Genomic DNA, 169683 nt, shown 5'->3' with positions numbered 1-169683 from the left:
GACCACGAAGGTCCCTCGGACGTTGGTCCGATGCATCCGATCGAAATCGTCGAAGTTCAGTTCTGCGACGGTGGAGAGAATCATGATTCCGGCTGCATGGACGACGACGTCGATGCCCCCGAACTCCTCCTCGACCGTATCGAACAGGGTCGCGACTTCACCTTCGTCGGCGACGTCGGCATGCACCGCGATGGCGCGACCGCCCGCTGCGACGATGGTGTCAACTGTTTCCTGGGCGCGTTGAAGGTTTCCTGAATAGTGCACGGCGACAGCCATTCCGTCGGCGGCGAGCTTCTCGGCAGTCGCTCGCCCGATGCCGCCGGAAGCTCCGGTGACAATGGCGACCCGAGTGGTGTCGGTCATGATGTAACTCCTGAACTGTGGATGAGTGTATTGGAGAGTTGGTGGAGCCCTTCGCACATCAACGCACCCCGGTTCCAAGCAGAACTGGACTCCCCGAAGCACCTTCGGCCTGTGCACCCGCTCCCCCACTGGGCAGACCTTGAGGCGATCAAGAGAGGAGTCCACGGGCGACCTGCTCACAATCTCCCATGCGTTCCAAGTGTGAAGTTATGTCTCCGACGCCGACCAGCGCACGCAATTCTGTCGGATGTCGTCTAGTCGATAGTTGTTCGAATCCAATATCACTGGCCATTCACGTGGATTCCATAGCACGTTTATGACCGAAGAAAGGGACCGCCTCGCAATCAGTGAAGGCCACCTCCGACTACAAGCGTCTCACCTGTTATCCACGATGATTCCTCCRACATGAGGAAACATGCGGCACCGGCAATATCGCTTGGATCACCTATTCGTCGCAACGGCGTGAGAGCCTCGATCTGTTGCTTGAACTCAGGCGAAGAGAACTCACTGCGTTGCATTCCCGGAGTTTCTGTCAGACCGGGGTTGACCGAGTTGACGCGTATTCCTCTCGGTCCCAACTCATTCGCAAGCGTCCGGGTGATTGCGTCGACCGCACCTTTGCTGGCATTGTAGACGACAGATCCTGCCGGGGTGAACGAAGATACACTTGAGCCGATATTGACGATACTTCCCCCCTCCAGAGGGAAAAGTCCGACTGCCTCTCTGATCGCAAAAGCCAAACCGAAGACATTTACCGAGAAGTGCCAGAGAAAGTCTGCCTCAGAGATATCGGCAAGGTCTCCAGTCCGGAACACCCCCGCCGAATTAACTAGACAATCGATAGAGGGCGAGTATTGACGAACCTCTTCGAAGAACTCGCGCACCCCCAACTCCGAAGAGAAGTCGCCGCGGAACGCGACAGCTTTTCGGCCCGTCTGCGAAATTTGCGCCACAGTGTCGTCCGCAGCCTCACGGTCGGAGCCGTAAGCCAGCACTATATCAGCACCACTTTCCGCGGCTCTGACGGCAATCGCCCGACCGATACCCTTTGTTCCACCAGTCACAAGCACCGTTTTTGCAGTCAGCACGCCCACGAAATTCTCCGTACTTCACTCGGTTGTCGCCATACCGGCACATCATTGTGTACGATACGGCTAGTATACATCAGCGTTTGACTGCATGATCAGGCAATCACACCCGGCAAAGCCGTTCTGAGATGAGTAGGACGAACCCGAAACCCACCGCCAGCGGTCGTTCGGGACAAAGGAGGAGAAATGGGGCATCAGACCCCCGCCGAAGTAGAGGCCGGACTGCTCAGGCCGCCGAGTGGGGCACGCAGTGACGCAGCCCATGAGAAAGCGTTGCGATCGGCCGTCTGCCTTTTGAAAATCGGCGGAATGAAAGCTGCCACCATTGATGCAATCTCCGAACAATCTGGCGTCAGCAAGGTAACACTCTACCGCCACTGGCCATCCCGGCAAGCCATCGCCGCAGAAGCTTTCGGTGTGCTCATGGCGCGCCATTTGACATTTCCGGAGACCGACAGCGCGCAGGCCGACCTCAACGACTACCTCGACGACATCGGAAAATTCTACAGAGGGCCACTGGGATCGATCTTCGTCGAACTTGTCGGCGCGTGCGCCAACGATGCGACAACTGCGGCATATTTCCGCACATTCTTCCTCGATGAACGTCGCCGCGGCTTCGCCGACCTGATTCAGCGATGCGTGGAGTCCGAATACTTCCGCGATGATATCGACACAGAGCAGGCAATAGACCTGTTCTTCGGCCCACTTGTTTACCGCATGCTGGTCGGACATGCAAGTATCGACGATCGTGCCCTTCATTCAATAATCGACCACGCCATTCGAGGACTCCGCAAGCCTGTTTGAAAACTCATGCTCTGACGTTCCGTCTACTCATTTTCCGATGGCCTTAGAATTTGCCCTGCTGGCTAAAGGGAAACGGATCGATGCGCGCTCTCGCTGGTAAAATATTCGCGACAGATCCGGAATTTTCTCACTGACATGAGCGACTGACTTCTCGTTACACCCATCAGTGAAGCTACACCGCCGAGAATATAAGAATCCGACCAGATCATGCTCCCTCGTCGCCCGTCGGCAAACGTAAAATCTGTGGATTTGGAGTTCGCGCCGAACCCAAGCCGCTCAACAGGGTCACCAAGGCCAGGAATACCAGCGCGATCTCGCCGAGCAACCACGACCCAGTGAGGGTTTTCAGGGTACCCACTGACAGTGGGAAAAACCCTGCAATCACGTAACCGATCGTTTGGGCTCTGCCAGATAACATTGCCGCGGATTGCGAAGTATCGGCCTTCGCCGCAAACAATGTGAACCCGAGCGAAAACGCGCCCGTGACGCCGATCGCCAGTACGACGGCGCCACCGAGGGCAATGCTGCCATTCCCGAAAAGTATCACGAGCGCACCTGAGAGCTGGATACCCGCGAGAAGGAATACCGTCCTCGCAATCCCAAGGGTTCGAAGTGCGAGGGTCGGCGTGACGAAGCAGGTAACTATTCCCGCGAAGCTGAACATACCGACTCCAACGGTCGCCCCAGACAACGAGACAGATTTCTCCAGCAAGATAGGAAGAAGCCACGACGATGCGAGATAAAAGAAAGACGCCTGTGTTCCGAAAAAAACTCCGAGCATCACTACCAAGCGAGCATTTGACCCGCTATCAACCCTGAGATTCTGATCAGGGGCAACTTGATACCCTGTCGTCACCGCCAACGGGATCCACAAACACGCCGCGAAGATCGCCAGGAAGCCCATCGAAGCCAGGGCAAAGCGCCACCCCAGATCGAGGCTGTCGGAAATGGGGAGAGCGAGCACGACACCGATTCCACCTCCTGCAGACATCAACGCTGTGTACAGACCAGTGATGAATCCGATTCTCCCCGGATAGTAACGTCGCGCAGCAACCGGAAGAACCACATTCGCAACGCACAAACCCCCGGCCAGAACGGTGGTACCGACAAGAAGCGCAACAGGACCAGAAAAGCATCGGATTATGCTGCCCAGCAAAATGATAGACATTGCACCACACATTGAGAAGTCAGGCGACGCGCGCCGGGTCAATCTCGGTATCAGCATCGACAGTGTCGCAAAGACCCATAGCGGAGCCGAGGTGAGCAGACCCAGTGCAGACGACGAGAGTTCGTCACGATCGAGGATCCCTGGCGTGAGCGGTCCAACCACGGTCAAGGCCGGACGTAAAACCAGAGCTGTGAATATGATGGCTATTAGGGCCAGAAACAACCGACCTGACGATCTGGCGTCACCTGCGCCTTGGTCGGGAATATCGCTTTCATTGAGATTCATGAGATAAACCACGCAGACGAAGTAAGAGCCGAAGCACGTCGAGACACCGAGCGGCGGTGCCCGACGTGCTTCTCTGGGCTAGATCGTTGACACTCGGCGGCCCGGCCTGAACGCGGACGTATGCGCTACAGCACCAACGAGAAGAACGAGGACAATGAGAACCAGGACAAGCGGTGGAAGGGAATGCGGTCCGAAGTTTTCCAGGAGGACTCCGCCAGCTATTCCGGCGAAGAAGATGGCGAGGTTCCATCCTGTGACCAGGATTGCCTGCGCGACGTCACCATCCGCACCGGCCGCATCGGCATTTGCTGTCTGCAGCAAAGTGGGCGCCCCGCCGAAGGAGAGTCCCCACGCTACGATTGCAACGACGAGCGCGACTACTGAGCTAGAACCCAGCGTGAGGACCACGGATCCCACACCGAAGAGCGCCAAACTACCCAGGACCATAACCCTGAGGGCTCGATCGACGAACATACCGGTCAACCAAATCCCAACAATCGCGGACAGCCCGAAGATGAGCAAGACAACATCAGTACGTAAACCGGTACCTGTCGATTCCACAAAAGGTGCGATGTATGTGTATAGGAGATTGTGGGCTAACATCCACCCGACGGTGACCACGATGATTGGCATGACTCCACGGATCCCCAGCACGCGACGAACACTCGATTGCGAATCCGACTCAGCCCCAGCGACATTGGGAACCGACGCAACGATCCACCCCAGGAGCACCAACGTCAGTACTGACATTGCGCCGAAGGTCCAGCGCCAACCCACGATCGAACCCAAGAATGTCGCTACGGGCGTTCCGAATGATAGCGCCACGGGCGTTCCGATCAACGCGACTGCCAGGGCACGACCACTCAGAGCAGGAGGGACGATACCTCGGGCGTATCCGGCGAGCATTCCCCAGACAACGCCTGAGCAGATGCCCGCAAAGAAGCGGGCCACGAGGGCGCTTTCGTAATTCCATGCCAGCGCAGTGAACGTGTTCGCCGCCAGAAACACCGAAAGCGTGATTAGAAGCAAAGGCCGCCGCGCCACACGCCGTGTCCACATCATGGCGGGAATCGTGGCCAAAACCGGACCGATCGCATACATGGAGACCAGTTGACCGGCCGCACCCGAGGTGATGTTGAAATCCTGGGAAACCAACGGCAATAGGCCTGCGGGGAGAGTTTCGGTCATCATGACTACAAAGCCGGTCAGGGCCAATGCCAGCAGTGCTGACCAGGGTAAGTTCAGAGGGCCTCGTGTAACACTTTCCTCGGAGCTTTCTCTTTCGGAGACAACAAGTGATTCGTTACTCATAGATTTCAGCATTCTTTGTTGATTCTTCTACCTAGACCGGCTGCGCCAAGGCATATCGATTCGCGAAATGTCTGTTTTGCAACGAATTTCAGGCTGCCCACTTCCGCCGACAGCAACCCACCACAAGGGGGTGGCACCGCGGCAGCACCAATTGGGCTCGGAACAGTCCCTTACTCTTGCGGTGCAGTCGCGACTGACGCCGTTCACAACGAGCCCTGAAGTAGCCCTGACGTTGAGGGTCACGGTGCCGATGGCCCCAATGCGCCTTCCGGGTGAAGAAGTACGAAGTTTCGATGCGAACAATCACTCGCAAACCGACAAACTTAGTATACGATACGTTTCGTACAGTTTCAACTGCCGAATTGCATCCGTCTGAATCTGAACGGGAATTAGACCCTTCTCATTCAGGGCAACCACGCCTACTTCGTTGGGGCACATCCGATAGAGCGTGACAAGTGAGTCAGGTAGTCCGGATCTTCTGTCACTGCGAAGGGTGGACAGTGCACCTTCGCACTACCCGCTAACCCAACCCGACGACAACGAACTGTAGAGACCTGACGCAATAGAAGAAAGTCCCCAACGGTGAGGATGAGGACTTTCTTCCAATCAAAAATTCAGTCGGCTAAGCAGCCTATTCAACACCAAAGCCGTTTCGGTGCGGACGATCCGGTTACTCTTGGAAACGCTGGGTTAACCTATATAACAGCGACCCCCACCGTGCCTAACTGAGCATCTTCAGAACATTGAGGTACTCGCCGTTGACCTCGGCGTAGCGAAGAGGCTTGGCTGCCTCGACCACGATTTCCGTCGCTTCGCCATTCGCCTTCAACAACGCGATGGTCTCTGAGACGTAATCATCGAGCGGCAGAGCGGATTCCGAGTTCTCCTGACCCATCAGCGTGGTGCGAACTCCCGGCGGAATGAGCTCAATGCACTGAATCGAGGTATCAGCCAGCTGTACGCGCATGCTTTCGGTGAAGAGATGGACAGCCGCCTTCGTTGCATTGTACGTCGGCGTGATGGGCAGCGGGACAAAGCCCACTGCCGATGAGACCGTGACGATAGTGGCAGAGGGCTTCGCCAGGAGGTGGGGGATGAACTGGCCGGCGAGGCGAATGGTTCCGAGAAGGTTCGTGGTCACTGTGCGCTCGGCGATCTCGAGAAAGTCGGGGCTCTTCAGATCTTCGGGGTACATGATTCCCGACATCGTCACAAGGACATTCAGATCAGGAAAATCGTGCGTAAGGGATTCGTATGCCTCGCGAATGGAGTTCGAACTGTCCACGTCGATGACGACAGTACTGATTCCGGGATGGGTCTCCGCGATCTCCTGCAGCAACGCAGTTCGACGGCCTCCGACGATGACCTTGTTTCCCTCATTCTGCAGTGCGACTGCAAGTTCGAGGCCGATGCCGGACGTTCCGCCCGCGATGAAGATGGTGTTTCCTGAAATGTTCAACTTCTGATTCCTTGCTTTCGATGGGCTGTCATTCTCGCTGGCGCGGTTTGGTAGGAGTTGTTCCGCACCATGACGATTGGGCATTTGCACTGACCGTCGTTCACACACCTACGCCTTCACAGGTGTAGATGTAGCAACGGTGATCGATTTGAGTTGGGTGTAGTCGTTGAGTGTCTCCAAGCAGAACTCACGTCCGAGACCGCTTTCCTTGAACCCCCCGAATGGCACTCCACCCGAAAGATTGAAGTATTGGTTGATCCACACGCTGCCTGCCTCGAGGCGATCCGCAGTCTCTATCGCGTTCTTCAAGTTCGATGTGTAGATGCCCGCAGCAAGTCCGTATGGCGTGTCGTTGGCATCGGTGATGACGTTTTCGTAGACGCTCCACTTGATGACGCACAGAACGGGGCCGAAGATCTCTTCCTGCGCAATTCGCATGGAATTCTCTGCTTCGAGGATTGTCGGTTCGATGAAGTTTCCACTCGGGTAACCGGGTACAACTGCCCGTTTGCCGCCTGTGAGGAGGCGGGCCCCCTCGCCGACGCCCGCAGAGACCTTGGCGATCACGCGGTCTGCGTGCTCTTTGTGAATCATTCCGCTCAGATCTGTTTCCTCACTCAACGGCGGTCCCACTCGCAGGCTTTCAAAGCTTTCGACGAGCTTGCGGACAAACACGTCATAGATGTCTTCGTGAATGAACAGACGCGTCCCGGCCAAACAGGATTGGCCATTGCACATCAGAACACCGGATGTTGCGTCCGCAACCACTGCATCAACGTCGTCGATATCGGGGAACACTATGCTCGGACTCTTGCCACCGAGTTCGAGGGTGGTCGGAATAAGCCGTGAGGCTGCTGCATCAGCAACCAGTCGGCCGACTTCCGTACTCCCCGTGAAGGCCAGCTTGCTGACACCCGGGTGCGCGAGCAGTGCCGCGCCTGCTTCTTCGCCAATTCCCGGCACGATGTTGAGAACGCCTTTCGGGAAAACATCGGCAGCGATTCGTGCCAACTCCATTATCGACACACACGCGTTCTCGTCTGGTTTGAGGACAACCGTGTTTCCCGCTGCCAGGGCTGGCGCTATCTTGAAGGCTGCCATCACGATGGGATCGTTCCAGGGGATGATCTGACCGCACACCCCCAACGGAACTCGTTTCGCAACCAAATACCCAGATGCGAGTTCGCGACCGAATCCATTGTGGGCCAAAGATACTGATGCAAAGTAGCGAAGGTGCGACACCGCTGCGCGATAGTCCTCGCGCATCTCGCGGATGTGCCGGCCCGTGTCTCTGCTTTCGAGCTGCGCCAGATCCTCGGCATGTTCCTCGACGCGCGCGGCAAGTTCGAGAATGTACCCGGACCGCTGTTCGGCGGTCAGGGAGGCCCACGCAGGAAAAGCTTGTTCGGCAGCGTGGACAGCCAGGTCGATTTCGCCTTTTCCGCACCGGGAAATCCTGGCGAGCAGGTCGCCGGAAGCCGCGTCCAACGCATCGAAAGTTGATGCACCTATTGGGCGAAACACTCCCCCGATGAATGCGCCATACTCGCGAGTCTCGTGATTCTGCACGGGCACCTCCTTGTTCGGTTAACTACCCTCCACTGAACTGTACTGTACGTTTCGTATTGCTGGCAAGTCCTCACGCCCGCCGGCGTTCGCAAAGGAAACTTCCCGCAAACCGACCGCGCACCCCATCTTTGACATCCCGGCCCGATTTGCGGAGAGAATGGAGACTGAATTGCATTTTCTTACAACATATTTAAGCTTTTTGGGATCGATCGGCGCTCCTCGGCGGTGGCGCTGACAGCCATTGCACTCACAGGCATCACGGCACCTACTGTCGCCGCGCAACCGTCGGCGGATTCCTTCTATCAGTACGACGGTTCGGCACCGCTGTCGTCGTATCAGCCTGGGGCCGTTCTCAAAACGAGGACCTTGCCCTATCACGTCGTCAACATTCCGACCCCGTTGCAAGCCGTGCAGGTGTTGTACCGGTCGACCGACGCTCTCGGCCGGCCGTCTGCGAATGTCACRTCGATTCTTCGACCACCCAATGCCCAGCCGGACAAAGTTGTCTCGTTCCAGTCGGCCTACGATTCGCTGAACCCGGAAGACGGTCCGTCACGAGCTGTYGCGGGGGACACCCCGATCGGCAGCCTGACCGCCAGCGGACGGAACGTCGCCTTCGGCGGGACTCTCGCTTCCGGCGAAGCTGYCATGTTCGGTCCCCTACTGGCACTGGGCTACASCGTCGTCATTCCCGACACCGAAGGGCCGAACGCAGACTTCGCGGCGGGACCCGAATACGGAATGATGACTCTCGACTCTCTTCGCGCCGCCCGTAACACTCCCGAGACAGGTATTGCCGACTCAGCCGAGATCGGCCTGATGGGATACTCGGGCGGAGCAATCGCCACCAACTGGGCGTCCATCCTCGCTCCGGACTACGCCCCGGACATCAACGAGGACCTGATCGGCGCCGCCCAGGGTGGACTGTTGGTCAACCCGGCGAACAACCTCCGGTACGCAAACGGAAGCATCGGCTGGGCAGGCGTTGTCGGGATGGCAGTYGTCGGACTTGCCCGTGCCTACGACATAGATTTCGATCCGTATCTCGGCGATCGCGGACGCGAACTCCTACCTCGCATCGAGGATGCCTCGATCGGGAACGTCATCCTGCAGTACCCGGGGGTGACCTGGCAGGACCTTGCCAAACCAGAGTATGCGAACCCCAACTCGGTGCCCGAGTACGTCGACGTCGCCAACAAAATCAACATGGGCAACGCGCCGATACCCACCATCCCTATGTTCATCGCTCAAGCCGCAAACGGAGCCCTCGATCCAGTACGACCAGTACGACACCATCAGTCACGTTCCCGGTGGCGCGCTTTGGCTCCCCGGCGCCATCACCTGGCTCAACGACCGTTTCAACGGGAATCCGGCGCCGAACAACTGCTCGAACATCGCACCGGGCAATTCACTGGCGCCGGAAGAACACGCGGCGAGTTGAAGTATCCAACCGCCGGGTCAGATCCCGATGGCGAGATCGTCGATATCCGCGAGTGTGCCGCCGTTTTCGAGGATGCTCGTGTAGTTCCGAAGTCTGTTCTGATCTATTTCGGTAGTGCTGACCCCGCGCTTCCAGTACCCGAAGACAACTACATCGTCCTTCGCCAGGCCGACTGTCTTACGGAAATGCGCTCGGATGGAGCGCATTTCGTCTCGCTCGCCGGCTCCCCACACCGCATAGTCTCCTGGGTTCTCGAGCTCGAGGGCATACTCGGCAAGGCGATCCTCGACATGATGCAATTCGAGGCCGGGGATCACGGGCAGTTCCGCGAAAGCCTCGGCGTCACCGGTGGCGACCCAACCAACACCGGTCACACCCTCGGGCCACTGAAGCAGAATCGAATAGAGGGCAGGGATCGCGGTGTCGTCGGCAAACAGTGCGACGCGGCGACCAGTGATCTCGGGAACGAGGAAGTGCGGGCGAGGGCCGGTGAGCGAGAACGTGTCACCCACACGACGGTCGTCGGCCCACCGCATCATCGGGCTGGTGTGACCGTGCAGCACGACGTCGAAGGTCATCGAACCGCTCGACGCATCGAAGGTGCGCACCGTGTAGACACGAGAGACGTCGCCGTACTGCGGACCTAGCTGGATGCGGAATGCGACGTTGGGACGCAGCCAATTCGGGTCGTCCGCCGACGAAGTCAGCTGGACGGTGATGCGCAAGATGCTCTCGGTCGGACGTTCGACGCTTTCGACGACGGCAACCACGTCGTTGAGACCGCGGTCGTGATCTTCGCCGCGTGGCGCCTTTGCCGACGCAGAGGTTTCAGTTTCTTCAGGTCGAGATGCGGTAGTCATTGATATCTCCTGATCGATGGTTCAGTTGTGGACGGGTAGCTGACTGGCAGTTCTTCGATCACGCGGAACAACAAGTGGCCGTCCGGTTTCGGGATCTTCGAGGACCAGAGCCTCGAGGTCGAACACTTCACGCAGCAACTCAGGGGTGAAGACGTCCGAGGCACTGCCCTGCATGACGATTTTTCCGGACCGCATGGCAACTACGTGCGTGGCATATCGAGCCGCGAGGTTCAGGTCGTGCAGGACCGCGACCAACGTTCGACCAGACTGGTGCAGTTGGGAACAGAGGTCGAGAACCTCGATCTGGTGGGCAATGTCGAGAAAGGTGGTCGGTTCGTCGAGCAACAACACCGGGGTGCGCTGCGCGAGTGTCATGGCGATCCATACCCGCTGCCGTTGTCCACCGCTCAGTTCGTCCACCAATTGATCTGCTGCATTGCGCATTCCGACCTCGGCAAGCGCTTCGGCGACAACACGCTCGTCTTCGGGTGACCATTGGCGCAGCATGCTCTGGTACGGATATCGGCCGCGAGCCACGAGGTCTGCCACGGTGATCGCTCCGGGTGAGAGCGGAGACTGCGGCAGCAGAGCGATGCGCCGAGCCACTTCCTTGGTGCGGTAGGACCGAATGTCGTTACCGTCGAGCAGAACCCGACCCGATCGCGGCGCGAGCATTCTGCCGAGCGCACGCAACAACGTCGACTTGCCGCACCCGTTCGGTCCGACGACCACGGTGAAACCGCCGTCGGGGATCTCGAGACTCAACTCGTCCACGATGGTTCGATCGGCGTACCGGAGCTCGATCTTCTCGGCCTGTAGCCGCGATACCGGAGTAGCTGTAGTCATGAATCTCTTTCGTAGCAAGGTTTTCAGGCCTGACGGGCCAGCAGCCAGATCAGATAGGCACCGCCGAGCAGACTGGTGACAAGACCGACCGGAGTTCGGAGACCGACCTCGACCGCTTGGGCAATCAAGTCGGCGCCCGCCAACAGAACCGCGCCGAGCAGGAAGGAGGTCGCGACAAGAACACCGCTGCGCCGAGCCAACCGTCGTGCGATCTGGGGAGCTGCGAGCGCCACAAAGGCGATGGGACCGGTAGCTGCAGTTGCTGCTCCGGTGAGCGCGACCGCAAGCAGGATGCCGGCGAATCGGTATCGCTCCACGGAGATTCCGAGCGAAGACGCTGCGTCGTCGCCCATTTCCATCATGGTGACGCGCCTGGACACCACGACGAGAGCAGGAACGAGAACACCGACGGCGATCGCAACGCTGATCGCGTGTGGCCAACCGCGCCCGGTCAGCGAACCGGCCGTCCACTGCTGCACCACGGTGGCGTCGTCGATATCCGCGCGTACCACCAGGAACGACATCACGGCGCTCAGCATCGCCCCAACTCCGATGCCGACCAGGACGAGTCGAAGACCGCCGCTGACTCCGTCTTTGCGTGCCAGCGCGTACACGAGCAATGCGGTCAGCATGCCGCCGAGAACAGCAGCGCCCGCGGTCTGCAGTACCCCGCCGCCGAAGAACACGATCTGGACCACCGCCGCCGTCGCAGCGCCGGTGGTGAAACCGATGATGTCCGGCGAGCCGAGAACATTGCGCGAAAGCGTCTGGAAAACCGCGCCGGCCACACCGAGGCTTCCACCCACCCCGATCGCCGTGATCAGCCGCGGAAGACGGCGATTCTGGACGGACCGAACCGCCGCTGGGGTGCCTTCGCCGTTCAGAGCGCGCCACACCTCGCCCAAGGACAGGTCCAAGGTTCCGTACATCAGCGTGGCAAACGAGAGCGCCGCCAACGCCGCGCTGATTGAGATGGCTACGAACAGCACTCGCGGGACTATTCGCCACGACCACGACCCGATTCGAACCACCCAACCGCGAAAAAGCGGTGGGACCGGCTGCGCGGCAATCATGTTCACAGTGACGCCACCCGCCGTGAGCGAACGAGCGCGACAAACAACGGTCCGCCGAGCACAGCCACCGCGATCCCCGTCTGCAGATCTCCCGGCGAGGTGACAACGCGACCGAGAACGTCGGCCAAGAGAAGAAACGCCGGCGCGACGACGAGCACGCACGGCAGAAGAAGACGCAGGTCCGGTCCGACCACGCCGCGCACGATGTGCGGCGCAGCCAGCCCCACGAATCCGAGCGGGCCGGCCGCCGCGGTGGCTGCCCCCGCGAGCAGGATGACTGCTACAGCGGATCCGGCCCGGGCGGGACCAGTGCGGGCGCCGAGCCCTTTGGCAACGTCCTCACCAAGAGCAATCGCATTGAGTGGACGAATCAGCAACAACGACAACACGATACCGATCGCGATGAAGGGAAGGACGGCGACGATCACGTCTCCGCCGCGCCCCTGCAACGAACCCACTGCCCAGAATCGGAACTGATTGAAGGCAGCCTCATTGCTGATGAGAACCATACTGGTGAGCGCCGTGATCGCCGTTGCCACAGCGGCACCGGCGAGCGCCATGCGCGCTGGGGTCGCGGCGCTGCGATGCGCAGACCCCAACATGTACACACCCACCGAGGCAACGGCCGCGCCGGCGAGCGCGAACCACAGATAACCGCCGACCGAAGTCACCCCCAGATAGGCAATCGCAATCACGACTGCCGCAGATGCTCCGGCGTTCACACCCAGTAGCCCCGGATCGGCCAGAGGGTTGCGGGTGATCGACTGCATCAGCGCGCCGGCCAGTCCGAGCGCAGCCCCGACCACCAGCCCGAGAATTGTTCGGGGCAGGCGTGATCCGATCACCACGAGGTGTTCGTTGTTGCCGGCGTCGTAGGAAAGGATCGCGTCGAGCACGGTGGTGACGGGGATATTGCGAGAGCCGAGTACCAGCCCACCGACGGACGCCAGCACGATCACGACCACGGAGGCCACGACCAACAACCCCGCACGCGCGGCTGTCCCGGACCGCAGCGGTGCTTCGGTCCGGGACTGTGAAGAAGCGCTCACGCCGTCATCCACCGAACGTGGACACCAGCGACTCGACTGTCTGCTTGGCACTGAAGTAGTCGAGGCGGAAAGCCGCCGTTCCCATCGCGTAGACCCGATCACCCTTGACAGCAGGTTGATTCGCGAGAAGCGGATCGGCGGCAAGTTGCTTCTCCACATCCTTGGGTCCCATCGAGACGGCAAACAGCGTCTGCGAGCCGTCAAGGGCGGCAGACATGTTCTCGGAGCTGACGATCGCGACGCCGGAGGCGCCCCGCTTGTCCGGGGCGACAAACTGCTCAGCGGGCTCGGCATAGGTAAAGCCGAGCGAGGTCAACAGATTGCCCTGTGGGCTGTCGGCCCGGAACGTCCAGACACCGTCGGCACCCATGTAGACCAGCGCCGTCACCGGCTGCTCGGGAAGTTTGATCTTCCCGGCCTGCGTCGTCACCCAGCTGTCGTACTCGTCGACGGTCTTGTCTGCCTCGCTCTCGAGTCCCGTGACAGTCCCCAGCTGATCAGCGAGTTCCTCCCAGGAGCTGGCGCCGTAGTCGAGAAGAACGGTGGGTGCGATGTCGCTCAGCTGCGCGTAGGCGTCGAGCGTCGAGTCACCTCCGTTGGCGGACCCGATGATCAGATCGGGTTCGAACGTCTCGATCGCGTCGAGGTTCAGCTCGAGATTTCGGTAGAGAACCTCGACTCCACGATCAGCTGCCACCTCCGACCACTGGGAGAAGAACCCCTGGTCATCGGTCATTCCCGACGGCGTTGTTGCCGCGCTGGCGACGACCGGCGCACCGATTGCAAGCAGCGTGCCGGTCAACGACGGCGAGGTCGACACGATTCGGGTCGGCTTCGAGGTGATCTCGGTACTGCGGTCGCCGTGATCGACGGTGCGCGGCCATCCCTCGGCAGAACCTGAGGTTTTCTGGGTGTCCTCGGTTCCGGTATCGCTATCTGACGAGCTGGAGCAGCCGGCAAGAGCGAGGGCGACGACCGCGGCGAGTATTGCCGCCGTCGGGCGAAGTGATCTGCGCATGAGTATGGCTTTCTGAAGGTACGAGAGTGCGCCGCTGCGAACGCAGACAGCAGAGGTAAAGTTAGCCATACTTAAGTAGCAAGGGTTGTCCAGGAGCGCCAACGTGTTACCACTATCAGAACCGGACGCGATCGGGTTAGGGCCGGTCCGCGCGAGCGCCACCGAGCCCAGCACCGCCCGCTCACCGCTGTTGTTCTGGGTTCTTGCAGGCAGCGGACGCGTCCGAGTCGGATCGACGGTCCACGAGATACCAGCTGGCGAATCGCTGTGGATCCCGGCGGGTGCGCGATACGCAATGGAGACGGACTCGGATTCCGTCGCGTTTCCCATCCTGCTTCCGCCTTCGAACGGCGCCAGCGCCGGGCCGGCTACCGTGACGCGCCTGCGCGTTCCGCCCGGATGGGAAGACAGACTGATCCACGAGTTCGTTCACAACCTGGGCTATCTGCGCGGCGACGCTGCACACCCGTCGTCCTTGTTCGAGATGATCGCCCGGGCTGACGACGGGGCCACCTCGCTGCCGCGATTGCCGCAGTCACGGGAAGCGTTCGAGATCGCGCACGCCCTGTTGCGAACGCCTGGCACCGACGACACCGAGGGACAATTCGCGAAGCGTGCCGGGATCAGCATTCGAACGCTCCAGCGGTACTTCGTGGAAGAAACCGGCCTCACCTTCACTCGCTGGCGGCTACGAACTCGGATCGCCGCCTCGCTGGAGTATCTGAAGCAGGACCGCGAGATCGGTTGGATTGCAAACGAAGTCGGCTTCGAAACAGGAAGCGGATTCACCCGCGCGTTCCGGGCCCAGATGGGAGAGAGCCCGAGCGACTACCGTCGACGGGCCCTCTCCGGTCCAACCGATCGCAGCGTGGACACCGACAACGATCAAGCATTGGTCCGCATGCTCGCAGAGCCCAGGCAGCCCGGAGAAACTGCGCCGCCGATACCGGCCAACGCGACGTGGCCGCGCGTCAACGGCACCCACGTCGCAGTGTGGGTCTACCGAGGCCAAGCCCGGGTGGACGTCGCGGACCGCAGCTGGGAACTGCGCACCGGCGAGGCCATGATTCTGCCTGCAGGCGTCCTCAATACCGTCACGGTTCCGACGGGTTCACTGCTGCTACCGCTCGGCTTCCGCTCCTCGAACGGGTCGACCGTATCTGCCGACGCCCTCGAGACCGTKCAGTTCTCCCCCGATGACGAATTGGCATTGCTGCACACTTTCGTCGCCGCCTACACACCCTTGCGCCCGCGTGGCCACGACAGCGCCACAGCATTCGACATCATCGCCACCGGCCCTCTCGCACAATCGGTTTCGAACGGGTCTGCCACCGATTCGATTGCCACACGACTGGCAGCGACAATCGCCGCCCGACCGGCCGACCCTCGCACTCTGGACGAGTGGGCGCAAGAGTTCGGTACCGACGCGGCCAGGCTGCGCCGGGAGTTCCGTATCGAGACCGGCACTACGTATCCGCAATGGCGATCGCTTTCACGGATGACCCAGGCACGCACCCAACTCCAACTCGGGGTTGCACCCGGAACGGTGTCGAGGAACCTGGGTTACGCGCACCTGCCCGCATTCAGCCGAGCGTTTCGCACTGCGCACGGGATCTCACCGCAGCGCTTCCAAGCTCAGTCCGTCGAACGCGCCCTCTGGTTACGTTCTGTGCCGCGCGCCGCCGAGCCGAGCACTCGGGTTCTTCAGACCCACTGAACGAGCTGCCACACAATGCCGTTGGGATCGACGAACTGGCAGTAGCGCTCGCCCCACGGTTCGGTCTCCGGCTCTGTGACGACGGAGGCACCTTCGGCAGCGATGCGGGCGAACTCGGCGTCGATGTCATCGACCACGAATGCGATGAGCATGCCTTGCCCGGCCGAACCTGCGACGAAGTCCGGCTTGAACGTACCGAGACCGGTGCGCAGGAAGACCACGTTGACCCCGGCATCCGGATGATTCAGAGAAACGAATCCATCGTCGGACATGGCCTCGGTGAAGCCGAAATGGGTTTTCGCGAAGTGGGCCGACGCGTCCGTGTCGGCAACGTTCAAGGACAGAGCAGTGCTGGTGATTTTCATCGTGGCCTCCATGATCATAAACCTTGTGCAGTGCATACAGTATGCACCGTATAAGGTATACCACTGTTGAGGTATTCCCGATTTCTGGAGACGGCTAATGGCACGCGAACTGATCGACCTACTGTGGCGCGATCACCCCCTCGCACCGAAGGGTGGAGCCCGCGGCCCTCGCGCGAAGGTCACCACCTCACAGGCGGTCGACGTCGCTCTCGCCCTCGCGGACGTGGAAGGGCTGGACGCGGTGACGGTGCGCCGATTGGCCGCCGAGCTCGGAATCTCGGGCATGGCGGTGTACACCCATGTCGGGTCCCGTGACGATCTCCTGGTGCTCATGGTCGACACCGTGCGCGGCAACAGTCCGCGCCTGTCGTACGGGAACATGACGTGGCGCAAGCGCGTGCGCCGGGTAGCCGAGGAGGAACTTGCCCTCTACTCGGAGCACTGGTGGCTCCTGGACATCACCGATCAGCGCTCCGCGTTGGGTCCGGGAACTATCGCGAAGTACGACCACGAACTACACGCGTTCGACGGCACCGGGCTGAGCGACATCGAGCGGGATTCCGCGCTGACGTTTGTCGCCGACTTCGCCCGGTCCTCGGCGCAAGCATGGCGCCCCGACCCCCGAGCGGCCGACATGGCCGAGGTGTGGTCGTCCTGGAACCAGCGTCTGGCTGGCTATCTCGGCGACAACTTCCCGCTGGCGCAGCGAGTCGGAGGAGCGGCCGGCGAAGCCAAGAACACCCCGTACAGCCCCGAGGCGGCGTGGAAATTCGGGCTGGACCGGGTCCTCGACGCCCTGGAAGGTCTTGTTCACATCGAATGACATTCCTGCAATTCGAAACCGCGAGAGCTGTTGCACGCCTATGAGAATCAATCGACCGAGAGGTACGGGGTTCCGGTGAGCTTCTGATCGAGATTCCGCTGCGCGACGCAACCAGCTAGCCCCGAATTCAGCGGCATATATCCGCAGAGAAGGGGTAGACGAGTAGATACCGGCGGCACATCGACTCAACTCCAGGCGTGGTGGACAATGTTTCTCAGCGACCAGTCAATTCGTCATCACACCCGCCGTTTCGGTGCAGCTCTGTCGCCTTCACACAAGTGGCCTCCCCCGACCGAAACACAGCGCGTCGCACGCTGGAGTGAGAGGTCGGAGATGCTGGGCGCGCTGTCGGTACTCCTGTTCTGGGCTTTCGGCTTCGGCATCCTTCTGGGTGCGGGCGCGATTACAACAGGAATCTTTGCGCTCCGACGTCGCCCGAAGAAGTCTGGCGGGCATCTGCTCTCGAATGCCCGCCAGCTGCCGTGGGATGCAATAGTCGGCCTCTTCACCGGCGTCATCGGTCTTGCCCTGAGCGGTTGGTTCTTCGTCGTGGTCCTACCCAACATGTAGGCGTCTGCTAGCCAAGGCCGTTCGCGTCAGTGGCCAATGTTCGGAGTTCCCGTCGTAGGATCTTGCCCGTGGTGGTGAGCGGCAAGCTGTCGATGAAGGTGATCTGCCTGGGGTACTGGTAGAAAGCAAGGCGGCTTTTCACGTGGGTCTGCAACTCCTGGCGAAGCTCTTCCGAAGAGTTCGTTCCTTCGGACAGAACGACAAAAGCGTGAACGGCTTCCCCGCGCAACGGATCCGGAACACCGATGACGCCGGCCATAGCTACCTCGTCGTGCGAGAGCAGGCACTCTTCGATCTCGCCGGGGCCGATCCGGTACCCCGCGGACGAAATGACGTCATCGGCACGCCCCTGGTACCAGAAGTTCCCCGCTTCATCGGTCCGACCCAGATCACCGGTATGAATCCACCCGTCGTAGACCTTTTCATCAGTCTTCGACGGTTGGTTCCAATAGCCGAGGAACTGTCCGGGGTTGCCTGCCTTCACACAGATCTCGCCTACCTGCCCCACCGCTACCGGCTCGCCGAGCGGATCGAGGAGGGTGACGTCGAAGCCCGGAAAAGCGCGACCCATCGAGCCGCTCACGGGCGTCCACTTCGAACGCGAAGTGCCGATGGTCAGATTCATTTCCGTCTGCCCGTAGAACTCGTTGACAGCTACGCCGAGTGTGTTTGCAACCCACGCCTGCAATGCGTCACCGAGGGCTTCACCACCAGTTCCCAATGCCCGCAGCCGAATACCACGCGCAGCGGTGCCGTCGACGCCGATACTCCGCATCTGCTTGAGCGCAGTCGGAGGAATGAAGGCACCCGTTACTTTGTGACGGCTCAGAATCTCGACCGCACGCGACGGCGTGAATTTGTCGGGCGTCGCAACCACGGGGCACCCCAACGCAAGGGCTGGAAACAGAACGTCGAACAGACCGCCGATCCAGGCCCAGTCTGCCGGCGTCCAGAAGACGTCTCCCCGCTGCGGCGCATTGTCGAATGCCGTCCGCATACCGGGCATGTGCGCCAAGAGAATTCGGTGCCCGTGGAGGGCGCCTTTCGGATTCCCCGTCGTTCCCGAGGTATAGATGATGATGGCGTGTGAATCGGGGCCCGTCGCTGCCAATTCCGCGCTTTCTGCGGCACTGTCGACGAGGCTGTGGAAATCGAGAAGTCGAACGGGGGTCGAATCGGAGGGCTGATCCGTCTTTCCGACAACGATGACGGCTTCGATGCCGGGTATCTCACCTATTCCGTCGGCAACTCGTTCGTAACAGTCCTTGTCGACCACAAGCACTTTCGCTCCCGAGTCACGCATACGATGAACGACCGCATCCGACCCGAACTTGACCGATAGCGGAACGGTGACCATTCCGGATCGGAAGGCGCCCAGATGTGTCGCGAGAACCTCGATCCCCTGTGGGACCATCACACCGACGCGATCCCCTGAGACAAGGCCGAGATCCGCAAGCACGGTTGCGAACTTTCGGCTTGTCGTGGCGACTTCACCGAAGGTGTACCGACTCCAATGTCCACCGGTGTCTACGACGAGGGCTAGATCATCGGGATTCTGCACATCGACACAGGCGTGCGCGATGTTGAATTGCTCTGGCACAGTCCATTCGAAGTTTTCTGCTTCGAGATCCTGCCACCATGACATATCCGGCCGAGAACTCACCGAGCACCCACTTCGAGGTCGAGAGAATGGGTCTCGCCTACCAGGAAAGAGAATTCGCCGGAGAAAACAAGGTCTCCGTCTTGGTTGACGAGTGAGCCTTTCGACGACACGATCGCGGTCTCACCGTCCGAGCGAGGGCGCACCGACAGCACTTCCGACACCGCATGCACCGAGTCGCCGAGGTAGGTCGGCCGGTGGAACCTGACGTGATCAAGTCCGTAGAAGCACTGGAGGTAACGGGGATCCAACTCCACCAGGCCGAGCAAGGTGGACAGCATGAGTGCGCCGTGGGCGATCTGGCGACCGAAGCGCGTCTGCTGCGCGTAGTCGGGGTCGAGGTGAAGAGGATGGCGATCCCAGGTGAGGTCGGCGAAACTTCGCACATAGTCTTCGGTGACGACCCGCGGGTCCGTTACCGCAATGTCTCCGACAGAGATCTCTTCGAAACTCTTTGTGATCATTGAAGTTTCCTCTACTAGTTGACAACCGTTGAGCGTTGATCGACCGGCGGTAGATAGGCCCCGTTGTCATCGATGTACATGTCGCGGCTTCCTTCGTCGAGGTCGGTGTCACGGACGAAGTAGACGCTGATCAGCGAAATCACCGACAGGGCAGCGATATACACAGCCACCGCGAACGATCCACCTGTCGCGCGGACCAACATGGCCGCGACCATCGGCGCGATTGCTCCACCCAAGAGCACACCGATCTGGAAAGCGATCGAGGCCGCGCTGTAGCGCACCCGGGCGTCGAACAATTCGGCGATGAACGTCGCCTGCGGCCCGTACGAGATGCTGAGCATGAAGGCGCCGACCGCCAATGCGCCGGTGGTGATCCAGAAGTTGCCGGTATCTATCGCGGCGAATGCAACGAAGACCCACAGACCCATGCCGGTGATCCCGACCATCAGGATCCGGCGTCGGCCGAACTTTTCGGACAGTTGACCGAAGATCGGAATGAAGATGACGGCAACGAGGGCGGAGACCATGACCGCGCCGAGCATGAGGTTCCCGGACAGCAGATCGAATTGATCGGCGTACGTCAGGCTGTAGGTGTTGAGGATGTAGAAGTAGGCGCCGGTGCTGATCATCGAACCTGCGGCAAGAATGATCTGGCGAGGATAGTTCTTGAACGCGTCGACCATCGGGATCTTGACCGCGGTGTTCTGCTGCTTCACGCGAGCGAATGCCGGAGTCTCTTCCAACGCCGTGCGAATGTACAGCCCCACTGCAACCAAAGCGATACTCAGCAGGAACGGAATTCGCCATCCCCACACCAGGAATTGGTCTCCGGTGAGCGCCTTGGTGCCGAACATGACGGCCGTCGCCAGCAGAAGGCCGGCGGGCACACCCACCTGCGGCATGCTGCCGTAGAAGCCGCGGCGATTCTTGGGTGCGTACTCCACAGCAGTCAAAACTGCACCGCCCCACTCGCCGCCGACGCCGAATCCTTGAATCAGCCTCAACACAACGAGAAGAATCGGGGCCCACACACCGATCTGGGAAGACGTCGGAAGGACGCCGACCAGGAATGTTGCAGCTCCCATCAAGAGAAGTGCAAGCACCAAGACCTTCTTGCGTCCGATGCGGTCACCGAAGTGGCCCATCACAACACCACCGAGTGGCCGCGCCAGAAAGCCGACCGCAAAGGTAGCGAAGGAGAGAATCGTCGCCAGCGCGGGATCTGCGCCCGAAAAGAACAGCGGCGCAAAGACCAAAGCGGCGGAGGCGCCGTAGATCTGAAAGTCGTACCACTCGATCGTGGTGCCGACCAGAACTGATCCGGCTACACGCCGCAGGGCAGGCCTGTCGACAGTTGCGGGAGATGGAGGATTCGCGTCGTTCATGTCATTGCTCCTTGTATGGAGTGCCCTGTTAGCTCGCGCACCGAGGGGAGGCTCGACAAGAACACTATGCAGTGACCCAACGCACAGTCAAGCATTTTTCAATCGATCGATTGATGAATAGATATGTAATTTGCCAGTACACAGGCAGCTATCAATCAATTGATTGACGGTCAGTCGATTTCGGCGGCGATGCTAGCATGATTGGGCAACCAACCGAAATGAGGATCATGGACCTGGGGCGCGTTCAACGGGCGGCAGTCACGCTGTTCGCGACGAAAGGGTTCGCCGCTACCGGCATTCGTGAACTCGGAGCAGAAGCCGGCATCAACTCGGCAACGCTCTATCACTACGTCGGCAGCAAAGAGTCACTGTTGGCCTCGATCATTCGGTCGTGCCTCGACGAGCTGACACAGTCGGGAGAGCGGGCGATGCGCCGCAGCGCCGATCCCGTGGTCCAGCTCGCCGGCCTGGTGTCGTCGCACGTCGGCATTACCGCTGTCAACCAACTGACTGCCCGCGTCGCCGAGTACGAGATGCGCGGATTGACCGGAGACAACCGCATCGAGTTGCAGACGCTGCGCGACGAGTACGAGCTTCTTTTCGGACAGATCCTCGAACGCGGACAACGCGTGGGCGCCTTCGACATCGAAGATCTGGCATTGAGCCGACTCGCGATACTGGAGATGTGCACCGGGGTTGCGCACTGGTACCGGCCCGGTGGGCGTCTCGAGTTGGAAGATGTCCAGCGATTCTTCGTCAGCACCACATGCAAGCTTCTGTCGGTTCCGTCCGACGAACTGAACGGAGTGGACTTCATTCACGAAGTTCGAAAGCTGGACAGCGAACCCGAGACTCAGTCCTCCGAAATTTGGGGCACCCACGCACAGAGCGACTTCGTACGCCAGTCCGAACTGTAATCACACCAGAACTCCCGCGCTCTGATACGAACTGAACATGCAACTACCCGCGGACAGTCATGTTCACAGCGAGTGGTCGTGGGATACCGGCGGGCCACAGTCCGACGCTTCCGGGCGAATGCAACAGACTTGCGCACGTGCCGAAGCAATCGGATTGCCCGCCTTGGTGTTCACCGAGCATCTCGACTTCGATGCTCGGTGGCGCACAACCGCCGCAGATCTGATGCCCCATCAACATCACCTGCTGAGCACCGACGGCTACGTCCGCGCACCCATCCTCGACCGCGACGGCTATCTCGACAGCATCGAACGATGTCGACACCGTTTTCCTGAATTGCGGATTCTCACCGGAGTCGAGTTCGGACAACCGCACCTGCACGAAGCGCAGGCGTCGCACCTCCTTGATCTCGGTGTGATCGACCGGGTATTGGGGTCCTTGCACACGCTCGAAGTCGGCGACGATCGGAGTGAACCGAACACCCTGTTTCGAAAGTGGGGCGCCGACGAAGTGATGTGGGCTTACCTCGGAGAGATCCCGCGTATGGTGGCTGGCTCTCAGACCTTCGAGGTGTTCACCCATATCGACTACGCCGTGCGTGCATGGCCGACCGAAATCGCCGGACCTTTCGATCCCCGCCGATTCGAGGACGGATTCCGAAATGCGATGCGCGCTATCGCCGAAAGCGGTCGGGCGCTCGAGATGAACACCCGTCGACTGTGGTCCTGGATACCCCAGTGGTGGAGCGAAGAGGGAGGCAAAGCGGTGACATTCGGAAGCGATGCCCATGTGCCCGAGGCTCTGGCGGCGAACTTCCCGGAAGCGACAGCGATGCTCGAACACTACGGATTCCGTTCAGGTCGAAGGCCCGAAGATTACTGGACCCGCTGACCTTCTGTTCTCCTGGCCGACATTTCCGTGAGCAAAGGTTGTCGGAGGCGGATCTACCCGCAATAGTCGATGTATGGATCGGTACAAGATCACGATGCCCGACGGCTCCTCGACCGAGGAACCTTTCGACTCCGACAAGGAAGCAATCGCGTGCGCCGTGGATGCCAATCGAGGCGTCAGCAAGCACCTTGTAGTCGAGAAATACACGGCCGACGGCCGTCTGATTCCTACTGCTCAGGCTCCTGCGAAACACAAGGGACATCACAAGAATCGTTCGAACAGTTGAATTCTCGACTACACCACGCCTGTCGAACTTGGTGTGCGGCGACCGGACGCGTGACGCAGAAGTAGACCGATCGCATGCTCGACGGTTGCTCCCAGGACGGCTTCGGGGTCACCTGAGAAGACCTGTTTCTCTGTTTCAGCGGTCCCATGGTCGACGACTCCGAACCACACAGTTCCCGGTGGGACGTTCTCCTGGGTATCCGGACCGGCTTCGCCGGTGACGGCCAGTGCCAACGTCGCGCCGAACAGTGTGGCAGTGCTGTGTGCCATGGCCCGAGCAGCGTCCTCGCAGACGACTGGGCCGTCAGGAACATGAAGAACGGAATGCTTGACCGCTCGGGTATATGCGACGATCCCGCCACAAAACCAGGAACCGGCGTTCGGCGCCTTTCCTAGATGTGCGGCGATGTTCCCGGCGGTCAACGATTCCGCCGTCGCCACCGACAGACCGTGTTCCTCTACTACTGCGGCCAACTGCCTGCACATATCGTCGAGATCCTTGTCCGACGGAAGCTCGGGTCGTGGATCGCCATTCATATGTTGCTCCTCCTCCTGTCCGATCGGTGACCTCGATAAGAAATTGGAAGTCTCGGAATGCCAATTCCAACCGTTCCCTACAGCTCACTGCCACCTTGTGAACTGCACCCTTCGAAAGTGCGTCGGGCGCACTCGTCGATCACATCGGCCACCCGTGACCGGCGCGCGAGTTGCCGGCGCTGCACGATCGCTCCGTTTCCGTTCCTGAAGATCTTGTCCAAGGAAGCCGTGACCTGCTCGAACTCTCCGAATGCGGTCAGAGCAGGTTCGACATGATCCACCAATCGCCGAACCGCCTGATGTGCAGTCAGCAAGCGCACGGATTCCACGTCGAGCGACCTGCCGTCAAGTCCGTYGCGTGCTGCACGCCAGCAAKCCGCGCGGAGTAGCTCCTGATCGACGGCAGGCGCAACCTCACCTTTGGTGATCGCAGCGGATGCGGTGCCGACGAGTGCCTGCACCAGTGTGGCCAGAGTCATCGTCTCCTCCACGGTGGCGGGCACGTCGCTGATCCGAATCTCCACGGTGGGAAGGTGATCCGACATGCGCACGTCCCAATAGACCATGTGTGGATCGAGAATGACCCCCGTCTCCAGCATCGCTGCAACGGCATCTTCGTAGTGCCCCACGGACTCGAAGAAGGGCGGCGGACCCGAACTGGGCCATCTGCCGAACAGAACGTAACGCCAACTCGCATAACCGGTATCGCGTCCCCCACTGATCGGGGAGTTCGCCGTCAATGCCAACAAAGTTGGTAACCATGGACGCAGATGATTGATGATCTGGACTGATCGTTCTCGATCTTCGACACCCACGTGAACGTGGCAACCACACATCACACCTTCGGTGATTGCACCGAATTGACCGGCCATCCGTTGGTACCGCGACTTCTGCGTGATCTCGTCGACCGGTGGATCGTAGAAAGGCGTTCCGACAGCGATGAGTTGACATCCCACGCGGGCAGCGGCATCGGCGGTGAGGGCACGAGACTCACAGAGTTGGTCACGAAGGTCACGAATGTGGCTGCCGATCGAAGTGGAAGTCTCCACCTGACAACGTGTGAGTTCGAGTTGCAACGAGATACCGAGTTCTCGCCCGGCAGCAGCAACCTCGGAGTTGCGCAGACTGGGACGCCCAGTCTGCGGATCGCAGAGCAAAAACTCCTCCTCGACACCGAGAGTCGGTGTACCTACCGAGAATAGGTCAGGAGTCGGCTTCCCATTCATAGGCCTTCCTCGCACCGGTTTTCCTCCACACCCGATACTTCGAGCGTACGGCTTTCTCCGCACTTCGGCACTACTCCATCTGTTTCATTCACCCATCGATCGGGTAGTTGCCCTGTGAACCGACGACGAGCGAAGAATCGCAAGTCTTCATGAGCGAAGGATGGAGTGCGCCGTGACCAACATGAGCGGGAGTTCACCGGTAGATGACGAACACACCAATCGATCGCACGTCGGGGAGGCAATCAGCGACGGGCGCAACTATCCCGGATACCTGCTGATCGGGCTGGGTCTGGCAACACTCGGATTGACCTTGGTGGCAGCAGGTTACGGATTTCGCGGATGGGCAGTCATCGCCGGCGTGGTGTGCGTCGTGTCCTTCGTCGTCGGAACACTGGCCATCTTGATGGAACACCGTCGGGTCAAGCGACTGGAAGGTCAGGAACTCTTCGATCAAGAAGGGCACTGAACCGAACGCTCGAGTTGTATTCTGCACAAGCAGAATACAACTCGAGCAGAATCCGGCTCAGTGATCGCGGAGTTTCTCGATCAGCTCACCCTTGTTCAGTTTCGAGTACCCGTGCAGATCGAGTTCCTTGGCGCGTTTCTTCAGATCGTCGACCGTCCACTCCTCGTACGGCGAAGATTGTCCGCCGGACTTGGCGACAGTCGACCGCCCTAGATTGGCGGCCGCATTGGAGATTCGAGCCGCCTTCTCCTTGGAATCGCCCTTCTCACGTAGCTCTTCGTAGAGTTCTTGATCCTTGAGTTGAGGTTGTGAGTCCTTGCGAGCCACTGTTTCGTCCCTTCACTCGTCTTCACTCCGACGGTGTGGCCGAACTTGCGGTGTGGCCGAGTTGGCAGTTCGGCCACACCGCAAGTTCGAACGTACGCCGGCACTCAGGATGTGGGCGGCACCTCGAAACGCCCCCACACGCGGTGCGTCTTCAGAAGCTGAGCGAGTGAGGCGAGGGCCCCTTCCGCGTCAGCATCGACGACGACTCCCAATGCAGACTCGTCGATACCGGCGGCAGCCAGCGCTCTCATGCTCTCACTCCAACCACCAATTGCCTTGCTGTGACGATACATTTCGTTCAGCAGAGTCTCCACCCGTGGATCCAACTTGCCCTCGCCGATCCGAGAAACGTCGCCGCTCAGCAGGATTGCATCGAATTCGATCGAACGAGCTGTGAGGTACGTTCGCTGCACCGTCACCGCGTCGTCACCGTCCCCGATGGTTCCGCCGTGCGGGCCGAGGATCAGCGGCACCATGCCGGCGTCGGAGATCTTGTCTCGAATGGCAACCACGGTGTCGAGATCGGAGTTCTCGTCGACCAGTAGCGCGATGATCCTTCCGTCGACGGGCCATTCCGCGCCCACCTGGGACAGTGCAGGGCTGGGCTCCGGATCACTCAACGGCTCCGTCGGTTCGGGAACCGGAAGGCCAAGCCCCCCTGCGACGATCGACACGAGGCCCGCGTCGATGTTCGCCAAGATGCTCAGATTCCGGGTCTTGATGTTCTCCTCGTAGCACTTGCCCAATTCGAAGGTATACGCCTGCGCGACGTGCTCCTGTTCGACAGGGGAGAGACTGCGATAGAAGAGTCGAGCTTGCGAGAAGTGATCGTCGAACGATGCCGGCGCCTGCCTCACCTTTCGCCCTGAAACTTCCTCGGGCACCTCGATATAGGCCGCGCTGTCCGCCGAGGCCATGAACGGGCACCCACCGTCCAACGAATTGGGATGGTACGGCGCGACTCCGGTATGCACACCGTCCTGATGGAAGCCGTCGCGAAGCATGTCGTTGACAGGCGCGTGAGGACGGTTGATCGGAATCTGGTCGAAGTTGGGGCCACCGAGTCGCGTGATCTGGGTGTCGAGGTACGAGAACAAACGCGCCTGCAGGAGACGATCGTTGGTGATGTCGACGCCCGGAACCAAGTGGCCCGGATGGAATGCAACCTGCTCGGTCTCGGCGAAAAAGTTCGTCGGATTGGCGTCGAGTGTCATCGTTCCGATGACCTGAACCGGCGCGAGTTCTTCGGGCACGATCTTGGTGGGATCCAATAGATCTATGCCTTCGAACATTTCGTCTTCGGTATCAGGGAACACCTGCACGCCCAGATCCCAGGACGGATATGCGCCGGCCTCGATGGCGTCGGCAAGATCGCGTCGATGGAAATCCGGATCCACACCGCCGGCGATCTGCGCTTCCTCCCACACGAGTGAATGCACTCCGGCGGCCGGCTTCCAGTGGAATTTCACCAGATTCGTCTCGCCGTCGGCATTCACGAGCCTGAACGTGTGAATGCCGAAGCCCTCCATCATGCGATAGGAGCGCGGGATGCCTCGATCGGACATGTTCCACAATGTGTGCGCGGTGGCTTCGGTGTGCAGCGACACGAAATCCCAGAACGTGTCGTGCGCGCTCTGCGCCTGCGGAATCTCCCGGTCCGGGTGGGGTTTCGCGGCATGGATGATGTCCGGGAACTTGATTCCGTCCTGGATGAAGAACACCGGGATGTTGTTGCCCACCAGATCGAAGACACCTTCGTCGGTGTAGAACTTGGTGGCGAAGCCGCGCGTGTCTCGGACGGTATCCGCCGAACCGCGTGAACCCAGAACTGTCGAGAAGCGTACGAATACCGGGGTTCTGGCACCTGAAGCGAACAACGAGGCTTTACAGATGTTTTCGGCTGCGCCATTCGCCAGGAACGTGCCGTGCGCGGCCGCCCCGCGGGCGTGGACGACACGCTCCGGAATTCGCTCGTGATCGAAGTGTGTGATCTTCTCACGCAGATGGTGATCCTGCAGAAGAGTCGGGCCCCGCTCGCCTGCGGTCAGTGAGTGGTCGGTCTCGTAAAGCCGTGTACCGGTGGCGGTGGTGAGGTACTCCCCCCGCTGGCCACGTCCATTTCCCTTCACCTTCTCTTCGGCACCCGCGACGGTACGCACCTCCGGCTGCCGCTGGTCGTCCTTGGGCGGCAACGGCTGTCGAGGCTTGACCGGTTCTTTCAGGTCCGGCGCTTTCGGGGCCGGTGCACCTGGGACGGACTGAGATGAAGGCATCGAACAGCTCCTCTTGATCGTCATGCTGGGCGCACGAATCTTGTTACGCCCTAAGTAAGTAGAGATTTCAAACAGAACGCGGAGCCACGACTCACCCTCGGGCTGGGATCAATCCCAGGCCGAGGGTGACGAGTGCGTCAGGGCTATTGCTCGGACTTCTGTCGCGCTTCGTCTGCGGCCGCTTCGGCGCGAGCCTTCTCGGCTTCCGCCTCTTTCTTCGCGACTTCTCGCTGGCTTTCGGCCTTGTCCTGCTGGGCGCGGCCCTCTCGGGTCAAACTGTCGTTTCCGGAAACCGCACCAACGGCTTCCTTGGCCTTACCCTTGACGTCCTCTACTACGCCTTTGATTCCCTCGCTGGGACCGCTCTTGTCATCTGGCACGTTGACCCTCCAATACGTTTCGGATTCTCGCTCAGGGTTCCCACACAGACAGGACTCCCACACAGAAGGCCCTACCCCGTCGAAATTCGCATAAACATCCGTGCACCGACCAGGCGCAGACCATGACTCGTCGTAGCCGAACGACGAGGTCGTTCCTCGAGTAACGATCAACCGTTCTCAGAAACTGTTTACCGGGCACAGGAATTGGCGGGACTCGTTCCAGAAGGGGAAGAGATCGGTGGTGGTTGCCGCAGGATGGTCGATCTCGGCGAGAGTGTAGAAATCGAGAATCGTCCGACCAGCTGCGGCGCTGACCTCGCATGCTTGCAAGCTCAGCTTTGCCTCCGCCACGAAGCCGATGCTGCGGGCGAAGGGACCGAGAGTTCCCGCATTGACGAAACTGTCGAGGTCTTGTCCCCACTGGTTGTAGTCCGACTGCAAAGCGAAGCTGCACGTTTCGCCGAACAACTCGCTGCAGGTGGTCGGCTTTCCGCCGATCGTGTGCACCGTATCGGCAAGCTCGTGTGAGGTGCCTTCGCGCGGAGATCCGGAAAGGAAAAGCAAGATGGCAACGGCCAAGGCAACCACCAGAAGGATGCTTGCGGCCGTTGCCAGTATCGCCTTCACAATCCCTCGATCCACGTAAGTTCATGAGGGCAACCGATTTTGGAACACCGGCCACTAGATTTGTACCCGTGGCGTTCAGGGTCCAAACATCGACCAGGCTGGGAGCCGTACGTCAGTCTGGGGGATCTGTTACAGGAACTGTGAGGGAGGATCAACACTCCCTTCCACTCTCAATATATATCCCACTGGGGGCCTTGCGGCAAGGCCCGGGTAGTGCCGCAGAATGGCTCTTCCGATCCCGCACGACCGACTACGGGATCGGAACAGCCAGCGGAAGTGAGGGCACGTGCCAACCCAGGGATACGAAGAAGAACTGCGATCCGAGCGGAACTATGTGGAGGGGCTCTACGCGCGCCTCGATGCGGAGCGCGCCCGAGTCAAAGGCAGGTACAACACCGCTCTGCGCGGAAATGGCGAAGCACTCATGGAACGCGACGCCGAGGTGCGCGCACTTGCCAAAGAGGTGAAAAGGCTGGACGTAGCCGACAACGGACTGTGCTTCGGCCGGTTGGACTCGCTTTCGGGCGAGACCTCCTACATCGGCCGGATCGGCCTTCTCGATGCGGACAACGACTACGAACCGGCGCTTCTCGATTGGCGGGCGCCGGCGTCTCGCGCGTTCTACGTTGCCACCGCTGCCAACCCGGAGAACATGCGTCGACGCCGTCAGTTCCGCACCCGGAGTCGACGCGTGGTCGATTTCACCGACGAGGTACTCGGGCGCCCCGACGGCGTAGAACACGACACGCACAGCGATTCCGCCCTGCTCGCGGCAGTCAACGCACCCCGCGGTGAGGGAATGCGGGACATCGTGGCAACCATCCAGGCCGAACAGGACGACATCGTCCGACTCGAACACCCTGGGGTGCTGGTGATCGAAGGTGGCCCAGGTACCGGGAAAACCGTCGTCGCCTTGCACCGCGTCGCCTACCTGCTCTACACCCAACGAGAGCGGATGGAACGTCACGGCGTTCTCGTGGTCGGGCCGAACCCGGCGTTCCTGAACCACATCGGCCGCGTACTGCCCTCGCTGGGAGAGTCCGACGTGGTGTTCATGACCACCGGTGATCTCGTTCCCGGTCTACGCGTCACCGCCGAGGACACTCCGGAGGCCGCTGGGCTCAAAGGTTCGCTGAAGATCCTGGACGTTCTCGGCGCAGCGATTGCCGATCATCAGCGATTGCCCGAGAACCCACTGTTGATCGAATTGGCGGACGTCACGGTGCGGATCGACGCCGAAACCGCGGAGTGGGCCCGAGAAGAAGCCCGTTCGAGCGGACTCCCCCACAACGACGCACGCACTGTGTTCACCGAAATCCTCACCTGGGCGCTGACCGAACGGGCGATAGCGCGGATCGGCAAGGGGTGGTTGACACGCAGTGACCGTGAAGCCTGGGAGCAAGTGCGGACGGACCTGACCGCAGAGCTGGTGGAAAACAGCGCATTTACCGCGGCGCTCGACACGCTCTGGCCGATCCTGACTCCGAAAGAGCTACTGACACAGCTGTTTACTTCTCCCGCGCGACTACGCGCGGCAGGCGCGGACGAGAAGCTGCTTCGCCAGGACGGTGACGCCTGGACTGTCTCGGACGTTCCGTTACTCGACGAGTTGGTGGACATGCTCGGCCGGGACAAGCCCGTCGACCAGAGTGCCGAACGTGAACGCCGCGACGAGGCCGCGTATGCAGCGGGCGTGCTGGACATGATGATCAGCCGCGAGGATCTGATGGACGACGAGGACCACCTTCTCGCCCAGGACATGCTGTACGCCGAGGACCTGGCGGATCGTTTCGTCGAACGCGATACCCGGGAACTCGCCGAACGCGCTGCTGCTGACCGAGACTGGACGTACCGGCATATCGTGGTCGACGAGGCCCAAGAGCTGTCCGAGATGGACTGGCGAGTCCTGATGCGCCGCTGCCCAGACCGATCTTTCACGGTGGTAGGTGATCTTGCGCAACGCCGTTCACCCGCAGGTGCCCGCTCGTGGGCGACGATGATGGAGCCGTACGTTCCCGGCCGCTGGATCTACCGATCCCTGTCGGTGAACTACCGCACCCCCGCCGAGATCATGAGCGTCGCCGCCGCCCTGCTCGCCGAGTTCGCGCCGGACGTGCAGCCACCCGAGTCCGTCCGCGCCTGCGGGATCGCGCCGTGGTCCAGACAAATATCCGCCGACGAACTAGCCTCCGCCATCGACGAATTCAATCAGGACGAGGCCGGGCGCGAAGGTACGAGCATCGTCATCGGACCTGCGGATGTGCCGGGCGCTGTGCCTGTTTCGGAAACGAAGGGTCTGGAGTTCGATGCCGTGCTCGTCGTGGAACCGGAGCGAATCATCGCCGACGGCCCACGCGGCGCGTCGGAACTCTATGTCGCCCTCACCCGCGCAACCCAACGTCTCGGCGTCTTACACGAGGGGCCTTTGCCGCAGGCATTGACCGGGCTCGTCCAGGCCGGGACGGCCGGATCACCGCAGTCGTTCGCGGCGAGCGATGGTGCTGTGTAGGCCTTCGGCAGCGGCGCGAACGTAAGGCACTTGGCTCTCGGGAACGAAGCGACTGGTGGGACCGGTGACACTGATGGCGGCGACGGGTTTGTCGTTGGTCCCGAATACCGGCGCCGCAACGCACGCGAGACCCGGCGCTGATTCCTCGCGCTCGAACGCAATACCGGTCTCGACCACTCGGTTCAGTTGGGTATTGAGAATGCCGGGCGCAACGATCGTGTGCGGGGTGCGTCTGGTCATCGGTTCCGACAACACTTCGCGACGAAATTCGTTGTCGGAGAAAGCCAGGAGCGCCTTGCCGATTGCGGTGCAATACAGCGGTATCCGGCCACCGGTCCGGGACGGCGAGTTGGCTTGCCGGTGTCCGCCGATCTTCGCGACGTATACGACGTCGTGGCCGTCGCGGACCCCCAGGTGAACTGTCTCGTGGGTCCGCTCGTACAAGTCTTGGAGGAACGGCATCGCCATCTCCAGGAGGCTGCGTTCGAGGGAGGCGAGCATGCCGAGTTCGAAGAGGCCGCCGCTGAGCCGGTAGCCACCGTCGATTCGGTCGAGTAGCCGGTTCGCGACCAGTTCGTTGGCCAGGCGGTGCACCGTTGCCTTGTGCAGTCCGGTCCGTTGGACCAGGGTGGCGAGAGGCAACACGTGGTCGTCAGCCCGGAAGGCACGCAGGATCGTCACCGCCTTGCCGAGCACGGTGTCGAGGTTTGCGCCGCCAGTCACCTGCCCAGCGTATCGCTGAGTGAGACAGTTCCCTGGCGCAATCTCGGCGCCACGGCGAAAGTAATGGCCATGAGCCAGCCCACGAATACCAGTACAGCGAGCGAGACGGACATCTCAGCTGCTGCTGACCGCCTCGCAGCCGCCATCGCGAGCGGTACTCCCTGCGCACCGGTGCGCGATCTGATCGGCGCCGACGATCTCGTCGCTGCCTACGCTGTCCAGCGCCGCGTCGATGAAATCCGTCGGCAGGCGGGTGCCGTCGTCGTAGGCCGCAAGATCGGCCTGACCTCGGTGGCAGTCCAGCAACAGCTGGGCGTCGACCAGCCCGACCTCGGCGTTCTGTACGCCGACATGGAGTTCCCCGCCGGCCGCACCATCCCCATGAGTCGTTTGATCCAGCCCAAGGTCGAAGCGGAAGTTGCCTTCGTGCTCGGTGCCGACCTCGTGGACGGACCGCTGGACAGTGCGCAGGTGCGCGGCGCGATCGACTACGCCGTCGCAGCGATCGAGATCTGTGACAGCCGCATCGCGTCGTGGGACATCAAATTCGGTGACACCGTCGCCGACAATGCGTCCTCGGGCGTCTACGTCCTGGGAACCGAACGCCGCACCCTCGACGAGGTGGAACCCGCCGGCGTCGTCATGTCGATGTCCGTCGACGGCACCGAGGTGTCTACCGGCGTCGGAACCGCTTGCCTGGGCGATCCGATCGAAGCAGTCGTCTGGCTCGCCCGCACGGCACGCGAGTTGGGGCAGCCGCTGACGGCAGGCCAGGTGATCCTGTCCGGCGCACTCGGCCCCATGGCACCGGTCACCGCAGGCAACGAAGTCACCGTGACCGTCTCCGGGTTCGGTTCCGTCACCACCAGTTTTTCCAGCGAAGAGGACAACGCATGAGCAAGGTCAAGGTCGCGATCATCGGATCGGGCAACATCGGCACGGATCTGATGATCAAGGTGCTGCGCAACTCCGACTACCTGGAGATGGGCGCGATGGTCGGCATCGACGCGGCGTCGGACGGCCTCGCCCGCGCAGCGCGTCTGAACGTGCCGATCACGGCTGAAGGTGTCGAGGGTTTGATCGGTCTGCCGAACTTCGACGAGATCGAGATCGTCTTCGACGCCACCTCGGCAAAGGCTCACGTCGCCAACAACGCGCGGCTGGCTCCCCTCGGCAAGCGCATGATCGACCTGACGCCTGCCGCCATCGGCCCGTACGTCGTGCCGGCCGTCAACGCAGACGAGCACCTGGACGCACCCAACGTCAACATGGTGACGTGTGGTGGCCAGGCCACGATCCCGATGGTTGCGGCTGTTTCTCGGGTCGTCCCGGTGGCGTATGCGGAGATCGTGGCGTCCATCGCCTCCAAGTCTGCAGGTCCCGGAACGCGCGCCAACATCGACGAGTTCACCGAGACCACATCCGAGGCGATCGTGGCAGTCGGCGGCGCCCGCCGCGGCAAGGCCATCATCATCCTCAACCCCGCCGAGCCGCCGCTCATCATGCGAGACACGGTGTTCTGCCTCGTCGACGCCCCGGACCCGGCGGTTCACGAGGAGATCCGTCAGTCCATCGAGAAGATGGTCGGCGACGTCTCCGCCTATGTTCCGGGCTACCGCCTCAAGCAGGAAGTCCAGATCACCGAGATCCCGGCCGACCAGCCCGTCGAGACGTTGCTCGTCGACGGCAATCGCCCCACCCATCAGGTGTCGGTGTTCCTCGAGGTCGAGGGTGCTGCACACTACCTGCCTGCGTACGCCGGCAATCTCGACATCATGACGTCCGCCGGAATGCAGATCGCGGAGCGCATCGCCCAGCAGAAGGAAGCAACCAAGTGAGCAACCGCAAGATCTTCGTCCAGGACGTCACCCTTCGCGACGGCATGCACGCTGTCCGCCACCGTATTTCGCCCACCGACGTCAAGCGGATCGTCACAGCTCTCGATGCTGCCGGCGTCGACGCGATCGAAGTTGCACACGGTGACGGCCTCGCCGGCGGCTCGCTCAACTACGGCCCCGGCTCGAACACCGACTGGGAATGGATCGAAGCAGCGGCCGAGGTACTCGAGCACGCTCGTCTCACCACGCTGCTGCTTCCGGGTGTCGGCACGATCAGTGAACTCAAGCACGCTTACGACCTCGGTGTTCGCTCGGTTCGCGTTGCCACGCACTGCACCGAGGCCGACGTCTCCGCGCAGCACATCGAAACCGCCCGCGAGATCGGCATGGACGTCTCGGGCTTCCTGATGATGAGCCACATGGCGCCGGCCGAAGAACTGGCGAAGCAGGCCAAGCTGATGGAGTCCTACGGCGCGCACTGCGTCTACGTCACCGACTCGGGTGGACGTCTGGTGATGAACGACGTCGCGGATCGTGTTCGCGCATACCGCGACATCCTCGACGAGGGCACCGAAATCGGTATCCACGCGCATGAGAACCTCTCGCTCTCGGTTGCCAACTCCGTTGTCGCAGTGCAGAACGGCGTCACCCGCGTCGATGCTTCGCTCGCCGGTCACGGTGCCGGCGCCGGTAACTGCCCCCTCGAAGCCTTCATCGCCGTTGCGAACATCGAGGAGTGGGAGCACGGCTGCGACCTGTTCGCCTTGCAGGATGCCGCCGACGACATCGTCCGTCCGCTGCAGGATCGGCCGGTTCGCGTCGATCGAGAGACCCTCACGCTCGGCTATGCCGGCGTGTACTCGAGCTTCCTGCGCCACGCCGAGGCCGCTTCGGAGCGCTACGGAATCGACGTTCGCACACTGCTTCTCGAAGCCGGCCGCCGCCGTCTGGTGGGTGGCCAGGAAGACATGATCGTCGACATCGCACTCACCCTTGCAGCGCAGGCAACAAAGGAAGCTGTCTAACGCGCTGCCGAGTTCGCTGATACCCGAGTCCCGCTCCCGTCTCCGGACGGGGGCGGGACTTGCCATTTCAGCCGAGAGAGCCCACCGACACGGCACTCGAAAAGCTGGCAAAGTTCGTCGCACGACATCTCTGTCGCTCAGGGTAGAAACTTATCCGCTACAGACGAATTCAGGAAACCAGCTTCATCGATGCAAGACCTGCAGGGTGATACCTTCGATATGCTGAGCTCGTGGAACCTACCGAATACCGTGACAAATTGAGATCTGTCCTCGATACCGCGTCGGGGGTAGTGAGCGATCGACTGGCTGCGATCCACAACGCGGCAACCCCGCGCACCGAAGGGATCGTCATCGACGTCTCGCTCGACCAAGTCGGCGAGGGAACATTCGGCGTCTGGGCACGATTCGAGGGTCCCGACGCATTCAGTCTGAATCAGCAGATCGGTGACGAGAGAGAGCTATTCGGCGTGATCTGGGGCGAGGAGGGCTGGGAACCGCCGGTTCCGCATCGACCGCGAAAGTGGTCACGTGGGGAACTCGAGAAAGTGGTCGTCGGTGTCGTGGCCAAATGGATCGACGGGCTCATTCCCTCGACCGCCACCGAACTACCCTGGGAAGTAACGACTCCCGACGGAACTGTCGACGCTGTACTCGTGGGCCCAGAGATCAGCCGCGGACATTCGCCTCGGTGAAAGCGCGGAAGCATCGGCGAACACGTTGCAGCGTCAGCGTCCGGTCGAACCGTCGATCAATTCGCGGAGGATGTCAGCGTGCCCGGCATGGCGTCCGGTCTCTTCGATCATGTGCACGAGCGCCCAGCGGACACTCGGAGCGGGTCGTTTCGCCCCCGGCCGCGGGATGGGCGCGGCAAGATCTGTGCATCCGTCGAGAACTGCGTTGGCGCGCTCGACCGTCTCGCGATAGCGACTGACGACACCGTCCACGCTGTCTTCCGATGACGGTTGAAACGTCGCTTTCCAATCCGTCACGTTTTCTGCAAGGAACATCGATCGTTCGACAAAGGTCAGATGATTGGCCAGCCCGAGCAAGGTTGTTCCCGACGGAACAATTGTGGTGCGCACCTGAGGTTCCGGAGCACCCTCGACCTTGGCGGCAATCGAATCACGGAGGTAGTCGAGAAACGCTCGTAGTGTGGCTGCCTCGCTATTCCCTGTCCGGGGTGGTGGGGCATCTCGGCGGCTGCGACGCGACGTTGCCATGGCGGTTCTCCTTCCTCGGCGAAGAACGATGAAGAGGCTTCATTCCTGGATGGGCAGAACCGATCCTTCCGAACTCACTCCGATCCCGCATCAAATTTTGCCGTTACAGCAAAGACAACTTGGTTGCCGGTGTCAGCGTGCCGAGTTCAGGTCGCGCACAAGTTGGGGTCTCCGCCACTTGCCGACCTCGAAAGGCCACCGCCGCAGCGGATAGGCGAGACGAGCCACGAAGTAATTGACGTACTCGACGACGCCGAAAGCCCACACCGCCACGACGCCCACCGCCGCGCCGGAGTGATCTGGTAACCAGATGACAACGCCGAGAAGAGCTATCGCCAACAAGAGAACATCGAGGACCCGAAACACGCGGTAAAGCGCTGCGAGGCGGGCCGGCATCGGCTCCAACTCGACCCGGCCCCGCGCAAGCAGCCAATAGACACCTGCTTGCACGAGGATCACAAGAAGTGGGGCCAGCGCCGACCACAACGCCGCGGAGTCTCGCGAACCTTCGAGCCGGGGCATCACGACACCGACCGCCACAGCGGCAAATACAGCCGCTGCAGCCAGTTCGCCGAGGCCGAGGCTCAGGTACCTGCGTCTCAAACTCTGTCGCCGTTGATCCACCACGTAAGAACCCTATCCGTTGATCACCATCGCTTGCCACGTGGTGGTCGGACCGATTCTGCAGCGCGAGTGAGGAATACACTTCATCTCGACTTCGATCTCGAGCGCATGAGGCGTGGATCATCCTGGGACGTGCTGGCGGATCCGCCGGGAAACCTTTTCTGCGTGGGCGATCCGCACTAGCTGCGCCGTTGTCAGTCCCCGATGCGCGGTCGTTCGCGCCGACGTGGTCCTCGATCGCGCATCTCGAGAATCGCTGCTGCCGTGGACGCGACCGTCTTGTCGTCGTCGTGGGTGATCCGGGCGAGCGCTTCGCGTGCTGCAGCGCCAGGAATCTCGGCGAGCGCCTGCGTAATTCGCAACCTCGTCGGGGCGTCGTCAGTGCCGTCGAGCCTTGCCTGCACGGCATCGACGACCTCGCCGCTTGTAGGTGAGTGCTCAGCGAGAAGACCGAGCACCTCGCCTGCCTCGACGTCGCGCCGCCCGTCTGCGACCATCTCGAGGAGAGCGGGCATCGAGACAGCCTCTCCGCGAGATCCGAGGGCGAGAGCGGCGTCGGCGCGGACTATCGCGTCCGAATCATCGAGAGCTCGCTTCAGAGACCGAGTTGCTTCCTCGGTGTTGATCCCGGATATGGCCGACGTCGCGCGGCGTCGAACCTCGACGTCCTCCGATTCGAGCCCCTTCGTCAGACCTGCAAGGCCCGCACCTTCGGTCCTCGCCAACGCCCACTGCAATGCTCCCGCCACGTTGGCATCCCTCTCCGACAGGATGGCCTCGACGAGTGCGTCGACCGGCAATGCCGCATTCGCGTCCTGCGACAGGATCGCTTGCTGACGGTGGGCGGCGAACTCGGATTCGAGTGCACGCAACAGCGAGACCATGCGCAGGACGTCGTCCCACTCCGAAGGGGCGGTGGCGTCGACCCTTTCGAGTTTGGTCAGCAATTCCTCCTCCGCCGCGATCCGTTGCCGAGTGTGTTGCATGAGTTCACCCACCAAATCGGCCGGTGCGAAGTCTGGTTCGTCCAGTGCACGCTTGGCCTCGTTCAACGAGAGCCCCAATGTCCTCAGGCTCTCGACGTGGAAGAGGCGACGGATGTCGTCAGCGGAGTACTCGCGGTAGCCACCGGACGTGCGGCCCGTCGGCTTCACCAGCCCCAAAGTGTCGTAGTGACGCAGCATCCGTGTGCTGACACCACAACGCCGCGACACCTCGCCGATCAACATCCGTCTCCCCTTCCTACGCGTCCGGTCCGATTGCCGCGACGCGCTTCGCCAACTCGTGTGAGAGAGCGAATCCACCGTCGGGATCGTGCCAGAGTTGCTTTGTAGCATCAGCATGCGCTCGGACACGCGGATTCGGGCTCGTACCGGCCGCGTCGAGCACCGGGAGCACAGCCTCGCCGAGCCCGGTCAGGGCTCGGCTCAGACTGAGCTGCATCTGCAGTTCACCCCGACCGAGTTCTGTGGCCAGATCGGCCGCGAGTGCGCCCTCGTCTCCCGCCGGCACGAGAGCCACAGCCGCGCGCCACGCACTGCGCGCAACCTCGTCGTCCTGGTCGTGGACGAGCGCGGAGACCTCGGGCCACGCGATCGGATCGCCGATCTTGGACAAAGTGTGGAGCGCCTGACTGCGGGCTTGCGAGCCATCGGACCCGAGCTCACGGATCAGCCTCGGCACCGTGATTTCAGCCGGCAAGCGGCACAACGCCCAGGTCAGCATGTCGCGGACGAAGAAGTCCGGCTCGACGGCGCACCGATCGATCAGGGCATCCGTCAACTGAGGATCCGGGCGTGTGCCGACCGCAAGCGCGGCGCGCAGTCGAACCGAGGGATCTGCTGCGGCCACGGCGTCGACGAGGTGAGCATGCTGCCCACCGTGGTTGGTTGTGTTCACGACAACCACCTCCTTCACCGACCAGTGGAACCCTTGTCACTGTGTCAAGGTCAAGCGTCACTGCCTCCGACACGTGAAATGTCGCCTCGGATCACACGCCGGTTGTCGATCCTGGCCGAAAGATCATCAGCACGACGACAACGACCCAGAGCAGATTGAAGATTCCCGTCGCAGTGCCCAGCCGACGGGTGAGCCGCGTTGCGACATCCACAACGGACCCGGTTCCTTCGATCGCCGCCATTGTCAGCCGTTGGGCGGGAAGCACGACCGCGGTGAGTATCACGGCGGCAACGACGGTGAGTGCGATCGAGGTGAGGATCCACACGTCACCGAGCACTCCGAGATTGACGGCGGTGGCGACACCGAGCATCGGAACGACAATGCCGATCGTGGCATACACCCGAACGATGCGATGCAGCATGCCCGTCGTCGCAACACTGGCGCTGTCCGGATCGGCGAGCGCGGCGCGGCTCGCCACCGGGAACATACTCGCCGCCACAGCGACGGGGCCGATGGCAAGAATGGCCGCAATCACATGGAGGGACAGCAGGATTCCGGTCATGGGATTTCTCGCGTTTCGGTACGCACAAGCGTATTCACGCGGCGTCCGGGGCGAAGGTGACTACAGGCTCGGCGCCCTTGGCCGACCACACCGTTCCACGACGCTCGTAGTCGAAGAGCGCTTCGACCTCGAGACTTATCCGGGGCCCGAGGCATCGTTCCAGCAGATACAGGCCCAGGTCGAGACCGGATGTCACACCGCCGGCGGTGATCAGGTCACCGTCGTCGACGATTCGCGCCTGGATCGGAATTACACCGCCGGCCGCCAATGCGTCCACGGCAAGATGGTGCGTCACGGCGCGACGCCCTTCGAGAAGCCCCGCCATCGCCAGCGCCAATGATCCTCCACAGACGGTCGCAACGAGAACACCAGGATCGTCGAGTGCACGGCGCATCATGACAGGCAGTTCGGTTTCCGTTGTGGCCGCGAGCCTTTCCGGCAAGCTGGAACCCGGCTGGTCCGCATTGGGTTCGAAGAGACCCGATGCTCCGGGAACGACGATCAGATCCGCGTGTTCGACATCGAGGGTTGCAGTGGCGGTCATCTCGAGTTCACCACTTCCGCTCACGACGGTCCGAGGCCCCTCCGCGCTGACGAGTTCGACACTCAACGCCCCACCGCTGGCGAGACCCCCGGCGTAAAGCACCTCGTACGGACCCACGACATCCATGGGATCGAATCCGTCGAACAACACGATCTGCGCGTGCACTGCAACCTCCGATTTTGTGCGACGCGCTCCTGTGCACGTCGCTGTTCCCACGACAGTAGGAGGAAGTTGACCTCTATGGCGACGGCTGAAAGCCAACCTTCGACGGCTTTCAGCCAACCTCACACATTCTGTGAAATACCAGTTGAGAGGATATTTCAAGACACGAGATCACCGAATCTCGCGCCACATACGCTACGTTTCAGACATGCATGACGTTGCAGTTCTCGCGTTGCCCGGGGTGGTGCCGATGGACCTGGCGGCACCCCTCGAAGTCTTCGGACGATGCAGGCTCCCCTCGGGTGCACCGGCCTACCGGACCTCCGTGTGCGCGCTCACCGAGGAGGTGGAGACCGGAACGTTCACGATGCGAGTACCGCACGGACTCTCACGCCTCGCCCAGGCAAGCACGATCATCATCCCGGGCACCGCCGATCTCGACGTGCCGATCGACCCCGAGATCATCGACGCCCTCAGAACTGCCGCGGATCGCGGCACGCGCATCGCCTCACTGTGCGTCGGTGCATTCACACTCGCCGACACAGGCTTGCTCGACGGACTTCGCGCGACGACGCACTGGGCGGCTGCGTCGGAGTTGGCGCGTCGGCACCCGGCCATCGACGTCGATGCCGCTGTTCTCTACGTAGACAACGGGCACGTCCTGACTTCCGCCGGCGCCGCGGCCGCACTCGACCTGTGTCTGTACATGGTCCGTCAGGACTACGGGTCCGCGGTCGCCGCCGACACGGCGCGGCTGAGCGTGATGCCGCTCGAACGTGCCGGAGGGCAAGCACAATTCATCGTCCACGAACCTCCCGTACCCAGCGGGACAACCCTTCGGCCGCTACTGAACTGGATGGAAGAGAACCTCGGGGAGCAACTCGACATCACGACAATCGCAGCCAAGGCAACGATGAGCACTCGCACGCTCAACCGCCGCTTCCAGGAACAAATCGGTACGACGCCGTTGCAGTGGCTCCATCACGCGCGGCTCCGTCAAGCGCAATTTCTGCTCGAGACCACCGACCACTCCATCGAACGTGTTGCGGGACAAGTCGGATTCAATGCCGTCACAACGTTCCGCGAACGCTTCCGAGACTTGGTCGGCACCAGTCCACAGCGATACCGGACGCAGTTTCGAACGTCGCGCTAGCTGACCTACTTCTCGCTCTGTCGACGCACCATCTCCGAGATCCAGATCGGCGCAAACGGCGAGGTGCAGTTCGGGGGAGTCGGGTAGTCCTCGAGCACCCGCAGACGTTCACCGATGTCGATTGCGCGGGCCCGGTACTCGGCATGTTCAATCCCGATCTGGGCCAGGCAGTGGTTCATCGCCCATTGCAGGCGATCAGGGGCATCCTTCATCTCCGCCTCGATGACGTCGAGCAATCCTGAAAGATCAAGGCCCTCGGGCTTCTTCGCTACGCGCTCGGTAGTCAGGGCCCAACCGGCGCTCGCAACCACGGGATCGGAGTCGGCGGTCCAGGCCACCCGCAAATCCTCCGCGTGCGGGTTCTTCTTCACCACGTAGTTGACGAGCCAGTCATGCACCTTGGGAGTACGAGCCTCACGCAACATGACGTCCAACTCGTCACGCTCGAACGCCTTCGGACGACAGATCAAGAGGGCAAGCAGCCTCCCTGCGGTATCGCCCGTCGCCCAAAGTTGTTGTGCAAGTTCCTGCTGAGTCTTCAGTCGCTTCGCGACTGCCCGCAGTTTTGTGAGGTTCACACCGTGATCGTCACCGTGCTTCTCGTTCACTGCGCGCACCCTCGGATCCTCGAGCGCAGCCAACTCGTCCATCACCGCGGCAACCGTCGATTCAGCCACGCCGTCCTCCAGTCACTACTTCTGCGATTCACCTACTGGCAAGTCACCTACACAAGTCACCTACAAGGAAAGCACGGGACGGCACGCGCCGACGCATCCACGTCCGACCCGTGTTTGAAACTTCGACCAATGGGTACATGTCTGCTCCTGAGGTGGCGGCACGTCACCATGAAGACAGGACGAACCTTGCATATGCGACGCGCCGCGGGTGCCGAGAACGTGGACGAAACCGCAGGCGGAGATGAAGGCGGCAGTAAGAACGTTCTCACGCGGGCTATAACCGGCCCACTCCTTTTCGTGTTCATCCTCGGAGACGTCCTGGGCGCCGGTATCTACGCATTGGTGGGCGTCATCGCCGGTGAAGTTGGTGGAGCCGTCTGGGTACCACTGCTCGTAGCGCTCGTCATGGCATTGCTGACAGCAACGTCGTATGCCGAACTGGTCACGAAATATCCGCGAGCGGGCGGTGCAGCAGTATTCGCCCAACGGGCGTATCGGAAACCGCTGATCTCATTCCTCGTCGGCTTCTCGATGCTGGCGGCCGGTGTCACGAGTGCAGCAGGACTCGCCCTCGCATTCTCGGGTGACTATCTCAAAGCCTTCATCGACGTCCCGACCGTTCCAGCCGCGCTCGTCTTCCTCCTCCTGGTGGGGCTTCTCAATGCCAGAGGCATCAAGGAGTCGATGCGCGCAAATGTCGTCATGACAGTCGTGGAGGTCACCGGCCTCGTCATGGTTGTCGTCCTCGCCTGCGTAGTTCTCGGGCACGGCGACGGAACCTTGAGCCGTGTCGTGGAGTTCGACGACAGTCGATCGCCTGCACTCGCCGTGTTGGCAGCGGCGCTCCTCGCGTACTACTCGTTCGTCGGCTTCGAAACGTCGGCGAACGTCGCCGAAGAAGTGAAGAACGTGAGCAAGGTCTACCCACGCGCACTGTTCGGAGCCCTGTTGACGGCGGGCGCCGCCTATGTCCTTGTCGGCCTGGCTGTCTCGGTGGTGCTGCCCGCCGACGAGCTCGCCGCGTCCTCCGGCCCCTTACTGGCAGTGGTGTCAGCCGCCGACGTCGGTGTTCCGCCTCGCCTGTTCAGCCTGATCGCTCTGGTAGCCGTCGCCAACGGCGCACTGCTGACAATGATCATGGCAAGCAGGCTGACTTACGGAATGGCGTCGGAAGGGTTGCTCCCCAGCGCATTCGCGCGCGTGCTGCCGCGGCGCCGGACCCCCTGGGTGGCGATCATCGCAACCACAGCCGTTGCCATGGCTCTCTGCGTCACCGGATCGTTGTCAGCCCTGGCAGAGACGGTGGTACTCCTGCTGCTTTTCGTATTCATCAGCACCAACATCGCGGTCCTGGTTCTGCGTCGTGACGCAGTGCAACACAGTCATTTCCGGACACCGATCATCTTTCCGATCCTCGCCCTCGGTACGTGCGTTGCGTTGCTCACCCAGCAGAGCGCCGCAACGTGGTTGCGCGCATCATTACTCTTGGCGGTCGGAGTAGTGCTGTACGCCCTCTCCCGCCGTCGATCCACGAAGTAAGGTGCGATGTTCGAAAGGGGGTGTGATGACCGACAGTTCTGACACACCAGATGTAATTCAGCGTCGAGAGCGAAAGATCAACAGGCGAACCCTGACGTACGGCCTGTCCGTCGTTCTGGCTACCGCGGCACTGGTTGTCGCGATCGTCTGGTTGGGCTCCCGGCGGGGCGAATGCTTCGGTACCGACACCTTGCTGTGCTCACAGAAAGATCGCCGACTGGCCGTCTTCGTCCCGAGCCTCATGCTGCTACTCGGCTCCGTGGGCGCGTTCTTGCGAGCCTCCCTGCGATTGCACCGTCTGCGGCGCCTCTACATCCGGCCGTACATGGCGTGGCTCCTGACGGGGCTCACCCTGGTGTACCTGGCGGGAGCCTTCATCTTCATCGAGGGCAATATTCTCTGAATACATCTGTTCGGCAATCGGATTCACAGACCGAAGCGGTAGCTGTCGTTCAGAATCGTGTGTCGTCGATGGCAGTAAGGACCACTTCTCGAACCGATGACGAAGACGACAGATTCGAGATGGAGCGCACGGTATCCACGACGTCGTGCACGGGAACCAGAGACCCATCTCCGCGGGCGGCAGCGATGTCTCGGGGCACATCGAGTCCATCTTCCGTGTTGAGATATCCGAGGTGAAGGACCGTCACTGCGAGTCGGTCCTTCCGGTAGCCCTCTCTCAAGGCGTCGGCAATGCCGTTGATCGCGGACTTCGATGCGCCGAACGCAACTTCCGGCCTACCGCTTCGCGGGAGCCCCGAGGTAGAACCGGTCAAGAAAATCCGAGGTCGAGGACGCCCGATCATCCGCGGGATCAGGCGCTTCGACAAAAGGATCGTGCCGGTGATGTTGGCGTTGATCATTTCCAGCATTTCGACGTCGGATTGATCTGTGAACACATAATCGGAAGTGAAGGCGTCCCCTTCCCAAATTCCGACGTTGCAAATCAGGGTGTCTACACCTCCGACAAGCTCCTGGTCGATCGAGTTCGCTGCCGCAACAGGGTCGGTCAGATCTGCTTCGATCCACTCGGAGACGTCGAACCCGTCAGGGCGCCGACGAGAAATACCGACAACGTCGTGACCATCGCTCCTCAAGCCCTCGATCAATGCACGACCAAGTCCCCGGCTCGCGCCGACAACAACTACCCTCGCCACAATTACACCCTTCTGCCCGCTCTGTTCACATCCAATGGATGACACGACATATTCATGCACGCCGAAATACGTTGCCCTCGAGCGTGACAACGACACCGGACGCAACGAGCCGCTGAAGGTGCAGCTGCGCAGTTCGACGTTCGACTGCATCGACGTACGGCGCGGTGACGTGCGGACGGTAGACGAGGCGATGCGCGACGATGTCTTCCAACTGCCTTGGTTCACCGAGAAATTGGACGAGTCTTTCTTCGCGGCTGAGCAGTTTGTCGCGGTAGGCGGTCAACCGGCGACGGAACTCGTCGCTGCCTTCGACGACGCCCTTTTGATGGAAGGTGCCGTACCACCGAGCGTCGATGCCCGCGGCGCGGTCGATGGAGGCGAGGAAGTCGTCGACGCTACTGCCCAGGTCGCCGTACATCGGGCCGAAGGAGGTGAGATCGATGTCGGCGACATAGAAGAAGCCGTCGGGCTCGATGAGGAGGCCACAATGTCCGGGAGTGTGACCAGGTAGGTGAATGACCGTCGCCGTGCGGTCTCCGAGGTCGAAGACGTGGCCGTCGGCGATCCCGGAAACGTCATCGTGCGTCGGGGGAATGCCGTACTGCGCTGCTATTGAATGTTCGACCTCAGCTCGCTCCTCGGGGCGGAGGCCGTAATTTGTGAGCATCGTGTCAAGGGAGGCGACCGACGGTGCGTCGAGGTTGTGCGCGTACGTCGGTGCTTGAAAATGCCGGAGACCGGCAACGTGGTCCTCGTGGCCGTGACTGATGAAGACGAGGTCTGCGCCAACGGGATCTCGGTCGAGGGAGAGGGACGGGTCGATCACCAGCGTGCGTTCGGATCCGTGCACGACCACGGTGTTTCCGAAGGGGACGGTCCCACCGTTCTCTGGTACCAGCACCGAGACTTTGCCAAATTCTGTGGGTGTGAACATCTCTCGCTTCTCCCTGCGGCCATCGGGTAGTGACGTTGCAGATCTCGAAGCAATCGAAGGTATCGCTGACAGAGACCTCAGCCAGTATGCATGGCCGGGTCAGCGGGCCGTACGCGGATCTTCCTGGACTACCCGGTGAGCTCTTCACGAGCAGCGACAAGGACTTCCTCGGAGAGGGACGATCCCTTGGTGGCTCGCGAGAGGACCAGAGCGCCGATCATGGTCGAGAGACGCACCAGCCCGTCATGCTCCTCATCCGCGAGCGCCTCGGCAAAATCACCGACCCCCTCGACATACACCCGACGGGCCTCACTGTCTGCCGGCTCGCGTGCCATGTCGGCGGCGAGTGCAGCAGCGGGACATCCGTCTGCCGGATTGTCGCGATGCTCCACGGAGAGGTAGTTGTCGATCAGGGCTTGTCGAGCCTCGTCACGCTGGCCAGCGTGCCTTTCGAGACCTGCTGCGTGCAGCTGCGCCAGTTCAGCGAAGGCATGGGTGGTCGCTTCGTCGATGAGCGCGTCCTTGGACGCGAACTGCTTGTAGAAACCACCGTGGGTCAGCCCCGACGCCTTCATCAAGTCAGCGACGCTGAGGTGAGTGCCCTTCTCTCGGAACAGACGAGCTGCGGTTTCCACGACGCGCCGACGGTTCTCTTCCGCTTGTTGCTGCGATACGCGGCCCATCACAACGCCTTCCAGTTTGGATTTCACTTGACATCTATCCTAGCCCACACTTAGATTTGATTCATAATCTAAATGTCACCGACAGTCACAACCCTGGGAGAATCATGGACCTGAACAAGACGGTTGCGGTCGTCACCGGAGCCAATCGCGGACTCGGCCGCCATCTGGCGGCAGGGCTCGTCGAGCGCGGCGCGAAGGTGTACGCGGCTGCCCGCAATCCGGAAACTGTCGATCTGCCCGGCGTCATCCCCCTGAGGTTGGACGTGACGGACGCCGAATCGATCACCGCCGCAGCGCAAATCGCATCGGATGTGACCTTGGTGGTCAACAACGCCGGAATCTCTACCTCGGCACCCTTGATCGGGGGCGACATCGATGACGTTCGCCGCGAGATGGACGTCAATTTCTACGGCCCGCTTGCCGTGACCCGGGCGTTTGCTCCGGTCGTCGAAAACAACGGAGGCGGAACAGTACTCAATGTTCTTTCGGTGCTGTCCTGGTTCCATCCGGCTGCGCTCGGGTCTTACGCGTCATCGAAGGCAGCGGCGTGGGCGATGACCGACGCCGTTCGAGAAGAACTGGCGCCGCGGGGAATCGCCGTCTCGGCACTGCACGTTGCATACATGGATACCGACATGGCTGCGGGCGTACCGGCCGAACAGAAGATCGCTCCGGCCGATGTCGCCGCGCAGGCCCTGGACGGCATCGAACGTGGGCTGGCTGAGATCCTCGCCGACGACACCACCCGGTATGTCAAGGGGAGTCTGTCGTCTTCGAACTCCGAGTAACCAAGGGACTGTTGACGAGTGACACTCATCCCACCGTTTTGAGACTCGCCAATCTGCCCAGGATCGGTGCCCGCCAAGCCGCGAGGTCTTCCGGACCGTTTTCTTCCCACAACTCGTACAACTCCGACGTGTCGCTGTCTGCGACGGCACGCGCGAGTGCGGTGAGGACCCATGCCTTCTGCTCCGGACTCAAGGTTCCGGCGTACCCGGCGGCATCAATCTCGGCCAGCTGCACAGGCGCCGGAGCAACCCCGTGCGCAACCGCAAGGATCTCGGCGACGGCAATAGCTGTTTGAGCATCATCGGCATCGAGGTAGCCGTCGTCGGGGTGGCGTGCGTAATCGTCGATATCGTAGTCACCCGCCTGTACCGCGCTGAGCAGGTCGCCCGCTACGTCGTTGTCGAAAGGTCCTGAACCCCAAGTCCCCATGCTGTCTCTCCGATCCGTACCCGCGTCATCTGTCGTAACGATATTAGTGAATCACCGGCTTCGGCGAGGATCCTCGGGCTGGAAGTACTGCGTTCGCCGGAAATCGACATCAGCGCAACGGCACGCGAATGATGCGGTCATCACCGGGTTTGGGGTCGCCGCGTCCGTCGGTGTTGTTCGTCAGTATCCACAGCGACCCGTCCGGTGCGACTACAACATCACGGAGGCGCCCGTATTCGTCGACGAATTGCTCGTCGGCGGTCGCGGGATCGGTCAAGGGCACCGTGCGGAGTCGCTCACCACGAAGATTGGCGATGTAGATCGTGCCGTCGTGGATGGCGATTCCGCTGGGGCTGGCATCGTCAGGTGACCATTGTTGGAGCGGGTCGATGAATCCGTCTTCACCCGCAATCCCTTCGACCTCGGGCCACCCGTAGTTTCCGCCTGCTTCGATCTTGTTGAGCTCGTCCCAGGTGTCCTGCCCGAACTCGCTGGCGTACATCGTGCCGTCCCCTGCCCAGGCAATGCCCTGGGAGTTGCGGTGGCCGTAGCTGTAGACAAACGAGTTCGGAAATGGATTATCCAGCGGCACATCGCCATCCGGAGTCATTCGAAGGATTTTCCCGGACATCGAGTCGAGGTCCTGAGCCCTGTCTCGACTACCGGCATCACCGACGGTCACGTACAGCATCCCGTCCGGGCCGAACGCGATGCGACCACCGTTGTGGTAGTTGGCCGAAGCGAGCCCGTCGAGAATCGTCTCGGCCGGCCCGAGCGCGAATTCCCCCGGAGCACCGATGATGTCGAAGCGTTCGATCCGGTTCTCCCCGTTCGCGGTGAAGTACGCGTACAGGCCGTTTTCACGTACTGCGATCCCTAGTAAACCGCCCTCACCTCTTGGGCTGACGCCGTCGACGACTCCCACCTCGCGGCTGTTTCCGCCGGCGTCGAGTTCGAGGATTCGCGCGCTGTCGCGCTCACTGACAAGTGGTGTGTCGCCGTGGAATGCGATCGACCAGGGCGCGTCCAAGCCGTCGGCGACGGTCTCGGGTTCACCGAAGGCCGCGGCGGGCGCCGATCGTGTTGTCGTGCTTGCCTGCGGACGGGGCCCTTCAGGATCCTCGCTACCGCAGGCCGTCAGGAAGGCCGAGACGAGCACGGCGGCGCCCAGTCCTCGGATCTGTCGTCGTGTCATGGGCGCGTCTCCCGGGTTCAGGCAGTCTTTGCGCCGACGGTAGCGCGCAATCGGCCACACCGGGAGTCCCTTCGAGTACCACCAACGACCGGGACTCCCTCGCAGGCGACGGGCGTGATGCCCTGGACGGGTGCGCCACGACATGCGCGTCGTCAACAGAAAGAGAACTGACCACCTCATGATTTCCGCCCCGACCGTCGAAGAAACCGGCCGCCTGCCGCTCGTGATCTACGTGCTGGCCGTCGGAGTTTTCTTGATGGGCACAACCGAATTCGTCGTCGCCGGCATTCTTCCCGAAATCGCGGGTGACCTCGGTACGTCGATCGCGAACGTCGGCCTGATGATCACCGTCTTCGCGATCGGAATGATCGTCGGCACGCCGGCGATGGCGATCTTGACACTCAGGGTTCCCCGACGCGTGACCTTGAGCTCGGCTCTGATTGTTTTCGCGATCGGACACGTCATCGTCGCGCTCTCGTCCAACTTCGGACTCATTCTCGGCGCCCGCTTCCTCACAGCCGTGGCGACGGGCGCCTTCTGGGCAGTCGCCGCAGTGGTCGGAGCAAAGGCGGCCGGCCCGGCGTCTTCCTCGCGCGCGCTCGGCATCGTCTTGGGCGGAGGCATGCTCGCGAACGTCATCGGTGTTCCGCTCGGCGCTCTGGCCGGTCAGAGCATCGGGTGGCGTGGTCCTTTCTGGGCCCTCGCCGCCCTCGCACTCGTTGCCGCGGCCGTCGTCCACCGATTGGTACCCGCCGACACCGACTCCGGTGCGGTGCCGTCCTGGCGAGCGGAGATCGCGAGCCTACGGGACGGACGCATCTGGCTCGTTCTGTCCGGTTGCGCCGTCGTGTGCGGGTCGTCGCTGGCGGCGTACAGCTTCATCTCTCCGCTGTTGACCGAGAACACGGGACTTGCTGCGTCGGCAGTGCCGCTAGTGCTTGTCGGCTACGGACTCGGTGCGTTCGTCGGCTCCAATCTCGGCGGTCGACTCGGTGCGAAGCATCAGTACGGGGTCTTGTTCGTCTCGGCAGCGATGACGTTTCTCGTACTCGGGGCGCTCTGCCTCTTCTCGCACAACGTGATCGTGACGGTGATTCTCGTAGTCATGCTGGGACTATTCGGCATGTCGACCAATCCCATCCTGATCGGGATGGCTGTGCGTTATGCCGATCAGGCGCCGACGATGGCTTCTGCTCTCAGCACCTCGTCGTTCAATCTGGGCACGGCGGTCGGCTCCTGGATCGCCGGGTTCGCGTTCGCCTCGAGTCTCGGTGCCACTGGGCCGGTGTTGGTAGGCACCGGCGTTGCCGCTCTCTACTTTCTGCCGCTGATGATCCTGTTGCGCAAGGAACGCACGAAGCGCACCACCGTCGAAGTCGTCAACTGACGACCCGATCAACCGTCGCGCAGTTCGTCAGCCGTCCGTCAGCGACCGCTCCGACACGTGAGGAGCAGAGTCCGCATTCTCACTGGCTGCCAACGAGGCGAGTAGCTGCATCCGTTCCGCGGAGGGCGATCCCGGCTCTGCGGTGTAGATCGTGAGCGTCAACCCCGGCTCGGCGGCCATCTCCAAACCTTCGAAGGCAAGCGTCAGCTCCCCAACGGCGGAGTGGTGAAAAGTCTTGAATCCGGTGCCGTGATGGCGGACGTCGTGCGCGCCCCACCGACGCCGGAATTCCTCACTCCGAGTGCTGAGTTCACCGATCAGATCGTGCAATTCCTTGTTGTGAGGATCTCGCCCAGCCTCGGTTCGCAGAATCGAGACGGTCACCTCGGCAAACGCGTTCCAGTCCGGATAAAACTCGAAAGCCCTTTCGTCGAGGAACGTGAAGCGCGCGATGTTCGGGGGCTGCCCCGGCATGTCGTAAAGGTCCTTGTAGAACGCACGCGCGAGTGGGTTGACCGCAAGAAGATCCATGCGACCGTTCCGCACGAAAGCGGGTCCTGCGGTGACTGCGTCGAGCGCCCACTGCAGGCTCTGATGGGGCTTCCAGCCCTTCGCATTTCGCCGACGCGGGGGCCTGGCTACCGGGCTTGCCGCGTGCGCGAGATCAAAAAGGTGGGCGCGCTCGGCGTCGTCGAGTCGTAGGGCCTTCGCGATACTGTCGAGCACTCCGGGCGATGCGCCGCTGATCGCTCCGCGCTCGAGCCTCGTGTAGTACTCGACGCTCACGCCAGCGAGGGTTGCCACTTCACTTCGACGCAGACCTTCCACGCGGCGGTTCGATCCGGCCGGCAGTCCAACTTGTTCGGGCGTGACTCGGGCGCGCCGCGAGGTCAGGAATTCGCGTACTTGCGCTCGATCGTCCATGCCATCGAGCGTAAGTCAGTGACCGGTAGCGAGGGAGTCCCTCGCAGTACCACTATCGCGCGGGACTCCCGCCCGCCGCCGAATCGTGATCAGGTTGAAGTGACACGAAGAAACCGATGGTGAGGAGCCACGTCATGCGCGCTGTCGTCATGCATGCCCCCGGCGATGTCCGGGTCGAAGAGATCGAAGCGCCGGTGATCGTCGAACCGACCGACGCGATCATTCGCGTTACAGCCACCTGCGTCTGCGGTTCCGACCTCTGGCCTTATCGCGGCATCGAAAAGCTGAATGGCCCGACGCCGATGGGACACGAATACGTAGGCGTCGTCGAACAGGTCGGCCCCGAGGTCAAAGACATCGAAGTTGGGGACTTCGTCGTGGGCTCGTTCGTCGCGTCGGACAACACCTGCGAAATCTGCGAGGCGGGCTTTCAGTCTCGCTGTATCCACCAGGTCATGATGGGCTCGGTCGGCACCCAATCCGAATACGCTCGCATCCCGCTCGCGGACGGCACCCTCGTCCCTGTCCGCGGAGAGCCGACCGAGCGGCAGGCTCGCAGCCTCCTTGCAGCCTCCGACGTACTCGGCACCGGTTGGTTCGCCGCCGTAGCTGCGGAAGCCGGACCAGGCAAAACGGTCGCCGTCGTCGGCGACGGTGCAGTCGGACTCCTGGCGATCCTCGCTGCCAGACAACTCGGCGCCGAGCGGATCATCGCCATGTCACGCCACGCCCACCGGCAGGCACTCGCCACGCAATTCGGCGCCACCGACATCGTCGAAGAGCGGGGCGACGCGGGCATCGCGAAGATCAAGGAACTCACCGGCGGCTACGGCGCCCACTCGACCGTCGAAGCCGTAGGCACCCAAGAATCGATGATGCAGGCTATCGGAGCTTACCCGCCCCGGCGGACATGTCGGCTACGTCGGGGTATCCCACGGCGTCGAGCTCGACGGCATGAACCTGTTCTTCGCGACGGTGAGCCTGCTCGGCGGTCCCGCGCCGGTCAGGCGATTCCTACCCGAACTGATCGAGCTCATCATGACCGACCAGATCGACCCGGGCATCGTCTTCGACCTCACTCTCCCGTTGGAGGACGCCGCCGCCGGCTACCAGGCGATGGACGAGCGGCGCGCCACCAAAGTGCTACTCACCCTCTGACCGATACCAAAGGCTCACGAGACAGAACTGGGTTCTCCACGCCGATCGAGGAACGTCTCGGCTACCAACGAGAGGCGCTCTTGGTTTACCGAGCAGCATGTTCACTGATCACAGCGAATGCGTTTGATGCCGAAGGTGAGGATGGGCACTTCGATTGGTGCGCAGCTGCTTTGACCCAGGAGGATGCTACGCGACTGATATGCACCCCCACCAGCGGAAACCGATTGTACGAGTGAATGTTTCAATGAGAGCGGCTCGGCGCTACTTTGTAGCAACGAAACTCGTCTCTACCTACGGTTGCGTACTGAATTCCTTGTGGGGCAGGCTTTCTTGTGTACTGCTGACGAGCCGTATCTGCTGACGAATCGTATTGCTGACGAACCAAGGTCGGAGAACAATGGGTCACTACAAAAGCAACGTGCGTGATATCGAGTTCAATCTGTTCGAGGTGCTCGGGATCGGCGAACTGTTGGATGCCGGCACATACGGGGACCTCGACACCGACACTGTGCGCAACATTCTTGCGGAAGTAGCGAGACTGGCAGAAGGCCCGGTCGCCGCGTCCTTCGCCGACGCGGATCGGAACCCTGTCGAATTCGACGCACCCAATCACGCAGTTGTGGTCCCGGAACCTCTACGCAAGACGGTCGAGGCGGTGAACGAGGCCGGTTGGTCGCGACTCGGCCTACCAGAAGGCATGGGTGGTGTTCCTGCTCCGGCGCCGTTGGTCTGGGCGATCGGCGAAATGTTGGTCGCGGCAAACGGATCCGCAAGCTTTTTCAACATGGGTCCACTCATGGCGAGCGTGCTCTACACCATCGGAAACGAACACCAAAAACACTGGGCCAAAGAAGGATTCGAACGCGGATGGGCCGGAACGATGGTGCTCACCGAACCAGACGCCGGATCCGATGTAGGCGCAGGCCGAACAAAGGCAATCGCGCAGGACGACGGCACGTGGCACATCGAGGGCGTCAAGCGATTCATCTCCGGCGGTGACGTCGGAGACACGGCCGAGAACCTCTTCCACTTGGTGCTTGCCCGGCCCGAGGGAGCCGGTCCAGGAACCAAAGGTTTGAGCCTGTTCTACGTTCCGAAGTCCCATTTCAACTCGGACACACTTGAACTGGGAGAGCGCAACGGTGTGTACGTCACCGGCGTCGAGCACAAGATGGGCCTCAAGTCTTCCCCAACTTGCGAGCTCACCTTCGGAGCGACGGACGTTCCTGCCGTCGGCTGGCTCGTGGGTGATGTCCACAACGGTATCGCCCAGATGTTCCAGGTCATCGAGAATGCTCGAATGATGGTGGGCACCAAGGCGACCGGAACACTGTCCACCGGCTATCTCAACGCCCTCGAGTACGCAAAAGAACGAATTCAAGGCGCAGACCTCACCGAGCTGACAAACAAGACCGCGCCCCGTGTGGCCATTACGCACCACCCCGACGTCCGACGCAGCCTGGCGATGCAGAAGGCCTACGCCGAAGGCCTCCGAGCGGTCTACCTCTACACCGCTGCACACCAGAATGCTGATGTCGCCGAGTTGGTTTCGGGTGCGGATGCCGAATTGGCGGCGCGGGTCAACGATCTGCTGCTGCCGATCGTCAAGGGCGTCGGCTCCGAGAAGGCCTACGAACTGCTCACCGAGAGCCTGCAGACCCTGGGCGGCTCCGGTTATCTTCAGGACTACCCCATCGAGCAGTACATCCGCGATGCCAAGATCGACACCCTGTACGAGGGCACCACGGCGATCCAGGCGCAGGACTTCTTCTTTCGAAAGATCGCACGCGACCGCGGCGTTGCACTCGCTCACGTAGCCGGTCGCATACGAGAGTTCATCGACAGTGAGGCCGGGAACGGTCGACTCAAGGCCGAGCGAGTCCTACTCGAGACCGCCTTGACCGACGTGCAGGAGATGGCCGGGACGCTCACCGGCTATCTGATGGCTTCCCAGGACCAACCCTCCGAGTTGTACAAGATAGGCCTCGGCTCGGTGCGCTTTCTGTACGCGGTAGGCGACCTGCTCATCGGATGGCGCCTGTTGGTGCAAGCGGAAGTCGCGTTGGCAGCCTTGGATCGTGACGCGTCGGCAAAGGACCGGTCGTTCTATCGGGGCAAGGTGGTCATCGCGTCGTACTTCGCCAAGAACATCCTGCCTATCCTGGCGTCGACGAAAGAAATCCTGGGTTCCCTGGACAACGAGATCATGGAACTCGAGGAAGACGCATTCTGACAACGTGCCACAGTGAAGGCATGTATCTGCCCGACATCGAGTACGTAGGGGTCTGGAGCTTTCCGATCATGGGGCCGGATGCACCAGACGACGCTCCCGCCAACGTCGTCGAGGCGTGCCAGGCTGTCGGCAAGGATCTGCAATGCCGCTGGCACGGCCCCGATACGTACATGGAGAACTGTCTGTGGACGGTCTCGTTGCTCGATGACGGCCACTGCCACCTCGCGCTCGACGCTGGACCACGGCCGAAGCACAAGAGTGCAGGAACCAGCCCGCTGAGGGGCTTCGGGTTCGGCGGGCCGCACATCGAACAGCCTGTACAGGAGTTGACGGCCCTGATCGCCGGCGAAGTCCAGGACGAGCTGGCCGGCGGATTTCCCTTTGTGCACTGGCCCATCGAGAAGGACCGACTCTTGATGCCGACATTGCGTGGCGGACGCGCGGTATGGGTGGTTCGCAGCGCTGATCGCATTGTCTCCGAGATCGGCGAACTCTGCCCGGGATGAAAATGCTTGCTGCGTGATTCAAACGTGGTCGTGAACCGGCGACGGAACCTTGTTGGAACGATACGAGTCTCCGCTCCGGTTCGGCCGCCAGAGACGCCAGTGTTTCGCGGACAACCGGAACGGGAGATGGTCTTGTAGGTGACGAGCACCGGACGACAACCGTTCGTCTGCAGGCAGGTTGAGCCACAGGGACAGTGAGGATGTCGCGTTGCCGAGGGTTGCGCGTATGCCTGACTCGCCGAGAATCCGGCCGTATCCATCCACGGCAAAACGGCCGAACGTGTCGGGGGTGATGTCGGGGTACGGCGCGCGGGTGTTGGGGTCGATCAGGCGTACGGGCGCGCTGCAGGTCAGTGCCGCCACAGAACGTCCGTGGGTTGTAACCGCATCGCAACCAACGAGGGCATCGAGCGCTTCGTTGACAGAACCAGGTGGGACGTTCCATTCGGTATGGGTTTGCGCTTTGTAGCGGGGCCCACCGAAGAGCTCGGTAGCGAACGATGACAACTGCGCGGTCGGCTCGGATGGCCCACTCTGGTAGATCTCGAACGTCCACGACGGCAAAGACACTGGTTCGGTGCAGGATTCCAGGAATGTCTGCAGCCGCTGAAATGCAACATCGGGACGCTTGACTCGAAGCGAGTGTGCACCACCGGCGGACCCGGGCAACCCGTCGTATGTCACTACTTCCGGCAATCCGGCTTCCGGTGTCCGCGCCGTCACAGGTTAGCCAATCGCGAAATCACTACCCCGGCTGGTTCCTCCGTCGCGTGGCGATAGCCGGTGCCGGCCCATAGGTGCATGCGCTCGGGATCTGCCTGCACAACAGCGGCTTTGCGCATCGGGTTGGTCAGGTGATGGATGGCCGGATACCCGATGGGCGCTTGTGCGTCGTAGCGATCGATGAACTCGTTCCGAAGTGCCCGTGCAGGACGTCCCGTGAAAGCTCTTGTGACGACCGTGTTCCCGCGTGACGTGTCGGCCAGAGCTGCTTTGTGCGGAGCCGAGGCACCACTCTCCTCGGTGCGCAGCAGTACGGTACCGACGACTGCCGCGTCCGCTCCGGCACGTAAGGCTGCAGCGACGTCGGCGGAGGTCGCCAGTCCACCGGCCGCCAATAGCGGAACAGAGATGCGATGACGGATTTGTGCGATCAGTTCGGTGATCGGTGTTTCTGCCGGAACCTGCAGGGGAGTGAGCGTTCCGGAGTGGCCGCCGGCAGCCGACGATTGCACGACAAGCAGATCGGCACCGGCGTCGACGGCAAGGAGCGCCTCTGCCTCCGAAGTCACAGTGAGGACGACAAGTGAACCGGCAGCACACAGCGCCTTGATGACGCCGGGTGCGGGAAAGCCGAAGGTGAAGCTGACCACCGGAACCGGGCTGGCCAGGAGCAGATCGATCTTGTCCTCGAAGTAGTCGTCGTCTTCGACCGGCTCACCGTCAGCCAGTGTGATGCCGTAGCGATCCGCATCGACCTGGATCGCCCTGGTATAGGCACGGTAGGCATCGACGTCGACAGGCACCGGGTTGGGCGCAAAGACGTTGACACCGAACGACACTCCCTCGGCGCGCACGGCGTCGATCTGGTCGGACAGAGCCTGAGGCGTCTTGTACCCGGCGGCGAGGAAGCCGAGACCGCCTGCGCGAGAGGCAGCAGCAACAAGTGCCGGTGTGGAAGCGCCGCCGGCCATGGGGGCTGCGATGACAGGGACCTTCAGGTCGAGATCGGTTGTGAGTGCGCTCATTCGAACATCTCCAGTCCTACGTCGGATAGTGCTCCGGCGGTTTCGTCATCTGACATCAAAAACTACCTCCTCAGTCGAGGTGGCTGTCCGAGGGTCCGCATCGAGATCGGAAGGGAATCGGAACCGCAAAACCGCGGCGGCCACTGCTGCGCCCAGAACGACGGCCGCACCCAACAGCAGAGCGTCGCGATACCCGTCTCGCAGCAACGGAGTGACAACGAGTGGGCCGAGAATCTGACCGACGCTGTATCCAGCGGTCAGCAACGCCACGGCGCGTGGGAACTGCAGGTGCGCGCCGATTGCCAACACAATTGACCCGATACCAAGGAAGGTGACACCGAACAGGAAAGCTGAAATCAGTGCGGGGCCGACGCCTCCGATCACAGCAGGAAGCGCTATGCCCACCGCCTGAATCAACAGGGCAACGAGAAGCAGAGTCGGCCTCGACCAACGCAGGCTGAGCCAAGCCCACAGGGCGCACGAGGGAAATGCGGCCAGACCGACCACTATCCAAGCGCCGCTGCCGACCCATTCTGGAGCGGCGAGATCGATTGCGGCAACAAGGAACGTGCCCGCGATGATGTAGCCGATGCCTTCCAGGAAATAACTGATGAACAAGGCAGTGAACCCGCGTTGGGAACTGGGAGTTCCCGGCGCGTCCGGTGTGATGATCGGACGCGTTTCCGGCGTCAATCCCCAGGCTGCGACCGCACACACCACCGCAAGGGCCGCAGATGCCAGCCAGGCTGTACTCCAGGCACCGATGAAGCGGACGACCAACACGAGGACCCCGGACAGGGCGATACCCAACCCAACTCCGCCGAATCCCCATCCGGCCAGGAATTGGGACTGCCCCCGAAGGTGCGCGTGCAAAGCGCTGACGGCGATCGTGAAGACGAGGGCACTGGCAATGCCTGCGACGAGCCGCAGGGCGAACCAGATGGATCCGTCGTGGGTAGTGGGCATGAGCGCCAAAGTCGCGATGAGGACCACCAACGACGTACGCATCACCGCTGCCGAGCGCACCACGCCGGGAATGAGGATTCCCGCGAGCGCGCCGATCAGGTACCCGACGTAGTTGGCCGTCGCCAGGGTGGCGCCGAGCGAGGCGGACAGACCGGCCTGCGTGTGCATCAACGGCAGGATCGGTGTGTAGACGAATCGACCGATTCCCATGCTCGCCGCCAGCGCAGCGGCAGCTTGGACAGCGTGCGCTCGCGGGGAGACGCCGTTGTGGATTGTGGTCATGGTCTTATCGTGTGCCCCGGCCGCGCCGGACCGCCACGACCGCTTTGCTCCTGACTGATAGGCACAACCTCCCACCGCACGTAGCATGAAGGATCGTGGAGCTGCGTCAGCTGAGATATTTCGAGGTCGTCGCCGAGGAACTGCACTTCGGCCGAGCCGCGGCGCGGCTACTGATAGCCGGGCCGTCATTGTCGCAGCAGATCATGGCACTCGAGCGCGACCTCGGCGTCAAGCTGTTCGTCCGCGACCGCCGTTCCGTCGCTCTGACGCCAGCCGGCGCGGCCTTGCTCCCTGATGTCCGTGCGCTACTCGAGAGTGCCGAGAATCTGCGACGCCGCGCGGAGCGTCTATCCGGAGCGGAGCCCGTCCGGATCGGCTACGTCAATTGGCTCCCCACGGATCTGATCGCGCGCACTTCAGGGGTCGCGCAACTACACGTCGACGCCTGGGTGGTGCCTTCGCACGCGCAGGCCGCGCGGGTAGCGGACGGCAGCCTCGACCTGGCGATCGCCTGGGTGCGGAAAACCGATGTCGCCCAACATGCTCTGAGCGCGAAACTGCTCGGTGCGGATCGGCTCTACGCGGTCTCCACCGGAGAGGACACCACACCGGTGCGGGCACGCGACGTCGTCGTACTCGTCGACGACGACACCACCTCCTGGTATTCGTGGAACGTCTACGCCGAAGAATTCGCTCGCGATACCGGCGCACAGATCCTGCGCATCAACGACGGTGGTATCACCGGTCCGGCATTCTTCGATCACGTCCGTGCCGTCGGCCGTCCGGTCGTCAACTCGCCCAAAGGGCAGACCATCACGTTGCCAAGCGATCTCACTGCACGTCCGGTGATCGACCCCGCGGCGATCTGGACCTGGTCACTCCTGTGCCGCGAGAACGAAACGCGCCCTGCAGTTCTCGCGGCCGTCGACGCTCTCACCCGCGGCGTCACTGATCTCGAAATCCACGAAGACGGGATATGGCTACCCATGGACGATCCTTACCGGAGGACTCGATGACACGACGCGCTATTCGAGTTTTCTGGGGACGACGGCCGGAATCGGTGCAGGCCGTGGCCTCCCGGTGGCGTCGGACGTTGGAGCAAGTCGAATTCCTGTTGCCCGAGGTGGTCGGCGGGTCGTGGCAACAGATCCATTCCGCTGGACCTGCTACTGCCGTGACCGTCGACCAGTTGGCGCAGGTCCTCGAGAACGCGCAGGCCGCCGAAGACTGGTCGGATCGTCTGGGAATCGGATTGAGGCTCGCATCCAGTGGAGGGTCCGAATGGGGGCTCGAACTCTCCGGGTTGGCGGGCGGCGAACCTGAAATCGTCCTTCAGTCGATAATTCTTGCCGTCAGCGCGCCGGACACCGCCGAAGTTCCTGAGACAGACCTACTTCGGATGCTCGCCGCGGAGTGGGAACCGGACTTCGGAGACGTCACCGACGACAACATCCTCGACGCTCTCGAAGACGAGTCCGACTATCGCGTCGGTGATCCCGTGATCGGCCGAGTCGGCTACCTCTCGTCCGCTCGCGCTGACGCGATCCCGGATGACCTGGCAGCAGGCGTTGCCGCGTTACCGGGCGGCGGCGTGTTGCTACAGATCGGGGCCGTCTATGGGGTCGTTCGGGCGTACGAGCGCCTGCGCGAGACCGGCGCACTCGATCCGCTTCCGCGTCCACTGGACCGCGCAGTCCTCTGAAGACGGTTACCGTTCGTCGAGTTTGGGTAGCCCGGGCGTCGGAACGAACTCTCACCGCGGCACTACCGCCGAAAAATGAACCGAAAGGCCCACCGCATGGTTGACGTCACCCGCAAATTCACCGCCGAGGTACCGATCGAAAAGGCTGCGGCGTTTCTCCGCGACTTCGCCAATGCGCCGACGTGGGATCCGGGCACCGAGAGCTGCACGCAGATCTCCGACGGCGCTGTCGGCATCGGAACCCAGTGGCACAACGTGTCCAAGCTGTTCGGCGTCACCACGGAACTGACGTACACGCTGGTGACCGACGAGCTGAATCACGTTGTTCTCGAAGGAAAGAACAAGACTGCCACCAGTACCGACGACATCACCTTGACTTCGGTGGGTCCGAACTCGACCGAGATCGAATATCACGCGAACGTCGAGTTCAACGGTGCCGCCAAGATTGCGTCGCCTCTCCTGAAGGCGGGATTCGAAGCCAAAGTGGCACCAGAGACGGTGAAGAAGATGACGGAAGCCCTCGAAGCGCTCTGACAAGTCCGTCAGGTTCTTGTCACTGTGTGTTGCCGCCGCTCGCGCCACCGTTGCGAGCTTCGATGGCATCGATGGACTTCGTGAACGACTTTCCCAGCACTTGGGTGCCGACGAGTCCGAGTACCGACGCCAGGAGCTTTCCCTTGAGGTTCTTGCCGTCCCGGACCACGACGGCGTCGACATCGGTCAGACCCGTCGGCTGCCGGGTCAGCGTGTAGGTATGGCTCGACGCCCCGCCCCACAGGTTGGAGTCGGTGGTTGTCATCACGACGCGGTGCGGGTCGGTCCAGTCGTAGTGCAGACGCTCCCAGATACCACTGGAGCCCTCGGTGACATCAGCATCGTGGGGTCCTTGTTGGTGCACTTTCAGGTAGCTGTCCGCACTGCGGCCGAAGATTTCCTCACGGCCCGGGCCGAAGTCGGTCAGGCCGGCAAGGACCTGTTCGGGCGTCGCAGTGGTCGTCTTGTGAAGATGGATCGTGGTCATGGCGCCTTCTTTCAACTGTGGATGATCCGGTGCTGAAAAAGCCGGGGAGTGACTCATCCAGCACACCACTCACACGAAATGAATGAAAGAGAATTGCTCGCCCTGTCTCGATCCGCTATTCGACGCCGCGCCGGCTGGCAGTGATTGCGCCGTGCGGCCTGTAACCGCTTCCCGTCCGGGTATGGGTCTCGATCACGTCGAAACCCGCTGTGACCAGCACCTCGGCAAGTTCGGTCACCGGCCATCGATAACCAGTCGTCGCGGCATGATCAAAAGGCTCTACCGTTGTGCCTTCGAAGAAGCCCACCAGCAACCCACCACCTGGGCGGATCACGCGCGCGAATTCAGCGAGCGGTGCCTCGATATCTTGCGGGTGATGGTGAATGAGCGAGTACCAGGACAGCACGCCGCCCAGTGAATTCGTTTTCGCGTCCAATGCCTCGAAGCCCCCGACCTCGAAGGAAAGATCCGGGTATCGGGTGCGGGCTCGTTCGACGAACTCGGGCACGAGATCGATCCCGCTCACAGCCAGCCCGCTCTGGGCCAGGAAGTCTGTCCACTGCCCCGGCCCGCACCCGGCGTCGAGCACGGGGCCGGTCAAAGTGGCAGCCCAGCTGGTCACCAGGGCCCGATCAGATACATGCGTCGAATCCATCGAACCGAAGAGGTCCGCGTACTCCTGGGATCTGGCCGAATACGACTTTCGGACTACGTCGCGGCGCGTTGCACTCGAATTCTCCACGCCGTCAATAATTATCGATGTGCACCATTCCTTCGCCACAACTCGCCGAACCGAAGGTTCATACTCTGTCGAAGGCCTACGGTCACGTCCGGAAACTGAGGTCATACGGTGGAAGAGAAAGAACTGGCGGCGAAGATCCGCGAACTACTCAGTGCCCGATCGGCCGAGTCGAGCATCTGCCCCTCCGACGTGGCCCGCGCAGCGGCACCCGACAATTGGCGTCCGCTGATGGACCCCGTCCGAGAGGCTGCCCGCCACATGGTGGCCCACGGCGAAGTACAGATCACCCAGGGCGGCGAAGTCGTCGACCCGGAATCCGTACGAGGTCCGATCAGGATTCGGTGGGCTCGTTGATCAACCGCGTGACTTCTGGCGGCGCTGCTCTCGCAGCGTGAATCAGCGGAAACGGTCCAGATGCTCACGCAGGAACGCATCCAGGCTTCGTGGCTCACGCCCCAGGACACGTGCCACCGTGTCGGTGGGTGACTCCGGGCGCGAGACGGCAAGTTGCTGGATCTCCAGAATGTGCTCGGCCAGCCACGGAGGCATGTGGGCATGATCGACGAGGTTTTGCCGTAGTTCGTGCGGTGGCAGGTCGATATATTGGACGGGGCGATCGAGCATGCGGGTCAGAGAATCGGCGATGCCGCCGTAGCCGACTGCCTCGCTACCCGTCAGGACGTAGGTACCGCCGGCGAGGTCGGCGCGTGTGAGCACGGCCGCGGCGACGTCACCGATATCTCGGCAGTCGATCCAGTTGCACGGCGCGTCCCGCATCGCGCCCAGAATCACCCCTTGCGCAGCCACCGCCGGAGCCAGGAGCAACAGATTCTGCATGAACGCATAGGGGCGGAGCAGAGTGTGGCGGATCCCGGATGCGCGCAGGTGTTCGCCGACGGCATGGTGGCCACGGGAGAGAGCGATGGGGGAGTCGGTCGCGGCGGCGGGATCGGAGATCTTGACGATGTGTTCGACGCCGCTCTCGGCGGCGATGTCGATCACACGCGTTTCGAGCTCGACCTGTTCGAGTCCGTTGGCCATGGCAAGGAAAAGTTGTTCAGCCCCTTCGAAAGCCGTGCGTAGCGAAGTTGAGTCTGCGGCATCGGCCGACACTACTTCGACCAAACCGTCGGCCAAATCGCCGAGGTGGGCGCGCAGCCTGTCCGGGTCGCGGGACAACGCTCGGCTCGGCACACCCGAGGATGCGAGACTGCGTAGCAACGCGCCGCCTGTGGTTCCGGACGCTCCCATGATGACGATCATCGTGTTCCTTTCGGTCTTCCCCGCGAAGCCGGGGATCTTTGACATGTGTTGTCTGTCAGGGATTCTGACGGCGCCATCGCCAGCTGACGATGACGGCAGCGACAGCAGCAGATATCGGTAGATCGAGTTGCAGGCGAGCAAGCCAAGCGGTGTCGACCACACTCGTGTGAGCTGGTAGCCAACGGGAGGCGAACCACCCGACGAGACCAGCAATCACAGCGGCTCCGACGGCAAGAATTGCCGCCACCATGACGCGAGGCAGGGCCGTGGTCCACGGTCGTAACCTCCCGCGACGCTGCAGCCAGGAGCCGATCAGCAACGCCACCACTGCCGACGTGCCCGCGATGGACGTAAATGCCGCCGTCGTGAGGCCCGATTGGCCGGATGCGACTCCGCCCGCACCCGCCATCAGCGCGGGGGCAAGGTAGGCGACCAGCACCTCTCTCCACAGGATGAAAGGTCGTGCGCCGCGACGATCGGCAACCGAGTCGAATCGATTGGAATCGGTTATCTCCCTTTTGTTTTCGCGACGGATCGGTGGGGTGAGTCCGGACATGAAGGAGACCAACTTTCCGATTATAATTAGGTGGCTAACTATTTGGGCATGAAAAGAGAAGTCTCTGTCGAGAATTGACGACGATTCGAATCGCTACGCGAATACTTGGAATCCCAGCCGACTACTCCGCAGTCAGCGCACCGATACCGCGAACGACCCGCGAGAGCAGATCCAAAAAAACCGCTCGCTCGTCGACAGTGAGCTCGTCGACCATTTCCTCGAGACGAGCAAAGTGTTCGGGCGCCATGTCACGTAACCGCTGAGCGCCACGAGCAGTCAGGACGACCACCGCACCACGCCCGTCCTCCGCGGACGGACGTCGAGCGACCAAACCCTCCTGCTCGAGCCCATCGACCAAGCCGGTGACCGTGGCTCGCGAGACGCCGAGATCAGCGGCCAGTCGCGAGGGAGATTTCTCCCCGTCGTGGTCTTCCAGATCCGCAAGCAGTCGGTAACGGCCGGTCGACAGTCCATACCTCGCGAAGTGAACCTCAGTCGCTCGACCGAGCCGCGCGCCCGCCGAGATCAACCGCACCGCAACCAGCACCGCCTGCGGATCGGACCCGAGGCCGTAATGCTCCAACTGCCGCCGCGCCTGATCCAAAGTGGGTGAGTCGTGATCGGTTCCGTCCACTGCCATGCAACTAATATGGCACCTAACTACATTCTGGTCAACCCTCCACCAGAGCTAGTGTCAACGCTGCCGAAGCCGTGCGCGAGTTGCAACAGGTCCAGATCGGCATGACTGCGAGCCAGAACCTGTATACCCATTGGCAGCCCGTCAGAATTGAAGCCTGCAGGCAGGCTGATCACTGGAAGGGTTGCAAAGCCGGGTGTCTCAACGTGATTCGATGGCCGTGACGATCCGGATCACAGCATGAACCCACGCATCTGCCGACGTCTCCAGCTCACCGAACGAAATCGCATCGGCTACGCACTCCAAGGCTCGCGCCGTTGAATCCATACCGACCATGACTACCCCTGCTGCACAACGACGAAGCGCAGAAATAGTAGGCTCAGCCGCATTTCTCAGCCCGCGGTGAGCGATGTCCGCGAGTACGGATAGAGCTCCCTCCAGCGCACTGTCGATGGCGTCCACACCGCCCGTCGTGACTGCGCGAGTCATCGTCGCACTGCCGAGGCCTTCTTCGAGATCGGGAACGATGACGCCGAGGTCGCATGCAACAGCGAATGGTGTCATCCACAACGCACCGGCACGGACAGTCAGCCGACCGCTCACGGCCCTCGGCCGGGCCGACATTGCCCGGACCATCGCGTCGATTGCACCGGGCGCTTGCGCTCGATGTACGACGCTCACCTGCGCCAGGTTGCCACGCCCATCTCCGACCCGCATTGTCCATATCTGTTCTGCAGGAGCGTAATCGGTGCTGATTACAGAATCTATTCGCATCACACCGACGCCATCGGTAGTCAGCCGGGCTCGGGCAAACGACGGCGGGCGCTCGATGAACCGGCGATGCATCTCGGCGTAATCGTCCACCACGTCAATCGATTTTTCCCACGCGTCGACACCAAGAGGGAGAATGGAAGTACGCCCGATCCCTTTACGCCCGAGGCGGATTCTGTGGTTGGCACGGCGAACCGCTGATTCTGTGAGCACTGTCGATGAAGCCAAAGCGGCGACCGTCGAACCGGCAATTCGGCGAGTCGAGATCGCATACCCGGAGAGTGCCTCGTCGGATTCACTCGACCAATCGTGACTCATGAGAAAAACTGCATCCGAATCTGGTTCGGCGAAGTAGATATCGGCGGTAGTCGAATCGCCAGTCGCCGTCACCCTCGCGCCGAGACTGATCAAACGTGAACGACGCAGCGGAGTTTCACCGGGAGTCTCGGTCCCCAGTACTGTCCCGGCAAGCGATGAATCGACCGATTCACCGAGTTCGACCCTCGCATGAATCTCGGCGATGATCATCGCCACTCGTGTGGGACTGTGCCCGGCATGCCGCATCGAATAGGCCTCGATCTGGTCAGTCAGTTCTATGCACGCATCGGCCAACCAGATTGCGGAACCTGCCTCAATTGTGCGCGTGTCTCTGACGGCAGTGGCGTGTTGCACCGCCGTTGTGGTGGACAGACCGTCCACGAGGATCGTCCGCGCCAAGGCCCTTGCCAGAGCACTTCGATCAGCATCTCGCACGACTGAACTCCGACCCACGTGCACATGGTCGGTTCCGGATTCGTCCGCCGCCCGAACCGCCCACACGGCAAGTGCTATCGCTTCTGCCGTCGTGTGCGCAGATGCCGAAGAATGGGCGTGACTCAGTTCGTGTGGGACCAAGAACCGGACCGTGCAATGCGGGAGTTCGACTCGCACAACAGGATCTGTACCTCGAGCTCGATGCACTGTTGCCTGGTAGCCCTGCAGCCTGGTCCGATTCGCCCGTGCCAGTACCGCCCCTCCGAGGAATGCCTCCAGCGCCTCGTCATCGAATTCCCCTGGCGTCCAGTCTATGTGATCGAAGCTCGACCCGTGATTCGCCCGATAAACGAGAACGAGACCGACACGGTGCCGGCACACCGAGCTTGCGCCACACGTGCACGACGCTTCCGAGAATGGAATGCCGGCAGGAAGACTGGTTTCGACACCGTCGCCGTACCTGACGAGGATCCGTTCGCTCGTCACCAAGAGTTCAGGCGTTTCCTCGGCGAACATACGCGCGGCTCGCTTGACGAGCCCGCGATTGGCGACCAGCGCAAGCGCATCGTCGGTGAGCGCAGCCAGATCAGGCCGGGACGTCATCGAATACAACCGGCCACGAATTCGGCCAGCCCTCCGGGAGTCATCGCACCGACGTGCACACCCAGTCGCGTCAAGCGACGGGCAATTTCACGGTCGTAATCAGGGTCACCAGCATCGTCGAGCGCAGCAAGCGCCAGGACACGCACACCATTGTCCGTGAGACCGGCAACGCTCCGGACGAACCGATCCGGTGCACTTTCGTACAGATCGGAGATGATGACAACAATCGTTCGTTGCGGCGTATCCACAAGTTGCGCGGCATAATCGACGGCCTTTGCACCGTCATTCCCGCCTCCCAATTGGACGCTCATCAAGAGCTCGACCGGGTCGAGAACCTCGGACGTGAGATCGACGACATTGGTGTCGTATGCAATGAGGTGAGTCCTCAATCCGGGGACATTCCAGAAACATGCAGCGGTGATCGCCGAGTGGATGACAGAGTCGATCATCGATCCGGACTGGTCGACCAACAGAATCAACGTCCACGTATCCGTGTGCCGACGAGTTCGCGAAGTGAACAAAGGCTTTTCGATAGCAATCTTGCGTGTTTGCGGTGACCAATGCTGCAGATTGGCGCGAACCGTTGCCTCGAAGTCGAAATTGCGCGAATTACGAAACGCTGTTCTGTGCCGGCTACGTTTGCCGTGGAAGGTCCTGCGGACGTCCACCGAGAGCCTCTCGATCAACTCGCGTACGACATTGTCGACAGCCTTTTTTGCCATCGCCAGAACTCGGGGATCCATCAGGTGTTTGGTACGCAGCACTGCTCGAAGCAGAGTCACGCTGGGCTCGATACGCTGCAACGCTTCCAAATCTGTCACCACTTCGGTGATTTCGTATTTCTCCACGGCGTCGCGTTCGAGTCGATGAACTGTCTCGCGAGGAAAAAGACGGTGGATGTCGTCGAGCCAGTCCACGGCCGTCACCGTCGTTTCGCCGAGCCCATTGGGGCGATACCGCCCATCCTTGCGACTCGGCGGAACCGCACCCGGGGAACCGGGCGTATCTCCGCCACCCGGGTTGTCTCCAGTCGTTACGGAGTCGGTCCCCTGCAGTCGGGAAGTTCCAGCGCGAACGCCCTGCGCGCTGCGAGCCGGGTCACGGCCGTACAGCCACTCCAACGCGTCGTCGCGTTCAGCCGCATCGCCCGTTGGATCACCGAGTACTCCGGCCGACGCATCACCCAGAATCAGCCGCCATCGTTCGATGTTCATCGCATACCGATCTGGGCAAGCGCGTCGTCCACCCGGGCGTCGAGCTGCCTTCCGACATCCAGGGAGTTCACGACTGCAACCTCTGGTGTCGACGTTGTCAGGCGGCGCGCGATGATGTCGCGTTCATGGGGAGGGAAGAATTCGAAGGACTGCCGTAGCGCGGGAAGTGCTGTCAGGAACTCGTGTTCGGACAGTCTGCTCACGATTTCATCGACGGCGGTCAACACTGTGTCGCTGGATTCCGCGTCCAGAAAACGCTCACGTGCTACTCCGAACAGTCCGCACAACCAATCACCGAGGTGTTCTGCAGGAATCGATCGAACGGCGTCGACTGCTGCATCGGGGGGAATTCGATCCCAGGACGTTCCCAGGGCCGATCCCCTGATGTCGACCGCGGCACCATTGTCACGTGCCAGAGCGGTCAGTTCGTCGGCCGGATCAGTCGAGAGGATCTCCGTCGCATACTCCATCGCATCGGATAACGCTGCGAGAGCTGATATCCGGAGGAGATCAGCGCCACCGGTCGTGGCCCGAACTCGGTGCGCCAACGCAACGACCTGCGAGGACGCCGAATCAATTATCGCCCCGAGCAGTGTGGACCCTCGGCTCCCGAAGAGTGAGTCGTGCCGCCACAGGTCCAGAGCGGCTCGAAGCAGCAGGCCTGTGCCCCCGAGATCTCCTACGCCCTTCAATGATTCGGATGCGATCGACTCGGTTCGGTCAGCCACCGAGTCGAGTCCACAAAGAACTGCATCGAACAGAATGTGTGCAAGACGCTCGACATCAGCCGCAGCCGAAGTCAGCGAAGATTCCAGGGTGGCCCCAGCTGCCTCTACCAGAGTATGGCCTTTGGCTGCAGCCTCGACCAGCGCCGGGAGGCGGTCTGCGGAGTCGACAATCATCCACCGTTCTGTCGACACCACTGCAGAACCACTGCCTGGACCTGCAGTTCGCTCGAATCCTGGCACTCCCAGCACACGCAACTGATGTAGTGCACGACTACGCTGACGACTACGCTCGTCGGCCAAGTCGAGTGCAACAGGGCGGGGCAAGAGGTCGAACTCCTCGAGGAGCATATCGACGTGACAAACCAATCCCGGTACCGGTGAATCAGGGTGTAGCGTGCCCCGCCGATCACCTCGCATCGTGCGCATACAGGCCGAGATGACGGGGTCGGGTTCGGGCCCCAGAGGTTCCCCTGCGAGTGTCCAAGGCAGCGGCGACGCCAACGCCTCACCCACCAATGTACTTGCTGCAGCATCTAATACATCTCGTCGCGTCGGCAGCGCGTGACCACGGATAGCGGCGAGTCCGAGGATCTGCGTACGGAATCCGATGAAATCCGTTGTCGAGACGCGTTGATTCCGGGATCGCAAATCACGGACGATCGCCGCGGCTGCAACCTCCCCGGCCGATGTCGTTTTCTGCCAGAGCTTCTCGTACCACCATGGGGATTCCAGGTCGAGACGACTGTAGGAATAGGGGACCAGGTAACTGCCGATGTCGACATCAGGGCCCGCGGTCGGAACGGCGGGCCAGAATCCGTCGGTCGGTCTACCGCGAGCCAGTTCGGACATGATCGCCGGCCGATGACGCCCGCCGCAGACGACAACGACCGCACCGCTTCCGGGGCGCTCTCGAGCGGCCCGTATCCACGATGCCATGTACTGTTCGCGCTCGGATACTGTGGCGTCACCTACCCGGATCGCATCGAAGTAGTCGTCGAGGACGGCAGTCAATTCCTCGACAGTGAGCGTATCGGCGCGCGACTCGACGACGTGATCCCACATCGCGTCGACCGTGTCCAGTCCCAGTCGGGCCGCCAATACTGTTGCAGCCACACTGTACTCGTCCGGCGGCCCGTCGAAAGCGGGGTGCCAGGCGGGAAGATCGATCAACCGAACCTCCGCCGACACCTTGGAGGCCGACCGAAGGGCGATCCATTCTGGAGACCAATCGGTGAAGGCAGCCCATGTCACACGTGTGTGCGCTCCTCGTCGCACGTGGGAGTACAGCGCGATCGGTAACTTGTGATCGAGTCTCAGTTCATCGATTCGATCGGTGAAGTCTGCGGGTCCCTCGATCAAGACATGCGTCGGCTGCAAGCGTTCAATGGTCTCCGCCACGATCCGAGCACACGCAGGGCTGTGGTGCCGAATCCCGATCACCACGACGTCGCGACCAGCGTCCACCACAGCGACGCTCACGGTCCGGTCAGACGTGCGTGCGCCCGGCGTAGCTCTTGCCATGCCGCACTCGTCCGCTGCGACCCTACTTTCTCGACGTAGCGGCGCAACCGGGCAGCATCCTCACTGTTGTCTTTCGTCGCCGTGCCGGCCAGGGACTCGGCGAGGTCGGTGACGGTACCGGCGTCTCCTCGCAAGAACCACCCACGAATACCGGTGGCATGCGCAAGGGACACCGCTTCAGCCGTGCTCATCACCGATGACAGTCGCTCGACCGGCGATCCGTTCGCGGTGAATCCTGTACGTAGGTCACGAAACAGCGTGACCAACAACTCGGACACTGCCGGATCTTGTTCTGCGGCTACACCGGAAGCACGCAGCAAGGCCGCCGATTCTGTTCGCACGAGTTCGACTTCGGTGTCGAAATCGGCGATCGGGTGCACGGTCTCGAAGTTGAAGCGCCGTTTGAGTGCGGCGCTCATCTCGTTGACGCCACGGTCGCGGGTGTTTGCGGTGGCGATCACATTGAAACCCTCACGGGCATAGACCATTGCGTCGTCTCCGGAAAGTTCCGGGACTGCCAGCACCCGTTCGGACAGCAACGACAACAGAGTGTCCTGCACTTCGAGCGGACACCGCGTGACCTCCTCGAACCGCACGACGCGTCCCTCGGCCATTCCACGCATCATCGGCGCTGGAACCATCGATCGAGTCGAGGGGCCTTCCGCGACGAGCAGTGCATAGTTCCACGAATACCGGATCTGATCCTCGGTCGTGGCGGCACCGCCCTGGATCGTGAGGGTCGAATCCCCGCTCACGGCAGCGGCGATGAGCTCTGACAGTAGCGATTTGGCAGTACCAGGTTCTCCGACCAGCATCAATCCACGTGTCGTCGCCAAGGTGACGAGTGAGCGTTCGACGAGCGATGCGTTGCCTACGTATTTCGGCGCTATTCCCAGCTCGACGTCGCCCATGACGAACGTCCGCGCCGACGTGAGGGTTAGTCGCCACCCCGGTGGTCGCGGCCCAGTGTCTTCTTCGGCCAAACGCGCAAGTTCCTCGGCAAACCGCTCCTCAGCCGGTGGGCGCTGGACTCGTGAAGTCACGAGGCGAACCCTGCCAAGTCTGCGATGAGTTCGGAGACCGTCGCACGATCGACATCGTTCAAAGTCCCCCCACGGAGTTCCACCGAAACGAGCTTCTGATCGGGGTACCCGTTGTAAGGGTCTCCCGTCCCCATCCCGGGCTCCAACCCCAGCAGAACAGACACGTCATCGCTGAGCTGGTACAGCAGGCCTTGTCCCCAGGAAGCAGGGTTCTCCCACACCGGTTCCCATCCTCTGTACGTCAACCGCAGTGCCTGACTGGGGCTGGCGGTTACTCCGGTGAATCGACTCAGACCACTCCCGTCGACGTCATCGGGTAGCGGATCGTGGACAGCACGACCCAACTGTGGGAAAGGCTGCAAGATTTCGTAGTCGGCGAACACGTCGGACCACGCGCCCACCGTATCGGGTATGTGCGCGGGGTGTACTAGCCCGATACGGCCCTCCGGTAGCTCGACGGTCTGGTCGTCGATGTCGGCCAAGGTACTGTCCTCCGCGACCCGGAACACGACTGTAGGCAGACCGCTGTCATCGAACGATGCCCACAGCAGTCGCCGTGCAACGTGAATCAGCAGCGGATGGCCGAGCACGAAGTCGTCGAATTCTGTCCTAGTCCAGCGGCGCCCGGTAACCATCGAACGGTTCAGGCGTTTGATCTGCTCGGCAGCAACAGCTTTCGTTTCTCGCTTAAGCTCGGTGAATCGCTTCTTCGCACTCTCGGCGAGAACAACGTCGTCATTTCTGGTGGGTTTGGGCAGTCCTGACGTCTTCTTACCTCCTCCGTCGAGCACATAAGGCACGAGAGCCTCCGTGAAACCGACGGTGAACATCCGCGTCCCGTAGTCGAAGTTCATAGTGCCGTCCGGCGTCAGATCGAGATCAGGAACGATCCGGTCGGCCAGCTGTTCTCGATCGAGCCCGAGACTGTCGGCCAACTCTGCGACGCGTTGTGCCGCTCCGTTCTTCAACGACTTGAACTTCATTTTTCGGGAGATGTGATCGAGTTCTGTCAACGCGCGGGCTGACCCATGTGCAGCCAGTGCATCGAGACCGAGTTGTGCTCGTGCTGCACCATTCTCACCTGGCCACCGTCTGACGAGGGGTGCCAATCTTGCCACGGTCGAATCGTCGCCGAGCCAACCCAGCGCAAGAATCACCCAGTTGTCCTTCGACGGAGCGCCGGCACCCCACCATCGTTCGAATAGTTCCCACGCGGCCTCGGCGAGCGACGATCGGTCACAGTACGCAGTTACTACATCGAGTCCGGCGTAAGGAGCGTCCGCGGTTCCGATTGCGCACATCGTCAGGATCGTCGACACCGCCGACGTCGGCAGTGCGGCTGATCGATTCTCGTTCAGAATCAGCGGAAGTGAAGAGACATCCACCCAAACCGGAGTTTTCGGTATCCGCTTGGGCAACATCTCGAGCGGGTCGAGATCGACAATGCCGGCGACTACCTGCCCGGCTTCGGGGCCGTACCGGTTCGCTCCGTCGACCACTGTCTCGCGTGAGGTTGTTCTGGCGAGCGCACGCAGGGCGGCGGCAGCATGATCACGTTGAGCACCTGCCGGACCCACTGCGTCTGGAACGAGTAGTGCCACTGCATCTTCAGCGTGTCGAACCAGCCACGCCATCGCAGGTTTGCGGAGATTCTTCCTGGTGGCGAACATCGTCGCATGCACGCGCGCGACATCGATATCGACATATGGCATCAAGTATGGCGCCGCGGCACCTGGATGAGCGCGCGTGAAGCGAAGCATCAGCGGCAGCGCATCGAGTTCGTAGCGAGCGACAACCCGAAGTGGATCCTTGAGCGAGGTTCCGGGCCAGTCCGTCAGGAACGGGCGCGCGATTTCGTCTGGGGCCAGTAGAAAAATCACCCAGGTGTTCCAGTCATGGGTGGAACGCGGTGATACATCCTGCACATACTGTTTGTAATTTTCCCACGTGGTGTAGGAGTAGTCGCTCGGAGTGTTCTTGATTTGTTCGAGTTCACCTGGAAGCCAGACTATTCGGCTGATTTCAGGAGCAACGAGATCACCGATCACCGCGACCTCGAGCGCTTTCTTTCTGTTCGACCATGGCGGCGCGACGAGAATGGGCGGAAGATCCGTGGCCTCGGGCGTCGGCGTCGACAATTCGGCGATCCTTCGCCGTGCAGGCTCGGGAAGTGTAGGCGACAGCTCGGCGGCGATGTCGGGATTCGCCCGCACGTGACGGTCCAACAGGTCGATATCCCTCTCTGCCAATATCTTCAATGCTCGACGTGGGTAATGTTGCATTGCGTGTAGGACCGCGGGCAACGCACTCTTCACGTGGCGACGTTCGACCAGAGCAGTGAAGGCTTCGTCGGTGGGTATCGCCGAGAGCGCCCAGAGGATTCGGAGCAGTGTCGCCTCGTCCCTCATGTGTCCGTACTGGTTTGGTTTGTCGAACGCATCGACCAACAGTCCGGTAAGACCTGCACCTATGCCGTCAACTACTGCGGCAACCATCGCGTCGTCCTCGAGCCAACTGCGCATTGCGTGTGAGTCGGCGACCCGTTCGAGCTGCTGTACCGTGTTCGACGAAACCGTCAGCTGAGTGTTCCAGTGATACCACCGAGCGCGCATTCCCATGATGAGTTCTTCCGACCATCCTTCCTCGGTCGGAAAGATGTACGACGCCGTCAAACGGCGGGTGCTGTTGGTGCGCATCGACGACGCCACCTCTCGGGCTGCGGCGTAGTCCTCGTCAGAGGCTGTCGCCAACAGACCGCGCATACGGTCGAGCATGTGCTCTCGGACCACTTGCGCATCAGGTTCGTCCGTCCGCCCGAGCTGCTCGCGCAGTACATACTCAGGCATCTTGTATCCCGCAGCTGGCGACTCACCGCCGATGTTCGCCACTACAATTACCGCGTCGGGTCCCAGCTCTGACACAGGCACCGAAACATGAACGAACCGCAGGTCGGCCCATTCCAAGAGTGCTTCGACCGCGAAGACCAACCCGTGCCGTGCCACCAACCCGTCCACGAGAAGTGTCGATTGTTGCCGGTCATTATCTGCGTAGCGGCCGAGTATGCAGTACAAAGCAGCTGCACCGACAGCGGAGATCTCACCGGCTTGATACTTCCGGGCGGCGAGGGTGAGCTCGTCAGGATCAGGATCATTGACCAAATACGCTGAACTGAATTCGCCAAACTGGTCGTCGCTGTCGAATTGTCGATCGAGTTCGGCACCGGCTGCGGGATCGACAGGTGCCACGTCGGCGGCAAAACCGCCGCGCCGAGGGTACTTCATCGGCAACCACGACGCGGGCGGCACGGCAGTAGATTCGGTCGTGGTGTGGTTCACGCGTCTCCTCGAGATCCCGGCCCGGTCGGCGGGCGTAGCCAGAATGATAGCGATCCGAACGATCGGCTTGTTCGACATTCCCGAACGCGGCCCCCGACAGCGGTTGCGGTGACGTCCTCCTGCACATTGGCACAGGGCCGAATACGGGATCGACGCTACAAGCGACTGGTCGAGTATCTGCTGCTGCTGACAATCGAGCCGCCGACGGACCGGTGGACTGCCCACGTCGCACGCGGAAATAGCGGCGAGTATCTTGGTTCCGAAGAATGCCGCAAGCTTCCCACCTCCCGACACTCGATTGTCTTGGGCGTTAACATCGACAGATGCTCACTCGAGTCGATCTGACGATGGATTGCACAGACCCCGACCGCTTGGCTACGTTTTGGAAGATAGCCGCTGGATACGTCGATGAGCCACCACCGCAGCCTTTTTCGACCCGGGAGGAGTGGCTGGCCACTTTCGACGACGAAGGCGACGGGATGGGCGGCGCTTGGTTGCACCACCCGCTCGGAGTGGCTCCCCGACTCTGTCTACTACAGGTTCCTGAATCCAAGGTCGCCAAGAACCGATTGCATCTCGATCTCCGGGTATCCGGAGACGGGACCCCAGTTGAGAAGTGGGCGACAATCCTTCGCGAGGTCGAACGACTACTACGCGCGGGCGCCTCAGAATTGGAAAGATTCGAAGGTCACCATGTGAGCATGGCCGACCCAGAGGGCAACGAATTCTGCGTGGCGTGATTCACCCGCCTGCCCGAGATTCTCACGAGAAGGCCTGGCAGTCCGGGTGATTGCCGGGATAGGGCAGAACCTCCTCGAGGGCGAGCCCTATGGCAAAGGCCGTGTGGTCGTCGTACGGCCGCGTAACTATCTGTGTACCGGTAGGGATTCCGTTCCGAGCGAAACCGGTGGGGATTGTCAGCACCGGGCAGTTGCTCAGGATGTTGAAGGTGATGGCCGGTACGGCCTCGAGATAGAATCCCAATTCTGTTCCAGCCACATTGATTCCGTGCCCGACGTAGTCGACGCCGGCAAGAAAGCCATCGGTCACCACTGCCGGAGTGATCAACGCGTCATAGGTGTCGAACAGGGATCCGATCGAGGAATACAGTTCGGCTTCGATCGCGAGTCCGTCGAGGAAAGTCGCGTCACCACGGGTGCGGCGTGCCCATCGCGCGAATTCCTTCGCGTACTCCGTGACCTTGTCGGGGTGCGCGGACGCTTCGGCGGAGATCGATGCACCGAACACGTGATCGTAGTGAATGGCGGCCGCACGCATGATTGCAGCGCGTGACAGGTCGACTTCGATGATCTCCGTGCGTGCGCCCAGCGCAGTGAGGGTGTCCACCAACTTGGCGGTGTTGGCGGCAACGTCCGGATCAACCGGCCAGTCACCCAACGCCGGGATCACGGCGATACGCATTCCTGTCAACGAATGCGTTGCGAGGCCGGGCAGCGGCGATGCCGGCACATGCGAGGCAATGTCAGTGGAAGTCGGTCCCGCGATGACCGACTGCAGTGTGAGGCAATCACTTACGGTGCGAGCCATCGGACCGCAGTGGCAGTAGCGATCGAGATTGAAGGGCGGATCGACGGGGACACGGCCGTGCGGTGGCTTGAACCCGACAATTCCGTTGAGAGACGACGGAGTTCGGATCGATCCTGCAACATCGGAACCGGTAGCCAAGTGCGTCATACCGGTGGCAAGTGCGACTGCCGATCCACCGGAAGACCCGCCGGAGGAGTATTTCGTGTTCCACGGATTGCGAGTGACGCCCCACAACTCGGACTGTGTGAACGCGGCCGAGGAGAATTCCGGGGCCGTCGATCGCGCGTGGACAATGGCACCGGCGTCGACGATCCGCTGCACGAAAGTCGAAGTGTGGGTGGCGATCAAGTCCTCATAGACCTTGGACCCTTGAGTCCACGGTTGGCCTTGCACCGGTTCATCCTCTTTCACCACAACCGGAACACCGGCGAGCGGAAGGCTGACATCCGAACCGCGGGCGTAGTGGCGTTCCGCTGACTTCGCTTGTACCCGTGCAGTATCGAAGAAAGTGTGTCCCAATGCATTCAAGGTCGGGTTGAGCGCCTCGATACGTTCGATGGTGGACTCGAGCACCTCCACCGGAGACAGCGATTTGTCCCGGTAGCGTTCGAGCATCTCGGTCACATCCATGAATGTCGAAACGGGTGTCTGGCGCATATCTGTTGTCCTGCCTCTATGAAGGTTTCGTGTAGGCGGCTAGGTTGTCAGTTCGTGCTTTGCCACGACGGGATTGCGGAATGTGGCGAGCAGCATTGCGAGAGTGGCGATTCCCGCGGCTATCCAGAAGACCGTTTCGGAACCGGAGTGGTCATGAATGCGTCCACCCGCGAACGCGCCGAGGGCGATGCTTGCATTGAAGACTGCAACCCACAGAGCCGCAGCGGCCTCTCGGTGAACGGGGGCTGCTTGTGCGATCCATGTTTGAGTACTCACCGATACACCACCGTAGAAGAGGCCCCAAGCCGCCATGAGCAGAGCAGCTGTGATCAAGGTAGTAGCCGAGATCGGGAACAGGGCAAGGGTGATCGCTACTCCCGCGCTGAGGATGACGACCACAGTCTTCGGTGACTTGGTGGCAGATGGCCCGGCTATGAAGTTGCCGACAACGCCCAGAGCCCCGTAGATCAAGAGCATCGTGCCGATCTGCGCAGGGTGCAATCCTGCGAAGAACTCCAGCCCCGGACGCACATAGGTGTACGCCGCGAAATGAGCGGTGACGATAAGCGCGGTAATCGCGATTCCGACCCGGACTCCCGGGTTCCGAAAAGCCACCACGAGACTGCCGAGCGACAAAGCTTGATCAGCTGGCATCACGGGTAGGACAGCGAACATGGCGAGCGCGATCAGCGTCGCGGCGCAGCTGAGAGTCCAGAATGCCACGCTCCACCCGGCCGCTGCTCCGATATACGTCCCCGCAGGGACACCGAGAACTGAGGCAACCGCGATTCCGCTGAAGATGATCGTGGTCGCCAACCCGACGGATCTGGAACCCACCAATTTGGGTGCCAAGCTAGCGGCGAGTGCCCAGACTCCGCCCATGCTCACACCGAGTAGGACGCGAGCACCAGCGAGGACAGCGAAGCTTGGTGCGAGAGCCGTGAGGGCGTTCGCCGCTGCGACTACAAACATCAGGACGATAAGCGTCGACCGACGATCGAAGCGCCGGGTCACGATGGGCACGAACGGGGCAGTGGCCGCTGCCACCAACCCGGTAATGGCCAGTGAGAGCCCGATGGTCCCTTCGCTTTCCACCAGGTCAGCACCGATCGGTGTGAGTAGCCCGACCGGCATCATCTCTGCCGCGACAACGATGAAGGTGGACGCTGCGATCAGGGCGACCGCAGCCCAGTGGTTCTCGATGGTGTGTGCGTGGGTTGAGGACGTGGGCGCGGGGCTGTTCTGCCCGGGCGCGGAATGTGGCATGTAACCAGAGAAGCTCCCGCACGCCCAAGGATCAACGGCGAATCGCTCATCCAACCATTAGCTCAATTCATCGATGAGCCATGATGGAGTGGTCGAATGAGTCGAAGGTCGGAGTGAAAATGTCGGAGCCTCCGATGCGTGAGATCGAGTGTTTCCTCGTTCTCGCTGAAGAACTGCACTTCGGTCGCACCGGCGAACGACTGTTCATCTCCCAGGGCCGAGTCAGTCAGCTGATCAGCGGGTTGGAGCGCCGTATCGGCACCAGCCTGGTAGCGCGCACCAGTCGCCGCGTACACCTGACTGAATTCGGTGCCGAGTTTCTTGCGTCGTTGGCTCCCGCGCATCGTGCGCTTGTCGGAGTAATCGAGGACGCTCAGTCAAGAGCACGCAACATGCCGACGCCGCTTCGGGTGGGTTTCCAAGGAGCAATTTACGATTCGATCGCGGCTGCTGTCTCTCGTTTCGAGATACAACATCCGCAAACTTGCGTGACCATCAAAGAATTACCCCTGGGTGATCCGTTCAGTGATGTACTCGCCGGGCGAATCGATGCGGCAGTGGCACTTCTCCCCGTAGATGAGCCCGAGCTGACGACCGGGCTCGTCTTTTCTCGACAGCCCCAGACCCTGGCCGTCTCAGTCCATCACCCGTTCAGTGAACTGGGCGTGATCGACCCCGAGCAGTTGGCGCAGATCTGTCTCGTACCCATCACCGGCCCCGCCCCCGACTATTGGCAGCGTGTGAATTCCCCGAGCACGACGCCGGGCGGAGCCACGATTCCCACGCAGGGCGGGGCGAGCACCGTTCAGGAAGGCCTGTCGCAGGTCGCATTCAGTCAGGTCGGCCTCATCCTGTGCGCGGCAACCGCTGCATACAGCCAGCGCTCGGACATCACATTCGTACCGATCAACGGATTACCCGAATCTGCTTTGGGCCTCGTGTGGCGTACCGATCTCGAAAGCCCACGACTCCGCGCTTTCGCGAAAGCGATCGAGGAAGCACACACCTGTTCCGCCTGACGGCGATCAGCCAAGTCGCGGAAGGACTCCGGGCCGTGGGGATGCATCGTGTGTGGGATGATCGCGCCATGTCTGCGATCACCGACTACTTCACCGCACGCACGGATGAGCACGCCACCTCCGCCCTCGAGGGTCTCGTCGACTTGGAACCAGCGGTGATCGAGGCGAACGATGCCTCTCGCCCGCGGGTTCAGTTGGCTGCGGATGGGACTCCAGTTCTGCAAGCGAAAGGCGTCGATCCGGTTGTCGCGCTCGGCCGACTGGAAGCAGCCCTCACCGCTCGCCCCTACGACGAGGTCGCCAAAGGTCCACGCTGCGGGAAACTCGTCGCAATGAGCGACGACGGCGACACCCTCGTGCTCACGGTTACCGACGAATTACGCGATGCACTAGCGGAATTGAACGCTGAAGGTGTCGCCGCCACTGCGGCGGCCTGGGCGATCGACGAGACCAGTGAACCGTCGGAGGACGCAGTGCCGTTCCTGACCGCCTTCGCCGACCTAGCGACCAGAGCTGTGGCTCAGGGCGAACGGATGTATGGCTACGTCGTCATCTGAGCTTTGCGACTCCGCCGACCTGATTGGAAGGCTGTTCGTCTTCGACAACTCCGGATCTGACCGTCACCCCGGGATCTGCATGGCCAGATCGTTGCGGTCGAAGTCGGAGAACTGCTGGGTGTCAATGCAGTATCCACAGCTCGCTCCGAAGAACTCGGTGCGAGCGTTCGGATCGTCGAGTAGCCAGTACCGCAGCCACGCCGTGCTCGGCCCGCGCATATCGCCGCCGTTGATCGCCGTACCGAAGTGCGTGGCGCCGCGCAGTTCCAGATACTCGGCAGGCACGTGGTCGGCGTCCTCGTACATCGCCCGCACGATCGCCGGCCAAACGATTGCGTCGGCCTGGCCGGCCAGATAGAGAACCGGCTCGTCGATGAGATCGACATCATTGAGCGGGCCAGGCTGGATCGCGACGGCAGTGTCGACGCGGTCGTCGATCGCCGCATTGATCGCCGCAGACCCGCCCTGCGAGTGCCCCACCGCACCAATGTGTTCCAGGTCGACTTTGCCGTAGAAGACACTCGACGGGCTGGCCGCCTTGTCCGCGATGAGGTCGATTCCCGACCGCATAGTGATGGCGAAGTTGCTTGCCGGTGTATTGGCGGCGACCACGATGAATCCGTGGCTGGCGTAGTGGCGCAACAAGGAGGTGTACGCACCTGGGAGCACACCGGTCCCGTTCCCCCAGATCACAACAGGGTGCTTCTCGCCGCGCGCGCCGAGCTGGCGCGGGTAGTACAGAGTGTGTACCAACCCGATCGAGACATTCGGCGTGTACGGCCCTGCACTCGCCCAGTCGTGCCCGACGCTCGGGATGCCGGGCGTATCGGCAGCCGCTGTTCCGGTTGCGCCCGTGAGTCCTAGCGTCGCGCACAACGCAACCGCCGCTGCAGCATTCACGAAATGTTTCAGAGACTTTTGCATGAAAGTCAACCTTTCGAAGTTGATCCGGAGTGACGTGTATTACATATTCACGGCAGGGTGACCCGTCGGCTTTGTTCGAGGAAATGGACTATCCCAGAAGTGTTGTGTCTGTAGACAAAAATCATCGTTCTCGGCGAATGACCGGCCGACGCAAACACCCAGGGCGCGAAGTCGAGATCGCCTCGGCCTACGGCTTCCGCGCGGATTGCTCGGCACACAGCCGTAGGAAATGTTCGACGACCTGCGTGTTCTGGCCGTCCTTTGCCACGGCTGCGATCTTCCGTGGCGGCAGTTCGAGTATCTCGCCCACAGTGCAGCCGCGTTCGGATGCTCGCTCGGCACTGGAGAGTTCGAGGATGACAGCACCGATCCCTTCGTATGCGAAATCCGCGAAGGCATCGCGATGCTGTGACCTCATCACGAAGGCGTGGTCGATTCGCGGTTCGATCGAACGCAGATGGCGATAGACATCGGAAGTTTCGAACCGCGGTGCGACGACCAAGCCGATGCGCATGAGGTCCTCGCCGATGAATACCCCGCCCACCGGTGGCGGGGTGCCGGGCGGGCAGACAAGGCGCAACTTGTGGTCCGGAAGGCGCACCATTCGAGTCCCGGGAACGCCGGTGGGCGGCGACTCCATTATTGCCACGTCAGCGGTGCCGGCCATGACCGGGTGAATCGCATCGGCCACAGATGACCCCGGCGGAACCGAGATGGTGATTCTCAGGTTCGGCACCTCCGAGCGCAGCGCTCCGAGCAGCACCGCTGTGGGATCGTCCGCAAGGCTCGCTGTCGTGGCAACACTGAGGTGGGGGACTGCTGACAGTAAGAACTCGCGCTCGACCACTAATCGGTCGAGCGCGGCCAGCGCTTCGCGTGCTGGATCGATGAGATTCCGTCCGCGCGCAGTCAGCGTCGCGCCGGCCCGGCCCCGATTGAAAAGTCGTCCTCCGACGCGTCTTTCGAGTCGCGCAATTGATTGAGAGACGCTCGATGTTCCTGTGAACTGGTTTGCCGCTGCTGCCGTGATACTGCCGTGTTCGACGACCGCGAGGAAGTCTTGTAGCTGCCGCGGATCGATTCGCGGGGGCGCGGACTCTCCGAAGTTGCTCATCGGGCGTTCCCCATTCCACCTTCGTCACGTAATCGGCTGGTCGTCTCGATAAACGCTTGTGCCGCAGGCGATGGCGTCGAACCGTGGAACATCCAGATATCACGAGTGAGCGGGGGCCGAGTACGACACAGCACCACACCTTCTCCGACTGTATCGGCGACAGATTCGGGAAGGAAGGCGACGCCGACTCCCGCGCGTACAAGTGGGATCATCGAGGCCACAGAGATAGTCTCCGCAACCACCGCCCCGTCCACAGTGCCTTCGCCCAGGCGTTCCGCCAACAGTCGCCGAGTGACATCGTCACGCGGGCTGGTGATCAATCCGATTCGCAACAGATCCGTCAACGCCGCTACCCCCTCGCCTTCACTTCGTGCGGCGGGCACCAGCGCAACGATTTGTTGCCGGCCGAGAAGGATACGTTCAACACCCTCGTCGAACACCTCGTCCACCCCGAGGCCGATATCAGCCTGACCCGAGGCGACCACCGTTCCGATTCCGTCGGTGTCGTTGCTGAGCATCGTCACCGCAACATTGGGAAACTTGCTTTTGAACGCACCGAGGGCCGTGGCCGCCGGATCACGCGCCAATGTTCGCGGACATACGACCGTCAGCCGACCCCGCTGCACGACGTTCAATGGATGCAAAGCGTGATCCAAATCCCGGTATGCCCGAAGCACTTGGGCCGCCGGACCTGTGAGATCGCGTCCAGCGTCGGTCAGGGTGACTCCCCGCGAGCCACGGCGGACGAGCGTCAGGCCGCACTCTTTCTCCATTCTGGCCAGAGCCTCCGAGATTGTCGGCTGGCTGACCCCCAGTCCGCGAGCAGCAGCGGAAATGCTGCCCCGATCAGCAAGGGCGAGAAAGTATTCCAGATGACACCGGTCCATTGGGATTCCCTTCTCATGGAAGTCCGCGTGCGCGCCCGATTCTGCGCCCGTCAGCCATAGGTAAACCCTATGGCATACCTCTCGAATGTGGCGTAGACGGGAAGAAGAATCCCGTGATCTGCTTCACATATGAACGCAGTGAGCAACAACCCGGGGAGCTTCGACCAGACGCACCCGTCTGCTTTTGTCGAGCACCTATCGCCGCCTGTGAGCACTACGGAGAAGGCGCCGAAATGACCGAAACCATCACCGCTAGTTCGCCATCCGGCGCTACGTCACCCCGTTCCGCGAGGCGGGCACGCTCTGAGCCGAAGCCCGCTCGACAGCGTCGATCCGGTACACGACGCACCATCGGGGTACGACTGGCCCAGGCCGCACTGCTTTTGGTCCTACTCGGAGCGTGGCAGCTCGTCGCATCGCAAGGTTGGATCGAGCCAGTTCTGGCCAAAACGCCAGGCGAAGCCTGGAACTACTTCACCGCAGCAGTGCAGTCGGGGGAGATTTCGACGAACTTGCGTGCCACGATGACTGCCGTCGTGATCGCGTGGATCCTCGCAAGCGCAGTCGGGGTGGCGGTAGGGCTCTCCCTCGGACTGCTTCCGACCCTCGAACGCATCATGAGTCCGTTTCTGGATGCGGCGAATGCCATGCCACGTCTTGCGCTGGCACCTCTGCTTATCGTCATCTTCGGGATCACGATGACGGCGAAGGTCGCTCTCGCGTTCACACTCGTATTCTTCATCGTCTGCTCGAGTGCACGAGCCGGTGTGAAGTCAGTGGACGACGAATGGCTCCGACTTTCCACTGTCCTGAATGCCAGTAAGACACAGGTGTTCTGGCACATTCTCCTCCCCGTCGCGACACCTGGCATTTTTGCCGGTCTTCGGTTGGGGCTGATCTATTCACTGCTTGGCGTCGTGGGTTCTGAACTGATCTCGTCACGGGACGGGCTGGGCCAGCTTGTGTCGATCTACTCGGCCCAGTTCCGGATGGAAGCGGTCTACGCGATCCTCATACTTCTCGCAATCGTCGCAGTCGTCCTCAACCAGGCCATGAACTTCGCTGAGCGTTACCTCCTTCGGTGGCAGCCGCCGGCTCGACGATGACAGGAATCATCATGGATACCAATGTGATTACACCCGCAGTGCAACTCGACGGACTGACGATATCCTTCCCCTCGCCCGACGGGTCGGCGAAAACTGTGGTCGATAATCTCGACCTCACAATCCCTCGCGGACAGTTCGTCAGCCTGGTCGGCAGGAGCGGTTGCGGAAAGACCACTCTGCTCAACGCGCTCGCTGGATTGGTGGACGCAACAGAAGGGAAGACCGAGGTCCTCGGCACAACGCCATTCGACGCTCGTTCTCGGATGGGCTTCATGATGGCCCGAGATGCGCTGTTCCCGTGGCGAACAGCGCAGAAGAACGTGGAGTACGGTCTCGAATTGAGGGGAGTACCCAAGGCGGAGAGACGAACTCAATCCGCGCGCTGGCTTGCGGCCGTTCAAATGTCCGAGGCGTCACGGCTGTGGACTTGGCAACTCTCCCAAGGGATGCGCCAGCGTGTCGCGTTGGCCCGAACGTGGGCTCTGGATCCGGACATCTTGTTGATGGACGAACCGTTTGCCGCCCTCGATGCGCAGACCCGAGTCGAAGTACAGCGAGAATTCCTCGAGCTTTGGCAATCCCAGGTAGGCCGGACGGTCATCTTCGTAACCCACGACCTCGGCGAAGCCATCTGTCTCTCCGACCGCGTTCTGCTGCTCGGGGCCGGCCAGGTGATCGACGACGTCAGCATTGACATCGAGCGCCCCCGCGAACTCGAAACCCTCACCGCCGAACCTCGATACATCGAAATCTTCAACCGGCTGCGTGGTCAGCTCGACCACTGATGTGCCCAGCCAACTCAGCTTGATTACTGATGTGCCCAGCCAACTCAGCTTGATTTCTGATGCGCCCAGCCATCAAGGAACAGGAATCCCATGAAACTTCGACCTTTTGTCGGCACAGTCATTGCAGCGTCCCTACTGCTTTCCGCGTGTGGAGGGGGAGGGCGTCCGAACGACGGTAGCGTCGCCATCGGGGTCTACCCTGCGAGTGCTTTGTCCCTACCTGTCTACGTCGCCGTCCAACAAGGAATGTTCGACAAGGAAGGCCTCCACGTCGAGCTCATCGACGGAAAGAACGGGCCCGAACTCATCAGCGGTCTCATCGGCGGTACAACCGATCTCGCGGTCGGTGCACCCGGAACCGTCGTGCCGGCCATAGAGCAAGGGCAGAGTCTGCGGCCACTGTCCCCGTACGGGTCGATCGATCTTGCCATCGCCGTGACGAAAGACAGCGGCATCACCACCATCGAGGATTTGCCCGGCAAGCGGATCGCCATACCGTCACGTGGCGGCGCGGCAGAGCAATTCGTCAATCAGCTTCTCGGAGAGAGAAACATCGACGCCTCCACGGTGCAATTCATCGCAGCGGCACCCACCGCGAGTCAGATACCACTCGCACGAAAGGGCGACATAGATGCCGCCGTTCTCACCGCTGCCAGCCAGGCCGTATTCGATGCTCAAGGAATACCGATGACGGCGATTACAGAAGTAGACCCGGTGGCCTCTGACGGCGTGAGTTCATACGGCCTGGGCACAGTGCTCGTCACGACAGCCACATTCGCTGAATCCGATGCTGCTGCCCCCGTTTGTGCGGCGCTCGAGGCCGCAGCAGGGTGGATAGCCGATCCCGCGAACGAGCAAGCAGGAGCTCAACTTCTCACCGAGCGAATGAATGTTCCTGCTGACAAAGCCAACCAGGTGTGGGCTTCGCAGAAGACCCTCTGGCCGGTCGAGATTTCAGCCCACCGATGGACCCAGAACGTCGCATGGGTGAACAACCAGACCTCGGGCAAGTCCGACGCAGACGTCCCTTTCGACCCCCTCTGCTGACCAACGCCCCATACACAATCCAGTTCGTCTATTACGAAAGAGAAGAAACGATGACACAACTCGCTGACCAGTCAACACAATCCGAGTCCCAGCACGATCGCCGGCAGCTCACCGAGGCTTGGTCCGCAGTCACCGACAGCCTTGCGACATTCGGTTCGACAGCTGCCGCCACAGGATCGCCGCTGGACAGCGCCGAAGGCGTACGGCACGCACTTCGCCTGTTCGGATACCTCGCCGAGATGAATATCGAACGCCAAGACGTGCTCCGACCTGAACTCTTCACTCTGATGTCACCGATGCGAAAGTTCTGGGGAGACGGCATCGACGTCGACTACTGGACTGCGATGATCGACCCCAACGAGACATACCGTATTCACGGTAACCGTGGCACAGTGCCGTACGTCGCCGTCCTCGCCAATCGCGTCGGCGCGTCTGGGACCGATCGGGTCGCCGACAACATCGTCATCGACGACAAGGTGTGTGACGCGGATGGCAACTTCGAGATCTTCGTCGCACAAGAGCTGGAGGGGCGCAGCGGCATTCGGCTGGATGAGCGCTGCTTCGACGTAGTAGTGCGTGTGTATCACAAGACGCGTAACGCGGAGATCGATCCCGTTCTCCACATCGAGCGCCTCGGTCCGCCGCCTGGTGCACGCCCCGATCTCGACACGGCGTGGCTGGCCCAGCGCCTCACGAAACTTGCTCGTGGCATGGACGTGAGCCTTCGACGCAGTCTTCAGCTCATCGAAACACTCAGTCAGTCTCCCAACGAGATTCGCGTGACCTCGGAGCAACGAGGGTGGGGAGACTTCTACGGCACCAGCTCCAACCAATACATTGCCGGCTGGTGGTCACTGAAAGACGCTACTGCCGTGGATATTACATTCACTCTCCCGGACTGCACCTACTTCGGAGTGATGCTGTACAACCACTGGTTCGAGTCCTTCGAGTACCGCGACCACACCGTCAACCTCAACGACGCACACTTCGAGCGCAATGACGATGGAACCGTGACAATCCGAATCGGGGGAGCAGAAGGTGACAGAAATCGATTGAACCCCTGCAACCACACCGAAGGCATCCTGTTGGCGCGCTGCCTGGAGCCCGCTGAGGATGTCACTTCGCCTCATGTGGAGATCATTCGATGACCGACGAAGTAGACCTGCCGTTGGCAGGTGTCCGAGTAGTGGAGATCGGTCAACTGATCGCAATACCCAGCGCCGGGCAGCAGTTGTCCGATCTCGGCGCCGAGGTCATCAAGCTCGAGCCCCCTGGCGGTGAACCGGCCCGACAAATCGACGCCGATTACGCGCGCGGCATCTTCTACGGGTACAACCGTGGAAAGCGTTCAATCTGCCTCGACCTCAAAGACTCCGCCGATCTGCAGCGGGCTCGGGATCTGATCGCGTCGAGCGACATCCTGCTGCACAATCTGCGCCCGGGAACGCTTGATCGACTGGGATTCTCCTCTGCCGAACTCCAACGTCTGCGACCGGAAATCATCAGCGTATCGGTGAGCGGGTACGGGGCGGAGGGCCCGTCCGCCACCCGCGCCGGGCTCGACATCGCTGCGCAAGCAGAGAGCGGACTGATGTCGGTGACGGGTGAGGCGGATGGCCCGCCACAGCGTGTGGGCGCACCGGTCATAGATCATGCAACGAGCTACGTCGTCGCCCAAGCGGTACTGGCAGCGCTACTGCGGCGCGATCGCACCGGCAAGGGCTCCTCCGTCCGAGTTTCCCTGCTCGACGTTGCGATCCACTTGCAGACCGCCAACTGGATCGAGTGGCAAGTGTCTGGAAAGGCTATGAGCCGCAAAGGGAACGGACAACCAAGCGTCGCACCTGCCGCAGACGTCTTTCGTGCCGTCGATGGCGAGCTGGTGATCAGCGGCTACCAACCGCGAGCCTGGATCGAACTGTGCAAGGCAATCGACCTGCCGGAGTTGGCCGACGACCCGAGGTTCACCACCAACGCGCTGCGCGTGGAAAACCGTGTTGACCTCGTCGCCACGATCGAGAAGCAGCTGTGCCACCGTAGCGCCGCGGAAGCGGTAGAGCATCTCACTGCGGCCGGAGTGGTTGCCGCACTTGTGCGTGACTACGACCAGGTGATCTGCGCCGACGACGTGGTTGCGAACCGTTCCTTCATCCCCGGCACCAACGAACATGGCGAACAATATTTGACGCCTGCCATGCCCTATCGCGCCGAACCTCCGATGGCACGAACTGGTCCCTCGCAGGTCCCGGCCTTGAACGAGTGGGCGTCGTCGATGGGCTGAATGCGTCACTCTGGCCGAAAACCACTTGGCAACAACGTAACTGACAAACCGATATCCATGCATCATCGAGGAGATGTCCAGTGCTGACAACCGCATTTACCGAGACGTTCGGAGTTCGTCACCCCATCGTCCAGGGCGGCATGCAGTGGGTGGGGAGAGCAGAACTCGTAGCGGCAGTTGCAAACGCCGGCGCGCTCGGCATGCTCACTGCTCTGACACAGCCGACACCTGACGATCTTGCCCGAGAAATATCCCGAACGCGCGAGCTCACCGATCAACCTTTCGGGGTCAACCTCACCATCCTCCCGACGATCACACCTCCGCCCTACGATGAGTATCGCAACGTGATCATCGACTGCGGAGTCAAAGTTGTCGAGACAGCCGGATCATCTCCCGCACCCCATCTGCCGCACTTTCACGCCGCCGGCATCAAGGTTCTCCACAAGTGCACCAGCGTCCGCCACGCGGTCAAAGCCCAAGCCCTCGGCGTCGACGGCATCAGCATCGACGGGTTCGAATGTGCCGGGCATCCAGGGGAAGACGACGTACCGGGTCTCGTCCTCATCGCTGCAGCAGCAGAGCGGATCAGCATTCCCATGATCGCGTCCGGTGGATTTGCCGATGGGCGAGGATTAGTGGCGGCCCTCGCGCTCGGCGCCGACGGCATCAACATGGGCACTCGGTTCATGTGTACCGAGGAGTCCCCGATTCACCACAACATCAAGCAGGCGATAGTCGCTGCCTCGGAGGTCGACACGGAACTGATTTTCAGGTCACTGCGCAATACCGCTCGCGTAGCACGCAACAGCATCAGCCTAGAAGTTATCGAAATTCTCTCCAGTGGCGGCAATTTCGAAGACGTTCGACATCTTGTTGCCGGTGCGCGGGGCAGAGCGGTGTTCGACAGCGGCGACCCGGAGGCTGGCATCTGGACGGCGGGGACTGTGCAAGGACTGATTCACGACATCCCCACAGTGGGTGAATTGGTGGAACGTATTGTCGCAGAGTCCGAAGCACTGATTGCCGGACGGCTTGCCGGCCTCCTGGATCCTGTCAGCGCCTGACGCTGTCCGAACCCGCTGAGCGCTACCGTCGGCCAGTTCTTCGCGCATGATCGCTGCCGTTGCGTTGGCCGACCCGCATGCCGCCGATACTTCGTCCTCGATGCGTCGTGCGGTGACGGTGAGCTCTTCCGGATCGCCTCGCGGCTTGTCATCGCGCTCGATCGTTTCGGGTGCATCCCGACGATCATTGACGTCGGGACGAGGAACGCATCGGAAGGAGCCGCGAGACTGACAATCGCGCCACCGCCCTCGAGGACCATGCGGTATCCAGTCGGTTCTCGAATTAGCGGCAGGGAGCGTCGAACAGCATCACCGTGATCTGCTCCTCGGTGACACCTTGCGCATGCACATAACGTAGTACCTCCATTCCCGGACCCACGGTCGACGGACGATGGAGAGCTCAGAACTCATGTCGCGTGGTGCATGGCCAAATACCTTGATAGGTAGGCATCCACACGACTGTGGCAGCTATTCGTCGTCATCGAAGGCCCGAGTTGGGTATCAGATGAAGGCGGACAACGGTTCTCGGCTACTTCAGGGAGGCAGAGCCGTGGCACCCATGCGAATCGCACCAGTCGGGCCCGGATGACGAAAAGCTCGTCGACGCGCTACGCTGCCCCTAACCCGACACGACCACAGATCCGGACACCATGACCGCATCGGCCGAACCGACACCCGACGACGTGGTGTCGGCCGCAAAAGCGCTGCACGCGCTCACCGCGATACCGGACCACTCACCGCGGTGGTCGAACACGGCAGAACCGACTCAATGGACTGCGACGCACACGATCGAGCACATCAGCGACGCGCTGCTCTTCTACAGCGGCCAGGTAGCGAGACGGGCCGACGCCAAACTACCGGTCCTGCGCGACGGTCGTGATGCCCCTGCATCCGAGCATCTCGACAACGTCCTTTCGTCCGCACATGTACTCGCCGCTCTGCTCCGCGACCTCGCGGAGGAGCGTGCGTTCCACCCCAGCGGATCAGCTGACGCGCCAGGGTGGGCTGGCATGGCTGTCACCGAAATACTGGTTCACGGCACCGACGCAGCACGTGCCCTGGGTGTCGGGCTGATTCTTCCCGAAAATGTTTGTGCGAGAACAGTCTCGCGGGTTTTTCCCTGGATCGATCTGACTTTGGCCAGGCCGCCCGAGTTACTGCTGGCCATCACCGGCCGATTCTCCATCGACGGCGTTCACTCCGATCCCGATTGGTGGTGGCAATCCGCTCCGCTCGTCGAATGGGACGGCCTCCCCAGGCGTCGCGATGTCAAACCGGGGTGGACCTGACAATCACGGAAATCGATTCGCGATGGCCGCGATGATTTCATCGGGCGCGTGCTCCTGGATGAAATGCCGTGCATGAGGTAGTTCGACGACGTCAAGGTCGGTGAACGTCTCGCGTATCCGCGGGATACACGCTTTCGGACGGAACACCATATCCCGCATCCCCCACACTGCAAGAGCCGGTTTGTCCCCCAGTAGCGCGGGCACGTCCTGGGCGAGTTGGGCCAACTGTGCTCGTGCGGCACGGATTTCCTTGGGCATGACCGCGAGCCCACGCCGCGATTCCGCTGTAGGTTGCACATTGCGATAATGGTCAGCCTCCTCCTCGGTTAACGTGCGGCCAAGTTCCCCGAGCAAGAAACGCTCCACAAGGAGATTCTGCTCGAGTATGCGGCGTTGCATGGGTCGACTACTCATGATCACGCTGAATGCTTGATTGGCCAGTGGCTCGATCGGCCAGAACACTGTGTTGCCCAGCACGATCCCTCTGACTCGATCTGCCCGCTCGGTTGCCGTGCCCAGCCCGATAGGTCCACCCCAGTCCTGCCCCATCAAGACAAAGCCGTCCAACTGAAGATGGTCGATCAGTTCACCTAAAATCGTCGTGTGCTGTGAAATTCTGTATCCGAAATTGTGCGGCCGCTCGGACAGCCCGAAACCCAGGTAGTCCACCGCAATGCACCGGTACCGGTCGCGCAGCCCCGCCACGACTTTCCGATAGAGGAAACTCCATGTAGGGGAGCCGTGGCAGAACACAATCGGCGGACCCGTCCCCTCGTCGATGTAGTGAACTCGACCGGCAGACGAGTCGAACCAGCGCGACTCGAACGGGTACACAGTCTTGTCTGGAACGAAATCGATCATCATGTGGTGCCTCCTTGTCCGACCTATCTCCCCATGTCGCGCAATAGACCCAGCGCGTATTCGAATATCACGCACGACATTCTCGCTACACCTGTAGCAGCAGCGTGATTGCTACGCTACACCTGTAGCATCGAATCGTGTCTACACAAGCGGCTGGCAGCCATGACCGTCGAGAGCTGATCGCCAACAGCGCCATTCGCGTCATTGCCCGTGACGGAGTTCGCGCGCTCACTCACCGAGTGGTCGATATAGAAGCCGGAATCCCCCAGGGCGCGACCTCGCACCATGCAAGAACTCGACTCGCGCTCATCGAACTCATCGTCAACACCCTTGCCGAACGCGCGATAGCTGACGCCAAACAAGCTGCAGCCTTTCTCAATGCAACGGCACAAGGTGAGCACCAACTGAGCATTTCTGATCTGGCAGGCGTGATCACCGCACTTGTCGAGACACTTTCGGACCGCCGCGACGACATGAAGGCGCGCTACGCCCTTGTTCTCGAACTCGGTGACGAACCACTGCTTCGAAGAAAGCTGACAACACAGTCCGAGGTTCACGCCATAAGCCGAGAAGTGACAGCGATACTTTTCGACAGAGCAGGTCTGCCGAGTTCCGACGAACGAGTCGACGAGTTGATCACCCTCACGGATGCGCTGGTCTTTCACCGAACGATCATCCAAGAGAACACATCCCCTGAATCTATCCTCGCCGCCTATCTGCGAGGCGTAGCTTCCCTCGCAGGCGACCTCATTGGAGAGTCGTGAAAACTGACCGAGTTGATCGCACCGCTTGCAAGCCGATCCGTCTTCGATTTTCGACCACAGACACTTCCCTGACCGCCGGTGCTCAGCGACCCTAATTCGCACGAGGCCAGTACTGGGACATGCGCCCACGGAGTCGCGTTGCCACACATGCATTCCGATAACAAACGAGGAAGAAGGGGCTGCCACCATCGTCAGATCTTGAGATCTTCACCTGCGCAAATGCAATGGTCAAGACGGATTCAACCCAGAACAATGGGACGAGCGCGATTAACAAGGCGTACCTCCCGTTCTCGTGTGGCGTTGACGACAGTCAAGAGATCAAGAACGCCGCGACCTCGGTCAAATCACCAAAAGATGAGACACGCACCTTTGGATACAGCCCCGATGGGGACGAGTTTCGTCACTGACGATGGGACAAACTAAGCTAAGAGATCCAGCCTGAATTCCTGTGCATTCGACACTCGCCTGCCGGTCCGCATGGGTGAAAAGGAAAGCCGACGGACACGGCGGCGGGTCAGAAACCGCTCCTCAGTTTGTATAATCTACTCGCCGATCTCTAGACCCGCCTGCCACCCATCCTCACTCTGATCGCGGCGCAGCATTCAGCGATCACAATGCCATAGATCGAATTACGTTGCAGTGCAAGCATTTAAGCGTCAAAATGACAGAAGATGAGTTATCGGCATGCAATGGAGCGCCACTAGTGGGCCGCGGCACAGCCTCATTGACGTCATCGTAAGCGAAGCCACCACGAGCTGACCAGAACTGATCTGCCGCCCATTCCTCTCGAAAACTCTGGGCATGGCGCCAGCCGCTACGCGAAACCCGGTGCACTCTCGAACCGCAGTTTGAGTGAGAACCGTCGGGCCGCGCGCCGGTGGTAAGGCGGTTGGACCGTCAGTCCTCATGATGCTTGTCGTCAGCACGAGCCTGGAATTCCGAGAACTGTTCGTCGAGGTTTTCGACCTTCTCGTCCGACATCTCCGTGACGTGGTCGGCGAAAGCTGTCCCGGCGACTGTGCCGCCGGTCCCGGGCACCGTGACCGTCTCTCTTGATCCAGGCTCGTATCTTTTGTCCATCTCGTCCGCGAGTTCTTTCGCCCCGTCAGCGGTGTCGGGACTTGTTTCGGATCCAGTCGTACCCTCTTGGCCGGCATCAACGTGCCCGGAACTTTCCACGTTCACTGGTATCCCACTCTCTGCATCGACACCGACCGGTCGTCGCTTCAGGCAACCTGCTGACACTCGAACGGGTTGCTCGGCAGCCTGTTTCGTCGACATATCAGTTGCGGGGTCACGACGCATTGGAGGTACCCCGTCCGCCGCACGGCGAATCCGGAATGTTGGTCCGCGGTATCCAACGACCTACACGCGCGGTGGTACAGGGACTGCGAGATCCTCGCGGACGAATCAGGCCGCCCCACCATGAAATCGGCCCCGACACCCTTGCCCCAATTACTCGTCGATGCGGTTCGACATCCGCAGCGAAGTTGCGGTGGTTACTAGGAGGTAGGTCGGGGTAGCCCGCGTATCGGCGGTGGATCCGCGGTCCGCGGAGCACTCGTCGAGCACAAGCTGAGCATCATGTAAAGCACGCACCGACGAAGGGACGACCCCGATATGAGCAACTCCGAAACCACGTCCGCCTTGATCAACCAGCTGCGCATCATCCTCGGTCTGACACATGCCGAGATCCAGGTTGCCGAAACACGCGTCGCTCAGGCCAGAACCGAAGCGGTTCGACGCGAACTCACGGAAAACGCAGAGAACGGTCGAGAAAGGGCCAGTTCCATCGAGTCCACGATTCGCGATCTGGGTGGCGTTCCGGAATCGGTCGGTCCGTTCCTCGGACGAGCGACAGCAGGCGTGAAAGCGATGGTCGAACAGGCCCAGCCCTTCGACGAAGCTGTACTGGGAGACCTTGCGCTCGAACATCAACTCCTCGATCGCTCCCGCTACCTCAAGGCCCTGGCCACTGCCTGCGGCGATCAGACCGTCGCGGCGTTGGCCGACCGCCTCATCACTGCACACTCCGCGACTGTGGACTGGCTGACCACCGTCCTTGCCGAGGAGGCACTCGGCGGGCCGGCAGCTTTGCGTCGCACTCCCTTCCAAGCGGCCACCGGAGCAGCCATTCGACTGGTCAACGTTCCGGTCTCCTGGTCCACCCGCAGTCTCGACCGTGCCATTGACGCTGTTCGCACGTCGCCGCCGGTATTGGGTGAGCTGATCAGCTGGGGCGCATATGCCGGTGACGTGACTGTGAAAACACTGTCGGCCAGTAGAGATGCGGCCATCGCCACGGCTGAGAAAGTCACTCGCCGAGAAGGTGCTGACGGTGCCGCGGATGTCTTCCGTTCGGTACGCAAGTCGAGTGGGTTACTCGACCCCGCTGAACTTCCCATCGAAGACTTCGACGAACTCAACGTCGCTCAGGCCGTCTCCGCGGTCAAGGAACTGACCGACGCCGCACAGGTACGAGACATCGTTGCGTACGAGGAAGCGCACAAGAACCGACACGGCGTCGTATCCGCTGCACAGGCAAGACTCGCAGCGATCGCCCAGGAAGTCGTCGGAATTAACTGACCTTTCGTATCCGTCTGAGGAGGGCGAGAGAAAACAGCCTCTGCATTGCTTCGTGCCCCGAAGAACCGAGCAGAGCCAGACCGCTCCGAACACAACTGCGAAGCACTCACGAAATCGGCGATACGCGTTCATCAAGACAGGTTCCGGGTAAAACGGGGCGGTGGCTGACCACGCATCAAAGTCAGCCCCCGCCGCCGTTTCTGCAGTTTAGGGCTGTCAGCGCAAGCTCACCATGGAAGAACGCACCTGTCTGCTCGAAATCCACGAGACGCGGCAGTTTCAGAATCGAAACGCATTGCAAGAATACGGGTTTGAAGCAATCGCCGTTGTACGCGAACCTCGAACTTGCTGGGCGCAGCGGCAGTCGTAAGCCCGCACGAACTCGACCGGCAGCTGACAGCATCTCGACACCGGCAATTCCCGTTTCGCCCCAACCACATGGGGTTGGCAACCGTCGTTGTTCCTGCCCCGATGCTGCGTTGTTCGCGACAGAGACACTCCTCGAAAAGATCTGGCACTCTCAGTTGCAGAGTGCTAATTCGTGTGGTTATCATGTTCTCGCACAGTGAGTTCGGTCGACCGCCACAGTGGCGGAGACCTTTCGTTTCACGACATGGGAGGTGTGTTGCTGTGCTTCGTTTCGATCCTTTCACCGACATCGATGCGATCACCAAGTCCGTCCTCGCCGCGGGAACCGGCAACGGACGCAGTCCACGGTTCATGCCGATGGACCTCTACAAGGTCGAGGACCAGTACGTCCTGCACGCCGATCTTCCCGGCGTCGATCCAGGCTCGGTGGACGTTCACATCGACGGCTCGACCCTGACGTTGACCGCGCATCGCACGGCCCTCTCCGAAGAGGGTGTGAGTTGGCTGGCGAGTGAGCGTTTCGCTGGAACATACAGACGGCAACTGTCCATCAGCGACGACATCGACGCCGAACAGATCGTCGCCTCGTACGACAACGGTGTATTGACGGTGACGTTGCCGATCGCGGAGAAGGCGAAACCGCGGCGGATCGAGGTCTCCTCCGGACCGCCCTCACGTACCGAAACCATCGAAGCGACAAAGCAGGTGCAGGTCGAAGCCTGATCCTGCTGGCCCGGACGAGCGTTCCCACGGTGGGGTGCGTTCCGAAGACACGCGATGCGTGCTCGGGACTCACCCCACCGCCCGTTCGATCCCCACCGCCGTTCGATCCCCTCTGCACCCGTATGGCCGATCGGCCCATCCACCACACGAAAGAATCAGCACGAGAACACTTTAGCCGTCATGACTGCATCAACCTTCCCCCCGCACGAGCAATCCGACAACACAGGCAACACCGAATCCCGCCCGCACACCTCGCCCGATTGGTGGGATCACCACCGCCCGATCAACAGCGACGAATACAGCGACATGGCGCTGATGCTCGGCGCCCTCTCGATCCTGACGTTCTGGATGTTCGGCCTCGGCATCCTCCTCGGTGCCGCCGCCATCGGAACCGCACTGGCAGCGAGCCGACCCGACACCCCCGGACGCGATCTGGGCGACAACACCGCCGGCGTGGTCGGGATCCTCACCGGCATTGCCGGAATCGCCTTCGGCGCAGTCTTCCTCACCGCAGCACTACCCCACCTGTAGACAAACCGAATTCGGCACTAGTGGAATCGAATTGGTACTTGTAGCGGGATCTCACAAGATCTGAAATCCGTCCCACCTTCAGGCGATGGCGGCAGCAGCTATCCCCGCGCCATATCGACGAACTTCGAGAGGTGAAGCTGGTGCGCCACAGTGATTGTCGCGGTCGGGCCGTTACGGTGCTTACCCAGAATCAGGTCGGCTTCACCGCCACGGGGATCGTCTCGCTCGGTCGCGTCGGGGCGGTACAGCAGAATCACCATGTCGGCGTCCTGCTCGAGCGATCCGGACTCACGAAGGTCGGCGACCTGGGGACGCTTGTCGGTTCGCTGTTCGGGACCACGGTTGAGCTGACAGATCGCGACAACCGGAACTTCGAGCTCCTTCGCCAAAAGCTTTAGGCTACGGGAGAATTCGGAGACTTCCTGCTGACGGGACTCGACCTTTTTGCCTGAGCTCATCAGCTGGAGGTAGTCGATGACGATCAGGCGAATGTCGTGTTTCTGCTTGAGCCGCCGCGCTTTTGCGCGAATTTCCATCATAGTGAGGTTGGGGGAGTCGTCGATGAATAGCGGCGCCTCACTGATCTCACTCATGCGACGCGCGAGCTTGGTCCAGTCGTCGTCGGTCATCTTTCCGGAGCGCATGTCACCGAGCTTGATCTTCGCCTCTGCGGACAGCAGACGCATGACGATCTCGGTTTTACTCATTTCCAATGAGAACATGACGCTGGCCATGCCGTGCGCGATGGAGCAGGAACGCAAAAAATCCATTCCAAGGGTCGATTTGCCCACACCAGGTCTAGCCGCGACGATAATCATCTGACCAGCGTGAAGGCCGTTGGTGATCTCGTCGAGATCCTTGAATCCGGTGGGCACACCGAGGGAAATTCCGCCGCGGCTGGCGATGGAGTCGATCTCGTCCATCGTGGGCTGGAGGAGCTCGGTGAGGGGTACGAAGTCCTCGGTGGTTCGACGCTCGGTGACCTCGAAGATCTCGGCCTGCGCGCGGTCGACAACCTCGGCCACGTCCTGGCCCTCGGTGCCGGCGTAGCCGTACTGGACGATGCGAGTACCGGCGTCGACCAGACGCCGCAGCACGGACTTCTCGGCGACGATCTCGGCATAGAAGGCGGCGTTGGCGGCAGTGGGCACTGTCTGGGTCAGCGTCACCAGATAGGCAGCACCGCCGATACGGCGGAGCTCACCTCGACGGTCGAGTTCGGCGGAGACCGTCACCGGGTCGGCGGGCTCGCCACGGCTGTAGAGGTCCAGGATCACGTCGTAGACGGACTGGTGGGCGGGCCGGTAGAAGTCACCCGGACGCAGTACCTCGAGGACGTCAGCGATGGCGTCCTTGCTCAGCAGCATGCCGCCGAGCACCGACTGCTCGGCAGTCATGTCCTGAGGTGGCTGGCGTCCGAACTCCTGGTCGGGCTCGGCCTCGGGAGGGCCCGGGTAGTCCGGCCCCGAGAAGTCGGAAGGTCCTCGATCATCTACAACAGCCACAAGCGAGACCTTCCCGTAAAACACTCGACGACACTGCCAGAAACCGCAGCGCCCTCATCATTTGTACCTGCCCCCACCGACATCCCCTAGCCGCATTCGGCCGGGCTGTAGATAGACGCCGAGATGACGTTAGGGACTAGTAGGTCCGCATACAAACCGGACTGTGGATAAACCTGTGGATGCTTTGTGGAAACTCCCGCCCCACGGTGTGCACCGCCTGTGGAGCATTTGGGGACTACTTTGCCTAGTAACTACAAAAGACCAGGTAGATGGCTATCCCCAATTTCACAGGCCTGTTGATGAAAATAGTTTTTCCACAGTCGGCGCGTCGGCGTGTCGGGCGTGTTGCCTCGCCCGATTCGTCACTGATCAGCCCCACACACCGAAGTGTGCGGGGCCCGACGAGATGAACAGTCGACTATGCGCCGACGACGTTCAGGTTGAACTTGGCAACCACATCGGGGTGCAGGTTCACGACCACGGCGTGCTTGCCCGTGTTCTTGATGTGAGCCTTCGGCAACACGATGGAGCGCTTGTCGACAACCGGTCCACCGGCAGCCTTGATCGCAGCAGCGACGTCAGCGACGGTAACCGAACCGAAGAGCTTGCCCGAGCCACCGGCGGTCTTGACCGTCAGCGTTACGGACTCGAGGCCCTCGATAGCTGCCTTGAGCTCCTTGGCGTGATCCAGGCCGCGCACAGCGCGCGCTTCCTGTGCACGACGGATGCCCTCGACCTGCTTCTCGGCGCCACGGGTGGCGACGATTGCCAGTCCGCGGGGGAGCAGGTAGTTACGGCCGTAGCCGTCCTTGACCTCCACGGTGTCGCCAGGCGCACCGAGGTTGTCCACGTCAGCGGTGAGGATGAGCTTCATGTTCTTTCCTCCCTTTCCTTAGCGAGCCACGGTGGCGTAAGGCAGCAGTGCTACCTCACGTGAGTTCTTGACGGCAATGGCAACGTCGCGCTGGTGCTGGACGCAATTGCCGGTGACACGGCGAGCACGGATCTTTCCGCGATCGCTGACGTACTTACGAAGCAACGTCGTGTCCTTGTAGTTGATCTGCGTGTTCTTCTCTTTGCAGAAGGTGCAGACCTTCTTCTTCATAACCTTGTCGCGCAAGGGCGGCTTCGGCATGTCTTTGCTCTTTTCTGGATGTTCCTGATCAGGTACGGATCAGAAGGGCGGTTCGTCGCTGCCCGCACCACCGAAGGAGCCCGAAGCCTGAGGCGCACTGCCCCAAGGATCGTCTCCACCCGAAGGTGCAGCGCTCGGACGTCCGCCACCCGATCCGCCGGAGGAACCGCCGAAGTTGCCGCCTCCACCGCCGCCACCACGGTTGGCCTTGTTGACCTTTGCCGTGGCGTACTTCAGTGAAGGACCGATTTCATCGACTTCGAGCTCGACGACAGTTCGCTTTTCGCCCTCGCGAGTTTCGTACGAACGCTGCTTGAGCCGGCCGCTCACGATTACTCGTGAACCACGGGTCAAGCTCTCCGCGACGTTCTCGGCTGCTTCGCGCCAGATGTTGCAACGCATGAACAGCGCATCGCCGTCTTTCCATTCATTGGAATTACGGTCGAAGGTGCGGGGCGTGGAAGCAACCGTGAAGTTTGCAACCGCGGCACCCGCCGGGGTGAAACGAAGTTCAGGATCAGCCGTCAGGTTTCCGATGACGGTGATGATGGTGTCGCCAGCCATGTGGTTCCTCCTGCATTGATGTAAGACCGTTGGGCGCGAGAGTAGAGCTCGCTACCGACAGTAATTACTTGTTGTGGCGCAGAACCTTCGTGCGCAGAACCGACTCGTTCAGACCGAGCTGACGATCGAGCTCAGCGACGGTGGCGGGAGTGGCGTTGATGTCGATCACCGCGTAGATACCTTCAGCATGCTTCAGGATCTCGTAGGCGAGACGACGCTTACCCCAGACATCGACCTTGTCGATCGTGCCGCCGTGCTGGCGCACAACATTGAGGAACGTATCCAGTGAAGGAGCGACAGTGCGCTCGTCCAGGCTGGGGTCAAGGATGACCATCAATTCGTAATGACGCATAAGACCTCATCACCTCCTGTGGACTAAGTGAAAACGGCCACGGACTATCCGTGGCAGGAGGGTCGTTGCGTCAGCAACCCTCGTAGGTTACACGAGGGGCCTTGACCAGGGAAATCGTCCCGGCCCTCCAGGAAGACCACCAGATCGATGCGCGACGCGTGGTGCAGACGCATCACCCCGCGAGCCACTGCGCCCCCTAGGGTGAGAATCATGCGAACAGACCGCAAGACCCCGGCGTCGATCCTGGCGTTGGTCGTCGGATTGTGCGGGCTGACGATGGCGCTGGGCTATTTCAACAAGGCCAGATGCGGCGGTGCACCGTTCGCGCCCGACGGCCGAAGCCTGAACTTCGACGTCAACAAGAACATCGACGTCTGCTACTCCGACATTCAGTTGCTCTGGCTCGGACGAGGTATCGATCAGCATCTGTTCCCCTTCGTCACCGGAGGGATAACGCCCGAAGGATTCCTGACCGGCGGAACCGTCGAATACCCGGTGCTCAGCGGAATTCTGATGTGGCTGGGCGGTATCGGCTCACACACCGACACCGATTTCCTTCTGCACTCGGCCCTGATCCTGGCTCCTTTCGGACTGCTCACGGCGTGGATGCTCGGCAAGATGAGCGGCGCGTACGCGCTCGTGTGGTCGGCGACTCCGCCCCTGGTTCTGTACGCATTCCACAACTGGGAGCTCCCGGTGGTGGCCACCAGCGTCGGCGCGATCTTCCTGATGACGTTCGAGCGGATCCCGCTGCGAACTCGCGCGGTTCTGGCGGCCGTCATCCTGGCGATCGGTTTCTGTTTGAAGCTGTACCCGGGAATGTTCGTGCTGCCGCTCATGGCCTACGTGCTTCTACGCGGCACCGAAGGCAAGCGCTACGACGTTCGTGGGGCGCTGATGACGGCGGGCGCGGCGATCGTCACCGTCGTCCTCGTCAACCTGCCGTTCGCCCTCATTTCCTACGAAGGCTGGCGCGCGTCGTTCAGCTTCCAGGAGAAGCGAAGCGCGGACATCACCACCAATTCGGTGTGGTTCTGGGGTTTGCGCCCGTTCTACGGTTTCGGAGTTCGCGAGCTCAACGCCGACTACGACGCACTGGTGAGCATCCTGTCTCCGGTGATGATCCTGTTGTCGTTCGCGCTCGCGATGTATCTGGGTTGGCGCCGCTACGTCCGCGACGGCTACTTTCCGTGGATTGCGGTCAGTGCCGCGATGCTGTGCGGATTCGTGTTGCTGCACAAGGTCAATTCACCGCAGTACACACTGTGGATCCTGCCTTTCCTCGTACTGTTCAAGATCCGGTGGTTCTGGATCGTCGCCTATCTGATCGCCGACGCGGCGTTGGGTATCGGCATCTTCCGGTACTTCTACCAACTGGACATGAATCTCGATCCGAGCAAGTACGAAGCCGTCGTCCAAGCGAGTGTGTGGGGCCACGTCATCCTGCTCGCCGTGTTCTTCTTCCTGTTCCTGCGAGTCCCGTTGCGGTATCCGCTGGCCGGTGGGACCGATCAGATTGCCAACTCCGACAACAACCTTCCGACTCACTCACGGGAGCACGCCTGATGACTGCATCATGGTTCGAATCACCGACGCTGACCGGTGATCGTGTCCGACTCGAACCCCTGGGCGTCGCGCACACCGACGCTCTGCTCGCTGCTGCCGACGACGCGGCGATCTTTCGTTGGACCGCATCGCCCATCACCGATCGGGAACAGGCACGGAAGTACATCGCTGCAGCAACCGACGACCCCAATCGGATCGCCTTCGCGCAGGTGAACATCGCCACGAACGCCGTGGTCGGCGCTACGTCCATGTACCAGATCGACCCGGTAAACCGCAGTCTTGCAATCGGATACACGTGGTTGTCGCGATCTGTTCAGGGAACCGGGATCAATCCCGAATCGAAGCTGCTCCTGCTTCGTCACGCCTTCGACCAGCTCGAGGCCGTACGCGTCGAGTGGCACACGGACGAGTTCAACGAACAGTCCAGGGCAGCGATCGCAAAGCTCGGCGCTCAGTTCGAGGGCCTGCTGCGCAAGCACCGACGCCGCGCCGATGGCAGTTGGCGTACAACAGCGCTGTTCGCGATGACCGACGACGACTGGCCGACCATCGCACCTCAGCTCGAGACACGTACCCGAAACTAGCGATCACCTGCACTCTTCGGCCAAGTCCATGCCAAGATTCACCTCATGAGCAATCAGGGTGGGTACGGGTACCAGGGCAATCAGAATTGGCAACCGGCTCCGTACGGGCAGCCCGATCCGTACGGCAGGCGCCCGACGAACACACTCGCGGTGCTCGCCCTCGTCTTCGCGTTCCTCATCGCGCCGTTGGGGATCGTCTTCGGGCACATCGCTCGCGGCCAGATCAAACGGACCGGCGAAGAAGGCGACGGACTCGCCCTTGCCGGACTGATCATCGGCTACATCTTCACCGCACTCGGCATCCTGGCCGTGATCGTGTGGATCGCGTTCTTCGGGCTGCTCGCCGCCGCTTTCGGCAACGCCGCCAATGACGCGAGTTCGCGGAGTTTCACCTACACGACGCCGTACTCGTACTCCACGACCACGACTCGGGCACCGAGTGCACCCACCACAGCGCCGAAAACGACGACGCCACCACGCGTCACAACCTCGATCGGTCCGGCGCCGACCGTCTCTGGCACCGACCGTCAGGGTTTCATCTCCGGCGGCCCCAGTTGCAACTCCACCAATCCTGCCGTCGCCATCGCCGTCACGACCGGATCACGAATCGTCATCTGCGAAACGGGAGTCGGCCGCTACTACTACAAGGGTCAACGGCTGAGCGACGGCGCCACCATCGAACTCGACGATCCGACGCCCACCGGCAACGGATTCACCGTCACCAACAAGGACGTGACGTACCAGCTCACCTCCGCCGGACTGGTGATCACCGGCAGCGGAGGCGAGCTGGGTCGGGAACCGGCGCTCGAGTTCTGGATGAACTGACCCACGTCAGCCGGCGCACGGATCCTGATAGGGAACACCGGGCAGGTAACGCTCCCATTCGGCTTCCGTGATGGGAGATCCTGCGGTGCGGCACAATCGATCAACGACGCTGTCGGGGTCGATTCCCCACAAGCGAACGGTCTTGTCCGACCCGCTGCCCGCGATCATGTCACTCTCGCCGGCGAACTGAGCGTCGTTGACGCGACCCGGGTAGGCGGACAGCGTCGCAAATCGTGTTGACCGCGAGGGGGTCTCGATATCCCAGAGCCAGACGGTTCCGTCGCCGACACCGGCAGCGAGCCGATCACCGGCGCGGTTGAACGAGATCGAATAGATTGCGCCCTCGGGACCGAGAAGACGAGCGAGCTCCTCGGGTGCCGACGGTGTGCGTACGTCCCACACGGCGACCCTGTGATCCGCACTTCCGGCGGCCAACAACGTCCCGTCGGCGCTGAAAGACACTGCTAGTGCGTAACTTTCGAATCCACCCACCGTCGCCGCCACCCGGGGCGACGCTGGGTTCGACACATCCCACAGATCCACTTCGTTCTTGGCGTTCGCGATCGCCAGGATGTCGGCGCCCGGTTGAAATGCCATCATCTGCGGGTAAGAGCCGACATCGGTCGACGACAGCAGCTTCGGTTCCGATGGATCGGAAACGTCGACCAACGCAATGCTGTTGTCGTCCTGCGAGGACACCGCCAGCAGATCTCCGGCGGGATTCAACGCGACGACCGCCACGATGCCCTTCACGTACACCGCGGGTTCGCTGTAGATCCGTGGCGACGCCGGATCACTCAGGTCCCAAAGATATGCACCGCCGCCGCCGGTGCCGCTCACAGCCAGGTTCCCGTCTGCCGACACCGCCGACGCACCGCTGAAAGAGTCGTCCCCTTGCGGTTTCAACTCCGGCATCACCGCGGGGCGATCGAGATCCTCGGTGTTCCACGCCAACATCGCGCCACCCCTGGCCCCGACGCCGGCCACCAGACGCGAGCCGTCCGCGGCAAAGGGACTGGTGAAAATCGTGTCCCGAGGTCCCGCCCAGACCGGACCCGGTAGAGCCCACACGCGAGTCACACCGTTGAGTCCTCCGGTGACCAGGTTGCGGCCGTCGTCGCTGTAGTCGACGGTGGTCACCGCCCCACTGTCCGGAAGTGTTTCGATCAACGCCCCGGTTCGTGGGTCCCACACGCGCACGGAGTTGTCGGAACTTCCTGCGGCAAGACGTGTTCCGTCTTTGCCGTAGTTGAGTTCGTTGACGTAGCTGGAAAATCCCGTCAGTGCCGGCAGGGGAGTGGGGCGCGCCGGATCGCTCATGGCCCACCGAACCACCTCCCTGCCAGTGGTTCCCGCCGCAAGCTCGCGTCCGTCCGGACTGAAGGCGACACCGAGGTAGTGGACGGTGGTGCCGTTCGGCTCGGTCGCGAAGATCGGCGCCGATTCCTCACCCCACTTCGCGACGTCCCACACACGAAGTGTCGATTGACGCCCGCCTGCCACGAGGAAACGTCCGTCAGGACTGAACGTCGCGGTGACGATGCCGTCAGCTGGGTGCGGAAGAGCAGGCAAAGCAACGGCATTCGCGGAAACGTCGATGTTCCATCGCAGGACGTCGGGCGTCGAGGTACCGGCGACCAGCTTGGTTCCGTCTGGACTGAACTCCATGTCCTGCACTACGCGTTCACCGTCGACGGGAAGAGTTCCACGGACCGGATTCTCGGGATCCGACACGTCCCACAGCGCAGCGCCGCCGGCGCCACCGGTCGCAAGCAGCCGTCCGTCCGGGCTGTAGGCGACGGCAAAGAGCGCCGTGCCCTCCGAGACTCCGAGGAACTCCGCCTGCGGAACAGCTGAGGCCACACCGTCCACCATCGGATAAAGTCTGACCTTCCCATCCGAACCACTTACCGCCACAACAGTTCCGGCTGGGTTTATCCGGGCCTTCATCGCGCCGGGCGGTCCGATGATGCGAGTAGCCGAATGAACGCCCGACGCATCCAGCAATGCCGAGCGGGCTTCGGTCGTTTCGTTGACCGCAAATGCCGCCAGAGCAAGCTGCGACGCCAGCGACGGATCCCGCTCGCGCATCCTGATCGACTCGGTGGCCACCTGACGCGACATCGCCTCGTCTCGCGCGGTATCTGCTTGGACACGTTGACGATTGGCTCCGATACCGGCGACGGTCGCAACCACCGCCAACACCAGAGCGATCACCGACGCAGCTGCCAACGCAGTCACGAGCCGTCGCAGAACGCGTGTACGTCGGCGATCGGCAAATTCCTGCTGATCACGATGCTCGATGCTCGCAGCGAGGTACTCCCGCTCGGTGGCGTTGAGGTCGGCGGCGCGGGTCCGACTCGGTTCCAGTGGGAGACCGAGTTCACCCGAGTTCAGCCATTCTTCCGTCAGGTGAAGACGTGCGGGTCCGAGCAGCGCGCCGGGGTCGCGTCCACTGTCTTCCCACACCTGCGCCGCGTAGGTGAACCGGCGATGCACCGCCAGGCCGGCGCGGTCCGAGTCGATCCAATCGCGAAGCCGACTCCACGCTGACAGTAAGACCTCGTGCGAAACCTCGACCGTCTCTTCGTCGACGGTGAGAAGGCGCCGTAAGGCGAACCGGTCGATGACGGTGTTCACGTCGTCGACGTCGTCACCGAGGAAGAGTTCGGTGCGCGGTGCACGCCGACGCGTCTGCGTCACTTCGTCGACGTTGACCAATCGGAGGAAGATCCTGCGCGCCAACTGCTGCTGCCGCTCTGTGAGCTCGCCGTACACTTCCTCCGCGCTTTGCTGGACGGCTCCGGCAATCCCGTCGGTGGCGTAGTAATCCGAGACGGTCAGAGTTTTACGCGTCGACCGTTGCCAGGTCCCCAACAGTGCGTGTGACAGCAAGGGCAAAGCTCCGGGGTCGCTCGCCGTACGCGAGCCGCGTGGTGTCAGCTCGGAGACCAGAACCTGAACCAATTCGCTCTGCACGGTCATCCCGGCCTTGACCGCCGGCTCGACGATCACCTCGCGCAATTGTTCGTCGGTCAGTGGCCCGACCACCATCGGCGAATCGTCGAGCAGCGGCACCAAAAGCGGTTCCTCCGCCGCGAGACCGTAGAAGTCGGCGCGCATTCCGATGACGGCGATGGTGTTCTCACCGAGTTCCGCGAGAGTCCGCAGTATTTCCTCGCGCCGATCACCGTCGCACTGCGTCCACAGTTCCTCGAACTGGTCGAGGATCAAGACGGTTGGTTCGTCGGAAATCGACGACGGAATTCCTCCCGTACCCGGCTGCAGGATTTCCACCCGCCAGCCGTCGAAACGTGAATCGCCCTCGGCAACCTTGGGGGCGAGTCCGGCCCGCAGCAACGACGACTTACCCGATCCGGAAGCACCGATCACCATGAACTGACTGCGGCCGACACCTCGTATCGCCGACGCCACCCGCTCGACCAAGTTGGCAGTGAGTTCGTCTCGACCGAAGAACCACTCGGCGTCCTCTTGTCGGAAAGATTCGAGACCTCGATACGGAACGGTGGCGTCGCCGCGTCGTCTGGCCGTCAGCTGCCTCACTCGTTGCACCGCACCGATCCAGCGCTGCCGCTCATCCTCGGAGTCGACACCGCAGGCCTCGAGGAGCGCAAAAAACATCGGGGTACTCGCCGGCGTCGGCAGGTGTTGGCCGGCGAACCATCCGCTGACGGTTCCGTGCAAACCACCCGAACGCTCGACGGCTTCGCGGACCGTCAGTCCGGCTGCCTTCCGCAACGCCGTGAGCGCCTCAGCAAACTGTCCACGCGACTCGATCTGGCCCGGATCGACCTGATTGTGCCTACCGGCTTCCGCCTTCGAGTTCATAGCGAGGCACTCTATCGGAGCAGGTAGGAGATTTGTCCGTTGTATGGACTCTGTATCGAGAGAGTTGCGTCCGTTCCACTGAGACGCCTAGATCGAAATACTCGTTCTCAGTCGCGCCCCATCTCAGCAGCCCTTCTGCAAATACGGCAGTCGACGCCCATTCCCTCCGTCGAAAGGCGCTGCGCGCATGTCTTCAATCGGCTTTTCTCCGAAGATCGAGGCAAACGTGTCCCGAGTCGGCAACCCCAAGCACGGCAAGCACAAGCCGAAGCTGAGCGTCCGCGAGATCGAAGTACTTCTCGCCTGGCTTCGTTCGGATTCCAAGTCCGAGGTCGCCGAGACACTCGGCCTACGCGTCTGCACCGTCAACACACACATCACTCGGGTACGCACGAAGTACAGCGACGTCGGGCGGCCGGCTCCCACGAAGGCAGCGTTGTTCGCCCGCGCGGTCCAGGACGGGTACACCACCCTCGACGAGTGGTGACCTCAGACCGCGACGGTTTCCGGTTCCTTCGCTTTGGACGGCTTCAACCAACCGGGTAGCCAGGCAGGTTGTTTGTCCGGAGCCTGATCGAGAACACCGCCCGCCGGATCGTCGATGAACCCGTACCGCACGAGATCCTCCGACGGCCGGTAGATCTGACGGAGCACCAGCGCGCACAGAACGAGTACCGCGATGTCCCGGATCACGACGGTTCCGGTGAACCACTGCTCGGGCAGCCCCTTGTTGGACACCCCGAGGTAATACATCATTCGAGGAACCCAGACCAGGGCGTCGATGGTCATCCACGCGAGCAGGAGTCTGCGGTGCGGCAAGGCCAACACGGCCAGCGGCACCAGCCACAGAGAATACTGCGGGCTCCACACCTTGTTGGTGAGCAAGAAGCCCGCCACCAACAGGAAGCACAACTGCGCAACGCGCGGACGACGCTGCGCCGTCAGGGCGACGTATCCGACACCGATGCAGACGGCCACGAACAAAAGCAGAGAGACGGCGTTGAGATTCGACGGTGACTCGCCCTGTGCGAGAGGACCGTCGAGGCCCTTCCACGACGTGAACGACGCGATCACGTTGTAGAGGGAATCTGGATCGGCCCCGCGCTCGGAGTTGAGCCGGAAGAACTCGTACCAACCATGCGGGTACAGCGCGGCGATGGGCAGGTTCACCGCAAGCCATGCCGCGACGGCACTGAGTGCGGTCACCAGCCAGTCCCTCGTCTTGCCCGCGCGCAGACACAGGACGAAAAGCGGTCCGAGTAGGAGCAGCGGGTAGAGCTTCGCGGCGCCGCCCAGGCCGAGCAGGATTCCCGCGAGCACTGGCCGCTTGCGTGCCCACGCCAACAACCCGCCAGCCGCGAACGCCGTCGCCAGAGGATCGAAGTTCGTGAACACGTGCACGATCACCAACGGGGAACACGCGATGAGCGCGCCGTCCCACACTCGTCGTCCGGCCAGCAGGGTGCTCGCCCACACGGTGACCAGCCACGCCAACGCCAACCCGAACGCCACGACGTTGAAATAGAGCGCCACCTGAATCGCGCCCGGCAGCCAGGTGATCGAATCCCACGCCTTGGCGACCTTCATCGCGCCGTACTGATAGAGCCCCGAGATGACCGGATACTCCATGTACCGCATCTGGATCGAACCGTCGCCGCGTACTTCTTCCCACGACGTCTTGTACGGGAATGCTCCCTGATCGAGGCGTTCGGCTCCGTACAGCGGAACGGTGTCGGAGTAACACATCGCCACGTACTGACGGCTGCCACTCCAGTCGAGGCCGACCTGCCCGCTCTCGCCGACCGGCGCCTGCTGAATACAGCCGGCCTTCGCGAACCAGCCGAAAGCCAAGAACACCACGGCGAGCAGAAGGATCACTCGCATCGGGGTGAAGAAGCGAGTGCGTCCGATCAGTGCGTGACGACCTACCGGACCGCCGACGGTTCCCGACAGCGCAGACACCATCGCGTCGTTGCGACTGGGAACGTCCCGCCAATCCGCCGAACGAAGATCTTCGGCCAGCGGAGCGGGGGAGGTCGGTTCGGCATCATCAGCATTCGCGGCCACTCCGCGAGGTTACCGTCTTTCGAACCGACCACCCTCCAACTACTGGCCGGGGCTCACACCTGCCGGTTCTTCCTCGGTGGTCTCGCCTGCCCCTGGTACCTGCGGCGTGGTTGTCGTCGGCCGGGAGATCCCCGGAATCGGGATGGTGATGCCCGGCAGAACCTCGACCTGCGTCGTCGTCACCACGGGCGGCGGAGTGGTTTCCGTCGTCGTCGGTGCGGTGGTCGGCGGCGCCGACGTCTTGGGCGGTGCAGGTGCCGTGTACTCCGGAACACCACCGGCTTGGCCGTTGATCTTGCCCGGCGTCGGGAACTTCTCGTTGTCGGTGCCCTCGAGAGCGCCGTCCATCGTGTCCTTCCAGATGTCCGAAGGCAGACCCGAGCCGTAGATCATCGCGCCGCCCGAGTTGGTGATCGCTTCACCGTCGGGAGTTCCGACCCAGACCGCGGTCGAGAGTGACGGCGTGTAGCCGACCATCCATGCGTCCTTGTTGGCTCCGGTGTCACCGAGCTGCGCGGTACCTGTCTTCGACGCCGACAGACGTCCGCCGGCCAGGTTGTGACCGCGCGAGTACGCCGCGATCGGCTGCATCGCAGCCGTCACGTTGTCCGCCACGGCAGCGTCGATGCGGTCCTCACCGGCGGGTGCGCCGCGGTCCAGCAGCACGGTGCCGTCGGCGGCAACGACCTTCTGGACGAAGTGTGGTGCGTGATACGTGCCGGATGCGGCGAGCGTCGCGTACGACGACGCCATGTCGAGCACGCGGGCCTGGTACTGGCCGAGCACGATGCCGTTGTTGGGACCGGAACCGTCAGCCTCGGTGAGCGACGGGCCGACGCCCGGGATGTCCTTCGGGATGCCTGCTTGGTGTGCGATGTCCGCGATTGCCTGCGGGCCGTTGCCGTCGAGGCTGAGCATCTGGCGGTAGAAGCTGGTGTTCAGCGAACGCTTGAGCGCCTCTGCGATGGTGCAGGTGCCGCAGCTTTCACCTTCGACGTTGCCGATGGAGATGCCGTTGACGGTCAGCGGCGAGCTGTCGTACATCTGCGAAAGCGGGATCCCCTGATCCAGGGCGGCTGCGAGACCGAACACCTTGAACGAGGAACCGGTCTGAAGTCCGGCATTCGCGAAGTCGTATCCCGCGCCGTCCTCACCGCCGTAGTACGCCTTGACGGCTCCGGTCTTCGGGTCGACCGATACAACGGCGGTGCGCAGGTTCTCCGGCTCACCCTCCATGTTGGAACGGGCTGCCTCGACCGCTGCGGCCTGAGCCTGCGGGTCGATGGTCGTGGTGATCTGCAAGCCCTCGGTGTTGAGCAACTGCTCGCTGATTCCAGCGTCGCCGATCTCCTTGAGCACCTGACGCTTGATCAGGCCCTCGGGTCCGGTCGAGCCTTGGCTGCTGTTGTCGACCTGGGCGAGCGGGATGTAGGCGGGGTACTGCATCGGCGTGCGCGCGGCCTGATCCAGCGTGCCGGCGGACACCATGCCGTCGAGCACGTAATCCCAACGGGACTTCGCGCCGGTCGGGTTGGTCTCGGGATCGAGGAGCGACGGAAGCTGAATCGACGATGCCAGGACGGCGCCTTCTTCGATGGTCAGCTGGTCGACGGGCTTGCCGAAGTAAGCCTTGGATGCTGCGCCGATGCCGTATGCGCCGCGACCGAAGTAAATGGTGTTCAGATACGCGGCGAGGATGTCGTCCTTGGACCACTCGTTGGCCATCTTCGAGGAGATGACGAGCTCTTTCATCTTTCGCGTCAGCGAACGCTCCGAGCCGACGAGCGCCTTCTTCACGTACTGCTGCGTGATGGTCGAGCCACCACCGGCACTGTCGCGACCGAGGACGTTGTCTCGGGCTGCGCGTGCGAAACCGGAGATCGAGAAGCCCGGGTTCGAGTAGAAATCGCGGTCCTCTGCGGCCAGAACGGCGTTCCGAACGTGAAGCGGTACCTGATCGAGCGAAACCTCGACGCGGTTGCCGTCCGGCGGGACGACAGTACTGATCACCGTGGTGCCGTCGGCGGCGAAGACCGTCGCCACCTGATTGGTCTTGAGGTCACCTGGCTTGGGGACGTCCTGCACGATGTACGCCGCCATGAAGGCAAGGACGGGCAGAACAAGACCGAGCGCCACCAAGACGTAGGCCGAGCGGCGAACTGTGCGCCACTTGGACTTCTTCTTCACGGTGCTCTTTCTTCCCTTCGGGGGTTGTCCGTCGTTGCCACCGCCACCGGAGCCACCTGTCGGCGGCTTCGTCGGCGGAGGCCCTACCGGCGGGCGGGTGCCCGCGTTGGTACGGGTGGTCGCTGCTGCTGCCGCGACGCGCTGGGTCGGTTCGTTTGCCTGAGCGCCTGCGGCGCGATCTCGAGGCGGCGGGCCGGCAGATCGGCCTTGCGGCGGACGACCCTGAGGAGGGGGACCGGCGGGGCGGCCCTGAGGAGGCGGGCCCGAAGGTCGGGCTTGCGGCGGACGACCCTGGGGCGGGGGTCCCATCGGACGGCCTTGCGGCGGACGACCCTGAGGGGGCGGACCCATCGGAGGGCGTCCCTGCGGTGGTGGACCCTGCGGAGGTGGACCCATCGGACGTCCCTGCGGCGGACGACCCTGAGGAGGTCCGGCGGGACGGTTGGGACCGACGGGACGGCCACCCGGGTTGTTGCCTCCCGGGTTGTTGTTGCTGGGGGAACTCACGAATCAAATCTCCAGTGGTCACGGACCGATCACGTGCAGACTTCGATCGGGCCCTTCTTCGGGTGTGGCGTTACTCGCTGGCGGTGCGCCGGCTTGGTGGGCGTGCTCGCCGCGGTCGCGGCGGCGCAGGTACTGCGCCGAGCACATAGGACTGCACCAAGTGGTTCCAACTGCAGGTACGGCACACCTCTACAACGTGCACCGTGAACTCCTCTGCTGTTTCCGCAAGCCGAGCGAGCTCGTCCGAGGTTCGGGCCGATCCCGAAACCTGACCGAGCTTGTCGCCGAACACCCAGGACACGAGCGTCAACTGTTCCTTGCGGCAAATGGGGCAGACGACGTCGCTGCCCCGGCCGTGGAACTTCGCGGCTCTGAGTAGGTACGGATCGGCGTCACACACTTGCTTGACGTCGGTCCTACCCGCAGACACTTCGGCCAGCACAGACCGACGCGCGAGCGCGTAGTCCACAACTTGCCGCTGTATCCGCACCTGACCAGCGTACGTGCGTCCGTGCCGCCACGGACGGTTCGGGAGGGTCACGATGAACACATTTTGCGGTCCGGACGCATGGCGACCAGCAATTATCATTGGAACCTGTGAGTTCTTCCAAGACGCCGGCCACCCGCGCACGCGATACGGACCGTATCGACGCCTGCGCCAGACTCGACGCCGCTTACGCCGAGGGACAACTGGGCGCCGCCGAATACTTCGATCGCACCGAGCAAGCGCGAACTGCCACGACGGTGGTCGAGTTGGCGTCGTTGATCGGCGATCTACAGGAAGCTGCACCTCGTGCGCGCGTGAAATCTCCCCACGTGACCTTTCGACGAAAAGTGCTCTACGTTTCGCTGGCCGCTGCGGCGGTGGCGGGCGCGATTGCACTGGCTGCAGCCCAACGCGGTCCGCTCGAGCCGCCGGCCGAGGTGGTCGAACGGTTCACAGCAAGCACCGAGCCTGCCGATTCTCCGTTTACTCCCACCGGCATCGACGACGTCTTCGCGTCGTTCGTCGCGACGTACGGTTCCGAGACGGTGCGGGTTGCGACCTTTTACCCCGATCGAGCGGTGGTCGGCCGCGTCGACGGATCAGGGAACTTCCGGAACTTCGATTTCCGCGGCACTCTCACTCCGTCCGACGAACCCGCGTCGGTGGCCGGCAACACGGACATGGACCTCACCAACGTGAACCGCGACGCCTTGGTATCGGTGATCGCACAGTCCCCCGCCGCGCTGGCCGGTACCCGCGTGGACCACATCACCTTGGCCGATTCGGGTGCGCCGGTGATAAGCATCTACGTCGTCGACGACACCGGGGCGTACACGGGCGTGCGCAAGATGACCTTCGACGGCAGGGTGTTCTGACGCACAGGCCTTGAATTTAGGATTCTCGGCATGGCCCAGAAATATCCGCCGAACACCCGCGCCGCAAACCGGGACAGGGAGACAACCGCGGCCGTCGTCGATGCGGCGTTCGGAGACGGACAGTTGAACGCCGCCGAGCATCGCGCTGCCGCGCAGGCGGTGGCGAAAGCGCGCACTCTCGACGAACTGGCCGCCATCGTCGCCGACTTGCAGGGCGCAGCGAATCCGCCGTCCGATCGACGTCGCCCACCAAAACGACCGGTGCCGTGGTTCGCAGCGGCAACGGTGGCGGCAGCGCTGGTCGTCGGCGTCGGGGCTTATTCGCTCACGCACCGAGATCCCGTGACGCCGCCGTCCGCAGTTGCGCCTGCCGTTGTCCCGAACCCGGAGCCCTTGGTCATACCCACACCCTTCATGGCGAGCGCGGAAGGGATCGCCCTCTTACGTGACCGGTTGCGGGAAAAGTTCGGCTCCACCGTCGTCGACGAGATCACCTTCAACAACAGCGCAGCCTATTTCTCCCTCGCTGTTCCCGGTCAACCCAACCGGAAGATCAAGTACTCCTTTCGCGGCGGCTTCACTGCGGACGGCGATCCGGAAAGCCGTAAGATCGACACTGCGACAGTCGATCTCGACGCGATTGATCTCGAAGCCGTACGACGAAACATCGAGGCGATCCAGCGGCACGTCAATGTGCCCGACGCCCAGGTCTACTACATTTCGTACACTGCCGGAGAAGAACCGCTGCTGGATATTTCGGCGAAAAACAGCTTCGGCGAAGGCGGATTCGTCAATACCACCTCCGCTGGCGAACTCGTCCGCGTCTACGCCTTCACCGATTAGGAATCAGATCATGCCGTCGAGTCCCTCCCCGTCTAAACGTGCACGAGATTCCGACCGAGCCGATACCTGTGGGGTGCTGGACAACGCCCTCGCAGACGGGCAGCTACATGCCGGAGAATACGAGTCTCGAACATCAAAAGCAATGTCCGCCAAAACAATTCACGACCTTCAGGTTCTCGTGAATGACCTTCAGATCCCCTCTCGATATCTCGACACCGAGGTGGTCCGGCCCCGCCTGCCTGCGCCACCGAAATCGGTGAAAGCTGCTGCGGCCGTCGTACTTGTCGCCGGTGTCGTCGGGGCGCTGATCGGTTCGGCCACCAACCCGGACACGTCACCGCTCGGGACCGACGCACCGATCCCGAATCTGATGACCGGCCACGGCGTGGCGCAGTTCATCGACGATTACCGGGCCGAATTCGGCGACACCATCGCCGATACCGTCTCGCTCAGTACCGAAAACGCAACCGTAGAACGAGTGGCCCATGATCAGCCCGGCAACTACGTCAGATACATCTACGATGGTGACTTCAAATCCTGGTCGACACCTTCACCCCGAACAACCGGGACACGAACAATCGACCTGTCGACGGTCGATCTCGAGGTTCTGGCGCGGCTGATCGCCGGCGCTCCGGAAACGCTCCGGGTTCCGGGCGGAGTGGTCGACCAGATCCGTTTCGAATACCCCACCATCGGCCGAGCCAACGAGCCGACTGTCTCTATGTACGTGAGAAACGAGGCCGACGACTCCGGCCACCTGGAGACCACACTGTCGGGCGAGCCATTGAGCGTCTACCCATTTGCGCCTTGATCTGCCAGACGCCCTTGCACCCACGCCACGATCAGATCCCGGGTGGGGGCGAGCACGTCATCGGAAAATGTCGCCCGCGCAGAGTGATTCGACGGTAAGTGGCTTTCGTCGCTGGTACGGGCCCCGACGAGCAGGAAGACACCGGGCACTTCGCGGAGGATCCACGAGAAATCCTCGGAGATTCCGATCGGCTGCTGCAATCGAGTGACCGACGTGCCGACTCCCGCGGCGACCGCATCCAGTCGGTCCAGTTCAATGCCGTTGCTGACTGTCGGCACAGTGTCCTGGGTCAGCACCACTTCAGCCTCGACGCCGTGCGCGTGTGCGACGCCGTCGACGGTACGACGCACGATCGACTGCAGACGCGCATCCGTGTCCTCCGAGAAACTGCGGATCACCCCGGACAGAGAAGCGTTGTCGGGTATGACGTTTCGCGCCTCACCGGCGCGTAATGCACCGAACACCACCGCAGCGGGCTCGAACATCGAGACGCCGTGTGACGCCGCGATCCCCACGGCACCAACAGCTTCCGCCGCCGCTGTGAGTGGACTACGCGCCAGGTGAGGGGAGGAGCCGTGGCCGCCACTGCCGGTGATGGTCACATCGACGAGCGTCGAACCCGACAGCACTGCACCCTCGCGTGACGCGAATTCACCGGCGCCGAGCAGATGAGCGAGGACGTGCAACCCCAGTGCGGCCACCGGGCGCGCGCCGGAAACGCCCAGGAGGCCTTCCTCGAGTGCCAGTTTCGCACCGCCGTGGCCTTCTTCTCCCGGCTGGAAGAAGAAGATGACGTCGCCGGTCAGATCGGCTCGCCTCTCCTGGGTTTCCAATGCCGCCGCGAGGACGATCGCCATGTGCGCGTCGTGACCGCACGCGTGCATCGCCCCGTTGCCCGACGCCCAGTCGAGTCCGGTGTCTTCGGCAACAGGGAGAGCGTCCATGTCGGATCGCACCAGGACGGTGGGAACCTGAGACGGGTTCGAGCGATCGACCCTGCCGCCGCGCACCACGGCGGTTACCGACGACATCGCGGTGCCGAGCGTCAGTTCGATTCCCGATTCGACGAGTCGGTCCAGCAGGTAGGCCTGGGTCAGCGGGAGGTCGAGGCCCACTTCGGGCATGGCGTGCAGATCGCGACGTACCGCGACGATGTTGATGCTCACAGAGTGCTCCAGATGTCGTTGGTGACGCTCAACTCGTGCCCGTCCGCGTCGTCGAGGGCGAACGAGTGAAGGGCTGCGGGTCCGCGGGTCGTCACCAGTTCAGTGGGTCCGTTGCTCAGACCGCCCGGTTCTTCGGGTCCGCGCAGGTGGATCTCCCGCAGTCGGCGCGGCTCAGATGTCGCGCCGGGAAACGCCTGGCCGCCGGGACGCTCGAGCCGGAAAGGTAGGTCAGGGCGAATGATCGCCTGGTCGCAGCCGACGAGGCGGACGCTGACGCCGGCGCGACTAAGCGGCACGGCGTCGTCGCCGACAGTGCCTGCCACTGCCCACGCCGCCAAGGCCCGGTCGTGTTCAAGTGCGGCAGAGACCAGTCGTCCGAAGGGGTGCTGCGCAGCGGCGACGGGGTCGTTCACAGTCGCCAGTTCCAGGTACGTCTCCCCCATCGGAATGATCAGATTGCTGGTGCCGACTCCGTCGTGGCGGCCACCGCCACGCACCTCGAGACCTGTCACCTGCGACACAATTTGTGCGGCTTTCTTCAAGTCGCCATGTACGAGAACTATATGATCTACGCGCACGTTCACCGTGATCCGTTTCCCCTTTCGTGAGGTCGAGGTCCATGTCTTCAACCAGTTCCCCGAATCGTCCGGACGAGCCGGTGCCGAAGTCTGCAACCGATGCCGCGATCCTCAAGATCGGCCACGTGGCCAGCATCGTCGGCGTGTCTACCGCACGAATTCGGTTGTGGGAGCAAGAACGGCTGATCACCCCTCTTCGCACCGAGTCCGGGCAACGCATGTATTCGATGCAGGACGTCAAACGGCTCGAGAAGATCCGCAAGCTCCTCGAATCCCGCTCCATGACCGTCGTCGGTATCCGTCAGGCGCTTGACGGCGACGTCGAGGACGACGCCCCACCCGCCGAAGACGACATCGGCGCCATAGGCGCCCGAGTCAAGGAGCTTCGACGCCGAAATCGGATGAGCCTGCGTGACCTTTCGCAGGAAATCGCGGTCAGCCCTTCTGCGTTGAGCGCATTCGAGCGTGGACTGAGCAAACCCAGCATCGGACGCATCACACAGATCGCACATGCGCTCGGAACGACCACGCCGGAGCTCCTCGGTATGCCGGCCTCCGAGGATCGGATGATCGTGCGCGCCGACGAGCGCGAAGTCCTTCCCCTCGAAGCCGAAGGCGTTCGAATCGAGAACCTTTACCAGTCGTCGACGGTGTTGCAGTCCCAGATGGTCACCATCGAGCCCGGTTTCGGCAGCGGTGAACCGATGACTCATGCAGGAGAAGAGTTCCTCACCGTTGTCGCCGGCAGCGTGGAGATCGTTCTCGACGGCGTCGAAACCGTGTCTCTGGCCACCGGCGACTCGATGACGTTTCCCAGCACTCGCCCGCACACTTACGCCAATCATGGCACCGTCACCGCCCGCGTAGTGTGGGTGAACACTCCACCGACCTTCTAATTCCTCCAGCCCTGTGCGTGGTTAAGGAGTCTCCGGACTCCCTAACCGCGCACGGGGGATCGCGACGGCCCGAATGGGCGAGCCGGTGCCGCCGACGAGGTGCAGTGGCAGGCCGAAGTAGTCGAAGCGGGTGTTCACCAACTGTCCCAGATTCTGCAAATGCTCGGTGTTCACGATCCCGTACTTCTTGCACACCATGTGTCCGGCGAAGCTGTTGTCGAGACTGTTGTCGATCGCATTGCAGTCGGTGCCGATGTTTACCACACCCTTCTTCGCGAGGTATTCGGCGCCCTCCCAGGAGAATCCGGGATTCTCGTCGATGTACTTGCGTTCGGGGAACCAGCGATCGCCGTAGTCGAACCAGGCCAGTACGATATCGCCGGGCCTGATCTCCTCACCTGCCTCGGCCAGCGCCCGCTCGGCGATCTCGACGTCCTCGATACCCGCCGATCCATGTGTCATCGGTTCGGGGCCTTCGAATTTCACGTGCGATAGATCGAGACAGACGGCCGAACCGTAGTAGTACGCCAACGGGGTGTTGTCGATGGTGGCGCCGTCGGGGTCGTACTCGATGGTCGCGTCGGCGTGGGTGCCGGCGTGCTCGCTGATCACGAGATTGCGCGCGTAGAACCCATCCTTGGTCCCGTACATCGCCTTGAACTGCTCGTGTGTCTGGTTCACCGGAGTGAAGGTGCGCTGATGGCCGAACCACATCGGCATCCCTTCGTACACCGGCCTGGTCAGATCGACTATCGGTTGACGGTTCTCGAGTAGCCGATCACCAAGCAGTGGGCTCTGCTGTCTGGCAGCCGTATCCGGTGTCGTGGTCATACGATCCCTCCTTCTGGGTCTCCCACGGCGAACGAGCCGAAGGTGCGGTCGAAGTACGTCAACGGTCCGGCAGTCTCCGCGTGAGCGCCTGCACGCGCCGAGACCACGTCGGCGACAACGAGGACGTGGTCGACGGCTTCCACCATGAAGACCACTGCGCATTCGATGTTGTACAGGGCCCCGTCGATCGCCGGCAGCGAGAACCGCGGTCCAGGGCTGCACAGTTGTTCTTCGGCAATGAATTTCGGCTTACCAGGCGCAGCGAGATCGGCGGCGAGCGCCATCTTGTCGTCGGAGAGGATTGCGACGCCGAAGCGCTCGCGCTCGGCGATGTAGCGGGCTGTGACATTGGTCTTGTTCACCGACAACGAGATCCGGGCCGGATCAGCCGAGAACGAGGACACCGAACTGAGCGTCAGCCCCCAAGGTCGCCCCTCGACCTCGGTGGTCACCACCACGATACCGCTCGCCAGCTTGCGCATCGAGGCAGCAAAATCCTCGGCGGGCACACATGGGTGGGTGGCGCCGGCTGCTGCACGAAGTGATGCGGTGCGTCTGTCCATCACCGGCGCGCCCATCAGGCGATCCCCACGTAGTCGCGGACTCGCCGAGCGGCTGCGGTGCGATCGGTCTTGGAGTAGACGAGGTTACGGACGAAGGCTGGCGGAGTGGCGTTGACGTTCTCGAACAGTCCGACGCGGCCCGCGTGAGCACCCGCGACCAGGTCCCAGACGAAGTTGAAGAAGGTGTTCTTGTCCCGGGCGGAGACCCCGGTTCCAGGAAAGAACTCTTCCATCCGGGAGCCGAATTCCGGATGATCCCAAACTTTTTCGGGCCAGCGGGCGATGAGCGCCTGCCCGCACAGATCGCGAAGCAGAAAGGTGATGCGGGGATAGTTCTCGATCGAGTAGAGACGGCCTGCCGTTGTCAGTTCCGGGTTCGGTACATGCAGGCCACACCATTCCACTGACTCGTGAACGGTGGCGAGCGAATACGCCTTGAGGGTTTGTGCGTAGAGCGTGATGTCGGCGACGGCAGCCTGCACACCGGGAATCTTGTCGGTGCCGAGGATCTCGGTGATCACCTGCGCCACACCGGTGAACATCTCTGCCCGGAAGGCCAGGCGCGTCATCACCGACCACAGCGAATACGCACAGGATTCGTAGTACAGGTCGAGCAATCCCAGGTTGTACTTGCTGAAGACGTACTCACGCGGGATGAACACCTTGTCGAAGATGATCGTCTGATCGAGTTCTTCACCGGCGTGATCGAGCGGGTGATCATTGCGCGGCGTGTTCATCTTCGCCGTCGGCTCGCGCAGGATGAGCGAGAGACCGGGGGAGTTGACCGGGATCGCCGCCCAGATGGCCGCTTCCGGCCCGACTCCACCGCCGAGAGTGGTCGAGAGAGTGAAAAAGTGTGCGAGGGAACCGATGCTACCGGCTACCTTCGCACCTGAGATGACGATTCCGTCGGGTCGGTCTTCGACAATGCGCAACTGCGACGGGCGCTCGTTTCGCGGAATACTCTTGTCGGACTGCGGGTCTGCGATCAGATCTGTGCTGAGCAGGTTGTGATCACCAGATATCTTCACGAAATCGCGTATGTTCTGCGCGAATTCAGGGTTCTCCGCTTCGATCCTGTCGATGGTCGAGAGGAAGCCGAGTGCCATCATTGCGCCGTAGTCGTTGGGACGGCCGTACATGCCCATGGTCTTCTGCGTGATCAGCCGCGTCGCTTCACGTTTGGCCATCAGGTCAGCGCGAGTGCGGGGAATCTGCCATCCGATGGCGCGTCGGCCACCGTCGTCGTCCACGTAGGTGAGAACGTCGCGGGTCTCCGACGCGAACTGGGCATCCTGAATTCCGGCCAGGGTGTTGACGGCACGCAGGTCGGGATGGGTGGTGACATCCTCGACATCCTCACCCTGTGAGGAAATGATGCGGCGGCCGTCGCGCAACGAGGCCTTGTACTGATCACCGGTGAGCAGGTGCCCTCCGGTCTGCGAGAGTTGTTCGGTGACCTTGTCGATGCGCAGTCTCCGGGCGTCGAGCGTGGGGTTGGTCATGATGTTCCTTTCGGTGATCAGCCGCGGATGACCGCGATGGCTTCGGCCTCGATGAGAAAGCCGTCGTACATGAGTCCGGCGACGCGTACGCCGGTACCGGCAGGCCCCTCTTCGGGGAGGAATTCCATCCGAACGCGGGTCATGGTCTCCCAGTTCTCCTGAACCTGGTCTCCCGAGCCGTCGAAGCAGTAGTAGGTATTGAGTTTGACGACGTCGCCCCAGGTGGCACCGGCCTCGGCCAGTACTGTGGTGAGCGACTCGAATACATTGCGGGTCTGCGCCTCGATGTCACCCTCTCCGAGGACGTTTCCGTGTTCGTCCGCCGAGAGTTGGCCGCCGGTGAAGACGAGGTTCCCGATCCGCCATCCCTGTGAGAACGGAGTCTTGATGTGGTGAGTCCAGGTGCTGTTCATCAGACGCTGGCGGTCAGTGCCGTCGCCGACGAGGTCGGCGAGTTCGGTCCCGGTCATGAATATTCCTTTCGGTGTTCAAGTTTCAGGCAGCGGCTGCAGCGAGAGCCGGAGTGCGCTTGGCGGAGAGTCGAACGAGCGCGAGATAGAGAAAGAAGCTGGCCACGGACCCGACGAGCCAGGACACGTCGACCCCGTTCATGGCTGCGGCCACCGGTCCGGTAAAGAAATCGCCTGACATGAAAGGCATTTGGATGACAAATCCGAGGATGTAGGTAGCCAGGGCCGGTGTGTTGAAGGCCCCATAGCCGGCATTGACGTCACTGAACGCGGCAATATCGTACTGTCCCTTGGCGATCATGTAATAGTCGACCAGATTGACGATGCTCCAGGGGATGAGCAAGCACATCAGGAAGTGGATGAAGTTGGAGTAGTTGACGAGAAAGTTGTCAGCGAACAGCAGGGCCACCATGAATGCGATGACGGCGGTGCAGGTGGCGACGAGGTTACGCGCGAAAGCTCCTGGTTTCCAGCCTGTTCGGAATGTTTGCATCAACGTCAGCGTGCACAGGGACGGGCCGTAAAGGTTGATCACCGCCGCGTCGATGGCGCCGAGGAAAAGCATGACGAGAACGAAGACGCCAATCGGACCTGGCATGATGTCGAGCAGTTGAGCGACGCTTCCGTCGCCGCCTGCCGCGGTCACGAGGAGCGCACCGAGGGTCATCACCGGAATCGCGCCGACAACGGCGCCGAGATAGGTGTACCAGAACGCCTCGCGCGAAGGAGTCGCCGCGGGCAGGTAGCGAGAATAGTCGGAAACGTAAGGCGCGTAGGCGATCTGCCATGTCGCGGCGATCGATGTCATCCCGAGGAAACCTATCACGCTAAAGCTCGTATCCGCCGATGTCGCGGGCCCTCCACCGGCGGCTTGGAAGGTGAACACGGCGATCAAGATGACGGCAATTCCGAAGAGAACGAGCAAGGCGCGGTTGAGTCGGTGAATGAACTCGTAACCGAAGATGACTGCCACCAGCGTGAGACCAGTAGTCAGCACCAACGCAAGCGAGGGGTTCAATGCGGGTACCAACGCAACAAGTGTGTCTCGGGCAAGCACGATGATGGACGCGAGAAAACCCAGGTACATCAGGATGACGACGACCAACACGAGCAGCGAGCCGTACATACCGAATTGTCCACGTGCCTGAATCATCTGCGGCACACCAAGTTTTGATCCCTGCACCGAGTGCAATGCCATGAAGACCGCACCGATCAGGTTACCGAGGACGATCGCGGCAATTGTCGAGGCGATGTCGAGTCCGTACACAGTCGGACCCAGCACACCCATCACGAGGGTAAGGGGCATGATCTGGACGCCGAACCAGACCGAGAACAGATGGCGGGCAGTACCGGTGCGGCGCTCTTCCGGCACAGGTTGGATCGTGAGGTCCTCGATGAGTGAGGAATCAGTGGTCTTCATTGGCACCTCTGCAGTGCGTGAGTAGTGAGAATCGGAACCGATCGAGTGATGTACGGATAATCTACAACTGTGCAGTAAGAAATATCTACGGAACCGTGGAGAATTTTCTTTGCCGAAACATCCTCGAAACAGGGCAATTTCCCTGTTTAACTCACTTCAGACGGAGAAGATCGATGAAATCTGTGCTAAATACCTCATATTGTGCTGATGGATCTGTGGGCGCACACACGTCCATGTCCGAATTGTTTTCGATAGGCATAGGTCCGTCGAGTTCACATACCGTCGGGCCCATGCGTGCTGCCGCGTCGTTCGTGGCGGGACTACGCAACGCACACCTGCTTGCACGGACTTCGCGCATTCAGGTACGGCTTCGCGGCTCCCTCGGGGCCACCGGAGTCGGCCACGGATCTCCCGACGCAGTCCTCGCGGGCTTACGCGGATGGTCACCGCACGACTGCGATCCCGCTGCCGTCCACGGATTATGGGAACATTCGCGTTCGCTGCACGAAATATCAGTCGACGACCACGCGGTCACCGTCGCTTACGAGGACATCACTCTTGCCCCGTTCGACCCCCACCCAGATCACCCGAATGCGTTGGAGTTCACTGCGATAGCGAACGACGGCACAGTTATCGAGGACCGCACTTTCCTATCCGTCGGCGGCGGTTTCGTAGTGACGGTGGGCCAGACGCAACCATCGCCACCACAGATTCCGTACCCCTACCGCACGTTCGACGACCTTCTTACACTCAGCGCATCACGGGAAGTGACCGTCGCAGAGATTGCCGCGGCAAACGAGTGGGCGCTCGGCCGAGACCCCCAAGCCGACGCGGTCGAGATCTGGGAAGCCATGCGGGCGTGCATCGGCGCCGGTCGCACGCGGGCAGATGGCACACTCCCAGGAGGTCTTGCCGTTCGCAGACGTGCCCCCGGACTCGCCAGGACTCTGGACAGCCAACCCACGCACGAACTGACCGCAATTTCTCGGATCCAACTCGCAGCATTGGCCGTCAACGAGGAGAACGCATCGGGATTCCGGGTGGTCACCGCGCCGACGAACGGGGCAGCGGGAATCTTGCCCGCAGTTGTGGAGCATTACCTTCGGACGCCAGGTGCCGACATGAATGGCGTCGTCGACATGCTCCTGACCGCGACTGCCATCGGCAGCGTCGTGAAGGCGGGCGCTTCCATCTCCGGGGCAGAGGTCGGCTGCCAGGGCGAAGTGGGTTCGGCGTGCGCGATGGCGGCCGGAGCCTTGTGCGCGGCCCTCGGCGGAACGCCGGCACAGGTGGGAAAGGCAGCGGAGATGGGTCTGGAACATCACCTGGGCCTGACCTGTGATCCGGTGGCCGGACTGGTACAGATCCCGTGCATCGAACGCAATGCGATAGCTGCCGTCACCGCGGTTCAGGCGGCGACACTCACCCTGAACGAGGAGGATCAGCCACACCACGTCTCACTGGACACCGCCATCCGTACCTTGCGCGACGTTGGCGCCGACATGCACGACAAGTACAAGGAAACTTCACGCGGCGGGCTTGCAGTCAATGTCGTCGAGTGCTGAGTTGTCCACCCAGCCCGCGGCCAATCGAGGCCGTCTATCCGTGACACCTTGGTACACGTATCGGGCCGCAGTGTGGTTTTATATATCGGCGCGATATAGTTGGATATCGCATCAAGCGGTTAGGTTCAACGACTCGGGAGGTTTGTCAGTTGCTCGAACTCGCAATCCTCGGGCTGCTCCTCGAGTCACCGATGCACGGATACGAGCTGCGTAAGCGGCTCACTGGTCTGCTCGGCGCATTCCGCGCGTTCTCGTACGGATCGCTGTACCCGGCACTGCGGCGCATGCAAGCCGACGGATTGATCTCGGAAGACGTCGACACTGCCACCGGCACGCTCAAGCGTCGGGCGCGTCGCGTCTACCAGCTCACTCCGGAAGGTCGGCAACGGTTCACTGAACTGGTCGCCGACACCGGGCCGCAGAACTACACCGACGACGGTTTCGGCGTTCACCTCGCCTTCTTCAGCCGCACCCCCGCAGAAGCGCGGATGCGGATCCTCGAAGGCAGGCGACGCCAGGTCGAGGAGCGCCGTGAGGGGCTCCGCGAGGCCGTCGGTCGGGCCAGCGGATCGCTGGACCGCTATACCCGTCAGCTCCATCAGCTCGGACTCGAATCGAGTGAACGCGAAGTGCGTTGGCTCAACGAATTGATCGCAGCCGAGCAATCGACAACAGGAACATCCCGGAAAGAAGGAGAACCCGACCATGGGTGAGAACAGCACCGCGGTGCGCGTAGCCATTGTGGGCGTGGGTAACTGCGCCTCGTCCCTGGTTCAGGGCGTCCACTACTACAAGGATGCCGACGAGACCCAGACGGTCCCCGGCCTCATGCACGTCAAGTTCGGTAAGTACCACGTCCGCGACGTGCAATTCGTCGCTGCGTTCGACGTCGACGCCAAGAAGGTCGGCTTCGACCTCTCCGAGGCGATCCTCGCGAGCGAGAACAACACCATCAAGATCGCCGACGTCCCGCCCCTGGACGTTCCCGTTCAGCGTGGCCCGACCCTCGACGGCATCGGCAAGTACTACGCCGAGACCATCGAGCTGTCCGACGCCGAGCCCGTCGACGTCGTCAAGGCACTCAAGGACGCTCAGGTCGACGTCCTCGTCTCCTACCTGCCCGTCGGTTCCGACGACGCTGACAAGTTCTACGCACAGTGCGCGATCGACGCAGGCGTTGCATTCGTCAACGCCCTGCCCGTCTTCATCGCTTCCGACCCGGAGTGGGCTGCCAAGTTCAAGGACGCCGGCGTCCCGATCGTCGGCGACGACATCAAGAGCCAGGTCGGCGCCACCATCACCCACCGCGTGATGGCGAAACTGTTCGAAGACCGCGGCGTCGTGCTGGACCGCACCTACCAGCTCAACGTCGGTGGAAACATGGACTTCAAGAACATGCTCGAGCGTGATCGCCTGGAGTCCAAGAAGGTTTCCAAGACCCAGGCCGTGACGTCCAACCTGACCGGCGCACTTGCCGGCAAGGTTCACGACCGCAACGTCCACATCGGTCCCTCGGACTACGTGGAGTGGCTCGACGACCGCAAGTGGGCATACGTCCGCCTCGAAGGCCGCGCCTTCGGTGACGCTCCCCTGAACCTGGAGTACAAGCTCGAGGTCTGGGATTCGCCCAACTCTGCAGGCATCATCATCGACGCCGTCCGCGCAGCCAAGATCGCCAAGGACCGCGGCATCGGTGGACCGGTTTACCCGGCTTCCGCTTACCTGATGAAGTCCCCGCCGGTCCAGATGGCCGACGACAAGGCTCGCATCGAGCTCGAAGCGTTCATCATCGGAGCCGATGAGGCGTAGCTAGACGCCGGGCCGACGAGGCCTGATTTAGGTTCACGCTGATTCGGGGTCTTGCGCCAACGGCGCAAGGCCCCGATTCTGTTATCCGCAGGGTGTTTCCGCATCCGCGCGGGTAATCACGCCTGCGGCTGCCGAATCGCCGAGCGGGTCCGGGTGCCGATCAGCGTGGAATGATGGACATCAGAACCATCACACGGATCGAGGACCCCATGTCGATTACGTCGCTGCCAGTGCTCGATCTGTCGCTTGCGCAGAATCCCGACACCGCCGAGCAGTTCCGCACTCAGCTCCGCGAGGCCACCCACGAGGTCGGATTCTTCTACCTGGTCGGCCACGGAATTCCCGACGAACTGCAGCGACGCCTCCTCGCCGTCGCCCGCGAGTTCTTCGCGCTACCGACTGCCGAGAAGCTCGCGATCGAGAACGTCCGCAGCCCGCACTTCCGTGGGTACACCAGGCTCGGCGGCGAACTGACCGAAGGCAAGCAGGACTGGCGCGAGCAGATCGACATCGGCGCCGAACAGCCCGCAGCCGAGCGCACCGACACCTCACCGGCCTGGGAGATCCTGCAGGGCCCCAACCAGTGGCCCGACGCCCTTCCCGAACTCCGCGACGTCATCACCGAGTGGAACGACACACTCACCTCGATCGCATTGAGCCTCTTACGCGAATGGGCGGTAGCCCTGGGCCAGGATGCGAACATCTTCGACGACGCGTTCGCTCACGATCCGTCGATCCTCATCAAGGTGGTGCGTTACCCGGGCCGCCCGAAAGGTGCCGGCTCCCAGGGCGTCGGCGGGCACAAGGACGCGGGTGTGCTGACCCTGCTCTATGTCGAACCGGGCAAGGGCGGTCTGCAGGTCGAGCACGACGGCGATTGGATCGACGCACCGCCGATCGACGGGGCGCTGGTGGTCAACATCGGCGAACTTCTCGAGGTCGCTACCGGCGGCTACTTGAAAGCGACTGTGCACCGGGTAGTTTCACCCGAGGGCGACGGCGAACGTATCTCGGTGCCGTTCTTCTTCAACCCGAACTACGCAGCGCAGATCCCGGAGTTCGACCTACCACCCGAGCTGGCGGCGCGCGCCACCGGCGTCACCGTGGACGCGAACAACCCGATCCACGATTCCTACGGGGCGAACGCCCTCAAGAGTCGACTACGCGCGCACCCCGATGTCGCGGCCCGATGGTGGCCGGACATCGTTGCGGCACAAAGCGCTACCTAGGGGATGGGTCAAAGATCCATCGCAACTTTCCACGCCGTGTGCATCGCACCTTCGATGTAGTCGACGTTCACCGCGTCACCGACCACGTGCACGTCGGAGACGACGCCGATCAGAGCGTCGGCCAGCGGCGCTTGCGCTGACACCCCCGATGCGACGACAACCATGTCGGCTGGAGCGGTCAGTGTCTTGTCACCGGAACGGAATTCGACGTGCTCCTTGGTGATTCGCTGCACCGTAGAATTGCGGTGAATGTCCACACCGACATGCTTGGCGTGGCGCACAGCCGTCCAGCGGCGCGGCATCGCCATCGGAATACCCAACTGCTGGCCTTCTTCGATCAGCGTCACATTGCGACCTCGCTCGGCCAGGAACTCCGCAAGCTCGAGTCCGACAAGCGAACCACCGATCACGACAACGTCCTTACCCATGGGCAGGAACTTGCGGGTCACAGCTCGGATCGCCGCGGGGCTCTTGGTGATACCGGACAGCTTGCCCAACTTGGCCATCGTCCGCAGGAACGGCGGCACCTGTGAGACGTCTCCCGCTCCGGTCATCAACGCGCGCAACGAATCACCGGTGTGCACGTGCGGCAAGTCGCCGCCCGGAACACTAGGCCGCTCACGAACTGCACCGGTGGCCACGACTACGGCGTCGGGGTTCAGTGCCCGGATCGAAGCAACCGAGGCTTCGGTCTTCAGTCGAACATCGACACCGAGACGCTCGATCTCCACTTTCAACCAGCTGAGCAGACGTCCGTTGTCCGGGGTAGTGAGGCTCGAGAACCACAGGGTGCCGCCAAGGCGATCGGATTTGTCCAACACCGTGACTCGGTGCCCACGTTCAGCGGCCACGCGAGCCGTTTCGAGACCACCGGGGCCCGCTCCGACCACAACAACGTGTTTCGGAGTGCTGGTCCGAACGAAGGGGAGCAGCGCTTCGTTGCCCAGGGCAGGGTTCACCGCGCACAGCGGGGTCTCGTCCCAGAAGTTCTCCTGCACGCAGACGTAGCAATTGATGCAAGGCCGAACCCGCTCGGGTACACCGTCTTTGAGTTTGTTCACCAGCTGTGGATCGGCCAGGAGCTGGCGGCCCATCGCGGCGAAGTCCGTGCGACCTTCCGCGATCATCTTCTCGCCGACCTCGGGGAGCATACGTCCGACCGTGATCACGGGGATCGATATCGCCTGCTTGATTCGCGTTGCATTGTCCGTGTAGTAGCCGACCTTGTCGGGCAGGGGGCCGTCGGTGAAGTTGGCAAAAGCATTCAGCGCGGTACCGGTGACGTGAATGGCGTCAGCGCCGGCCTCTTCGAACATCTTGGCGGCCGCAGCAGCCTCGTCGACGGTCAGCCCGTCGGTTTCGCCGTACTCTTGACCGGCCAGACGCACGATGACGGCAAGCGCACCACCGACCTCCTCCTTGACCGCCCGAATAACCTCACAAGCCAGGCGAGCACGGTTCTCCATGGAACCTCCGTACTCATCGCTGCGCTGATTCGTGTACCGACTCAGGAACGCTCCGAGGACGTAGTTGTGGGCACAGTGAATCTCGACGGCGTCGCCGCCCGCCGCTTTCACCCGTCCGGCAGCCTCGGCGAACATGCGGACGAGCCAATCAAGATCTTCCTTTGTGGCCTCGTGGTAGGTCGCCCTCTTGCCCTCGTTGATGGCAGCCATCTTGCCCAGTTCTTCGGGCGTGCAATCGGCCATCGCACTCATGTCACCCGGCGGCTTCGGTGTGGACGGGACCAACTGGGGTCGGCCGTCGAGGGTATCGATGCGCGCCACCTTGCCGTGGTGTGTCATCTGCACACAGAGCTTGCTGCCTGCGTCGTGCACCGCGTCGGCCAGCGCTTTGAGTCCGGGGATGAACCGGTCTTCGGAGAGCCCCGGTTCCTTGCGGCTGGTGCAGCCCAGCGGGTACGCAACAGCGCAGCAACCGGTGATGATCAGACCCGTTCCACCGGCCGCACGAGCCACGAAGTGGTCGATGTCGCCCTTTTCGATTTCCCCGTCTTCACACAGGTTCATGTCCATCGCAGGGAGAACCACGCGATTGGGCACGGTCATCGGGCCGATGGTGCCTGGTGCGAGCAGGTGCGGAAAGGTCTGGCTTCGGATCGTCACGAGCAGACGCTAGAACTGGACCACGCCCATCCGTTGCCGCACTCCCGATCAACGAGACTTCACGCGCTGTGACGTGCGAGGCACTCGGCTATCACCTCGAGCGAATATTCGAGGTCCGCGGATTCCACTCGCCCGTAGCCGATGACCAATCCGCCGGGGTCTCCGTGCGTTCGGGTGGACTCGACCAGGGTGGGCACTTCGACGCCGTGTTCAAGTGCCTCGCGAGCGACGGTGGCTGCCAGATCCGCGTCGAGCATGAGCGTCGTGTGCATGCCGGCGCCGAGACCCCGCAGTTCACCGAACGATGACAGCGCTTCCTCGACCGCCCGATCGCGCTCCCGGTACCTGCGCCGGGCGGTACGTACCGCCCGATCCCATTCGCCGTCACGGAGCAGGGACAGGAGTGCTTGCTGCAACGGAACCGACGGGAAGTCGCCGATTCGCTTGCGGTGTAATGCTATGCGGTCGACCAGGTCGAGGGGAGCTACCAACCAGCCCAATCGAATTCCGGCGCCGAGCGTCTTGGCGACCGTTCCGAGATACACCACCCGATCAGGAGCCAACTGGGCGAGCGCAGGCAAAGGCGCTACATCGTAACGGAATTCGGAGTCGTAATCGTCCTCGAACAGGACGACGTCGCGGGCGCGTGCGAACTCGATCAACTGGTTGCGCCGACCTACCGGAAGCAGCCCACCCGTCGGATACTGATGGGACGGTGTCACATACACACCGCGGACGCCCTCCGACGCCGTTTCGAGTTGGTCGACACAGAGACCATGAGCGTCGACGGGCACGTCGAGCAGCGACCATCCACAGGCTGTTGCGGCCGAGGACGCATACCGGTATCCGGGATCTTCCATCGCCAGAACAGCACCACGGGTACGCAGAGCCGACAGGGCGAGGCCGAGACCATGCGTGGCACCTGAGGTGATCAGGATTCTCTCGGGTTCAACCGACATTCCGCGGGCTCTTGCCAGCAATTCCGAGAGTGCCGAACGCAATTCGTAGTCACCCGCAGGATCGGGATCCTCGAATGGTGGCGGTTTGGACCCGACGTCACGCCACGCCCGCCGCCACGCTGCCGATGCACGCGGCGGCGTCCACGGCACGCCTGGCCGGAGCTGCACCCTGGGCGACATCTTGTCGGCGGTCTTCTTCGGTGTAGTCGTGGGAGTGACCACGGGAGAGGGCGCCTCGGCAACGAAGGTACCCGAGCCGTGCACAGCGACAAGCCAACCCTCGGCGATCAACTGCTCATACGCCCGTTCCACGACGCCCCGCGCCACCTCGAGCTCCGCCGCCAGCTTCCGGGAACTGGGCAACCTCAGACCCACTGCCGCCTTACCACTGCGGATATCCGCTCTGAGGTGGTCGGCAATCTGGATCGGGAGCGCCCGCCGATCTGTCCGGTCGAGGACGACGGCTACCGCCGAAGGAAGAAACATTCTGAACCCTCTCGGAAGTGGCAAATCGAAGTGGCCTATCGAAGTCTCCACTGATTGGACCATGACTTGAAGCCACTTTGCCACCAGCATCGTCTGCATGACAGATTCCGTTGTCTTTGCTGCCCCTGCTCCTGCCCCCACTGCACCTATTCCGCTGTCTCCGACAGCACGTACGACGCACAAGCGCGCCCGCCACCACGGCGTCGCAGAACGCGCGGCACTCGTCGACGTCTTGCAGTCCGCGAAGCTGTGCCACATGGGCGTGAACGTCGGCGGAGTTCCCATGGTGTTTCCCACCGCGTACGGGTTCGACCTCGACGGCCCTGACCGCGGCGGGTCTATTTATGTTCACGGCTCGGTGGCCTCGCGAAGCTTGGCTCCGGACAGCGAAATCTGCATCACCATCACGATCCTCGACGGGCTCGTGTTGGCGCGGTCGGGCTTCCACCACTCGATGAACTACCGCAGCGGCGTCATCATCGGATCACCTCGAGTCGTGACCGACGGCGACGAGCGAGTGAAGGCTTTGAATCTGATCGTCGACCAGGTGGTTCCCGGACGTTCCCAACACCTTCGGGATCACACGCGCAAGGAAATGGCGGCAACCATCGTTCTTGCCCTGCCGTTGTACGAGGCTTCCGTCAAGGCCCGCACCGGCGGCCCCGGCGACGACGCTGCCGACATTGGTGTCGAAACCGTTTGGGCTGGAGTAGTTCCCGCAGCTACGCACTTCGGTGAACCGATCCCGTCCGAGGATCTCGACTCAGGTGTCGCGCTTCCGGACCATATCTCGACGATGCTCTGACCGCACACGCCGTACACACCGGGGCATGGCTATGCCCCGGTGTGTACGTATTCAGTTGCGCCCGTTCAGGCTGCTGTAGGTGGGCTGTTCCCACCGATCGGATGCTGATACGGATCGATCGACATCGGCGGGTAGAACACCGACTTCCGATCCGGACCGATCTCCACCCGCCATTCCGTGTGGTGCATCGTCCGATGATGATGACCGCACAACAAGATCTGTCGAGATCTGTTGGGCCACCATCATTCCAGTGAACAATATGGTGAGCATCGCACCACCCCGACGGYGTCCCRCACCCCGGAAACGCACACCCRCCATCCCGAACCGCCAACGCCCGCCGCTGCGGCACCGTCGCCGTTCTCGCTTCCTTACCGCACTCGAGCGGAACACCATTCTCATCCAACAAGATCCGCGTCACGGTGCAGTCGCACGCCAACATCCGGGCAGTGTCGATACTGATCGGACCCACCCAATCCGTCCACGCAAACCCGAGTTCCTCCGTCGACGGCAGGAAGTCTTTCAACGCTTGCAGATCGGTCATGTCTTTCGCGGACGCGGTGACCGTGATGTGTGGTTTCACTCCGCCCTCGATCGGACCCAACCCCGCCCGCTCGTACCGGCGCAACAATTCACAAAACCCGTCCGCACGCCGTAATGCCGGAGTACGCGTGTCCTTCACGCCATCCTTCTCCGGCGTCGGCGCCGACAGACTCGACAACAACGTGATCAGACGCGCCCCGTTCACAGCATCCAGATCACCCTTCACAGACACCCGCCCGTACAAGCCTTTCGAGGCGTAGAACTCGTTACGCTCCGAATCCTCGCCGACCGGAACACCGTCCTCACGCTTGCCGTACTGCTTCTCGATTCGGCGGATCGCCGCCCGCACCGCATCACAATCCGCAATATTCTTCGACGCCAACGACAACAAAATCCCACGGGCCTTGTCCACATCCGCCAGGGTCATGTTCTTCGGCGGATGCTGACAAAACGACGCCACCTGACGCGCCTTCAACGCATCAACATCACCACGATGAAACGCATCGCCCACCACAGGTTCGAGCATCAACAACCGCGCCAACCCGACCAGCAGACTGCACTCACCGATCTCCAAATTCGTCGAACCATGCAACCACTGCGCGATCGCCCGAAAACCCTTCCCACCGAGAACCTCACGGGAAAACATCTCCACGATCAACAACACCAACCGCGACTGCAACTCATGCCGGGCACGCACCAGATCGAGAACCTCACTCTTGAGGCCCTCGCCATCCAGCTGCCACGCTTCCCGACTGTCCATGCAGCAATCATATTCGAACACAGTTTCGAATACAAGAGAAAACAAGATGAAACTAGCTGCTAATCAACAACTTTCGCATTCCAGACAGAACGGGCATGTTCTTGGGTGGCTGTGGAGACCTCCGCTTGACCGCCCATGAAGGGCCGGACAAGATCCAGCGGCAAGGGGAAGACAACGGTGGAGTTGTTCTCGCTACCGATCTCGTGAAGTGTCTGCAGATATCGCAATTGCAGGGTGGTCGGATTGCGGCTGATCACCTCGGCCGCCTCGGCGAGCTTGGCCGAAGCCTGAAACTCTGCGTCGGCGTTGATGATCTTGGCTCGGCGTTCACGTTCGGCCTCAGCTTGCCTGGCGATGGCGCGCTGCATGTTGGCTGGAATCTCGACGTCCTTGATCTCCACGGTCGTGACCTTGACGCCCCACGGTTCGGTCTGCTGGTCGATGACTTTCTGCAGATCCTCGTTGAGGCGTTCCCGTTCGGATAGCAGCGAGTCCAGCTCAGCTTTACCGAGGATGGAGCGCAGTGTGGTCTGGGCGATCTGTGAGGTGGCGGCCAGAAAGTCCTCGACTTCGACTATCGAACGGTCAGCGTCGACGACCCGAAAGTACGTGACGGCGGTGACCTTCACAGGAACATTGTCGCGGGTAATCACTTCTTGGACCGGTATTTTCAGCGTGACGGTTCGCAGACTGACCCGTTCCATGCGATCGATCGCCGGCACCAGAATCACCAGGCCTGGGCCTTTCAAGGTGATCAATCGGCCGAGGCGGAACACCACCGCGCGCTCGTACTCGCGCAGAACTCTCACCGACATTCCCACAAGGACTGCAATCAGCACGACAAACACGGACAACACGACAAGCACGGTGGTCATAGCGGCAGCTCCCACGGTTCACGACGGCGCACTTTCAGAGTCAGGCCTCGTACCTGCTCTACGACGACGGATTCGCCYACGGCAGGCACAGAGTCGTCGTACCCGAATTCCATTCGAGCACTCCATAATCCGCCGTCAAGCTCGACCTGACCCTGCGCGCCGGTCCAACTGCGAACGGTCGCGTCGGAACCGACAAGAGATTCCGTCCCCGTACGCACGGGAGCGCGGCGCGCGGTAAGCGCTTTTCGACTCGCTACCGCCACCACGCCCAGGCCGACTACCGCGACTCCCGCCGTCACCGGGATCGCGATCAATTGCCCGATACCGTCGGATGTGAAAAGCATCCAGACGCCGGCACCGATCATGAGTGCTCCAAGCACACCGAGCACCCCCGCGGTTGGGGCATGCGCCTCGACCACGATCAACAGGACGCCCAGCACCAGGGCAACGACACCGATCGTCGTCATCACTCGTCTCCACGCTCGCGAGGACGCGGTCACGTCGCGTAGCCATTGTGCGATCGCGCCCTCGGCTTCAACGGTAATCACGTTCGGCCGGATCTGCCACAAGCACTTCACGCCAGTTCAGAGAAGCACTTCACCGATCTGTCGCGCAGTCACCTTGGCAAGGTCGGCGAGGAACGGAATCCGTTCGTCGATCATCAGCTCGACCGGACCACGAAGCCCGAGAGCGTAACGCACAGTGCCGGATCCATCGATGATCGGAATTCCGATCGTTCGGTAATCCGGGGTCAACTCCTCGTCGTTGAATCCGTATCCTCGCTCACGAGTCAGTTCCAATTCCCGGCGGATACCGGCAACATCGGTGATCGCACGCTGAGTGGTCGCTTCACGTGGCAGCGCAGCGAGCTCGGAATCGTCGACATCGGACCACGCCAGAAACGCTTTCCCGAGTGCGCTCGCATGCAAGGGAAGGCGGACACCCTGGAGCACGTGCCCGTCGGCCTCGCGCCACCGACTGAATCCGAGCAACACCACCTCACTTCCACTTCGCACTGCCAGGGAGGCGGATGCTCCTGTCGTCGCGGCCAATTGCTCCAAATAGGGCTCGGACAGATAGATCCGATGCTGCCGGTAGGAGACCTGTCCGTAGGCCGCCAGCGCCGCGCCGATGCGATACCGACTGGTTGCGTCGTCCTTCTCGAGGAACCCCGCGTCGACGAGCGACTGCAGCAATCGATGCGTGGTGCTGACCGCAAGCTCTTGTCGCCGCGCAACTTCCGAGACTCCCAGTTCTTCGCCACTGCGAAAACATGTGAGCATGGTCAGGGCACGGGTTACCGTCTGAACTCCCGCGCCGCGTGCGTCCGTCACGAACGATCCTTTCGCTGTGGCCTGATCGACCTGAGAATCGGACGCTAACACGGACCCAGCAGTCCGGCCATCCTTTCCGTCAGGTGGAAAGGAACCAGACGCGGACCCACAAAAGCCCAGATGAACAGACTTCCGATGTTGTCAAGATTTCCAATCTCCAGAAAACAAACGGGGGTAAAACAGACACGCACCCAATAGCGTCATCGTCGTCAGTTCTGACGAATCAACGCCTGAAGGAGCCACATACATGTCCCGCTTCCGCCGACTGCCACGAGCTGCCGCTGCGCTCGCCATGATCCCGCTGGCCGGGTTGGCGGTGGCGTGTGGGTCTTCCGATTCCGACAGCGCCGCAGGCAATTCCAGCGCCGACTTCACGCTCAAAGTCTTCGATCCCGGAAACTCCGGTGCCATCGCCGTCGGCAAGCGTGACGGAACCTACGACGAGGCGCTGGCACCGCTGGGCGCAAAGATCGAATGGGTCAAGACCACACCGGGATTCAGCTCCAACCTCAAACTGTTCAACAGCGGAGAACTCGACATCCAAACCGGCGCATACAGTCCCGTCGTCGGTGCACTGTCCAAGGACGTGGGTGTCCGCATCTTCGCCACGTCCGACCCGTACAACAAGGACCAGGCCGGCATCATCGCCACTCCGGAATCCGGAATCAAGACAGTCGCAGATCTGGCCGGCAAGCGCATCGCCGTCAACCCTGCAGGTAAGGGCGAGTACATCACGCTCAAGGCCTTGACGCAGGCCGGAGTGCCGATCGATTCCGTCGAACGTGTTCCGCTGCAACAGGCTGACGCGGCGTCGGCGTTCTCCACCGGGCAGGTCGACGCGTGGGCATCGTTCCTGATTCCGTATCAGGAGGCCAAGGCCAAGGGCGCGGTCGAGATCGCAACCGAGGCGAGCATCGACTCCGTGGACAGCACCATCATCGCCGGCCGCACCGCAGTACTCGAAGCGCATCCCGAGGTGGTCCAGAAGTTCCTCGAGGTCACCCAGGAACTCACCGCGAAGCAGCAGGCCGACCCAGCAGCCTTCGAGAACGTCTTCGAACAGACCGGTCCGCGTGCACTCTCCGGACAGCGGCTCGACGACGCGATCACCCTGGGCGGCCAGATCACCAACTTCCGCTATCCGACCGCAGCGGATGCCACCGACCTCGAATCGATCTCCACACTGTTCGCCGAGAACAAGGTGATCCAGCAGCCGCTCAAGGGCAGCGATGTGATCTTCGACCTCCAGGGTGCTGTGGCAGGTTCGGCAGCGGCAGCGCCCACCACCGAGGGGAAGTGACCCGATGGTGACGCTGACCCGGCCCGCACGAACGGCGTCGCCGTCGGTGGAGCATCCGCAACTCGAAACGCCCCGCTACCGGCGCAATCGCAGCAGGCCCAAGTGGGTCTCGATACCCCTCCGCTTCCTCGTGCCCGCGCTGCTGGTTGCCGGATGGTGGATCGGATCCGCTACCGGACTGATCCGCGAAGAGATCCTGGCCGGACCTCCGGCGGTGTGGACGGCATTCGCCGAGCTGTACCAGTCGGGTCAGTTGGTCGACTTCGGTCTCGCGTCGCTTCAACGTGCTGCACTCGGTGTTTCGGTCGGTGTGATCGTCGGATTGGTGCTCGGGGTTCTCTCCGGTCTCTCCTCGCTCGGCGAAGAACTGATCGACTCGACCATGCAGATCAATCGCGCGGTCCCGTTCCTCGCGCTCGTTCCGTTGTTCATCGCCTGGTTCGGTATCGACGAAACTTTCAAGGTGGTCCTGATCGCGGTCGCGACCGTCGCCCCCATGTACGCGTACACCTACCTCGGTGTGCGCGGGGTCGATCGCAAGATGGTGGAAGCGGCACAGGGTTTCGGACTGACAGGTTGGCGACTGGTGTTCGGAGCGATTCTTCCGACCGCCCTCCCCGGCGTTCTGATGGGGCTTCGAATCTGCCTGTCGCTCAGCATCACCGGATTGATCGCAGCCGAGCAGGTCGGCACACGTGAGGGCATCGGATACCTCGTCACCCTGGCGCAGGAATACAACCGTACCGACTACATGGTTCTGTGCATCGTCATGTACGCGGCGCTGGGTCTCATCTTCGACGCCGTGGTCAGGCTGATCGAGCGGTACTCCATGCCGTGGCGGAGATTGTCGGTGGCGCGGTGACGAACACGACCGTCGGCTCGCTGCCTACCTCCGAAGCACCTCTGCCGCCGTTGGCAACGCGTGAGCGGACCGGCACCACTGCGGCCGAACGACGAGCCGGATCACCGGTGGCAGTCTCACTCACCGGAGTGCGGAAGTCGTTCGGTGACAAGACTGTTCTGGGAGGTATCGACCTCGAGATCACACGCGGAGAGTTCGTCGTTCTCCTCGGCCCCAGCGGCACCGGCAAGACGACCCTGTTGCGAGTGCTCTCCGGTTTGGAAGCACCGGACAGCGGCGAGGTGCTGGTTCCGCGCGACCGCACGGTCGTCTACCAGGAACCGCGATTGATCCCGTCGAAGCGAGTTCTGGCCAATGTCACAGTCGGACAGAAGCGGTCACGTCAGGTGACCGACAATGCACGCAACGCACTCTCCGAGGTCAACCTCGCGGACAAGCACCGTGCCTGGCCGGCCACCCTCTCCGGCGGCGAGGCCCAACGCGTCGCATTGGCTCGCGCTCTCGTTCGCGAACCTGAACTATTACTGCTCGACGAACCGTTCGCGGCCCTCGACGCTTTGACCAGGCTCCAAATGCAAGACTTGGTAGGCGATCTGGTCGCCCGCCACCGTCCGGCTGTACTACTCGTCACGCACGACGTCGACGAAGCCGTACGGCTTGCCGACCGCGTGCTCATCCTCGACAAGGGCGGGTTTGCCGTGGACGTCGACATCGACCTGCCACGCCCCCGCGATCGGAACGATCCCGAATCTTTGCGCTACCGAGCGAGTTTCCTGAAGGAACTCGGTGTCGGCCGCACCTTCCCCGACGGACAGGACAGTCATGACATTGATCGCTGATTCCGCAATCGACACACTCTGGTACACCCGCTGCCCCGTTCCCACCGCCAGCGGTCTCGCCAACAGTCTCGGTTGGCTCGACCGGACGGCAAACGAATCCGGAGTGCGTTTCGGCGTACTGCAAGATGCCGGACCGGAATTGGCAGTGCGCCATTTCGATCACCATCTCTCCGGACTCATTCGCGAAGGCGGCAACGTCCCCGCACTGGCTGCGCGTGCCAGTGGTTCTCCGACGAGGCTCATCGGGCTCACCTGGATCGACGAGGCCCAGGCAATCCTGGTGCGCGGAGACTCCGACATCCGCGAAGCAGGTCTTCTGGCCGGCGCTCGGATCGGTATCCCGGCCTGGGCGGCGGATCAGGCCAGGAGTTTTCCTCGCGCCATGGCCCTGCACGGCTTCGCCTCGGCACTTCGACTGGGCGAGTTGAGTTTTACCGACGTCACCCTCGTCGAGGTTGCGACGACCGCAGCCCCCGAGGTCCGCACCGCCTCGTCCACCCGCAACACGACGTGGGGTGTCGAATCCCTGCTCCGCGGCGACGTCGACGCCATCTACGTCAAGGGCGCCCGCGCCCAGGAAGTTGCCCGCGAACACGGCCTCGCCGTTGCCGTCGATCTCGATTCCACTGCATCCCTACGTGATCGCGTCAACAACGGCACCCCACGACCGATCACGGTTCATGCCGACCTACTCGAACAGCGCCCGGACATCGTCGTCGGTTTCCTCGCCGAGAGCCTGAGAGCAGCGGACTGGGCCGCAGCCAACATCGACGAGGTCCGAGCCGTGCTGCAGAACGAAACACAGTCCGGGCCCGAAGGTGTGGTGGCAGCCTACGGCGAGAACTTCCACACCGGACTGCATTTGAGCCTGTCGGACGAGCGTGTGGACCTGCTCGGCGTGCAGAAACAATTCCTGTATGCGCATGGCTTCCTTGCCGCCGACTTCGACCTGCAGTCCTGGGTGGCGCACGAACCACTGGAACAGGCACGCGCACTTGTCGCCGCGCAGAAGGGCACAGAAGAATGACGGACGTCTACTGGGAGCTGCCCTCGCGCGGTGACGGACGCCGGGCAGTGGCCGCGCTGAACAGTCGCGGCGGCTTCGGGCCACAGCGACCGACTACCGTCGCGACCGATGTTCGCCCCGGAAACTTCGGGCCCTTCGACGAATTGGCACAGATCGTTCTCGCAGCCGAACTGTCGGGCGTCGACGGCGTTGTCGCACCGTACGATCCGAATGGCGAAGAATCCTGGATCGTTGCTGCCGCCGCCCTACGTCAGACGCGTCATTCGCGAGTGGTCGTGGAGTYTCACCCCACTTTCGGCACCCCCGTCTACGCCGCCAAAATGTCGGCGACACTTCAGCGCCTGTCGGCAGGTCGTCTCGAATGGCGAGTGAAGGTAGAGACGGACCCCGAAGACGCCGCTGCTCGCGGAGACGCGGTTCGAGGAGCCGACCGCTACGCGCGCGCCGCGGAGTTCCTGACCGTCGCACGCGGTGTGTGGAACGAGGAACAGATTCTCCCCGGCGGATTCGGCGGCACGGGTTACGACTTCGACGGCGAATACTACGACGTACTCGGCGGCGGATTCCGAGGCATCTTGTCGGGACTCCGTTTTCCCCGAGTACATCTGACCGGAGACTCAGCGGAAGCTCTGGAACTCTCGGCCCACCATGCCGACGTCCATCAGTTCACCCTTGCCGGTGACGAGTTGTCGACACGGATCACCACCCTCGACGACCGAGCATCCGGACTCGGCAGGACCGTCGAGAAGGTCCTGCGCATCCCGATCATCGCGAGGGAAACAGCCGACGAAGCCTGGGCTCGCGTCGAACGGCAACTGAGAGAATCCGATTCCGCTGCACTCGAGATCGACCGGGGCGGCATCCTGTGGTCCGGATTCGACCGCATCGGCTACGAGCACAGTATCGGCCTCGTCGGAAGCTACGAGGAAGTGGCGCAGCGCTTGTCGTCGTATCGCGATCTCGGCGTGGACGGTTTCGTCCTGTCCGGTCGGCCACACATCGAAGAGCTGCACCGGGCGGGCGAGCATCTCCTGCACCTGGTCGATCCCGAGGGTCGGATCCGCAAGGAAGAGAAGGCCACCACAGAAGAGAAGGCCACCGCATGAGCATCGATTTCTATTGGCGGATCGGGATGGAAGGCGACCACGCGTCGCTGCGTACTCCGCGTCGCTACAACCGCGGCGATGCCGGTGGATACGGGCCGGGCAACATCGCTCCCGCGATCCGCGGCGGCGAGTTGGACGGATACAGCTACATCGACCACATGGCCGCAGTGGCAAAGGCTTCCGAGTCTGCCGGCTTCCTCGGTGGACTGCTGCCGTCCTTCCCGATGACCGAGGATCCGTGGGCGACCGCAGCAGCGTTGGCCGCCGAGACCACCACGTACCGTTTCATGGTCGCGTTCCAACCAGGGTTCCTTCACCCGGTGCAGGCCGCGCGGATGTCGGCGAGTCTGCAGCGAGCAACTGGCGGACGTCTGGTTTACAACATCATCAGTGGTGGAGGCGGCGCGCCTCAGCTGTGGTGGGGCGACAAAGTCGACCACGACGATCGCTACACCAGGACATCCGAGTTCCTCGATGTCCTCAAGGGTGTGTGGGACGGCGAACCTTTCGACTTCGACGGTCGCTTCTTCCAAACCCACGGCGCTGCACTGCCACCCGGACTTGCCGGCCAGCCGTTTCCCGAGGTGTACTTCTCCGGATCTTCGGCAGCAGCCGTCGCCGCCGCCGGACTGCACTCCGATTACTACCTTTCCTGGCTGGAGCCGTACGCCGATCTGAGAGCCAAGATCGACGGCGTGCGGGAGAACTCGGCCAAGCTGGGACGCACCCCGAAGTTCGCCGTACGCATCGACGTCGTTGCCCGGCACACCGAAGAAGCCGCGTGGGCCGAGATCGAGAAAGGCTGGGCTTTCGTCGACAAGGGGGCCGCCGACCGCGCAGCGCAGGGTGATTCGGTGGGCGCCGCCCGCATCAAGGGGTGGGTGCCCGAACACATCACCGGTTACCGAGATCTGGAAGTGCAGCCCAACGTGTGGTGTGGCTTCAGCCTCATCCGCGGCGGACCAGCGTTCGGACTGGTCGGCAGCTACGAACAGGTCGCCGAAAGACTCGACGAGCTGCGCGAACTGGGCGTCGACGCCTTCATCCTCGCGGGTAACCCGCATCTCGAAGAGGCATACCGCGTCGGCGAAGAAGTTCTTCCCCTCCTGCAGCGCACCCCGATCACACCTTCTGGACTGGAGACTCGATGACCACCACCGAAACTCGACTCGACGCCGATACCGCAGCATTCGTCGAAGCAGCGCGCAAAGCAGCAGACAAGGCATTCGACGTCTTCCGCAAGACTGGAACGGTTGCAGCCAACGGGACCGTGAACTTCGTCGAACGCGTACCCGGCACCGAAATCGCGGTCGCCCTGAACGACCCGGGACCGTGGGCGGACGATCCGTCGGTGTCACCGGTTGTCGCTACGTTCGATGGAGAGGTGCTGTCCGGCAACGGATCGGCTGGTTTTGTCACCGGCTACGCGTCAGTGTTCCGTGAGCATCCGGAAATCACCAGCGTTGTCCACATCCACACTCCGTGGCTCGGCGGTTGGGCCCAGACACACCGGACGCTACCCATCCGATATGCGGCTTCGCAGAGGCTGACGCTCTCCCGAGAGATTCCGCCGCACATCGATCGGTCCCGTTCTGCGGGCGAGTTCATTCTCGAGCGTCTCGAACACGATCCCGATCTGGTGGCGATCTTCGAAGCCAACGGCGGGGTCAACGTCATCGGCCGCAGCGGGTTGCTCGACCTCGCGAAGTTCGTCGTCCTCCTCGAGGAAGGCGCGCAGTTCCAGGCGATCGCCGAAACCCTCGGCGGTTCGGTCGAATTCGATCCGTCCAACCTCACGGTCCAGTGGGGCCGTAGCGGACTCGCTGACGAGGCGCGTCGACGCGGCCTCATCTAGCCACCCCCATCACTGATTCAGAACAGGAAAGCGTAGATCTCATGACCGTTCGCGTCGGATACTTCCCACACAACAATTCACTGTTCGTTTTGCGCCACACCGGAATCCTCGAACGTCGTCTCCCGGACGTCGAGTGGGTGGACCTGCGTGAGCTTCCCGCCAAGCCTGCAGTGAACCCGGAAAACGCCTTGCCGACCCTGCACTCGGACTGGCTGTTCGAGGAGGGCGGATACGATGTGATCGGAACCGGATTCACGCCGCCGGTCACCGGATTGGCTCAGGGCCGCGATCTCGTCTACATCGGAATCTCCGGCCCCCGCGTGGAGAACGGGCGCCTGGTAGTCAAGGCAGAGTCCGAGATCAACACGGTAGAGGACCTGCGCGGCAAGCGCGTCGGCATCGCGCACGGATCATGGCAGACCACACTTTTGTTGTTCGCCTTGGATCAGGCGGGGCTGACCTGGTCCGACATCGTCCCTGTCGACACCGACGTGCGCGGTGGTGGAGCGGACCTCGTCGACGGCACCATCGATGCCTGGGTAGGGGCGTACCCGGGGCTGACCGACATCGAAGCGAACCACGAACTGCGCACGCTGATCGCCACCGACGGACTCTTCAGCCACCCCTCACTGTGGTTCACCCGGCGCGATTTCGCGGATACCAACCCGGAGGCCCTCCAGGCGATCATCGAGGCCCTGCAGGAATCCGACGCCTGGATCGAAGCCAACCCCCGCGAAGCCGCGCAGATCTTCGTCGACGACATCGAGAAGCGTGGCGGGTCCGCGAGCATCAATGCCTGGGAAGCTGCACTGCGCGGACGTCCTTTCGGTGTCAACCCGGTCACCGACGAGTTCCTCGACGAGCAGCAGCGCGCGGCCGATCTCCTGCTGAGCAACGGACTACTGCCGCAGGCGGTCACCGTCCGCGAAGCAGTCGTGCCGTGGATCAGCGAGTTCGTCGGTTCGGATCGTTCGTCGATCTGAGGGCCCACACCTGACAGATCCGCTTCACACGTGACAGATACCGAACGGTCTGCCATTGTGAAGAGATGCGGCGGCGCGTGGGTGAGAGTTGGTCCACGCGACCAGTCTCAGGGGTAACCCCTGGGTCGGCCAGAAGAATTGGATACTGCGTCCACCGGCGTTCGGCACGCTCCGCGTGCTTGCCGCCGCACCGGACAAAGGATTTGGTCACCCCGCCCCGTCGCATCCCGGAGTCGAATCATGCGTGACTTCGAGCTCGATCCCGAGTTGGCGCGTCGTCTGGCCGTTGCGGCTGCTGACGCTCCGTGGACTCTCAGCGGCCTCGAGGAGGCATTCGGAACCGTCTTCGGTGTTTCCCCGACGCTCCTGGCCGTGCGCGTTCTCGACCTCATGCCCGCCCCACCGTTCGAACCGCAAACGCTGTACCGATTGCTTCGCGAACTACCTCGCCTGCGGCCTGTTCCTCTCTCACTGGACACCAATGAATCTTCGGTGTGGCGGTTCGACGTTCCCCGCTACAACACCAGTGTGGACCTGGCTCGTTCACTGGATCTGACGATCTCCGAACTCGAGTGGTTTGCCGACCGAGGGGAATGGCTCCGCACGAAACCCCTACCGCTACGCCACTACCGGCCCATGCAGATCAGCAAGAAGACCGGCGCTCGCCTCCTCGAGGTACCGAAACCTCGATTGCGCGAGATTCAGCGCAAGATTCTGCGCCGCATACTCGACCTGGTGCCCCCACACGACGCGGCACACGGATTCGTCCGTGGTCGAAGCCCTCTGACTTTCGCAGCGCCGCACGCACAGTCGGAAATCGTGATCGGTGTGGACCTCGCGCAGTTCTTCCCCTCGATCACCGGCAGCCGCGTTCACGCCGTCTTCACAGCCCTCGGCTATCCACCCGCAGTGGCGGGAGTTCTCACCGGATTGTGCACTGTTGCAACACCTGCCGATACCCTGCGCGGCCTACCGTATGCACAGGCATCACAGCTACGCACCGCGCATCTTCCGCAAGGCGCGCCAACTTCGCCTGCACTGGCGAATCTCGTCGCGCGCAAACTCGATATCCGCTTGAGTGGACTCGCACAAGCAAACTGGCTCACCTACACCCGATACGCCGACGACCTCGCCTTCTCCGGAATCGAAGTTGCCGACGTCGGAACCCTCCTCTGGAGCGTCGAGCAGATCGCCAGGGACGAAGGGTTTGCCATCCATCCACGAAAGACCAAGGTGATGCGCCCTCATCGACGCCAACACCTCACCGGGCTGGTGATCAACGACCAACCGTCGTATCCGCGTGACGACTACGATCGCTTGCGTGCCCTGCTGCACAATGCCGCCAGTACTTCTGCGCAGGAACAGAATCGGGACGGTATCGAGAACTTCCGCGCCCACATCTACGGCCGGATCGCGCACATCGGCGAAACCAGCACTACGCGCCGACGCACATTGCTGCGCCTGGCTGAACGTGTGGATTGGGACGGTTAGTGCCCGCGAGCAGTCAGACCCGCGGTGTGTACGCCATGCATTCGACCTCCATGTGCGCACCCAGCGCCAGTCCATCTGTTCCGAACGCACTGCGGGCCGGCAGTCTCGACGCCGGGAAGTACTCGAGGTAGACCTTGTTGAACTCCTGCCAACGAGACATGTCGTCAAGCATGACAGTGCATTTGAAGATTGCTTCGACGCCGGAACCGTAAGCGATCAGCGAAGCCACGATGTTCTCCATGGTCTGTCGAGCCTGCGCTTCGAAGCCGTCGGCCAAGGTCCCGTCCGGGAGCATGCCGATCTGACCCGACAGATATAGAACGTCTCCGACGCGCACTCCGGTGGAGAACGGCGTATCGAAAGCGGGTGGGATGAACTCGACGGTCTGAGATGAATCCATTAGATCTCCTCGGAGTTGGAATATGCGTGACGAGTTGGTGTTTCAGCGCACTGGGCGCGCACGAACATCGGCCAGGAAGTGCGCCACCAACTCGTTCCACGCGTGTGGGTCCTCGAAGTAGGGGGAGTGGCCGCGGTCGGCAAGTTCGACCACTTCGGCGTGGGGCAGGAACTCGGCGGCGCTGCGAATCCGCTCGGGTGTCATCAAATCGTCCAGCTCACCCGCGATCAGCAGAACCGGCGCCGTCACCGCGGCAAGATCGCTCGGCGAGTAGTTGTGGGCCTTGAGAATTCGGAAGAACTCGGTGTCAGGTGGGCGATGACCGAAGGTGCCGAGAGCTTGGTACAGGTATGCCCTCGCCATGTCCAAGCTCGGCAACCGTCCGCCCACAGCGGGGTGTTCCCCCAGTGGCCGCGCCGTGACGGGCGCCGCGGTGAGGGGAGGTGCGCCGTCCGGACCGAATCCGACGGGAATGCCGCCGGTCGTGCAGGCCAGGACTACCGACTCCACCCGCTCCGGAACAGCGATCGCGGTCCCCAATGCGGCCCAACCGCCCATCGACTGGCCGACCACGTGCGCTCGATCGACCGCCAACAGGTTCATGATTTCGATCAGATCCGAGACTGCCGCTACCGGGCCGTGGTTGCCCTTTTCGTTGGTGGACCGGCCGAATCCTCGCTGATCCCAGCTGATTACCCGATAATGCTGAGCGAAGTACGGTACCTGTTGGTACCAGACCGCGGCGTTGCCGCCGAGCCCGTGCGTGAGAATCAGATCCGGGCCTTCGCCGGCAGTCTCGTACCAGACCCGTTCGCCGTCTGCGACGGTGATGAAGCCCTCGGTCCGTGAAATCATCCTTCTTCTCCCGTGTCGGACGGGCGCTTGCCCGAAGTGTGGTCAGTGAGGAGTTGCTGCACTTCATCGGTGGCCCGCAGCAGGTGTTCTTCGACCATTCGCGTCGTTTTCGCATCGAAGTCGGTATCGAACCCGATCACCGTCAACGCGCAGAGCGGAGATCCCTTGCGGGAAGACACTGCACGCGAGACCGAACCGATGATGTCCTGAGATCGTTTGTGTACAACGGCGAATCCGGTTTTCTGCGTCTCGGCTATGTCGGCGAGAAAGCCGGTGGGGCCTTCCAGCGGATAGCCACTCTTCTCCACCATCGCCAGGTAGGGCGCCCGGGTGTTGTCCTCGAGTGCCGCGACCAACGCGAGCGGACCCGCGAACCGGTGCGGCGGAAGCAGATCCCCGAGCATCCGAGTGATCATCTTGAGTCTCTCGGGACGCAGCGCCGCGATGATCCGCGTCCCGCCGCTCTCGAGAACCTGCAGATTCACCATCATGTCCGTGTTCTCGGACAACACCCGCATGGTCGGATCGCACAAGGCCGCCAACGAATGCGCTGCCGCTTCGTGGGAAACCTGCAGTGCAGCCGGGCCGGGGAGATAGCGGCCGTCGTAGCGGAAGACCCAACCACGGTTCGCGAGTTCTCCGAGCACTCGGTGCGCAGTCGGGCGGAGCATCCCGACTTCTTCTGCCAGTTCGCTGAGCTTCATCGGCGTGGTCGAGCGCGCGATTGCCTCGAGTAGATCCAGCGCTTTGTCGACGGCGGACGCAGAACCCTTCGTCATCCGATCCCCTCCCGGTGCCGTGGATGTACCCGGCGATCCGAAATCTCGTGTTCTTGGAAAACCCTTGGCATTCGCCTTGGAAATTACTATAGTCACAACAATCATTCCGGCGTACGGAATTCTTTGAGCGTCTTCACCTTCCCACCGGATTACCGGCAAGGAAGTCATATCTTTCCCAGCGAGAGGCTTTCGGACATGACGGTTGGACATACCCTTCGGTCGACACCACGGTTCAGAGTTGTTGCCCTAGCAGCGGTCGCGACCGCTGCGTTGGCACTGACCGGCTGCTCGAGCGACGCCACGGCCTCCGACGACGGGGGCACCCAGACCACCACGATTCGAATCGCACCTCAGCCGATCGCAGACTTCGCACCGATCTGGCTCGGAATGGAGCAGGGATACTTCACCGACGAAGGACTCGACATCCAGCTCGTCGAGGGCGGCGCCAGTTCCTCGGCTCAAATTCCGTTGCTGCTCAGCGGAAATGCAGATATGGCAGCCACGACCGCCGCCGCCGCAATTCAGGCACGCAGCCAGAACATGCCCGTCACGATCGTCGGAGGGCTCACGAATTTTGCCGCGAGTGACGGCGTCGACCAGTCCGGCCTCGTTGTCGCCAAAGACAGTTCCATCAGCGGCTTCCGTGACCTCGAAGGCAAAACCGTTGCGATCAGCGGTTTGAAGTCCGTCAGCGAGGCAGTCATCTCTGCTGCGGTGGAGAAGTCCGGTGGAGCAGCGGACAAGATCTCGTTCATTCAGGCGCCCATGCCCAACCTCGGTGACCTTGTTTCCACTGGCGGAGCCGATGCGGCATTCCTCATCGATCCGTTCCTGAGCAAAGCAACCGACTCGGGGCTGAAGATCCTCGGCCACCCCTTCCCCTTGGCCGCGCCCGGTGTGCCAGGGACCTCGCTGGTCGCTTCGGAATCGTTTGTCGACGCGAACCCGGACTCACTCGCCAAATTCCTTACGGCGCTTGCCAAATCCGTCGACTACGCCAATCAGAATCCGGGCGCCGTCAAGGCTGCACTCTCGACACAAGCCAAGATTCCGCTCGAAATGCTGGCCAACAGCAAGAATCCTCAGTTCGTCGCAGTAGTGGAACCGGGTGCTCTCGGCACGGAGATCGAACTGCTGGTCAAGTACGGGGTACTGACGGATTCGGTCGAGGCCGATTCCTTGCTGACACCGGCCAACTGAGTTGTCCGCCTTGACAACTCTGCAGACTCGCCGCAGGCAGGTTCTGCTCGGTCGGCTGCTGACGCTCTTCGCGTTGGCGGCCGCCTGGCAGATCTTCGGAATGCTCGGCGACGAGGACGTCAAAGGTATTCCGAAGTTCAGCGACGTGGCAGTGGCCCTTGTGAACGAACTCGGCACATCCTCGTTGTGGACATCACTGGGACAAACGGTGACCACCACAGCGATCGGATTGGCGCTGTGCCTGGTCATCGGGATCCCGGCAGGACTGCTGCTCGCCGCGCACCCGTTCCTGACGGTCTCCTCCCGTTTCGTCATCGACTTCTGCCGAACCGTTCCGCCGCTCGCAATCATTCCGCTCTTTCTGCTGATCATGGGCCCGACGCAACGGATGGCGGTGGCGCTGATCGTGGCAGTAAGTGTGTGGCCGATTCTGCTCCAGACGATTCACGGTGTGCGCAACGTCGACCCGGAACTGCTGGCGACCGCACGCTCCTTCCGACTTCCGCTGTGGCGCAGACTCGCTCTCGTCGTCGCACCGGCGTCGATGCCCTACATCTTCACCGGGATTCGCATCTCGGCAACACTGAGCTTGCTGCTGACCATCGGTGCAGAATTGATCGCGGGCGTGCCGGGACTCGGTAAGGAGATCTTGCTGAGCCAATCCGTCCCCGATCGAATGTTCCCACTGATCATCGTCGCCGGACTACTCGGAATGCTGCTCGCCTTCGCCGTGATGGCGATCGAGAATCGTTTACTTGCTTGGCATTACATCCCGAGGAGGATGACGACGTGAAGATGATGTCAGGACTTCGACTCCTCGCGTGGGAGTTGTGGCTGCCGATCTTGATCGTCGTCGTATGGTACTTCGGTTCGGAGTCGAGCAAGTCGCCCTACTTCCCGCCACTGTCGCGTATCTGGAAAGCGTTTGTGGACAACTGGTTCGGTCCGGGATTCGCTCACGACGTCGTACCGAGCTTGACCAACCTTGCCTTCGGTCTCGCCGTGGCACTGGTGGTCGGCATCGGCACCGGTCTCCTGCTGGCCCTGTTCCCGCTGGCTGCCGATATTGCCGATCCGTTTCTCCAGTTCTTCCGCGCCATTCCGGCGCTGGCCGTATTGCCCGCCCTCTTCATCGTTTTCGGAACCGGTTCGACGGGTAACGTTGCCGCCATCGCCTTCGGCGCGGTCTGGCCGATACTCCTCAACACCCTCGACGGCATTCGCTCCATCGACCCGAGTATCCGATTGGTGGCGCGCAGCTACCGGATMCGTACACCCCTCCTGGTGACGCAGGTACTCCTTCCCGGAGCGATGCCGCAGATAACAGTCGGTATCCGTACCAGTCTCGCGATCGGTGTCGTCATCATGGTCGGCAGCGAAATGTATGTCTCCACTGCAGGAATCGGTCACTTCGTGATCGTCGCGCAACAGACATTCGCCATCGCGGACATGTGGTCCGGAATTCTCCTGCTGGGAATCATCGGATACGTGCTCAACCTCGGATACGGCGTGATCGAACGATGGTTGCTCAGATGGCAGCCGCGGACCCACGACGCTCTCGCAGTGAAAGGAAACTGATGTCATCCACAGAATCTGCGGCATCGATACCCGCAGTCGAACTGAGCGGCCTCGGGGTGACCTACGGCGGCCCCACCGGCCGCGAAGTGCTCCGCGGGATCGACCTTACGGTCGCACCGGGAGAAATCGTCTGCATCGTCGGCCATTCCGGCATCGGCAAAAGCACGCTGATTCGTTGCATCGCCGGTCTGCAGAAGCCGACCACCGGTGAGGTCCGCATCGCCGGGATCGCGATCGATGCACCGCCGGCCACTCTGGCTCTCGTGTCACAGGACTACGGACGCACACTGATGCCGTGGCTTCGAGTGGGCGAGAACGTTCGCCTGCCGCTGCGGGGCAACAGTCTGGCGCGGAAGGTTCAGAACGAGAGGGTTACCGATGCACTCGCCGTTGTCGGTCTAGGTGGTGCTGCGCGTTCCTACCCCTGGCAGTTGTCCGGCGGAATGCAGCAGAGAGTAGCGATAGCTCGCGCTCTCGCCTATCGGCCGCAGGTACTCCTCATGGACGAACCCTTCGCGTCGGTCGATGCGCAGACCCGCGCGGAACTCGAAGACCTGCTGCTGACGCTTCAACGTGATCTTGGTATCACCGTCCTCCTGGTCACCCACGACGTCGACGAGTCGGTGTACCTGTCCGATCGAGTGGTCGTACTCGGCGGAACGCCGGCATTGATGCAGGACATCGTCGACGTCCCGTTGACCGGAGCTCGAGATCAACTGACCACCAAGGCGGACCCACTGTTCATCGAGTGCCGTACCAGGGTGCTGTCCGCGATCCAGCAGTCCAAAACGGTGGCGCCCGTGTAGTGGGCACCTCGCCTAGTCTGGCTCCGTGATCCTTCTCCTCATCGGCCTCGCGCTGCTCGGATTCTGCGGCTACCGGTTCAGGCAGGATCGGCGGAGGCTGAGCAACGGCGTCTATCTACTTCTCGGAGTGATCTTCACCGGTCTGTGGATGCTGCAGTCGGGTGCACCGGGGACCGAGATCCCGTCGTTCGTCATCGCGACGATCGCTCTGCTCTCGCCGTTGCTGGTGCTCCTGCTTGCAGGATTCCTGATCGTCAACGGGGTCACGATGCTGCGGCGCGAGGGATTCAGCGTGGCGAACCTGCTCTCCCTCGTCGCCGGACTCGGACTGCTCGTTCCCTACGTTCTGCTCGCATCAGCGTTGCTGACGCAGAGATATTGGCTCGCAGTCGTTCTCGGATCGTTCAGCCTGGTCGCGTCGTACCTGGGGTTTCTGTTCACGAGCTTTCTGCTCTACTCCTACGTGTACGGACGCCAGAAGTACCAGCCCGGGATGGACGCGATAGTGGTGCACGGCGCCGGGCTTTCGGGTGCCGACGTGACGCCCCTGCTGGCCAGCCGTCTGGACAAGGCCGCGGACGTCTTCCGCGCCGAGGTCCGCGAAGGACGTTCACCGCTGTTGGTCGTCAGCGGCGGGAAGGGATCGGACGAGGTGGTCAGCGAGGCTGAGGCAATGTGCGTCTACCTCGTCGATCACGGGATCCCGCGCGAGAACGTGATGCTAGAGGACCGTTCGACCACCACGCTCGAGAATCTCGAGTACACCAGGGACCTTCTCCGAGCCGACACCACGAAGCCTCGAATGGTTCTGGTCACCAGCAACTTCCACATACTCCGAACCGCAACGTTTGCCCGAAGCCTCGATCTGGACGCAGAAGTCATCGGTTCCCACACCGCCCGGTACTACCTGCCGAGCGCTATTCTGCGCGAGTTCGCCGCCGTCACGGTGGAACACAAGTGGCTCAACGGAACGGTCTGCCTGATCCTCGCCGCCCTGCCCCCACTGGTTGTCTGGGCGGCAGGAGGCATTGCGTAGCAAGCCTCACCGAATCAGGCTCTCGACGCCCATCGGTCGGCGACCCAGAAGCAGTTCCACGGCAGCACTGCCCGCAAGGAAGTCGTGGTGGTTGTAGAACTCGAACATCGCCGCCAATCGTGAGCTGGCGTTGACGTCCAGGCCGCTGCCGATCTGTTCACGCCATTGATCCACGCTGATCTGTTCTATCGCGACGGTACGTGACGTCTGCTTCTCCACCATCTGTGCCACCTCCATGACGCTCAGAGCTTGCGGGCCGCCCACCTCGTACGTCGCTCCGTGATGCTCGCCCGGGCCCTCGCTCAGGACGACCGCGGCAACAGCTGCCACGTCCGCCAGACTCACGAACGAGAACCTCGTGTCCGCGCTGTACGGCACGACGATGGTCTCTGACCGACCCGTGAGTACTGCTTCGAAATTCTGCGCGTATGCACATGGCTGCAGCACAGTCCATTTCAAGGGCGAACGATGCAGTTCGTCCTCACACCTGGCTTTGTCCAGGTGATGCGGCATTGACGGGCTGAACGGCCACGCCACGGAGTGATAGACAAAGTGCTCCACCCCCGCCGAAGCCGCTGCCGTCAGCGCATTGCGAAGCAGTGCCGGCTCGTCGGGATGGACGTTCGGGGCAATGAAGTACACACCGCGGCACCCGGCGAGCGCCTTGCGCAGCCCTCTTCCCGTTTCGAGTTCTACCTCGAAGTCCCCGTCGACACGCGCCTTTCGCACCAGTCGCCGAACTGTCACGCTCGGCGGCAGTGCAGCGACGACTGCTTCACCGGTCTTACCCGCGGCGCCGATCACCGCGATGTCGGCGCCGCGAGCAATTCCGTTCTCCATGAGAGTTTTCCGTCCTAGACGTAGTCGTAGACCGCTGAGGTGGCGCCACCGGAAAGCTGCGCGTAGCCCGGACCCCGATCGAAGAAGGGTTCGTTCTCACCGCGCTCCGAGCGCAACTGATCCCGTAGCTCCGTGGTAGCACCCTCGTCGACGGACGGCTCGTCACCCTCGATCACGACAACACCGTAGTCGTCGCGTGCACCCTCGACGGAAACCTTGCGCCACTGAATGTCTCGCAAGACCTCTTCGATCGGGCGCTCCAGTGGATCTCCCCAACCGCCACCACCGGTGGTGCGAATCCGTACGACCTCGCCGGCCTTGATCGGCTCGGCATCGGTCAGCGCGTCGAACTCACGCTCGTTCGGTCCACCCGGATCCAGCACCACCGAGAACGGCCGACCGGCCTTGCCGCCCTTGACGCCCCAGCAGGCGAGGATCGAACGATCCGCGATGGACATGAAGTGCGCATCCTTGAGCATCCGGATGTGCTTCTCGTATCCCAGGCCGCCGCGGTAGCGTCCGGCTCCGCCGGAATCCATGGCCAGACCGAGCTTCTCGACGATGAAGGGGAAACGGCTCTCGGTGAATTCGGTCGGCAGGTTCCGTGAATCGGGAACGACGTGAATCGTATCCTCACCGTCGGCGTAGTAGCGTCCGCCCGAACCGCCGCCGAGCACCTCACGCATGAGGTACGAGTGACCCTCGAAGTCCTCACCGTAAACGCCGGTGTACCTGATGGTCTCCTGATCGGCGGGCATGTTGCCGTCCACAGCCTTGGCGACAACGCCGGCCAGCACTCCGAGCAGACGGAGGATGACAAACGTGCGAGCGTTGGTGGGGGCAGGGAAGATCGGGGTGATCAATGTTCCCTTTTCGGGGAACTTCATCTCGATCAGCGGTACGACGCCCTCGTTGACATCCAGTTCGGCCATGCGCTCCGGGGTGTCCGCGAGGTTACGCAGAATCGGGGCCAACCACTTGATGAGGAAGTTTCCGTCCGCGTAGTCACCGCAGTGGTTGATCGGGCCCTTTGCCTGCGGTCCGGTTCCGTTGAAGTCCAGGATGAGTCGCTCGCCGCCCTCGTCCTCCGGTCGCGTCTTCGTGAGCGTGATGCGCTGGATGTGGAGCATCGGCTCGTCGACGCCGTCGTGCTCGGCGTAGTCCTCCCACGTGTACTCACCGACCGGGATCTTGCTGAGGATCTCGCGGCGGTACGTCTCGGTGGTCGCGTCCATCATCGCGTCGAAGCACGACTCGACGGTGTCGACGCCGTAGCGCTCGAACAATTCGGTGAGTCGACGCGCACCCATCAGGCACGCCGAGCACTCGGCGTCGAGGTCAGCTGCGAGAGCGTCCGGCATGCGGGAGTTACGCGTCATGATGCGCAGCGCCGCCTCGTTGGGAACTCCCTGGTCCCACAGTTTGATCGGCGGAACCATCAAACCCTCTTCGTACACCGTGGTGGCGCCGGACGGCATGGAGCCGGGGCAGCAACCGCCGATGTCGTCGTGGTGACCGAATGCCTGAACGAACGCAACAACCTTCGGCTCGGCATCGGGAGTGACGCGGGCGAAGACAGGCACCGTGACGCAGAGGTCGGGGAGATGGCCGATGCCACCTTCGGACAGGTAGACGTCGTTGTGGAAGTACACGTCTCCCGGCTTCATCGTCTCGAGTGGGAAGTCCCGGGCGATCGGATGAACCAGGGCGGAATACGAACGGCCCGTGAGCTTGCGGAGGTTCCGGTCGTGAATACCGGCGCGGAAATCGTGAGCGTCACGGATCATCGGCGAACGCGAGGTGCGCGAAATGGAGGTCTCGACTTCCATTTCCACGCTGGCGAGGTAACCGGCGACGATCTCGACCAGAATCGGATCAGGTGACGCGCCGTCGGTAGCGGTGAGTCGGTACGGCTTGGCCGCGGTGGCAGCAGCAGCATCGAGAATGGCGGTCATCACTTCACTCCGTTCGAGTCGGAAGACTTCGAGATACGAATGTTCCCGAAGGTGTCGATACGTGCCGAGAATCCGGGGTGGATCGGGACAGTCGAGCTGAACTCCTCGATCACGGCCGGTCCTTCGATGACGTCACCCGCACCGAGCAGCGTGCGGTCGTAGGTAGCAGTTTCGACCCAGCTGTCGAAATACGATTGCCGCGAACCGGTTCGGGCGGTGTCGGCGCCAGTGCCGGCGGGGATCTCCTTGAGCGTCGGACGCTTGATCGGGCCGATGCCGCTCACGCGCAGGTTGACCCATTCCACGTGCTGCGACGGGTCTCCCCGGAAGTCGTAGCCGTACAGTTCGCGGTGCGCCTGATGGAACGCCTCGGCCGCGTCGTCCATGATCTGCGCCGTGACGGTACCTTCCGCCACCGGGACGCGTACCTCGAAGGCCTGACCGAGGTAACGCAGATCCGCAGTACGGGAGTACTTGCGCTGCGTCTCGTCGAAACCCTCTTCGGCGAGCGCGATCTCGGCTTCGCCGGCCAACGCGTCGAACTGGCTCTGCAGGTCTTCGGCCTTCAACCGGTCGTGACGACTGACATGCGTCTGGACGTAGTCGTTGCGGACATCGACCGTCAGCAGACCGAACGCGGAGACGTTACCCGGATTGAGCGGGACAAGAACGTCTTTCAGACCCAGGATGTCGACGAGACGGCAGGCGAGCAGGGAGCCGGAGCCGCCGAACGTCACGAGGGTGAAGTCGCGAACGTCGAGGCCACGCTTGACGGTGATCTGACGCAGGGCGTTGGCCTGGTTCCACGCCGAGACCTCGAGGACGCCGACCGCGCACTCCTCGAAGCCCAGACTGAGCTGTGTTGCAAGCTCTTCGAGGCCCTTGCGTGCCAATTCCGTGTCGAGAGGAATCTCGCCACCGAGCAGGTGAGGTGGGATGCGCCCGAGCAGGACGTGCGCGTCGGTGATGGTCGGTTCGCTACCGCCCTTGCCGTAGCACAACGGTCCGGGATCGGCGCCCGCCGACTGAGGGCCGACGCGGAGGGTGCGTTCCGGCGTCATCCACGCGATCGAGCCACCTCCGGCGCCGACGGTCACGACGTCGATCATCGGGATCTTCGACGGGTAGTTGCCCACTCGCCCTTCGGTGGTCAGCGCGGGCTCGCCGCGAACCACGACGGTGACGTCCGTCGATGTTCCGCCGCCGTCACAGGTCAACACCTGCTCGACGCCGGCCGCATCGGCGATCAGCGCAGCACCGAGAGCTCCGGCAGCCGGCCCCGACAGAACTGTCGTAATAGGCTGGTGAACAACCTCTTTGGCTGAAAGGACACCGCCGTTGGACTTCATGACGTAGAACGGGATGTCGCGGGGTTCGCCGTCGGTGGTCGAGAACTCACGCAGACGATTCGCGATGTTGTTCACGTAGTTTCGGATGTTCGGCTTGACCGCGGCGTCCACGAGAGTGGTGATGGACCGCTCGTATTCGCGGTACTCACGAAGCACCTGGCTCGAGATGCTCACCGTCGCATCGGGGAAGACCTCGAAGAGGATGTCGCGAACGCGCTCCTCGTGCGTCGGATCGGCGTACGAGTGCATGAGGCAGACGCCGATGGTCCGGATGCCGCGGTCCTTGAAGAACTGCGCTGCGCTGCGAACGCTCTCTTCGTCGAGCGGACGAATCTCGCTGCCGTCGAAGGAAAGCCGTCCACCGACGGTGCGTACACGATCGGCGGGAACGATGCGTTCGGGCTTGACCCAGAAGTACGAGTTGCCGTAGCCGTCCGGCACCGACTGACGAGCGATTTCGAGAACGTGCTCGTAGCCTTCGGTGGTGATGAAGCCGAGGTTCTCGACCTTGCCTTCGAGCAGCTTGTTGGTCGCAACGGTCGTGCCGTGGCTGACCGCACCGATCGACTCGCCGCTCTCGCCGAGCTTGGCGAGTACCTTCTCGATACCGGCGAGAAAGCCCTCGGCGGGGTCCGCCGGGGTGGACGGGGTCTTGGTGGTGACGATGGCGCCGGTTTCGTCGTCCACTGCCACGATGTCGGTGAACGTTCCGCCGGTATCGATACCGACCCGAATCTTCCTGGGTTCCACGCTTCCTCCTGAGATCTTTGGCTCGTCTCGTCTGGTACCGATCGACGGTTGCGGCCTAGCCGGTGAGTGGCTCGTACCTGACGTGTAGTGCTATTCCACAGGTTCGGAAGGGCGGATTCTTTGTCACAATTCGCCGAATCGGGGGACCAAGGTTCGGCGCACGATCACGAGCGGATCTTCGCCGGCGCCCCCATGGGTTACGCGGACGTGAAAAACGCCCCGAACCTGGTCGGTTCGGGGCGTTTCCCTCATCGTGAATCAGCTGTTGACACCTGAGTGAACTACTCGCGACAACCAGAACGCGCCAGGAATCCGCCTATAGCAACACCTGACAAAGCAATGGCTGCGCCGACGACGGCGCTGACCATCACCGTGCGAGCATCTGTGCCACCCGCTGTCGGTGCAGCGGCCGGAAGAACCGCCGGTGCCGCGACAGCTCCGGAAACTACCGGCGCGCCTTCGACCGCCACTGCCGGTATTGCCGCCGCCACGGCGGCAGTGACCTTCTCGGGGATGCCGTTGGCAATGACGCCGTCGATGCTCTTGAAGAACACCCCGGCCATCTTCTTGGCTACACCGGTGATCATGCGCTGCCCGACGCCGCCGACCATCCCGCCGACCACGGCGTCGGCGTCATACGAAAGCAGCGTGCCACCCTCGTTCTCCGTCAAGGTGACCGTGACGTCCGCCTTCACCGTGCCGGGAGCACCCGCTCCCGAAGCCGTCATGACAAACGAATTGGGCCGATTCTGTTGCGACAGAACAACCTCGCCGTCGTAGACGCCCTTGATCGACGCAACTCCGGCCATGATGGAGAGCTTGTAGTGATTGTCCGTGAGCTGCTCGAGCGACTGCACACCGGGAATGGTCGCGGCCAGTACACGACCGTCCTGGAGCTTGTCGTAGACCTCTTCGCGAGGTGCCGTCAGCTGCGCGGTGCCGGCGATTCTCATGCATTCTCCTCTGATGACGAACCCGCATGTGCGAGTCGAAGTTCGAACAGTTCGGACGGTGAAATGGGCATGGACGTGATCGAGATTCCTTCGGCGTCCTCGATGGCGGCCGCGATGACGGCGCTGGTGGGGATCACACCGGCCTCACCGGCACCCTTCATTCCGAGTGGGTTGAGCCCTGACGGCGTGACGGTGTGATCCATCTCGAGCGAATCCGGCATCTCGGTGACGAACGGCATCAAGAAGTCCATGTACGAGGCGTTGAGCATCTGCCCGTGCTCGTCGTAGACGATCCGCTCGTAGAGTGCGCCGCCGATACCTTGCGCGACGGCGCCCATGACCTGACCTTCGACGATGCGGGGGTTGATCACGTTTCCGCAGTCGTGGATGACGACGTAACGACGGACCGTGATCTCGGCTGTCACGGGATCGGTTTCGACGATCGCCGCGTGCACTCCCGAAGCGAAGGTGGAACTGGGCGGCGAGTAGTAGCCGGTTGCTTCCAGACCGGGCTGCTCACCCTCGGGAATCGGCGGCTTCGACATGTCCGTGTCGGTCTTGGCGAAACCGGTGGCCAGCTTCGACTCACGGTCGAACGCATATCGTAGCGGGTTCGACAGCACGGCAACAACACTCAGCGGTACGGACGTACCTTCCACACCGGCTTCGGTGCCGATCTTGCACACGTGGCCTTCCCGGAGTTCCAGTTCGGTTTCCGGCAGATCCAAGATTCCGGAGGCGATCTTCTTCGCCTTCTCCGCGACCATCTGCGCCGCGACATGGAAGGCCGAACCCGACATGACCGCCCCACGCGAGGCGAAAGTGCCTACGGCATAACCGAACCGGCGGGTATCACCCGTGACGATCTCGACGTCGGAGACCTTGACTCCGAGATCGTCCGCGACGATCTGGGCGAACGCGGTCTGATGGCCTTGGCCTTGCGTCGTCAAGCCTGTTGCCGCCTTGACCTTTCCGGACGTCTCGACCACGACGTGTGCACCCTCGTAAGGTCCCGGGCCGGTTCCCTCGACGTACGCACCGATACCGATGCCGACCGACCGCCCTTCGGCGCGAGCCTTCCTCTGGTACTCGGGAAATCCGTCCCAGTCGATGAGCTTCTTGAGCTTGTCGATGCCTGCCTGGTAGTCGCCCGTGTCGTAGATCAACGGGCGTCCGTCCTGGAACATCAGGCCGAAGTCGTACGGCATGTCCTCGGGGCGAATGAAGTTCGCCTCCCGCACCGCGATCTTGTCCTTGTTCAGGTACTTGGCGATGGCGTCCATGGATCGCTCCATAGCGAACACGGCCTGCGGACGTCCGGCGCCGCGGTACGGGGTCACGATGACCGTGTTGGTGTACAGCGAATAGGCGTTGACCCGGAACGACTTCGGCTTGTACGGCCCGAGAACCTGCGTCGCGGTGTTGATCATGACGATGATCCCGTACGGCAGGTAGGCACCGTTGTCGTGCCAGAACGTGAAGTCGAACGCCAACAGGCGACCCTCGTCGTCGAATCCGATGTCGACCTTCTGGATCTGCCCACGCTCGTGCGCGCTCGAGATGAAGTGCTCACGGCGATCCTCGACCCACTTCACCTCACAGGAGATGCCGGCCTGGCCGAGGCGTCGAGCGGCCCACGTGATCATCACTTCTTCGGGCCACGGGTGAACGATCTTGACGCCGAATCCACCGCCGACGTCAGGAGCGATGCAGTGAACCTTGTTCAGCGCCATCCCCAATCGCGCGGCGATTGCGGCGCGGGCGGACGTGGAGGTCTGGGTGGAGGTCCAGAACGTGAGGGTGTTCTCGTCGCCGTCCCAGCGCGCGTAGACACCCTTGCCCTCCATCGGCATGGAAGCCGAACGCTCGATTTCGAGATCCAGCGTCAGTCGGTGCGGCGCGGCGGCCAGTTCGGCATCCAGATCTCCGAACCCGTGCTGCAGGTGAGCGGCGACGTTGTCCGGAACGTCGGCGTGGACGGCGTTGGCGGCGGTGCGAGCGACGTCGATCCCCACTACAGGCTTCAGCGCCTCGTAGGTGACGTCGATCTTCGCGCAAGCGTCCTCGGCGATGTACCGGTTGTCGGCGACCACCATGGCGATGGCTTCGCCGACATGCTTCACCTCGTCCTTCGCGAGGGGATACCCGTTGCGCGGAGCGATGATTCCCGGATGCGGAATGAGCAGTGGCAGGTTCTCCGCCATTTCCGGCGTGTCGGCCAGGAGATCTTCGTAGGTGTAGATGGCATGCACACCAGGCACTTCCAGCGCCTGGTCGATGTCGATATCGATGATTCGCGCATGAGCGTGCGGCGACCTGACGAATGCCGCGATCAGCGCGTTGTGGCCCAGATCGTCGAGGTATCGCCCCTGACCACTGAGCAGACGCGTATCTTCCTCGCGCGGAATCGGTTTACCGAAGAACTTGCCGTCGTCGGCAACCGAATGATCGGCCGTCGAATGATCGGAAGCGGGGTGCTTCGCCCCGTTGCGCTTTGCTGGTTTGACCGGAGTACTCATGCCTTACCCGCCCGTCCTCCGACGGGATTCGTTGTTCCCCGCACCTTGCGATCCAACGCCTCCCGAGTGGACGCGTCGTCGATTCCGAGCGGGAACTGCCCGGCCCGTTCACGCTTGATCTCGGCTGCGCGCAGAACCGACGCCCTGATGTTCTGGTATCCCGTACAACGGCAAAGGTTTCCCGCGATCGCGTCGGTTGCTTCCTCACGTGTGGGATTGGGGTTCTCCTCGAGAAACGCCGCGATGGTCGTCACGAATCCCGGAGTGCAGAATCCGCACTGCAGACCGTGACAATCCTTGAACGCCTGCTGAACCGGATGCAAAGTACCGTCCGGCTCGACGAGGCCTTCGACGGTCGTGATCGATCGACCTTCGAGGCTGGCAGCGAGGACGAGGCAGGACCGAACCGGCTTTCCGTCGAGCAGCACGGTGCACGCACCACACACGCCGTGTTCACAACCGACGTGCGTGCCCGTCTTACGGAGGTGGTGACGAATGGCATCCGAAGCCAAAGTGCGGGAGGGAAGAACGACGGTGCTCGTCACCTCGTTGAGCGTGAACGTCACGGCCACATGGTGCTCACCGGTGTCTGCTGCCAACTCGGCAAGTTGATCATCGATGGAGCGATCGTTTTTGGACATTGTCACCACTTTCCTGCCAGTACTGCGTTCTCACTGAGAGCATCCGTTGCCGCCGCGAAGCCGACCCGCGCCGTGAGCGCGGACACCAACTGCGAGCGGTACGCCGCCGTCCCGTGAATGTCTGCCTCGGTATCTATCTGCGCGCGGGCGCATTCTCCGAGAGTGCGCCATCGCGGGTCTCGCTGATCCGTCGCGGACGCCCCCGCCAGCACGTCCGTGTAGTCCACGACCTGCCCCAGCTCTCCGGCGGACACGTACGTCATGTGCGCTTCGGCCACCAGACCGTCGACCACGCGAATCCGGGCGACGACGCCGACCAATGCGTAGTCACCGTGACGACGCGCGATCTCGTCGATGGCGGTCCCCACTCCGGGTTCGGCGCCGGGCACCGACACCGACACCGCGATCTCGTCCGATTCCAGGCTCGACTCGAGAGGACCGGCAAAGAGATCCGTCGACGCGATCTCGCGGGTGCCACGCACCGACTGGACGGTCACGCTGCCGCCGAGCAGTGTCAGGACTGCCGGCATCTCCGCCGACGGGTCGGCATGGACGATGGAACCGACGCTCGTCCCGCGGTTACGGATCGTGGGGTGCGCTACCAACTGCAGAGCACGGTTCAGTAGAGGCTGAACTCGACGAGCACCTTCGTCGGCCGCCAGCGCCGAGTGCGTGGCCAGGGCCTGGAACCGCACTCCTTCGTCTTCGGACGAGGTCACCGAAGCGAGGTTCGGGATCGATCCGATGTCGACGATGTGGGCGGGCGCGGCGAGGCGCATGGACAGCAGCGGCACAAGCGATTGCCCACCGGCGAGCACCTTCCCCTCGTGAGAGACCTCGGAGAGGATTCGGCACGCGTCCTCGACCGAGGACGGTCGGTGATAAGTCAGCGGCGACGGTTTCATTACTCAATCCTGCCTCTATGAGTCACTTCACGTTTTGTGCAGATGTGACAACGGTCACGGGTCATACCTGGCATACATTCAACTTGGCATCACGTGAGCTGCGCCACGGGCTCTTCCCGTTCGTCATCTGACGTATCCGGACCCGTCATGGAGCCCGGTCGCCTGCCGGGCTCCGGCCTGTTCAGTTCGGGGTTCCTGGACCCGACGAACTGGCAGAAGTGGTACATCACGATCAAGACGATGGTGCCGAGCGCGATGCCTCCGAGTGAGAACGTGTCACTGAACTTCAGAGCCGTGTCGCCGATACCGATGATCAGACCGGCGGCGATCGGCATCAGATTCAGCGGATTCCCGAAGTCGACACCGTTCTCTTTCCAGATCTTGGCGCCGAGCAGACCGATCATGCCGAACAGAACCACAAGAATTCCGCCGAGAACGCCGCCGGGAGTCGCCGCCATGACCGCCCCGAACTTGGGGGAGAAGCCGAGCAGGATCGCGATGACACCCGCGATCACGTACGCGGCGGTCGAGTACACCCGAGTGGCTGCCATGACACCGATGTTCTCGGCGTGTGTCGTCGTGGGAGAGCCGCCTACTGCGCTGGCGATGGCGGTGGCAAAACCGTCACCGGCAATTGCGCGTCCGATGTACGGGTCGAGATCGTCGCCCGTGATCTCGGCGACGGCCTTGACGTGACCGGCGTTTTCCGCGACCAGTGCGATGACACCGGGAAGGACCAGAACGATGAACGTGAGGCTGAACGAGGGAGCGTGGATACCGACGATTCCGTTGGCTTCGTCCGAGAACGGCGGCAACCCGAACCACGACGCCGAGTGCACCGAATCCCAGTTGACACGAAAGTGCTCGGTGGGTGCTCCACTACCGCCGGCGGACGTGATCGGACCGGAGACCCGGTCGAGGACCCACGAGAAGATGTAGCCGAAAACCAGCGCGACGAGAATGGCGATACGTCCCAGGAAGCCGCGTAGCGCAACGCTCATCACGATCAGGGCAACCATCACGATCAGCGCCACCCATTGGTCCTGCGGCCAGTACAACCCCGCGACAACGGGCGCCAGGTTGAAACCGATCAGCATCACCACAGCGCCGGTGACCACCGGCGGTAGCGCTTTACTGATGACGCCACCGCCGAGAAAGTGGATGGCGATGCCGACGAATCCCAGAACCAACCCCGACACCAGAATCGCACCGGTCACTTCCGCCGTCGTTCCACCCTGAGCACGAATAGCGGCAACGCCGCCGACAAAGGCCGCCGACGTACCGAGGTAACTGGGGACGCGTCCTTTGACCACCAGGAGGAAAAAGAGCGTACAAAAGCCCGACATCATCACGGCAAGTTGGGGATTGAGACCCATGATGATCGGGAAGACGAACGTCGCGCCGAACATCGACACGACATGCTGGCCACCCAACCCGATGGTTCTTCCCCAACTGAGTCGCTCGCCGGGAGCGACCACTTCACCGGGTCCGATGTTCTTTCCGTCTCCGTGCAACGTCCAGATCGGCATGACGAGACCTTTCGCGAAGGAGGAAGGTGTTCGAAATGCTTTGTGCCCCAGCTCACAAACACCGTGTCTGGAGTGAAACGCTAATGCAGCAATCAGATTTGGACGTGATGACAATCTGCCAGAACCCACTCGCCGAGATTGGCAACAATGGTGGCAAATGACGCGGGCAGGGGTCATCGTCAGTGCTGGAGACAGTTTCGACCGAAATGAGGACCGCGCCGCGAAGGGCCCAAACATTTTCTTCGGCTTAATGACTCCGTAACACGATGTCTGTCAACGGAAAACGAGGTACCTAGCCGAGGGCTGCGAGGATCCCTGCTGCCAACTCCGCGACCTGATCGTCGGTCATGACGAACGTCGGCGAAATCTGCATCGCACCCTGACCCGCCGCGCGACCCGAAATACCGTGCTCACGCAACGTCTTCACGAACGGCAACGCCTCCGCCGGATCAGCCAACTGCACCGCAGCGACCGCACCSAGTCCACTACGAACCTCCGCCACCCGCGGATGCTCSGCCAACGGCTGCAGATGCGTATGCAACGACGCCTCCAGACGCTTCGACTCCCCAAGCAAATTCTCACGCTCGAGAATGTCGAGGTTCGCCATCGCCGCCGCAGCAGCACCGGCATGCCCGCCATACGTGTAACCATGACGCCACCACGAACCCGCATAGAACGGCTCCGCCACCCGCGGCGCGATGAACACCGCACCCATCGGAACGTAACCGGACGTCAAACCCTTTGCCGTGGTCATCATGTCGGGCTGCAAATCGAAACGAGTAGACGCGAACCACTCGCCGCCGATACGACCGAAACCGGTCACGACCTCGTCGACGACAAACAAAATGTCGTGCTCGCGGCAGATGTCGCGCACCTCGGCCAGGTACCCCTCCGGCGGAAGATACACCCCACCSGCACCGATGATCGGCTCCGCGAAGAACGCGGCGATCYTGTTCGCACCGATCCTCTCGATCAACTCGAGCAGACTCTTCGCATCATCCCAGCCGACCGTGGCCGCATCCGCCATCARCTCGCCGTAACCCTCACGGTTCACCGGAATACCCGCCAGAGCYGTTCCCGCAACATGCATTCCGTGGTACGCCTTCTGACGACCGACGATGATCRCCTTCTCCGGCTGCCCCACCTCRTGCCAGTACCGGCGAGCGAGCTTCGCCGCAGTGTCCACCGAATCCGAACCACCCGAAGTGAAAAAGATCTTGCTCCCGGCAACCGGCGCGATCGTCGCCAACCGCTCCGCCAACACCTGCGTGGTCTCGGGAACAAAATCACCGAAATTCGAGAAATGAGCGATCTTCGACAACTGAGCCGCCACCGCATCCGCGATCTCCGTGCGCCCGTGCCCGACATTGGTGAACCACAGGCCCGCCGTCGCATCCAGATACCGAGTGCCCTCGSRRTCCCAGATGTACGCGCCCTCACCGCGAGAGACGACAAACGCGCCGTTCTTCTCCACAGCGCCCATGTCCGCGAACCCGTGCCACAATGCCGAAGCCATCATTGTCCCCTTCGAATACAAACGATGCTGGTGTGCAAACGATGTGCTGCGACTATATCGACACCGGGAATCGGCGCACGACGGCGCTCGCCGGGCACCGGCATTTCCGGGTACACACGTAATCTGTCGACCATGACTTTTGCCGACAATCTCGCCGCACTGCCCGCCATCGATCATCTGGCCGCCATCGAGGTACTCGACGCCGACGGAACCGTCATCGACACCGTCGAGAACAAGCCCGGAAAGTCCGGCTCGGTCAAGGTGTACAACCATCTCGCTCAGGTCTACGGCGCGCTCACACCCGAAGCCGCCTCGGCAGGACTGACGATCTTTGCCGAACACACCGAGGACGCGCGGGCGAACCCCGGTAAGCACCCGAACGTGGACCGCCTCGAGCAGGTGCTCGCCTCCGGCAATCCACTAGGACTTCGCAGCGTTCCGTCCGCGTAGCCCGGCTCCCAGCCGTCCGACGGCATTGACCGCCAACGCCATCAGGGCCATCGCGATGCCCAGTACGACAAATCCGATGAACAGGGCCAGATAGCCCTGGTGGCGAGGATCCATGAACGGATACGGATACCAGTCGACGATCGGCCCTCGAATCAACGTGTACACCGCGTAGATCACTGGAAACAGCAGCCACTGCAGCGAGCGGATTTCGGAGATCCTGTGCCTCGAAGCGAAGAACACCCAGTCGAGGAGCATCACCAGCGGAAGAATGCGGTGGAGCGCCGAGTTGATCCACGCGTCGTTCAAATTGACGTCGATATTGGCCAGTAGAACGGCGTAGATGATTCCGGTGATCACCATGTAGAGCGTCACCGCACCGCGAACCGACTGCCATGTCCGAGACTGCGGATCCCGAAGGGCGCCGACCAGCAATACGATCACCGCAAGGATGTTGCTCTCGATGGTGAAGTAGCTCAGATAGTTCGACAACGAGAATCCGTCGGCGTTTCGAATCGGAATCCATAGCAGCGCCGTGAGTCCGTAGATCGCGAACAACAAGCGAAGTACTCGCACGGCAACAGGCGTCGACGCGACCGGTGTAACTGCCTCATTTGCGGTATTTGTCGTCACTGGTCGATATTTGCACATCAAAACGATCTGCGAGCGGTAGTTGTGAACGCGTTCGATAGGCTGTCATCAGCATGTCTACAACACCACCGGCCCCACTCTCCCCCAAGCGGAGTGACCTGAAGAGCGCGCTGGCGCAGGTCTCACTCCGCGACGAGAGTCGACTCCGTCGCAAACTCGACCGTGCCCGCACACCAGACGCTTTGGTGGCGCTGGCCGAGGAAATTGAAACGGCGCGCGCACGGTTGGCGGCACGCTCCGCCAATGTTCCCGCAGTCTCGTATCCGGAAGCTCTGCCCGTCAGTCAGCGCAAGGACGACATCGCGACCGCGATCTCGGAGAATCAGGTTGTCATCGTCGCCGGCGAGACCGGCTCGGGTAAGACAACTCAGATCCCGAAGATCTGTCTCGAACTCGGACGTGGCGTCCGCGGCCTGATCGGACATACACAGCCTCGCCGACTGGCAGCACGCACCGTTGCCGAACGTATCGCCGAAGAACTCGACACCGAACTCGGCGACGCCGTCGGATACACCGTGCGGTTCACCGACCAGGTCTCGGACCGCACCTACGTCAAGCTCATGACCGACGGCATTCTCCTCGCCGAAATTCAGCGCGACCGTATGCTCCGACGCTACGACACGCTGATCATCGACGAAGCGCACGAACGCAGCCTCAACATCGACTTCATCCTCGGTTACCTGGCTCAGCTGCTCCCCCGCCGACCCGATCTCAAGGTCATCATCACGTCGGCGACCATCGATCCCGAACGCTTCGCCAAGCACTTCGCTGTCGACGGTAAGCCCGCGCCGATAGTCGAGGTATCCGGTCGAACATTCCCCGTCGAAATGCGTTACCGGCCACTGACCGTCGAGTCCGGCGACATCACCTTCGACCGTGATCCCGTCGACGCGGTCTGCGAGGCGGTCGACGAGCTGAGCGCGGAGGGCGAAGGCGACATCTTGGTCTTCCTCTCCGGCGAACGCGAAATTCGCGACACCGCAGACGCTTTACGCGATCGGCGTCTTCGCAACACCGAAATCGTCCCGCTGTACGCGCGACTGTCTGCTGCCGAGCAACACAAAGTGTTCTCGCCGCACACCGGCCGACGCGTCGTCCTTGCCACCAACGTGGCCGAGACCTCGTTGACCGTTCCCGGCATTCGGTACGTCGTCGATCCGGGAACCGCGCGCATTTCGCGATATTCGGTGCGCACCAAGGTTCAACGATTGCCGATCGAGCCCATTTCGCAGGCGTCAGCTCGTCAGCGGTCCGGGCGTTGCGGCCGCGTCGCCGAAGGAATCTGCATCCGCCTGTATTCCGAGGAGGACTTCGAGTCAAGGCCGGCGTTCACCGAGCCGGAAATCCTGCGGACCAATCTCGCATCCGTCATCTTGCAGATGACGGCCCTCGGTCTGGGCGACATCGCTGCCTTCCCCTTCGTCGAACCGCCGGACCAGCGCGCCGTCAAGGACGGAATCGGACTGCTCGAAGAACTCGGCGCCATCGCGCGAGGTTCCGAGGCAAGCCACCCCGAACTGACGCCGGTCGGCCGCGAGCTGGCCCAGATTCCGGCGGATCCGCGGATGGCACGAATGCTGGTGGAAGCCAAGAACAACGGTTGCCTTCACGAAACCCTTGTCATCGTCGCGGCGTTGTCCATCCAGGACGTTCGCGAGCGGCCCGCCGAGTTCCAGCAGGCCGCCGACGAAAAGCACGCCAGGTTCAATGTCGAGAACTCCGACTTCCTGGCATACCTGAAACTGTGGGACTACTTACGCGAACAACGTAACGATCTGTCCTCCAACCAGTTTCGCAAGATGTGCCGGAACGAGTTCCTGCACTGGCTCCGCATCCGCGAATGGCAGGATTTGCACGGTCAACTCCGGCAGATCACCCGCGGCCTCGGCTGGACGGTGGGTGAGACACCCGCAAGCGAGAACGCGATCCATCAGTCACTCCTCGCCGGTTTGCTCTCACACATCGGGCTACGCGAGGGCGAGAAGCGGGACTACCTGGGCGCCAGGGGCAGCCACTTCGCGATCTTCCCCGGATCAGGACTGTTCAAGAAGCCACCACGCTGGGTCATGGCCGCCGAACTCGTGGAAACGTCGAGACTGTGGGCTCGCATGTCCGCGCGCATCGAACCCGAGTGGGCTGAAAAGCTCGCCCCGCACCTGGTGAAACGGACCTATTCCGAACCTCACTGGTCCTCCAAGCGCGGTTCGGCGATGGCATACGAGCGGGTCACTCTCTACGGAGTTCCCCTGGTGACGGGCCGCGCAGTGACGTACTCACGAATCGATCCCGAGGCCTCTCGCGATCTCTTCATCCGCCATGCGCTCGTGCAGGGCGAATGGCAGACGAACCACAAGTTCTTCCACGAGAACCGCGCACTCCTCGACAACGTCGAGGAACTCGAGAACCGCGCGCGCCGACGCGACATCCTCGTCGACGACGAAACTCTCTACGAGTTCTACGACGAACGTATCGGCCAGGAAGCCGTATCCGCCAAGCATTTCGACCAGTGGTGGAAGACCGAGCGGCGCAAGAATCCGAGTCTGCTGACTTTCACGCCGGAAACGGTGGTCAACTCCGACGCGGCTGCAGTACTGGGCGGCGAGTACCCGGACGCCTGGCGCCAGGGCGACATGCAGTTTCCGCTCACTTACCAATTCGAGCCCGGAAAGGACGACGACGGCGTCAGCGCGCACATCCCGGTCGGCCTGCTCGCGCAACTTCAGCCGGTCGGCTTCGACTGGTTGGTCCCCGGTATGCGCGTCGATCTGGTTACTGCTCTGATCAAGACGTTGCCCAAGAACATCCGACGCGCTGTCGTGCCCGCACCTGACTACGCCGCCGCAGCATTGGCAGCAGTCAAACCTCGATCCGAGCCGTTGATGACCGCAATGGCCCGCGAACTCTCGCACTTGGGCGGGATCCAGATCGACGCCAACGACTTCGATCCCGCCGCGCTGCCCGACCATCTTCGGATGACATTTGTCGTCGAGGACGAATCGGGCAAGGTTCTCGCGAAGGGTAAGGATCTGGCGCAGCTACGACGCACGCTCGCCCCGCGCGTACAGAAGGAAGTGGCCAAGGCGGCAACCGGTACGGAACGGGCAGCGGCAACCGTCTGGACATCCGAAACGCTCGGCGCACTGGAACCGACCATCACTCGCTCCATCGGCGGACAGCAGGTAACCGGCTACCCAGCACTGGTGCCGGAAAACGGCGGAGTTGCCGTTCGTGTCCTGAGTACGCCGGCTGCGCAGGCGCAGGCGATGCGGGAAGGCACTCGGGCGCTTCTTCTCGCGGCCGTTCCCACCCAACTCAAGGCCGTGACCGCCGGCTTGTCGAACACTCAGCGTCTGGCTCTCGGCCAGAATCCGGACGGCGGCTTGGAGGCCCTCGTCGAAGATTGCCGGGTGGCAGCTGCCAACGAAGTGATAGCTGCCCACGGCGGACCGGTACGCACGCCTGAGGCGTTCGACGCCCTGGTGAAGATCGCACGCTCCGAACTGGCCGGACGCGTCTCCGCGATCCTGCGCATGATTGTTCCGATCCTCGAACAAGCACACCAACTGAGCGTCGTTCTGGACCGCTCCCGCGGCGAAGCAGCAGACGACGTCCGAGAACAGTTGACCTCACTGCTGTTTCCGGGATTTGTCGCCGAATTGGGCTCGGCCCGCCTACGCGATTTGCCGCGGTATCTTGCCGCAGCAAAATTCCGTCTCGAAGCTCTACCCGCAAGTGCACAACGAGATCAGCAGGCGATGGACGTCCTCGACCGGGTGTACGCAGCGTACGACCGGTTGTTGAGTTCACTTCCCGAAGAGCGTCGCACTGCTCGAGATGTCGACTCGATCAGCTGGATGATCGAAGAACTGCGCGTGAGCCTGTTTGCGCAGTCTCTCGGTACACCCACACCGATTTCCGAAAAGCGAGTCCTGAAAGCTATCGAAGCGATCAAGCGTTGACGTTCGGCGTGAATTGCGCGATCAGTAGATTGTCTGAATGTTGACGTTGGTGAGGAAACCACCAAAGGTGGCAACAGTGTTGGCGAACCCGAGGGTTACCAGGCTGTTCACGACTCCGAGAACTGCAACTAAGTTCATAACGCCTCCGTGAAGATCCGAGATGCGGACGAACGTACTTGGTCGACACTAAGCGAATAACTTGCCCGATTTGTTCGATTGTTCGCTTTGTGTTCTCAGCGTTACCTACGGCCGCTTTGTGCTCTCAGCGTTATCTAAGGCAAAGGCCTCAGTCGACGGAAACGGTCTCGGCGCCGGAAGCCTTGTCGGCAGCACGGGTCTCGGCATGTTCGCGCATGTCGGTGATCTCACGTTCGAAATCCGCGGCAGAACTGAAGGACTTGTACACCGATGCGAATCGCAGGTATGCAACCTCGTCGAGATTTCGAAGCGGATCGAGAATCGCGAGCCCTACCTCGTTGCTGGGAATTTCGGCAGAACCCGAAGCACGTACGGCATCTTCGACCTGTTGGGCCAGCAAATTCAGCGAATCGTTGTCCACTTGGCGGCCCTGGCATGCGCGACGCACTCCTTTGACCACCTTTTCTCGGCTGAACGGCTCCGTCACGCCGCTGCGCTTCACAACCGAGAGAACTGCCGTCTCAACCGTGGTGAATCGGCGGCCACACTCGGGGCACGAACGGCGCCGCCTGATCGCCTGGCCCTCGTCGGCCTCGCGCGAATCGACCACTCGGGAATCAGGGTGCCGGCAGAACGGGCAATGCATCGGGGTTCCTTCGTTGTCGCCGAAATGGCCGCAACTCAGATTCGCTACCGACTGCAAATCCTCCGACGATTTACAGAGCAGATCCACGTACTCAACGCGACCACCCGAGGTGGTGGGACTGTCAAGTGGACAGCTTACTCGCTGTGAACCTACTGCTCTCACGCTCGGTACGCCCCCGCCTGGCACGGGGTACGGTCAGCGGCCCGAGGCCGGCACGATCAGCGTTTGCCCAACGGACAGTCCGGAACTCGACATCGCATTGAGATCCATGATCTGCTCGATCACCGAGCCGACAGCCTGGCCAGGCGCAACCTTGGCAGCAATATCACTGAGGGATTCACCCGCAGCAACACGAACCACTTCGGTCGCACCGTTTGTCGCAGCGACATCACCACTCGACAAAGCGCCGATCCCCACCAACGCCAACACTGCCAGTGCAGTGAATACGGCGCCAAGGAACACTGTCTTCCAACTGACGTCCTCAGCAGCCACTTCATGTTCGACCCGTGAGACACCGACTCTGTTTCGGTGCGCGAAACTTCCTCCGTACGGGCGTGACGAATCGTGCTCGCCGTCCCACCGGCGAGGACATTCACGCAACGCACGCGAACCTGAAACCGCGCCCACCGCCGGAACACGACGAACGACAGCCGCCTGCGGTTCGATGTCGACATACCTGGCCACGCCCCGCATTTCGGCCGTGCCGCGCCGTTCGAACGACACACCGTCAGCGTCGGATCCACCATCGGGCCCATAGAACGAGGGGTGGTACTTCAACGCCGACGTGCCGTCGAAACCAATCGCGTCATCACCAATCGCGTCGTCGAAAACCCTGTTGCTTCTCAGTGCTGCGTTACCCATCGTGACCTCCGCTGGTCGACACCGATCGATGTGTTCGATCATGCGTTCGATGGAACGCATGTTCGAATTTCTACCACGCCTGGCCGACAATGTCTCTACTTCAAGCGACACGAATCGAACAGATGTTTGAAACCGCGAGCAAATCCGGCTAGATTCGTGTCAGACCACACAGCGGGAATTGCGAAAGCCTCCGTGTTTGTCGACAGCTCGAATGTTGGCAGGAGGCACCGACAGGTTTCTGCGCGATTTGCACCAGGCACTTTCTCAGACACGACTTTTTCAGACACGACTTCTTCAGACACGGAGGCAACAGGCCATGAAGGACGATCGCTCCAGCACAGCCGCGGAGGCAGGAGCTTCTGCAGTTCCGTCTCCGTCGAGCGAGACGCTCACCGAGCGTCAGCGGCGCGTTCTCGAAGTCATCCGCGATTCGGTGACGGAGCGCGGGTATCCGC

161 protein-coding genes and 3 pseudogenes are annotated in these 169683 nt (G+C 62.0%); 71 read left to right on the top strand and 93 right to left on the bottom strand.

Features of this window, described 5'->3' with window-relative positions:
* Nucleotides 1-363, bottom strand: a 363-nt coding sequence (locus AC1DWA_RS17500; protein ID WP_477916854.1) for an SDR family NAD(P)-dependent oxidoreductase, incomplete at its 3' end; no start/stop codon positions are given.
* Nucleotides 364-707: 344 nt separating this feature from the next.
* Nucleotides 708-1457, bottom strand: coding sequence for an SDR family NAD(P)-dependent oxidoreductase (locus AC1DWA_RS17495; RefSeq protein ID WP_477916852.1), 750 nt, complete (start codon nt 1455-1457; stop codon nt 708-710).
* Nucleotides 1458-1637: 180 nt separating this feature from the next.
* On the opposite strand from AC1DWA_RS17495, the gene AC1DWA_RS17490 reads away from it, so the two are divergent.
* Nucleotides 1638-2255: a TetR/AcrR family transcriptional regulator gene (locus AC1DWA_RS17490; RefSeq protein WP_446837016.1), complete on the top strand. Its 618-nt coding sequence runs from the start codon at nt 1638-1640 to the stop codon at nt 2253-2255.
* Between the two features lie 205 nt (nt 2256-2460).
* On the opposite strand, the gene AC1DWA_RS17485 is transcribed toward AC1DWA_RS17490, so the two are convergent.
* The 4 genes from AC1DWA_RS17485 to AC1DWA_RS17470 form a co-directional block, all read right to left on the bottom strand.
* Entirely contained in the window at nt 2461-3708 is a 1248-nt protein-coding gene (locus tag AC1DWA_RS17485; protein ID WP_477846586.1) for an MFS transporter, read from the bottom strand.
* Nucleotides 3709-3786: 78 nt separating this feature from the next.
* Nucleotides 3787-5019, bottom strand: coding sequence for an MFS transporter (locus tag AC1DWA_RS17480; RefSeq protein ID WP_477846585.1), 1233 nt, complete (start codon nt 5017-5019; stop codon nt 3787-3789).
* Nucleotides 5020-5740: 721 nt separating this feature from the next.
* Nucleotides 5741-6478 carry an SDR family oxidoreductase gene (locus AC1DWA_RS17475; RefSeq protein WP_477846584.1) on the bottom strand — a complete coding sequence of 246 codons (738 nt, stop codon included), beginning with the start codon at nt 6476-6478 and terminating at the stop codon, nt 5741-5743.
* A gap of 108 nt (nt 6479-6586) precedes the next feature.
* Complete coding sequence (locus AC1DWA_RS17470; RefSeq protein WP_477846583.1) at nt 6587-8047, bottom strand: aldehyde dehydrogenase family protein; 1461 nt, start codon at nt 8045-8047, stop codon at nt 6587-6589.
* 204 nt (nt 8048-8251) lie between these two features.
* On the opposite strand from AC1DWA_RS17470, the pseudogene AC1DWA_RS17465 reads away from it, so the two are divergent.
* Nucleotides 8252-9488: pseudogene (locus AC1DWA_RS17465) on the top strand (lipase family protein).
* Between the two features lie 17 nt (nt 9489-9505).
* Here the strand turns inward: AC1DWA_RS17465 and AC1DWA_RS17460 are convergent.
* On the bottom strand, nt 9506-10066 hold the full coding sequence (locus tag AC1DWA_RS17460) for a siderophore-interacting protein (protein ID WP_477916858.1): 561 nt from the start codon (nt 10064-10066) through the stop codon (nt 9506-9508).
* 73 nt (nt 10067-10139) lie between these two features.
* Here AC1DWA_RS17460 and AC1DWA_RS17455 point away from each other — a divergent pair, with 73 nt between their 5' ends.
* Complete coding sequence (locus AC1DWA_RS17455) at nt 10140-10280, top strand: hypothetical protein (protein ID WP_477916860.1); 141 nt, start codon at nt 10140-10142, stop codon at nt 10278-10280.
* Between the two features lie 89 nt (nt 10281-10369).
* On the opposite strand, the gene AC1DWA_RS17450 is transcribed toward AC1DWA_RS17455, so the two are convergent.
* The 4 genes from AC1DWA_RS17450 to fepB are packed head-to-tail and all read right to left on the bottom strand — an operon-like array spanning nt 10370 to nt 14334.
* The gene (locus AC1DWA_RS17450; protein WP_020909629.1) at nt 10370-11194 is read right to left on the bottom strand and encodes an ABC transporter ATP-binding protein; all 825 of its coding nucleotides are present in this window, start codon (nt 11192-11194) and stop codon (nt 10370-10372) included.
* Nucleotides 11195-11217: 23 nt separating this feature from the next.
* Nucleotides 11218-12267: a FecCD family ABC transporter permease gene (locus AC1DWA_RS17445; protein WP_153212971.1), complete on the bottom strand. Its 1050-nt coding sequence runs from the start codon at nt 12265-12267 to the stop codon at nt 11218-11220.
* A 2-nt stretch (nt 12268-12269) separates the two neighbouring features.
* Nucleotides 12270-13316, bottom strand: coding sequence for a FecCD family ABC transporter permease (locus AC1DWA_RS17440; protein WP_241840782.1), 1047 nt, complete (start codon nt 13314-13316; stop codon nt 12270-12272).
* A 4-nt stretch (nt 13317-13320) separates the two neighbouring features.
* A complete protein-coding gene (gene fepB / locus AC1DWA_RS17435; RefSeq protein ID WP_046379571.1) occupies nt 13321-14334 on the bottom strand; it encodes a Fe2+-enterobactin ABC transporter substrate-binding protein in 1014 nt (337 codons plus the stop codon).
* A 103-nt stretch (nt 14335-14437) separates the two neighbouring features.
* On the opposite strand from fepB, the gene AC1DWA_RS17430 reads away from it, so the two are divergent.
* Nucleotides 14438-16051, top strand: a complete 1614-nt coding sequence (locus tag AC1DWA_RS17430) for a helix-turn-helix domain-containing protein (RefSeq protein WP_060937749.1) — start codon at nt 14438-14440, stop codon at nt 16049-16051.
* Here AC1DWA_RS17430 and AC1DWA_RS17425 read toward each other — a convergent pair.
* The gene (locus AC1DWA_RS17425) at nt 16039-16416 is read right to left on the bottom strand and encodes a VOC family protein (RefSeq protein WP_031331446.1); all 378 of its coding nucleotides are present in this window, start codon (nt 16414-16416) and stop codon (nt 16039-16041) included. The genes AC1DWA_RS17430 and AC1DWA_RS17425 overlap by 13 nt on opposite strands.
* Nucleotides 16417-16513: 97 nt before the next feature.
* Between AC1DWA_RS17425 and AC1DWA_RS17420 the strand changes: the two genes are divergently transcribed.
* On the top strand, nt 16514-17239 hold the full coding sequence (locus AC1DWA_RS17420) for a TetR/AcrR family transcriptional regulator (RefSeq protein ID WP_477846582.1): 726 nt from the start codon (nt 16514-16516) through the stop codon (nt 17237-17239).
* A gap of 207 nt (nt 17240-17446) precedes the next feature.
* Nucleotides 17447-17809: a hypothetical protein gene (locus AC1DWA_RS17415; RefSeq protein ID WP_019745947.1), complete on the top strand. Its 363-nt coding sequence runs from the start codon at nt 17447-17449 to the stop codon at nt 17807-17809.
* Nucleotides 17810-17816: 7 nt separating this feature from the next.
* Here AC1DWA_RS17415 and AC1DWA_RS17410 read toward each other — a convergent pair whose 3' ends face one another.
* The 3 genes from AC1DWA_RS17410 to AC1DWA_RS17400 are packed head-to-tail and all read right to left on the bottom strand — an operon-like array spanning nt 17817 to nt 21318.
* Entirely contained in the window at nt 17817-19454 is a 1638-nt protein-coding gene (locus AC1DWA_RS17410; protein ID WP_134999384.1) for an AMP-binding protein, read from the bottom strand.
* A gap of 14 nt (nt 19455-19468) precedes the next feature.
* The gene (locus AC1DWA_RS17405; RefSeq protein WP_019745949.1) at nt 19469-19933 is read right to left on the bottom strand and encodes a MaoC family dehydratase; all 465 of its coding nucleotides are present in this window, start codon (nt 19931-19933) and stop codon (nt 19469-19471) included.
* Nucleotides 19934-19947: 14 nt separating this feature from the next.
* On the bottom strand, nt 19948-21318 hold the full coding sequence (locus AC1DWA_RS17400; protein ID WP_019745950.1) for an MFS transporter: 1371 nt from the start codon (nt 21316-21318) through the stop codon (nt 19948-19950).
* Nucleotides 21319-21536: 218 nt separating this feature from the next.
* Here AC1DWA_RS17400 and AC1DWA_RS17395 point away from each other — a divergent pair, with 218 nt between their 5' ends.
* The 3 genes from AC1DWA_RS17395 to AC1DWA_RS17385 all read left to right on the top strand — a co-directional run bounded on the left by AC1DWA_RS17395 (nt 21537) and on the right by AC1DWA_RS17385 (nt 23410).
* Nucleotides 21537-22235, top strand: a complete 699-nt coding sequence (locus AC1DWA_RS17395) for a TetR/AcrR family transcriptional regulator (RefSeq protein WP_232816831.1) — start codon at nt 21537-21539, stop codon at nt 22233-22235.
* Between the two features lie 37 nt (nt 22236-22272).
* Complete coding sequence (locus AC1DWA_RS17390) at nt 22273-23124, top strand: PHP domain-containing protein (protein ID WP_477846581.1); 852 nt, start codon at nt 22273-22275, stop codon at nt 23122-23124.
* 73 nt (nt 23125-23197) lie between these two features.
* On the top strand, nt 23198-23410 hold the full coding sequence (locus AC1DWA_RS17385) for a hypothetical protein (RefSeq protein WP_019745952.1): 213 nt from the start codon (nt 23198-23200) through the stop codon (nt 23408-23410).
* An 8-nt stretch (nt 23411-23418) separates the two neighbouring features.
* Here the strand turns inward: AC1DWA_RS17385 and AC1DWA_RS17380 are convergent, their stop codons facing one another.
* Both AC1DWA_RS17380 and AC1DWA_RS17375 read right to left on the bottom strand, forming a co-directional pair.
* A complete protein-coding gene (locus AC1DWA_RS17380) occupies nt 23419-23946 on the bottom strand; it encodes a CinA family protein (RefSeq protein ID WP_290286618.1) in 528 nt (175 codons plus the stop codon).
* Nucleotides 23947-24023: 77 nt separating this feature from the next.
* Entirely contained in the window at nt 24024-25172 is a 1149-nt protein-coding gene (locus AC1DWA_RS17375) for a glutamate--cysteine ligase 2 (protein WP_477916849.1), read from the bottom strand.
* A 160-nt stretch (nt 25173-25332) separates the two neighbouring features.
* Here AC1DWA_RS17375 and AC1DWA_RS17370 point away from each other — a divergent pair, with 160 nt between their 5' ends.
* Nucleotides 25333-25638, top strand: coding sequence for a hypothetical protein (locus AC1DWA_RS17370; RefSeq protein ID WP_084324731.1), 306 nt, complete (start codon nt 25333-25335; stop codon nt 25636-25638).
* Between the two features lie 57 nt (nt 25639-25695).
* Here AC1DWA_RS17370 and AC1DWA_RS17365 read toward each other — a convergent pair whose 3' ends face one another.
* The 4 genes from AC1DWA_RS17365 to AC1DWA_RS17350 all read right to left on the bottom strand — a co-directional run bounded on the left by AC1DWA_RS17365 (nt 25696) and on the right by AC1DWA_RS17350 (nt 29260).
* Nucleotides 25696-25965 (bottom strand): DUF7218 family protein, encoded by a 270-nt coding sequence (locus AC1DWA_RS17365; protein ID WP_084324730.1) that lies wholly within the window; start codon nt 25963-25965, stop codon nt 25696-25698.
* 104 nt (nt 25966-26069) lie between these two features.
* Nucleotides 26070-28238, bottom strand: coding sequence for a catalase (locus AC1DWA_RS17360; RefSeq protein ID WP_020971277.1), 2169 nt, complete (start codon nt 28236-28238; stop codon nt 26070-26072).
* Nucleotides 28239-28381: 143 nt separating this feature from the next.
* The gene (gene mbp1, locus AC1DWA_RS17355; protein ID WP_003943084.1) at nt 28382-28618 is read right to left on the bottom strand and encodes a microaggregate-binding protein 1; all 237 of its coding nucleotides are present in this window, start codon (nt 28616-28618) and stop codon (nt 28382-28384) included.
* Between the two features lie 177 nt (nt 28619-28795).
* Nucleotides 28796-29260 (bottom strand): hypothetical protein, encoded by a 465-nt coding sequence (locus AC1DWA_RS17350; protein ID WP_241896097.1) that lies wholly within the window; start codon nt 29258-29260, stop codon nt 28796-28798.
* A gap of 271 nt (nt 29261-29531) precedes the next feature.
* On the opposite strand from AC1DWA_RS17350, the gene helR reads away from it, so the two are divergent.
* Nucleotides 29532-31754: an RNA polymerase recycling motor ATPase HelR gene (helR, locus tag AC1DWA_RS17345; RefSeq protein WP_477846579.1), complete on the top strand. Its 2223-nt coding sequence runs from the start codon at nt 29532-29534 to the stop codon at nt 31752-31754.
* On the opposite strand, the gene AC1DWA_RS17340 is transcribed toward helR, so the two are convergent.
* Complete coding sequence (locus tag AC1DWA_RS17340) at nt 31716-32477, bottom strand: IclR family transcriptional regulator (protein ID WP_020909647.1); 762 nt, start codon at nt 32475-32477, stop codon at nt 31716-31718. The two genes, helR and AC1DWA_RS17340, sit on opposite strands and share 39 nt — an antisense overlap.
* A 69-nt stretch (nt 32478-32546) precedes the next feature.
* On the opposite strand from AC1DWA_RS17340, the gene AC1DWA_RS17335 reads away from it, so the two are divergent.
* The 4 genes from AC1DWA_RS17335 (at nt 32547) to AC1DWA_RS17320 (ending at nt 36032) form a co-directional block, all read left to right on the top strand.
* A complete protein-coding gene (locus AC1DWA_RS17335) occupies nt 32547-33374 on the top strand; it encodes a 2-keto-4-pentenoate hydratase (RefSeq protein ID WP_477846578.1) in 828 nt (275 codons plus the stop codon).
* Entirely contained in the window at nt 33371-34315 is a 945-nt protein-coding gene (locus AC1DWA_RS17330) for an acetaldehyde dehydrogenase (acetylating) (RefSeq protein WP_477846577.1), read from the top strand. The genes AC1DWA_RS17335 and AC1DWA_RS17330 overlap by 4 nt, the downstream gene beginning before the upstream one ends.
* Nucleotides 34312-35340, top strand: coding sequence for a 4-hydroxy-2-oxovalerate aldolase (gene dmpG, locus AC1DWA_RS17325; protein ID WP_020909650.1), 1029 nt, complete (start codon nt 34312-34314; stop codon nt 35338-35340). Before AC1DWA_RS17330 ends, dmpG begins: the two co-directional genes overlap by 4 nt.
* Before the next feature lie 230 nt (nt 35341-35570).
* On the top strand, nt 35571-36032 hold the full coding sequence (locus tag AC1DWA_RS17320) for a DUF6389 family protein (RefSeq protein WP_477846576.1): 462 nt from the start codon (nt 35571-35573) through the stop codon (nt 36030-36032).
* A 33-nt stretch (nt 36033-36065) separates the two neighbouring features.
* On the opposite strand, the gene AC1DWA_RS17315 is transcribed toward AC1DWA_RS17320, so the two are convergent.
* From AC1DWA_RS17315 to AC1DWA_RS17290, 6 genes are all read right to left on the bottom strand, one after another.
* Nucleotides 36066-36560, bottom strand: a complete 495-nt coding sequence (locus AC1DWA_RS17315) for a DinB family protein (protein WP_021346035.1) — start codon at nt 36558-36560, stop codon at nt 36066-36068.
* Nucleotides 36561-36692: 132 nt separating this feature from the next.
* On the bottom strand, nt 36693-37187 hold the full coding sequence (locus AC1DWA_RS17310) for a hypothetical protein (RefSeq protein ID WP_477846575.1): 495 nt from the start codon (nt 37185-37187) through the stop codon (nt 36693-36695).
* A 191-nt stretch (nt 37188-37378) separates the two neighbouring features.
* Nucleotides 37379-38413, bottom strand: a complete 1035-nt coding sequence (locus tag AC1DWA_RS17305; RefSeq protein ID WP_020909655.1) for a MerR family transcriptional regulator — start codon at nt 38411-38413, stop codon at nt 37379-37381.
* Between the two features lie 13 nt (nt 38414-38426).
* Entirely contained in the window at nt 38427-39092 is a 666-nt protein-coding gene (locus tag AC1DWA_RS17300) for a HEAT repeat domain-containing protein (RefSeq protein WP_179154639.1), read from the bottom strand.
* A gap of 82 nt (nt 39093-39174) precedes the next feature.
* Nucleotides 39175-39645: a DUF2269 family protein gene (locus tag AC1DWA_RS17295; RefSeq protein WP_020971298.1), complete on the bottom strand. Its 471-nt coding sequence runs from the start codon at nt 39643-39645 to the stop codon at nt 39175-39177.
* A gap of 34 nt (nt 39646-39679) precedes the next feature.
* Complete coding sequence (locus AC1DWA_RS17290; RefSeq protein ID WP_020971299.1) at nt 39680-40354, bottom strand: DJ-1/PfpI family protein; 675 nt, start codon at nt 40352-40354, stop codon at nt 39680-39682.
* Nucleotides 40355-40559: 205 nt separating this feature from the next.
* Here AC1DWA_RS17290 and AC1DWA_RS17285 point away from each other — a divergent pair, with 205 nt between their 5' ends.
* Nucleotides 40560-41504 carry a GlxA family transcriptional regulator gene (locus tag AC1DWA_RS17285; RefSeq protein WP_019745972.1) on the top strand — a complete coding sequence of 315 codons (945 nt, stop codon included), beginning with the start codon at nt 40560-40562 and terminating at the stop codon, nt 41502-41504.
* Nucleotides 41505-41509: 5 nt separating this feature from the next.
* Here AC1DWA_RS17285 and AC1DWA_RS17280 read toward each other — a convergent pair whose 3' ends face one another.
* Nucleotides 41510-42181: a DNA alkylation repair protein gene (locus AC1DWA_RS17280; protein ID WP_134999360.1), complete on the bottom strand. Its 672-nt coding sequence runs from the start codon at nt 42179-42181 to the stop codon at nt 41510-41512.
* Nucleotides 42182-42349: 168 nt separating this feature from the next.
* Between AC1DWA_RS17280 and AC1DWA_RS17275 the strand changes: the two genes are divergently transcribed.
* The gene (locus AC1DWA_RS17275) at nt 42350-43720 is read left to right on the top strand and encodes an APC family permease (RefSeq protein ID WP_371326911.1); all 1371 of its coding nucleotides are present in this window, start codon (nt 42350-42352) and stop codon (nt 43718-43720) included.
* A gap of 25 nt (nt 43721-43745) precedes the next feature.
* Complete coding sequence (locus tag AC1DWA_RS17270; protein ID WP_020971303.1) at nt 43746-44123, top strand: hypothetical protein; 378 nt, start codon at nt 43746-43748, stop codon at nt 44121-44123.
* A 49-nt stretch (nt 44124-44172) separates the two neighbouring features.
* On the opposite strand, the gene AC1DWA_RS17265 is transcribed toward AC1DWA_RS17270, so the two are convergent.
* The 3 genes from AC1DWA_RS17265 to AC1DWA_RS17255 form a co-directional block, all read right to left on the bottom strand.
* Nucleotides 44173-44877: an SDR family NAD(P)-dependent oxidoreductase gene (locus AC1DWA_RS17265; protein ID WP_019745976.1), complete on the bottom strand. Its 705-nt coding sequence runs from the start codon at nt 44875-44877 to the stop codon at nt 44173-44175.
* A 52-nt stretch (nt 44878-44929) separates the two neighbouring features.
* Nucleotides 44930-45811, bottom strand: a complete 882-nt coding sequence (locus AC1DWA_RS17260) for an MBL fold metallo-hydrolase (protein ID WP_477846574.1) — start codon at nt 45809-45811, stop codon at nt 44930-44932.
* A gap of 128 nt (nt 45812-45939) precedes the next feature.
* A complete protein-coding gene (locus tag AC1DWA_RS17255; protein WP_021333266.1) occupies nt 45940-46521 on the bottom strand; it encodes a TetR/AcrR family transcriptional regulator in 582 nt (193 codons plus the stop codon).
* Between the two features lie 77 nt (nt 46522-46598).
* Here AC1DWA_RS17255 and AC1DWA_RS17250 point away from each other — a divergent pair, with 77 nt between their 5' ends.
* On the top strand, nt 46599-47282 hold the full coding sequence (locus AC1DWA_RS17250; RefSeq protein WP_019745979.1) for an SDR family oxidoreductase: 684 nt from the start codon (nt 46599-46601) through the stop codon (nt 47280-47282).
* A gap of 25 nt (nt 47283-47307) precedes the next feature.
* Here the strand turns inward: AC1DWA_RS17250 and AC1DWA_RS17245 are convergent, their stop codons facing one another.
* Together AC1DWA_RS17245 and AC1DWA_RS17240 are read right to left on the bottom strand one after the other, a co-directional pair.
* On the bottom strand, nt 47308-47712 hold the full coding sequence (locus AC1DWA_RS17245) for a DUF4259 domain-containing protein (protein ID WP_046379594.1): 405 nt from the start codon (nt 47710-47712) through the stop codon (nt 47308-47310).
* Between the two features lie 109 nt (nt 47713-47821).
* Nucleotides 47822-48907, bottom strand: coding sequence for a PQQ-dependent sugar dehydrogenase (locus tag AC1DWA_RS17240; RefSeq protein WP_477846573.1), 1086 nt, complete (start codon nt 48905-48907; stop codon nt 47822-47824).
* A gap of 178 nt (nt 48908-49085) precedes the next feature.
* Between AC1DWA_RS17240 and AC1DWA_RS17235 the strand changes: the two genes are divergently transcribed.
* Entirely contained in the window at nt 49086-50294 is a 1209-nt protein-coding gene (locus AC1DWA_RS17235) for an MFS transporter (protein ID WP_024487719.1), read from the top strand.
* Between the two features lie 27 nt (nt 50295-50321).
* Here AC1DWA_RS17235 and AC1DWA_RS17230 read toward each other — a convergent pair whose 3' ends face one another.
* Complete coding sequence (locus AC1DWA_RS17230; RefSeq protein WP_007735613.1) at nt 50322-51218, bottom strand: helix-turn-helix transcriptional regulator; 897 nt, start codon at nt 51216-51218, stop codon at nt 50322-50324.
* Nucleotides 51219-51352: 134 nt separating this feature from the next.
* Here AC1DWA_RS17230 and AC1DWA_RS17225 point away from each other — a divergent pair.
* From AC1DWA_RS17225 to AC1DWA_RS17215, 3 genes and pseudogenes are all read left to right on the top strand, one after another.
* A pseudogene (locus AC1DWA_RS17225) lies at nt 51353-52376 on the top strand (zinc-dependent alcohol dehydrogenase family protein).
* Nucleotides 52377-52773: 397 nt separating this feature from the next.
* Nucleotides 52774-54609: an acyl-CoA dehydrogenase gene (locus tag AC1DWA_RS17220; protein WP_070795439.1), complete on the top strand. Its 1836-nt coding sequence runs from the start codon at nt 52774-52776 to the stop codon at nt 54607-54609.
* Nucleotides 54610-54629: 20 nt separating this feature from the next.
* The gene (locus AC1DWA_RS17215; RefSeq protein ID WP_477846572.1) at nt 54630-55115 is read left to right on the top strand and encodes a hypothetical protein; all 486 of its coding nucleotides are present in this window, start codon (nt 54630-54632) and stop codon (nt 55113-55115) included.
* A gap of 18 nt (nt 55116-55133) precedes the next feature.
* Here the strand turns inward: AC1DWA_RS17215 and AC1DWA_RS17210 are convergent, their stop codons facing one another.
* From AC1DWA_RS17210 to AC1DWA_RS17200, 3 genes are read right to left on the bottom strand one after another with little or no spacing between them, the layout of a single operon-like run.
* A complete protein-coding gene (locus AC1DWA_RS17210) occupies nt 55134-55838 on the bottom strand; it encodes a hypothetical protein (protein ID WP_290286670.1) in 705 nt (234 codons plus the stop codon).
* Nucleotides 55835-56863 (bottom strand): NAD(P)H-dependent flavin oxidoreductase, encoded by a 1029-nt coding sequence (locus AC1DWA_RS17205; protein WP_477846571.1) that lies wholly within the window; start codon nt 56861-56863, stop codon nt 55835-55837. The genes AC1DWA_RS17210 and AC1DWA_RS17205 overlap by 4 nt, the downstream gene beginning before the upstream one ends.
* Nucleotides 56864-56908: 45 nt before the next feature.
* Nucleotides 56909-58111 carry a YbfB/YjiJ family MFS transporter gene (locus tag AC1DWA_RS17200; RefSeq protein WP_477846570.1) on the bottom strand — a complete coding sequence of 401 codons (1203 nt, stop codon included), beginning with the start codon at nt 58109-58111 and terminating at the stop codon, nt 56909-56911.
* A 95-nt stretch (nt 58112-58206) separates the two neighbouring features.
* Between AC1DWA_RS17200 and AC1DWA_RS17195 the strand changes: the two genes are divergently transcribed.
* The 3 genes from AC1DWA_RS17195 to AC1DWA_RS17185 all read left to right on the top strand — a co-directional run bounded on the left by AC1DWA_RS17195 (nt 58207) and on the right by AC1DWA_RS17185 (nt 60347).
* Nucleotides 58207-59127, top strand: a complete 921-nt coding sequence (locus AC1DWA_RS17195; protein ID WP_029256662.1) for a LysR family transcriptional regulator — start codon at nt 58207-58209, stop codon at nt 59125-59127.
* Nucleotides 59124-59813 (top strand): hypothetical protein, encoded by a 690-nt coding sequence (locus AC1DWA_RS17190; protein ID WP_290286677.1) that lies wholly within the window; start codon nt 59124-59126, stop codon nt 59811-59813. The genes AC1DWA_RS17195 and AC1DWA_RS17190 overlap by 4 nt, the downstream gene beginning before the upstream one ends.
* Before the next feature lie 96 nt (nt 59814-59909).
* A complete protein-coding gene (locus AC1DWA_RS17185) occupies nt 59910-60347 on the top strand; it encodes an SRPBCC family protein (protein ID WP_290286679.1) in 438 nt (145 codons plus the stop codon).
* A gap of 19 nt (nt 60348-60366) precedes the next feature.
* On the opposite strand, the gene AC1DWA_RS17180 is transcribed toward AC1DWA_RS17185, so the two are convergent.
* Nucleotides 60367-60834, bottom strand: coding sequence for a hypothetical protein (locus AC1DWA_RS17180; protein ID WP_020971317.1), 468 nt, complete (start codon nt 60832-60834; stop codon nt 60367-60369).
* A gap of 115 nt (nt 60835-60949) precedes the next feature.
* Nucleotides 60950-61576 carry a class I SAM-dependent methyltransferase gene (locus AC1DWA_RS17175; RefSeq protein ID WP_477846569.1) on the bottom strand — a complete coding sequence of 209 codons (627 nt, stop codon included), beginning with the start codon at nt 61574-61576 and terminating at the stop codon, nt 60950-60952.
* Between the two features lie 108 nt (nt 61577-61684).
* Between AC1DWA_RS17175 and AC1DWA_RS17170 the strand changes: the two genes are divergently transcribed.
* Nucleotides 61685-61930 (top strand): DUF3253 domain-containing protein, encoded by a 246-nt coding sequence (locus AC1DWA_RS17170; RefSeq protein ID WP_019745995.1) that lies wholly within the window; start codon nt 61685-61687, stop codon nt 61928-61930.
* A 42-nt stretch (nt 61931-61972) separates the two neighbouring features.
* Here AC1DWA_RS17170 and AC1DWA_RS17165 read toward each other — a convergent pair whose 3' ends face one another.
* The 8 genes from AC1DWA_RS17165 to AC1DWA_RS17130 form a co-directional block, all read right to left on the bottom strand.
* Nucleotides 61973-62884, bottom strand: coding sequence for an NmrA family NAD(P)-binding protein (locus tag AC1DWA_RS17165; protein ID WP_230544109.1), 912 nt, complete (start codon nt 62882-62884; stop codon nt 61973-61975).
* A 10-nt stretch (nt 62885-62894) separates the two neighbouring features.
* Entirely contained in the window at nt 62895-63278 is a 384-nt protein-coding gene (locus tag AC1DWA_RS17160; protein WP_477846568.1) for a hypothetical protein, read from the bottom strand.
* Nucleotides 63279-63516: 238 nt separating this feature from the next.
* Complete coding sequence (locus AC1DWA_RS17155; RefSeq protein WP_003943230.1) at nt 63517-64035, bottom strand: MarR family winged helix-turn-helix transcriptional regulator; 519 nt, start codon at nt 64033-64035, stop codon at nt 63517-63519.
* 198 nt (nt 64036-64233) lie between these two features.
* Nucleotides 64234-66159, bottom strand: a complete 1926-nt coding sequence (locus AC1DWA_RS17150; RefSeq protein ID WP_477846567.1) for a hypothetical protein — start codon at nt 66157-66159, stop codon at nt 64234-64236.
* Nucleotides 66156-67373: a VWA domain-containing protein gene (locus tag AC1DWA_RS17145; protein ID WP_003943008.1), complete on the bottom strand. Its 1218-nt coding sequence runs from the start codon at nt 67371-67373 to the stop codon at nt 66156-66158. Before AC1DWA_RS17145 ends, AC1DWA_RS17150 begins: the two co-directional genes overlap by 4 nt.
* Entirely contained in the window at nt 67370-69622 is a 2253-nt protein-coding gene (locus AC1DWA_RS17140; protein WP_477846566.1) for a DUF5682 family protein, read from the bottom strand. Before AC1DWA_RS17140 ends, AC1DWA_RS17145 begins: the two co-directional genes overlap by 4 nt.
* Complete coding sequence (locus tag AC1DWA_RS17135) at nt 69577-70665, bottom strand: ATP-binding protein (RefSeq protein WP_003943024.1); 1089 nt, start codon at nt 70663-70665, stop codon at nt 69577-69579. Before AC1DWA_RS17135 ends, AC1DWA_RS17140 begins: the two co-directional genes overlap by 46 nt.
* Complete coding sequence (locus AC1DWA_RS17130) at nt 70662-74000, bottom strand: DUF4132 domain-containing protein (protein WP_157902086.1); 3339 nt, start codon at nt 73998-74000, stop codon at nt 70662-70664. Before AC1DWA_RS17130 ends, AC1DWA_RS17135 begins: the two co-directional genes overlap by 4 nt.
* Before the next feature lie 323 nt (nt 74001-74323).
* On the opposite strand from AC1DWA_RS17130, the gene AC1DWA_RS17125 reads away from it, so the two are divergent.
* Entirely contained in the window at nt 74324-74740 is a 417-nt protein-coding gene (locus tag AC1DWA_RS17125; protein WP_020909695.1) for a VOC family protein, read from the top strand.
* Between the two features lie 22 nt (nt 74741-74762).
* On the opposite strand, the gene AC1DWA_RS17120 is transcribed toward AC1DWA_RS17125, so the two are convergent.
* Together AC1DWA_RS17120 and AC1DWA_RS17115 are read right to left on the bottom strand one after the other, a co-directional pair.
* Entirely contained in the window at nt 74763-76205 is a 1443-nt protein-coding gene (locus AC1DWA_RS17120; protein WP_477846565.1) for an amidase, read from the bottom strand.
* Nucleotides 76206-76244: 39 nt separating this feature from the next.
* Nucleotides 76245-77471: an MFS transporter gene (locus tag AC1DWA_RS17115; RefSeq protein ID WP_021333249.1), complete on the bottom strand. Its 1227-nt coding sequence runs from the start codon at nt 77469-77471 to the stop codon at nt 76245-76247.
* 119 nt (nt 77472-77590) lie between these two features.
* On the opposite strand from AC1DWA_RS17115, the gene AC1DWA_RS17110 reads away from it, so the two are divergent.
* Nucleotides 77591-78490: a LysR family transcriptional regulator gene (locus AC1DWA_RS17110; protein ID WP_477916846.1), complete on the top strand. Its 900-nt coding sequence runs from the start codon at nt 77591-77593 to the stop codon at nt 78488-78490.
* Nucleotides 78491-78558: 68 nt separating this feature from the next.
* Complete coding sequence (locus AC1DWA_RS17105; protein ID WP_092765670.1) at nt 78559-79047, top strand: hypothetical protein; 489 nt, start codon at nt 78559-78561, stop codon at nt 79045-79047.
* Between the two features lie 63 nt (nt 79048-79110).
* Here AC1DWA_RS17105 and AC1DWA_RS17100 read toward each other — a convergent pair whose 3' ends face one another.
* The 3 genes from AC1DWA_RS17100 to AC1DWA_RS17090 form a co-directional block, all read right to left on the bottom strand.
* Nucleotides 79111-79971, bottom strand: a complete 861-nt coding sequence (locus tag AC1DWA_RS17100) for an alpha/beta hydrolase family protein (RefSeq protein WP_477846563.1) — start codon at nt 79969-79971, stop codon at nt 79111-79113.
* Between the two features lie 187 nt (nt 79972-80158).
* Complete coding sequence (locus AC1DWA_RS17095) at nt 80159-81085, bottom strand: LysR family transcriptional regulator (protein WP_317830193.1); 927 nt, start codon at nt 81083-81085, stop codon at nt 80159-80161.
* Nucleotides 81082-81972 carry a LysR family transcriptional regulator gene (locus AC1DWA_RS17090; RefSeq protein WP_477846562.1) on the bottom strand — a complete coding sequence of 297 codons (891 nt, stop codon included), beginning with the start codon at nt 81970-81972 and terminating at the stop codon, nt 81082-81084. The genes AC1DWA_RS17095 and AC1DWA_RS17090 overlap by 4 nt, the downstream gene beginning before the upstream one ends.
* 233 nt (nt 81973-82205) lie before the next feature.
* Between AC1DWA_RS17090 and AC1DWA_RS17085 the strand changes: the two genes are divergently transcribed.
* The 7 genes from AC1DWA_RS17085 (at nt 82206) to AC1DWA_RS17055 (ending at nt 89544) form a co-directional block, all read left to right on the top strand.
* Nucleotides 82206-83078: an ABC transporter permease gene (locus AC1DWA_RS17085; protein WP_020909703.1), complete on the top strand. Its 873-nt coding sequence runs from the start codon at nt 82206-82208 to the stop codon at nt 83076-83078.
* A gap of 11 nt (nt 83079-83089) precedes the next feature.
* Entirely contained in the window at nt 83090-83863 is a 774-nt protein-coding gene (locus AC1DWA_RS17080) for an ABC transporter ATP-binding protein (RefSeq protein ID WP_317830191.1), read from the top strand.
* A 90-nt stretch (nt 83864-83953) separates the two neighbouring features.
* The gene (locus AC1DWA_RS17075) at nt 83954-84910 is read left to right on the top strand and encodes an ABC transporter substrate-binding protein (protein WP_197941004.1); all 957 of its coding nucleotides are present in this window, start codon (nt 83954-83956) and stop codon (nt 84908-84910) included.
* A gap of 50 nt (nt 84911-84960) precedes the next feature.
* Nucleotides 84961-86058: a hypothetical protein gene (locus AC1DWA_RS17070; RefSeq protein ID WP_019746017.1), complete on the top strand. Its 1098-nt coding sequence runs from the start codon at nt 84961-84963 to the stop codon at nt 86056-86058.
* Complete coding sequence (locus tag AC1DWA_RS17065; protein ID WP_069145301.1) at nt 86055-87191, top strand: CaiB/BaiF CoA transferase family protein; 1137 nt, start codon at nt 86055-86057, stop codon at nt 87189-87191. Before AC1DWA_RS17070 ends, AC1DWA_RS17065 begins: the two co-directional genes overlap by 4 nt.
* 80 nt (nt 87192-87271) lie before the next feature.
* Nucleotides 87272-88255 carry an NAD(P)H-dependent flavin oxidoreductase gene (locus AC1DWA_RS17060; protein WP_477846561.1) on the top strand — a complete coding sequence of 328 codons (984 nt, stop codon included), beginning with the start codon at nt 87272-87274 and terminating at the stop codon, nt 88253-88255.
* 650 nt (nt 88256-88905) lie between these two features.
* On the top strand, nt 88906-89544 hold the full coding sequence (locus AC1DWA_RS17055; RefSeq protein ID WP_308371589.1) for a maleylpyruvate isomerase mycothiol-dependent enzyme family protein: 639 nt from the start codon (nt 88906-88908) through the stop codon (nt 89542-89544).
* Between the two features lie 3 nt (nt 89545-89547).
* On the opposite strand, the gene AC1DWA_RS17050 is transcribed toward AC1DWA_RS17055, so the two are convergent.
* The gene (locus AC1DWA_RS17050; RefSeq protein ID WP_182261883.1) at nt 89548-90408 is read right to left on the bottom strand and encodes a haloalkane dehalogenase; all 861 of its coding nucleotides are present in this window, start codon (nt 90406-90408) and stop codon (nt 89548-89550) included.
* Nucleotides 90409-90542: 134 nt separating this feature from the next.
* Here AC1DWA_RS17050 and AC1DWA_RS17045 point away from each other — a divergent pair, with 134 nt between their 5' ends.
* A complete protein-coding gene (locus AC1DWA_RS17045; protein WP_182261884.1) occupies nt 90543-91169 on the top strand; it encodes a TetR/AcrR family transcriptional regulator in 627 nt (208 codons plus the stop codon).
* Nucleotides 91170-92066: 897 nt separating this feature from the next.
* Here AC1DWA_RS17045 and AC1DWA_RS17040 read toward each other — a convergent pair.
* On the bottom strand, nt 92067-92354 hold the full coding sequence (locus tag AC1DWA_RS17040; protein WP_264613634.1) for a hypothetical protein: 288 nt from the start codon (nt 92352-92354) through the stop codon (nt 92067-92069).
* A 270-nt stretch (nt 92355-92624) separates the two neighbouring features.
* On the bottom strand, nt 92625-92768 hold the full coding sequence (locus tag AC1DWA_RS17035) for a hypothetical protein (protein ID WP_477916844.1): 144 nt from the start codon (nt 92766-92768) through the stop codon (nt 92625-92627).
* A gap of 21 nt (nt 92769-92789) precedes the next feature.
* Here AC1DWA_RS17035 and AC1DWA_RS17030 point away from each other — a divergent pair, with 21 nt between their 5' ends.
* From AC1DWA_RS17030 to AC1DWA_RS17020, 3 genes are all read left to right on the top strand, one after another.
* Nucleotides 92790-93755: a DUF8129 domain-containing protein gene (locus AC1DWA_RS17030; RefSeq protein ID WP_477846560.1), complete on the top strand. Its 966-nt coding sequence runs from the start codon at nt 92790-92792 to the stop codon at nt 93753-93755.
* Between the two features lie 630 nt (nt 93756-94385).
* On the top strand, nt 94386-94847 hold the full coding sequence (locus AC1DWA_RS17025) for an Hsp20/alpha crystallin family protein (protein WP_029256700.1): 462 nt from the start codon (nt 94386-94388) through the stop codon (nt 94845-94847).
* Between the two features lie 180 nt (nt 94848-95027).
* On the top strand, nt 95028-95378 hold the full coding sequence (locus AC1DWA_RS17020; protein WP_477846559.1) for a hypothetical protein: 351 nt from the start codon (nt 95028-95030) through the stop codon (nt 95376-95378).
* Between the two features lie 98 nt (nt 95379-95476).
* Here AC1DWA_RS17020 and dnaB read toward each other — a convergent pair whose 3' ends face one another.
* The 5 genes from dnaB to rpsF form a co-directional block, all read right to left on the bottom strand.
* The gene (gene dnaB / locus AC1DWA_RS17015; protein ID WP_477846558.1) at nt 95477-96883 is read right to left on the bottom strand and encodes a replicative DNA helicase; all 1407 of its coding nucleotides are present in this window, start codon (nt 96881-96883) and stop codon (nt 95477-95479) included.
* A gap of 418 nt (nt 96884-97301) precedes the next feature.
* Nucleotides 97302-97757 carry a 50S ribosomal protein L9 gene (rplI, locus tag AC1DWA_RS17010; protein ID WP_007735531.1) on the bottom strand — a complete coding sequence of 152 codons (456 nt, stop codon included), beginning with the start codon at nt 97755-97757 and terminating at the stop codon, nt 97302-97304.
* An 18-nt stretch (nt 97758-97775) separates the two neighbouring features.
* A complete protein-coding gene (gene rpsR, locus AC1DWA_RS17005) occupies nt 97776-98018 on the bottom strand; it encodes a 30S ribosomal protein S18 (RefSeq protein WP_003941245.1) in 243 nt (80 codons plus the stop codon).
* Nucleotides 98019-98057: 39 nt separating this feature from the next.
* Nucleotides 98058-98582, bottom strand: a complete 525-nt coding sequence (locus AC1DWA_RS17000; RefSeq protein WP_003941248.1) for a single-stranded DNA-binding protein — start codon at nt 98580-98582, stop codon at nt 98058-98060.
* A gap of 64 nt (nt 98583-98646) precedes the next feature.
* Complete coding sequence (gene rpsF, locus AC1DWA_RS16995; protein ID WP_003941237.1) at nt 98647-98934, bottom strand: 30S ribosomal protein S6; 288 nt, start codon at nt 98932-98934, stop codon at nt 98647-98649.
* A gap of 210 nt (nt 98935-99144) precedes the next feature.
* On the opposite strand from rpsF, the gene AC1DWA_RS16990 reads away from it, so the two are divergent.
* The 3 genes from AC1DWA_RS16990 to AC1DWA_RS16980 are packed head-to-tail and all read left to right on the top strand — an operon-like array spanning nt 99145 to nt 101909.
* Complete coding sequence (locus AC1DWA_RS16990; RefSeq protein WP_007735530.1) at nt 99145-100500, top strand: glycosyltransferase family 87 protein; 1356 nt, start codon at nt 99145-99147, stop codon at nt 100498-100500.
* The gene (locus AC1DWA_RS16985; RefSeq protein ID WP_477846557.1) at nt 100500-101084 is read left to right on the top strand and encodes a GNAT family N-acetyltransferase; all 585 of its coding nucleotides are present in this window, start codon (nt 100500-100502) and stop codon (nt 101082-101084) included. Before AC1DWA_RS16990 ends, AC1DWA_RS16985 begins: the two co-directional genes overlap by 1 nt.
* A gap of 45 nt (nt 101085-101129) precedes the next feature.
* The gene (locus tag AC1DWA_RS16980) at nt 101130-101909 is read left to right on the top strand and encodes a DUF4190 domain-containing protein (RefSeq protein ID WP_477846556.1); all 780 of its coding nucleotides are present in this window, start codon (nt 101130-101132) and stop codon (nt 101907-101909) included.
* Between the two features lie 6 nt (nt 101910-101915).
* Here the strand turns inward: AC1DWA_RS16980 and AC1DWA_RS16975 are convergent, their stop codons facing one another.
* Nucleotides 101916-105758, bottom strand: a complete 3843-nt coding sequence (locus AC1DWA_RS16975) for an nSTAND1 domain-containing NTPase (protein ID WP_477846555.1) — start codon at nt 105756-105758, stop codon at nt 101916-101918.
* Between the two features lie 187 nt (nt 105759-105945).
* Here AC1DWA_RS16975 and AC1DWA_RS16970 point away from each other — a divergent pair, with 187 nt between their 5' ends.
* Nucleotides 105946-106245, top strand: a complete 300-nt coding sequence (locus tag AC1DWA_RS16970; protein WP_020909716.1) for a helix-turn-helix transcriptional regulator — start codon at nt 105946-105948, stop codon at nt 106243-106245.
* 2 nt (nt 106246-106247) lie between these two features.
* On the opposite strand, the gene AC1DWA_RS16965 is transcribed toward AC1DWA_RS16970, so the two are convergent.
* The 3 genes from AC1DWA_RS16965 to AC1DWA_RS16955 all read right to left on the bottom strand — a co-directional run bounded on the left by AC1DWA_RS16965 (nt 106248) and on the right by AC1DWA_RS16955 (nt 111009).
* Nucleotides 106248-107825: a glycosyltransferase family 87 protein gene (locus AC1DWA_RS16965; protein ID WP_029256732.1), complete on the bottom strand. Its 1578-nt coding sequence runs from the start codon at nt 107823-107825 to the stop codon at nt 106248-106250.
* 39 nt (nt 107826-107864) lie between these two features.
* A complete protein-coding gene (locus AC1DWA_RS16960) occupies nt 107865-110012 on the bottom strand; it encodes a transglycosylase domain-containing protein (RefSeq protein ID WP_133727383.1) in 2148 nt (715 codons plus the stop codon).
* 577 nt (nt 110013-110589) lie between these two features.
* Nucleotides 110590-111009 (bottom strand): DUF5318 family protein, encoded by a 420-nt coding sequence (locus AC1DWA_RS16955; RefSeq protein ID WP_042448217.1) that lies wholly within the window; start codon nt 111007-111009, stop codon nt 110590-110592.
* 107 nt (nt 111010-111116) lie between these two features.
* Here AC1DWA_RS16955 and AC1DWA_RS16950 point away from each other — a divergent pair, with 107 nt between their 5' ends.
* Genes AC1DWA_RS16950 through AC1DWA_RS16940 form a run of 3 tightly spaced genes read left to right on the top strand, consistent with a single transcriptional unit; the run spans nt 111117 to nt 113535 of the window.
* On the top strand, nt 111117-111881 hold the full coding sequence (locus AC1DWA_RS16950; protein WP_060939392.1) for a DUF1707 SHOCT-like domain-containing protein: 765 nt from the start codon (nt 111117-111119) through the stop codon (nt 111879-111881).
* Nucleotides 111882-111911: 30 nt separating this feature from the next.
* Complete coding sequence (locus tag AC1DWA_RS16945; RefSeq protein ID WP_020971370.1) at nt 111912-112724, top strand: DUF1707 SHOCT-like domain-containing protein; 813 nt, start codon at nt 111912-111914, stop codon at nt 112722-112724.
* 10 nt (nt 112725-112734) lie between these two features.
* The gene (locus tag AC1DWA_RS16940; protein ID WP_477846554.1) at nt 112735-113535 is read left to right on the top strand and encodes a DUF1707 SHOCT-like domain-containing protein; all 801 of its coding nucleotides are present in this window, start codon (nt 112735-112737) and stop codon (nt 113533-113535) included.
* Here the strand turns inward: AC1DWA_RS16940 and AC1DWA_RS16935 are convergent.
* Nucleotides 113517-114701 (bottom strand): M20 metallopeptidase family protein, encoded by a 1185-nt coding sequence (locus tag AC1DWA_RS16935; RefSeq protein ID WP_477846553.1) that lies wholly within the window; start codon nt 114699-114701, stop codon nt 113517-113519. The two genes, AC1DWA_RS16940 and AC1DWA_RS16935, sit on opposite strands and share 19 nt — an antisense overlap.
* Entirely contained in the window at nt 114698-115279 is a 582-nt protein-coding gene (locus AC1DWA_RS16930) for a VOC family protein (protein WP_178377362.1), read from the bottom strand. The genes AC1DWA_RS16935 and AC1DWA_RS16930 overlap by 4 nt, the downstream gene beginning before the upstream one ends.
* Nucleotides 115280-115320: 41 nt before the next feature.
* Between AC1DWA_RS16930 and AC1DWA_RS16925 the strand changes: the two genes are divergently transcribed.
* On the top strand, nt 115321-116175 hold the full coding sequence (locus AC1DWA_RS16925) for a MerR family transcriptional regulator (protein ID WP_020971374.1): 855 nt from the start codon (nt 115321-115323) through the stop codon (nt 116173-116175).
* A 21-nt stretch (nt 116176-116196) separates the two neighbouring features.
* Here AC1DWA_RS16925 and AC1DWA_RS16920 read toward each other — a convergent pair whose 3' ends face one another.
* From AC1DWA_RS16920 to AC1DWA_RS16900, 5 genes are read right to left on the bottom strand one after another with little or no spacing between them, the layout of a single operon-like run.
* Nucleotides 116197-117006 (bottom strand): cyclase family protein, encoded by an 810-nt coding sequence (locus tag AC1DWA_RS16920; protein ID WP_081377613.1) that lies wholly within the window; start codon nt 117004-117006, stop codon nt 116197-116199.
* A complete protein-coding gene (locus AC1DWA_RS16915) occupies nt 117003-117584 on the bottom strand; it encodes a flavin reductase family protein (protein ID WP_020971376.1) in 582 nt (193 codons plus the stop codon). The genes AC1DWA_RS16920 and AC1DWA_RS16915 overlap by 4 nt, the downstream gene beginning before the upstream one ends.
* Complete coding sequence (locus tag AC1DWA_RS16910) at nt 117584-119074, bottom strand: 4-hydroxyphenylacetate 3-hydroxylase N-terminal domain-containing protein (protein ID WP_477846552.1); 1491 nt, start codon at nt 119072-119074, stop codon at nt 117584-117586. The genes AC1DWA_RS16915 and AC1DWA_RS16910 overlap by 1 nt, the downstream gene beginning before the upstream one ends.
* Before the next feature lie 17 nt (nt 119075-119091).
* Complete coding sequence (locus AC1DWA_RS16905; RefSeq protein WP_020971378.1) at nt 119092-119544, bottom strand: RidA family protein; 453 nt, start codon at nt 119542-119544, stop codon at nt 119092-119094.
* 25 nt (nt 119545-119569) lie between these two features.
* A complete protein-coding gene (locus AC1DWA_RS16900) occupies nt 119570-120964 on the bottom strand; it encodes a purine-cytosine permease family protein (protein WP_477846551.1) in 1395 nt (464 codons plus the stop codon).
* A 173-nt stretch (nt 120965-121137) separates the two neighbouring features.
* On the opposite strand from AC1DWA_RS16900, the gene AC1DWA_RS16895 reads away from it, so the two are divergent.
* The 4 genes from AC1DWA_RS16895 to AC1DWA_RS16880 all read left to right on the top strand — a co-directional run bounded on the left by AC1DWA_RS16895 (nt 121138) and on the right by AC1DWA_RS16880 (nt 125567).
* Nucleotides 121138-122529, top strand: a complete 1392-nt coding sequence (locus AC1DWA_RS16895) for an L-serine ammonia-lyase (protein ID WP_020971380.1) — start codon at nt 121138-121140, stop codon at nt 122527-122529.
* A gap of 149 nt (nt 122530-122678) precedes the next feature.
* Nucleotides 122679-123242 (top strand): PadR family transcriptional regulator, encoded by a 564-nt coding sequence (locus AC1DWA_RS16890; RefSeq protein ID WP_003946014.1) that lies wholly within the window; start codon nt 122679-122681, stop codon nt 123240-123242.
* Entirely contained in the window at nt 123235-124338 is a 1104-nt protein-coding gene (locus tag AC1DWA_RS16885; RefSeq protein ID WP_003945979.1) for an inositol-3-phosphate synthase, read from the top strand. Before AC1DWA_RS16890 ends, AC1DWA_RS16885 begins: the two co-directional genes overlap by 8 nt.
* 170 nt (nt 124339-124508) lie before the next feature.
* Nucleotides 124509-125567 carry an isopenicillin N synthase family dioxygenase gene (locus AC1DWA_RS16880; protein ID WP_019746062.1) on the top strand — a complete coding sequence of 353 codons (1059 nt, stop codon included), beginning with the start codon at nt 124509-124511 and terminating at the stop codon, nt 125565-125567.
* An 8-nt stretch (nt 125568-125575) separates the two neighbouring features.
* Here the strand turns inward: AC1DWA_RS16880 and AC1DWA_RS16875 are convergent, their stop codons facing one another.
* On the bottom strand, nt 125576-127693 hold the full coding sequence (locus AC1DWA_RS16875) for an oxidoreductase (RefSeq protein WP_070797618.1): 2118 nt from the start codon (nt 127691-127693) through the stop codon (nt 125576-125578).
* Between the two features lie 59 nt (nt 127694-127752).
* Nucleotides 127753-129138, bottom strand: coding sequence for a MocR-like pyridoxine biosynthesis transcription factor PdxR (pdxR, locus tag AC1DWA_RS16870; protein ID WP_113682832.1), 1386 nt, complete (start codon nt 129136-129138; stop codon nt 127753-127755).
* A gap of 97 nt (nt 129139-129235) precedes the next feature.
* Here pdxR and AC1DWA_RS16865 point away from each other — a divergent pair, with 97 nt between their 5' ends.
* Nucleotides 129236-129943 carry a pyridoxamine 5'-phosphate oxidase family protein gene (locus AC1DWA_RS16865; protein WP_021334672.1) on the top strand — a complete coding sequence of 236 codons (708 nt, stop codon included), beginning with the start codon at nt 129236-129238 and terminating at the stop codon, nt 129941-129943.
* Between the two features lie 65 nt (nt 129944-130008).
* On the opposite strand, the pseudogene AC1DWA_RS16860 reads toward AC1DWA_RS16865, so the two are convergent.
* The 4 genes and pseudogenes from AC1DWA_RS16860 to AC1DWA_RS16845 all read right to left on the bottom strand — a co-directional run bounded on the left by AC1DWA_RS16860 (nt 130009) and on the right by AC1DWA_RS16845 (nt 133452).
* Nucleotides 130009-131243, bottom strand: a pseudogene (locus tag AC1DWA_RS16860) (HNH endonuclease signature motif containing protein).
* A 59-nt stretch (nt 131244-131302) separates the two neighbouring features.
* Complete coding sequence (locus AC1DWA_RS16855; protein ID WP_020971385.1) at nt 131303-132118, bottom strand: slipin family protein; 816 nt, start codon at nt 132116-132118, stop codon at nt 131303-131305.
* The gene (locus tag AC1DWA_RS16850; protein ID WP_020971386.1) at nt 132115-132585 is read right to left on the bottom strand and encodes an NfeD family protein; all 471 of its coding nucleotides are present in this window, start codon (nt 132583-132585) and stop codon (nt 132115-132117) included. Before AC1DWA_RS16850 ends, AC1DWA_RS16855 begins: the two co-directional genes overlap by 4 nt.
* A gap of 117 nt (nt 132586-132702) precedes the next feature.
* Complete coding sequence (locus AC1DWA_RS16845; RefSeq protein ID WP_020971387.1) at nt 132703-133452, bottom strand: IclR family transcriptional regulator; 750 nt, start codon at nt 133450-133452, stop codon at nt 132703-132705.
* 247 nt (nt 133453-133699) lie between these two features.
* Between AC1DWA_RS16845 and AC1DWA_RS16840 the strand changes: the two genes are divergently transcribed.
* From AC1DWA_RS16840 to AC1DWA_RS16800, 9 genes are all read left to right on the top strand, one after another.
* Nucleotides 133700-134752 carry an NrtA/SsuA/CpmA family ABC transporter substrate-binding protein gene (locus AC1DWA_RS16840; RefSeq protein ID WP_019746070.1) on the top strand — a complete coding sequence of 351 codons (1053 nt, stop codon included), beginning with the start codon at nt 133700-133702 and terminating at the stop codon, nt 134750-134752.
* 4 nt (nt 134753-134756) lie between these two features.
* Nucleotides 134757-135614 carry an ABC transporter permease gene (locus AC1DWA_RS16835; RefSeq protein ID WP_019746071.1) on the top strand — a complete coding sequence of 286 codons (858 nt, stop codon included), beginning with the start codon at nt 134757-134759 and terminating at the stop codon, nt 135612-135614.
* Nucleotides 135611-136453 (top strand): ABC transporter ATP-binding protein, encoded by an 843-nt coding sequence (locus AC1DWA_RS16830; RefSeq protein WP_029256741.1) that lies wholly within the window; start codon nt 135611-135613, stop codon nt 136451-136453. Before AC1DWA_RS16835 ends, AC1DWA_RS16830 begins: the two co-directional genes overlap by 4 nt.
* A complete protein-coding gene (locus tag AC1DWA_RS16825; RefSeq protein ID WP_477847923.1) occupies nt 136437-137480 on the top strand; it encodes an ABC transporter substrate-binding protein in 1044 nt (347 codons plus the stop codon). Before AC1DWA_RS16830 ends, AC1DWA_RS16825 begins: the two co-directional genes overlap by 17 nt.
* A complete protein-coding gene (locus AC1DWA_RS16820; RefSeq protein WP_477916841.1) occupies nt 137477-138586 on the top strand; it encodes an LLM class flavin-dependent oxidoreductase in 1110 nt (369 codons plus the stop codon). Before AC1DWA_RS16825 ends, AC1DWA_RS16820 begins: the two co-directional genes overlap by 4 nt.
* Entirely contained in the window at nt 138583-139737 is a 1155-nt protein-coding gene (locus AC1DWA_RS16815; protein ID WP_003946051.1) for an LLM class flavin-dependent oxidoreductase, read from the top strand. Before AC1DWA_RS16820 ends, AC1DWA_RS16815 begins: the two co-directional genes overlap by 4 nt.
* Complete coding sequence (locus AC1DWA_RS16810; RefSeq protein WP_020909735.1) at nt 139734-140441, top strand: class II aldolase/adducin family protein; 708 nt, start codon at nt 139734-139736, stop codon at nt 140439-140441. Before AC1DWA_RS16815 ends, AC1DWA_RS16810 begins: the two co-directional genes overlap by 4 nt.
* A gap of 41 nt (nt 140442-140482) precedes the next feature.
* Complete coding sequence (locus AC1DWA_RS16805; protein WP_141488107.1) at nt 140483-141424, top strand: ABC transporter substrate-binding protein; 942 nt, start codon at nt 140483-140485, stop codon at nt 141422-141424.
* A gap of 240 nt (nt 141425-141664) precedes the next feature.
* On the top strand, nt 141665-142915 hold the full coding sequence (locus tag AC1DWA_RS16800; RefSeq protein WP_080910782.1) for a reverse transcriptase family protein: 1251 nt from the start codon (nt 141665-141667) through the stop codon (nt 142913-142915).
* Between the two features lie 13 nt (nt 142916-142928).
* Here AC1DWA_RS16800 and AC1DWA_RS16795 read toward each other — a convergent pair whose 3' ends face one another.
* Genes AC1DWA_RS16795 through AC1DWA_RS16785 form a run of 3 tightly spaced genes read right to left on the bottom strand, consistent with a single transcriptional unit; the run spans nt 142929 to nt 144949 of the window.
* The gene (locus tag AC1DWA_RS16795; RefSeq protein WP_003946047.1) at nt 142929-143315 is read right to left on the bottom strand and encodes a RidA family protein; all 387 of its coding nucleotides are present in this window, start codon (nt 143313-143315) and stop codon (nt 142929-142931) included.
* A 42-nt stretch (nt 143316-143357) separates the two neighbouring features.
* Nucleotides 143358-144170, bottom strand: coding sequence for an alpha/beta fold hydrolase (locus AC1DWA_RS16790; RefSeq protein ID WP_256064204.1), 813 nt, complete (start codon nt 144168-144170; stop codon nt 143358-143360).
* Entirely contained in the window at nt 144167-144949 is a 783-nt protein-coding gene (locus AC1DWA_RS16785; protein WP_355332937.1) for an IclR family transcriptional regulator, read from the bottom strand. Before AC1DWA_RS16785 ends, AC1DWA_RS16790 begins: the two co-directional genes overlap by 4 nt.
* A 195-nt stretch (nt 144950-145144) precedes the next feature.
* Between AC1DWA_RS16785 and AC1DWA_RS16780 the strand changes: the two genes are divergently transcribed.
* From AC1DWA_RS16780 to AC1DWA_RS16760, 5 genes are read left to right on the top strand one after another with little or no spacing between them, the layout of a single operon-like run.
* A complete protein-coding gene (locus tag AC1DWA_RS16780) occupies nt 145145-146149 on the top strand; it encodes an ABC transporter substrate-binding protein (protein ID WP_477847916.1) in 1005 nt (334 codons plus the stop codon).
* A gap of 10 nt (nt 146150-146159) precedes the next feature.
* Entirely contained in the window at nt 146160-146942 is a 783-nt protein-coding gene (locus AC1DWA_RS16775) for an ABC transporter permease (RefSeq protein ID WP_477847914.1), read from the top strand.
* Nucleotides 146943-146944: 2 nt separating this feature from the next.
* A complete protein-coding gene (locus tag AC1DWA_RS16770; protein ID WP_477847929.1) occupies nt 146945-147727 on the top strand; it encodes an ABC transporter permease in 783 nt (260 codons plus the stop codon).
* Nucleotides 147727-148533 carry an ABC transporter ATP-binding protein gene (locus AC1DWA_RS16765; protein ID WP_069145278.1) on the top strand — a complete coding sequence of 269 codons (807 nt, stop codon included), beginning with the start codon at nt 147727-147729 and terminating at the stop codon, nt 148531-148533. Before AC1DWA_RS16770 ends, AC1DWA_RS16765 begins: the two co-directional genes overlap by 1 nt.
* 25 nt (nt 148534-148558) lie before the next feature.
* The gene (locus AC1DWA_RS16760; RefSeq protein ID WP_019746084.1) at nt 148559-149569 is read left to right on the top strand and encodes a YdcF family protein; all 1011 of its coding nucleotides are present in this window, start codon (nt 148559-148561) and stop codon (nt 149567-149569) included.
* 6 nt (nt 149570-149575) lie between these two features.
* Here the strand turns inward: AC1DWA_RS16760 and AC1DWA_RS16755 are convergent, their stop codons facing one another.
* From AC1DWA_RS16755 to AC1DWA_RS16715, 9 genes are all read right to left on the bottom strand, one after another.
* Nucleotides 149576-150409, bottom strand: coding sequence for an NmrA family NAD(P)-binding protein (locus tag AC1DWA_RS16755; RefSeq protein WP_197942200.1), 834 nt, complete (start codon nt 150407-150409; stop codon nt 149576-149578).
* 14 nt (nt 150410-150423) lie between these two features.
* The gene (locus AC1DWA_RS16750) at nt 150424-152364 is read right to left on the bottom strand and encodes a hydantoinase B/oxoprolinase family protein (protein WP_134999329.1); all 1941 of its coding nucleotides are present in this window, start codon (nt 152362-152364) and stop codon (nt 150424-150426) included.
* The gene (locus AC1DWA_RS16745) at nt 152364-154463 is read right to left on the bottom strand and encodes a hydantoinase/oxoprolinase family protein (RefSeq protein WP_256064222.1); all 2100 of its coding nucleotides are present in this window, start codon (nt 154461-154463) and stop codon (nt 152364-152366) included. Before AC1DWA_RS16745 ends, AC1DWA_RS16750 begins: the two co-directional genes overlap by 1 nt.
* A gap of 281 nt (nt 154464-154744) precedes the next feature.
* Nucleotides 154745-155416, bottom strand: a complete 672-nt coding sequence (locus AC1DWA_RS16740; RefSeq protein ID WP_003946004.1) for an SRPBCC family protein — start codon at nt 155414-155416, stop codon at nt 154745-154747.
* A complete protein-coding gene (gene cutA / locus AC1DWA_RS16735; RefSeq protein WP_019746089.1) occupies nt 155413-157935 on the bottom strand; it encodes an aerobic carbon-monoxide dehydrogenase large subunit in 2523 nt (840 codons plus the stop codon). The genes AC1DWA_RS16740 and cutA overlap by 4 nt, the downstream gene beginning before the upstream one ends.
* On the bottom strand, nt 157932-158576 hold the full coding sequence (locus AC1DWA_RS16730) for a (2Fe-2S)-binding protein (protein ID WP_029256750.1): 645 nt from the start codon (nt 158574-158576) through the stop codon (nt 157932-157934). Before AC1DWA_RS16730 ends, cutA begins: the two co-directional genes overlap by 4 nt.
* A gap of 2 nt (nt 158577-158578) precedes the next feature.
* Entirely contained in the window at nt 158579-159481 is a 903-nt protein-coding gene (locus tag AC1DWA_RS16725; protein ID WP_477847908.1) for an FAD binding domain-containing protein, read from the bottom strand.
* 89 nt (nt 159482-159570) lie between these two features.
* The gene (locus AC1DWA_RS16720; RefSeq protein WP_477847906.1) at nt 159571-161010 is read right to left on the bottom strand and encodes a uracil-xanthine permease family protein; all 1440 of its coding nucleotides are present in this window, start codon (nt 161008-161010) and stop codon (nt 159571-159573) included.
* Between the two features lie 292 nt (nt 161011-161302).
* The gene (locus AC1DWA_RS16715; protein ID WP_477916839.1) at nt 161303-162526 is read right to left on the bottom strand and encodes an aminotransferase family protein; all 1224 of its coding nucleotides are present in this window, start codon (nt 162524-162526) and stop codon (nt 161303-161305) included.
* Between the two features lie 132 nt (nt 162527-162658).
* Here AC1DWA_RS16715 and AC1DWA_RS16710 point away from each other — a divergent pair, with 132 nt between their 5' ends.
* The gene (locus tag AC1DWA_RS16710) at nt 162659-162976 is read left to right on the top strand and encodes a DUF2322 family protein (RefSeq protein WP_477845983.1); all 318 of its coding nucleotides are present in this window, start codon (nt 162659-162661) and stop codon (nt 162974-162976) included.
* On the opposite strand, the gene AC1DWA_RS16705 is transcribed toward AC1DWA_RS16710, so the two are convergent.
* The gene (locus tag AC1DWA_RS16705) at nt 162947-163624 is read right to left on the bottom strand and encodes a Pr6Pr family membrane protein (protein WP_070797210.1); all 678 of its coding nucleotides are present in this window, start codon (nt 163622-163624) and stop codon (nt 162947-162949) included. The two genes, AC1DWA_RS16710 and AC1DWA_RS16705, sit on opposite strands and share 30 nt — an antisense overlap.
* Before the next feature lie 53 nt (nt 163625-163677).
* On the opposite strand from AC1DWA_RS16705, the gene hrpA reads away from it, so the two are divergent.
* Nucleotides 163678-167583 carry an ATP-dependent RNA helicase HrpA gene (gene hrpA, locus AC1DWA_RS16700; protein ID WP_477845982.1) on the top strand — a complete coding sequence of 1302 codons (3906 nt, stop codon included), beginning with the start codon at nt 163678-163680 and terminating at the stop codon, nt 167581-167583.
* 286 nt (nt 167584-167869) lie between these two features.
* Here the strand turns inward: hrpA and nrdR are convergent, their stop codons facing one another.
* Together nrdR and AC1DWA_RS16690 are read right to left on the bottom strand one after the other, a co-directional pair.
* Complete coding sequence (gene nrdR, locus AC1DWA_RS16695; protein ID WP_020907539.1) at nt 167870-168367, bottom strand: transcriptional regulator NrdR; 498 nt, start codon at nt 168365-168367, stop codon at nt 167870-167872.
* 195 nt (nt 168368-168562) lie between these two features.
* Entirely contained in the window at nt 168563-169288 is a 726-nt protein-coding gene (locus AC1DWA_RS16690) for a LysM peptidoglycan-binding domain-containing protein (RefSeq protein ID WP_477845981.1), read from the bottom strand.
* Between the two features lie 256 nt (nt 169289-169544).
* Between AC1DWA_RS16690 and AC1DWA_RS16685 the strand changes: the two genes are divergently transcribed.
* Nucleotides 169545-169683, top strand: a 139-nt coding sequence (locus AC1DWA_RS16685) for a LexA family protein (RefSeq protein WP_477916856.1), incomplete at its 3' end; no start/stop codon positions are given.

This window comes from Rhodococcus sp. P4_F3_2 (genome assembly GCF_056401335.1).
The sequence above is the reverse complement of the archived record's forward strand: the minus strand, read 5'-3'. Positions and strand labels throughout refer to the sequence as shown.

What these genes read in the sequence shown, in the direction of transcription:
- AC1DWA_RS16815 (WP_003946051.1), top strand. Translation starts at nt 138,583, where the DNA reads ATGAGCATCGATTTCTATTGGCGGATCGGGATGGAAGGCGACCACGCG.
- AC1DWA_RS17390 (WP_477846581.1), top strand. Translation starts at nt 22,273, where the DNA reads ATGCAACTACCCGCGGACAGTCATGTTCACAGCGAGTGGTCGTGGGAT.
- AC1DWA_RS17100 (WP_477846563.1), bottom strand. Translation starts at nt 79,971, where the DNA reads ATGCAAAAGTCTCTGAAACATTTCGTGAATGCTGCAGCGGCGGTTGCG.
- AC1DWA_RS17295 (WP_020971298.1), bottom strand. Translation starts at nt 39,645, where the DNA reads ATGACCGGAATCCTGCTGTCCCTCCATGTGATTGCGGCCATTCTTGCC.
- fepB (WP_046379571.1), bottom strand. Translation starts at nt 14,334, where the DNA reads ATGCGCAGATCACTTCGCCCGACGGCGGCAATACTCGCCGCGGTCGTC.
- AC1DWA_RS16790 (WP_256064204.1), bottom strand. Translation starts at nt 144,170, where the DNA reads ATGATTTCACGGACCGAGGGCTTCATCACCGTCGCAGACGGCGAACGG.
- AC1DWA_RS17050 (WP_182261883.1), bottom strand. Translation starts at nt 90,408, where the DNA reads ATGATGATCGATTTCGTTCCAGACAAGACTGTGTACCCGTTCGAGTCG.
- AC1DWA_RS17205 (WP_477846571.1), bottom strand. Translation starts at nt 56,863, where the DNA reads ATGAGCGCACTCACAACCGATCTCGACCTGAAGGTCCCTGTCATCGCA.
- AC1DWA_RS16975 (WP_477846555.1), bottom strand. Translation starts at nt 105,758, where the DNA reads ATGAACTCGAAGGCGGAAGCCGGTAGGCACAATCAGGTCGATCCGGGC.
- rpsF (WP_003941237.1), bottom strand. Translation starts at nt 98,934, where the DNA reads ATGCGTCATTACGAATTGATGGTCATCCTTGACCCCAGCCTGGACGAG.
- AC1DWA_RS17155 (WP_003943230.1), bottom strand. Translation starts at nt 64,035, where the DNA reads ATGGCAGTGGACGGAACCGATCACGACTCACCCACTTTGGATCAGGCG.
- AC1DWA_RS17000 (WP_003941248.1), bottom strand. Translation starts at nt 98,582, where the DNA reads ATGGCTGGCGACACCATCATCACCGTCATCGGAAACCTGACGGCTGAT.
- AC1DWA_RS17120 (WP_477846565.1), bottom strand. Translation starts at nt 76,205, where the DNA reads ATGCGCCAGACACCCGTTTCGACATTCATGGATGTGACCGAGATGCTC.
- AC1DWA_RS16835 (WP_019746071.1), top strand. Translation starts at nt 134,757, where the DNA reads ATGGTGACGCTGACCCGGCCCGCACGAACGGCGTCGCCGTCGGTGGAG.
- AC1DWA_RS17245 (WP_046379594.1), bottom strand. Translation starts at nt 47,712, where the DNA reads ATGGGGACTTGGGGTTCAGGACCTTTCGACAACGACGTAGCGGGCGAC.
- AC1DWA_RS16895 (WP_020971380.1), top strand. Translation starts at nt 121,138, where the DNA reads ATGAAATCTGTGCTAAATACCTCATATTGTGCTGATGGATCTGTGGGC.
- AC1DWA_RS17075 (WP_197941004.1), top strand. Translation starts at nt 83,954, where the DNA reads ATGAAACTTCGACCTTTTGTCGGCACAGTCATTGCAGCGTCCCTACTG.
- AC1DWA_RS17125 (WP_020909695.1), top strand. Translation starts at nt 74,324, where the DNA reads ATGCTCACTCGAGTCGATCTGACGATGGATTGCACAGACCCCGACCGC.
- AC1DWA_RS17240 (WP_477846573.1), bottom strand. Translation starts at nt 48,907, where the DNA reads ATGACACGACGACAGATCCGAGGACTGGGCGCCGCCGTGCTCGTCTCG.
- AC1DWA_RS16980 (WP_477846556.1), top strand. Translation starts at nt 101,130, where the DNA reads ATGAGCAATCAGGGTGGGTACGGGTACCAGGGCAATCAGAATTGGCAA.
- AC1DWA_RS17215 (WP_477846572.1), top strand. Translation starts at nt 54,630, where the DNA reads ATGTATCTGCCCGACATCGAGTACGTAGGGGTCTGGAGCTTTCCGATC.
- AC1DWA_RS17415 (WP_019745947.1), top strand. Translation starts at nt 17,447, where the DNA reads ATGTTTCTCAGCGACCAGTCAATTCGTCATCACACCCGCCGTTTCGGT.
- AC1DWA_RS17145 (WP_003943008.1), bottom strand. Translation starts at nt 67,373, where the DNA reads ATGAACATCGAACGATGGCGGCTGATTCTGGGTGATGCGTCGGCCGGA.
- AC1DWA_RS17425 (WP_031331446.1), bottom strand. Translation starts at nt 16,416, where the DNA reads ATGAAAATCACCAGCACTGCTCTGTCCTTGAACGTTGCCGACACGGAC.
- AC1DWA_RS16945 (WP_020971370.1), top strand. Translation starts at nt 111,912, where the DNA reads ATGGCCCAGAAATATCCGCCGAACACCCGCGCCGCAAACCGGGACAGG.
- rplI (WP_007735531.1), bottom strand. Translation starts at nt 97,757, where the DNA reads ATGAAGCTCATCCTCACCGCTGACGTGGACAACCTCGGTGCGCCTGGC.
- AC1DWA_RS16765 (WP_069145278.1), top strand. Translation starts at nt 147,727, where the DNA reads ATGTCATCCACAGAATCTGCGGCATCGATACCCGCAGTCGAACTGAGC.
- AC1DWA_RS16705 (WP_070797210.1), bottom strand. Translation starts at nt 163,624, where the DNA reads ATGTGCAAATATCGACCAGTGACGACAAATACCGCAAATGAGGCAGTT.
- AC1DWA_RS17270 (WP_020971303.1), top strand. Translation starts at nt 43,746, where the DNA reads ATGACCGACAGTTCTGACACACCAGATGTAATTCAGCGTCGAGAGCGA.
- AC1DWA_RS17335 (WP_477846578.1), top strand. Translation starts at nt 32,547, where the DNA reads ATGAGCCAGCCCACGAATACCAGTACAGCGAGCGAGACGGACATCTCA.
- AC1DWA_RS17250 (WP_019745979.1), top strand. Translation starts at nt 46,599, where the DNA reads ATGGACCTGAACAAGACGGTTGCGGTCGTCACCGGAGCCAATCGCGGA.
- AC1DWA_RS17180 (WP_020971317.1), bottom strand. Translation starts at nt 60,834, where the DNA reads ATGACCACGATCCATCTTCACAAGACGACCACTGCGACGCCCGAACAG.
- AC1DWA_RS16990 (WP_007735530.1), top strand. Translation starts at nt 99,145, where the DNA reads ATGCGAACAGACCGCAAGACCCCGGCGTCGATCCTGGCGTTGGTCGTC.
- AC1DWA_RS16730 (WP_029256750.1), bottom strand. Translation starts at nt 158,576, where the DNA reads ATGTCCAAAAACGATCGCTCCATCGATGATCAACTTGCCGAGTTGGCA.
- AC1DWA_RS17070 (WP_019746017.1), top strand. Translation starts at nt 84,961, where the DNA reads ATGACACAACTCGCTGACCAGTCAACACAATCCGAGTCCCAGCACGAT.
- AC1DWA_RS17455 (WP_477916860.1), top strand. Translation starts at nt 10,140, where the DNA reads ATGCGGAATGCGACGTTGGGACGCAGCCAATTCGGGTCGTCCGCCGAC.
- AC1DWA_RS17080 (WP_317830191.1), top strand. Translation starts at nt 83,090, where the DNA reads ATGGATACCAATGTGATTACACCCGCAGTGCAACTCGACGGACTGACG.
- AC1DWA_RS16885 (WP_003945979.1), top strand. Translation starts at nt 123,235, where the DNA reads ATGGGTGAGAACAGCACCGCGGTGCGCGTAGCCATTGTGGGCGTGGGT.
- AC1DWA_RS17185 (WP_290286679.1), top strand. Translation starts at nt 59,910, where the DNA reads ATGGTTGACGTCACCCGCAAATTCACCGCCGAGGTACCGATCGAAAAG.
- AC1DWA_RS16985 (WP_477846557.1), top strand. Translation starts at nt 100,500, where the DNA reads ATGACTGCATCATGGTTCGAATCACCGACGCTGACCGGTGATCGTGTC.
- AC1DWA_RS17190 (WP_290286677.1), top strand. Translation starts at nt 59,124, where the DNA reads ATGACACGACGCGCTATTCGAGTTTTCTGGGGACGACGGCCGGAATCG.
- AC1DWA_RS17420 (WP_477846582.1), top strand. Translation starts at nt 16,514, where the DNA reads ATGGCACGCGAACTGATCGACCTACTGTGGCGCGATCACCCCCTCGCA.
- AC1DWA_RS17140 (WP_477846566.1), bottom strand. Translation starts at nt 69,622, where the DNA reads ATGGCAAGAGCTACGCCGGGCGCACGCACGTCTGACCGGACCGTGAGC.
- AC1DWA_RS16920 (WP_081377613.1), bottom strand. Translation starts at nt 117,006, where the DNA reads ATGACCACGACACCGGATACGGCTGCCAGACAGCAGAGCCCACTGCTT.
- AC1DWA_RS16940 (WP_477846554.1), top strand. Translation starts at nt 112,735, where the DNA reads ATGCCGTCGAGTCCCTCCCCGTCTAAACGTGCACGAGATTCCGACCGA.
- AC1DWA_RS17305 (WP_020909655.1), bottom strand. Translation starts at nt 38,413, where the DNA reads ATGTTGATCGGCGAGGTGTCGCGGCGTTGTGGTGTCAGCACACGGATG.
- nrdR (WP_020907539.1), bottom strand. Translation starts at nt 168,367, where the DNA reads ATGCATTGCCCGTTCTGCCGGCACCCTGATTCCCGAGTGGTCGATTCG.
- AC1DWA_RS16825 (WP_477847923.1), top strand. Translation starts at nt 136,437, where the DNA reads ATGACATTGATCGCTGATTCCGCAATCGACACACTCTGGTACACCCGC.
- AC1DWA_RS17460 (WP_477916858.1), bottom strand. Translation starts at nt 10,066, where the DNA reads ATGACCTTCGACGTCGTGCTGCACGGTCACACCAGCCCGATGATGCGG.
- AC1DWA_RS17380 (WP_290286618.1), bottom strand. Translation starts at nt 23,946, where the DNA reads ATGAATGGCGATCCACGACCCGAGCTTCCGTCGGACAAGGATCTCGAC.
- pdxR (WP_113682832.1), bottom strand. Translation starts at nt 129,138, where the DNA reads ATGTTTCTTCCTTCGGCGGTAGCCGTCGTCCTCGACCGGACAGATCGG.
- AC1DWA_RS16880 (WP_019746062.1), top strand. Translation starts at nt 124,509, where the DNA reads ATGATGGACATCAGAACCATCACACGGATCGAGGACCCCATGTCGATT.
- AC1DWA_RS17360 (WP_020971277.1), bottom strand. Translation starts at nt 28,238, where the DNA reads ATGCCTTCATCTCAGTCCGTCCCAGGTGCACCGGCCCCGAAAGCGCCG.
- AC1DWA_RS17065 (WP_069145301.1), top strand. Translation starts at nt 86,055, where the DNA reads ATGACCGACGAAGTAGACCTGCCGTTGGCAGGTGTCCGAGTAGTGGAG.
- AC1DWA_RS16800 (WP_080910782.1), top strand. Translation starts at nt 141,665, where the DNA reads ATGCGTGACTTCGAGCTCGATCCCGAGTTGGCGCGTCGTCTGGCCGTT.
- AC1DWA_RS17480 (WP_477846585.1), bottom strand. Translation starts at nt 5,019, where the DNA reads ATGAGTAACGAATCACTTGTTGTCTCCGAAAGAGAAAGCTCCGAGGAA.
- AC1DWA_RS16970 (WP_020909716.1), top strand. Translation starts at nt 105,946, where the DNA reads ATGTCTTCAATCGGCTTTTCTCCGAAGATCGAGGCAAACGTGTCCCGA.
- AC1DWA_RS16905 (WP_020971378.1), bottom strand. Translation starts at nt 119,544, where the DNA reads ATGACCGGGACCGAACTCGCCGACCTCGTCGGCGACGGCACTGACCGC.
- AC1DWA_RS16750 (WP_134999329.1), bottom strand. Translation starts at nt 152,364, where the DNA reads ATGACCGCCATTCTCGATGCTGCTGCTGCCACCGCGGCCAAGCCGTAC.
- AC1DWA_RS17490 (WP_446837016.1), top strand. Translation starts at nt 1,638, where the DNA reads ATGGGGCATCAGACCCCCGCCGAAGTAGAGGCCGGACTGCTCAGGCCG.
- AC1DWA_RS16925 (WP_020971374.1), top strand. Translation starts at nt 115,321, where the DNA reads ATGTCTTCAACCAGTTCCCCGAATCGTCCGGACGAGCCGGTGCCGAAG.
- AC1DWA_RS16810 (WP_020909735.1), top strand. Translation starts at nt 139,734, where the DNA reads ATGACCACCACCGAAACTCGACTCGACGCCGATACCGCAGCATTCGTC.
- AC1DWA_RS16805 (WP_141488107.1), top strand. Translation starts at nt 140,483, where the DNA reads ATGACCGTTCGCGTCGGATACTTCCCACACAACAATTCACTGTTCGTT.
- AC1DWA_RS17020 (WP_477846559.1), top strand. Translation starts at nt 95,028, where the DNA reads ATGACTGCATCAACCTTCCCCCCGCACGAGCAATCCGACAACACAGGC.
- AC1DWA_RS17095 (WP_317830193.1), bottom strand. Translation starts at nt 81,085, where the DNA reads ATGAGCAACTTCGGAGAGTCCGCGCCCCCGCGAATCGATCCGCGGCAG.
- AC1DWA_RS17275 (WP_371326911.1), top strand. Translation starts at nt 42,350, where the DNA reads ATGAAGACAGGACGAACCTTGCATATGCGACGCGCCGCGGGTGCCGAG.
- AC1DWA_RS17330 (WP_477846577.1), top strand. Translation starts at nt 33,371, where the DNA reads ATGAGCAAGGTCAAGGTCGCGATCATCGGATCGGGCAACATCGGCACG.
- AC1DWA_RS17315 (WP_021346035.1), bottom strand. Translation starts at nt 36,560, where the DNA reads ATGGCAACGTCGCGTCGCAGCCGCCGAGATGCCCCACCACCCCGGACA.
- AC1DWA_RS16915 (WP_020971376.1), bottom strand. Translation starts at nt 117,584, where the DNA reads ATGGGCGCGCCGGTGATGGACAGACGCACCGCATCACTTCGTGCAGCA.
- AC1DWA_RS16690 (WP_477845981.1), bottom strand. Translation starts at nt 169,288, where the DNA reads ATGCGTTCCATCGAACGCATGATCGAACACATCGATCGGTGTCGACCA.
- AC1DWA_RS17445 (WP_153212971.1), bottom strand. Translation starts at nt 12,267, where the DNA reads ATGATTGCCGCGCAGCCGGTCCCACCGCTTTTTCGCGGTTGGGTGGTT.
- cutA (WP_019746089.1), bottom strand. Translation starts at nt 157,935, where the DNA reads ATGAGTACTCCGGTCAAACCAGCAAAGCGCAACGGGGCGAAGCACCCC.
- AC1DWA_RS17395 (WP_232816831.1), top strand. Translation starts at nt 21,537, where the DNA reads ATGAGGATCATGGACCTGGGGCGCGTTCAACGGGCGGCAGTCACGCTG.
- AC1DWA_RS16780 (WP_477847916.1), top strand. Translation starts at nt 145,145, where the DNA reads ATGACGGTTGGACATACCCTTCGGTCGACACCACGGTTCAGAGTTGTT.
- AC1DWA_RS17115 (WP_021333249.1), bottom strand. Translation starts at nt 77,471, where the DNA reads ATGCCACATTCCGCGCCCGGGCAGAACAGCCCCGCGCCCACGTCCTCA.
- AC1DWA_RS17230 (WP_007735613.1), bottom strand. Translation starts at nt 51,218, where the DNA reads ATGGACGATCGAGCGCAAGTACGCGAATTCCTGACCTCGCGGCGCGCC.
- AC1DWA_RS16755 (WP_197942200.1), bottom strand. Translation starts at nt 150,409, where the DNA reads ATGGAGAACGGAATTGCTCGCGGCGCCGACATCGCGGTGATCGGCGCC.
- AC1DWA_RS16795 (WP_003946047.1), bottom strand. Translation starts at nt 143,315, where the DNA reads ATGGATTCATCTCAGACCGTCGAGTTCATCCCACCCGCTTTCGATACG.
- AC1DWA_RS17055 (WP_308371589.1), top strand. Translation starts at nt 88,906, where the DNA reads ATGACCGCATCGGCCGAACCGACACCCGACGACGTGGTGTCGGCCGCA.
- AC1DWA_RS17200 (WP_477846570.1), bottom strand. Translation starts at nt 58,111, where the DNA reads ATGACCACAATCCACAACGGCGTCTCCCCGCGAGCGCACGCTGTCCAA.
- AC1DWA_RS17235 (WP_024487719.1), top strand. Translation starts at nt 49,086, where the DNA reads ATGATTTCCGCCCCGACCGTCGAAGAAACCGGCCGCCTGCCGCTCGTG.
- AC1DWA_RS16785 (WP_355332937.1), bottom strand. Translation starts at nt 144,949, where the DNA reads ATGACGAAGGGTTCTGCGTCCGCCGTCGACAAAGCGCTGGATCTACTC.
- hrpA (WP_477845982.1), top strand. Translation starts at nt 163,678, where the DNA reads ATGTCTACAACACCACCGGCCCCACTCTCCCCCAAGCGGAGTGACCTG.
- AC1DWA_RS17370 (WP_084324731.1), top strand. Translation starts at nt 25,333, where the DNA reads ATGGAGTGCGCCGTGACCAACATGAGCGGGAGTTCACCGGTAGATGAC.
- AC1DWA_RS16865 (WP_021334672.1), top strand. Translation starts at nt 129,236, where the DNA reads ATGACAGATTCCGTTGTCTTTGCTGCCCCTGCTCCTGCCCCCACTGCA.
- AC1DWA_RS16910 (WP_477846552.1), bottom strand. Translation starts at nt 119,074, where the DNA reads ATGACCAACCCCACGCTCGACGCCCGGAGACTGCGCATCGACAAGGTC.
- AC1DWA_RS17220 (WP_070795439.1), top strand. Translation starts at nt 52,774, where the DNA reads ATGGGTCACTACAAAAGCAACGTGCGTGATATCGAGTTCAATCTGTTC.
- AC1DWA_RS17105 (WP_092765670.1), top strand. Translation starts at nt 78,559, where the DNA reads ATGTCTGCGATCACCGACTACTTCACCGCACGCACGGATGAGCACGCC.
- AC1DWA_RS16720 (WP_477847906.1), bottom strand. Translation starts at nt 161,010, where the DNA reads ATGCCGATCTGGACGTTGCACGGAGACGGAAAGAACATCGGACCCGGT.
- AC1DWA_RS17285 (WP_019745972.1), top strand. Translation starts at nt 40,560, where the DNA reads ATGCATGACGTTGCAGTTCTCGCGTTGCCCGGGGTGGTGCCGATGGAC.
- AC1DWA_RS17410 (WP_134999384.1), bottom strand. Translation starts at nt 19,454, where the DNA reads ATGTCATGGTGGCAGGATCTCGAAGCAGAAAACTTCGAATGGACTGTG.
- AC1DWA_RS17165 (WP_230544109.1), bottom strand. Translation starts at nt 62,884, where the DNA reads ATGTCAAAGATCCCCGGCTTCGCGGGGAAGACCGAAAGGAACACGATG.
- AC1DWA_RS16900 (WP_477846551.1), bottom strand. Translation starts at nt 120,964, where the DNA reads ATGAAGACCACTGATTCCTCACTCATCGAGGACCTCACGATCCAACCT.
- AC1DWA_RS17090 (WP_477846562.1), bottom strand. Translation starts at nt 81,972, where the DNA reads ATGGACCGGTGTCATCTGGAATACTTTCTCGCCCTTGCTGATCGGGGC.
- AC1DWA_RS17405 (WP_019745949.1), bottom strand. Translation starts at nt 19,933, where the DNA reads ATGATCACAAAGAGTTTCGAAGAGATCTCTGTCGGAGACATTGCGGTA.
- AC1DWA_RS17260 (WP_477846574.1), bottom strand. Translation starts at nt 45,811, where the DNA reads ATGTTCACACCCACAGAATTTGGCAAAGTCTCGGTGCTGGTACCAGAG.
- rpsR (WP_003941245.1), bottom strand. Translation starts at nt 98,018, where the DNA reads ATGCCGAAGCCGCCCTTGCGCGACAAGGTTATGAAGAAGAAGGTCTGC.
- AC1DWA_RS17385 (WP_019745952.1), top strand. Translation starts at nt 23,198, where the DNA reads ATGGATCGGTACAAGATCACGATGCCCGACGGCTCCTCGACCGAGGAA.
- AC1DWA_RS16855 (WP_020971385.1), bottom strand. Translation starts at nt 132,118, where the DNA reads ATGACCACCGTGCTTGTCGTGTTGTCCGTGTTTGTCGTGCTGATTGCA.
- AC1DWA_RS16725 (WP_477847908.1), bottom strand. Translation starts at nt 159,481, where the DNA reads ATGAAACCGTCGCCGCTGACTTATCACCGACCGTCCTCGGTCGAGGAC.
- AC1DWA_RS16710 (WP_477845983.1), top strand. Translation starts at nt 162,659, where the DNA reads ATGACTTTTGCCGACAATCTCGCCGCACTGCCCGCCATCGATCATCTG.
- AC1DWA_RS17030 (WP_477846560.1), top strand. Translation starts at nt 92,790, where the DNA reads ATGAGCAACTCCGAAACCACGTCCGCCTTGATCAACCAGCTGCGCATC.
- AC1DWA_RS17085 (WP_020909703.1), top strand. Translation starts at nt 82,206, where the DNA reads ATGACCGAAACCATCACCGCTAGTTCGCCATCCGGCGCTACGTCACCC.
- AC1DWA_RS17400 (WP_019745950.1), bottom strand. Translation starts at nt 21,318, where the DNA reads ATGAACGACGCGAATCCTCCATCTCCCGCAACTGTCGACAGGCCTGCC.
- AC1DWA_RS17150 (WP_477846567.1), bottom strand. Translation starts at nt 66,159, where the DNA reads ATGACGTCCCGGCCTGATCTGGCTGCGCTCACCGACGATGCGCTTGCG.
- AC1DWA_RS17450 (WP_020909629.1), bottom strand. Translation starts at nt 11,194, where the DNA reads ATGACTACAGCTACTCCGGTATCGCGGCTACAGGCCGAGAAGATCGAG.
- AC1DWA_RS16740 (WP_003946004.1), bottom strand. Translation starts at nt 155,416, where the DNA reads ATGAGAATCGCCGGCACCGCGCAGCTGACGGCACCTCGCGAAGAGGTC.
- AC1DWA_RS17485 (WP_477846586.1), bottom strand. Translation starts at nt 3,708, where the DNA reads ATGAATCTCAATGAAAGCGATATTCCCGACCAAGGCGCAGGTGACGCC.
- AC1DWA_RS17110 (WP_477916846.1), top strand. Translation starts at nt 77,591, where the DNA reads ATGTCGGAGCCTCCGATGCGTGAGATCGAGTGTTTCCTCGTTCTCGCT.
- AC1DWA_RS16840 (WP_019746070.1), top strand. Translation starts at nt 133,700, where the DNA reads ATGTCCCGCTTCCGCCGACTGCCACGAGCTGCCGCTGCGCTCGCCATG.